General features: G+C 62.9%; 236 protein-coding genes, 12 tRNA genes and 1 pseudogene (1 of these 249 only partly in view). 127 read left to right on the top strand and 122 right to left on the bottom strand.

Annotated elements, in window-relative coordinates:
- The 35 genes and pseudogenes from tuf to rpsI all read left to right on the top strand — a co-directional run.
- The coding region (gene tuf / locus OO015_RS00005) for an elongation factor Tu (protein ID WP_265938555.1) at nt 1-1,192 on the top strand (1,192 nt) is incomplete at its 5' end.
- Nucleotides 1,193-1,210: 18 nt separating this feature from the next.
- Nucleotides 1,211-1,528, top strand: coding sequence for a 30S ribosomal protein S10 (gene rpsJ, locus OO015_RS00010; protein ID WP_265938558.1), 318 nt, complete (start codon nt 1,211-1,213; stop codon nt 1,526-1,528).
- Between the two features lie 89 nt (nt 1,529-1,617).
- On the top strand, nt 1,618-2,262 hold the full coding sequence (gene rplC / locus OO015_RS00015) for a 50S ribosomal protein L3 (protein WP_416236557.1): 645 nt from the start codon (nt 1,618-1,620) through the stop codon (nt 2,260-2,262).
- 17 nt (nt 2,263-2,279) lie between these two features.
- Nucleotides 2,280-2,918, top strand: a complete 639-nt coding sequence (gene rplD, locus OO015_RS00020) for a 50S ribosomal protein L4 (RefSeq protein ID WP_265938560.1) — start codon at nt 2,280-2,282, stop codon at nt 2,916-2,918.
- 3 nt (nt 2,919-2,921) lie between these two features.
- The gene (gene rplW / locus OO015_RS00025; RefSeq protein WP_265938562.1) at nt 2,922-3,227 is read left to right on the top strand and encodes a 50S ribosomal protein L23; all 306 of its coding nucleotides are present in this window, start codon (nt 2,922-2,924) and stop codon (nt 3,225-3,227) included.
- A gap of 23 nt (nt 3,228-3,250) precedes the next feature.
- A complete protein-coding gene (gene rplB, locus OO015_RS00030) occupies nt 3,251-4,078 on the top strand; it encodes a 50S ribosomal protein L2 (protein ID WP_265938565.1) in 828 nt (275 codons plus the stop codon).
- Nucleotides 4,079-4,097: 19 nt separating this feature from the next.
- Nucleotides 4,098-4,382, top strand: coding sequence for a 30S ribosomal protein S19 (rpsS, locus tag OO015_RS00035; protein ID WP_015921944.1), 285 nt, complete (start codon nt 4,098-4,100; stop codon nt 4,380-4,382).
- A gap of 29 nt (nt 4,383-4,411) precedes the next feature.
- Entirely contained in the window at nt 4,412-4,768 is a 357-nt protein-coding gene (rplV, locus tag OO015_RS00040; RefSeq protein ID WP_265938567.1) for a 50S ribosomal protein L22, read from the top strand.
- Nucleotides 4,761-5,435, top strand: coding sequence for a 30S ribosomal protein S3 (gene rpsC / locus OO015_RS00045; RefSeq protein ID WP_265938569.1), 675 nt, complete (start codon nt 4,761-4,763; stop codon nt 5,433-5,435). The genes rplV and rpsC overlap by 8 nt, the downstream gene beginning before the upstream one ends.
- A gap of 16 nt (nt 5,436-5,451) precedes the next feature.
- Nucleotides 5,452-5,892 (top strand): 50S ribosomal protein L16, encoded by a 441-nt coding sequence (gene rplP, locus OO015_RS00050; RefSeq protein WP_265938571.1) that lies wholly within the window; start codon nt 5,452-5,454, stop codon nt 5,890-5,892.
- A pseudogene (gene rpmC, locus OO015_RS14120) lies at nt 5,889-6,071 on the top strand (50S ribosomal protein L29); the annotation flags it as partial. The gene rplP and the pseudogene rpmC, both read left to right, overlap by 4 nt.
- A 174-nt stretch (nt 6,072-6,245) precedes the next feature.
- Nucleotides 6,246-6,539, top strand: a complete 294-nt coding sequence (gene rpsQ, locus OO015_RS00060; RefSeq protein ID WP_265938575.1) for a 30S ribosomal protein S17 — start codon at nt 6,246-6,248, stop codon at nt 6,537-6,539.
- Nucleotides 6,536-6,904 (top strand): 50S ribosomal protein L14, encoded by a 369-nt coding sequence (gene rplN / locus OO015_RS00065; protein ID WP_265938577.1) that lies wholly within the window; start codon nt 6,536-6,538, stop codon nt 6,902-6,904. Before rpsQ ends, rplN begins: the two co-directional genes overlap by 4 nt.
- 12 nt (nt 6,905-6,916) lie before the next feature.
- Nucleotides 6,917-7,261 (top strand): 50S ribosomal protein L24, encoded by a 345-nt coding sequence (rplX, locus tag OO015_RS00070; protein ID WP_265938579.1) that lies wholly within the window; start codon nt 6,917-6,919, stop codon nt 7,259-7,261.
- A 12-nt stretch (nt 7,262-7,273) separates the two neighbouring features.
- Nucleotides 7,274-7,840 carry a 50S ribosomal protein L5 gene (gene rplE / locus OO015_RS00075; RefSeq protein WP_265938582.1) on the top strand — a complete coding sequence of 189 codons (567 nt, stop codon included), beginning with the start codon at nt 7,274-7,276 and terminating at the stop codon, nt 7,838-7,840.
- A 23-nt stretch (nt 7,841-7,863) separates the two neighbouring features.
- Nucleotides 7,864-8,049, top strand: coding sequence for a type Z 30S ribosomal protein S14 (locus tag OO015_RS00080; protein WP_265938584.1), 186 nt, complete (start codon nt 7,864-7,866; stop codon nt 8,047-8,049).
- Nucleotides 8,050-8,085: 36 nt separating this feature from the next.
- Nucleotides 8,086-8,484, top strand: coding sequence for a 30S ribosomal protein S8 (rpsH, locus tag OO015_RS00085; RefSeq protein WP_265938586.1), 399 nt, complete (start codon nt 8,086-8,088; stop codon nt 8,482-8,484).
- A gap of 15 nt (nt 8,485-8,499) precedes the next feature.
- Entirely contained in the window at nt 8,500-9,054 is a 555-nt protein-coding gene (rplF, locus tag OO015_RS00090) for a 50S ribosomal protein L6 (protein WP_265938589.1), read from the top strand.
- Nucleotides 9,055-9,137: 83 nt separating this feature from the next.
- The gene (gene rplR / locus OO015_RS00095) at nt 9,138-9,512 is read left to right on the top strand and encodes a 50S ribosomal protein L18 (protein WP_265938591.1); all 375 of its coding nucleotides are present in this window, start codon (nt 9,138-9,140) and stop codon (nt 9,510-9,512) included.
- Nucleotides 9,513-9,530: 18 nt separating this feature from the next.
- Nucleotides 9,531-10,085, top strand: a complete 555-nt coding sequence (rpsE, locus tag OO015_RS00100) for a 30S ribosomal protein S5 (RefSeq protein ID WP_265938593.1) — start codon at nt 9,531-9,533, stop codon at nt 10,083-10,085.
- On the top strand, nt 10,075-10,278 hold the full coding sequence (rpmD, locus tag OO015_RS00105; RefSeq protein ID WP_265938597.1) for a 50S ribosomal protein L30: 204 nt from the start codon (nt 10,075-10,077) through the stop codon (nt 10,276-10,278). The genes rpsE and rpmD overlap by 11 nt, the downstream gene beginning before the upstream one ends.
- A 15-nt stretch (nt 10,279-10,293) precedes the next feature.
- The gene (gene rplO / locus OO015_RS00110) at nt 10,294-10,734 is read left to right on the top strand and encodes a 50S ribosomal protein L15 (RefSeq protein ID WP_265938598.1); all 441 of its coding nucleotides are present in this window, start codon (nt 10,294-10,296) and stop codon (nt 10,732-10,734) included.
- Entirely contained in the window at nt 10,734-12,032 is a 1,299-nt protein-coding gene (gene secY, locus OO015_RS00115) for a preprotein translocase subunit SecY (RefSeq protein WP_265938600.1), read from the top strand. The genes rplO and secY overlap by 1 nt, the downstream gene beginning before the upstream one ends.
- An 8-nt stretch (nt 12,033-12,040) precedes the next feature.
- On the top strand, nt 12,041-12,742 hold the full coding sequence (locus OO015_RS00120) for an adenylate kinase (protein WP_265938602.1): 702 nt from the start codon (nt 12,041-12,043) through the stop codon (nt 12,740-12,742).
- On the top strand, nt 12,727-13,476 hold the full coding sequence (gene map / locus OO015_RS00125; RefSeq protein WP_265938604.1) for a type I methionyl aminopeptidase: 750 nt from the start codon (nt 12,727-12,729) through the stop codon (nt 13,474-13,476). Before OO015_RS00120 ends, map begins: the two co-directional genes overlap by 16 nt.
- 62 nt (nt 13,477-13,538) lie before the next feature.
- A complete protein-coding gene (gene infA / locus OO015_RS00130) occupies nt 13,539-13,778 on the top strand; it encodes a translation initiation factor IF-1 (RefSeq protein ID WP_265938606.1) in 240 nt (79 codons plus the stop codon).
- Nucleotides 13,779-13,799: 21 nt separating this feature from the next.
- Nucleotides 13,800-13,913 (top strand): 50S ribosomal protein L36, encoded by a 114-nt coding sequence (gene rpmJ, locus OO015_RS00135; protein ID WP_252129199.1) that lies wholly within the window; start codon nt 13,800-13,802, stop codon nt 13,911-13,913.
- Nucleotides 13,914-13,922: 9 nt separating this feature from the next.
- The gene (gene rpsM / locus OO015_RS00140; RefSeq protein ID WP_265938608.1) at nt 13,923-14,306 is read left to right on the top strand and encodes a 30S ribosomal protein S13; all 384 of its coding nucleotides are present in this window, start codon (nt 13,923-13,925) and stop codon (nt 14,304-14,306) included.
- 37 nt (nt 14,307-14,343) lie between these two features.
- Entirely contained in the window at nt 14,344-14,751 is a 408-nt protein-coding gene (gene rpsK, locus OO015_RS00145; RefSeq protein WP_265938610.1) for a 30S ribosomal protein S11, read from the top strand.
- A gap of 24 nt (nt 14,752-14,775) precedes the next feature.
- Nucleotides 14,776-15,429 carry a 30S ribosomal protein S4 gene (gene rpsD, locus OO015_RS00150; protein ID WP_265938612.1) on the top strand — a complete coding sequence of 218 codons (654 nt, stop codon included), beginning with the start codon at nt 14,776-14,778 and terminating at the stop codon, nt 15,427-15,429.
- A 33-nt stretch (nt 15,430-15,462) separates the two neighbouring features.
- Nucleotides 15,463-16,443: a DNA-directed RNA polymerase subunit alpha gene (locus OO015_RS00155; RefSeq protein ID WP_265938614.1), complete on the top strand. Its 981-nt coding sequence runs from the start codon at nt 15,463-15,465 to the stop codon at nt 16,441-16,443.
- 2 nt (nt 16,444-16,445) lie between these two features.
- Nucleotides 16,446-16,799: a 50S ribosomal protein L17 gene (rplQ, locus tag OO015_RS00160; protein ID WP_265938617.1), complete on the top strand. Its 354-nt coding sequence runs from the start codon at nt 16,446-16,448 to the stop codon at nt 16,797-16,799.
- Nucleotides 16,800-16,821: 22 nt separating this feature from the next.
- Nucleotides 16,822-17,664 (top strand): tRNA pseudouridine(38-40) synthase TruA, encoded by an 843-nt coding sequence (gene truA / locus OO015_RS00165; protein WP_265938619.1) that lies wholly within the window; start codon nt 16,822-16,824, stop codon nt 17,662-17,664.
- A 30-nt stretch (nt 17,665-17,694) separates the two neighbouring features.
- A complete protein-coding gene (gene rplM, locus OO015_RS00170; RefSeq protein WP_416236558.1) occupies nt 17,695-18,162 on the top strand; it encodes a 50S ribosomal protein L13 in 468 nt (155 codons plus the stop codon).
- A 23-nt stretch (nt 18,163-18,185) separates the two neighbouring features.
- On the top strand, nt 18,186-18,617 hold the full coding sequence (rpsI, locus tag OO015_RS00175; RefSeq protein ID WP_416236576.1) for a 30S ribosomal protein S9: 432 nt from the start codon (nt 18,186-18,188) through the stop codon (nt 18,615-18,617).
- A 73-nt stretch (nt 18,618-18,690) separates the two neighbouring features.
- Here the strand turns inward: rpsI and OO015_RS00180 are convergent, their stop codons facing one another.
- The 3 genes from OO015_RS00180 to OO015_RS00190 all read right to left on the bottom strand — a co-directional run bounded on the left by OO015_RS00180 (nt 18,691) and on the right by OO015_RS00190 (nt 21,334).
- Nucleotides 18,691-19,542, bottom strand: a complete 852-nt coding sequence (locus tag OO015_RS00180; RefSeq protein ID WP_265938621.1) for a sugar phosphate isomerase/epimerase family protein — start codon at nt 19,540-19,542, stop codon at nt 18,691-18,693.
- Nucleotides 19,543-19,631: 89 nt separating this feature from the next.
- Nucleotides 19,632-20,546, bottom strand: coding sequence for a P1 family peptidase (locus tag OO015_RS00185; RefSeq protein ID WP_265938623.1), 915 nt, complete (start codon nt 20,544-20,546; stop codon nt 19,632-19,634).
- A complete protein-coding gene (locus tag OO015_RS00190) occupies nt 20,543-21,334 on the bottom strand; it encodes an MBL fold metallo-hydrolase (protein ID WP_265938625.1) in 792 nt (263 codons plus the stop codon). Before OO015_RS00190 ends, OO015_RS00185 begins: the two co-directional genes overlap by 4 nt.
- Before the next feature lie 172 nt (nt 21,335-21,506).
- On the opposite strand from OO015_RS00190, the gene OO015_RS00195 reads away from it, so the two are divergent.
- On the top strand, nt 21,507-23,276 hold the full coding sequence (locus OO015_RS00195) for an adenosylcobalamin-dependent ribonucleoside-diphosphate reductase (protein ID WP_265938627.1): 1,770 nt from the start codon (nt 21,507-21,509) through the stop codon (nt 23,274-23,276).
- Nucleotides 23,277-23,329: 53 nt separating this feature from the next.
- Here OO015_RS00195 and OO015_RS00200 read toward each other — a convergent pair whose 3' ends face one another.
- Nucleotides 23,330-23,761 (bottom strand): Hsp20/alpha crystallin family protein, encoded by a 432-nt coding sequence (locus tag OO015_RS00200; RefSeq protein ID WP_265938629.1) that lies wholly within the window; start codon nt 23,759-23,761, stop codon nt 23,330-23,332.
- Nucleotides 23,762-23,917: 156 nt separating this feature from the next.
- Here OO015_RS00200 and OO015_RS00205 point away from each other — a divergent pair, with 156 nt between their 5' ends.
- The 5 genes from OO015_RS00205 to OO015_RS00225 are packed head-to-tail and all read left to right on the top strand — an operon-like array spanning nt 23,918 to nt 28,091.
- Nucleotides 23,918-24,331 carry a hypothetical protein gene (locus OO015_RS00205; protein ID WP_265938631.1) on the top strand — a complete coding sequence of 138 codons (414 nt, stop codon included), beginning with the start codon at nt 23,918-23,920 and terminating at the stop codon, nt 24,329-24,331.
- Complete coding sequence (locus OO015_RS00210; RefSeq protein ID WP_265938633.1) at nt 24,328-25,023, top strand: RNA polymerase sigma factor; 696 nt, start codon at nt 24,328-24,330, stop codon at nt 25,021-25,023. Before OO015_RS00205 ends, OO015_RS00210 begins: the two co-directional genes overlap by 4 nt.
- Before the next feature lie 23 nt (nt 25,024-25,046).
- Entirely contained in the window at nt 25,047-26,411 is a 1,365-nt protein-coding gene (locus OO015_RS00215) for a nicotinate phosphoribosyltransferase (protein ID WP_265938635.1), read from the top strand.
- Nucleotides 26,412-26,413: 2 nt separating this feature from the next.
- Nucleotides 26,414-27,676 (top strand): glycosyltransferase, encoded by a 1,263-nt coding sequence (locus OO015_RS00220; RefSeq protein ID WP_265938637.1) that lies wholly within the window; start codon nt 26,414-26,416, stop codon nt 27,674-27,676.
- A 13-nt stretch (nt 27,677-27,689) separates the two neighbouring features.
- The gene (locus tag OO015_RS00225) at nt 27,690-28,091 is read left to right on the top strand and encodes a TraR/DksA C4-type zinc finger protein (protein ID WP_265938639.1); all 402 of its coding nucleotides are present in this window, start codon (nt 27,690-27,692) and stop codon (nt 28,089-28,091) included.
- Between the two features lies 1 nt (nt 28,092).
- Here OO015_RS00225 and OO015_RS00230 read toward each other — a convergent pair whose 3' ends face one another.
- The 3 genes from OO015_RS00230 to OO015_RS00240 all read right to left on the bottom strand — a co-directional run bounded on the left by OO015_RS00230 (nt 28,093) and on the right by OO015_RS00240 (nt 28,743).
- A complete protein-coding gene (locus tag OO015_RS00230) occupies nt 28,093-28,248 on the bottom strand; it encodes a hypothetical protein (protein WP_265938642.1) in 156 nt (51 codons plus the stop codon).
- A gap of 12 nt (nt 28,249-28,260) precedes the next feature.
- Entirely contained in the window at nt 28,261-28,632 is a 372-nt protein-coding gene (rsfS, locus tag OO015_RS00235) for a ribosome silencing factor (protein WP_265938644.1), read from the bottom strand.
- Nucleotides 28,633-28,671: 39 nt separating this feature from the next.
- Nucleotides 28,672-28,743: transfer RNA gene (locus OO015_RS00240), tRNA-Ile, on the bottom strand.
- A gap of 97 nt (nt 28,744-28,840) precedes the next feature.
- Between OO015_RS00240 and OO015_RS00245 the strand changes: the two genes are divergently transcribed.
- Together OO015_RS00245 and OO015_RS00250 are read left to right on the top strand one after the other, a co-directional pair.
- Nucleotides 28,841-30,313 (top strand): AAA family ATPase, encoded by a 1,473-nt coding sequence (locus OO015_RS00245; RefSeq protein WP_265938647.1) that lies wholly within the window; start codon nt 28,841-28,843, stop codon nt 30,311-30,313.
- A gap of 166 nt (nt 30,314-30,479) precedes the next feature.
- Nucleotides 30,480-30,552: transfer RNA gene (locus OO015_RS00250), tRNA-Gly, on the top strand.
- A gap of 913 nt (nt 30,553-31,465) precedes the next feature.
- Here the strand turns inward: OO015_RS00250 and OO015_RS00255 are convergent.
- The 8 genes from OO015_RS00255 to OO015_RS00290 form a co-directional block, all read right to left on the bottom strand.
- A tRNA-Leu gene (locus OO015_RS00255) sits at nt 31,466-31,549 on the bottom strand.
- A gap of 260 nt (nt 31,550-31,809) precedes the next feature.
- The gene (locus tag OO015_RS00260; protein WP_265938649.1) at nt 31,810-32,694 is read right to left on the bottom strand and encodes a TolB family protein; all 885 of its coding nucleotides are present in this window, start codon (nt 32,692-32,694) and stop codon (nt 31,810-31,812) included.
- Between the two features lie 77 nt (nt 32,695-32,771).
- Complete coding sequence (locus tag OO015_RS00265) at nt 32,772-34,280, bottom strand: UDP-N-acetylmuramoyl-L-alanyl-D-glutamate--2,6-diaminopimelate ligase (protein WP_265938651.1); 1,509 nt, start codon at nt 34,278-34,280, stop codon at nt 32,772-32,774.
- Between the two features lie 4 nt (nt 34,281-34,284).
- Entirely contained in the window at nt 34,285-35,304 is a 1,020-nt protein-coding gene (locus OO015_RS00270) for a lipid II:glycine glycyltransferase FemX (RefSeq protein ID WP_265938653.1), read from the bottom strand.
- Complete coding sequence (locus OO015_RS00275; RefSeq protein WP_265938656.1) at nt 35,298-36,218, bottom strand: HEAT repeat domain-containing protein; 921 nt, start codon at nt 36,216-36,218, stop codon at nt 35,298-35,300. The genes OO015_RS00270 and OO015_RS00275 overlap by 7 nt, the downstream gene beginning before the upstream one ends.
- Nucleotides 36,219-36,240: 22 nt before the next feature.
- Nucleotides 36,241-37,863, bottom strand: coding sequence for a hypothetical protein (locus OO015_RS00280; protein ID WP_265938658.1), 1,623 nt, complete (start codon nt 37,861-37,863; stop codon nt 36,241-36,243).
- A gap of 20 nt (nt 37,864-37,883) precedes the next feature.
- Complete coding sequence (locus OO015_RS00285; RefSeq protein ID WP_265938660.1) at nt 37,884-38,021, bottom strand: hypothetical protein; 138 nt, start codon at nt 38,019-38,021, stop codon at nt 37,884-37,886.
- Nucleotides 38,022-38,142: 121 nt separating this feature from the next.
- Nucleotides 38,143-39,135 (bottom strand): ROK family protein, encoded by a 993-nt coding sequence (locus OO015_RS00290; protein ID WP_265938661.1) that lies wholly within the window; start codon nt 39,133-39,135, stop codon nt 38,143-38,145.
- 91 nt (nt 39,136-39,226) lie between these two features.
- On the opposite strand from OO015_RS00290, the gene OO015_RS00295 reads away from it, so the two are divergent.
- On the top strand, nt 39,227-40,126 hold the full coding sequence (locus tag OO015_RS00295) for a DMT family transporter (protein ID WP_265938663.1): 900 nt from the start codon (nt 39,227-39,229) through the stop codon (nt 40,124-40,126).
- Nucleotide 40,127: 1 nt separating this feature from the next.
- On the opposite strand, the gene glp is transcribed toward OO015_RS00295, so the two are convergent.
- Nucleotides 40,128-41,438 (bottom strand): gephyrin-like molybdotransferase Glp, encoded by a 1,311-nt coding sequence (gene glp, locus OO015_RS00300; RefSeq protein ID WP_265938665.1) that lies wholly within the window; start codon nt 41,436-41,438, stop codon nt 40,128-40,130.
- Between the two features lie 24 nt (nt 41,439-41,462).
- Nucleotides 41,463-42,392 carry a malate dehydrogenase gene (gene mdh, locus OO015_RS00305; protein ID WP_265938668.1) on the bottom strand — a complete coding sequence of 310 codons (930 nt, stop codon included), beginning with the start codon at nt 42,390-42,392 and terminating at the stop codon, nt 41,463-41,465.
- A 145-nt stretch (nt 42,393-42,537) separates the two neighbouring features.
- On the opposite strand from mdh, the gene aroB reads away from it, so the two are divergent.
- The 5 genes from aroB to OO015_RS00330 all read left to right on the top strand — a co-directional run bounded on the left by aroB (nt 42,538) and on the right by OO015_RS00330 (nt 48,841).
- On the top strand, nt 42,538-44,220 hold the full coding sequence (aroB, locus tag OO015_RS00310; protein ID WP_265938670.1) for a 3-dehydroquinate synthase: 1,683 nt from the start codon (nt 42,538-42,540) through the stop codon (nt 44,218-44,220).
- Nucleotides 44,217-45,278 (top strand): S-methyl-5-thioribose-1-phosphate isomerase, encoded by a 1,062-nt coding sequence (gene mtnA / locus OO015_RS00315; RefSeq protein WP_265938672.1) that lies wholly within the window; start codon nt 44,217-44,219, stop codon nt 45,276-45,278. Before aroB ends, mtnA begins: the two co-directional genes overlap by 4 nt.
- A 23-nt stretch (nt 45,279-45,301) precedes the next feature.
- On the top strand, nt 45,302-46,573 hold the full coding sequence (locus tag OO015_RS00320; protein WP_416236577.1) for an adenosylhomocysteinase: 1,272 nt from the start codon (nt 45,302-45,304) through the stop codon (nt 46,571-46,573).
- Between the two features lie 72 nt (nt 46,574-46,645).
- Nucleotides 46,646-47,860 carry a methionine adenosyltransferase gene (gene metK, locus OO015_RS00325; RefSeq protein ID WP_265940999.1) on the top strand — a complete coding sequence of 405 codons (1,215 nt, stop codon included), beginning with the start codon at nt 46,646-46,648 and terminating at the stop codon, nt 47,858-47,860.
- 18 nt (nt 47,861-47,878) lie between these two features.
- Entirely contained in the window at nt 47,879-48,841 is a 963-nt protein-coding gene (locus OO015_RS00330; protein ID WP_265938676.1) for a GDP-mannose 4,6-dehydratase, read from the top strand.
- Here OO015_RS00330 and OO015_RS00335 read toward each other — a convergent pair.
- A complete protein-coding gene (locus OO015_RS00335) occupies nt 48,799-49,725 on the bottom strand; it encodes a formyltransferase family protein (protein WP_265938678.1) in 927 nt (308 codons plus the stop codon). The two genes, OO015_RS00330 and OO015_RS00335, sit on opposite strands and share 43 nt — an antisense overlap.
- Before the next feature lie 65 nt (nt 49,726-49,790).
- Between OO015_RS00335 and OO015_RS00340 the strand changes: the two genes are divergently transcribed.
- Nucleotides 49,791-50,099 (top strand): oxidative damage protection protein, encoded by a 309-nt coding sequence (locus OO015_RS00340; RefSeq protein WP_265938680.1) that lies wholly within the window; start codon nt 49,791-49,793, stop codon nt 50,097-50,099.
- A gap of 24 nt (nt 50,100-50,123) precedes the next feature.
- On the opposite strand, the gene OO015_RS00345 is transcribed toward OO015_RS00340, so the two are convergent.
- Both OO015_RS00345 and OO015_RS00350 read right to left on the bottom strand, forming a co-directional pair.
- Nucleotides 50,124-51,383, bottom strand: a complete 1,260-nt coding sequence (locus OO015_RS00345; RefSeq protein WP_265938682.1) for an ATP-grasp domain-containing protein — start codon at nt 51,381-51,383, stop codon at nt 50,124-50,126.
- 109 nt (nt 51,384-51,492) lie between these two features.
- Complete coding sequence (locus OO015_RS00350; protein ID WP_265938684.1) at nt 51,493-52,539, bottom strand: mannonate dehydratase; 1,047 nt, start codon at nt 52,537-52,539, stop codon at nt 51,493-51,495.
- A 275-nt stretch (nt 52,540-52,814) separates the two neighbouring features.
- Here OO015_RS00350 and OO015_RS00355 point away from each other — a divergent pair, with 275 nt between their 5' ends.
- Complete coding sequence (locus OO015_RS00355) at nt 52,815-53,600, top strand: SDR family NAD(P)-dependent oxidoreductase (protein WP_265938687.1); 786 nt, start codon at nt 52,815-52,817, stop codon at nt 53,598-53,600.
- Nucleotides 53,601-53,693: 93 nt separating this feature from the next.
- Here the strand turns inward: OO015_RS00355 and OO015_RS00360 are convergent.
- The 10 genes from OO015_RS00360 to OO015_RS00405 form a co-directional block, all read right to left on the bottom strand.
- Nucleotides 53,694-53,767 (bottom strand) — tRNA-Asp (locus tag OO015_RS00360).
- Nucleotides 53,768-53,830: 63 nt separating this feature from the next.
- Nucleotides 53,831-55,144 carry a CapA family protein gene (locus tag OO015_RS00365; RefSeq protein WP_265938689.1) on the bottom strand — a complete coding sequence of 438 codons (1,314 nt, stop codon included), beginning with the start codon at nt 55,142-55,144 and terminating at the stop codon, nt 53,831-53,833.
- A 546-nt stretch (nt 55,145-55,690) separates the two neighbouring features.
- Nucleotides 55,691-56,671 (bottom strand): VOC family protein, encoded by a 981-nt coding sequence (locus OO015_RS00370; RefSeq protein ID WP_265938691.1) that lies wholly within the window; start codon nt 56,669-56,671, stop codon nt 55,691-55,693.
- 49 nt (nt 56,672-56,720) lie between these two features.
- A complete protein-coding gene (locus tag OO015_RS00375) occupies nt 56,721-57,386 on the bottom strand; it encodes a 4-carboxy-4-hydroxy-2-oxoadipate aldolase/oxaloacetate decarboxylase (protein WP_265938693.1) in 666 nt (221 codons plus the stop codon).
- Between the two features lie 20 nt (nt 57,387-57,406).
- Nucleotides 57,407-58,138, bottom strand: coding sequence for a PIG-L deacetylase family protein (locus OO015_RS00380; protein ID WP_265938694.1), 732 nt, complete (start codon nt 58,136-58,138; stop codon nt 57,407-57,409).
- Complete coding sequence (locus tag OO015_RS00385) at nt 58,135-59,061, bottom strand: DUF6282 family protein (protein ID WP_265938695.1); 927 nt, start codon at nt 59,059-59,061, stop codon at nt 58,135-58,137. The genes OO015_RS00380 and OO015_RS00385 overlap by 4 nt, the downstream gene beginning before the upstream one ends.
- Before the next feature lie 184 nt (nt 59,062-59,245).
- Entirely contained in the window at nt 59,246-60,172 is a 927-nt protein-coding gene (locus OO015_RS00390) for an ABC transporter substrate-binding protein (protein WP_265938696.1), read from the bottom strand.
- A gap of 678 nt (nt 60,173-60,850) precedes the next feature.
- A complete protein-coding gene (gene ligM, locus OO015_RS00395; protein ID WP_265938697.1) occupies nt 60,851-62,251 on the bottom strand; it encodes a vanillate/3-O-methylgallate O-demethylase in 1,401 nt (466 codons plus the stop codon).
- A 57-nt stretch (nt 62,252-62,308) separates the two neighbouring features.
- On the bottom strand, nt 62,309-63,964 hold the full coding sequence (locus OO015_RS00400; protein WP_265938699.1) for a formate--tetrahydrofolate ligase: 1,656 nt from the start codon (nt 63,962-63,964) through the stop codon (nt 62,309-62,311).
- A gap of 21 nt (nt 63,965-63,985) precedes the next feature.
- On the bottom strand, nt 63,986-64,864 hold the full coding sequence (locus OO015_RS00405; protein ID WP_265938701.1) for a methylenetetrahydrofolate reductase: 879 nt from the start codon (nt 64,862-64,864) through the stop codon (nt 63,986-63,988).
- A gap of 425 nt (nt 64,865-65,289) precedes the next feature.
- Here OO015_RS00405 and OO015_RS00410 point away from each other — a divergent pair.
- The 16 genes from OO015_RS00410 to OO015_RS00485 all read left to right on the top strand — a co-directional run bounded on the left by OO015_RS00410 (nt 65,290) and on the right by OO015_RS00485 (nt 74,157).
- Nucleotides 65,290-65,386 (top strand) — tRNA-Sec (locus OO015_RS00410).
- A 70-nt stretch (nt 65,387-65,456) separates the two neighbouring features.
- A complete protein-coding gene (locus tag OO015_RS00415; RefSeq protein WP_265938703.1) occupies nt 65,457-66,632 on the top strand; it encodes a tyrosine-type recombinase/integrase in 1,176 nt (391 codons plus the stop codon).
- Nucleotides 66,633-67,298: 666 nt separating this feature from the next.
- Nucleotides 67,299-67,622: a hypothetical protein gene (locus OO015_RS00420; RefSeq protein ID WP_265938705.1), complete on the top strand. Its 324-nt coding sequence runs from the start codon at nt 67,299-67,301 to the stop codon at nt 67,620-67,622.
- A gap of 96 nt (nt 67,623-67,718) precedes the next feature.
- Nucleotides 67,719-68,123 (top strand): hypothetical protein, encoded by a 405-nt coding sequence (locus OO015_RS00425; RefSeq protein ID WP_265938707.1) that lies wholly within the window; start codon nt 67,719-67,721, stop codon nt 68,121-68,123.
- A gap of 201 nt (nt 68,124-68,324) precedes the next feature.
- Nucleotides 68,325-68,756, top strand: coding sequence for a hypothetical protein (locus tag OO015_RS00430; protein WP_265938709.1), 432 nt, complete (start codon nt 68,325-68,327; stop codon nt 68,754-68,756).
- Nucleotides 68,757-68,822: 66 nt separating this feature from the next.
- The gene (locus OO015_RS00435; protein ID WP_265938711.1) at nt 68,823-69,200 is read left to right on the top strand and encodes a hypothetical protein; all 378 of its coding nucleotides are present in this window, start codon (nt 68,823-68,825) and stop codon (nt 69,198-69,200) included.
- An 81-nt stretch (nt 69,201-69,281) separates the two neighbouring features.
- A complete protein-coding gene (locus OO015_RS00440) occupies nt 69,282-69,704 on the top strand; it encodes a hypothetical protein (protein WP_265938713.1) in 423 nt (140 codons plus the stop codon).
- Complete coding sequence (locus OO015_RS00445; protein ID WP_265938715.1) at nt 69,701-69,943, top strand: hypothetical protein; 243 nt, start codon at nt 69,701-69,703, stop codon at nt 69,941-69,943. Before OO015_RS00440 ends, OO015_RS00445 begins: the two co-directional genes overlap by 4 nt.
- Before the next feature lie 3 nt (nt 69,944-69,946).
- On the top strand, nt 69,947-70,366 hold the full coding sequence (locus OO015_RS00450; protein ID WP_265938717.1) for a hypothetical protein: 420 nt from the start codon (nt 69,947-69,949) through the stop codon (nt 70,364-70,366).
- Nucleotides 70,367-70,379: 13 nt separating this feature from the next.
- A complete protein-coding gene (locus OO015_RS00455; protein ID WP_265938718.1) occupies nt 70,380-70,694 on the top strand; it encodes a hypothetical protein in 315 nt (104 codons plus the stop codon).
- A 123-nt stretch (nt 70,695-70,817) separates the two neighbouring features.
- A complete protein-coding gene (locus tag OO015_RS00460; RefSeq protein WP_265938720.1) occupies nt 70,818-71,300 on the top strand; it encodes a hypothetical protein in 483 nt (160 codons plus the stop codon).
- A 23-nt stretch (nt 71,301-71,323) separates the two neighbouring features.
- The gene (locus OO015_RS00465) at nt 71,324-71,701 is read left to right on the top strand and encodes a hypothetical protein (RefSeq protein WP_265938722.1); all 378 of its coding nucleotides are present in this window, start codon (nt 71,324-71,326) and stop codon (nt 71,699-71,701) included.
- On the top strand, nt 71,694-72,164 hold the full coding sequence (locus OO015_RS00470; protein WP_265938724.1) for a hypothetical protein: 471 nt from the start codon (nt 71,694-71,696) through the stop codon (nt 72,162-72,164). Before OO015_RS00465 ends, OO015_RS00470 begins: the two co-directional genes overlap by 8 nt.
- Nucleotides 72,165-72,189: 25 nt before the next feature.
- Nucleotides 72,190-72,714 (top strand): hypothetical protein, encoded by a 525-nt coding sequence (locus OO015_RS00475; protein WP_265938726.1) that lies wholly within the window; start codon nt 72,190-72,192, stop codon nt 72,712-72,714.
- Between the two features lie 505 nt (nt 72,715-73,219).
- A complete protein-coding gene (locus OO015_RS00480) occupies nt 73,220-73,486 on the top strand; it encodes a helix-turn-helix domain-containing protein (RefSeq protein WP_265938728.1) in 267 nt (88 codons plus the stop codon).
- Between the two features lie 134 nt (nt 73,487-73,620).
- Nucleotides 73,621-74,157: a hypothetical protein gene (locus OO015_RS00485; RefSeq protein WP_265938730.1), complete on the top strand. Its 537-nt coding sequence runs from the start codon at nt 73,621-73,623 to the stop codon at nt 74,155-74,157.
- A 91-nt stretch (nt 74,158-74,248) separates the two neighbouring features.
- On the opposite strand, the gene OO015_RS00490 is transcribed toward OO015_RS00485, so the two are convergent.
- The 25 genes from OO015_RS00490 to OO015_RS00610 all read right to left on the bottom strand — a co-directional run bounded on the left by OO015_RS00490 (nt 74,249) and on the right by OO015_RS00610 (nt 101,480).
- The gene (locus tag OO015_RS00490; protein WP_265938732.1) at nt 74,249-74,596 is read right to left on the bottom strand and encodes a hypothetical protein; all 348 of its coding nucleotides are present in this window, start codon (nt 74,594-74,596) and stop codon (nt 74,249-74,251) included.
- Between the two features lies 1 nt (nt 74,597).
- The gene (locus OO015_RS00495; protein WP_265938734.1) at nt 74,598-76,067 is read right to left on the bottom strand and encodes an N-acetylmuramoyl-L-alanine amidase; all 1,470 of its coding nucleotides are present in this window, start codon (nt 76,065-76,067) and stop codon (nt 74,598-74,600) included.
- A complete protein-coding gene (locus tag OO015_RS00500) occupies nt 76,064-76,273 on the bottom strand; it encodes a hypothetical protein (protein ID WP_265938736.1) in 210 nt (69 codons plus the stop codon). Before OO015_RS00500 ends, OO015_RS00495 begins: the two co-directional genes overlap by 4 nt.
- Entirely contained in the window at nt 76,270-76,488 is a 219-nt protein-coding gene (locus tag OO015_RS00505; RefSeq protein ID WP_265938738.1) for a hypothetical protein, read from the bottom strand. The genes OO015_RS00500 and OO015_RS00505 overlap by 4 nt, the downstream gene beginning before the upstream one ends.
- 24 nt (nt 76,489-76,512) lie before the next feature.
- Nucleotides 76,513-76,716, bottom strand: a complete 204-nt coding sequence (locus OO015_RS00510) for a hypothetical protein (RefSeq protein WP_265938740.1) — start codon at nt 76,714-76,716, stop codon at nt 76,513-76,515.
- Nucleotides 76,717-76,741: 25 nt separating this feature from the next.
- Nucleotides 76,742-78,085, bottom strand: a complete 1,344-nt coding sequence (locus tag OO015_RS00515; protein WP_265938742.1) for a hypothetical protein — start codon at nt 78,083-78,085, stop codon at nt 76,742-76,744.
- 42 nt (nt 78,086-78,127) lie between these two features.
- The gene (locus tag OO015_RS00520) at nt 78,128-78,544 is read right to left on the bottom strand and encodes a hypothetical protein (RefSeq protein WP_265938744.1); all 417 of its coding nucleotides are present in this window, start codon (nt 78,542-78,544) and stop codon (nt 78,128-78,130) included.
- A 173-nt stretch (nt 78,545-78,717) separates the two neighbouring features.
- A complete protein-coding gene (locus tag OO015_RS00525) occupies nt 78,718-80,460 on the bottom strand; it encodes a hypothetical protein (protein WP_265938746.1) in 1,743 nt (580 codons plus the stop codon).
- Nucleotides 80,461-80,484: 24 nt separating this feature from the next.
- The gene (locus OO015_RS00530; protein WP_265938748.1) at nt 80,485-81,027 is read right to left on the bottom strand and encodes a hypothetical protein; all 543 of its coding nucleotides are present in this window, start codon (nt 81,025-81,027) and stop codon (nt 80,485-80,487) included.
- Between the two features lie 2 nt (nt 81,028-81,029).
- Complete coding sequence (locus tag OO015_RS00535; protein WP_265938750.1) at nt 81,030-82,856, bottom strand: hypothetical protein; 1,827 nt, start codon at nt 82,854-82,856, stop codon at nt 81,030-81,032.
- 18 nt (nt 82,857-82,874) lie between these two features.
- Nucleotides 82,875-83,906 (bottom strand): hypothetical protein, encoded by a 1,032-nt coding sequence (locus tag OO015_RS00540; protein ID WP_265938752.1) that lies wholly within the window; start codon nt 83,904-83,906, stop codon nt 82,875-82,877.
- Between the two features lie 13 nt (nt 83,907-83,919).
- A complete protein-coding gene (locus tag OO015_RS00545) occupies nt 83,920-84,414 on the bottom strand; it encodes a hypothetical protein (protein WP_265938754.1) in 495 nt (164 codons plus the stop codon).
- The gene (locus OO015_RS00550; protein ID WP_265938756.1) at nt 84,411-84,713 is read right to left on the bottom strand and encodes a hypothetical protein; all 303 of its coding nucleotides are present in this window, start codon (nt 84,711-84,713) and stop codon (nt 84,411-84,413) included. The genes OO015_RS00545 and OO015_RS00550 overlap by 4 nt, the downstream gene beginning before the upstream one ends.
- A gap of 57 nt (nt 84,714-84,770) precedes the next feature.
- Nucleotides 84,771-85,733, bottom strand: coding sequence for a phage major capsid protein (locus tag OO015_RS00555; RefSeq protein WP_265938758.1), 963 nt, complete (start codon nt 85,731-85,733; stop codon nt 84,771-84,773).
- 33 nt (nt 85,734-85,766) lie between these two features.
- Nucleotides 85,767-86,447 carry a hypothetical protein gene (locus OO015_RS00560; RefSeq protein WP_265938760.1) on the bottom strand — a complete coding sequence of 227 codons (681 nt, stop codon included), beginning with the start codon at nt 86,445-86,447 and terminating at the stop codon, nt 85,767-85,769.
- 76 nt (nt 86,448-86,523) lie between these two features.
- A complete protein-coding gene (locus OO015_RS00565; protein ID WP_265938762.1) occupies nt 86,524-93,174 on the bottom strand; it encodes a DUF3293 domain-containing protein in 6,651 nt (2,216 codons plus the stop codon).
- Nucleotides 93,175-93,205: 31 nt separating this feature from the next.
- Nucleotides 93,206-94,231, bottom strand: coding sequence for a M23 family metallopeptidase (locus tag OO015_RS00570; protein WP_265938764.1), 1,026 nt, complete (start codon nt 94,229-94,231; stop codon nt 93,206-93,208).
- A 156-nt stretch (nt 94,232-94,387) separates the two neighbouring features.
- Entirely contained in the window at nt 94,388-95,104 is a 717-nt protein-coding gene (locus OO015_RS00575; protein ID WP_265938766.1) for a hypothetical protein, read from the bottom strand.
- A gap of 13 nt (nt 95,105-95,117) precedes the next feature.
- Complete coding sequence (locus tag OO015_RS00580; protein ID WP_265938768.1) at nt 95,118-95,477, bottom strand: hypothetical protein; 360 nt, start codon at nt 95,475-95,477, stop codon at nt 95,118-95,120.
- 22 nt (nt 95,478-95,499) lie between these two features.
- On the bottom strand, nt 95,500-95,949 hold the full coding sequence (locus OO015_RS00585) for a hypothetical protein (protein WP_265938770.1): 450 nt from the start codon (nt 95,947-95,949) through the stop codon (nt 95,500-95,502).
- 22 nt (nt 95,950-95,971) lie between these two features.
- Nucleotides 95,972-97,123, bottom strand: a complete 1,152-nt coding sequence (locus tag OO015_RS00590; RefSeq protein ID WP_265938772.1) for a hypothetical protein — start codon at nt 97,121-97,123, stop codon at nt 95,972-95,974.
- An 11-nt stretch (nt 97,124-97,134) separates the two neighbouring features.
- Nucleotides 97,135-99,060, bottom strand: a complete 1,926-nt coding sequence (locus OO015_RS00595; protein WP_265938775.1) for a hypothetical protein — start codon at nt 99,058-99,060, stop codon at nt 97,135-97,137.
- 13 nt (nt 99,061-99,073) lie between these two features.
- On the bottom strand, nt 99,074-100,618 hold the full coding sequence (locus tag OO015_RS00600; RefSeq protein ID WP_265938777.1) for a terminase large subunit domain-containing protein: 1,545 nt from the start codon (nt 100,616-100,618) through the stop codon (nt 99,074-99,076).
- Entirely contained in the window at nt 100,585-101,169 is a 585-nt protein-coding gene (locus tag OO015_RS00605) for a hypothetical protein (protein WP_265938779.1), read from the bottom strand. Before OO015_RS00605 ends, OO015_RS00600 begins: the two co-directional genes overlap by 34 nt.
- The gene (locus tag OO015_RS00610) at nt 101,166-101,480 is read right to left on the bottom strand and encodes a hypothetical protein (protein WP_265938781.1); all 315 of its coding nucleotides are present in this window, start codon (nt 101,478-101,480) and stop codon (nt 101,166-101,168) included. The genes OO015_RS00605 and OO015_RS00610 overlap by 4 nt, the downstream gene beginning before the upstream one ends.
- Before the next feature lie 92 nt (nt 101,481-101,572).
- Between OO015_RS00610 and OO015_RS00615 the strand changes: the two genes are divergently transcribed.
- A complete protein-coding gene (locus tag OO015_RS00615; protein WP_265938782.1) occupies nt 101,573-102,028 on the top strand; it encodes a helix-turn-helix domain-containing protein in 456 nt (151 codons plus the stop codon).
- A gap of 13 nt (nt 102,029-102,041) precedes the next feature.
- On the opposite strand, the gene OO015_RS00620 is transcribed toward OO015_RS00615, so the two are convergent.
- The 6 genes from OO015_RS00620 to OO015_RS00645 all read right to left on the bottom strand — a co-directional run bounded on the left by OO015_RS00620 (nt 102,042) and on the right by OO015_RS00645 (nt 104,439).
- Nucleotides 102,042-102,497, bottom strand: coding sequence for a hypothetical protein (locus OO015_RS00620; RefSeq protein ID WP_265938784.1), 456 nt, complete (start codon nt 102,495-102,497; stop codon nt 102,042-102,044).
- A 37-nt stretch (nt 102,498-102,534) separates the two neighbouring features.
- Nucleotides 102,535-102,606 (bottom strand) — tRNA-Asn (locus OO015_RS00625).
- A gap of 16 nt (nt 102,607-102,622) precedes the next feature.
- Nucleotides 102,623-102,979, bottom strand: coding sequence for a hypothetical protein (locus OO015_RS00630; protein WP_265938786.1), 357 nt, complete (start codon nt 102,977-102,979; stop codon nt 102,623-102,625).
- Between the two features lie 22 nt (nt 102,980-103,001).
- Nucleotides 103,002-103,379, bottom strand: a complete 378-nt coding sequence (locus tag OO015_RS00635; protein WP_265938788.1) for a hypothetical protein — start codon at nt 103,377-103,379, stop codon at nt 103,002-103,004.
- 242 nt (nt 103,380-103,621) lie between these two features.
- Nucleotides 103,622-104,275, bottom strand: a complete 654-nt coding sequence (locus OO015_RS00640) for a hypothetical protein (RefSeq protein ID WP_265938790.1) — start codon at nt 104,273-104,275, stop codon at nt 103,622-103,624.
- Nucleotides 104,272-104,439, bottom strand: coding sequence for a hypothetical protein (locus tag OO015_RS00645; protein ID WP_265938792.1), 168 nt, complete (start codon nt 104,437-104,439; stop codon nt 104,272-104,274). Before OO015_RS00645 ends, OO015_RS00640 begins: the two co-directional genes overlap by 4 nt.
- A 357-nt stretch (nt 104,440-104,796) precedes the next feature.
- Here OO015_RS00645 and OO015_RS00650 point away from each other — a divergent pair, with 357 nt between their 5' ends.
- The gene (locus OO015_RS00650; RefSeq protein WP_265938794.1) at nt 104,797-106,035 is read left to right on the top strand and encodes a hypothetical protein; all 1,239 of its coding nucleotides are present in this window, start codon (nt 104,797-104,799) and stop codon (nt 106,033-106,035) included.
- Between the two features lie 81 nt (nt 106,036-106,116).
- Here the strand turns inward: OO015_RS00650 and OO015_RS00655 are convergent, their stop codons facing one another.
- The gene (locus OO015_RS00655) at nt 106,117-108,174 is read right to left on the bottom strand and encodes a hypothetical protein (protein ID WP_265938796.1); all 2,058 of its coding nucleotides are present in this window, start codon (nt 108,172-108,174) and stop codon (nt 106,117-106,119) included.
- Between the two features lie 1,794 nt (nt 108,175-109,968).
- Here OO015_RS00655 and OO015_RS00660 point away from each other — a divergent pair.
- The 12 genes from OO015_RS00660 (at nt 109,969) to OO015_RS00715 (ending at nt 119,336) form a co-directional block, all read left to right on the top strand.
- Entirely contained in the window at nt 109,969-110,574 is a 606-nt protein-coding gene (locus OO015_RS00660; RefSeq protein ID WP_265938798.1) for a hypothetical protein, read from the top strand.
- A gap of 1 nt (nt 110,575) precedes the next feature.
- Nucleotides 110,576-111,424 (top strand): hypothetical protein, encoded by an 849-nt coding sequence (locus OO015_RS00665; protein ID WP_265938800.1) that lies wholly within the window; start codon nt 110,576-110,578, stop codon nt 111,422-111,424.
- Nucleotides 111,402-111,959, top strand: a complete 558-nt coding sequence (locus OO015_RS00670) for a hypothetical protein (RefSeq protein WP_265938802.1) — start codon at nt 111,402-111,404, stop codon at nt 111,957-111,959. Before OO015_RS00665 ends, OO015_RS00670 begins: the two co-directional genes overlap by 23 nt.
- A 31-nt stretch (nt 111,960-111,990) precedes the next feature.
- On the top strand, nt 111,991-113,712 hold the full coding sequence (locus OO015_RS00675; RefSeq protein ID WP_265938804.1) for a DnaB-like helicase C-terminal domain-containing protein: 1,722 nt from the start codon (nt 111,991-111,993) through the stop codon (nt 113,710-113,712).
- Nucleotides 113,700-114,158 (top strand): hypothetical protein, encoded by a 459-nt coding sequence (locus tag OO015_RS00680; protein WP_265938806.1) that lies wholly within the window; start codon nt 113,700-113,702, stop codon nt 114,156-114,158. Before OO015_RS00675 ends, OO015_RS00680 begins: the two co-directional genes overlap by 13 nt.
- Nucleotides 114,159-114,227: 69 nt before the next feature.
- Nucleotides 114,228-114,731, top strand: a complete 504-nt coding sequence (locus OO015_RS00685) for a hypothetical protein (RefSeq protein ID WP_265938808.1) — start codon at nt 114,228-114,230, stop codon at nt 114,729-114,731.
- A gap of 8 nt (nt 114,732-114,739) precedes the next feature.
- Nucleotides 114,740-116,773 (top strand): DNA polymerase, encoded by a 2,034-nt coding sequence (locus OO015_RS00690; protein ID WP_265938810.1) that lies wholly within the window; start codon nt 114,740-114,742, stop codon nt 116,771-116,773.
- Nucleotides 116,770-117,162 carry a hypothetical protein gene (locus OO015_RS00695; RefSeq protein WP_265938812.1) on the top strand — a complete coding sequence of 131 codons (393 nt, stop codon included), beginning with the start codon at nt 116,770-116,772 and terminating at the stop codon, nt 117,160-117,162. Before OO015_RS00690 ends, OO015_RS00695 begins: the two co-directional genes overlap by 4 nt.
- Entirely contained in the window at nt 117,149-117,364 is a 216-nt protein-coding gene (locus OO015_RS00700) for a hypothetical protein (RefSeq protein ID WP_265938814.1), read from the top strand. The genes OO015_RS00695 and OO015_RS00700 overlap by 14 nt, the downstream gene beginning before the upstream one ends.
- Nucleotides 117,364-118,245, top strand: coding sequence for a toprim domain-containing protein (locus OO015_RS00705; protein ID WP_265938816.1), 882 nt, complete (start codon nt 117,364-117,366; stop codon nt 118,243-118,245). The genes OO015_RS00700 and OO015_RS00705 overlap by 1 nt, the downstream gene beginning before the upstream one ends.
- Nucleotides 118,217-118,960 carry a CRISPR-associated protein Cas4 gene (locus OO015_RS00710; protein ID WP_265938818.1) on the top strand — a complete coding sequence of 248 codons (744 nt, stop codon included), beginning with the start codon at nt 118,217-118,219 and terminating at the stop codon, nt 118,958-118,960. Before OO015_RS00705 ends, OO015_RS00710 begins: the two co-directional genes overlap by 29 nt.
- Nucleotides 118,961-118,997: 37 nt before the next feature.
- Entirely contained in the window at nt 118,998-119,336 is a 339-nt protein-coding gene (locus OO015_RS00715) for a hypothetical protein (RefSeq protein ID WP_265938820.1), read from the top strand.
- Between the two features lie 1,149 nt (nt 119,337-120,485).
- Here the strand turns inward: OO015_RS00715 and OO015_RS00720 are convergent.
- A complete protein-coding gene (locus tag OO015_RS00720) occupies nt 120,486-120,752 on the bottom strand; it encodes a hypothetical protein (RefSeq protein ID WP_265938821.1) in 267 nt (88 codons plus the stop codon).
- A gap of 10 nt (nt 120,753-120,762) precedes the next feature.
- Nucleotides 120,763-122,439, bottom strand: a complete 1,677-nt coding sequence (locus tag OO015_RS00725) for a thiamine pyrophosphate-binding protein (protein ID WP_265938823.1) — start codon at nt 122,437-122,439, stop codon at nt 120,763-120,765.
- A 134-nt stretch (nt 122,440-122,573) separates the two neighbouring features.
- On the opposite strand from OO015_RS00725, the gene OO015_RS00730 reads away from it, so the two are divergent.
- Complete coding sequence (locus OO015_RS00730) at nt 122,574-123,419, top strand: J domain-containing protein (RefSeq protein ID WP_265938825.1); 846 nt, start codon at nt 122,574-122,576, stop codon at nt 123,417-123,419.
- Nucleotides 123,420-123,557: 138 nt separating this feature from the next.
- The gene (locus OO015_RS00735) at nt 123,558-124,220 is read left to right on the top strand and encodes a hypothetical protein (RefSeq protein WP_265938827.1); all 663 of its coding nucleotides are present in this window, start codon (nt 123,558-123,560) and stop codon (nt 124,218-124,220) included.
- Here OO015_RS00735 and OO015_RS00740 read toward each other — a convergent pair.
- Both OO015_RS00740 and OO015_RS00745 read right to left on the bottom strand, forming a co-directional pair.
- Nucleotides 124,207-124,497 carry a DUF503 domain-containing protein gene (locus OO015_RS00740; protein ID WP_265938829.1) on the bottom strand — a complete coding sequence of 97 codons (291 nt, stop codon included), beginning with the start codon at nt 124,495-124,497 and terminating at the stop codon, nt 124,207-124,209. The two genes, OO015_RS00735 and OO015_RS00740, sit on opposite strands and share 14 nt — an antisense overlap.
- Nucleotides 124,498-124,524: 27 nt before the next feature.
- Nucleotides 124,525-125,670: an NAD(P)/FAD-dependent oxidoreductase gene (locus OO015_RS00745; protein ID WP_265938831.1), complete on the bottom strand. Its 1,146-nt coding sequence runs from the start codon at nt 125,668-125,670 to the stop codon at nt 124,525-124,527.
- Nucleotides 125,671-125,799: 129 nt separating this feature from the next.
- On the opposite strand from OO015_RS00745, the gene OO015_RS00750 reads away from it, so the two are divergent.
- Both OO015_RS00750 and lhgO read left to right on the top strand, forming a co-directional pair.
- Nucleotides 125,800-126,285, top strand: coding sequence for a CBS domain-containing protein (locus tag OO015_RS00750; RefSeq protein WP_265938833.1), 486 nt, complete (start codon nt 125,800-125,802; stop codon nt 126,283-126,285).
- Between the two features lie 12 nt (nt 126,286-126,297).
- Nucleotides 126,298-127,497, top strand: a complete 1,200-nt coding sequence (gene lhgO, locus OO015_RS00755) for an L-2-hydroxyglutarate oxidase (RefSeq protein WP_265938836.1) — start codon at nt 126,298-126,300, stop codon at nt 127,495-127,497.
- Nucleotides 127,498-127,515: 18 nt separating this feature from the next.
- Here the strand turns inward: lhgO and OO015_RS00760 are convergent, their stop codons facing one another.
- A complete protein-coding gene (locus OO015_RS00760; protein ID WP_323053835.1) occupies nt 127,516-128,793 on the bottom strand; it encodes an MFS transporter in 1,278 nt (425 codons plus the stop codon).
- Nucleotides 128,794-128,857: 64 nt separating this feature from the next.
- On the opposite strand from OO015_RS00760, the gene otsB reads away from it, so the two are divergent.
- Nucleotides 128,858-129,658, top strand: coding sequence for a trehalose-phosphatase (otsB, locus tag OO015_RS00765; RefSeq protein ID WP_265938840.1), 801 nt, complete (start codon nt 128,858-128,860; stop codon nt 129,656-129,658).
- A 7-nt stretch (nt 129,659-129,665) separates the two neighbouring features.
- Here otsB and OO015_RS00770 read toward each other — a convergent pair whose 3' ends face one another.
- Nucleotides 129,666-131,114: an MlrC C-terminal domain-containing protein gene (locus OO015_RS00770; RefSeq protein ID WP_265938843.1), complete on the bottom strand. Its 1,449-nt coding sequence runs from the start codon at nt 131,112-131,114 to the stop codon at nt 129,666-129,668.
- 119 nt (nt 131,115-131,233) lie between these two features.
- On the opposite strand from OO015_RS00770, the gene accA reads away from it, so the two are divergent.
- From accA to OO015_RS00810, 8 genes are all read left to right on the top strand, one after another.
- Complete coding sequence (accA, locus tag OO015_RS00775) at nt 131,234-133,027, top strand: acetyl-CoA carboxylase carboxyl transferase subunit alpha (RefSeq protein WP_265938845.1); 1,794 nt, start codon at nt 131,234-131,236, stop codon at nt 133,025-133,027.
- A 223-nt stretch (nt 133,028-133,250) separates the two neighbouring features.
- On the top strand, nt 133,251-134,372 hold the full coding sequence (locus tag OO015_RS00780; protein ID WP_265938847.1) for an ABC transporter ATP-binding protein: 1,122 nt from the start codon (nt 133,251-133,253) through the stop codon (nt 134,370-134,372).
- A 9-nt stretch (nt 134,373-134,381) separates the two neighbouring features.
- On the top strand, nt 134,382-135,614 hold the full coding sequence (locus tag OO015_RS00785; RefSeq protein ID WP_265938848.1) for an NAD(P)/FAD-dependent oxidoreductase: 1,233 nt from the start codon (nt 134,382-134,384) through the stop codon (nt 135,612-135,614).
- An 18-nt stretch (nt 135,615-135,632) separates the two neighbouring features.
- Nucleotides 135,633-137,243 (top strand): amidohydrolase, encoded by a 1,611-nt coding sequence (locus OO015_RS00790; protein WP_265938849.1) that lies wholly within the window; start codon nt 135,633-135,635, stop codon nt 137,241-137,243.
- 67 nt (nt 137,244-137,310) lie between these two features.
- On the top strand, nt 137,311-138,537 hold the full coding sequence (locus tag OO015_RS00795) for a polyamine ABC transporter substrate-binding protein (RefSeq protein WP_265938850.1): 1,227 nt from the start codon (nt 137,311-137,313) through the stop codon (nt 138,535-138,537).
- A gap of 106 nt (nt 138,538-138,643) precedes the next feature.
- Nucleotides 138,644-139,546 carry an ABC transporter permease gene (locus OO015_RS00800; RefSeq protein WP_265938851.1) on the top strand — a complete coding sequence of 301 codons (903 nt, stop codon included), beginning with the start codon at nt 138,644-138,646 and terminating at the stop codon, nt 139,544-139,546.
- Nucleotides 139,546-140,406: an ABC transporter permease gene (locus OO015_RS00805; RefSeq protein ID WP_265938853.1), complete on the top strand. Its 861-nt coding sequence runs from the start codon at nt 139,546-139,548 to the stop codon at nt 140,404-140,406. The genes OO015_RS00800 and OO015_RS00805 overlap by 1 nt, the downstream gene beginning before the upstream one ends.
- A gap of 6 nt (nt 140,407-140,412) precedes the next feature.
- Nucleotides 140,413-141,579: an AI-2E family transporter gene (locus OO015_RS00810; RefSeq protein WP_265938855.1), complete on the top strand. Its 1,167-nt coding sequence runs from the start codon at nt 140,413-140,415 to the stop codon at nt 141,577-141,579.
- On the opposite strand, the gene lysS is transcribed toward OO015_RS00810, so the two are convergent.
- The 4 genes from lysS to OO015_RS00830 all read right to left on the bottom strand — a co-directional run bounded on the left by lysS (nt 141,489) and on the right by OO015_RS00830 (nt 144,367).
- A complete protein-coding gene (gene lysS / locus OO015_RS00815; RefSeq protein ID WP_265938857.1) occupies nt 141,489-143,117 on the bottom strand; it encodes a lysine--tRNA ligase in 1,629 nt (542 codons plus the stop codon). The genes OO015_RS00810 and lysS overlap by 91 nt on opposite strands.
- A gap of 88 nt (nt 143,118-143,205) precedes the next feature.
- Nucleotides 143,206-143,673: a transcription elongation factor GreA gene (greA, locus tag OO015_RS00820; RefSeq protein WP_416236578.1), complete on the bottom strand. Its 468-nt coding sequence runs from the start codon at nt 143,671-143,673 to the stop codon at nt 143,206-143,208.
- A gap of 193 nt (nt 143,674-143,866) precedes the next feature.
- Nucleotides 143,867-143,940 (bottom strand) — tRNA-Val (locus OO015_RS00825).
- A 46-nt stretch (nt 143,941-143,986) separates the two neighbouring features.
- Nucleotides 143,987-144,367 carry a RidA family protein gene (locus OO015_RS00830; protein WP_265938861.1) on the bottom strand — a complete coding sequence of 127 codons (381 nt, stop codon included), beginning with the start codon at nt 144,365-144,367 and terminating at the stop codon, nt 143,987-143,989.
- A 309-nt stretch (nt 144,368-144,676) separates the two neighbouring features.
- Here OO015_RS00830 and OO015_RS00835 point away from each other — a divergent pair, with 309 nt between their 5' ends.
- From OO015_RS00835 to OO015_RS00850, 4 genes are read left to right on the top strand one after another with little or no spacing between them, the layout of a single operon-like run.
- Nucleotides 144,677-146,926: a VanW family protein gene (locus OO015_RS00835; protein WP_265938863.1), complete on the top strand. Its 2,250-nt coding sequence runs from the start codon at nt 144,677-144,679 to the stop codon at nt 146,924-146,926.
- A 26-nt stretch (nt 146,927-146,952) separates the two neighbouring features.
- A complete protein-coding gene (locus tag OO015_RS00840) occupies nt 146,953-148,125 on the top strand; it encodes a zinc-dependent metalloprotease (RefSeq protein ID WP_265938865.1) in 1,173 nt (390 codons plus the stop codon).
- On the top strand, nt 148,125-149,318 hold the full coding sequence (locus OO015_RS00845; protein ID WP_265938867.1) for a DNA double-strand break repair nuclease NurA: 1,194 nt from the start codon (nt 148,125-148,127) through the stop codon (nt 149,316-149,318). Before OO015_RS00840 ends, OO015_RS00845 begins: the two co-directional genes overlap by 1 nt.
- Entirely contained in the window at nt 149,302-149,934 is a 633-nt protein-coding gene (locus OO015_RS00850) for a hypothetical protein (protein WP_265938869.1), read from the top strand. Before OO015_RS00845 ends, OO015_RS00850 begins: the two co-directional genes overlap by 17 nt.
- Here OO015_RS00850 and purH read toward each other — a convergent pair.
- From purH to OO015_RS00885, 7 genes are all read right to left on the bottom strand, one after another.
- On the bottom strand, nt 149,928-151,442 hold the full coding sequence (gene purH, locus OO015_RS00855; RefSeq protein ID WP_265938871.1) for a bifunctional phosphoribosylaminoimidazolecarboxamide formyltransferase/IMP cyclohydrolase: 1,515 nt from the start codon (nt 151,440-151,442) through the stop codon (nt 149,928-149,930). The two genes, OO015_RS00850 and purH, sit on opposite strands and share 7 nt — an antisense overlap.
- Nucleotide 151,443: 1 nt before the next feature.
- Nucleotides 151,444-152,064: an HD domain-containing protein gene (locus tag OO015_RS00860; RefSeq protein ID WP_265938873.1), complete on the bottom strand. Its 621-nt coding sequence runs from the start codon at nt 152,062-152,064 to the stop codon at nt 151,444-151,446.
- Between the two features lie 48 nt (nt 152,065-152,112).
- Nucleotides 152,113-152,688, bottom strand: a complete 576-nt coding sequence (locus OO015_RS00865) for a GTP-binding protein (protein ID WP_265938875.1) — start codon at nt 152,686-152,688, stop codon at nt 152,113-152,115.
- Nucleotides 152,689-152,739: 51 nt separating this feature from the next.
- A complete protein-coding gene (gene purM / locus OO015_RS00870; RefSeq protein WP_265938877.1) occupies nt 152,740-153,807 on the bottom strand; it encodes a phosphoribosylformylglycinamidine cyclo-ligase in 1,068 nt (355 codons plus the stop codon).
- Between the two features lie 13 nt (nt 153,808-153,820).
- A complete protein-coding gene (locus OO015_RS00875; RefSeq protein WP_265941000.1) occupies nt 153,821-154,183 on the bottom strand; it encodes a roadblock/LC7 domain-containing protein in 363 nt (120 codons plus the stop codon).
- Between the two features lie 101 nt (nt 154,184-154,284).
- On the bottom strand, nt 154,285-155,604 hold the full coding sequence (hflX, locus tag OO015_RS00880; protein WP_265938879.1) for a GTPase HflX: 1,320 nt from the start codon (nt 155,602-155,604) through the stop codon (nt 154,285-154,287).
- Nucleotides 155,605-155,704: 100 nt separating this feature from the next.
- Nucleotides 155,705-155,775 (bottom strand) — tRNA-Gln (locus tag OO015_RS00885).
- Nucleotides 155,776-155,872: 97 nt separating this feature from the next.
- Between OO015_RS00885 and OO015_RS00890 the strand changes: the two genes are divergently transcribed.
- Entirely contained in the window at nt 155,873-156,808 is a 936-nt protein-coding gene (locus OO015_RS00890; protein WP_265938881.1) for a 2-deoxy-5-keto-D-gluconate 6-phosphate aldolase domain-containing protein, read from the top strand.
- A 108-nt stretch (nt 156,809-156,916) separates the two neighbouring features.
- Here OO015_RS00890 and OO015_RS00895 read toward each other — a convergent pair.
- From OO015_RS00895 to OO015_RS00905, 3 genes are all read right to left on the bottom strand, one after another.
- A tRNA-Phe gene (locus OO015_RS00895) sits at nt 156,917-156,992 on the bottom strand.
- A 22-nt stretch (nt 156,993-157,014) separates the two neighbouring features.
- Nucleotides 157,015-157,087, bottom strand: a tRNA-Val gene (locus OO015_RS00900).
- A 6-nt stretch (nt 157,088-157,093) separates the two neighbouring features.
- A tRNA-Leu gene (locus tag OO015_RS00905) sits at nt 157,094-157,180 on the bottom strand.
- A 198-nt stretch (nt 157,181-157,378) separates the two neighbouring features.
- Here OO015_RS00905 and OO015_RS00910 point away from each other — a divergent pair.
- Nucleotides 157,379-157,909 (top strand): Fur family transcriptional regulator, encoded by a 531-nt coding sequence (locus tag OO015_RS00910; RefSeq protein ID WP_265938883.1) that lies wholly within the window; start codon nt 157,379-157,381, stop codon nt 157,907-157,909.
- 73 nt (nt 157,910-157,982) lie between these two features.
- Nucleotides 157,983-158,870 carry a manganese catalase family protein gene (locus OO015_RS00915; RefSeq protein WP_265938885.1) on the top strand — a complete coding sequence of 296 codons (888 nt, stop codon included), beginning with the start codon at nt 157,983-157,985 and terminating at the stop codon, nt 158,868-158,870.
- 101 nt (nt 158,871-158,971) lie between these two features.
- Here OO015_RS00915 and aspS read toward each other — a convergent pair whose 3' ends face one another.
- The 4 genes from aspS to murJ are packed head-to-tail and all read right to left on the bottom strand — an operon-like array spanning nt 158,972 to nt 165,665.
- Nucleotides 158,972-160,789 carry an aspartate--tRNA ligase gene (gene aspS, locus OO015_RS00920; protein WP_416236579.1) on the bottom strand — a complete coding sequence of 606 codons (1,818 nt, stop codon included), beginning with the start codon at nt 160,787-160,789 and terminating at the stop codon, nt 158,972-158,974.
- A 38-nt stretch (nt 160,790-160,827) separates the two neighbouring features.
- A complete protein-coding gene (locus tag OO015_RS00925; RefSeq protein ID WP_265938889.1) occupies nt 160,828-162,189 on the bottom strand; it encodes a MazG family protein in 1,362 nt (453 codons plus the stop codon).
- Nucleotides 162,190-162,193: 4 nt separating this feature from the next.
- A complete protein-coding gene (lepA, locus tag OO015_RS00930; protein ID WP_265938891.1) occupies nt 162,194-164,020 on the bottom strand; it encodes a translation elongation factor 4 in 1,827 nt (608 codons plus the stop codon).
- A 31-nt stretch (nt 164,021-164,051) separates the two neighbouring features.
- Nucleotides 164,052-165,665 (bottom strand): murein biosynthesis integral membrane protein MurJ, encoded by a 1,614-nt coding sequence (murJ, locus tag OO015_RS00935; protein WP_265938893.1) that lies wholly within the window; start codon nt 165,663-165,665, stop codon nt 164,052-164,054.
- A gap of 160 nt (nt 165,666-165,825) precedes the next feature.
- On the opposite strand from murJ, the gene rpsT reads away from it, so the two are divergent.
- Nucleotides 165,826-166,128: a 30S ribosomal protein S20 gene (gene rpsT, locus OO015_RS00940; RefSeq protein ID WP_265938895.1), complete on the top strand. Its 303-nt coding sequence runs from the start codon at nt 165,826-165,828 to the stop codon at nt 166,126-166,128.
- A 23-nt stretch (nt 166,129-166,151) separates the two neighbouring features.
- On the opposite strand, the gene holA is transcribed toward rpsT, so the two are convergent.
- Nucleotides 166,152-167,171 carry a DNA polymerase III subunit delta gene (holA, locus tag OO015_RS00945; protein ID WP_265938897.1) on the bottom strand — a complete coding sequence of 340 codons (1,020 nt, stop codon included), beginning with the start codon at nt 167,169-167,171 and terminating at the stop codon, nt 166,152-166,154.
- Nucleotides 167,172-167,238: 67 nt separating this feature from the next.
- Between holA and OO015_RS00950 the strand changes: the two genes are divergently transcribed.
- Nucleotides 167,239-167,937: a M23 family metallopeptidase gene (locus OO015_RS00950; protein ID WP_265938899.1), complete on the top strand. Its 699-nt coding sequence runs from the start codon at nt 167,239-167,241 to the stop codon at nt 167,935-167,937.
- Nucleotides 167,938-168,000: 63 nt separating this feature from the next.
- Here the strand turns inward: OO015_RS00950 and OO015_RS00955 are convergent, their stop codons facing one another.
- A complete protein-coding gene (locus OO015_RS00955; RefSeq protein ID WP_265938901.1) occupies nt 168,001-168,198 on the bottom strand; it encodes a hypothetical protein in 198 nt (65 codons plus the stop codon).
- Nucleotides 168,199-168,250: 52 nt separating this feature from the next.
- Between OO015_RS00955 and OO015_RS00960 the strand changes: the two genes are divergently transcribed.
- Nucleotides 168,251-169,090: a hypothetical protein gene (locus tag OO015_RS00960; protein WP_265938903.1), complete on the top strand. Its 840-nt coding sequence runs from the start codon at nt 168,251-168,253 to the stop codon at nt 169,088-169,090.
- On the opposite strand, the gene OO015_RS00965 is transcribed toward OO015_RS00960, so the two are convergent.
- Genes OO015_RS00965 through OO015_RS00995 form a run of 7 tightly spaced genes read right to left on the bottom strand, consistent with a single transcriptional unit; the run spans nt 169,087 to nt 177,395 of the window.
- Nucleotides 169,087-170,724 carry a flippase gene (locus OO015_RS00965; protein WP_265938905.1) on the bottom strand — a complete coding sequence of 546 codons (1,638 nt, stop codon included), beginning with the start codon at nt 170,722-170,724 and terminating at the stop codon, nt 169,087-169,089. The genes OO015_RS00960 and OO015_RS00965 overlap by 4 nt on opposite strands.
- Nucleotides 170,721-171,839 (bottom strand): glycosyltransferase family 4 protein, encoded by a 1,119-nt coding sequence (locus tag OO015_RS00970; protein ID WP_265938907.1) that lies wholly within the window; start codon nt 171,837-171,839, stop codon nt 170,721-170,723. The genes OO015_RS00965 and OO015_RS00970 overlap by 4 nt, the downstream gene beginning before the upstream one ends.
- Nucleotides 171,840-171,843: 4 nt before the next feature.
- On the bottom strand, nt 171,844-172,824 hold the full coding sequence (locus OO015_RS00975; protein WP_265938909.1) for a lysylphosphatidylglycerol synthase transmembrane domain-containing protein: 981 nt from the start codon (nt 172,822-172,824) through the stop codon (nt 171,844-171,846).
- Nucleotides 172,825-172,842: 18 nt separating this feature from the next.
- Complete coding sequence (locus OO015_RS00980) at nt 172,843-174,369, bottom strand: O-antigen ligase family protein (protein WP_265938911.1); 1,527 nt, start codon at nt 174,367-174,369, stop codon at nt 172,843-172,845.
- A complete protein-coding gene (locus tag OO015_RS00985; RefSeq protein ID WP_265938913.1) occupies nt 174,362-175,315 on the bottom strand; it encodes a UDP-glucuronic acid decarboxylase family protein in 954 nt (317 codons plus the stop codon). Before OO015_RS00985 ends, OO015_RS00980 begins: the two co-directional genes overlap by 8 nt.
- Nucleotides 175,316-175,317: 2 nt before the next feature.
- On the bottom strand, nt 175,318-176,709 hold the full coding sequence (locus tag OO015_RS00990; protein ID WP_265938915.1) for an O-antigen ligase family protein: 1,392 nt from the start codon (nt 176,707-176,709) through the stop codon (nt 175,318-175,320).
- Entirely contained in the window at nt 176,706-177,395 is a 690-nt protein-coding gene (locus OO015_RS00995) for a hypothetical protein (protein ID WP_265938917.1), read from the bottom strand. The genes OO015_RS00990 and OO015_RS00995 overlap by 4 nt, the downstream gene beginning before the upstream one ends.
- Before the next feature lie 65 nt (nt 177,396-177,460).
- Here OO015_RS00995 and mtnP point away from each other — a divergent pair, with 65 nt between their 5' ends.
- Genes mtnP through gyrB form a run of 6 tightly spaced genes read left to right on the top strand, consistent with a single transcriptional unit; the run spans nt 177,461 to nt 184,631 of the window.
- The gene (mtnP, locus tag OO015_RS01000; protein ID WP_265938919.1) at nt 177,461-178,336 is read left to right on the top strand and encodes an S-methyl-5'-thioadenosine phosphorylase; all 876 of its coding nucleotides are present in this window, start codon (nt 177,461-177,463) and stop codon (nt 178,334-178,336) included.
- Complete coding sequence (locus OO015_RS01005; protein ID WP_265938921.1) at nt 178,333-179,634, top strand: FtsW/RodA/SpoVE family cell cycle protein; 1,302 nt, start codon at nt 178,333-178,335, stop codon at nt 179,632-179,634. The genes mtnP and OO015_RS01005 overlap by 4 nt, the downstream gene beginning before the upstream one ends.
- A 6-nt stretch (nt 179,635-179,640) precedes the next feature.
- Entirely contained in the window at nt 179,641-181,281 is a 1,641-nt protein-coding gene (locus OO015_RS01010) for a peptidoglycan D,D-transpeptidase FtsI family protein (protein ID WP_265938923.1), read from the top strand.
- Between the two features lie 58 nt (nt 181,282-181,339).
- Nucleotides 181,340-181,717, top strand: coding sequence for a metallopeptidase family protein (locus tag OO015_RS01015; RefSeq protein ID WP_265938924.1), 378 nt, complete (start codon nt 181,340-181,342; stop codon nt 181,715-181,717).
- Between the two features lie 14 nt (nt 181,718-181,731).
- Nucleotides 181,732-182,724, top strand: coding sequence for a hypothetical protein (locus OO015_RS01020; protein WP_265938926.1), 993 nt, complete (start codon nt 181,732-181,734; stop codon nt 182,722-182,724).
- Nucleotides 182,721-184,631, top strand: coding sequence for a DNA topoisomerase (ATP-hydrolyzing) subunit B (gyrB, locus tag OO015_RS01025; protein ID WP_265938928.1), 1,911 nt, complete (start codon nt 182,721-182,723; stop codon nt 184,629-184,631). The genes OO015_RS01020 and gyrB overlap by 4 nt, the downstream gene beginning before the upstream one ends.
- A gap of 75 nt (nt 184,632-184,706) precedes the next feature.
- Here gyrB and OO015_RS01030 read toward each other — a convergent pair whose 3' ends face one another.
- The 7 genes from OO015_RS01030 to OO015_RS01060 all read right to left on the bottom strand — a co-directional run bounded on the left by OO015_RS01030 (nt 184,707) and on the right by OO015_RS01060 (nt 193,899).
- Nucleotides 184,707-184,985: an HU family DNA-binding protein gene (locus OO015_RS01030; RefSeq protein WP_265938930.1), complete on the bottom strand. Its 279-nt coding sequence runs from the start codon at nt 184,983-184,985 to the stop codon at nt 184,707-184,709.
- A 95-nt stretch (nt 184,986-185,080) separates the two neighbouring features.
- The gene (locus OO015_RS01035; protein WP_416236559.1) at nt 185,081-185,899 is read right to left on the bottom strand and encodes a TrmH family RNA methyltransferase; all 819 of its coding nucleotides are present in this window, start codon (nt 185,897-185,899) and stop codon (nt 185,081-185,083) included.
- Complete coding sequence (rplT, locus tag OO015_RS01040) at nt 185,896-186,249, bottom strand: 50S ribosomal protein L20 (RefSeq protein WP_265938934.1); 354 nt, start codon at nt 186,247-186,249, stop codon at nt 185,896-185,898. Before rplT ends, OO015_RS01035 begins: the two co-directional genes overlap by 4 nt.
- 24 nt (nt 186,250-186,273) lie before the next feature.
- Nucleotides 186,274-186,474 carry a 50S ribosomal protein L35 gene (gene rpmI, locus OO015_RS01045; protein WP_265938936.1) on the bottom strand — a complete coding sequence of 67 codons (201 nt, stop codon included), beginning with the start codon at nt 186,472-186,474 and terminating at the stop codon, nt 186,274-186,276.
- Between the two features lies 1 nt (nt 186,475).
- Nucleotides 186,476-187,006, bottom strand: coding sequence for a translation initiation factor IF-3 (infC, locus tag OO015_RS01050; protein WP_323053836.1), 531 nt, complete (start codon nt 187,004-187,006; stop codon nt 186,476-186,478).
- A gap of 116 nt (nt 187,007-187,122) precedes the next feature.
- The gene (locus OO015_RS01055) at nt 187,123-189,405 is read right to left on the bottom strand and encodes a DUF2298 domain-containing protein (RefSeq protein WP_265938938.1); all 2,283 of its coding nucleotides are present in this window, start codon (nt 189,403-189,405) and stop codon (nt 187,123-187,125) included.
- A 9-nt stretch (nt 189,406-189,414) separates the two neighbouring features.
- A complete protein-coding gene (locus tag OO015_RS01060; protein WP_265938940.1) occupies nt 189,415-193,899 on the bottom strand; it encodes a DUF2298 domain-containing protein in 4,485 nt (1,494 codons plus the stop codon).
- 79 nt (nt 193,900-193,978) lie between these two features.
- On the opposite strand from OO015_RS01060, the gene fmt reads away from it, so the two are divergent.
- The 6 genes from fmt (at nt 193,979) to OO015_RS01090 (ending at nt 199,060) form a co-directional block, all read left to right on the top strand.
- Nucleotides 193,979-194,935 (top strand): methionyl-tRNA formyltransferase, encoded by a 957-nt coding sequence (fmt, locus tag OO015_RS01065; RefSeq protein WP_265938942.1) that lies wholly within the window; start codon nt 193,979-193,981, stop codon nt 194,933-194,935.
- A complete protein-coding gene (locus tag OO015_RS01070; RefSeq protein WP_265938944.1) occupies nt 194,928-195,662 on the top strand; it encodes an endonuclease V in 735 nt (244 codons plus the stop codon). Before fmt ends, OO015_RS01070 begins: the two co-directional genes overlap by 8 nt.
- Before the next feature lie 428 nt (nt 195,663-196,090).
- A complete protein-coding gene (gene pgeF, locus OO015_RS01075; protein WP_265938946.1) occupies nt 196,091-196,888 on the top strand; it encodes a peptidoglycan editing factor PgeF in 798 nt (265 codons plus the stop codon).
- The gene (locus OO015_RS01080) at nt 196,875-197,594 is read left to right on the top strand and encodes a YggS family pyridoxal phosphate-dependent enzyme (RefSeq protein ID WP_265938948.1); all 720 of its coding nucleotides are present in this window, start codon (nt 196,875-196,877) and stop codon (nt 197,592-197,594) included. The genes pgeF and OO015_RS01080 overlap by 14 nt, the downstream gene beginning before the upstream one ends.
- A complete protein-coding gene (locus OO015_RS01085; RefSeq protein ID WP_265938950.1) occupies nt 197,572-198,345 on the top strand; it encodes an MBL fold metallo-hydrolase in 774 nt (257 codons plus the stop codon). Before OO015_RS01080 ends, OO015_RS01085 begins: the two co-directional genes overlap by 23 nt.
- Nucleotides 198,346-198,520: 175 nt before the next feature.
- Entirely contained in the window at nt 198,521-199,060 is a 540-nt protein-coding gene (locus OO015_RS01090; protein WP_265938952.1) for a helix-turn-helix domain-containing protein, read from the top strand.
- Nucleotides 199,061-199,071: 11 nt separating this feature from the next.
- On the opposite strand, the gene OO015_RS01095 is transcribed toward OO015_RS01090, so the two are convergent.
- The 6 genes from OO015_RS01095 to tgt are packed head-to-tail and all read right to left on the bottom strand — an operon-like array spanning nt 199,072 to nt 204,484.
- Entirely contained in the window at nt 199,072-199,578 is a 507-nt protein-coding gene (locus OO015_RS01095; protein ID WP_265938954.1) for a CBS domain-containing protein, read from the bottom strand.
- Nucleotides 199,579-199,626: 48 nt separating this feature from the next.
- Nucleotides 199,627-201,279 (bottom strand): NAD(P)H-hydrate dehydratase, encoded by a 1,653-nt coding sequence (locus OO015_RS01100; RefSeq protein ID WP_265938956.1) that lies wholly within the window; start codon nt 201,277-201,279, stop codon nt 199,627-199,629.
- A 20-nt stretch (nt 201,280-201,299) separates the two neighbouring features.
- Nucleotides 201,300-201,716, bottom strand: a complete 417-nt coding sequence (locus tag OO015_RS01105; RefSeq protein WP_265938958.1) for a holo-ACP synthase — start codon at nt 201,714-201,716, stop codon at nt 201,300-201,302.
- A complete protein-coding gene (locus tag OO015_RS01110) occupies nt 201,706-203,004 on the bottom strand; it encodes a UDP-glucose dehydrogenase family protein (RefSeq protein WP_265938960.1) in 1,299 nt (432 codons plus the stop codon). The genes OO015_RS01105 and OO015_RS01110 overlap by 11 nt, the downstream gene beginning before the upstream one ends.
- Nucleotides 203,005-203,024: 20 nt before the next feature.
- Complete coding sequence (locus OO015_RS01115; protein ID WP_265938962.1) at nt 203,025-203,309, bottom strand: acylphosphatase; 285 nt, start codon at nt 203,307-203,309, stop codon at nt 203,025-203,027.
- The gene (gene tgt, locus OO015_RS01120) at nt 203,306-204,484 is read right to left on the bottom strand and encodes a tRNA guanosine(34) transglycosylase Tgt (RefSeq protein ID WP_265938964.1); all 1,179 of its coding nucleotides are present in this window, start codon (nt 204,482-204,484) and stop codon (nt 203,306-203,308) included. The genes OO015_RS01115 and tgt overlap by 4 nt, the downstream gene beginning before the upstream one ends.
- A 131-nt stretch (nt 204,485-204,615) precedes the next feature.
- On the opposite strand from tgt, the gene OO015_RS01125 reads away from it, so the two are divergent.
- Entirely contained in the window at nt 204,616-205,281 is a 666-nt protein-coding gene (locus OO015_RS01125; RefSeq protein ID WP_265938966.1) for a class I SAM-dependent methyltransferase, read from the top strand.
- Here OO015_RS01125 and tatA (OO015_RS01130) read toward each other — a convergent pair.
- Nucleotides 205,278-205,793 carry a Sec-independent protein translocase subunit TatA/TatB gene (gene tatA / locus OO015_RS01130; RefSeq protein WP_265938968.1) on the bottom strand — a complete coding sequence of 172 codons (516 nt, stop codon included), beginning with the start codon at nt 205,791-205,793 and terminating at the stop codon, nt 205,278-205,280. The two genes, OO015_RS01125 and tatA (OO015_RS01130), sit on opposite strands and share 4 nt — an antisense overlap.
- A gap of 108 nt (nt 205,794-205,901) precedes the next feature.
- Between tatA (OO015_RS01130) and OO015_RS01135 the strand changes: the two genes are divergently transcribed.
- The 5 genes from OO015_RS01135 (at nt 205,902) to OO015_RS01155 (ending at nt 209,693) form a co-directional block, all read left to right on the top strand.
- Nucleotides 205,902-207,035, top strand: a complete 1,134-nt coding sequence (locus OO015_RS01135) for a glycosyltransferase family 4 protein (RefSeq protein WP_265938970.1) — start codon at nt 205,902-205,904, stop codon at nt 207,033-207,035.
- Complete coding sequence (gene pth / locus OO015_RS01140) at nt 207,025-207,636, top strand: aminoacyl-tRNA hydrolase (RefSeq protein WP_265938972.1); 612 nt, start codon at nt 207,025-207,027, stop codon at nt 207,634-207,636. Before OO015_RS01135 ends, pth begins: the two co-directional genes overlap by 11 nt.
- Nucleotides 207,637-207,722: 86 nt before the next feature.
- Complete coding sequence (locus OO015_RS01145; protein WP_265938974.1) at nt 207,723-208,262, top strand: cob(I)yrinic acid a,c-diamide adenosyltransferase; 540 nt, start codon at nt 207,723-207,725, stop codon at nt 208,260-208,262.
- 17 nt (nt 208,263-208,279) lie between these two features.
- The gene (locus OO015_RS01150) at nt 208,280-208,699 is read left to right on the top strand and encodes a cobalamin B12-binding domain-containing protein (RefSeq protein ID WP_265938976.1); all 420 of its coding nucleotides are present in this window, start codon (nt 208,280-208,282) and stop codon (nt 208,697-208,699) included.
- 1 nt (nt 208,700) lies between these two features.
- Complete coding sequence (locus OO015_RS01155; RefSeq protein WP_265938978.1) at nt 208,701-209,693, top strand: ArgK/MeaB family GTPase; 993 nt, start codon at nt 208,701-208,703, stop codon at nt 209,691-209,693.
- On the opposite strand, the gene larB is transcribed toward OO015_RS01155, so the two are convergent.
- From larB to ruvC, 3 genes are read right to left on the bottom strand one after another with little or no spacing between them, the layout of a single operon-like run.
- On the bottom strand, nt 209,651-210,442 hold the full coding sequence (larB, locus tag OO015_RS01160; protein WP_265938980.1) for a nickel pincer cofactor biosynthesis protein LarB: 792 nt from the start codon (nt 210,440-210,442) through the stop codon (nt 209,651-209,653). The two genes, OO015_RS01155 and larB, sit on opposite strands and share 43 nt — an antisense overlap.
- The gene (locus OO015_RS01165; RefSeq protein ID WP_416236560.1) at nt 210,420-211,229 is read right to left on the bottom strand and encodes a TlyA family RNA methyltransferase; all 810 of its coding nucleotides are present in this window, start codon (nt 211,227-211,229) and stop codon (nt 210,420-210,422) included. Before OO015_RS01165 ends, larB begins: the two co-directional genes overlap by 23 nt.
- Nucleotides 211,226-211,729 carry a crossover junction endodeoxyribonuclease RuvC gene (gene ruvC / locus OO015_RS01170; protein ID WP_416236580.1) on the bottom strand — a complete coding sequence of 168 codons (504 nt, stop codon included), beginning with the start codon at nt 211,727-211,729 and terminating at the stop codon, nt 211,226-211,228. Before ruvC ends, OO015_RS01165 begins: the two co-directional genes overlap by 4 nt.
- A 269-nt stretch (nt 211,730-211,998) precedes the next feature.
- On the opposite strand from ruvC, the gene rpoD reads away from it, so the two are divergent.
- The gene (rpoD, locus tag OO015_RS01175) at nt 211,999-213,123 is read left to right on the top strand and encodes an RNA polymerase sigma factor RpoD (protein WP_323053837.1); all 1,125 of its coding nucleotides are present in this window, start codon (nt 211,999-212,001) and stop codon (nt 213,121-213,123) included.
- Between the two features lie 122 nt (nt 213,124-213,245).
- On the opposite strand, the gene fabF is transcribed toward rpoD, so the two are convergent.
- The 3 genes from fabF to OO015_RS01190 all read right to left on the bottom strand — a co-directional run bounded on the left by fabF (nt 213,246) and on the right by OO015_RS01190 (nt 215,680).
- On the bottom strand, nt 213,246-214,490 hold the full coding sequence (gene fabF, locus OO015_RS01180; protein WP_265938986.1) for a beta-ketoacyl-ACP synthase II: 1,245 nt from the start codon (nt 214,488-214,490) through the stop codon (nt 213,246-213,248).
- 1 nt (nt 214,491) lies between these two features.
- Entirely contained in the window at nt 214,492-215,478 is a 987-nt protein-coding gene (locus tag OO015_RS01185; protein ID WP_265938988.1) for a 2-hydroxyacid dehydrogenase, read from the bottom strand.
- 130 nt (nt 215,479-215,608) lie between these two features.
- Nucleotides 215,609-215,680: transfer RNA gene (locus tag OO015_RS01190), tRNA-Asn, on the bottom strand.
- 216 nt (nt 215,681-215,896) lie between these two features.
- Here OO015_RS01190 and OO015_RS01195 point away from each other — a divergent pair.
- Nucleotides 215,897-216,889 (top strand): ornithine cyclodeaminase family protein, encoded by a 993-nt coding sequence (locus tag OO015_RS01195; protein ID WP_265938990.1) that lies wholly within the window; start codon nt 215,897-215,899, stop codon nt 216,887-216,889.
- A 56-nt stretch (nt 216,890-216,945) separates the two neighbouring features.
- Here the strand turns inward: OO015_RS01195 and OO015_RS01200 are convergent, their stop codons facing one another.
- Both OO015_RS01200 and OO015_RS01205 read right to left on the bottom strand, forming a co-directional pair.
- On the bottom strand, nt 216,946-218,661 hold the full coding sequence (locus OO015_RS01200) for a complex I 51 kDa subunit family protein (RefSeq protein ID WP_265938992.1): 1,716 nt from the start codon (nt 218,659-218,661) through the stop codon (nt 216,946-216,948).
- On the bottom strand, nt 218,645-219,190 hold the full coding sequence (locus OO015_RS01205; RefSeq protein ID WP_265938994.1) for an NAD(P)H-dependent oxidoreductase subunit E: 546 nt from the start codon (nt 219,188-219,190) through the stop codon (nt 218,645-218,647). The genes OO015_RS01200 and OO015_RS01205 overlap by 17 nt, the downstream gene beginning before the upstream one ends.
- Before the next feature lie 92 nt (nt 219,191-219,282).
- On the opposite strand from OO015_RS01205, the gene OO015_RS01210 reads away from it, so the two are divergent.
- Complete coding sequence (locus tag OO015_RS01210; RefSeq protein ID WP_265938996.1) at nt 219,283-219,729, top strand: DUF1992 domain-containing protein; 447 nt, start codon at nt 219,283-219,285, stop codon at nt 219,727-219,729.
- A gap of 11 nt (nt 219,730-219,740) precedes the next feature.
- Here the strand turns inward: OO015_RS01210 and OO015_RS01215 are convergent, their stop codons facing one another.
- From OO015_RS01215 to lepB, 3 genes are all read right to left on the bottom strand, one after another.
- On the bottom strand, nt 219,741-220,079 hold the full coding sequence (locus OO015_RS01215; RefSeq protein ID WP_265938998.1) for a hypothetical protein: 339 nt from the start codon (nt 220,077-220,079) through the stop codon (nt 219,741-219,743).
- A 7-nt stretch (nt 220,080-220,086) separates the two neighbouring features.
- The gene (locus OO015_RS01220; protein WP_265939000.1) at nt 220,087-220,632 is read right to left on the bottom strand and encodes a bifunctional nuclease family protein; all 546 of its coding nucleotides are present in this window, start codon (nt 220,630-220,632) and stop codon (nt 220,087-220,089) included.
- 108 nt (nt 220,633-220,740) lie between these two features.
- The gene (gene lepB / locus OO015_RS01225; protein WP_265939002.1) at nt 220,741-221,409 is read right to left on the bottom strand and encodes a signal peptidase I; all 669 of its coding nucleotides are present in this window, start codon (nt 221,407-221,409) and stop codon (nt 220,741-220,743) included.
- Between the two features lie 88 nt (nt 221,410-221,497).
- Between lepB and OO015_RS01230 the strand changes: the two genes are divergently transcribed.
- Together OO015_RS01230 and OO015_RS01235 are read left to right on the top strand one after the other, a co-directional pair.
- Nucleotides 221,498-223,369, top strand: coding sequence for a PQQ-binding-like beta-propeller repeat protein (locus OO015_RS01230; RefSeq protein ID WP_265939004.1), 1,872 nt, complete (start codon nt 221,498-221,500; stop codon nt 223,367-223,369).
- Nucleotides 223,366-223,629, top strand: a complete 264-nt coding sequence (locus OO015_RS01235) for a hypothetical protein (RefSeq protein ID WP_265939006.1) — start codon at nt 223,366-223,368, stop codon at nt 223,627-223,629. Before OO015_RS01230 ends, OO015_RS01235 begins: the two co-directional genes overlap by 4 nt.
- On the opposite strand, the gene tatA (OO015_RS01240) is transcribed toward OO015_RS01235, so the two are convergent.
- Together tatA (OO015_RS01240) and OO015_RS01245 are read right to left on the bottom strand one after the other, a co-directional pair.
- Entirely contained in the window at nt 223,630-223,812 is a 183-nt protein-coding gene (gene tatA, locus OO015_RS01240; protein ID WP_265939008.1) for a twin-arginine translocase TatA/TatE family subunit, read from the bottom strand. It abuts the gene before it with no gap.
- A gap of 60 nt (nt 223,813-223,872) precedes the next feature.
- Nucleotides 223,873-224,343: the end of a peptide ABC transporter substrate-binding protein gene (locus OO015_RS01245; RefSeq protein ID WP_265939010.1), read on the bottom strand. The gene runs 1,194 nt beyond the window's last position; only the last 471 of its 1,665 coding nucleotides appear in the window; its start codon lies off the right edge, out of view; the stop codon is at nt 223,873-223,875.

Raw genomic sequence — 224,343 nt, forward strand, 5'->3', positions numbered from 1 at the left:
GCGGTTTGAGCGGACGAAGCCGCACGTGAACGTAGGGACGATTGGGCATGTGGATCATGGGAAGACGACGTTGACGGCGGCGATCACGAAGGTGTTGAGTTTCAAGGGGTGGGCGAACTATAAGCCGTACGAGCAGATCGACAAGGCGCCGGAGGAGCGGGCGCGGGGGATCACGATAGCGATCAGCCACGTGGAGTATGAGACGGAGAAGCGGCACTATGCGCATGTGGATTGTCCGGGGCATGCGGACTACATCAAGAACATGATCACGGGTGCGGCGCAGATGGACGGGGCGATTTTGGTGGTGAGTGCGCCGGATGGGCCGATGCCGCAGACGCGGGAGCACATTTTGCTGGCGCGGCAGGTGGAAGTGCCGGCGATCGTGGTGTTTTTGAACAAGGTGGACATGCTGGATGATCCGGAGTTGTTGGAGCTGGTGGAGCTGGAGGTCCGGGAGCTGTTGAGCCAGTATGGGTATCCGGGGGAGAGCGTGCCGGTGGTACGGGGGTCGGCGCTGCGGGCACTGGAGTCGAGTGCGACGGATCCGGAGGCGCCGGAGTATGCGCCGATCTGGGAGCTGTTGCGGGTGGTGGACGAGTACATCCCGACGCCGGTGCGGGCGGTGGACAAGCCGTTTTTGATGCCGATCGAGGACGTATTTGGGATCAAAGGGCGTGGGACGGTGGTGACGGGTCGGGTGGAGCGTGGGCGGCTGCGGCCTGGGGAGACGGTCGAGATCGTGGGGCTGGGGCCGACGCGGCAGACGGTGGTGACGTCGATCGAGATGTTCCAGAAGGTGTTGGACGAGGCGGTAGCGGGGGACAACATCGGGTGCTTGTTGCGGGGGATCGAGCGGGACGAGGTTGAGCGGGGGATGGTGCTGGCGGCGCCGGGGTCGATCACGCCGCACACGGAGTTCGAGGCGGAGGTGTACGTGTTGTCGAAGGAGGAGGGGGGGCGGCACACGCCGTTCTTTGCGGGGTATCGGCCGCAGTTTTACATTCGGACGACGGACGTGACGGGGGAGGTCGCGGGGCTGCCGGAGGGGGTGGAGATGGTGATGCCGGGGGACAACGTGCGGCTGCGGGTGGTGTTGGACAAGCCGGTGGCGCTGGAGGAAGGGTCGCGCTTTGCCATCCGCGAAGGGGGCCGCACGGTCGGCGCCGGCGTCGTCACCAAGATCATCAAGTAGGCTGAGGGGTGAGCGACGATGTCGCGCAGACCGGCACAACGGATTCGGATCCGGCTGAAATCGCACGATCACCGGATCCTCGATCAGTCGGCTCGACAGATCGTCGAGACGGCTGAAAGTACTGGTGCAAAAGTGGCGGGACCGATACCCCTGCCCACGCGGATCGAACGGTTCACCGTTATCCGCTCGCCGTTCATCGACAAGGACTCGCAGGAGCACTTCGAGATCCGCACCCACAAGCGGCTGATCGACGTGCTCGAGCCGAGTCCGTCGACGATCCGCGCGCTGATGCGGCTGACGTTGCCGGCAGGGGTAGACATCGAGATCAAGCTCTGAACGTGGGAGACCACGTTCCTGATCATGCTCGTCGTGTGGCGAGGGCACGTGAGAGTGCCTGGGGCCACCAGAGGTAGTGGGGAGAGCCAATGATCGAGGGACTGTTGGGTCGCAAACTCGGCATGACCCAAATCTTCGACGAGGCTGGACGGGCGATACCTGTTACTGTCCTCGAAGTCGGCCCATGCGTTGTCACGCAGGTGAAAACCAAGGAGCGCGATGGCTACGAAGCTGTCCAGCTCGGCTTCGGGCACCGCAAGCGACAGAACAAGCCGATGCAGGGGCACTTACGGGCCTCAGGGGCGTCGCCACGGTATCTCAAAGAAGTCCGTGTCGATGACCCGAGCCAGTTCCAGGTCGGGCAAGTCGTCGACTGCAGCATCTTCCAGCCGGGGCAGCTGGTCGACGTGATCGGCTGGCGCAAGGGACGCGGCTTTCAGGGGGGTGTGAAGCGGCACGGGTTCGCGGGGGGACCGAAGACACACGGACAATCGGATCGGCATCGCGCGCCGGGATCGATCGGGCCGACCACTGACCCCGGTCGTGTCCATAAGGGCAAGCGTATGGCGGGCCGTATGGGACCGGTGCGGGTCACGGTGCAGAACCTCAAGGTCATGCAGGTCGACCCGCAACGGAATCTCGTCCTGGTGCGGGGAGCAGTGCCTGGGCATCCGAACGGACTCGTCATCGTCCGTCATGCGATCAAGCAGCGGCGGGCGAAGGCATCGGCGTGATGGAGGGAGAGCGAGGCATGTTGGTTCCAGTCTACGACCTCGAGGGACGGGCAGTCGACAATATCGAGTTGGCTGACTCTGTCTTCAACATCACGCCGAATATTCCGGTCATGCACCAGGCGCTGGTGCGTCAGCGCGCGAACGCGCGTGCTGGTACGCACGATACCAAGACGCGTGGTGAAGTGCGTGGTGGTGGTCGAAAACCGTGGCGGCAGAAGGGGACGGGCCGGGCACGCCAGGGAAGCATCCGGGCACCGCACTGGAAGGGCGGTGGCGTGGTCTGGGGTCCGCACCCCCGGTCGTATCGGCAGAAGATGCCACGGAAGATGCGCCGGCTAGCGATTCGGTCGCTCCTGTCGGTCAAGCAGCGCGAGAATCAGATCGTCGTGGTGCAGGGACTCAACGAGATCGAGCCGAAGACCAAGGTGATGAAGAGTGTCCTCCAGCGCCTGCCGCTCGCCGATGCACGGTCGACACTGATCGTCGTCGATCAGCGTCGCGAGAACGTGCGGCGAGCAGCCGGGAACCTGGAGGATGTGAAGGTGCTCGTTGCGCACAATATGAATGTCCGGGATGGGCTCAAGTACGAGCGCATGATTCTCACACCTGAGGCGATCGACGTGATCCATCGCCTTTGGGCGCAGGAGGGGGTGTGAGCGATGGAACTCACCTATCAGGAAATCATCCGGCGCCCGCTGATCACGGAGAAGAATACGCGGCTCATGGAGATGAACCAGTACATGTTTGAGGTGCACCCGGCCGCGAACAAGATTCAGATCAAGGAAGCGATCGAGCGGACGTTCAACGTCAAGGTGAAGAAGGTGAACACCATGAACGTTCGCGGCAAGGTGCGCCGCCGATTCCGCAAGCGTGGTGCGCCGATCGTTGGTCGCGAACGATCGTGGAAGAAGGCGATCGTGACGCTCGAACCCGGGTACACGATCGACCTCTTCAGTCAGCTCTGACGCGTCTGAGATGAGGTGTCGCAATGCCGATCAAGGTCTACAAACCGACGACGCCTGGGCGCCGCAACATGTCGGTGCTCACGTATGAGGAGATCACGAAGGACGAGCCGGAAAAGTCGCTGATCGAGCCACTGAAGAAGTATGCCGGTCGGAATAACCGGGGCGTGATCACCACTCGTCACCGGGGCGGTGGGAACAAGCGCTTCTATCGCATCATCGACTTCCGGCGCGACAAGTGGGGCATCCCAGCGAAGGTGGCTGCGATCGAGTATGACCCGAATCGTACCGCTTTCATCGCGTTGTTGCACTACGCGGATGGCGAGAAGCGGTACATTCTCGCACCGCTCGGACTCAGGGTGGGTGACGTCGTGCAGTCTGGGCCGGGATCGCCGATTCGCGTCGGCAATGCATTGCCGCTCCGGGACATTCCCTTGGGGACCTTTGTCCACAATGTGGAGTTGTACCCCGGTCGCGGTGGCCAGCTGGCGCGTGCAGCGGGAGCTGTCGCCCAGGTGGTCGCGAAGGTGGATAATTATGTACATCTACGCCTGCCTTCCGGGGAGATCCGGATGGTGCATGCTGACTGCATGGCCACCATTGGGCAGGTGGGGAATCTCGATCACCAGAACGTGAGTATCGGGAAGGCCGGTCGAAAGCGGCACATGGGGTGGCGTCCGACCGTGCGTGGTTCGGCGATGACGCCGCGTGATCACCCGCACGGAGGTGGAGAAGGAAAGGCACCGCGTGGGATGCCACCGAAGACCCCGTGGGGGGAGCCGGCGCTCGGGAAGCGCACGCGCCGGAACAAGCGGTCAGACCGGTTCATCATCCGGCGGCGCTACGAGGCCTAGCCGGTGAGGAGGTGTCGCGATGGGGCGTTCATCGAAAAAGGGTCCGTACATCGATCCGAAACTGAAGAAGAAGATCGACGAGCTGAACCGAACCGGGGAGCGTCGGGTCATCCGTACCTGGGCGCGTGACTGCACGATTTTCCCCGAGATGGTCGGCCACACGATCGCAGTCCACGATGGACGGCGGCACGTGCCGATCTACATCACGGAGCAGATGGTCGGCCATAAACTCGGGGAATTCGCGCCCACCCGGACGTACCGCGGCCATGGGAAGGACGCTGAGCGGACGACCCGGCGTCGCTGAGTGGTCTGTGTGAGAGGGAGTGGTTCGACATGGAGGTCCGTGCCAAGGTACGCGAGGTCCGGGTGTCACCCAAAAAGGCGCGAATGGTGATCGACGTCATTCGCGGGAAGCCGCTTCAGGAAGCTCTGGCGATTCTGCAAGCGCTGCCGCAGAAGACAGCACCGATCGCCTGGAAGCTTTTGCGGTCTGCTGCGGCGAACGCTGAGCACAACTACGATCTCGATCCTGAGCGGCTCTACATCAAGCGGATCTACGTCGATGAGGGGCCACGCTACAAGCGTTGGCAGCCCCACGCGCGCGGACGGGTCGGGCGCAAGTGGCGCCGGACCTCGCACATCACGGTGATTCTCGATGAGCTACCGGAGAAGGGAGCGCCGCGTGGGTAGGAAAGTCAATCCGATCGGCTTTCGCCTCGGTATCGTCCACGACTGGGAATCAAAGTGGTTCGCTGAGAAGGACCGGCAATACCGGGAGCAACTGCACGAGGATCTCGACATTCGCGAGATCATCCAGCGGGAGCTTCCGCGTGCCGGTATCTCGCGTATCGAGATCCAGCGCGCGGTGAATCGCGTCGACGTGACGATCCACACTGCGAAGCCGGGTGTGGTTATCGGAAAGCAAGGCGCCAATGTCGAGCGACTGCGACAGTTGCTCGAGGCACGCATCGGGAAGAAGGTTCACCTGAACATCCACGAAGTGCGAAAACCCGAACTCGATGCGCGCCTGGTGGCGGAAAGCATTGCGGAGCAAATCACGCGGCGTGTTTCCTACCGTCGAGCGATGAAGCACGCCGCTGCTGCGGCGATGCGGGCAGGTGCGAAAGGAATCAAGATTCGCGTCAAAGGGCGCCTCGGTGGAGCCGAGATGAAGCGGATGGTCTGGGAGATGGTAGGCCGGGTGCCGCTGAGCACCATCCGTGCGAACATCGATTACGCGGTAGTCCACGCTCCCACGATTTACGGACAGATCGGCGTGAAGGTATGGATCTACCACGGTGATGTGCTGCCCGAGGCGAAGCCGACAGCGGCTGCCGCCGGGGTGACGGCTGAATAGGGAACGAGGTGCGACGATGTTGATGCCACGACGGGTGCAACACCGCAAACAGCATCGGTATCGCACGAAGGGGATCGCCTGGCGGGGTAGCACGCTGGCCTTCGGGGAGTACGGCATTCAGGCCCTGGAACCAGCGTGGGTCACTGCCCAGCAAATCGAGGCGGCACGCCGTGCGATCACCAATGCCGTCCGGCGTGGCGGGAAGGTGTGGATCCGCGTCTTCCCGGACAAGCCGGTCACGAAGAAGCCGGCTGAGACACGGATGGGGAGCGGTAAGGGTAACCCGGAATACTGGATGGATGTCGTCAAGCCTGGGCGGATCCTTTTCGAGCTCGCTGGGGTGCGCGAGGAACTCGCCATGGAAGCGCTCACGCGTGCGATCCACAAGCTGCCTTGTAAGTGCCGGATCGTCAAACGCGAGCGACTCGGCGAGACCGTCGGGGAGGAGCAGGCATGAAACCGGACGAACTGCGCGCGATGACAGACGAGCAATTGCGGCAGAAGCTCGAAGAGCTCCGGAACCAGGTACGAGACCTGCGTTTCGCTGCAGCGCTCGGTCAGCTGAAGGACACATCGGCGATTCGCAAGTCCCGGAAGGATATTGCGCGTATCTTGACGATCCTGACCGAGCGCGAGCGTGCACGACTCGCGCAGGAGGGCAAGCTGCCGCCACCCAAGCTGACTCGACGAGAGCGGAAGCGCCGGAAACAGCTGGAACTCCAGCAGCGAAAGGGGTGATCGAGGGTGGAGGAGCGCAGCACACCTCAGCAGGGTTCGACGTCAGCTCCGCAGCAGCGACCGAAACGGCGGGTGACCAAGGTCGGTCGCGTCGTTTCGGATAAAATGGATAAGACCGTCGTCGTGGCGGTCGACTATTGGCGTCGCCATCCGTTGTACAAGAAGACGATCCGTCGCACGAGCAAGTTCTATGCACACGACGAATACAACCTCTGCCGCATCGGTGATCTGGTTCTGATCGAAGAGACGCGGCCGATTAGCAAAACGAAGCGATGGATCGTCCGCAAGATTCTGGAACGTGCGACGCCCGAGGTGCAAGCGGAGATCATCGAGGAGACCGAGGGCGAGGGTGAGGGCGAGCTATGATCCAGCCGCTGTCGAAGCTGGTGGTTGCGGACAACACCGGTGCGAAGGAAATCATGTGTATCCGTGTCCTCGGAGGTTCCAAGCGTCGGTACGGGACGGTGGGGGACCTTATCGTCGCGTCGGTGAAGAAGGCCGAGCCGAATGCGTCGGTCAAGAAGGGCGACGTCGTCTATGCCGTGATCGTGCGCACGAAGAAGGAGTACCGACGCAAAGACGGCTCCTACATCAAGTTCGACGATAACGCAGCGGTGCTCGTGACGCCACAGGGGCAGCCGCGGGGTACCAGAATCTTTGGCCCGGTCGCGCGGGAGCTGAGAGACCGACAGTACATGCGTATCGTCTCCCTGGCACCGGAAGTACTGTGAGGGGTGCCAACCATGGCTGACAAGATCGTCACAGGAGACGAAGTGATCGTCATCCGCGGCAAGGATAAAGGAGCGCGTGGTCGGGTTCGCCGCAACTTTCCGCGGGAAGACCGGGTGATCGTCGAAGGAGTGAACATCGTCAAAAAGCACCAGCGGGCGATCCCCGGTGTGCGGCAGGCTGGCATTATCGAGATGGAGGCACCGATCCACGTTTCGAAAGTGATGCTGATTTGCCCGAACTGCGGCAAACCGACACGCGTTGGTTTCCGCTTCACGGAAGATGGTGAAAAGGTTCGCTATTGCAAGAAGTGTGGCCAGACGATCGAAAAGCCGACTGCACAACGTCGAGCGAAGTGAGGCGAGTGAGCGATGGCGACGGAAGTGCATGAGCGAGTCGAGCCGCGATTGAAGCGCCGGTATCGCGAAGAGGTGGTTCCGAAGTTGATGGAAGAGTTCGGGTACCCACACCGCTTCGCGGTACCGCGGCTCGAGAAGATCGTGCTCAATATCGGGTTGGGCGAGGCAGTCTCCAATCCGAAGGCGATCGACTACGCGATGAACGATCTGGCTGCGATCACTGGCCAACGGCCGGTGGTGCGACGTGCGCGAAAGTCGATCGCTGGTTTCAAGTTGCGGAAAGGCATGCCGATCGGCGTCATGGTGACCTTGCGCGGCAATCGCATGTGGGACTTCTTGGATCGACTGATCGCGATCGCGTTGCCGCGAATCCGTGACTTCCGGGGGGTCTCGTCCCGCTCCTTCGATGGCCGCGGAAATTACTCGCTCGGTCTGCGTGAGCAAATCGTCTTTCCCGAAGTGGATTACGATAAGATCGACAAGGTTCGGGGGCTGGAAGTCACGATCGTGACAACGGCGCGGACCGATATCCAAGCAAAACGGCTGCTGGAATTGCTCGGCATGCCGTTCCGTGACTGAGGACATGGAGGCGAGTAGAGGACATGGCTCGGAAAGCGAAAATCGTCGCTTCTCTGAAACCGCCGAAGTATGCGGTACGCCAGCGGAATCGCTGCAAGTTGTGTGGGCGACCGCGTGCATACATGCGAAAGTTCGGTTTGTGCCGAATCTGCTTCCGGCAGCTCGCTTCGATGGGGAAACTGCCGGGGGTCAAGAAGGCGAGTTGGTGAAGGATGCTGGAACGGTTGAGTGGGACGTGGAGAGCGATGACGGTCAATGATCCGATCGGCGATATGCTCACACGGATTCGGAACGCCGGAATGGGGCGGAAAGCGGAAACCACAGTTCCGGCGTCCAAGATCCTCGTGGAGATCGCTCGCATCCTGAAAGAGGAAGGATACATTGCGGATTACATTGTTGAACCGGCCGAGCCACGACCGATCTTGCGGATTCGCTTGAAGTACACGCCGGACAAGCGGCCTGCGATCCGCGAGATCAAGCGCGTCTCGAAACCCGGTCTGCGCATCTATGTCGGCAAAGACGAGATCCCGCGCGTGAAGGGCGGGCTCGGAATTGCGATTCTCACCACATCGCAGGGGGTGATGACGGATGCGGAGGCGCGCCGTCGTGGCATCGGCGGTGAAGTGATCTGCACAGTGTTTTAGGTCGGGAGGCCGCAGATGTCGCGCATCGGCAAGCGACCGATTCCGATCCCACCTGGTGTGGACGTGCACATTGCCGACGGGCTCGTTCGGGTGAGCGGACCGAAAGGACAGCTGGAACTCAAGGTTCATCCGCAAATGATCATTCAGCGGGTGGATGGAACCATTCAGGTCCAGCGTCCCTCGGATGAGCGCTTCTTCAAGCAGTTGCACGGCTTGTACCGCACCCTGATCGCCAATATGGTGCAAGGGGTGACGGAGGGATTCCGTAAAGATCTGGAGATTCACGGAGTCGGGTATCGTGCGGCGCTCGAGGGGAAGGCGCTCGTTCTCAACGTCGGCTATTCCCATCCGGTGCGGATCGAACCGCCGCCAGGTATCAGCTTTCTCGTCGAATCGCCGACCCGAATCGCCGTCTTGGGTATCGACAAGCAGCTGGTCGGGGAAGTGGCTGCTCAAATCCGTCGCGTCCGTCCGCCGGAGCCATACCAAGGCAAGGGCATTCGGTACGTCGGTGAGGTCGTCCGCCGGAAGGCGGGCAAGACCGGGAAGACAGGCAAGGCACGCAAGTAGCGTCTGTCTCCGGCCTCGGTTGCCGCTCGAAAGCGCCTGATCAGGCGGGGATCGAGCGGCTCATGCGGTGATGGAGGGATAGGATGCGGTTCCAGTACAAGCGGCGACTCTCGCCGCGGAAGCGCCGTCACTTACGCGTTCGGGCGCGAGTTTTCGGTACACCGGAGCGTCCGCGCCTGAACGTTTTCCGGAGCAACAAGCACATCTACGCACAGATCATCGACGATTCGCGCGGCCACACCTTAGTGGCTGCCTCGACCTTGGAGCGCGAGGTGCGGGAACGGTTCCCGGACCCGCATCCGAAGGTGGAGGAGGCACGCGTCGTGGGGCAGGTCATCGGTGAGCGAGCGCTCGCGCAGGGTATCACGAAAGTCGTTTTCGATCGCGGTGGTTACAAGTACCACGGACGGGTAAAGGCGCTCGCAGATGGTGCCCGCGCTGCCGGTCTGCAGTTCTAGTGTGAGGCGAGGGCAACAATGGCGATACTGAAGGAACATCGACGAGTCGATCCGAGCCGTGTTGGCGAATTGCGTGAACGAGTCATCCAAATCGCACGCGTCGCCAAGGTCGTCCAAGGTGGCCGCCGTTTCCACTTCCGGAGCGTCGTCGTGGTCGGTGACGGCCAGGGGCACGTCGGAGTCGGGATCGGCAAGGCCACCGAGGTTCCAGACTCGATCCGGAAGGCGGTCGAAAACGCCAAGAAGAACCTCATCGAGGTGCCGCTCGACCGGGCGACCATTCCACACGAGGTGGAAGTGACGTTCAAGGCGACGCGGGTGCTGATGAAGCCGGCTGCTCCGGGTACCGGTGTCATCGCTGGAGCGGGGGTACGGGCAGTCGCAGAAGCTGCTGGGATCCGCGATTTGATCGCGAAGACGCACGGCAGCAACAATCCCGTGAACGTCACGCAGGCTGCCCTGCTCGCGCTGAGTCAGCTGGAGTCGCCGGAGGAAGTCGCAGCCCGGCGCGGTTTGCCGGTCGAACGCGTCTTGCGTGGTCGACGAAAGCGGGTGGAGAGCGATGGCGAATAAGCGACTCCGTATCACCTACGTGAAGAGCGCGATCGGGTATCGCGAGGAACAGCGTGAGACCCTACGCTCGTTGGGATTGAAGCGGCTCCGTCAAGTCGTGGAGCACCCTGATACCCCAACGATCCGTGGGATGATCAAAAAGGTCCAGCATCTCGTGCGCGTCGAGGAAGTCGACCAGGACAGCGGTCACTGAGGCGGGAGGACCGTCATGAGGTTGCACGAACTGAAACCAGCTCCGGGGTCCAGGCGACCGAAAACTCGAGTCGGACGCGGGATCGCGGCTGGCAAAGGGAAGACAGCGGGTCGAGGAACGAAGGGACAATGGGCGCGCAACCGAGTTCGCCCCGGCTTCGAGGGAGGCCAGAACCCGCTGTATCTCCGCTTGGGGAGGAAGCGGGGTTTCAAGAATCCGTTCAAGATCGTGTTCGAGGTCGTGAATGTCGGACGGTTGAACGATCTGCCGGTGGAGGGCGTGATTACGCCGGGTGTCCTGCGAGCCTATCGGCTGGTTCGCGAGGAGGGGGCACCAGTCAAGATTCTGGGTGACGGTGAGGTGACTCGCCCGCTGCATGTCCGAGCACATGCCTTCTCCGAAAGTGCGCGCCAGAAGATCCTTGCAGCCGGCGGCACCGTGGAGGTCATTCGCTGATGCTCGAAGCAGTGGTCAGTGCGTTCAAGTTGCCCGACCTGCGGCGCAAACTGCTGTTCACGCTCGGTATCTTGATCGTCTTCCGATTCGTGGCGACGATACCGGTACCCGGTGTTGACCAGCAGGCGCTCCAGCGCCTGCTGGAAACCAACCAGTTTCTGGGCGTGCTCAATTTGTTTTCCGGCAGCACGTTGACGAACTTTTCGATCGTTGCACTCGGTGTCTATCCTTATATCACCGCCTCGATCGTCATGCAGCTGCTCACGCCGGTCATTCCGCGGCTCACTGAGTTATCGAAAGAGGGAAACATCGGCCGTGCGAAGATCAATCAATATACACACTGGCTGACTGTCCCATTGGCATTCCTGCAGGCGTACGGACACGCTGCGCTGATGAGCAGTGCGGGCGTATTGCGCGATTTTGGTCTCTTCCAGAGCGACACCTGGCTGCGGAGCCTGGCACTATTGCTTACCCTCACTGCCGGTACGGTGTTTCTCGTCTGGCTCGGCGAACTCATTACCGAAAACGGGATCGGCAACGGGGTCTCGATCATCATTCTCGGCGGTATCGTCGCGCGTCTACCGAGTGCCGTCGGCCGCCTGGTTACCGGTGGTACGCTCTCCCAGAACTTGATTGGAACTGTGGCTTTCTTGGCCATCGGCTTGCTCATTATCGTCGGCATCGTGCTCATCACTGAGGGCCAGCGCCGGATTCCGGTCCAGCATGCTCGGCGTGTGCGACGCGGACGGGTCTACGGAGGCGGGATGACGTACATCCCGCTCAAGGTAAACTCTGCTGGGATGATTCCGCTCATCTTTGCGATTTCGATCCTGCTGCTTCCTGGCATGGTTGCCAACTTCCTCGCAACTTCGGAAATCGGGTGGTTGCGCGATCTGGCCAACGGGCTAGCACGGGTATTCGATCCGAACAGTTTGCCCTATCAGATTGCGTACTTCGTGATGGTGGTCGCGTTCACGTACTTCTACACGTTGATTCTCTTTCAGCAGCAGAACATCGCTGAAACACTGCAGCGTCAAGGAGCCTTCATTCCTGGCATTCGCCCTGGTCGGGCGACCGATGAGTATCTCACCAAGGTGTTGATGCGTATCACTCTCATCGGTGCGCTCTTTCTCGGTGTGATTGCAGTAATGCCCTACCTCGTAGCGAAAATCACGGGTGTGACGGTGCTGTTTCTGAGTTCGACCTCGCTGTTGATCGTGGTCGGGGTGGCGATCGACACGATGCGACAGCTCGAGGCACAACTACTCATGCGGAATTACGAGGGTTTCATCCGCTAGGGGGGCGTGTGGCAGGGCGGTGTCACGTCATTCTGATCGGGCCACAAGGATCCGGCAAGGGCACGCAGGCGGCACGAATCGCTGCACCGCTCGGACTCGTGCATGTTGCGACTGGAGATCTCTTTCGCCAGTTGATGACGCGCGATGACGATCTCGCGCGCGAGGTACGGAGTTACTACGATCGAGGCGAGCTGGTCCCGGACGATGTGACGCTCCGGGTCCTGCTGTCGCGGCTCGATGAGCTCGAGCGAGCGATGCCGAACTATCGCGGGGCACTCTTGGACGGGTATCCGCGTAATCGATCCCAAGCGGAGGCGCTCGATCGCGTGCTCCAGGACCGAGGTGACACGATCGCCGCTGTCGTGCATTTGGCTGTACCGCGTGCAGTACTGATCGAGCGACTCAGCGGACGGCTGATTTGCCCACAGTGTGGTGCGACGTATCATCGCGTCTTCGCTCCCCCGCGCGTGGAGGGACTGTGCGATCAGTGCGGCGCAGCACTCGTGCAGCGCACGGACGATACGCCGGAAGCGATCGCCCGTCGACTCGATACCTACGAGCAGCAGACTGCACCGCTCCTGGAATATTATCGCCAGCGAGGTCTCGTCCTGGACATCGACGGCAATCAACCGATCGACGAAGTCACGCAGGCGATTCTCTCGGCACTGGAACCGGTACTGGGCGATCCTGCCCGATGTCGATCGTCCTGAAGTCACCGAGCGAGATCGAGCGGATGCGGCGGGCCGGGAGGATCGTGGCACGAGTCTTGGACGAATTGCGCTCGCTGGCTCGCCCTAGCGTGACGACCGCAGCGCTCGACGCGCGAGCACGAGAACTGATCGCACGCGAGGGCGGTACGCCCTCCTTTCTCGGTTACCGTGGCTTCCCAGCGGCTATCTGCACGTCGGTGAACGATGAGGTTTTGCACGGTATTCCGGGTCAGCGGCGACTCCGGGAAGGAGATCTCCTGAAAATCGATGTGGGCGTCGAGTGGGGCGGGCTGCATGCCGATGCTGCGGTCAGCGTCATCGTCGGTCGCGGCAGTGTGCTTGCGGAGCGCCTGGTACAGGCTGTTGAAGAGGCGTTTTGGGCGGCATGCTCGGTGGCCACCGTCGGTGCTCATCTCGGTGACATCGGGGCAGCGATCGCGGCGGTCGTACGACAGTACGGTTTTTCGGTGATCGAGGGGTACACAGGACACGGGATTGGGAGAACATTGCACGAGGAACCAGCTGTTCCCAACTGGGGTACACCTGGCCACGGTGTCCGATTGCGCGAGGGGATGACGCTCGCTGTCGAACCGATGGTGAGCGCGGGAAGTGGTGCGACTCGCGTCAAGCGGGACGGGTGGACGGTCGTGACAGCTGACGGGAGTCTGGCAGCGCACTACGAACACACCGTGTGGATCTCGCGTGAGGGACCGGTGGTGCTCACGTGCACGTGAGGACATGGTATACTGCACATTTGTGATGCGTGCGAGTCGATCGCGCGTGAGCGGGGTGGCGTGTGCCGAAGAAGGACGTCATCGAGGTAGAAGGAACGGTCACCGAGGCATTACCGAACGCGATGTTCCGGGTGCAACTGGACAATGGCTACGAAGTGCTTGCGCACGTTGCTGGACGACTGCGCATGCATTTCATCCGGATCCTGCCAGGTGACCGAGTTCGTGTAGAGCTTTCACCGTATGACCTGACGCGCGGTCGGATCACGTATCGATTGCGCGGCCCGACGCGCGGCGAAGAGTAGAGCATCGAGGGGGTGAGGACGATGAAAGTGTCAGCGTCGGTGAAGCGTCGCTGTGCGAAGTGCCGGATCATCCGACGCCACGGAGTGGTCCGGGTAATCTGCGAGAATCCGAAGCACAAGCAGCGTCAGGGATGAGGGGGAGCGATGGCCCGTATCGCAGGTGTCGACCTGCCGCGTGACAAGCGTCTCGAATACGCACTGACCCTCATTTATGGGATCGGGTGGTCCACGGCGCGGAAGATCCTGGAGCGAACCGGCATCGATCCGTGGACCAAAGTCCGGGATCTCACGGACGACGAGGTGCAAAGACTGCGTGACATCATCGAGAAAGAGATGGTCGTCGAGGGTGACCTGCGGCGCCAAGTCGCGATGAACATCAAGCGACTGATCGACATCGGTTGTTATCGCGGACTGCGTCACCGGATGGGTTTGCCGGTTCGCGGGCAGCGAACGCGAACCAACGCGCGCACCCGCAAGGGACCGCGCCCGCGCATCGGTGTGAAGAAGAAGGCGAAGCAGCAGGCGTAAGCCTCGATTGCGCCGTGTATGAAGGAGAGCGGTGAGGATGGCCGATCGAAGACGAGCAGCGCAGCGTGGGGCACGGCCGCGGCGGCGGGAGCGCAAGAATGTGCCGCGTGGGCGTGCCTACATCCACGCGACATTCAACAACACGATCGTCACGATGACGGACCCGAACGGGAATGTGATCGCCTGGGCGAGCGCTGGCTCGAGCGGCTTCAAGGGGACACGCAAGAGCACACCCTACGCTGCCCAGGTCGCCGCTGAGAACGCGGTACGCAAGGCTATGGAACACGGCATGCGGCAGGTTGACGTCTTCGTCAAGGGGGCCGGCGCTGGGCGGGAGATGGCCATCCGGGCGCTCGCGGCAGCGGGGTTGCAGGTCATGTCGATCACCGATATCACGCCGGTGCCACACAATGGGTGCCGGCCACCGAAGCGTCGGCGAACATAGTACGGAAGCGGACGAGGAGGTTCGATGGGAAGGTATATCGGCCCTGTCTGTCGGCTCTGCCGGCGGGAGGGTGTGAAGCTCTATCTGAAGGGTGAACGCTGCTTCGGGCCGAAGTGCCCGATCGTGAAGCGTCATCCGAACAAGAACTACCCGCCGGGGCAACACGGACCGATGCAGCGTGCAGCTCGGCGGCCATCCGAGTATGCACTGCAGCTGCGCGAGAAGCAGAAGTTGAAGAGGGTCTATGGCATTCTTGAGCGACAGTTCCGGCGCCACTACAACGAGGCAGCGCGGCGACCGGGGCTGACCGGCGACAACTTGCTGCAGATTCTCGAGTCCAGGCTCGATAACGTCGTCTATCGGCTCGGATTCGCCGACTCCCGTCGCCAGGCGCGCCAGTTGGTTCGCCATGGTCATTTCCTGGTGAACGGTCGGAAGACGGATATCCCGTCGTATCTGGTGCGCCCCGGTGACATCATCGCCGTACGGCCGGAGAGTCGCCGGCGCGAGTATTTCAAGGTGCTCGAGGAGACGGCGAAGAACAAGTCTGTGCCGGATTGGTTGAGCCGCGACCTGGAGACGATGAGCGGGCGCGTCTTGCGGTTGCCGACGCGCGACGAAATCGATATCCCGCCGGTCAATACGCAGCTCATCGTTGAGTACTACAGCCGGCGGTAATGCATACCGACGCTGAGCGGGGAGGCGAGATTCGTGCTCGACTTTGCACGACCGCGAGTAATCCAGACTCATGCGGCACCGACCTACGGGCGGTTCGTCGTCGAGCCACTCGACCCAGGGTACGGTACGACGCTCGGAAACGCCTTGCGGCGCATCCTTTTGCGCTCGTTGCCAGGTGCTGCGATCACGCGCATCCGCATCGCTGGCGTCTGGCACGAGTTCTCAACGATCGAGGGTGTGCGCGAGGACGTCACTGAAATTGTGCTCAACCTCAAGGGCGTTCGCTTGCGCGCTTTGACGGAGTTCCGCGAAGCGCGTGCGACGCTCTTCGCGCAAGGCGAAGGGGTGGTGCGAGCTGGCGATATCGATTGGCCGGCGGAAGTCGAGGTCGTGAATCCCGACCATGTCATTGCGACCTTGGATAACGATGACGCTCGATTGGAGATGGATCTCTGGATCGGGCGTGGCCGCGGTTATCTGCCAGCTGAGGCGCAAGAGATCCGTTCGATCGGAGAGATTCCGATCGATGCCATCTTTACACCGATCCTCAAGGTCAACTATGTCGTCGAACACACCCGGGTTGGTGGTGCGACGGACTATGACCGTTTGATCCTGGAAATCGTGACCGACGGAACGGTCGAGCCACAGAAAGCGCTGATCGAAGCTGCACGGATTCTCGTGCAGCATGCCAGATGGATCGCCGAGTTCGAGAGCGAGAGGACCGAGGAACCGACTGAAGAGTGGGGACCATCGCACGTGGATGATTCGCGACTTCTTTCGGAGATCGGGCTGTCGCAGCGTGTGCTGAACGCGCTGCGCGCTCGGGGTATCGAGCGAGTCAGCCAAGTGCTCCAGATGCGCCCGGATCAACTCCTGGGTATTCGCAATTTCGGCCCCCGAGCGTTACAGGAGCTCCGGGAGCGGTTACAGGAAAACGGCTACACTGAGGGACCGCTCTTCACCGGAGCGATTCCCGAGGTGAGTGTCAGTGCCGGTGAGAGCGAGGAGGAGTAACCGTGCGACATCGTAAGGGAGGGCGGAAATTCGGCCGCCGAACCAATGCGCGGAAGAACCTCTTCCGCAATCTCGCCGTGTCGCTGATTCTCCACGAGCGTATGACGACAACTCTGGCGAAAGCGAAGGCGGTGCAGCCGATCGTCGAGAAGCTCGTCACACTGGCTCGGGAGGACACGGATTATCACCGACGTCTCGCGCGGGCACGGCTCGGTGATGAACGAGCAGTCGCGAAGCTCTTCGAGGTTATCGCACCGCGGTTCGTGGGGCAACCCGGAGGCTATACCCGCATCTATCGGATCGGTCAGCGACGCGGAGACGGAGCGCCGCTCGCGCTGATCGAGTTCGTCGCCTGACGGTACCAGCGATGACGCGAGCATGGAAGTTCAGCGCTATCGCATCGACTTCGGCTACGAGGGGACGGCTTTCAGTGGTTCCCAACGGCAGCCAGGATTGCGAACTGTCCAAGGCGTGCTCGAAGAAGCCTTGGCGCAGCTTGCGGGCCAACCGGTTCGGACGGCATTGGCTGGGCGGACGGATGCCGGAGTCCATGCGGTCGGACAAGTGGCGAGCTGTGACTTGCCGTGGCGACATGGAGAAGCGACCCTGGCTCGGGCGCTACGGGCCTGGCTTCCGGAGGATGTCGTCGTCTTCCGCGCCACGGTCGCGGTTCCTGGCTTCCATGCTCGTCGCTGGGCCATCGACCGAGAGTACCGGTACCGCATCTGGTTGGGAAAGCGCCCGCCGCTGCTTCTGCGCCGCTTCGTGTGGACCTACCCCGGGGACCTGGATATGGGCCTTCTCCAGCGTGCGGCCAGGTTGTTTCTCGGGGCGCATGACTTTCGGTCATTTGCGGGTCACGGTATGGGGGGGCCGAAGGCGACCACTCCGCGCATACGCACGATCACGGTCTCGGAATGGCACGTTCTGGAACCGGCGGTCGAACGGCACGAGCGTGAGGCACTGTTGTTGGAATACCGTGTCAGGGCGAATGGCTTCCTTCCCCAAATGGTGCGCACCATGGTTGCCGCACTCGTGCGAGTGGGAAGCGGGATGGAGCCGCCGGATTGGATTTCGGAGCTGCTCGCTCGGCACGACCGACGGCTCGCACCGCCTCCGGCACCACCGAGCGGGCTCGTTCTCTGGCGAGTCCGCTATCCGGAGGATCTCGGTGAACAGCGATTCACTGAGCACGCGAGCGGAACGGGCAGAGAGCGATGATTCAGGCAACGAATCGGGGAGCGGACAGCGATGACGGTCAAGGCGCAAAAGCGCAAGTACCTGCAGCGAACCTACGTGGCGAAGCCAGGCGAGGTCGAGCGCAAGTGGTGGGTCGTCGATGCCGAGGGGAAGCGACTGGGCCGCCTGGCAAGCCAGATCGCAGCGATCCTCCGTGGGAAACACAAGCCACAGTACACACCGCATGTCGATGTCGGTGACTTCGTGATCGTGATCAATGCAGAAAAGGTACGCTTGGCTGGGACGAAGGAACGCGACAAGATCTACTGGCGGCACTCGCAGTACCCCGGTGGTCTGCGGTTGATGACCTTCCGGGAAATGATCCAGAAGCACCCGACCCGTCCCATCGAACTGGCTGTGCGACGGATGTTACCGAAGGGTCCGATGGGCCGGAAGCTCTTCAAGAAGCTGAAGGTCTATGCAGGCCCGAATCATCCCCATGCGGCACAAAAGCCTGAAGTCCTGAACATCGAGGCCTGAGGTCAGAGAGGAGCGTGAGCGACGTGGTCGAAGCGGCCCGAACGCAGCAGACAGCGCACACGAAACTCGTGTATTACTACGGGCTCGGGCGCCGCAAAACAGCGGTGGCACGTGTCCGCCTCTATCCGGGTACCGGTCAGATCATCGTCAACGGTCGGCCGGCCGACCAGTACTTTGGAAACCGCCTCCTCTATTACGTCATGATCACCGAGCCTCTGCGCCTGACCGGATTGCAGGACCATTTCGATATCCGGGCGCGCGTCGTCGGTGGTGGACTTTCTGGCCAAGCTGGTGCGATTCGCCACGGTGTGGCGCGAGCTCTTCTTCGATACAACCCTGACCTACGGCCGGTACTCAAGCGCGCCGGTTTGCTCACGCGCGATCCGCGCATGAAGGAGCGCAAGAAGCCAGGTCTCAAGCGTGCTCGAAAGGCGCCGCAGTACACGAAGCGCTAAACCGGCGCGGCTAGGCCCGGCACTGTGTCGTTGTGTGATATCAGTTCCCCTCGCTGAGGCGCAAGCACGCGCCTCAGTTCGTTTCCGGAGTGCTGCCCGGTATCGAGGAGGGCGAAGGATCGCGTGGATCGTTGAGCCACTGTCGGACAGCCGCGATCGCTCCCGCGAGTCGTTGAACGATCAGCCGCGGACGGACGGCAAAAAGTGGAACCGGACTCAATTCCAGGGTGAGCGATCTGGCATACCCCGACGATCGGAGCGTACGAAGAACGGAGCCGAGTGCCAACCGGCCGCTACCCGGGAGCCGATGGTCGCGCAGCAGGGCATTGGCAAGCGCGAACTTGAAATCGCGGTCGTGTGCATCGCTCAGGTGCACGTGTGCGAGACGCGGTAGGCAAGAGTGCAGCGATGGCACGAGATCCCAACCGAGGCTCGCAGCGTGTGCTGTATCGAACGTGATCGCGAGATCCCATTCCTCGACGAAACGAAGGAAAAGCTCGATCGAATCATACGGCGCGGGACGGTCCGTTGCGGTGTGTTGTCCGAGAATCTCGACGCCAACCTTCAGTCGGGCATCCCTCTCCATCCGAGCGGCTTGCAACGCGCGTAGCCAGTAATGCGCATGGGCAATTGGTCGAGGAGGATGAACGACGACCACTGTACAGTCGGGAAGCGTCTGCGCGAAGTGCACGGAATCGCGGAGTTCGCTCGTTGTGCAATCCCGCCATGGTGCGAGGACGGCGTGCACAGCGCGGATCGGCACACCGAAATCCCGTGCGCGTTGGGCTAATCCGAAGGGATCGCGATGGATCAAGTGGGGCGTCAGAAGCAGCTCAATGCCGTCCGCACCAGCAGCGGCGATAATCCGAAAGCGTTCGTTCAGCGGCAACCACGGAAGCGAGCCGGTGGAGAACAAAACCTGCATCGATGCCCCTTGCACTCGTCGAAAGACGACCGCGTGGTACGGCGACAGTGTAGCACGTGACGATCGGAGCTGATGCTGTCAGGTCATAGTCATAGGGGAGGGACGCTCGCGAGCAGAGCCTGCTCCACCGCAACTTCGGTTGCCGTAGCGACTTTGAGGATGCGTGTTGGTGGTGTCGGCGCTTCGTCGCGTGCGAGAACGAAGACCGTATCGCCGTCGAAGATGGTGTGGGCTGGACGGATGACGCGTGCCAGCGCGTCGTGGGCTGCGATCGCCATGCGTGTCAGGGCGTGGTAATCGAGCGCGAGGTCGGTCACGACCACGACGAGTGTCGTGTTCGTTGCGGCTTCAAAGTCGGGTAGAGGGATACGCAAGATCGCTTCCCGGCTATCGCGCCAACCACTGTCCTGAGTGCGGACACCGGCGACGATCCGGCCGGTTGCCGGATCGATGATATCTCCAAGGGCATTGACAACAGCGAGTGCCGCGAGATGACCGCCCTCGACTGCAAGGAAATGCGTTCCGATGCCGGTCGGGGTGGCGCCCTCTCGGCCGAAAACCTTCCCGACGGTGGTTCCTGCTCCAGCGCCGAAACGACCGTTCTGCCAACCATCGGGTCGTGCGGCCGAGCAGGCGGCGTAACCGGCATCGGCATCCGGATACACGAGGTCAGGCCCGCTCAAGTCATAGACGACGGCCGCAGTGACGATCGGAACGGGAAACACCGGTGTCGGAAAGCCCTGACCACGCTCGCGGAGCCAGCGTACCACTCCCTCTGCTGCCGCGAGACCGAAAGCGCTCCCGCCTGTCAACAGAACGGCATCGACTCGCCGGACGAGGCTACCAGCGGTCAAGAGGTCGGTCTCGCGTGTTCCCGGAGCACCGCCGCGCACATCGCGAACAGCGACAGCAGGTCGTTCAGCGAGGATCACGGTACAGCCGGTTCGTCCAGTCGGATGTGTCCAGTGCCCGACAGCGAAGCCGGGTACGGTGAACACAGTCATGGCGAGGTCCTCTCCGTGAGTTCCAAAACCAGTCCCGGTCGAGCGATCTCCACCGGTTTACCGAACTCCCGTACCGCAGCGGCAAGCTGCAGCGCAAAGTTGTTGTTCGACCAGTAGTGTGTCAGAACGACCTGTCGAGCCTCGATGAGTGTCGCCATCCGACCAGCTTCACTGATCGTGAGGTGCCCTTCACGTTCTGCAGGTGACGCATCGTCCGGTAGAGTGGCTTCGATGATCAGAAGGTCAGCGCCGCGGAGAAACGACACGAGCTGTTCATCCCAGCCCGTGTCAGCGGTGTATGCGATGGTCCCTCTTCCTGGAATCTCCAGTCGCATCGCCCAGCACGGGATCCAATGACGGGTTCGATGAAAGCGGATGTGCCACTGTTCCAGGGCGAGTGGCGCAGTCGGGTCGAACTCGAGAAACTCATAGGTTTCCTCGAAAAAAGACGTTTGTCCGTCGCTGTCGTGGGCCAGCGTGAGTCCGAGCGCGTCGAAGAAAGCCCGCCCGCCAGGCGGGATCCAAACGGGAAGGTGCCGTCGCCGTAAGCCTGGGGCGTATTTGAGCCCGTAACGCAGCGGAATGAGGTCGAGCATGTGATCCTGGTGGAGATGCGAGAGCAGGATCCCGTAGAGATCGTCGAGGCTCACGTGGGCGAGAAGTTCGGGGATGATCCCCGGTCCACAATCGAGCAGGAGGTTGATCGTACCGTCCGAGACGAGATACCCGCTGCAACCTTGTCGCGGGTTCGGACACGCGGCACTGCCTCCGAGCACGATCACGCGCATGCGCTACTCCCTGAGTTCTCTCGATGGTCGTTCGTTCCGGTTCGATAGTGCTCGCGTCGGTACGACGTCGGTTCGGTCCAGACACGACTCCTGAGCGGTGGCGAAAGACGCCTGCGAGACGTGCATGCTGCATCATACTGTACGGGTTTGGACGAATTCAGGAGGTGCGATCATGACGGTGCCGCTCACTGAGTCAGCCCGCGCGCTGCTTCGCATGCGCTACTTGCGTCGGGACGACCAAGGCCGAGTTATCGAGAGTGAAGAGGAACTCTTCTGGCGTGTCGCACGAGCGGTCGCTGCAGCGGAGGATGCCTTTGCGAACGGTCGGCGGAGCGAAGAGGTGGCGGAGGAGTTCTACCGATTGCTGACATCGCTTCGTTTTTTACCAAATACCCCTGCACTCATCAATGCTGGAACCGAACTCGGGCAACTGTTCGCCTGTTTCGTTCTCCCGGTTCCGGATTCGTTGGACGGCATATTCGGCGCGGTACGCGACGCTGCCAAAATTCAACAGACTGGTGGCGGCACTGGGTTTTCGTTTTCCCATCTGCGACCGCGGGGCGACCTGGTTCGGTCGACACGCCGACCGTCATCCGGTGCGGTGTCCTTTATCCGGGTTTTCGATACGGCGAGTGATGTGATCGCTACTGAGAGTGTGCGCGGTGGGGCGAACATGGCGGTCCTGCGGTGCGATCACCCGGATGTGCGCGAGTTCATCAATGCCAAGCGCAATCCAGCGTTGTTCTCGCGTTTCAACTTCTCTGTCCTCGTTACGGATACGTTTCTGGAGGCGGCGCGTGCGCGCAAGGAGATCGACCTCATCAATCCCCGCACGGGTGCGCCGTTCAGCCGGGTGAATGCCGGTGACCTGTTCGACGAAATGGTCGATGCTGCCTGGGAAGTGGGTGATCCTGGACTCTTGTTCTTCGATCGGATTCAACGTGACAACCCGCTCCCAGCATTGGGACCCCTCGAGGCGACCAATCCATGTGGTGAGGTTCCCCTGCTGCCGTGGGAAGCGTGCGTTCTCGGGTCGCTGAACTTGAAAGCGTTCGTCGTCGAACAGGAGGGGGGCGTGTATTTGGATGAAGACGAGCTGCGGCGGGCTGCGCGACTCGCCTTGCGTTTCCTCGACAACATGGTCGAAGTTTCCCGCTATCCGAAGCGCGAGATCGAAGCAATTTGTCGGGCGAACCGAAAAGTCGGACTCGGAATCATGGGGTTTGCCGACCTCTTGCTCTTTCTGCGTATACCGTATGGCTCGGACGAATCGATCGCCGTTGCCGATCGGGTCATGCGTATCGTCCAGGAAGCTGCGGTCGAGGCGAGTCGCGAAATCGCGCAGGAGCGCGGACCTTTCCCGAATTTTCCGCTCAGCCGCTATGCTGAGCGAGGCGAACCACCGCGACGCAATGCAACCGTGACGACAGTGGCACCGACCGGGAGTATCTCGATTATCGCCGGCTGCAGTAGTGGTATCGAACCGCTCTATGCCCTTGCCTATCAACATGTGGGCGAGTTCGTCGGGATCGTCGAGCCGCATCCACTCTTGCTACGCGAACTCTCGCGGCTGGGGATACACGATCCGAGTCTTCTCCGAGAAATCGAGCTGACCGGACGCATCGGGCATCGGACCGATCTTCCTGAAGAGCTTCGCAGACTTTTTCGGGTTGCGACCGAGATTTCTCCCGAAGAGCATATTCGCGTCCAAGCAGCGATCCAACGGCACGTCGAGAACGCGGTCAGTAAGACGATCAATATGCCGTACGAGGCGACACGCGACGACGTGCGGCGGGCCTTTTTGCTCGCGCACGAGCTCGCATGCAAGGGGGTGACGGTTTACCGAGAAGGTTCACCGAGAGGGCAGGTGCTTCAGGTGCTCGGGCACTGCTTGAGCTGCATGGGCGAGGATGTGGTGCCGGAGGCGCGCGCCAGGTATTGATCGAATGACCCGAGAGGGGGGTCCCTCTCGGGTCGCTGTTCCCTCTCGGATCGTTACGAACGGACCTGAACCGGTATTCGTCGCCGTTCTGCCGATTCTGCCTTGGGAATGCGAATTTCGAGCACGCCGTGCTGGTACATTGCCTGGGCCTCGTCTTCGCGAACGGGGACAGGTAGGGTAATGGCACGGTAGGCGCTCCCGACACGCCGTTCGCGCACGTGCCACTTCCCTCGCGTTTCCTCACGTTCCTCGCGGCTCTCGGCACGTATCGTGAGGACGCCCTGGCGGATCTCGACCGAAATATCCTCGGGCTTGACACCAGGCACTGAGGCGCGCACGATGATCGCATCATCGGTTTCTTGGAGGTCGATCGGGATTCCGATTTCCTCCTCGCCGCGCCAGCGTGCCAGCTCACCGAACAGCCGATCGATACGCTCCCGCATCGTTTCCAGCTCGCGCCACGGATTCCACGCTGTGATGCTCATCGCGTGCACTCCCTCCCAAATGCCATGAACCCGACATGGTCAAGGATACCTCTCGATCGTGCGTGAGGGAAGATCGGCAGTTGCACACGGACATTGTATCCTCAAGGCACGATACCGGCCGTAACCGGTGGGGGAAGAAGACGGAGGGAAAAGACAATGCGGATTCGATACCACGATCTCGGTGTCAGCCAGGATAAGGTTGCGCCTATCGTCGAGCGGGAAATTCGCATCCTCGAGAAGAAGCTTGCCGATTTGGAAGATGATCTGAAGATGCTCGACATCACGATGGAGCACCTGCAAAGGAGCGGCACGTACGTTGCCAAGTTGCATCTGCGCATTCCGGGGCCAGACATCGTTGCTCGCGGTGAGGGCCAGAACCCTGCCCAGGCCTTGCGCGATGCGTTCGCTGACCTCTACGACGAGGTCGAGCGCCAAGTAGCGAAGTGGCGCCAAGAACCGTTCATCCGTCGTGCTCGGCAGCACCCGAGTTTGGCCAAGCCACCAGTCGGTATGCCGGAGGAGGCTGGAGAAAGCGAGTCCGGTGGGTCGGAGCCCGGAGGCGAGCGATGAGCGTGTCAGGCCCGATGGAAAACGAACGAGAGCGGTTGTTGACGCGGATCGAGGAGCATCTCCGGAAACTGGGAGAAGAGGGAGGGGGAGCACCGACTCGCCGAGAGTGGTTGGTCCAGCAGATCGTGGATCACTATCGACCACTCCGTCGCTTCGTTCGTCGGGAAATCGGGCGCTACGTGGCGTTCGGCGTTCTTCCGTCCGGCATGTTGAACGACGAGGAAGTGACCGACACGGTCCTCGTGCGCGCCCTCCAACACTGGCGCGAGGCACCGGAACGTGGCCTGTTCCGATGGCTGCGGCGAACGGCTCGGAGAACGGTGCGCCAACTGGTCGATCAAGAGCGACGACGGATCGAGCACGAACGGTCTCTCGAAGAGCCAGTCGGGTACCAGGGCGATGAATGGCCGGATCAAGTCGTTCGCTTGATCGACATCCTGGCGGATCCCAAGGCCGAGATTCCGGAGCAGGTCGTCTTGGCGGAAGAAACGCAGCGCATCCTGGATGAAGCGTTGGATCGACTCCCCGAGACCTGGCGCGAAGTCTTCTTACTTAAGGTCGATGGTTGGACGGACGAACAGATCGCACTCACCGAAGGCCTTGCGGTGGATCAGGTTGGCCGAATCGTCGAGGCGAGTCGAGCGTTCCTAGCCGATCTCCTGCGCGAACGGCGGCAAGAGCTCGAGGCGTAATGCTGGGCATGGCTGGAGGCGCAATGAGTCCGACGCCATATGAGATCGCACTCTCGACCGACCTGTATGAACTGACAATGGCATCGAGCTACCACGTGCTCGGCAAAAGCGGCCGGGCGGTCTTCAGCCTGTTCATCCGGAAGTTTCCGCCGCATCGCCATTTCTTCGTCGTTGCCGGTGTGAACGAACTGCTCGAGCGAATACAGCGGTTAACGTTCGATGACGAAGCGCGAGCCTTCCTCCGCACGCTACCGATGCTTCGTCCGGAATTCGTCGAGTCGCTCCGTCATTTCCGCTTCGAGGGCGACATCTGGGCCGTTCGCGAAGGAACGGTGATCTTTCCAGAGGAACCGATTCTGGAGGTCGAGGCACCGATCGAGCAGGCCCAGCTCATCGAGACGCTCGTACTCAATGCGATCCACTACCCGACACTGGTCGCGACGAAGGCAGCACGGTGCGTTCTCGCTGCACCTGGGAAGGTACTCGTCGATTTCGGCTTGCGCCGCACGCCCAGCCTCGAGGCGGGTTTGGCCGCTGCACGGGCGGCATATCTGGCTGGCTTTGCCGCGACGAGCGACGTTCTGGCCGGGGCGCGGTACGGTATTCCGGTGAGTGGTACGGTCGCGCATTCGTACATCGAGTCATTCCCGAGCGAGCTGGAGGCGTTTCGCGCCTTCGCACGGACGTACCCTGGTGATCCTATTCTCCTGATCGATACCTACGATACGCTGCGTGGTGCTGAGCATGCGGTGATCGTCGCACGCGAGCTGGCGCAGGAAGGCAGGCGTGTTCGTGCTGTTCGACTCGACAGCGGTGATCTGGTCTCCTTGAGCCGAGCCGTTCGCGAAATCCTCGACCGAGCTGGATTTCCGGAGATCCAGATTTTCGCCAGTGGGGGGCTCGACGAATACGAACTCGCAGCGCTGGAAGCTGCCGGAGCGCCGATCGATGGGTTCGGCGTCGGATCGAAACTCGGCACGTCGGCCGATGCGCCATTGGCGGACATGGCCTATAAGCTCGTCGAGTACGATGGTCAGCCGACGCTCAAGCTCAGCACCGGAAAACGAACGCTTGTCGGGGCAAAACAGGTATGGCGTCGGGTCGGTCAAAATGGGGCATACGTCGAGGATCTGATCGCCCTCCGGGAAGAACCACCGCCCGGGGCGGACTGGATTCCGCTCTTGCATCCGGTCATGCGCCGAGGGGAGATCGTCGAACTCCCCACTCTCGAGGAACTTCGCCAGCATCACCGGCGCGAGATGGAGCGTTTCCCGTCGTGGTTCCGCAGACTCGATCCAGCTGGAACCTATCCGGTGCGCCTGAGCGCACGGCTGGCGAGCCGGCAAACTGAGGCTGAGCGGACTGTGCGCGCACGTGAGGGGCTGTGACGATGCTGCGCCGTGTCCACCTGGCCCCGGTTGCGCCGGAAGCGTATCAAGACACTGCGCCGACCGAGCAGATAGAAGAATGCCTTTCGCGTGCTCGGAATCTTCGAGGAATACGAATCGCCCATATCAATGCGACACCATATGGTGGTGGGGTATCGGAACTCTTACGCTCAGCCGTCGCTCTGGAACGAGGGCTCGGCTTGGCGGTGGACTGGTTCGTCATCGCGGGGAACAACCGCTTCTTCGAGGTGACGAAGAGTCTGCATAACGGGCTCCAGGGGGCTCCGTTCCTGCCGAGTGCCGAATTCGAGGAGATCTATGAACTCAACAGTCGTGCGAATGCCGCCACTCTTCCGCGCGAGTACGATGTCATCGTGGTGCACGACCCGCAACCGGCTGCCCTCCGACAGCTCGCCAGCCATGTGGAAGCGCGCTGGATTTGGCGTTGCCACATCGATACGTCTCAGCCGGATCCCGCTGCGGAAGCGTTTTTGCTTCGCTGGTTAGATGGCTACGATGCGTACGTGTTCACGATGCCGGAATTCGTCTTGCCCGCGTTACAGGCGCGGAAAGTTGTCACGTTTCCGCCCGGGATCGATCCCTTGAGCCCGAAAAACCTGCCACTCGCAGCCATGCTGTGCCGCCGTATCGTCACCTGGCATGGGGTGGAGGCGGGGCGCCCGCTGCTCGTGCAAGTTTCCCGTTATGATCCTTGGAAGGATCCATTCGGCGTGATTCGCGTCTTCCGGCGGGCGCGTGAACGAGTTCCTGGTTTGCAGCTCGCGCTCATCGGGTCGATGGCACTGGATGATCCAGAAGGCTGGCGACTGTATGAGCAGGTGCGCGCGGAAGCGGAACAGGATCCGGATATCCTGGTCGGGACGAACATAACTGGCATCAGTTTTGTCGAAGTGAACGCGTTCCAACATTGTGCGTGGGTGGTCATTCAGAAGTCGATTCGGGAAGGTTTCGGTCTGGTCGTGAGCGAGGCGTTGTGGAAGGAGACCCCGGTCGTAGCCGGGCGGAGCGGCGGAATTACGCTGCAAATGGAGGACGGTATCGGTGGCTTTCTCGTTCCTCCAGAGGATGACGATGCGTTCGTCGAACGCGTAGTCCAACTGCTGACCGATCGCGAGCTGGCACGCGCCCTCGGCCAGCGCGGACGTCAGCGGGTGCGCGAACGCTTTCTGATCACCCGTTACGTTCGGGACGAACTGCGGTTGATGACTGAGGTCCTGCATGGTTCTGCGGGGACGGAGGAGTGAAGGGAAGCACTCGATGGGTCAGGTGTTCGATCCAGCATGGCTCGAGTCGATCCGCCAGCGGCTGATATCCCGGCGTACTGAGCTAGAACGGCAACGGGAGGACTTGCGTCGCGCGCTGGCTGCAGAAGGGCGCAGTCAGGCTGAAGAGGGCACAGTAGCGACGCACCCGGCCGACGCGGCGACCGACGTCACGATGGCCGAGTACGATCAAACAGTGCTCCGAACTATCGAAGAAGAGCTGCACGAAATCGCCCTCGCGCTCCGACGGTTGGAACAAGGTACCTATGGTATCTGCGTCGACTGCGGGCGTCCGATCGAGCGCGAGCGACTAGAAGCCGTACCCTGGGCTGCGCGCTGTCTCGTCGACCAGGAGCGCTTCGAGCGAGAACTCGAACGCGCGCGGCGCGCGACTTAACTTATTGAAGGAAAACGGCCGGATCCGGTGGCCGGGATGTACCGCGCAACCGCCGGATAGGCCGCGTGAAGAGAAGACTGATCGTTACGCCGCTCGCTGTACCCAGAGCGAAACCGACGAAGAGAAATGCCCAGCTGCGTGTCGGAGGCAGTCGCATCGGTCGCCCCTCTCACTGAATGACGAGCACGCGCTGGGCGGCTGCCCAGTGGTCTTCAAGCCGGTAGTACGCTCGCTGCTCCGGCGTGAACAAGTGAATCATGACGGAGCCGTAATCCAAGATCACCCACCCGGATTCCGCCTCGCCCTCGACGGCGTGGACGTTGACCCCGACGTCGTCGAGTGCGTTAGTAATATGCGACACGAGTGCACGGAGCTGCCGGGTGTTGTCGGCAGTGCAGACGACGAAGAGATCGAAGAACGGGGTCAGCGCAGTGAGGTCGAGCACCTGAATGTCGCTTGCGAGAGCATCGGCCGCTGATTCGGCGGCGACTCGAGCGATCTCGTGTGGTGTCAAGCGAACTTCCTGTTCTACTCGCGTCATCCTCACCTCGCATCTACAGCGTCGGGAAACATCCCGCGGTGGGCCTGGTAGGATTCGAACCTACGACCCTGAGGTTATGAGCCTCGTGCTCTGCCGCTGAGCTACAGGCCCCCGTCACACTCAATTGTAGCGGTGCACCCACACGAACGCCAGGTGCTGCGTAGTACCATTTGCGGGCGGCTGGAGGTGGGCCCTCGTGGAGCGCCCTGTGGATTCGGAGCGAAGTGTAACGGACGACCGGAGCCGACGGATCGTTATTCCAGCTCTTTCGCTCGTTCTGCTGATCGGCCCTTCCGGTGCGGGAAAGTCGACGTTCGCTCACGCGCACTTCCGCCCCACCGAAATCCTCTCGTCCGATGCCTTCCGGGCGATGATCGCTGACGATGAAACGGACCAGTCAGCGACCCGGGAAGCGTTCCAGATCCTGCATCAAGTCGCGGAAGCTCGCTTGCGTCGCGGTCGGTTGACGGTCATCGATGCGACCAATACGCGCCGCGAGTCGCGTCTTCCATTGCTCGAGCTGGCCCGCCGGTATCACGTACCCTGTGTCGCGATCATCTTCGACTATCCGAAAGAGGTCTATATCGCTCACGACCGCCAACGGACCGGTCGGCATGTCGGTGAGGCCGTCATCGAACGACAAGTTCGACAACTGGACGAAAGTCGAGCGGCCTTACGAGAAGAGCCGTTCCAGCGCCGCTACTGGCTCAAAAATCCGCAGGAGGCGGCACGAGCAGTCGTTGTCCGCCGACCGCTGCAGTGTGACCGGCGATGGTGGCGTGGTCCGTTCGACATTGTCGGTGACGTTCATGGGTGCTTCGACGAACTGGTCGAGCTCTTGGAACGGCTCGGATATCGCGTCGCAGAGCAGCGGACACGTTCGGGGGAGGTCCACTATCAGTTGCTGCATCCGGAGGGGCGACGACTGCTCTTCGTCGGCGATCTGGTCGATCGCGGACCGAAGATCGTCCCGGTGTTGCGTCTGGTCATGGCTGCCTGCGGGCGTGGTCGGGCCGCTGTGGTTCTGGGTAATCATGACCGAAAGTTGCTGCGCTATCTCGAAGGGCACACGGTACGAATCGCACATGGTTTCGAGGTCACCGTGGAGCAAATCGAAACCGAGTCGCATGAGTTCAAGCAGCGCGTGCGCAACTTCCTCCTGCGTCTTCCGCATCACCTGGTTTTGGACGGGGGACGTCTCGTCGTTGCCCATGCGGGATTGCCGGAAGAGTACCATGGGCGGGATTCACCGGTTGTGCGTCGGATCGCGCTCTTCGGTGTTACCTCTGGTGAAGTCGACGAGCGCGGACTGCCGATCCGGGTAAACTGGGCGCGCGAGTATCGAGGGCGAGCGTACGTGGTCTACGGCCATACACCAGTAACCGATGCGGTGTGGATCAACCGAACCATCAATCTCGATACCGGGTGTGTGTACGGCAACCGCCTGACTGCCCTTCGGTATCCGGAAATGGAACTCGTCTCGGTGCCAGCGCACCATGTCTATGCGGTGCCACCGCGACGTTTGCTCGAGCCGATGGAACTCGCGGAACATCCGGTGCTCCTTCCTCGCGAAGAACTCCTGGCATTAGCTGAGCGCTCGCTGCTCCAGGAGCAGGGTGACCAACAGTTGGTCTCGACCGCACCGACGATCCCAGAGTCGCCCGGCTCGCAATCCGACTGAAGGGAGTGAGCTGACGACTTCCGGCGATCGAGGAAGCTCGCATGGAGTGTGGCAGTGATCGACCGTGGTTGGTGGGGCACTTCGGGTGCTGATCCTTGACAGCGGCGTGATGGGTGCCTATACTATGGGGTGCAAGGGTGGTGAGGAGCCGCCCAACAAGGAAAATGCGGAAGTGGCTCAGCTGGTAGAGCACCTCCTTGCCAAGGAGGAGGTCGCGGGTTCGAATCCCGTCTTCCGCTCCGATTCCCCGGTCGTACCGGGGAATTTCTTGTTGTGCCTCCATTGATGCCGCGGCATCCTCGCTACCCCGAAATCACCGCAGGCAGTCACGAGGCGGTCACCGGTCATCGCTGTTGGGTGATACAGTTCCGATCTCTCAGGAGAGACGACTTCTCGCGAACGATCGGCTGTTCCCCCTCTCTCGTGTCTGGCACTCTGACATCCTCAGCGCTTCCACTCGTCGACAATCGTCTGCACTGGCTCGAGCATGAGAGAGTAGACCACTGCTCATGCTTCACTCGTAGAGCTCGGACACACCGGTCAGCGTGGTGCTACTGGATACCTCCTCCGATGAGGTGCGCAGTGCCAACGATGCGGAATAAGCTGCGGTGTATCGCTGGCTAGCCGGTCGCGCAATGTCTTCGCTGCGTGTGCCTGAGAGCAGCCGAGGAGACGTACCACTGGTTTGACCGAACCCGTCCACTGGGCGGCTGCGAAACGAGTAGTTCTCACCACAACGTCAAGCCGATGAAAACCTGGCGGCAGCCGGAGCGGATGATAGCCCGACGGATGCCTGGCTCCGTGCCATCACGACCGGTGTCGATGAAGAGCGGTGGAGCTAGACCGTTTTTTCCCTTCTGAGCGCGCCCCGGGCTGGTGAGGGTGCCACCGTTCCGTTTCACGCGTCTCGATAGTTGACGATCGGTCCCTCTTCTCTTGGACGAGACGTGTTGATTGGATCAGAACCACGCTATCAGGGGAAAAACATCCCGGCCGCTGGTGGAGCAGTGCCGGGACATGGCCAGGTCAGGGCAGAGCTGACCCGGCACTGGTAAGCCTAGCCGATCGCCCCCGCTGGCCGTGTCGCCGGCGGGGGGTTCGTACAGGTGTTCGACCACAATTGGACCACGCTCATTCGACTCGGTGGTGCGGTGCGGGGAGCGGGATTCGAACCCGCACGGGAGGTCTTCCCTGCCGTTTTTAAGACGGCTGCGTCTGCCGTTCCGCCATCCCCGCTCGGCGATCGTCACTTTCAAGTATGCGTTCTCGGATCCCTCGGTGGCGAGAGACTGCTTGACCCTTATGCCGTACTCTCAGTGAGCGACGTGGAGACCGCTTGGACGAGGCCCGTTCGACCGAGCCCGCTCGAGCAGCGTGGTGCGAAGGGCGGATCGTGTCGGTTCTCGACCAGTGCACCCGCTCGGTGAGGCGCAGCGTGTCTTCCGTTCGTCTCCTCGGTCGAGTCCGATCTGGTGCTGTCCCGCCGCTCGCACCGATCACCGGGTCCAGGAAAGACCCGACACGGCATCGATACCGTTGACAGCGAAGAGCTTCTTGGGCTCGCTCGTGCGTGGGGTACCGTCCGCTCCGATGGAAAACTCGATCGCGTACACCGCGAAATCGGCTCCGTCGACCTGGAGGAAGGCGATGAAGCGGCCATCCGGTGACCATGTGGGAGTGGCAACCAGACCTGTTGAGGTGAGCTGTACCGGCTGTCCGCCGCTCGCTGGAACGACATACAAATCATTCGCCTCGCCGTGCCGGCCGACGTAGGCGATCCACTGTCCATCGGGTGACCACGCTGGCGCGTATTGGCCGTCACCGCCTTCGACGAGCGGCGTCAGTTCACCTGTACGCAGGTCGACGATCCACAGGTCGGTCCGCCGTTGTAGGCCATCCTCACGCGTGACACGGTGCACGAAAACGATCCGCGTGCCGTCTGGCGAGAAGGCAGGCTGATCGACATTGTCGCCGAGGCGTGTCGATGCTTCGATGCGTTGGGGTGTACCGCCATCAGCCGGAATCAACCAGAGGAAGTTCTTGAGCGAATTGAGGTCCGAAACGTACACGATGGTCGTGCCGTCCGGAGCCCAGGCTGGGCTCAGTGCCCAGACTGCGTTCTGGACATACTGGTAGGATCCGGGAGTGAACGATGGCTGGTTCCGTGTCAGCTGGGTGATACCCTGACCATCGCTCCGGGCAACGTACAGATCAGAATACGCATCACCGAAACGTACGAACGCGATGCGTGCACCGTCCGGCGACCAACGGGGCCACGCTGCATTACCGAGCCGCAGCAAACGGTGGATTTTGCCGTTCTCCCAAACAGCGATGTCACCGTCTTGAACGAACAGGATTCTGCCACCTGGCGAGGCTGCCAACGTCGTCTCGCTGTCGAAGCGCGTTGCGCCTGGAGCGCAGGCTACGACGAGACTGAGGACTACGAGAAGGCCTGCTCTCAGCACCGATAACCGAGTTCGGTGAGGGCGCGTCGCGCCTCTTCCAACTCGTTCCATGGTCGACGTTCGTCGCCATAGATGATGCACCGTTCGTGTCCCTTCCCGAGGAGGAGCACGACATCTCCCGGCTCTGCGCGCCGCAGCGCTTCTCGGATCGCGAGAGCACGATCCTCGATGCACAGAAACGAGCGTCCCGCTCTACCGCCTGCCGTGCGGATGCCTTCGGCGATTTCCTCCAGAATACGGTGAGGATCTTCGTGCCGTGGATCCTCCGAGGTCACGATGACGAAATCTGCCAGTCGAGCGGCGATCGCTCCCTGCAGCCTTCGCTTGATCCGGTCCCGTTCGCCAGCACTCCCGAATACGGCGATGACTCGTCCATGCGCGATACGACGAGCCAGCGGGAGCACACGCTGGAACGCTTCCGGAGTATGTGCATAGTCCACGATAACGGTAAAGGGCTGACCACAGTCGACCGGTGTAAAGCGACCGGGCACGCTCGCCAACTGCTCGAGTCCTCGCACGATACCGTCTAACGGCAGCCCGAGAGCGATGCCGACGCCGGCGGCGGCCAGCGCGTTGTCGACATTCCATTCGCCGATCAACTGCAAATGGACGGGTATCACCTGTTCTTGGTACTCGAGGACGAAGCGAGTTCCCGCTGTGCTGACCGCGACATCGGTGGCGCGCAATGCGGCTGGAGCATCCACGCCGTACCAGAGGATGGGGACATCGCCCGCGAATGCAGCTAGGGAACGTGCTCCCTCGTCTCGGGCATTGAGCACGATTCGCCGCGGATACGGACGATCTTCCCGGTCCCGAACGAATTCCACGAGCCTGGCCTTGGCGCGGCGGTAGGCTTCGATCGTGCCGTGAAAGTCGAGATGTTCCTGTGTGATGTTCGTCACCACCGCGATATCGAAGGGGCAGTGGTCGACTCGATGGAGCACGAGGCCGTGGCTCGTCGCTTCGACGACTGCCCAATCGACACCCGCGTCGCGCATCGCGGCCAGCAGCTGCTGAACTTCCAGCGCTTCCGGCGTGGTTTGGCGGAAGTCATGCTCGTGATAGTCCTCACCCACCCGGATCGCGACTGTACCGATGAGGCCGGTCCGAAACCCGTTCGCGCGCAAAAGCGAATCGATCAAGAAAGTCGTCGATGTCTTGCCGTCTGTTCCGGTTACGCCGATGAGTCCCAGGCTACGGCCGGGAAAGCCGTAGAAACGCGCGGAAACGGCTGACAGCGCCGCACGGGTATCGGGAACGCGAGCGACTGCCGGATACATCTCTGTATCGTCGGTCCATTCTTCGACCAATGCTGCGACGGCACCTCGCTCCCGTGCGTCGCGCAGATAGCGATGTCCGTCGGTGTGCTGACCGCGCAGTGCGACGAAGAGGCTCCCAGGTTGTGCGCGCCGAGAATCGTACGCAATTGCTGAGATCGAGACCTCGGCATCCCCGCGGATGTCGGCAGGCAAATCCTGGAGCACGTCTCGGAGACTGGGCATCGTCTCAACCTTCCAGAGGTCTGAGGCGGCGCCACGCGGCGACGAGGAGCGGATTCCGGACACACTCGCGCATGCCCGGGTAAGTATACGAGGTGCCACCGAACCCGAGCTTGAACCGATAGACTCCCCAGAGCCCAGCACGCACGTTTCGCTGGTCAGCGGAGGCCTCTGGCGGTGGCTCGTCGTCATCAGGAATGCCCCAGAGGTCATACCAACGGCATCCGTGCTCGCGCGCCCATTGCAGAGCACGCCACTGGACAGCGTACGCTGGCATGTGTCGCTGCAGCTCGGTTCGCGAAGCGCCATACAGGTAGACTGCTTCGTCGCCGAATCGGACGACCAAGGCGGCAGCAGCGAGTGCACCGTCGAACTCGGCGAAGATCAGGGCAGCATCTTGACCGAATGTCTCCAGGAGGTCAGCGAAGTACTCAGGACGATGGATGCCGAACCCGTCACGCCGAGCGGTCTCCTCCAAGAGTTCATAGAAAGCGCCAAGTTCATGTGGATCAGCGAGACGAGTCGTGACGCCGCGACGACAGGCGAGCCGCACGTTGTACCGGGCCTTGGGCTTCATCTGGCGAAGCAATGCATCATCGTCACCTACTGGCACCTTGAGGGTGCGTCGAGGTTGGACGACCGTTGGGCTCGGTCGCCAGCCCAGCGATTGTGGCAGGAGTGCGGCCCCTCGTTCGTCTTCCGGTTCGACGAGGACGATGATCGCCCGTGTCTCGCGCGCGAGAGTATCGAGCGTCGTCTTCACGGCTTCAGCGAGTGCTGGCTCGGGCCGATCGCAAACTGGTCCGCGCGGCACGTACACGAGCGAAAGACCCCAAATGCTCCGGACGAGGGCTTGCGCTGCCGCGACAGCCTGGTTCGTCTCGAAGAGAAAGCGATACGGTTTCCACCCGTGTCGCTCCTTGAAAAGCCCCCAACGCCAGCTCTGGAGAAGCCGACCGCCCAGACGCGCGACGGTCGCATCCCATGCGGTCGCGTCGGTGGCCAGGGAAACGCGAGTCGTCACCATGGGGTCGCTCGGAGTGGGTCGCTCGCGAACACTGCCTCAGCCAGCGCTTCTTCCGCAGCCTCGCGCACGACCGGATCAGCTGATCGGACAAGCTGTCGAAGGACGTTGGTGGCGAGGGTACCCCCGATGCGACCGAGTGCGAGGATCGCGGCTCCCTGCACATCGCGGTCAGTGTCGCTGGTCAAGCGAATCAGATCGTCGATCGCTTCCTCTGCGCCGATCTCGCCGCACGCAGTGGCCGCCTCGTACCGCAACTCCGGATCTTCGGACTGGAGTTCGTCGAGAAGAAGGGGAAGCCAGCGACGATCGAGCGAGCGACCCATCGCGTAGATCGCACTCACGCGCAGGCGATGATCTCCCGACCAGTACGCTTCTTCGATCGCAGAGAGGACTGTAGGGTCCGGATAGACAGCGATCGCTTCGAGCGCGCGCCGCCGCACCTCCACTGGCTCCGATGAGGCGAGCAGGCTCGTCAGTGCTTCGCGGATTCGTTGCCCTTCATGCTCGGGAAGGCGACCGTGAACATCCAGTTCCGCAAAGCGTCCGAGTGCTTGCGCGAGCGCAGCTCTCACGCTCGGTTCGGTTTCGATCGAGAGCCGAGCGAGCAGCCGATGCAAGACGCCAGTGTCCTCAGCTTCCCACAGCCCTTCGATGGCCGACCGGCGAACGTCAGCGTCCGGATCGTCGAGCGCAACGACGAGGACCTGGCGGAAGTTGAGATCGATATTCGCTTCGCTCATTTCGACCATCAGATCGACAATGCGTCGACGATGGGTAGGAGGCAGTTGGGGCCACAATTCGGCGATGAGCGGAACCATGGCCCGCGGGAGATCCGAAAGTTGCGCGATGTCAGTAGCTCGAATCTCTCGCTGCAGGCGCTCGAAAAGTTGTCGGAGTCTATCCGTCGTGAGCATCGTTTCACGTCTGTCTCTCGGCTTAACGATGTGGTGTGAAATAGAACAGGTCTTCGACCTCCGGATCAACTTCGAATTGTGTGAAGTCGGGTGACGTGAGAATTTCCCGGATCTTTTCCGCACTCAAGGGCCGTTCCACGTTCACGGCTGCAACGAGATCGTCGAGCGTTGCCATATAGCGTGGCGCTTCCGGCGTGCCGACATTTTCGCCGATACGCTCGAACGTCACTTCGAGGACCCGTTCGTAGGAACGACGCGTCCGCTCATCGAGCGGCTGCTGCCCAGCGAAGCGCGGGAAGCGTTGCTCGGTCAAGAGCATACTGTCCTGGACAGCGCAGAAGTAGACGGTCGGGCGAAAGATGTAGCGTCGCTGCTTCTCATCGAGGGCAAGCAGGCGGCGTTCCTGACGGGAAATCGGTAGATAATCGATGACGAACCGTCGTGGATCCTCCTTCCGCTCGATCGTGATCAATGCACCGGCAACGAGGTTGCTCGCGAAGAAGGACTCGAATCCGAACAGAAACCCTCCGCGATTGCTCGTCGGGTACCGGAGTTCGACGAAGAACGTCTCGTGCGTTTGCTGTGCTTCGAATTGCAGGATCGCGCGTGTCTGTCCAGGAAAGACCCGATCAGGTAGCACCGCGGCGAGCGCGGCGTTGTACGGGAGGACGCCATGGAAGTGCTCGTAGAATGTCAGCACATGGTCGACGACGGCTTCGCTACCCGGCCGTAGTGTCGTGGTTTCCTCGAGTAGGAACCGGTAATCCTGCCCGATGTCGGTCGGACGCCGTTTGGGCGCGGGTACCGGATTGACCTCGCGGATCGTCCACGCATGCGCGCCGGGGACTCCGACGAACTCGAACTCGTTTTCAGTGGCGAGGTGGGCGTCGAGAGCCAGTTGATGGAGCAAGGCTTCCAGAGAAGTTACTGAAATGCGGAAGACGTCTTCGAGAATTTCGGTGTCGGTGAGCGGCTCGCCACGCTCAGCGATGTACTCGCGAACCCGGCGCACATCACCGCGCGAGAGGCGCGGAACGATATCAGCGGGTGCCCAGAGGTCGCCGAAACCGACCACACCGGGTAACTGAGCCAGAGCAGCACGCACTGCTTCGATCAGTTGCTCGTCGCTCAGCTGACCGATGTCTTCGACGAGCGTCTCGACGGCCGCTGCCTTCTCGACCTGCTCGGTTGCCGTTGGTGCTGTCTCTTCCGCCGGGGGAAGCTCTGGCTCGGCGCGCCGCGGTCGGGCGACCGGGACGGCTACGGTAGGGGGCGGCTCCATGAATCGATGCGGAAGTTGATGCGCTGTATCGATCAAGGCTTCGGGTGCCGGGGGTGGAGTTCCCGCTCGTGTGGTGGCCACGATCACTTCATCGCCGCTCACTTCGAGCGCGAATACGTGGTCGTTCACCTCGAGCGCGTGCTTCAGGCGTGTCAGCCACTCGTCTGGACTCCCGGGAGACTCGATCGACGCGAAGTGCTCGGCGAGCACCCGAAGCGGAACCCGAATCGGGGCATGGAGCGGGTAGAAACGGGCGCTCGCGCGCAGAAGTGCATGCACGCGCTCGGCAAGCTCGCGCTCGCTTACCTCGCCCCGGAACGACAATTCCGCATCGGCAGTCAACGAGCGTGTCGTATCGCTCACTTCGGTCGCCCCCTATGGTCTCACTTGGCCGACTCGTTCTGTCGCACGCGCTCCCGGAGCAACCGTGCCAGCTCTTCCGTGGTGACGGGCCGACCGAGTTCGCGGAGTATCTCCAGGAGCACTTGTTGGATTCTCGGGCTCAATGTCGGTGCGGACATGCCCATCCCCCTCGCTCGTGCCGACTTCTAAGCATACTCCTTTCTTCCGGCCTCGCCAAGACGGCAGATGCCTGGGCTCGTTTGTGCGGAGCTGGAATGACCGAGAAACGTCGATACCACCCTAGACCCGTGCGAGCGCGAGCGCGATAGCACCGATGACCGGCGCATCCGGCCCGAGCTCGGCGAGCGCGATCCGTACCCGGCGAAGCGAAGCCGGATAGGTAAACTGACGCACCCGGCCTTGCAGCGGTTCGAGGAACGCCGCGCCGCTCTCCGCGATCGTGCCCCCGATGATGACCGCTTCCGGGTTCAAGCTGGCGATGAGCGACGCGATCGCGAGTGCCAACTTCTGAACGGTGTCGGCGATAACGTCCCTGATCGCTGGGCTGATCGCGACGTACTGGAAGAGTTCTGGGACGCGGAACGGTCGCCGGACGAGTTCGTGACCAGGATCTTCCGGGTCGAGAGCCAATGCTTCCCAGATGCGGGCGCGCAGCGCAGGCTCTGACGCATACGCTTCGAGATGCCCGGGTTTCCCGCAGGAGCAGAGAGGGCCACCGGCAGTCACGACGATATGACCGATTTCACCAGCAGTGTTCGATGCTCCGTAGACGAGACGGCCGTCGACGATGATTCCCCCACCGACACCCGTTCCGAGGTGAATGTAGATGACCGTCTGGCAGCCGCGGGCAGCACCGAATACTGCCTCGCCGAAAGCGGCAGCGCGAGCATCGTTCTCGAGCACAGTCGGAACGCCGAGTCGCTCCTCGATCAAGGCCGCGAGTGGGAAGTCCTCGAAACCAGGTGAACGTGGGGAAAAGATCGTCACGCCGCGAAGTGGATCGACCGGTCCGCCGAAGGCGATACCGACTGCCTTGACGTCCGCAGTGGTGAGCCCAGCTGTGCTCAATGCCGCGACGGCGAGGTGCTGCAGACGATGGAACACACCGTACGCATCCAGATTATCGAGAGATTCCGCAGCATGGCTCAAGATCTGCCCCTTGCCATTGGCCACGACCGCGCGCAACAGACCGCCGGCGATCGCGAGGCCGAGTACTCGTTCGCTCGCAGCCGGAGGGCGGGCACGGAAGCGCTTGACAGTGAACTCGGTCACTCGTCTCGATCCATCTCGCTCCAACGCTCGAGCACTTGTACTAGGCGATGTATCCTACCACCCGCGGGCAGGACGGGAAAGGATCGCCAAGATGGTGCATGTAGAGGCAGCTCGGGAACAGCGCCGGGAATTCTGGTTCGGCCTGCTGTTTGCCGGTTCCGGTGTTTTGGCAGTTTCGACGAGCGCGGTACTGGTTCGTCTCGCCGAAGGAGTGAGTTCATTCGAAATCGCGTTCTGGCGCCTCGCAATCGCGACGCTCGTCCTCCTGCCGTTCACCCTGCATCGTGGTCTCTGGCGGGAAGCAGCAACTGCCGGCTGGCGGCGGCTCGCTCTCTACGGTGGAGCATTGGCGATCCACTTCGTGGCGTATATCGCGGCGCTCCAGCTCGCGCCAGTCGCACACGTTCTCCCTCTTCTTTATACGTCGAGCATCATGCTCGCCGTCCTCTCGGCTGTCCTGCTGGCCGAACCGCTGAGGAGGGCACAGATCGCCGGAATCGTCATCGTCCTCGGCGGCGTGACCATCCTGGCCGGATTCGAGCCACGTCTCACGGCTCGGACCCTACTGGGAGATAGCCTGGCGCTGGTATCGGCGGCAGCGTATGCTGCTTACTCGTTAATCGGGCGAAGGGAACGGACTCGTCTGCCGCTGCTCGTCTACGCGACTGCTGTCTACGGTTTCGCCGCCTGCTGGGTCTTTCCGTTCGCTATCGGAACGACACTCCGGGCTGACGCAGTGCTCGATCGCTACGATCTTCGCGTCGTGTTGGCATTGCTGGGACTCGGACTGGTCCCGAACACGCTGGGACATACGCTCTATAACGCGGCGGTGCGGCGTCTCAATGCGGCGGTGGCGAACGTGATCTTTACCCAGGAGATGACGGGTGCGATCATCCTGGCCTGGCTGATCCTCGGAGAGGTGCCGAGCGTCAATGCGCTCGCCGGTGCCTCGATCATGCTGGTCGGTATCCTCCTCGTCTTGCTTCGTTGATCTAGAGAAGAATCTGTCGCAGTACGGCCGTATCGTAAAGTTCGATCTCGATCTCAGAGCCGGCCGGTGCTTCGGCCCACTCTTCTGGAACGACCGCGAGGCAGTTTCCCGCGGCGAGCCCGCTCAAGACACCGGCACCCTGGTTCGGGACAGGGGTCACCACGAGTTCGTTACCGCGCCGTTCGACTCGGGCTCGAACGAAGTGTCGTCGCTGGCCGCTGTTCTCGATCCGTTGCGTCAGGCGCGCGCGCAGCCGGATCGGTTCGAGGTCGGAGCGACCCAGTAGACGCAAGATCGCTGGACGCGCGAATTGGAGGAACGCGACGACACTCGCCACCGGGTTGCCCGGCAAGGCGATGACGGGAATGCCGTCGATGAACCCGAATGCCATCGGCTTGCCCGGCTTGATCCGAACTTGCCAGATGTCGAACTGGCCGCGGGCTCGCAAGAACTCCTTGACGCGGTCGTAGTCGCCTTGCGAAACCCCGCCCGAAGTGAGGATGAGGTCGGCTCCCGCTGCGGCGCGGAAACGGCGCTCGAGATCAGCGTCGTGGTCGGTTGCGATGCCCACGAGATGCGGGATACCACCGCACTGGGTGACGAGCGCGGCGAGGACGTACGAATTGCTGTTTCGGATCTGTCCTGGCTCCAGAGGGTAGTCTGGCGGCAGAACTTCATCACCGGTTGCCAGGATCGCGACGTTCGGGCGGGGATGCACGAGAACCCAGGTATAGCCGAGTGCTGCGAGAATGCCGAGGTGAGCCGGACCCAATACGGTACCGGGTGGAAGAACGAGCGTTCCGGCGGCGATATCTTCCCCGGCCGGGCGCACGTTTTCGCCGGCTCGAACGGGGCGGTAGATGCTGACCACTTCGCGCACCGCTGACTGGTCGCTTGCCTCATCAGTTTCCTCGAAACGGACGACAGCGTCCGCGCCGGGCGGGAGCACGGCACCCGTCATAACGCGCACAGCCGTACCCGGTTCGACAGACTGTTTCACGCCTTCGCGCCAGCGTGGTGCCGCTCCACCGGCGGGAGCTTCACCGACGATGCGCAACTGTACCGGGTGATCGCGCCGAGCACTGAGTGTATCGATGGCACGGACGGCATAGCCGTCCATCGCCGCGTTCGTGAACGGTGGCACCGATTCACGCGCGTAGATCGGTTCGGCGAGCACGAGACCCAATGTGTCGAGCAGTGGAAGCCGGCGAGGCAGCAGTGGCTGGAAATCACGCAGAATACGCTCACGCGCTTCGTCGACGCCGAGGAGTTGCTGGATCGGGCCGAGCGCTGAGCGAACAGTCCCGGACATGATGCCGCCCCATTCATCGATCCATCAGGAGAGTGCTTTCATCGCTTCGACGAGTTCGCGTACGGCAGCCGCCGAGCGGTGAAGCGCTGCGCGCTCCTCCTCGGTCAGTTCGATTTCGATCACCTGTTTCACGCCGCCAGCACCGAGCTTGATCGGGACACCGACATAGAGGTCGTGGATGCCATACTGCCCGGTCAGGTACGTGCTCGCAGCGAGGACGCGGTTCTCGTCGAGCAGGACTGCCTCGACCATCTCGGCGACTGAGGCGGCTGGTGCGTAAAATGCGCTGGTTCCGAGCAACCGGACGATTTCGCCACCGCCGTCGCGTGTCCGCTCGACGATCGCCTGGATCCGGTCTGGTGGGATGAGCTGGGTGATGGGAATGCCGGAAACAGTGGTGTAGCGTGGCAGCGGCACCATGGTGTCCCCGTGGCCGCCGAGAACCATTGCATGAACATCGCGCGGGGAGACACCGAGTTCCATGGCGACGAAGGTGCGGAAGCGTGCGGAATCGAGCACACCGGCTTGGCCGACAACGCGACTCGCCGGGAAGCCGGAGGCCTCGAGCGCGACGTGGCACATCGCGTCCAGTGGATTCGTCACGACGATGATGACAGCGCTCGGGGAAAGTGGTGCGGCCTGTTCCGTGACGCTCTTGACGATATTCATGTTGACCCGGAGCAGGTCGTCTCGACTCATACCAGGCTTGCGCGGCGAACCCGAGGTGATGACGATGACATCCGAGTTGGCCGTCGCTTCGTAGCCGTTACTCCCGACGATCGAGCAGTCGTAGCCGATCACTGGCCCAGCTTCCAGGAGATCGAGCGCTTTCCCTTGCGGCAGGTTTTCGACGATATCGACGAGCACGATATCCGCGATATTCCGGTCCGCCAGATACTGGGCCGTTGTCGCCCCGACCGCGCCGGCACCGATTATGGAAACCTTGCGTCGCATGCACTCCGCTCCTCGCTCGACTCTCTCGACCACTCACGTGGTGAGCGCTGGCAACCTCGTTCGATGGCTATCGTAGCACAGATTCTGCGGTCTCTCATGGGATACAATCGCACGAGACCGGCTCGAGAGTATGGAGGACCTGCCGGTGGTCGAACGGATCGCTTTGATCGGGCTCAGCGGGTCGGGGAAAAGTGCTGTCGCACCGTTGGTCGCCGCTCGGTTGGGATGGATGGCGCTCGATACCGACGACCTGGTGGTTCGTCGCTTCGGAATGCCGATCGCGGAAATTTTCGCCCGCTTCGGCGAGCCGGTATTCCGTGCGGCCGAGCGCGAGGCGTTGCTCGAGGCGCTCCGGAACGAGCGGGTCGTGGTTGCTACAGGCGGCGGGATCGTCCTAGACGAACGCAACTGGGTTGCGCTCCGTAGTGATACGGCGGTGGTGCACCTGACCGCTCGGCTGGAAACGCTGGCCAGCCGACTGCGGGCTCAGGTGAGCGGTGAAAACGGGGCAGTGCGGCCACTACTCGCTGGCGCGCTCGAGGAGCGCCTGCGATCGCTGTGGGAACAGCGCCGGAACCTCTACCGGCGGGCTGATGTCACGGTCGAAACGGACGATCGGACGCTGGACGCGGTGGCAGACGAGATCGTGCGTGCCGTGCGTTCGCTCAGCGAACGCGGATTCGTTCCGTTTCTCTCCCTGGCGGGAGGATCCGGGCGTTCGGATCTCTTCGTCCGTTCTGGTTTATTGGAGGCAGTCGGTGAGCTCGTCCGGCGACGCTGGCCGAACGTGCGCCGCGCCTTCGTGATTACCGATGATCATGTCGAGCGTCTTTGGGGCGAGCCGGTCCGCCGAGCGCTGGAGCGCGCTGCGTTTCAGGTCACGACGCTGACGATTCCTGCTGGCGAGCAATCGAAGAATCTCGGGGTGGTGGAGCGGTTGCTCGATCAGCTCCTGGAGAGCGGGATCGAGCGCAGCGATGTGGTCGTCGCACTCGGCGGTGGCGTGGTCGGTGACATCGCTGGCTTCGTCTCGTCGATCGTCTTGCGCGGAGTGGGTCTCGTCCAGGTTCCGACCAGCTTGTTGGCGATGGTCGATGCGAGCGTCGGCGGGAAGACCGGCGTCGATCATCGGCTCGGGAAAAATCTCATCGGAACGTTCTATCAGCCGCATCTCGTCATCGCCGATCCGGTCGTTTTGTCGACGTTGCCCGAAGCGGAGCGACGTTCTGGCTGGGCTGAGGTCGTCAAGCATGCGATGATCGAGTGCACCGCCACCGACAGCACGGAGCCGAGCTTGCTACCGCTCCTCATGAGCCGCGCATTCTCGGCTTGGTGGGAAGCGGGTGCACTGGACGAGGTGGTTCGCCGCAACATCGCGATCAAGGCGGCTGTCGTGGCAGCGGACGAGCGCGAGTCAGGCTTGCGGCGGATCTTGAATTATGGCCATACACTGGGGCACGCGGTCGAGGCAGCGAGCGACTATCGCCTGCGACATGGCGAGGCGGTCGCGATCGGTATGCGGGCGGTCGCGCGCCTCGCCCAGCGCCTGGGAGCCTGTTCGGCGGAGGTGGTACGCCTGCAAGACGAGTTGCTGGACGCTGCAGGACTGCCGCGTTCGATCGACCTGCCGATCGAGGCGGTTCTGGAGCGGCTGCGCTACGACAAGAAGGTCGAAGGCGGTGTACCGACATGGATCCTACCGACGCGTCCGGGTCGCGTGGTGATCCGACGCGACGTGCCGCTCGATGCGGTGCGCGACGTCGCTCGCTCTGTGCTCGCACCCCACTCGGAAGTCGGTGGGCCGTTGCCGCGGCGGAGGATGCCATGAGCGGGCAGCACGGAACCTATCGCCCGCTCCGCTGGACAGGGGACGCCTTCGTCATTCTCGACCAGACTGCATTACCGCATGACGAGCGCTATCTCGAATGCCGAACGGTCGACGACGTTGCAGCGGCGATCGAGCAGATGCGCGTACGCGGTGCCCCAGCGATCGGGATCAGTGCCGTCGCTGGGTTAGCGCTAGCGTTACGCGAGCGTGGTGCGGATTCGGACTGGCGGGCGATCCTAGATGAGGCAGCGCGCCGACTGGCTGCGACGCGCCCGACCGCCGTCGATCTGTTCAACGCCTTGGAAGTGGCGCGTTCGCGTGTCGCTACGGCGCGTACTGCGGAGGAGGCGGAGCAGATCCTCGATCGCCTGGTCGAAGAGCTTTTGGAAAGACAGTGGTCGATCGATCAGGCGATCGCGCAGCATGGTGCTGGCCTTCTCCCGCACGGAGCTCGGGTGTTGACGCACTGCAATACCGGGGCATTGGGTACTGGCGCGTACGGAACAGCCTTGGGGATTATCCGACGGGCGCACGAGCTCGGGCGACTCCGACACGTTTGGGTAACGGAGACTCGTCCGCGTCAGCAAGGAGCGCGCCTGACGACCTGGGAACTCCGTCGTGTCGGTATCGCCCACACCTTGATCGTCGACGGTGCCGCTGCCTGGATCATGGCTCGTGGTGAAGTGGATGTGGTCATCGTCGGAGCGGACCGTGTGGCGGCGAACGGTGACGTCGCGAACAAGATCGGAACGCTGGCACTGGCGGTCGCTGCGGAACGGTTCCGCATCCCCTTCTATGTCGCCGCGCCGTTGTCCACGTTCGATCCGCACACCCCGGATGGCCGAAGTATCCCGATCGAGGAACGAGACAAAGCGGAAGTGTTACGCTTGAACGGTGGCTGGGTGGCGCCGGCCGATACGACGGTGCTGAATCCGGCATTCGATGTCACTCCAGCCTCCTTGATCACCGGGATCGTGACGGAGGCAGGTGTCGTTTTGTCGCCGGACGAGCGGAAGATCGCGGCGTTGCTCGGGGCGGCGACGAGGGATCGAACCTAAAAGAGGAAACGAGACGCACGGTGGTGAACGGACAGAATCCGATACCGTACGATGTGGCGGATCTGGGACTCGCCGAACAGGGGCGTCAACGGATCGCCTGGGCACGGCGTGAAATGCCAGTGCTCCAGCTCCTGCAGGAGCGGTTCGCGCGAGAACGTCCCCTCGAGGGTATCCGCATCGTGGCTTGCGTCCATGTCACGACCGAAACGGCGAATCTGGCGTATGCCCTGCGGGCTGCTGGCGCAACGTGCGTGATTTGCGCGAGCAATCCGCTCTCGACGCAAGACGATGTCGCTGCTGCCCTGGTGGCGGACGGGTTTTCGGTGTACGCCCGGCGTGGCGAGGATGCGCAAACGTACTACCGGCACATCCACCTGGCGCTCGATCACCGCCCGCATCTCATCATCGACGACGGAGCGGACGTTGTGACAACGGTCCATCGTGAGCGGCGGGATGTGCTCCCGGAGGTGATCGGCTCCACGGAAGAGACGACGACCGGCGTGATACGTCTGCGGGCACTGGCCAAGGACGATCTCCTGGCATTTCCAGCGATCGCGGTCAACGACGCGCAGACGAAGCACCTGTTCGACAATCGGTACGGTACCGGGCAGAGCACGATCGACGCGATCTTGCGGGCGACGAATATTCTGCTCGCCGGGAAGACCGTGGTCGTCGCGGGATACGGCTGGTGTGGCCGCGGTATCGCGTTGCGAGCCCGCGGTATGGGGGCTCAGGTGATCGTCACTGAGGTCGATCCGGTGCGGGCGCTCGAAGCAGCGATGGACGGCTACCGGGTCATGCCGATGCGTGAGGCGGCTGCTGTCGGGGACCTGTTCGTCACGGCAACCGGGAACATCCATGTCATCGATCGCGAGCATTTCTTCCTGATGAAGCCAGGAGCGATTTTGTGCAACGCCGGTCACTTCAATGTCGAGATCAACCTCGAGGCATTGGCTGAGCTGGCTGTCGAGCGGCGTACTGTGCGCCCGTACGTCGAAGAATACGTTCTGCCCGATGGTCGCGGGATCGTCGTCCTGGCTGAAGGGCGGCTGGTGAACTTGGCCCTGGCCGAAGGCCATCCAGCGAGTGTCATGGACATGAGCTTCGCCAACCAGGCACTGGCCTGCGTGTATCTGGTGCGCCATCGGGGGCAGCTCGCAGCTGACGTCTATCCGGTGCCGGCGGAAATCGACCAGGAGGTCGCGACGCTCAAGCTCCAGGCGATGGGAATTACGATCGATCGTCTGACAGCGGAGCAGGAGGCCTATCTGGCTTCCTGGCAACATGGAACGTGAGGCAAGCACGGCTATCAGCGGTGCGCGTGCCGTGTTCGAATGAAGGGGTTGGGAACGGTGACGCTCAGCATCATGCGTGCCCCGCGCACGTTCTTCACGTCGGAATCGGTGACGGAAGGGCATCCGGACAAGCTGTGCGACCAGGTTTCCGACGCGGTCCTCGATGCCGTTCTCGCCCAGGATCCGCTCGGGCGCGTGGCCTGCGAGGCGGCGACGACGACCGGGTTGATGATCGTGATCGGTGAGATCACCACGACCGCGCGCGTCGACTTCGCCGAGGTCGCACGGCAGGTCGTGACCGAAGCGGGCTATACGTCGTCGGACTACGGTATCGACGGGCGGACGATGGGTGTGATTGTCTCGGTAAAAGAGCAGGCACCGGAGATCGCGTTCGGGGTCTCGGAATCGCTCGAAGTCCGAGAAGGCATCGCGACCGACGAATTCGATCGCATCGGTGCAGGAGATCAGGGTATGGTTGTCGGGTTCGCCTGCACCGAAACCCCAGAGCTGATGCCGCTCCCGATCGCGCTCGCGCACGGTCTCGTCCGGCGCTTAGCGCAACTGCGGAAGTCCAGGGAGCTTCCGTATCTCCGGCCGGACGGCAAGAGCCAGGTGACGGTCGAATACCGGTACGGGCAGCCAGCGCGGGTCGCGGCGGTTGTCCTCTCTGCCCAGCACGATCCTGATGTCTCACAGGAGCGGTTGCGGCGTGACCTCGTCGAGGCGGTCGTTCGCTCGGTGATCCCAGCGCAGCTACTCGATAGTGAGACGACCATTCTCGTGAATCCGAGCGGCTCCTTCGTCCTCGGTGGCCCGAGAGCTGATGCCGGTATGACAGGCCGCAAGATCATGGTCGATACCTATGGTGGCATGGCGCGGCACGGTGGCGGCGCGTTCTCCGGGAAGGATCCGACTAAAGTCGATCGCTCGGCCGCATACGCAGCGCGCTATGTAGCGAAGAACGTCGTTGCGGCTGGTTTGGCGGAGCGCTTCGAACTCCAGATTTCCTACGCGATCGGGCGCGCTCGTCCGGTAGCGATCCACGTGGAGACGTTCGGCACGGGGAAGGTGGACGAGGAGCGGATCATCGAACTGATCCAGCGACACTTCGATCTCCGGCCAGCGGCGATCATCCACCAGCTCGACCTGCAGAAGCCGATTTACCGGCAGGTAGCGGCTTACGGACATTTCGGCCGACCAGATCTCGACCTACCGTGGGAACGGACCGACAAGGCAGACCTGCTGCGTGCTGAGGCTGGGCTCGTCGGGAGCGTGCCGGACCGATGAGGTGAGAGCGATCAGGCGATGCCGCGTGCGCTGATCACGGGAGCGTCGGGTTTCGCCGGCAGCCACCTCGCGGAACGCTTAGCGCGATCGGGTGGCTGGGAGGTCATCGGCCTTTCGGCTCGGCCGAGTCCTCCGTCACCGTACGTCGCGCACCATCTGGTGTGCGATCTCCTGAACGGGGAACTGGTCAAACGGACGTTCAGCCACTGGCGTCCCGATGTCGTGTTCCATCTGGCGGCGGTGAGCTACGTCCCGCGTTCCTTCCAGGATCCGGTCGGAACCATCGCGAACAATATCATCGGGCAGGTGCACCTGCTCGAAGCAGCCCGCGCGCTCGATCCGCCACCAGTCGTGATCGTGGTCAGTTCATCCGATGCCTATGGCCTCGTGCATGAGAATGAGCTTCCGGTGCGGGAGTCCCAGCCGTTTCGCCCCTTGAGTCCATACGGGGTCAGCAAGGCAGGACAGGATCTCCTCGGCCTGCAGTATTTCCTGGCTTACGAACTGCCGGTCGTGCGTGTCCGGCCGTTCACGCATGTCGGACCGGGACAGAGCGAGCGCTTCGCGATCGCGGGATTTGCCCGACAAATCGCGGAGGCAGAGTTAGGGCTCGCCCCGCCAGTCTTGTTGGTCGGCGATCTCCAGGTCGAACGTGACCTGCTCGATGTCCGGGACGTCGTTTGCGCGTACGAAATGCTGGCTGATCGGCGGTTCGCTGGTGAGGTCTTCAACATCGCCAGCGGACGATCCTGGAGGCTGGCCGACGTCGTCGAGCAACTCCTCGCTCTCGCCCGCGTGCCGATGCGCGTGGAACAGGATCCGGGACGCCTCAGACCTGTCGACGTCCGGGTTCTCCGGGGCGATGCGAGCGCACTGCGTGCCGCGACTGGGTGGGAGCCGACGATTCCGCTGGAGCAGACGTTGGCCGACACACTGGATTACTGGCGAAGCGTGTTGCGGAGAACCCGATCCGGCGGATGAACGACCGTTGCCTCGACGGTGATCCAGCTCCGACCGAACAGGATCGAGAGACGACGACCATCGTATTCGGGTACGAGGGGTTCGGCTGTCCAGGCGAGAAAGCGCCAGATCCGCCAGAGCTGGTCGCTCCGGTCGGTGATGAACAGCTCATAACCGAGCGGCAAGACACCCCCGAGGAAGTGGACGACTTGCCAAGCTGGCCAACTGACGTCGATCGTCCGGTCGGCTGTGCCCGGCACGCGTGCCCAAGAACTCTGGGTGTTCGGTTGTTCCATCATCCGCTCGTGTGGCGTTGCCTGCCAGTGTGCGATGAGAAGTCCGCAGCCGTACCAGGCGAGCCAGGCTTCTAGACGATCACCGGGAAACGCGAGAGGAAGCGTGCAGACGACACGGCCGACGACTGGGCCTGCGTCGAGGTCTTCGGTCACCTGGTGGATTGTCACGCCGGTGCGGAGCCGCCCGTCACGATACTGCCAGAAGAGCGGTGCGGGGCCAGGATACTCCGGCAGCGGAGATGGGTGCAGGTTGAACATCCCGAGCGGGTACCGCTCGATGAGACGAGCGGGAAGTTTCCACGGGAAGCAGGAGACGACAGCACATTCAGCCGCCGGCAAGGCGTCAGCCGAGAGTACTTCGAGGTCATGCTTGCTCTCGAGAACGACGACAGGAATGTTCGATCGTTGAGCCACGGCTGCGGGATCGTCGCTCCAGGGGGCTGCGGGAACAGCGATTCCGGGTGAGCGTGCGCGATCGCTGCGTCGGGCGAGTACCAGACCGGTCACCGGTACACCAGCGCGCAGTAAAGCTGCCAGCGTCACGCTCGTCTGCCGGCACGGTAATCCACACACTGTGACCCTGGGAAACCGCGTCGTGCGCTTTGACATGCCGTGATCCGCTTCGCTACGCTTGCCTGCAGCATGCGAGCTGCACCGGCGAGAGGAATGTGACGATGACGCGTATGGTGTTCTGCGTGAAGCTCAAGCGGGAGCTGCCTGGACTGGAACGCCCACCTTTCCCCGGCGAGCTGGGGGAACGGATCTACCGGGAAGTCTCGCGCGATGCCTGGGAGATGTGGCGGGAATACCAGACGATCGTTATCAACCATTACGGCCTCAATCCCGCTGACCCCGACGATCGGGCGATCCTGCGCCAACACATGGAGGCGTTCCTGTTCGGCGAGACCGAGGACTTGCCGGAAGGCTGGGTGCCCCCTGGCACGGGCCAACCGGCGAAGGGTGCACCTGCACGCAAGAAGTGAGATGGCACCACTGGACTGCTCTCACTACTGCAGCACCGGCTGGAGCGGCACCTCCGGGACGATACGGATCGCCAGGCGGCTGTGAGCCAGCCGTAACGCTGCCTCGACCGCATCGGGAGTCTCCCCCCGCGCGAAGATGAAGCCGAGATAACTCGCTCCCTCCGGGAGTGGCACGATCCGGTGATTCCGCTTCGCGGTAATCTCCACGTCGACGATACCTGGTACCGCACGTGCTGCGTCGATGCCATCGACCGCTTTGAGGATGCCGCGCCCGGGTATGGGAATCATCATGACCCCGGCGGCTCCGTCACGTCGAACGAGGGTCGGCAGTGGATCGCCGACGGCATGGGCGAGAATCAGTTCTTCGAGCGTCATACCGGTTCCGAACTCGAGAATGCGTGAACAGAGACCGCCGATCGACCGTCCAGCGATTTCGATGACCCACGGTCCCCGCTCGTTCACCCGTAATTCCGCATGGATCGGCCCAGTCCGGAGGCCGAGGGCCTTGGCTGCCTTTTCGGTCGTGTGGGCGATCGCATGCTGGATGTTCTGTGGCAACCGCGAGGGGGTGACGTAAATCGTTTCCTCGAAGAACGGCCCGTCGAGCGGATCTGGTTTGTCGAAGATGGCGAGGACGGTCAAGGTGCCGTTGGTGAGCAAGCCCTCGACGGCGACCTCGAACCCGGGAACGAACTGCTCGACGAGAATGAGCGCATTCGCCAGATCGAGACCGTCACTCGCCAGAATTTGCCGCACGCGCTCGACGGCCTGGGCCAATTGCTCGGGATCATCGGCACGAATGACGCCGCGACTCCCGGACAGTCGTGTCGGTTTGACGACGCACGGGAACGTGACGTGTGAAACAATCTCTGGCAGATCGGCGAGAGCCGGAAACGCCCGGGCGATCGGCGCAGGAACGGCAGCGGCAGCGAAGCGCTGGCGCATGACCCACTTGTCGCGCGCGGCCAGGGCTGCGTCCGGATCGTTGCTCGGTAACCCGACTCGGGAAGCGACAAGTGCCGCGAGTACGGTCCCGGCGTCGTCGACGGGAACGATCGCCCGAACAGGAAACTCCCTCGTGAGCGCGATGAGGGCATCGACAGCTTCGTCGAGTTTCGAGAAATCGACCGCAAACGGTGAATGCCAGGTAGCGCGTAGAAACTCGGGTGTGTCCTCGACGACCAGGGTCTCGATGTGCAAACGTTCGGCTGCCTGCAGGAATGCTTGCGTGCGGTAGCTCGACGGTGTCGTCAACAACAGAACCCGGCGTGGGCTGTCTCGCATCGTCGACGTTCTCCCGTGCCACTCGCGACTGCCCGCTGCTAAGTGTATCCGGTCTCGGCAGTCATCGGTGGTTCCTCCCGCCAAGCGTGTACTAGGTAACGAGTGCAGCTCATTGCGCGCGAGCAGCTGTCTTCAGGACCGCTTCCCGGAGGCCTTTCATGTAGCCGATCGCGAACAGCCTTCCGAGCATCATGTAGCCGGGCTCGGTATTCGGCTCGCCTTCCATCGTCGGGACATGGTCGGGTCGCATGACGCCACGGAAACCGACCTCGTAGTAGGCGCGCATCGCTTCGAACATATCGGTCTGTCCGTCGTCGTGGAAGGTTTCGACGAAGCGGGTCGGGGTGCCACGAACGTCGCGGAAATGGACGAAGTGAATCTTGTTCTGCTGACCGAAATATCGAATCCATCGAGGGACATCGACGCCCATCGTCGAGAACGTTCCCTGGCAAAAGGTCAACCCGTGCTGCGGACTCTGGTAGAGATCCAAGGCTTTTTGGAGGTTTTCAGGCGTAATCAGGATACGGGCGATACCGCGCAGCGAGGGGACCGGTGGATCGTCCGGATGCAGCGCGAGTTTGACGCCGGTTTCCTCGGCGACCGGGACGACAGCTTCGAGAAAGTAGCGCAAGCTGTCCCAGAGCTGTCGTTCGGCCACCGAACCGACCTCGGTCGGTCCTGCCTGTTCCATCAGTTCATGGTCATAGCTCGTCGTGAGGGCACCGCCGCGGGTCGGCGTCGTGACCGACGTCCGGGCCCAGTTGATGACCGCCATCCAGTTCCAGCACCAAACGGGAATTTCGAGCTTGCCCATATTGCGCAGCAGGGTGATGACCCATTCGATCTCCTCGTCACGACCTGGAAGACCGAGGCGGGCGCGATGCATCGGTGGTGATGCCTCGATGACAGAAATGGTGAGGCCGGCCTCCCGGAAGCGCTGAACCATGAGCAGCAGGGGCATGAAGTCCCAGGGGCGGTGTTCCTTCGGCGGAAGATCGGGCGGAACGATCGTCTGGGGAACACCAGGTGGGCTATAGGCCTGATGTCCGCCGGCGACATGGCCGGGAAGCGTCGTGACGGCATGGGTCACACCCAGCTGGAGAGCCAGGCGCCAGCGCTCGTTCGGCCACGGTGGAAGGACAAGTGCGAGTTCCATCGTTGCACCACCTTTCCGTATGGGGCGATTGTCGCCCAACTCGTGACCGCTGGGAAGCGGCTTTGCACCGAGCCTCGTGGTCGAGCACCGTGCTGGCAGGATCGGGCTCGGGGGCGTTCGATCGTGTTCGACACGACAACGTCGCGTCCAGCAGCAGAGGAGCCAGGAAAGAGAAGCTGGTCCCGCTTGCCGCAAAGGGCGTTCCCGGTACGGGCGGCTTGCCTCATACTGACGGGTCGGTACCGGTGGGACGTCGGGATCGAAAGGGGGACAGTATGGGCAAGCTGGACGGAAGGCGTGCTCTGGTCACTGGCGCGGGGATGGGCATCGGACGTGGCATTGCGCTCGCTCTGGCGCAGGAAGGAGCAGCCGTCGCGCTGCACTACGCGCACAGCCGCAGCGGAGCGGAAGTCGCAGCCGAGGAGATCCGCAGGGCTGGGGGCGACGCGTTCGTGATCGGCGGCGACTTGCGCTCCGTCGCCGAGTGTCGTCGTGTCGTCGACGAAGCAGCCGCAGCGCTCGGCGGACTCGATATTCTCGTCAACAATGCCGGGGTAACGCGAGCACGACCCTTCCTCGATTTTCCCGAGGACGTGTACGATGAACTCTTCGACCTCAACATGCGAGGCACTTTCTTCTGTTCACAACAAGCGGCGCGGTACATGGTTGAACGAGGGGGCGGCGTCATCCTGAATATCACCTCGATCCATGGGGCGGCTGGATTCCCGCGGCACGCGGCCTACGCCGCGACGAAGGGGGCGATCATCGCCTTTACGCGTTCGCTCGCCATCGAGCTCGCGCCGTTACGCATCCGCGTCAACGCGATCGGTCCCGGTCTGATCGAGGTGCCCCGATATTTCGAGATTCCCGGCTACACGACGGAATTCGGAAATTCGCTGGTACCGTGGGGTAGAGTGGGGCGGCCCGAGGATGTGGGAAAGGCTGCCGTGTTCCTCGTCTCGGACGATGCCGAATTCATCACCGGACAAGTGCTCTTCGTGGACGGGGGCACGCAGGCGCGAATGGGACTCTGGTGGGAGCAAGCCGAGGCACCACAGTGAGCGGTGCGTACGTGGCAGGGGTCGGGACGTGCCTTGCGCTACCGATCTCACCGAAAAGCGAGAGCGCGGTCAGACGACCGCGCTCTCGATCAGCGGAAGCGACGGGATTCGAACCCGCGATCTCGGCCTTGACAGGGCCGCGTGTTAGGCCTCTACACCACGCCTCCGCATTGTCACGTCAGGAGTATGGCACAACGATGCCCAGGTTGTCAAGGGACGGTCTCTACCGTTCAGGAAAGCGCCTGCGAGGACTCGCGGACTCGTCTCAGGATCACCGAAGCCTCGTCGCTTCGTGCCAAGCGAGGGCGGTGGTAGTCCTGGATGATCACTGGCACGAGGTGGTAGCGACGGAGTTCGGCTCCGGAAAACCAGAGATGAAGGATCAAGCCTTGCTTCGTTTCGAACGACCACTCCTGGTCGAAAACGAAGTTTCCGAGCGAGTAGAAGATCGGTCTCCCACGGTACCACTCGATTCCCTGGACCCAGTGCGGATGCGAACCGACGACGAGCGTCGCTCCGCTATCGATCGCGAGATGCGCGATCCGCCGTTGGGTTTCGGTCGGGATGAGCGTGTATTCGACTCCCCAATGAAAGTACGGTATTACGATGTCCGCGCAATCGGCTGCTCGACGGATGGCAGTCGCAACGATCTCGGGTTCGAGTGGAGCCGTGCCAGCAGTCGTTTCCGTCGCTCCAGACCACTGTGCGGAAATACCGTCGAAACCGAGCAAAGCGATGGTGACGTTCCCGACGCGGAGTACCGCTGGCTCACTCGCCTGTCGCAGATCGTCCCCCGCTCCGAACCAGCTGATGCCGGCTCGGTCGAGGGCGGCCTGCGTGTCACGCAGTGCGTCCGCACCGAAGTCCATGCTGTGGTTGTTGGCGAGACTGACCGCATCGATACCAGCGAGCGTCAAGCCGTCGACTGCTCGCGGGAAGGTGAGAAAGCGCATCGTGTATGGATCGTCGGGTGGAGGGAAGCGGTCGCTCAGAGCGCACTCGAGGTTTCCGATCGTCAGGTCGCTCCGAGCGAGCTCGTCGGCAACGTCGCGAAAGGGAGCCTGCCAATCGTCGAGACGCTCCATGATGCGATGGACGGTGCGACCGAGAATCATGTCACCGACGACCGTCACAGTCAGGAAACGCGGCCGATCGATCGTAACGGGAAGCTGAGCTTCGTCGGGCAGCAGCTGCACTGGTCCCTCGACGACGAGCCACTCGGTCAGTACCTCCGGAATGGCTGCACCGTGCGCCTGACGGAGCGGGTCGCGACTATCGAGCGTGAGTACCGAGAGTCGAGGGTGGATCGCGGTCGGCTCGACGAAGGCCAGCACGCCTGGTTGTGCCAGAGTCAACAGTTCTGGAACTCGCGCAACGACGGCGAGCGGATTGGAGAACACGAATCCCTCGTCTCGAACCGAAACACGTGCGATCGGGAGCGATTCGACACTGCCAAGAGCTTGCCAGTCGTCAATCGTTCCATCCAGAATGGCTGGAAGCGCCGCGACCGGTAGATCCTGCACCAGATTGTCGTGCGAGGTCACCGGGACGAACCAACGACCACCGATCGGCAAGCCGGTCGGCGAACCCTGGATCGTACGAAGGCGGAAAGTTCCGTTGTCGTCGTTCAGCTGGAGACGCCAATGCGGCGGGATAGAGCTGGTGAGCTGGTGGAGCCATCGCTGTGCCTGGTGTCGTAAGGTTGGCGGGAGTGGTGGTACCGCAATGTCGATGACGGGACGGGCCGGCAGTGTTCGTGGCGAACTCGATGTAGAGCGAAGCATTCGGTGCCGAACCGCGTCGGCAGTGGTGGCTTGCGGTGCTGGCAACCCTTCGGTAGGACTCGACGTTTGCCCGCAGCTTGCCAGCAACACTGATAAACTAGCGAGGAACTGTCGTCGGGTCACCCCTGCGTCGCTCCCGAACGTGTTCGCTCTCAGCTGGTGATGCTCGAGAAACGATAGCGTCCCCGTATAGCAATGGCAAGGTGCCCACAAACGCGTTCCGGAATCTCAGAAACCATGATAGGGGAAACAACGGGGAGACAGCAACTGTCTCCCCGGCTCGTACGTGTCGAACGATCCCGCAAGCTAGCGGGCGACCGCGACCGGTGGCGTGCCGTGTGTGTGGAAGGTAGCCACAGTCGGAAGGCCCCAGGCCTGACCGCGCTTCCGCTCTTCCTCTGTCCAGACGATCGGCTTCCAGTCTGGGGCGACGACGAGGCGCGCGCCCGGGCAGCCGATCTCGACACGGTGACCGCCCGGCTCGATCACGTAGAGGAATACGGTCTGCTGCACCGCATGCTTGTGCGGGCCGTATTCGATCTTGTAACCGAACTCGATCGCGATATCGGCAGCGCGAAGCACCTCCTCGCGGGTGTCGACCGCGTAGCAGACATGGTGGAAACGGCCGCGGGCGCCCGTGCCGTCCTCGGTGACCGCGATCTCGTACCCCTTATTGTTCGACGTCACCCAGGCTCCCTTCTCGGATCCGTCATCGAAGATGATGCACTCCGTCAGTTTGAGCCCGAGGTACTTCTGGAGGAAGATCCGCGTCGAACGGACATCGGCAGCGAAGACGTTGATGTGATCGAGTCGCCGCACATTGCAGCCGCGAGCGGGGAAGCGGGAGGCTTGATTCTTGAGAGCTGGCTTCGTTTCCGGTGTCGGCTGGTACCATTCGATCTCCCAGATGAGCTCACCGATATGGCCGTCCGGAGTTCGGAACCGATACGCTGGACCGTGACCGGCATCGCCGTCGATCCAGCCCAAGCCGAGGCCCGACTGCTCGAGGAGTGCGACACGGCGCTGGAGTGCCTCGGGCGTGCTGACCCGGTAGGCGAAGTGTTCCATCGCGGGAACCGGACCGACTGTAAGCTTGAGGGTGTGGTGCGCGTAGTCGTCCCACCCGCGTAGATACACCGAGTTCCCTCGCTGCTCGGTCACGTACATCCCCATGTACTCGACGAAAAACCGAACGCTTTCATCGAGTACCGGAGTCGTGAGTTCGAGATGGGCAAGGTGGGCCATATCGAAGCTCGGTTCACCGATATAGAGGGTCACATCGTTCATCGCGAACCTCCCCTGCGTTGATGACCGATCACCGACTGATCCCCCAACCTCACCGTTGTCCCTCGACGACCTGGCGCAGGCCGTGGATATCGAAGCTCAGTTCCCCAAACTTCAGTCGCTCACGCATCCGCGCTTCGCGCTCGGCACGGGCGCGGGCTGCTTCGAGGACCGCTTCAGCTCGGTTCCGTGCAACCACGACAGCCCCGTCGTCGTCGAGGACGACGATGTCACCCGGGGCCACGCGTGCACCGCCCACTGTCACCGGAACCTCGAGTTGACCGATTTTGTCTTTCGTCGCTCCACGCACCCGAATGAATCGCGTCCACACCGGCAGATCCATCGCCCGCAGTTCGTCGACATCGCGGACCGCTGCGTCGACGAGGAGCGCCGCTGCACCACGAACCTTGGCCTGGATCGCGAGGAGTTCGCCAACCAGGGCGACGGGCTCCGGCTCCGGCATCGTGAGGACCAGAACAGCACCAGGATAGACGCGTTCCATCACTGCATGCACCATGAGGTTGTCACCCTGCCCGCAGAGGACTGTCAATGCTGGGCCTGCGACACGACGGTCCGGAAGCAAGGGGATGAGCGGAATATCGATCAAGCCCTCACGGCCCGATGCTTCGTAGACAGTCGCCACCCCCAGCTCTGCGAATGCGCGGGAAAGTTCGAGAGCGGTCGCATCGGGGACGGTAGCCTGGCGCACTTCGGTCATCGGTGTGTCCTCCTCTCCGATTAGCCGTGGCCGGGGAGTACGCGAGCCACGAGCGGTGTGACACGCTGGAACGCTTCAGCGTAGCGGATGTCCTTGATGCCGGATATACGGCGGGCGTGATTGGCGCGACGCTCGCCGAGTTCGGCGTAATACCGTTGCAAGTACTGCTGAGAAGCCATGACCTGCATGGCAGCGAGCTTCTTCTCCCATACCGGCGTGATGTCGACGAACATGTTGGGGACAAAGCCGCATAGTTCCGGCTGGTGCGGTTCGAAGTAGTACAGAGGTGGTGGCTCGACAGTCTCGAAGGCGCTGGCAACGCCGGCGCCGGAAGAGAGCAGGCGAGCCTGCTGCACCGCCTGATTGGCCACCGGATGATCTGGATTGAAGGGATCGACCGGTGTGTGCGTGATGATCGCTTCAGGACGGAATTCGCGGATCAACTGCGCGAGGCGCTCCGTCGCTTCCCTGTCGACCTGGAGAGGGTAATCGCCGAGGTCGTAACACAGGAAGCGTGCCCCGATCGCTGCAGCGGCGCGCTCAGCCTGTTCGCGCCGGATCGCCTTCACCCGTTCGACGGTTTGACCCGGTTCCTTCCATAGTTCTCCGGATTCTCCGCGTTCACCGTAGGAGAGTGCGAGGACGATCGCTTCCCCGCCGTTCGCGGTGACCGACGCGATCACACCGGCTGCGCGCCAGACGAAGTCCGCAGCGTGTGCGCCGACGACCAAGAGGCGCTGTACTCCTTTCATTCGTCCCTCCCCGTCGCGAGTCGCACCGTATTCCGCACTGCCATCGTCCGGATGTCGTCCTCGCTGAAGCCCGCCTGGAGGAGACGATCGGCGAAGAGTGCGAGACCATCTTCGACCGGTGGGTTATCCGGTTGGCCGAGATCGGTACTGAGTACGACACGGTCCGGTCCGACCGCACGGATGTGCGCGAATGCTGTCTCCCAGGCGACCTTGCCGCTGTACAGCGGCGTGAAACAGTGCTCCATGTAGGCGCCCAACTCGGCCAGCGCGAGCTGATCCTCGACTGAAAGCGCTTGCGAGGGGAAATCGGGGTGCGTCACGACGATGTGGCGGACACCTTCCTCCCGTGCCGCCTTCACGACCGCGACGATTTCGTCCCGGCCGAGATGACCCGTCGCGAGCACGAGGCCGTGCCGGGCGATGATGCGGAGAACGGCACGAAGTTCGGGCACCACCTGTCCGTCTGGTCCGAGAACCTCGACCGGTGGTACAGCAAAACCTGCCTCGCGCATTTCGCGTTGCAGACGTGCCCAATACGGGAGTTTCGTACCGGGTGCCGCGTGCTCCAAATGCCGCCGCTCGTTCGCAGCGTCGACAGTCGGTAACCAGACGATCCTCGCTCCTTCGCGCGCGGCGATTTCGACCGCGAGCGGGTTCAACCCGCCGACAGCCCGGTTGAGCGTGATCGACCCGAGGACCTGGACTCCGGGAACGGCTGCGCGAGCCACCGCAGCTCGCTCGGCGGTCGGTACGTAATGCGACTTGATGACATAGCCTGCCAAACCCACCTCGAGAAAGCGACGGGCGAGGTCGATATCGTCGATCCGCCGCGGCATGACATCGGGACCCGAGTGGACGTGGAGATCGTATGCTCCTCGGACGAGTTCGCGTGCCCGCTCCGATGGGGTCGGGTGCATGGTCATTCTTCACCCTTTCGCTTCAGACTGTTCGCTACGAGACACGACCCTCCGGCAGGGTAGTGGCACTGCTGGTCGACCGGAGTCTTTTCGTCCTGCATTGTAGCACACGGTATGCCAAGTTTTACTCCTGAAACAAGAAGCCTCGGGCCGGTACCGCGACCGGCCCGGGCTCGCTGTCGGACGCCGGTTACAGTTGTTTGGCCGCGTTCTCGACGAAGCTGAAGTCAACCAATTGTTCGACAGGTACGGTGCGCTGGATCTTCCCGCGCTGTTGCCACAGTTGCTGGGCCTCGGTGATCTTCGCGACGTCGAACATGCCGTTTTCGGAAACCCCCGGCCAGGTCATCTGCTCGTACAACGCATCGTCCTTGAGCGGTGTCCGGTTCTTGAGGATCTGTACAACCTCCGCACGGGTTTCGGGATCCTCCAGCGCCTTTAGGTAGTACCGAGCACCCTTGAGATACCCAACCAGGAACGCTTCGAGCAACGGGCGATCCTGTACCATCGGCGGTCCGGCCACGATAACGGAAATCGGAAAGTTGTCGCCGATGATGTCGATCAGCTCGTCGCCAGCGACGATTGGTACACCGGCGCCCAGCTGTTTCGTCGCAATTGTCGCATAGGGCTCTACCAACTCCGCAGCGTCGACAGCGCCGTTCTGAAGCGCCGCTGGCATATCGGGGAGTCGAATAAGCTGCATCTTGATGTCTTCCAGGGTCAGTCCGCCGGACTCGAGCACGAGCTTGAGTTCGAGCAGATCGATCCCCGCGTCACTCGGCATGGCGAGCGCGCGACCGCGCAAGTCCGCGACGGTTCGGACTCCCTGGTCGTACAGCTCCTTGCGGACCGCATAGGCGTGGTAGACGTTGCCGCGCTCGAGAGCTCCTTCGCCCGCGACGATCGTGACATCAACTCCTTGTAGCTTCGCGTTGACGAGCGCTGCGACGATGGCTCCGCTGAAGAGGTGCAAGTCACCCACAGCCAGGAGGGGGATCACTTCTCCTGGCGTGCCTTGCGTGGTGACCAATTCGACGTCGAGGCCGGCTTCGCGGAAGAATCCCTTCTCTACTGCGATGTAGTTGCCAGCCTCCTCCGTCGCGAGCGCGACGCGCATCTTGAGCTTCCGCGTCTGCACTACAGTGGGGGCCGCAGTCGGCGTTGCGGCAGCTCCAGTCGTTGGCGTAGGGGCGGCAGCTGTTGGACTTGCAGCCGGTGCTGCGGCGGTCGGCGTTGCCGGTGCCGGCGTTGGCGTCGGCTCGGCACCGCCGCAGGCGGTCAACAACGCACTGGCGGCCGCTCCAGTAGTGATGAGGAACAAACGACGACGAGTCATAGACGTGCGCACCGTATGCCCTCCTCACGTGATCTCGAACCATCTCCTCGCTTCTCGTGGTCCTGAACTCTCGGTGTTCTCGCTACAGAGACCGGTGATCCCGAGAGGAACATCTCCATTTGGTCACAACAACCGCGTGTGTTCTCTTGCTGGGTAATAAAGTGCTAAGTCACCATGCAAGAGCTATCGGAGTATACAATAGAAAACACGTACCTGTGTTAGGTGTTCGGATATTCTGAACACAAAAGCAGCCCATCTCTGCCTTCATACTAGTGATCCAATGAAGCTGTGTCAAGATGCTGTCATGCTACGGACCTGTAGCGAGGGCATGAAGCGGCCGTGCCACGACGCGCTCGCTGACGTCGGTACACCGTGACGTAGCTGCGCGGCCGGATGATGGAACGACCCCGCTGCCCCTCGGAGGACGGGGCAGCGGGGTCGTGGGACGATCAGGGAACATCAGCTCTTCTGTCGCGATCGGCGCACCTGCTCGCGGTAGCGGCGGGCAGGCTCGGCGTACGGCACGGGGCCGACGGTAACCCACACGTCGGTCTGCACGTGCCGCTCCACCGAGGGCTTGCGTGACCCACCGTTCGGCTCACCCCACACGATGCGGAGCCGCGTGCCTTCCTTGGCGTACTCCTGGTCGATCGTCGCGAGGGAAAGGATACGCTCCTCGTTGGAGCTGAAGCCGGTCCACATCGAAAACCCGACGACTTCGCCGGCATCGTTGAGGACCGCGTCGTACATCCAGGTGGCGTACTGGGCCAGCGGCAGGTCGAAGTACTTGTAGCGCTGCCCCTTGGGCTTGGTGACCAGGCTGGAGAGCACCCGCGCTGCCTCGTCCGGATCCCAGACCAGCGTCACCTTCTTGCGGTGCGGCTGGTCCTTCAGCCGCTCCAGCGCAGCCCGCCCAACGAAGTCGTGGTCGAACTTGATGAGGCGCCCATACCCCAGATCCCACGGCGTGAGGTAGTAGTCCTCGATGTTGGGGCTGACGAAGCTTCCACCCAGTGAGCCGACCGCCTCGTAGGCGTTGGCTGGCAGCCACTCGCGGTACCGCTGCAGCTCCGGGCTGGTGTAGATCGCCGGCAGCGGGTTCGGAATCCAGCCCGACTCGAGCCCGTTCGTCGCGTATGCCCGAGAACCGACCTGACGCAGGCCGAACTCCTTACCGGCCTCGAGGATGGCGGCCTTGACGGCGGGGCCGTCGGCGAAGTCACCGAAGAACTCGGCGCCGGAGACACCGCTCATGCCGTGGTGGAGGAGTCCGACGGTTTTACCCGCGATCTGGACGCGGGTGAAGTGGAAGAAGGGGATCTCCGGGGGTGGGCCGCCGAGCAGCTTCTCCAGGACCTTGGGGGCGTTGGGCCCCTGGATCTGGAAGCGGAAGGTCTTGCGTGGCTTGTGGGGATCGGCGACCGACCACTCGTCGCGCTCGTCGGTGACGTTGGCCCCGCTCGTCTCGGCATGGAACTGTACCCAGTTGTGCGCGCTCGGCCGTCCCACAAGCTGGAAGGTACCGTCTTCAAGATAGAAGAGAATCACGTCGCCGATGATGTACCCCTCTGGCGAGACCGGGATGTACTGCTTGGCCTGGCCGGGCTCGAATCCCTCGAAGGAGTTGATGCCGAGCTGGCGCAGGAGGGCGAAGGCGTCGGGGCCGCGGAGGAAGAGGTCGGTCATGTGGTAGGAGAGGTCGAAGAGGCAGACGGTCTCGCGCCAGGCGTGCTGCTCGTCGCGCCAGTTGGTGAACTCGGGGGGCACGACCGGATAGACCCGTGCACCCGTCTGGTTGTTGTACAGGTACTCCTGAATGTTTGGTGCCTGATCGAACACCTCTTGGAGATTCCTGGCCATCCCTCATTCCTCCATTCAGGCAAACCACTGACCGCGTCGCAGCCTGTCACGACCCACTCATGAGACACCGAGGATGTTGCCGTGCTCGTCGATATCGATCTGCGCTGCCCGCGGCTTGCGTCCCAGCCCCGGCATCGTCTGGATGTCGTTGAGGAGCACGACGACATACCCCGCTCCTGCGAAGAGCCGAAGCTCTCGCACCTCGACGGTGAAACCTTCCGGGCGTCCGAGCAGATTAGGATCGGCACTGAGCGATATCGGTGTCTTCGCCATGCAGACTGGCAACTTGTCGTAGCCATGGCGGGCCAGTTCCTCGAGTTGCCGGCGCGCAGCTGCGCTGAAGTGCACCCCAGCTGCACCGTAGATCGTTCGGGCGATCGCTTCGACCTTCTGCTCGAGGGGCCAGTCGAGCTCATAGACCGGCTTGAATGCTGGTTCACTGGCAGCTGCTCGCAGCACGGCCTGGGCTAGATCGATCCCGCCTTCACCGCCACGGCTGTAGACCTCGACGACAGCCGCGTCGCTCGCGCCCGCATCGATCGCAGCCTTACCGACCAGCTCGAGTTCACGAGAAGTGTCGCTGGGGAACCGATTGATCGCGACGACTGCCGGGACACCGAAGGTCTTCAGGTTCTCGATGTGCTTGATGAGGTTGGGTAAACCAGCTTCGAGCGCCGCAAGATCTTCGCCTCCCTGCTCGACCTCGCGGACACTCTTGCCACCCTGTACCTTGAGCGCACGTACCGAGGCGACGAGCACCGCGGCATGCGGGGCGAGGCCGCTCGAGCGACACTTGAGGTGGAAGAACTTCTCTGCACCGAGATCAGTACCGAAACCGGCCTCGGTAATCACGACGTCGCCGAGTCGGGTGGCCAGCATGTCGGCGACGACCGACGAGGTTCCCGTTGCGATATTCCCGAAGGGGCCCGCGTGGACGAGGGCAGCGGTTCCCTCGCTCGTTTGCACGAGGTTCGGCTTGAGTGCGTCGACCAAGAGTGCTGCCATAGCTCCAGCTGCTCCTAAGTCATCCGCGGTTACCGGTTTCCCGTCCCAGGTGAAGCCGACGACGATCCGCCCGAGACGCTGGCGGAGATCGCGGTAGTCGCGAGCCAGCGCCAGGATGGCCATGACCTCCGAGGCTGGTGTGATATCGAACCGTGTCAAGCGGACGGTACGGGCCGACTCCCCCAGACCCAGGACGAGCTGGCGCAGCGCCCGGTCATTCAGATCGATCACGCGGGGCCACGTGACCGTACGGGGATCGAGTGTGGTCGTTCCCTGGTAGAGTGCGTTGTCGAGGACGGCAGCGAGAAGGTTGTGTGCGACCGTGACGGCATGGTTGTCGCCGGTGAAGTGGAGCGCGAGATCGGGGAAGGGGTGCAGCTGCGCCGCACCGCCACCGGCGCCCGCACCTTTAGTCCCGAAGACGGGTCCCATCGACGACTGCCGTACCGTGATGATCGAGCGGAGGCCGAGACGTCCGAATGCCTGGCCGAGCCCAACCGAGACGGTCGTCTTGCCCTCGCCGAAGGGGGTCGGCGTGATACCCGTAACCAGAACGTACCGAGCGCGGGGAGGCCCGAGACGCTCGATGGCCTCGAGACGGACCTTTGCTTTGTAGGGGCCGTAGAGTTCGAGTTCCTCGGGGTGCAGGCCGAGTTCACTCGCGATGTCACTGACCGGTCGCAGCTTAGCGAGCTGCGTTCCGCCCATCAATCGGCTCCTTTCCCTCACTCAGCAACCGAGCCGCTGCTGGCGCTCCGAGACCCAGGTCACCACACTGCTGACGGCATTGAAGCTGTACCAGTGCACACCGATGATACCGGTGCGGGCTTCGGCTGGCTGGCGAGCGACTTCGTCGAGGAAATCGCCCGGGTCGTACCGCAGTCCGCCACCGGTCAGGAGCCGGCCGACCAGTCCGCGCTGCTTCTCGAGATAGCGGAGCGACGAACCGAGTCCGAGCCGCATGCCGATCCGGATGAGCCGATCGAGCCGCAACGTGCCCGGGAGACCGATGTAGATCGGAAGGGTGAATCCGCGCGCGCGCATCGTGCTGAGCCAGCGGACGAACACCTCTGGATCGAAGACCAGGTTGGTTACCGCATACTGTGCGCACGGCTGTTTGGCCAAGAGGTCGCGTTCCAGGACGTCGGCCGGGATATGCGGGTGTCCCTCAGGGTACGAGGTAATGCCGATCCGGTGCGGTCGTGGATCGAGTTCGACGACGGCCTTGACGAGGTCGAGCGAGGCGGCGAACTCACCAGCCGGCTGTTCCTGGTCGCCACCGACGATGAAGACCTCATCGACCCCTTCAGCCGAGTACTGCCGCCAGAGGTCAGCCAGTTGCGCGCGGTCGCGGATCGCGCGCGCGGCGAGATGCGGAACGACGCGATATCCGGCCCGCCGGAGTGCTATGGCCGTGTGCAGCGTTCCTTCGACGCCGCGCTGTGGGGAACTCGTCACCGCCAAGGTGGCATGCTTCGGAACCGCTTCGATGACCTTGTCGAGGTCGACATTGGGAAGAACCTCGATGCGCAAGTCGCTTAAGAGCGTACACAGGAACTGCGTATCGGCGGTAGCAGCGTTTGTCGCGGGCCTGTGCGAGTCGGTCATCGGCGCTTCCCTTCGCTCCTTCACACGCCTATTCGCTCTCGCTCTGCCTACAACTGCGACTCGGTTGTGTGGTTCGCCGTGCATCCGGGGCCCAGGGGAAGGTCGAGATGGATGCGACCACCGGGTGCGTTAGTTCAATCCTATAGTAAACGCTCGTCACCATTCCCGCAACCAGCGAGTAGCGTTCGCATGCCAGGAATCTCTGGCGAGTGCCCTACTCTGGTGAGAAAGCCGTGGGTAGTCAGGAGGTCATCCCCAGGCGCGACAACGATACGAGCACGCTGGGCGGCGACACGGACGTCTCTCGCTCCGCTGGCACGAAGGTGGTCGTGCATCGTTCGGTCGAGGAGTTCCGTGGGAAAAGAGCGTACCGGACATCTCTTTGAGATTGGCGAAGTGCGCGGGTCTCGGCGATACTTATCGGCGAGGGCGGATCGGGCCCGGTGGCCTGCACGGTCTTCAAAACCGGTGGGCGGGGTGACGAGCCTCGCCGGTGGGTTCGACTCCCATGCGCCCTCGCCAGGGTTTCCCCATCCCCATGCGGAAACCGTGAGCGGAATCCCTTCCCTGCTCCCCGATACGAGGGGGCTCCATGGGCACAAACCAGCAGGAGCAGGCGGCCTCAACGGTGTCCATCACTGGTGGGAGCAGGCAGCACCTCCCTCCTGGGGTGCGGCAGAAGGGGAACCGGTACGAGGGGCGCGTCAAGGTCAATGGTAAGCAGTACACAGTTTCCGGGGCGACACCTGAGGAGGCGTACCTTGCCCTCCAGCAGTTGAAGGCGAGGTTGAACCAACGATTCCGAAAAGAATCGGCAACTGATCACCGGTTCTGTGAGGAACCGGTGCATGGTCGAGGTTGGCAGCCGTGTGAGCCACTCACCCTGGAGCAGCTGCTGGAGCAGTGGATGCGCACTCATACCGAGTGGAAGCCACGCACCCGCCACGATTACCAGGAACTCGCGGAGCGCTGGGTGTTGCCCCTCCTGGGTAGCCGCTCCCTCTCGGATCTGCAGCCGAGACAGATCGAGGAGCTGCTTGCGTACATGCCCACGCGGCAGGCAGCCAAGGTTTATGCCATGCTGAAGGCAGCTCTCAATGCAGGTTACCGCTGGGGCTTGATCGAGGAGAACCTCATGGAGCGTGTATCTCCGCCGCGCTACAGGACCCCGAGGAAAGCCCTGCCGCCATTGGAGCAGGTGGCGCGGGCACTCGCAGAGAACCGCCACCACCCCTGGTGGCCCTGGTTCGCCCTCGCTGTCTCCACCGGTATGCGGCCTGGGGAGCAAGCTGCCCTCAGATGGGAGGACTGGTCGCCGGAGGAGAACGTGCTCTGGGTGCGGCGCAGTGGACAGTACATCGATGGTACCTGGGTCGAGACGCCACCCAAGACGTATGCCGGAGACCGGCGGATCACCCTGCCCACGCCAGCGCAGGTAGCCCTCCAGGCCCAGCGAGAACGGGTACCAGAGGGTATCTCCCTCGTGTTCCCCAGCCGCACCGGGAAGCCCTACTCGGCTTGGGGCATCAATGATGGCCTCAAACGGTTCTGCCGCGAGTCCGGGCTTCCTCCCCTCACCCCGCACCAGCTCCGCCACTACCATGCATCCATCCTCGTCCAGCAAGGACTCCCGCTCACCCTTATCTCCCGCCGCCTGGGGCACGCCTCGCCAGAGGTCACGGCACGCATCTACGCCCACTGGCTCGGAGCCGATGACCGCGCCGCCGCTCAGGCTATCGATGCCACCTTTCCCCCGCTCCCGACATAGGGATACCCCCTATCGCAGCGGCAGACCTGCTGCAGGGTAGCTCCATAAACACGAGGATTCTTGATGGTGGTTTGGGGATACCCCCGGGGGTACCGGCACAGTCCCTTACCTCCCTCACTCCCTCCTCACTCGCTCCTCCCCTGCCCCATGCCCTCACCAGCACTGCCCACGTAGGCAACACCCGCGTCGCCTCGCGGCCACCATCGAAAACCCTCGTCACCATGCGAAAACCACGGCTGCTTCCCTCGAGTAGGACCCGCGTACCCTTCTCCCCTCACCATTGCCTCCCTGTCACCCACCGAATTCGTACCACCTGCACACTAGCCACCCTCCGCGCCTCCAGAAAATCCGCATCGTGGTGCTGATTTTTGCACCACTGGAACCACTGGAAAAACTCTGGTGCGAAACCCCTTGACAACCGGTACCGACTGTGCTATAACGGTACCAGAAGGCAAGAGCGACCCGACGGGGCCGCCAGGAACCTTAACAAGCGAGACAGAAACCTCCGGGTGCTGCGACAGCATCCGGAGACCCTGGAACCGCCGCTGGCTCGCGTGGTACCACACGGTACCAGCAGCCAGCGACGTGGGAGCGGTAGGGCCGCCGGGGTGCGACTCCCCGGGCTCCCAGCAGTGCCGGTTTCAGGGTCCAGAAGGGAGGACCACCATGGTGAACCTCATGCAGCAGGCCGAGGCCATCCGCGAGCTGCGCAAGAACCGCGCCATCCAACTCTTCTACGAGCAGGTGGCCACCACCATCCTCGCCGACGTCATCACGACCACCTGGAAGCGCATCTCCGGTGAGCGCCTCGACGAGACCGACGCAGTCCACCTCGCCCAGGTCGCGATGGAGCAGCTTCCCGACCCGGCCTGGATCGCCATCGGCAGCTGGTTCCGCAGCCGCGACGGCGATCCCCGCGACGAGGAGATCCACGAGGCCGATGCAGAGATCCTCGTCTACCGCCTGGTCGATATGGGCTACCTCCAGTAACCCCTTCCCCAGCGGTGGCAGGTGCGAGTGGGCACCTGCCACGTCGAATGGCACCGAGCCGTTTCGGTGCCAGGGAGACTGGAAGGAGGATCCACGATGGCACGCCTTCGCTCTCTCGAGCTGGAGCTGGCCAAGCTCCTCGACCTCAAGCCCCGCCGCCCACGCCGCAAGCCCCCGACCCGCTCAGCAGTCGAGGCAGCTGCCGTCCAGGGCATCTTCGAGTACCTCTACGATCTGACGCACCGCCGCGAGGCTGCTGCCGCCCAGCGCCTCATTGAGGAACTCGAGGCTATCCCGGAACCCCGCCTCGCTGAAGCGGCTCTCGACTCGATGGAACGGATGCTCATCGAGAAGCACCCTCGCGGCGAGACCATCTTCCGCACCCTCCGCTCCAAGGCACCGGAGCGCCTGGGCCGCGGCTACGCGATGTATCGGATCTTTCAGGACCCAGCGATGGTCGTCGAGGAACTCTTCTACGACTACCTCGATTATCGCCGCTAACCCATACCCAAACCCTCCTCTTCCCCAGCGGCTGCGGGTGCGTAGTACGCACCCGCGGCGTCGAATGGCACCGGAGCGGCCAGGTGCCAGGGAGACTGGAAAGGGGGTGAGAGCAACCGCGACGAGCGGAAGGAAGCGCGAGGAGCCCAGGGATGGGCCGTATCCCCGGGCTCCTCGGTCCAGAAGGAAGGAGGACCAACCGTGATTGTACACGGAATCACTACGCTGCAGCCAACATACTGGGTGCCTCAGCTTAGGGTTTATACGACGACGCAGCTGCCCTTCGTCGAGGATCTCAACCCCACCTGGGTCGGTTGCACCGTCATCGACGGAAACCGCATTCGAGTCTTCCTCTCCGGTCCGCAACCGAACCCAGTGTGGGAACCGTCCTCACCACCGAAAAACCTGCCCACCCACTATCCATGGCCGACGGAACAGTGGTGGACACGGCTCATCCCCATGCCGGACATCCCGCTCCCCGAGACCCCGGACATCCGGGACCAGGTAGCCATCCGCGAGATGGCGCTGGATCGGCTGCTGGAGCTAGGGCGACACGGACAGGTCCTCATCTTCCGGCGCTGGGCGCATATCGGCCCGGCATGGGACGAGGGCAGCTGGATCCTGATCGGGTAGTCGCTGGACGGCAGAGACAGCGGGGAGGGACACCCACTCCCCGCAGCAAGAAGGAAGGAGCCGATCATGGCCATTCGCAACTGGTACCAGAACCTCCAGTCTCACCTCATCCGGGAGTTCCGCCGCCATCGGCGGGAACTCGCCCTCGGAGTGGAACCACGATCCCTCGTCGTCGATGCCCTCGCCGTCATCGAGGACCTCCTCTCCGAGGCTGCACGCGACCTGGGCATCGAGGCCGATGTCCACCAGACCCACTTCCTCACCCTACTTTACCCCGACCTGGCCGCCGAGGCCTGGGCAGCCCTGGCCATCCTCGATGACGAGGAGCTGGCGCGGGAGCGGGCCCGCGAGATCCTCCGGCACGCCAGCTCCATGGGCTACATCGGCAACGTCACCGCCGAGGACCTGGAAACCTATGACCCCGTCCCCAGCCACGCGATGTAACGCGGTATCGGAGGGGGGGGGATCACACCCCTCCCCATAGTCGGCAAGACACGAACAGCAACGGAAGGAAGGAGCAGGACAATGAACCTCCAGCACTGGTACGACAAGTTCGAGTACAACCTTCGAAAGACCTACGACTTCCATCGCCACGTCATGAAGCCACTCGAGGTGCCTGCACCCCCCAGTGTCCACGAAGCCCTTCCCCTCATCGAGGGCTATCTCCAAATAGCCGGAGCCTACTTCGACATCCCCATCACCAACGCGTTGGAGCTAGCTCTCGTATACCCCTCGACGGCGGCAGAGGTGTGGGCTGCTGCCGTCATGCACAAGAACCCCCATGTGGCGCGGGAGAAGGCCCGCGCCATCGTCGCCGACGCCGCCGCCATGGGTTACCTCAACTCCCTCTCCCTCGATGACATCATCAAGTACACCTACGAAGAGTTCCGCGAGAAGCAACTGGAAGAGTACGAAGCGATGCTGGCAGCACGGGGAGGGGCACGATGAACGCCCCTCTCCAAATCCTCGCCGAGTTCCTCGAAGATGCGATGAAGGGCATCCGCGAGGAGTCAGCTCGCCACTGGATCCGCTCCGCCATCCGGCACCTGGACGAGGGGGATCACCCTCGGCACCTGGCAGCTGCCTCGTGTTGCCTCCGCGAGGCGGCGCGGTACACCCGGAGACAAGACCTCCGGAACTGGTTGCAGTCTCTGGCAAGCCATCTGGAACGCGAAGCGTGGAGGTGAGTCATGGATCTGCGAGACCGCATCTACCACCTCCAGCGCAATGACACTGTCGTGGCGCAGGGGCTCGAGCCCCTGCGCCGACACCTCGACGCAATCGAAGCGTTGTTTCAGGAACTCGCGCCTGCTTTGCGCGAGGAGTACGGGCCATCAGCGCAGGTGTGGCTGGCCTCGCTCCGCATCTCCCTCCAAGCCGAGGCCACCGCAGCCCGTCTTCTTGCCGACGCCACCTCAGCTGTCGACACACCCGCCACCCGCATCGCCCTCGAGGCCATCCGGAGGTGCTCCGAGGCCATCCGAATTCTCTCCTACCGTCGTTTCGAGTGCTTGTGGGAGGTGCTGGCCCTGCGCGAGGGAACCCGGGACCGTGCCGACCTCGCTCAGCAGCTCCTGGATGAGTTGCACCGTTGTGCCGCCATTCATTGATGGGAGGAACACCGTGAATCCCTGGGATGTCCTCGAGACCGCGCTCCGTATCGTCCAGCGCTACCTCGATACCGATGATGCTCATTTTATCGCTGCTCAACTCGTTGCTGATTACGGAGCTGCAGTCCTAGATGGGAACCGTGATTGGCGAGAGGAGGTGCGAGAGGCACAGTGGGAGGTGGAGCGATACGCCAAACGCCATGCGTACTACGCACCGTGGAACCCCTGGGACGAAGAGGACTGGGCTTACCTCGAGAACCGCATCCTCGAGACACTGCAGGAAAGGGGCGAGCATGCGGATCCGGTGTCGCATCCGTCTGGGCCGTAACCGCTGGTTCGCACTCCTCTACCTGGATCCCGACAGGGCAAAGGTCCTGTCGGGACCTACGCTGGGAGAACTCATGCAGCGAGTACTGGACTACCTGCTGACGATCAACGAGGAGGTTCCCTCATGACCGGACTAGAGCTGCTGAACTGGATCCGCGAACTGCATCGGATATCACCAGAGGTGATATCCGGAGACAAGGACCTCCAGGACTTCTGGAGCCAGGTTGAATCCTGGTTCCAGACTGTCACCGAGGCAGTTTCCTCCCTCGACTCTCTGCTGCCTGGCCAGGACACCGTGTTCCGTGTCCTCGAGGCGCTGCGCGAGAGCCTCCGCTGGGAACTGAAGCTGAATCGGTTCCTGCTCCCAGCTATCCAAAACCGTCAACCTAGCGATACCACGGCGCACCACGTGGCATCCGTCTTCGGGATGATGTCCGGGGATCTTTTGGACCGCATTTTCACCCGCCTCGCCGTTCTCGCCGAAATCCTCGGTGTCCTCGATGGCACCGTCGAGTTTCCCGAGGAGGCCTACCTCACCTACCAGGAGCTGTGGGGCATGGCCCAGGTAACCGATGCTCTCCATGCGGCACAAGACCTGGACGCATAAGGAAGAGAGAAAGGAAGGAAGCCGTGCAGGATCCGAGATCCGTGTCGTTCCTCGAGAGCCTGGACATCGCGTTCCGTGCTGAACCCCTGGCCGTCACCACCTATGGTGACGGTGAGCACACCACGGCCCGCTACCGCTACCTGGTGGAGGCTTACCCGACGGAGCACCGAGAGGGAGGAATCCGCGGAGTCCTCGCCATGGTGGCCCGGCGAAGCCTGGGCGTCTCCTTCGCCTGGGAGGAGGTGCGTTGGGCCGACGGCGCACCGCTCTCGGAGGCTGAGGCCTGGGTCGCAATGGAGCTTTTGCTCCGCCACATCGCGGCACAACTGCTTTACCAGCACGCCTACGTCGCCGTGAAGGCAGGCGAGGTTCCCGTCAGGGAGGAGCAGCTCGATGCCTGACCCAGCACTCTTCCGGAAACACATCCCCGTCTGGCTCGATGCCACCGTCGCGGAGCAGCTGGAGCGTATCCTCCTCCCCGGCACCCACCCCGCAACCATGCTCCGTCTCATCCTCCGTGCTGCCCTCCGCGAGGTGACCGAGACCCAGCTCTCCGAGGGGGTGCGACAGGTCGCCACCCTCGCCTGGGCCGCTGTCGCTCCGCGCCGCCGGAGACCCGCCATCGTCGAGGTGCTGCCGCGCCTCGTCGACGAGCACCTCGAGGCCCTGGGTGCGAGCTACGCCACCCGGGCCAAGGTTTATGCACTGCTGCTCCCTCTCTCCCCGCTCCAGCGCCTCGCACTCCTCGTCGAGGGGGCGAGGCAGGCCCGCCAGGCACTCGGGGGTGGAGCGCCCACCGAGGATGCCGGTGCGGAAGCGGCAGACGAGGAGAGAGTAGAAGATTGGGAGGTGGACGATGCCTGACCGCAACCGACGAGAGGAGAAGAGGATGACGACACTCGGGAAGCTCGCGAGACTGCATGAGCATGGACTCCCGGATCGTGTCCGCTGGGGGGCGGTAGCCGACACCGTCCTCCAGTGCCTGGAACAGCCACCATACCCACCGGAGCGCTTCTGGGCCATCGACCCGCGAGGACCGCTCCGCGGTGCCTGGGTCGGGGATGAGCATTCCGTCACGGTACCCTTCCGCGAACTCGGCAAGCTCTACCAGGCGGTCTTCTTGCACTCCCACCCACCCGGTATGCCACCCACCGTCCATGATGCCTACCATGCCGTCATCGCCGCTTCCCCGCTGCTGGTCGTCGTCGAGGGAGAGACTGCCCACCTGGTCATGGTGTGGCATGACCGCTCCCCTGGCCTCGTCGGCACGCTCCTCTGGGAGGCACCGGACCTCCGGGCCGGGCTGCGCCGAGCCAGGGGTAGCTGGAGGCGCGTACCGCTCCACGAGGTGGGCGAAGCGATACGGGAACTCGAGGAACGCTGGCAGCAGTTCCTCCTCGCGCTGGAGGAATGACATGTACCTGTGTGGACGATGTCACGGTACGGGTACCCATCAGGGCAGCCGCTGCCCAGTCTGCGGTGGCTGGGGAGTTCTGCCGGGTATCCACTCCACCTGCAGCCGTTGCGGTGGCAAGGGTGCGGATAGCCGTGGCTACACTTGCCACCTCTGCTACGGGAAGGGCTGGGTAGCCTCCACGGTCCAGTACGAGGACCCACGCGTCACCCGTATCCCGGTTGCCACCCTCGCAGCGGTGTGGATCTCGGCGCGAGCCGGTGAACCCTCCCCAGTAGGGGAGCGGACCACTGGTCTCGCGGCGGGTATCCTTCTCGCGCTGCAACGACATCGTGAGGAAACCGGACTCGAACCCGGGGAGCAGATCCGCCACCTCCTGCGCGAGGGTGGCTGGATCCTCATCGCACCAGATGGGATCTGGCACCTGGTGGAGGGCAAAACGCCTACGAGGATCGTGATGTTCCCGGCTCTCGGTTCCCAGGGATCATGAGAAGGGAGAATGCAAATGGCAGCACAGGAAATCACGTTATCTCGGATCCTCCGCGAACTCCGTGAGAAGCACGACATGAGCCAGTACCGTCTCGCCAAGTTGATCAACGTCGACCACTCCTACATCTCGCGGTTGGAGTCTGGTCAACGACGACCTAGCTATGACATCCTCCTCGCCATCGCGAGTGCCCTCGGCCTCGAGACCGAGGAGCGGAAGATCCTCTTTGCCAGCGCCGGTTACCTGCTCCCGGAGGAGATCGAGGCTATTCTCCGCAAGCGCTAGGCGAGGGAAGCACGATGAGTCCTGGTGCGAGAGCCGACGCGAGAGTCGCCGACCTCTCTCCCGTGAGTCACCGCCTGCTCACGCAACCGGAGAGGAGGCATGAACGTTGAAAACGAGAGAAAGGGGTGACGGCGATGGTATCACACATGTCGATGCTGGAAGAGATCTTGCGCGAAGCCGTCTGCTACGACGAGGGAGAGGAGGGCTGGCTCTGCGAGATCCCCGGGGAGGAGGATCTCTGGGCACGCGGGAGGACAAAGGAGGAGGCCCTCGAGGAACTCGCCACCCTCCTCGAGGAGAAGGAAGCCGACGGAGACGAGGGTATCCAGCTCCTCCGACATCCCGGTCCACCGGGTCTCTTCGGGATTCCCTGGCGCTGGATACTGATCCCCTCGCTCCTCCTGGTCTCCCTCCTGGTCACCCTCGTGGTCCTCGCGGACCACCCGGACCAGGTGCAGCCCGTGTCACCCACGGCGAACCTCTGGTCAGCACCGATACCTTCGGCACCGAGTATCCAGAGGGAGCCAGCGGCGAGCCCCAGGGGAGACTGGTACTCGGAGTTCTTCCGCGAGTGGAAGCAGGAGCAGCGCCTCCGCGAACTCGAGACCCGCCTGGCCCTCTGCTCCGACCCGGATACCGGCCTCTACACCCGGGCCACCCTCTGCCGCTGACTCCGGCGACCAAAGAAAAAGGGGATCAGGCCACGTGGCCTGATCCCCTTTCGTTTTCCCGTCGCAATGGAACCAGCAGCACCCTGGGATGTCACCGAGCCGGTCCGCTCCCCTCATCCAGCGGCGGGAACTCGATGACGCCGAAACTCGCCGGTGGCCCTGCCACTGCAGTTGGCCCCTCGTCGCCACCACGCTTCACGTAACGCACCGTGAGGCTGGCAGCTGCCGCGAGGGCGAGTCCTGCACCCAACGCCTCCTGCAGGCTGGCGGGTGCGAACCGGGCTACCGCTGCCACCGCGACACCCACGACCAGTGCTACCAGCGGGGTGAAGCGCCCACGGAGAGAGGGTACTGCCTCGATGATCGTCTGCACCAGGAACACCACGAGCATGATGGCTTGGAAGCCACCGAGGAGGATCCCGCTGACGTCGACCTCCATCTCACGCTCCCTCCTTCCGCTGCTCGAGCTGCGCGACCAGGCGAGAGCCAGCCTCCACGACGGCGCGGAGATCCGCGGCTGCCTGCTCGAGGAGAGCGACGAAGCCGCTCAGCTCGTGAGCCAGCTGCTCCCGCTCTTGTTCACGCGCCTCCTCCCGCGCCGCCTGCAGCCGCTGCAGCTCCTCGCGCAGCTCCAGCAACTCCGCGCCGACGCGCCCTAGCACCACGTGGTAGTCCTCCGCTTTCCCGATATCGGGTCGGTGCTCGAATCGCGCCCTCTCGAAATATTGCACCGTCACCCCGTTCTCCCGGAACTCCTCCGTCAGGGGCCAGCCGAACAGCGCGACACCACCCCGTTCCTCCCAGAAGCGGCGGAAGCCTCCGCCGAGGTGAGCACCGAAGGGACCGACCTGGATGACCGCTCCCTTGTCTTCCACCGGGAGACCACCCGCACCCACCAGCGAGAGGAAACGATCCCAGGGGAAATACGGCCCCGGGTCCGTGTGGCGACCCGAGCCGCCGCCATACTGGGGCTGGTCCGGATCCGGCACGTCGACGTGACCAGCGATCCCAGGAATGCCAGCGAGGAGAGCGGATCTATCGACTCGCCGCACCGGAATCCCGTGCCGCTGGCAGATCTGTCCCACCAGGGCCGCTGCCACCCGCAGCGTCTCCTCCTCCACCGGAGGATTCTGCCTCGCGTATCCCACCATCTCCACGTTCACGGAGGCCTGGTTCACCGCGAAGTTCCCGGCAGTCCACGCCGTGTCGCCTTCGGACACCAGCTGGGCGATCCGGACCGGTTCCGATGGGTCATCTCGCCCCACGACATAATGTGCCGACGCTTGGGAGCGTGGGTTCCGGAGCCAGTTCACCGACGACGTGAAACCGCCCTCCGTCGTGTGGAGGATGACCCAGAGAACGCGCTTGCCGCCGCGCCCACGCGTGAAATTGGTCTCCGGTGCGGGCAGCCACTGCGCCGCGGGATCCAGCATAGCTGTCACCTCCTCGTGCCGAGACATGAAGTCCAGGACCGAAGCGATGTACCCTTCGGGGTCATTGCCGTCTCCGCGTGGAGCCCAGAGAGGGATGATGGCCTCCACGCTGACCGCGCCGCTTCGTGCATAGGGGTAGCGCGTATCGACGAGACGATGCGCGGCATCGCGGAAACCCTCGGTCCAGGAGGGGTAGCGGATGAATCGCCCCTTCTCCGTCTCTATCGGTTCCCCCACACCCGTCGAGCTGCTCCTGGTGCTCCCGGGGTTCTTCGTGTCGTACTTCGCCACGATGCCACGAGTACCGAAACGAGACTCGTGCCAGAAGACGGCCAGGAGGAACGAGGGATCAACTCCCTCGGAGGCGATGGCATCGTAGCTCTGCTCCGCCTCCCCTGCTGCCGGTGACCCGAAGGAGACGAGGATATCTCGGAAGCGCCCCCTGGATATCCTGGGAGAGACACCGACGACTCTCACGACTCCGCGTCCTCCCTGGCGAAGCGCGCTACCCTCGCACCGGGCAGCAACGGGGAGCGGAGGTAGTAGCGGCGTTGCTCGTTCAGTCGCATCCGGCGCTCCAGTTCCTGCACCTTCCGTTGCGCCATGGTGATCTCCTGCCACTGCCGGTCATGCGTCTCCTTCGGGCTACCGATGGAGAAGAGGCCGCGCAAGATCCCCATCATGGCGACCTCCTCTCCAACTTCTCGATAGCCCTCTCAGCCAGGTTGGTGGTGGAGAGCGCGATCTCTCGCCAGGCATCGCGCTCCTTGGCCACCTCCTGGTAGTGCCATCCGAAAACCCACCAACCCCGGGCACCCGCGATCAGGATCAGGAGCAGCAGCGCCACGCTTCCCAGATCCGACAGTGCCGCGAGGAGTTCAGGGTTCAGGATCTCCACACCCACCCCCTTCCACCAGTCTCGTTACCCGAGGAAGACGATTTGCAAGCGGTTGAAGGTTCCGGCAGTCGCCTCGCCGTAAGTGGAGCGCGAGGTGCTGCACCAGATCACGACGTCGATGGTGTCGTTGACGGCGCAGGGCAGGAGGATCTGCCCCGCAGCCTGGACATAGTCAGCCGTGTTGATGTTCTGGTCATAGATAAAGTGCTCGACGCCATTCTTCCGCACTCGGAGCGAGACTCTGCCGCCACCGCTAGCACCATTGAGGAAGACCGCTACGACCACGAGGTAGAGCCCCCCCGAGGCCGACGGTATACACGTTGGTCGTCGCGTTCCAGCTCCCAGCTCCCGTCAAGCTCACGGCATCCGGGAAGCTCACCACCGTCGTCGTGGAGGCTGCGATGCTCTGCGATGTCTTCTTCCCGCGGATCAAGAGGGGGCGGTTCCCGATGGTCACGTACCCCGAGACGGAGAGGTTTCCGTTGATGGAACCACCGCTGGTGAGCAGGAAGCTGGATGCGTGATAGCCGTCCACGAGGTCAGCATTGAGGTTGGTGCAGGGCGTACCGTTGGACACCGGGATCTGGCTCGCGGCGTTCCCCGCATGGTATCCATCCAGGAGATCCGCGTGGAGACTGGACCCCGATCCCTGTGGCGAGACCGCTACCGTGACCGTCTTGGTGGTGGTGTCCGCCGAGAGGCTGATATTGCTCCCGGAAGCCAGCGTCAGCGTATCCGTCGTCGCCGAGGCAGCGATGGTGGTGGTGCCGACCTTCACGTTGGAGAAGGCGTTCTGGTTCTGGAGAGCCGACGCGTGGAGGCCATCCACCATGTCCGCGTTGAGGTTGGTACAGACGGTCCCGTTGGATACCGGGATCTGACCCGAAGCATTGCCAGCGTGATAGCTGTCGAGAAGGTCTGCATGCAGGCCAGAGCCGGAACCCTGCGGGCTCACCGCCACTGTCACCTGCTTATTCGTCGCATCCGGTGTCAGGGTAACGTTACTCCCCGCCGCCAGCTTTACCGTATCCCCGGGAGCCGTCGCGGCCACGTTGGTGCTCCCTACCTGCACCACGCCGAAGCTATTCGCGCTGCTCCCACCCGATGCCGCAATCGTGACGCGCTTGTTGGTGGCATCGGGAGTCAACGTCACGTTGGACCCAGCGACCAGCTCGACGGTATCCGTCTTCGTCGTCGCGACGATGGTCGTAGTCCCGACCTTCACGTTGGAGAAGGCATTCTGGTTGACCTCGGCACCGGCTTGGATCCCGTCCAGCTTACTCTTGTCCGCTGCGCTCATGAAGCCAGCGGCAGTCGTGGTCGCATCGGGATGGCTATGGAATGCCGATGCGAAAGCACTGGCATGTTGCCCATCCAGGAGATCCGCGTCCAGCCCCGAACCGGCCCCTTGCGGGGAGATCTCCGCCGGTACGTGGGTATGTGCGGGAACGGTGAGCTGACGCGCTACCCAGCGCCCCTGTGCTGCATCCCAGAGCAACAGCGACCCATCCGATGGGTTACCGGGGATCTCGACGTCCAGGAGCTGGCGAAGGCGCGTGCCGCGAGGGATCACCCGCTGAAACGTCTCCTCGGCCATGGACCTCTCCCGTTCAGGATTCAGCAGCTCCTCGCGGAGCCGTCAATGGGTCACCCACCGGGTTCCATCCCAGCGCTTGACGGGGTGCCAAACCCAACGTGTCCCGTCCCAGCGCTTCACGGGGTGCTTGACCCAGTTGGTACCATCCCATCGCTTGACGCCGCTGCCGCGGTTGTAGACCAGGTAAGCTCCGATCTTCCCCGCATGGGCAGAGCCACCCGTCGCGGTACTGACACCCCCCGTGGCAGTCTTGTGGTAGTGGGTTCCACCGCTCCCGTAACTCCAGACCGCCTGACTGTTGGGATCACGCCACCAGCCGACGTAGTACTCCCAGCCCGCCTGCGTGACCAAGGGATCGAAGCTGATCTCCGTCCAGGCCTGCCCCCGGTACTGTCGCTGCCCGTCGGGAAGGCGACGGAGACGGAGCGCAACAGGTTCCCCGCGTAATCCCAGACGCAAATGTTCCCCGTGACGGGGCCGCCGCGGCCACCGACATACACACCCGCTCCGGTGATGACACCCGCCTCCGGCATGACGATCTTTTCTGACCAGATCTGGTTCTCGAAGTTGAGCCCAGTCCACTCCCAGGATGACCAGGGTCCGGTGTAGCCAGCTTGCGGCATGGCCCCCTCCTATCCGAGAACAGTGCCGGTGTCGATCCAGAGGTCACCTGCGCGTGCATCCGTGGGAGCAGTGCTCTGCACGTAGATCCGGCCACCGGTATAGTTATTCGCACTCCGGTAGAGGACGAGATCGTCTCCGCTACCGGTGGAACCGACCCGTCCCAGGAGGCGTCCCCCACCGGGTGGAACCCAGATACGACCCATCTCGTTCCCCGAGGAGTCCAGAAAGATGAGGTCCCCCGGGTCCGTCGCGGCACTGCTCCCGGCGCGGAGGTACAAGTTCTTCCCCTCGCCGATGGTGAGGTCACCGGTCAACGTCCCACCACCGGTATCGAGGTAGTTGGGATGCGTGTGCGCCGCGGAAGCGAAGCTGCTCGCATGGTAGCCGTCCAGGAGGTCGGCGTTCAGGCTGGTGCAGACGGTCCCGTTGGATACCGCGACCTGGTTGCTCGCGTTCCCCGCGTGGTATCCATCCACGAGGTCCGCATTGAGACCTGACGCATTCACGGCAATCGTGACCGTCTTGGTGCTGGTGTTGGCCGAGAGGTTGATATTGGTTCCAGCCGAGAGCTGCAGCGTATCCGTCTTGCTGCTAGCAGCGATGGTCGTAGCCCCCACGGCCACGTTAGAGAAGGCGTTCTGGTTGACCTCCGCCCCCGCCTGGATTCCGTCCAGCTTGCTCTTGTCGGAGGCACTCATGAAGCCAGCGGCAGTCGTCGTCGCGTTGGCGTGGGTATGAGTCGCCGAGGCGAAGGCGCTGGCATGCTGACCATCCAGGAGGTCCGCATCGAGACCGGAGCTGGACCCCTGTCTCAGTGCGAGGGTGACGCTCTTGGCAGTGGCGTCGGGAGTGAGCGTGAGCTGCGTCGTGGAACTCGAGAGCGTCAGCGTATCGTTCCCCGTCGTCGCTGCGACGTCAGTGGTCCCGATTCTGACCTTGCCGTAGTTGATGAGGCCAGACGACGACGAGAGCGAGTCCAGCTTGCTCTTGTCCTGGGCGCTCATGAAACCGGCACTCGAGGCCGTGGCCACGGGGTGCGTATGGTCAGCTGTCGCTGCCCCGATAGCCGCCGGCGTGAGGGGGTCAGGACCTCCCGACGCATGACGGCTGGCGTGGTTGGCCAGAGCGGACAGGGTGATGGGAACTGCATCGGACCAGTTGGTGGTACCCAGGATCTCCTTGAGGCGCTTGGCGATCCAGGAGAGGATCTGGGTCAGGCTCCCGCTGTTCGCGTAGGCAGCCGCGGTCCCTTGATCCAGAGTACGGTTCCCGATCTTGGCGTCGCTGACTGCACCATCAGCGATCTTCGCAGTTCCCACTGCTCCGTCAGCGATCTTGGCAGCGACGACGGTTCCGTCGGCAATCTTGGCAGCCGTGACTGCACCATCGGCGATCTTGGCAGTGGTCACCCCGCTGTCGGCAATCTTGGACGTCGTCACTGATCCGTCGGCGAGGGGCGAAGCTCCACCGGGGCCGAAGAGCGAGAGGACCTGGAAGCGTATCCCGCTCTTGATCCAGCGGACCTTACTGGTAGCGGGGTCCAGGAGTTCGATATCGTAGCGACCCGTCGGAGAGGGCAGCGTCGCGGTATCTACCGACAACTCCCAGTAACCCGTACCGGAGGCGCTGCTGGTCTCGACGAAACTCGCACCCAAGCTCCCATCCGCATTCACGGGATAGGCACGGACACGTACCCCTCCGAGAGGTGCACCCTCTCGGAAGGCATATCCGCTGAAGACCAGAACCGCCATCGTCCCTCCTCCCGACAGCAGGCATCACACCGCTGCACGTAACTTCGAATGGTCGTGCCCTTGCAGTGCTTCCTTGACGTAGTAGAGTGGGTCGCGGAGCGCATCATCCTCGTCGATGAAGATGACCCTTATCCCACGCTCCGCGAAGTAGAGGAGACGGAAGAGGTCCCGCTCTTGCCTCTCCGACCCCAGCGTGTAGTGCCAGTAAATGCCGCTGACCTCGATGGCGATGCCGAGGTCAGGCAAGAGGAAATCGACCTGGGAGTAGAAGCTACGCCCCACCCCCGGGAGCTGCGCGTGAACGAAGAAATCCACTTCCGGCTGGTACCCCAGCCGGAGCAGGGCCCAAAAGACTGCCCACTCGGGCTTGGTACCACCCGGGTACTGCTCGCGCCACCAGAGCGGCGGTTCTCCCGCTGGCTCCTGAATGCGGAACTCTTCCAGACCACGCATCCCTCGCGGGATGAGAGACGCCTCGCTCCTCCCGAAGCCACGCGGCTCCCGTGGTATCCCAGGGAGGCGCGGGATCTTGCCGCGACGAGGGAGTTTCGAGGAGATCTTCGCCATCTTCAGGACTCCAGCTCGATGAGGGAAACCGAATACCGACCCTCGCGCCGCGGTCCCTGGACCTCGCTGGCCACCAGTTCCGTGATGAAGACGCGCCTCTCGATGGTCCCGCCCTCGTCATGGTACCGGAAGGTTCCGGCTCCTCGCGACGTCGCCGCCTCCTCGAGACGCCGGATCAGTTCATGCGCTGGCACCCCCACCGTTTCCCGACAGAGGGGATCGGTCAGCTGGAGGGATACCTCCCACCCCCAGAGGAGACGCGGTACGCGGAGGTAGGTCAGGACACAACTCCGGAGCAGCGGTGCTACCGAGGGGTCAGTACCGCGACGCATCGCGATGAGGAGACGGGCAGCACGGAAGTGGTGACCCTGGATGCCACCGATCCGGAAACGCCGCTTCCCGGTAGCGGTGACGCTCCCCACGTAATCCCAATCCTCGCGATAATCCCAGCCCACGTAGACGGAGACCTCGCATCCCTCGGGCACCACGGCATCCACATCGATCCCGAGGGCCAGCTTGTCCAGCTCCGACCACCCCATATCCCACCAGGCGGTGATGAGCGCTCCCTCGGCTGCGTATCGTTGCGTCGGATTCTGGAGTGGGTTGTGGAGACCGACAGGGAGGTCAACGGACCAGACACCCAGCGAGTCGCTGCCCCAGAGGCGATAGGTGCCGTTCCCCGAGAGCGCTGCCACATCCCCCATCTCCGCGATCCCGATCCGCTGTGTCAAGAGGTGGAAGGCGATACCCGGGCTCATGAGGACCGCTCCCGTCACCGAGACTCCTGGGAAGAGCGCCGCCTCTATCGGGAGACCGGTCTCCGGGGCCGGTGCACCTCCCGCCTCCCGCGCTACTGCGATGACGGCGAACCAGAGACCATGCCCCGCCACGACCTGCTGCACTCTTCCCGAGAGATGCGCCGGGAGGCCGTCATCCCTGTCTGGCCCCACCACGGTCACGGCATTCGTGTTGTACTTGTAGATGGACAATCCAACCGGAACGTACAGCTCGCCGCGCCAGACTGCCGCCCTCCCCACTTGATCCGTCTCGGGATACTGGAGACCGGTGGGATAGAAGCGGCGGGAGGCGAAGTCGTAGGCATAGAGACCATCCCTCGCTACCGCGTGCAGCACGATATCGCCAGCGGCATCGAAGTAGGAGATGATCTGCCGCGTGTACCCCGGCGGAGCCGGGAACTTCCCCCCAGGCTGCCAGGAGGAGCCATCCGTCGGATCGATGGTCCACCACATCCGGTTCTGCATGTCGATCCGGAAGAGCTTGTCGTCCCAGACACCGAGAGCGAAGCCACCGGCACCCGGTACGTGGGTCCAGCTCGCGAGGTCCACATCGTAGACCGAGGTGCCAGTCGTCGTCAGGATGACGATCTTCCCATCGTAGATGGCGACGTCGCTGAAGGCACCCGAGACCGCTCCCAGGTTGCTCCAGGATTGCGTCCCCTCCTCCCAGCGGTACAGCGTCTCGGCTGCGATGGCATAGATCCGGTCCGCGAAGCTGAAGAACCGTTGCACCACGGGGAGCGTACCGCGGTTCTCCACCAGGGGCGGGAGCGTCAGGTACCGATAACGCCCATCGAGGCTCCCGAACCAGTAGCGGTCCAGGTGTCGCGTCGGGTCCGCGAAGAGTACCCCCAGACCACCGGTAAAATCGCTGGAGACCCACTCCGATTCCACCACGTGGTCGCTGCGACGGTAGTCTCCGGTCACCACTTTTTGGGGAAACGGTGTGATGCCCCGGCGAATCAAGGGGCGCTGCGCGAGTGGGTAGTTGACGCCGTAGAGGGAGATCACACCCTCGCGGGTCTGGCCCATCTCTCCCTCCTCCCCTGCTTACGGCAGAACCGCGACGGCACCGTGTGGGACCCGGCCCACCAGGCGGTGGAGCGATCCATCCGCTACCTGGAGCGCGACCATGAGGCGACGCAGGTGCTCCTCGACGTCGATGCCAGGGCCGCGGCTCCGGGCTGCATGCAAGAAGACCGAGGCGAGGCTCACCAGCGAGAGCGGCTCGACAGGGAGACGCGAGTGCGGCTGCACCGGTGGCGTCAGTGGGCCGAGGCCGCGCAGGAGAACCTCGCTGAGTTCAGAGGGAACCAACAGCTTCCGCCCCGGTGCCGGTGACCAGGCATCGTCGGGTAGGAGACCCTCCTCGGTATGCACCTCGTAGATATGCGTGAAGCCGGAAGGGATGCTTGCCACCCCTCTCTCTGACCCCGAGGAAACGCTCACCGGTATCCTCGGAGCATCCAGGCGAACCCGTGCCAGGTTGGCGTACTCGGCAACAGCGGACCGGATGGCACGCAGGACCTCGGAGGGAGCGATCTCCAGCAAGAGGTACCGCGTTCCCGGTACCACCGGAGCCGGGAAGGGAGAGACCAGGGTCAGCGCTCCCCCACTCGAAGAGGCGACGACGCGGCTCAGGAGACCATTCGCCATGTCGTCTTCCGGGTGGATGACGACACGGTGCTGCACCCAGGTATCGCTCCCGCCAGGGAGCGTCTCATCGACGAGAACGGTTCCATCCGGAGACACGTCGCGGATCTCCCCCTCGATCACCGGGGCATGTTGCGAGGCCACCTGGGCGAGGAGGTCATAGAGGGAGACCATCGGAACCGGACTCGGGTTGCCGACGAAGGCAGGGATGACCCGCTGGATGCTTCCTCGCGTGAACGTCACCTCCCAGAGCCCGGGAACCGTCACGCGACTCGCCGGGACCGTTACCGCGAAACGGTTCCCTCCGAGAGGGAGGGCCGACAGCCCCGATACCACCTCCCCGAGGGAGTCTCTCGCCGTCACCACGACGCTCCCGGTCCCCGGAAGGTCCGCGACTACCGTGAGGTCGCTCCCGATGAATCCCTCCATGACCCCTCCTCCGCTAGCTCGCCTTCTTGCTCTTCTCCTGCTGCACCTCTCCGGAGTCCTCCGCCTCCACGACATGGGTCAGGTAGTCGTCGAAGAAGACGATCTGCGACTCGTCGTAGAGTGCACGCACCTCCGGCTTGAGCGTGGTCCACTGCAGCCGCGTGAAACCGGTGGCCTGGTCCCGTCCACGATAGAGACCCTGCTCCCCGAAGTTCAGCAGCAGATCGATGGCCACGCGACGCGGTATCCGGCGTCCCTCGGGACCGAAGATCCACTCCCGTCCCTGCCAGCGGATGGTGAGCGGCTTGCCCGAGGCGGGTGCGACGCGCACCCTGCCGTCGCCCAGGTGATCTGCGTCCACCCAAGCGCGGAGGAGCTGGGTCCGCACCGGCTCCTCGGTGCGGAACAGGATGTCGTCGAGACGCAGGTTGCCGACCTTGGAGGGGTCCGGAACCGTGACCCCTTGCGAGACGAGAACCGGCGCTTGCTCCTGGATGCGGATGCTCATGTTTCCTCCTTCGCCGAGCTGCACAACTCCCGCAGCTCCGTTTCCGTGACGACCTCTTCGTCCCGCGTCGGTGCGATCTGGCAGGATAGGTACTGCGGGTCTTCATGAATCCCCTGCCAGTAGGCAGGATCCGTCGGTGAGGCCGAATAATTGGAAGGGCGCATCACGATGACTGGACTCGTGAAGACCCGCTGCGCTTCCTTCCCGCACACGCAGCGCTGCGGCTTGCCCGCCTCCGACATGGGACGCTTCACGAGGAAGCGATAGCCACCAGCACAACGAAACACGTAGACCGGCATGGTCACCCCCATGGAGGTGGAGAGGGGAGCGGGGAATCACCCCCGCTCCCCGCGAGATCACGTCGTCTGGAGATCGCGGATGGCACCCTGCCGACCCGGGTGACGGCAGATCAGGTTGGCGTAGGTCTTGATCACGTACTCCTCGCGGTCCGTGTTCACCGGAACCTGATCCGTCTCGAAGGGCAGGAGCACCTCGTAGCTCCAGTCACGCTTGTCGATCCAGAACATGGCACCGGGTGCCATGCGCGGGATCACCATGACCGGGATCGAGTCGTACTCCAGCGCCTCGAAGCCACCGTCAGCCTTGGTCACGTTCACCCAGCGCCGCCGGTCCTCCAGGAGGTTCCCGTACTGGTCGAAGTGGACCCGGCTGGTCAGGATGAACGAGATCTCCGCCTCGCGGGGCGGTGCCTCGAGCTGGGCCCGCATCTGCTGGAAGAGCCCCATGGTGAGAGCACGCGCCGTGCCACCGTTGGCCAGGACCACGCTCCGCCACCAGGTAGCAGTGGTCCGGTCAATGGTGGCGTAGACCCCGGTGTCGCGGATGATGTCGCCCAGCGAGTCCATCTCGACGCGGGCATACTCGTCGGCAACCGCGTTGGGGTTGATGTTCAAGAGATGCCCGTCGATCTTGTACAGGAGGTCCAGCGAGGCTCGTCGCGCCTCCTCGGCCAGGACGCGCACCAGCGCGGCCTCATCCGACTTGGTGGCAGCGATGGCGAGACCCGAAGCCCCGTAGGTGATCCGCGCCATCTTGTAGGGCTTGCGCGCCCTCTCGTAGGCCTGCTTCCCCGCATCCGCGATGGCGTCGTCTTCCTTGTAGAAGACGGCGCTGTTGTTGCGGTCATAGTGGACGATCCACTGCGCCTCGTGACCGGTGCCGCTCTTCGTCCCGAAGAGCTTGACCAGCGTCACCTTCTCCCCGAGAGCGCGGATGAACGGCTTCTCGAAGTGCTCCCGGAAGACCTTGGCGAGATCGGTGAGTGCACCCGTCGTGGTGTACACTCGCGGACTCGGCATCGTTCCCCTCCCGATGCATCATGGGCACAGCGATCAGCGTCCCTGGAGCGACCTCACGATAGCTTCCACCGCTTCATCGAAGGTTTCCGGCTGGCGTGGACCGGCCCCGCCAGCAGTCCCCTCGAACCTGTCGGCCTGGGTCATTTTCCGCTGGGATTTGGCAGCCTGCCGCCGGATCTGCGACAGCTCACGCGCTACCATCTCCATGGCGTAGGGATCGTTGATCTGGTAGAGGCGCTCAGCTGGCACGCCGTACCGCTGCGCTAGCGTCATGACGACCAGATGTTTGGCGAGTTCCTGCAGCTGTTGCTCCGCATACGAGAGCTGCGCAGCCTTCTGCTGCATCATGAGATCCGCGTACATCTGCTGCGCCACCTGAGGACGTTCCTCCTCAGGGACCTGCTCCAGCTGCTGCTGCAGGATGAATTGCTGGAGCTGCGCCTCCAGGCGCGCTCTCTCCAGTTCTAGGGCTCGGCGCGCCTCCACCTCGCGCTGGATCCGCGCCTGCAGCCCCTTGAAGCGTCGTTCCCACTCCTCGGCACGCTTCCGGTACGCCTCGGGGTCCGCTGCCTCCTGCTCTCCCAGGGCAGCCTCCTGCTCCTCCGGCGTATCGGGAGCACCCGTTCCAGCGAGACCCGCATCCTCGAGGGGAAGCTGCGCGCTTTCCTCGGGCTCCTGGCCCCCGGTGACGGTGGGGAACGTCATCTCGTCCATGTTTCCCTCCTCGGTTCATCGCGTTTCCGCTACGGTGAGCGGGAGGGAGGACATCGCCTCCCTCCCCTTCCGCTTCCTAACGCTGCGTCGCGTACCAGTAGGACTCCGGGCTCCGGCTCACTCCGAGAGGTCGCTGCCGCACCCACTCGAAGTAGCGCCGCAACTCGGGGTCACTCTCGATGACCTGCTCCTGCACTCCCGGCGGCAGGAGCAGCAACGCTTGTACCTTGGCCACCAGCTGCTCCGGCCCCGGCTTCCAGGAGAGCGGCGCATAGGCGGCACCGACCCACCCCTGCCGAGCCAGCTCGCTCAGGGTGCCCCGCGGTAGCTCTCCGGTCTCCGGGAGCTGTGCCCGCTCCTCCCGGATGCGTCGCTCCGTCTCGGGGAGGAACTTCACCGGTACCGGGAGCGTCATCCCCACCAGCTCCTGCCCCAGCAACTGCCGACGGACATCGTTCCAGGCGCGCTGGAAGATGGGGTTGGTCGGATCGTTCAGGGCCGCCAGGTAGGCTGGATCGGCAGCTCTGCCGGTATCCTCCACCGACAGTTCCAGGACCCGCTTCTTGACGAGATAGTCCGTGTAGGCAGAACCGGTGAGCGTCTCCGGCTGGCCGCGGAGCCTCCGGATCCCCTCGCGGATCGGTTGCTCCACGTCCAGACCCGTGGTCTGCGCCACCAGGCCCGAGTGTCGCAGCATCCGCATCGGCTCCCAGTCCTCGCCCAGCGCTCCCGAGACCCCTAGCGGAATCTCCGCCCAGGGCGCGAGACCCAAGCCGATCCGCGAGGCTTGCGCCTGCAAGCGCGCCAGGAGCGGCGCGTCGTCGGGAACGTACCGGTACTTGAGCTGGTCGGCGATGGAGAGCGCGACCATGGGATTGGCATACGCGGTTCCCGGCCCGAAGAGCCAGCCCAGCAGCGGTACCGGCATGGTATCGGTGAACCGTCCCGGCAATCCCAGGCGCTTCCGCTCATCCTCGGCGATCTGGTGGTAGCTCTCCCAGGCCCGCAGAAGCCAGGGGTGCTGCCCCAGGGTCTCGAGATAGAACGGAATGTTGCGGGTGGCCCAGAAGTGGAACGGTGCCCAGGCGCGAACTCCCAACCACCTCTCGATGTTCCTCTCGTCGCCGTAGTCGAAGAAGAGGCGTCGCGCTAGCTCCTCGCCGCGGCTGGAGGCCTGCGCCTGCACCCGGCTCCAGGCCGCTGCCAGCTCCGCGGCCTGCTCCGGGGTACCGCCGACCCGCCGCACCGCTTCCTCGAGCTGCCGCACCGAGAAGGTCACCCCGTGCTCGGTGGCATCGAGCATCCGGAGGAGACGGTTGCCGCGCTGGTTCCCCAGCGTCTGGCGCACCAGTCCATCGAAAGCTGGTCTCGCCTCCCGGAGGTTGCGCAGGGTTTCGGTGAGCCAGGCAGCGCTGCGGAAGCTCGACTCCACCGCCTGCGCCATACGCCGGTTGAACTGCACCAGCTTCTCGGCACCGGCACCGAGCCGCCGCGAGAACCGCCCCAGCATCGTCCCCAGCGCCGTCTCCGCTTCCGGAGAGGCGAACTCCTCCCAGACGGTGGTCTGCGGCCTCCAGAGCACCGAATCCGGGACCGGGATGCCCAGTCGCTCCGCGACGGTGAACGCGCTGCGCCCTACCGCCGGGTTGATCCCGTACAGCGCTGCCTTCACCGTCGAGTCGAGGATATTCTGCAGGTGGTACCGCGGGGTGAGCAGCGCCTGCTCGCGCCAGGCCCGCAGCGGGAGCATCTGCGCGATCCGGTTGAGAGCGCGCACTACCGCTGGGTCCTTGCCGACCCCGAGCTTGCGCGCCATCTCGTCGGCGTAGCTCTCGATGAGCGCCTCCCGGCGCGTCTCGCGGAGAGTGCGCTCCAGCGTGCCCTCGGCGACCTCGTCGGGATCCACGCCCACCATCTCGAGGAAGTTGTCGATAGCTCGGCGCTGGTTCTCGTCGGCGAACCGTCTCGCCTCGACGACGTCGCGGAGCGTCGCTGTCGGAGCGGTGAGATCCGGTGCCAGTGGCTCCCGTTCCCGCAGGCGTTGTGCGATGTCTTCCAGCGCCCTCCGGGCCTCCTGGAAGCTCTGCTCCAGCTTTTGGACGCGGGGCAGTGCACCGGCCTCGCGCAGCACCCGCACCAGCTCGTCGGGCAAGCTGCTCCCGTACCAGCTGCGCGCTAGCTCCCCCTGCACGTTGCCGCGGAAACGCCGGGTGCGTGGGAGCAAGCGGTCCAGGAGTCGCTGCGCTACCGGGAAGCGGACTCCGAAGGCTGCCCAGGTATCGCCGACCTCGCGGAGCAGGGCTGCTGCCTGGTTGCGTGCCTCCCCCGGTGTCCGGGCCCGGAGCGCCTGCACGACGCGAGGACGCAGGTGCGGCAGCCAGAGCGCTGCTGCCGCCAGCGGCTGGTTCTCGTTCCCGAAGGTCCTGCCCAGTACTTCCGCCAGCGTCTCGAGGTGCGTATCCGGCACTCGCTCCTCGGCAGCGATCTGCGAGAGGACCTCGCGGAGGTCCTCCACCTGGAGTGGACGGACCGTCGGACCGGGCTTCTTCGCTACTAGACGGGCCACCTCGCCGGTAGTCTCGTCGGTGACCTCCTGCGCCAGCTGGTTGCGGAAGCGGGCTTTGACGACGAGACCCGTGTCGGGGCCGAGGACGCCAGCCTTCTGGAGCAGCCACTCGAGGTGCCCGAGTTCGCGCTGGGAGAGGCTCCGCAACTTCCCGTCTGGCCCTACCCGCCCCAGGATCTGCTCGATACCCGGGCCCCACTCGTTGCCGGAGAGGACGTAACGCACCGCCTTGTCGAAGAGTGCACCCTTCATGCGTGGATTGAAGTCGAGGGGACCCTTCCCCTGCGCGTCGAAGAGGCGGCGTCCACCCACCACGGGATTCGGATCACCAGTCTCGTAGACGAGGCGGCGCGTCTTGCGGATCTCCCGCAGCGTATTCCGGATCTCCTCCTCGCTGCGAGGACGGACCTCCTCCCAGATCTCCTGTCGCTGCCGCTGCTGCTCCAGCTCCCGCTGAGCGCGCTGGATGGACTCGCGGGCCGCTGTCTCCGCTCCCTCGAGCTGCTCCGGCGTCGCCGGGACCGCCGTTCCCGGCTCTACCGTGAAATCCTTGGGCCAGGTCCCGTCGTCCAGCCGCACCGAGAATTTGACGACACCCTCGGGAGTGTCGACCTCGGTGAAGTACAACCGCTCCGGTCCCTGGATCGAGGTCTCCCCGGTAGCCTGCACCACGTGCCCTCGATAGGGTCCGCTGGTGTAGACCAGCCCCTTGCGCCCTACCAGCACCGACTCCTGGTCGTACTTGGCACCCAGTTCCAGCGCATCCCGTTCCCGCATCCCCGGGACCAGGAACGAGTGCTCGACGACGCCCTCCTCCGAGTAGCGCCCTCGCACCGGGATCGGCTCGTAACCCCGGCTCCGCAGGTCCTCGAGGAGCTGCTGGCGACGCTCTAGGAGTGCCTCCTCCGGCAGCCCCGTCTTGTCGGAGGTCAGGACCACGTAGTCTCCGCTCTGCAAGAGTTCGCGGAGCCGCTTCGGTACGGGAGCAGCGGGGAGCGAGAGGTCCTGCAACAGCTCCCGCGCCACCTCCGGCGTCAGCGACTCGCGGGGGAGACCGCGCCGGTAGGCGACCTCGGCGACGCGCCGGTAGCGCTCCAGTGTCCCGCGCAGCGGCTCCGGGACCTCGCCGGTAGCCAGGAGCTTCTCGAACCCTCGCGCAAACGCCTCCTCCTGCGGTGCGACGTTCTCGGCGAAGATACCCGCTCCTCGCGAGGCGTACCGGAGCAAGTGCGCCAGCTCATGCGGCAACGTCGTGATATCGGCTCGCGGAGCCAGGTAGACCACCGGTCCCTCCGGCGTCAGCTCCAGGTACCCACGCACCCGCTGGAGCGCCTGGTAGAGTCGCGGGTAGAGGGCATCGATGATGGCCGCTGCATCGTCGTTCCGGAGGACCCCGCGTTGCGCGACGCGAGCTAGCGTCTCGCGGATCTGCGAATCCCGCGTGGCGATGTCGCTGGGCATCCAGAGGTCCCATCTCGACAGGACCTTCTGGATCCCGCTGCGGTCACCCTGGAGCAGTGCCCGCACCACCTCGCCCAGACCCCGTTTCACCCCCTCTCCCTCGATGCGGATGATCTGCCACAACCCCGCTTGCAGCGCCGCCAGGTTCGGGTAGAGCTTGGACAGCACCGGGTCGCGCTTGACGTGCCGCCAGAGTTCGCGCAGGATGACCCGCTCCGAGACGGCCCGGATGGGAGAGGCTGCCTTCTCGGCCTCGGCGACTGCCTCCTCGTAGGGGACACCGGAGAGGAGCGCGATGTCGCGACGGACCCAGCGGTCCAGCGCTGCCGCCTCGATCTCCTGCTCGGCGCGCTTGATGTAGTCGAGGACCTCCTCCTCCGGCACCCCGGCTCGCCGCATCGCTACCGCGTTGTCGAAGATGTCCGCGTAGCGGTCCACGACCCAGGTGTAGTTCATGAGCTTGTCGAGGTAGGGCGACGGTTGCCCGGGCTTGGGGACCAGTCGCCCCAGGTCCGGTGCCCTCCTGCCCAGCGGATCGGCGAAATTCGTGACATCCGCGAAGGCGCTGTCCGGCAAGAGGCCCGGGAAACCCAGCAAGAGGAAACGCCGGAACTCGTCGAAACCGGTCTGCAGCATCCCTGCCGGGTGACGTCCCTCGGAGAGCTGGTCCAGCCAGCCCGCGACGGCACGGAGATTGAGGAGCGGGTTCGCGCCCTTGCCACCGGCTGCCCACGCCGCCAGCGCGAAGTCGCGGACATCGCGGCTCTCCAGGAGATGCCGCACTAGCTTCGAGGCCTCCTCGGGAACCAGGTAGCCGTCCTGGTCCACGCGGGTGAGGTCGATACCTAGCCGCTGCGCCAGCCCTGGATCCACCCGGTCTACCCGCGTGATCCCCAGCACCCGCGCCGCATCCAGGAGCGGGTTCACCGGTTGCTCCGGGATGACGAACTTGGTCACCCCGGTCAGACGGTTGACGGAACGCTTCTTCGGTGGGCGGTAGGGCACCTCCCCGATGCGCGCCATCGCCTCGCGGAAGACGGGTTCCGGTATCGCCTCGGTAGACCGGAACCGGTATCCCATCTCCTTGAGGACCTCGTTGAGGCGCTTGGCTTCAGCCTCGGAGAGGTAGACGGCCCGACGGTAAGCGGGATCCACGTTGCTCGGGTCCGCCAACCGCTGGATCGCTTCCTCGGGCAGGCCCTCTCCTCGCGGGAAGAGCCGCGAAAACCAGGCACCCGCATCCCGATACCAGGCACCGGCCTCCTTGGCGAGCTTCTCGCCCATCGCTGCAGAACCGGCCCGGAGACGCTCCAGCCAGCGCTCCACCGCATCGGGTGGGTGACTGAGGTGCTGCAGCGCTGTCGCCACCAGCTCCTCGTCGGGATGTTCCGGGACGTAGTTCGGATCCTCCAGCATCTTCCGCGTGACCTCTTCCACTGTCTGGAAGAGCTTAGAGGCACCGCGCTGCGTCTCCTCGAAGGTAGGGCGCACCTTCATCATCGCGTAGACCTCGTCGAGGTCTTTGAACTTCTCGGGATTCTGCGCGAAGATGCCCACCGCTACCGAGTCGAGGATGCGGTGCAGCGCCTCGCGAGCCGGAGCCGGGAACTCCCGCGTGAGCAAGGTGTCGTCCAGCTCCAGGTGCACGCGCATCCGCTCCGATGGACGCAGTGTGATGCGGTTCCCCTCGCGCACCTCTTGGAGCAACCCGCGTTCCAGGAGTTCCCGCTTCACCTCGATGAGCGGTTCCCTTGCCTCGGGGCGCAGCGGGGCCTCCCGCGAGAGCGCATCCCAAGCCCGCGTCAGGCTCACGCTGTCGACGTTGCGGATGAGATCGCGCACCCGTTCCCTCGGTTGGCCGATGAGGCGAGTCGCCCACTCCTCCCGCGCTAGACGCGCCACGTCTCCTTCCGGTGCCAGGAGGTCGGGTACGCCACGCTGCTCCGCCTCCTCCAGTGCGCGCCGGAACAGGTTCACGCTCTCGCGGAGCTTAGCTGCAGCCGACTTCTGGAACAGCGGCTTCCCGGTGATCCGTTCCAGGACCCGAGCCCCGCGGCGGAGACCAGCCAAGGGAACCGTCACCGGCAGCACCTGCACGCGTCCCAGCAACTCGTCGGTAGCCGTGGCGACGTCGAAAGCCTTGGCGAGGGCCGGTGAGGACTCCAAGAGACGCGCCACCTTCGGCACCTTGCCGAGCTTACCGACCAGTCCCACGCCCACCAGGTTCATCGGGTCGAGGAGGATCTCCGAGGCGAGTTTGAGCCAGGGGTGCCCCTCCATGGCGATGTTCCAGGCCTGGGTGTAGCTCTCGGCCTCGCGCACCCGCGGATCCGCCGAGATCTGCTTGACGTACCAACCGAGAGCGGGGCGCGTGACGAACTTGTTGCCGACGTCGAGGATCCAGCCCGCCGCCGAGAGCGCAGCCTCCAGGGGATTCTTTCCAGACTGCTCCGCTTGCACGCTGGCCGCGGAAGCTGCTGGTGGCGTTCCTAGCGGTAAAACCGGGTTTACCGGAGCGCTACCGGCACCCATCGGCGAGACCGGTGCAGCGGGTCTCGGCGCGACGAAGCTCGGCAGCCTCGGTGCCGACGGTTGCAGGCGCGTCACCGGCGGAGCTGGCTCTTCCCCACCTGGCTCGCTGGCCCCACCGCGCACCTGCGAGAGAGCCTCCTGGAAGAGGCGACGTTCCAGTTCCCCCATCGCCCCTCCTTCCGTTTTCGTTAGCGTCGGATCAGAACATGAGGTAGTTCCGCGGGTCGATGATCTTCCCGCTCTGGTCCCGCATCTCCACGTGGACATGCGGACCCGTCGAGTATCCGGTGCTGCCCGAGAGACCGAGGAAGGCTCCGGCATCCACGCGCTGCCCGGGGCGAACCGCTACCGAGGAGAGGTGCCCGAGGATCAGCACCTTGCCGTCATCCAGCTTGATGGTCACGGAGTTGCCGTAGCCACCGTTCCAGCCCGCTTGCACCACGGTCCCCCGGAAGGGGCTGTACAGGCGCGTGCCGCTGGGCGCTCCGATATCGATGCCGGTGTGGTACCCGGAGCTGTACATCGACGGGTTGTAGTTCGCGTATTCCTGCGTGATGGGGAACCGTGCACCACCGAAGATCGACCACCCGCTGCCCGGTACCACCTTGCCACCGGCTTGCTCGAGCTGCTGGAGTTTCGCCAGCGTGTTGCGGAACTTGTCGACGTAGTCGTAACCCGAGGTCCCGATGGCGTCGCGGGCACCCGTGACATTCCCGCTGGCGTCGATGGCCCCGAAGTAGGCCGCGGCGGCTTTATCCCAGGATCCGTAGCGCCGGTACAGCTCCGAGAGGAGATCCGCTGCCGTGAAGATGTTGACCTTCGGGTCCCACAGGTCACCGCCGTACTTGGCCGCTCTCCCGGCATGATAGTTCGGCATGATCTGCATGAGGCCCACGGCTCCCTGAGGCGACCTCGCCTTGGCGTTGCCGCCGCTCTCGATGGCCATGATGGCACCCAGGACCTGCCAGGGTACCCCGAACTGCCGCTCCGCCTCCTGGAGGAGCGGTTTCCACTGCAGGACACCGCCGATATCGGCACCGTACTCGGCAGCACCCGACGGAAGCTTGTTCAGGGCGGGATTCTTCTCGGCTGCAGCCGTCAGCAGCGCTTGCCGGAGCTGATCGTCTGGCCGCTTCCGGATCCCGTAGGCGAGGTCGTAGGTGATCGCGGACCGCGACACCGGTGCCAGGAAACTGCGGATCCCGTATGCCGCATCGTACCGCATGAGTGGGATCCGCGAGAGCGGTAGCAACGGCAACACGTGGATGCGATGAGGAACTCCCGAAGGACCCATCGGAAACAGGGAGTTCGCACCCTCTTCCCTGGTCAGGAGGACCGGACCAGCGAGGTCCTGGAACAACATGGTGACACCCCGTCAGGATCAGCCGAAGTAGCGGTCAACGAAGCCGGTACCGACGAGAAACTCCAGGAAGCTCATACCCTGTCCGTTGGTACTGGCCATGTAGCGGTGGTAGTCATCGAGCTTCTGTTGCAGGTCCTGGCGAGCAATCCGCTGCCAGGTCGGCGTCATCCACAGCGACCCGATGTACTGGAGGATGTCGTCGACGAGCTGGTACTGCTCCGTGAAATCCCCGAACTGCTCGCCGGGTGCGAAGTTTCGCAATGCCTGCCCGACTGCCCGGCGCGAGAATTGCGTACCTGCGAGATTACCAGCAGGTCCCAGCAGAAGCTGCGGAACCTGTTGTGCAAACGCCAGGAAACCAGCGAGCTGCGACTCCTGATCCCCCGTCGGCGGGTTCAGGATGTCGTACAACTTGCGTAGCCCGGGTGCGATGCCGACGGCGTACTGTGTGAAGGGATTCGTCACATGCGTCGAGAACCCCATCTCGGCCAGGCGCTGGGTCACCGCCGCCGTCGGGTAATCGTAGAAGAAACCCTGCTGGAACAAGTTTCCCGTGATCGGCCCGAAGAGCGGCGCACCACGCGGGTTGACCTGGAACTGGCTCCCGTACACCGGCCTCCCCGCGCCGGTGATCTCCTGGTACATCTGTTGCTTCTGTTGCTGCGCCTGGGCTCCGGCCTGGAGAGCACGCGGGTCGTATGGGTTGTACCACGACGAACCGAAGAATCCCGGCATCTGCTCCTCCTGTTTACGTGAACGCGAACCACCGCAGTGGTCGCTGGTAGCGCGTCAAGTCGACTCCCCGCATCTGCGGCGTGAGACTGGCCAGGAACCGGTTCGGATCCAGCGTGCTCAGGTACTCCACCCAGTCGGGTGCATACGGTCCCTCGAGAGCGCTGCGGGCCTGGTAACCGCGGTAGATCGTCTCGAAGAGACGTTCCAGACCGTAGCGCTCCGCGAGGCTCGGAGCCAGCTGCTGGAACCAGAGTTCGTAGGCCGCTTGCGGCTCTTGCTCGAGGTACCCTCGCGTGTAGATGGAGTAGAGCGGTACCTGGCCTGCCCACTCTACCGCGGAGAGGCGGGGGAGCCGTACCGCGTAGTTGGCCACGGCCCCTCACCTCCTCGCGAGATCAGTACGGTTTCCCCGGCACCATCGGGGACGGCGGGATCATCCGCGTCTCGGGTGGCCACACCCGATCCCGGATCTCGGGTGGTAACATGTACGGCTGTAGCCGTCGCGCATTGGCGAGCATCGTCTGCAGCTGCTTCGTCAGGTTCCGGAAGTAGTCGGCACTCGCCTGCTCCATCGAGATGCCGGGGGCTCCAGCCATCGTCGTCGTGGCCAGAGCCGGAGTACCGGTGGGAGAGGGAGTGGCGAGACCGGCTTGCGCGCCCTGCTCCAGCATCCCCTGCAGGATGGTGGCGAAGCGGTTGAACGTCCCCTCCGCGTTCAGCATCCGCTGGTTCTCGAGCAGCCAGCGGATGAAGGGAGAGGAGAGCAGTTGGTTCTGCAACCCCGGCGTCATGTTGATCAGGTAGGGATTCGCGCCGGAAGTGGGACCCACGGGTACCAGTGCCACAGTTACGCCTCCTCTCGGCTATCTAGGCTAACGGGTCGTAACCGACGTCCCACAGGAACTCGGCGAAGTCCTGGAGTTGCCCGTAACTCCGCCATTCTCGCTCCAGCTCCTGCAGCTCCTTCCGCTTGCGCTGCATCTCCTCCGCGCTCACCCCGTACCGGCGGAGCAAGGGCTCGATCCCCTGCTCCCAGTACAGCTCCGCCACCGATGCCCCCGGCGTCTCGGCAGCGCGCCGGGCTGCCAGTCGCAGCGCTTGCCCCCTCTCGGTGGTGACGCCCAGGACGTCGAGCACGTCCTGCTGCCGACGGTAGACGTCGAACCAGCTGGGCAGAGGACGGGTCGCTGCTGTCGAGGGAGTGGTAGCCGTACCCGCGCTACCGCGGTCCTGGTAGAGCTTCCAGAGCGCGTAGGTCGGTTGCGCGCCCACGGCCTGCATCGCCTCCAGGCTCGGGTAATACCCCAGCAGGACCTGGTCCGGTATCGGCTGCCCGGCTGCCAGGGCCTCGGTAGCCTTGCCCACATTCGGCGGCGAGCTGCCGATGAGTGGTCGGTCCGCGTTGGCTACCACCTCGGCAGGAGCGAAGAAGTAGGTCGGCTCCAGACCCATCTTGCGGAGGTCCGCGATGGTGGGTGCCATACCCGCCACGATCTGGTCCGGAACCGGCGTCACCGGAATCCGCTCCTGATAGAGCAGCGCTTGGCTACCCTGGACACCGGTGGGGACGCGCCGGGTCGGAGGAGGCTCGCTTTGCTTGGCGTAGGTGGGGCGGATGCCCCGTTGCTGGAGATCCGCGAGTGACGCAGCTTGACCGGTCAACACTTGATCCGGCACCGGCTGCGCCGCGAAGGGCTCCGTCGGCGAGGCCCGCGGCGGGGAGGGAGCGGTCTGGACCGCCGGGAGACGACCCATGGTCCGCTGAGCAGCGACGAAGGTGGGGTCGCTCCAGGGATCGTAAGGACGGAACTCCGGTACCTCGGCAGGCTCGCCGGTGAGGAACGAGGTCAGCCAGGCCCCGGGGTAGCTGAGACCGACGTTCAGTCCCTGCAGCGCAGCCGATGCTCCCTGGTGCACGCGCCCCGCCAACGACACCGCGCCAGCGCCCATCTGCTCGGCGAGCCAGCGCAACCAGTTCCCCGTCTCTCTCGCCGTGATCGGTGCCATCGTCGTCGGCATGCATTACCTCCTCACACCAGTCCCGGGATCTCCCCCGCTCCCGGCAGCGGCTCCACTCCTGCGACACCCGGCGGCGCTTCCTCACCTTGCCCGCCAGCTACCGAGGCCTGCGAGTGCCGCAAGAGGTTCATCAGCGTCGCCAGCTGCGGCGGCAGGACCTGCGGAGGCGGAACGTTCCCCGCCGCATTCGGTGCCGGTGCGGGTGCCTCGGAACCAGGAGGCGGACCCGTTTGCTGCTTCTGCTGTTCCCGCATCTCCTTCTGCAGCTTGGCCTGTCGCCACAGTTCGTAGAGGACCGGATCGGTGCGAGCCAGCGCCCAGGGAACCAGGACCTCACGCGTGACCTCGGGATCGAGGTAGGCCAGATCCGCCAGCACCCTCTCGTTCTCGCGCTGGGGATTCTCGATACCCAGGAACTCGTCGCGTGCCGTCTCGAGAGAGATCAACTTCTTGTCGGTGAGCAGCGCTGCCAGTTGCGCCATCTGCACCCGGTCACGCGGTGCCACCTTGCGGAACCGTGCCACGGTCCGGGTTCCCACCGCCGCGACCAGGTCCGGCGTGATCGCGTTCCCGGCGACCAGGCGACCCGTCAAGGGATCGCGCACCAGGTAGCCGACAGGGCCGTCGTGGAGGTCGCGGATCAGCTCCAGGGCGCGCTGGTTCACCTGCTCGATGACCTGCTCCAGCACCCGCGTGAGCGGGTGCAAGGTATCCATCGCTGCGTCGGTCTGGAGCGTCAGCGCGAAACCCGACCCCTGACCGACACCCCATAGAACACCCGGCAAGCCACCCTTCTCCACGTCGTCCAGGAGCGCCTGCATCACCGGGGCCGCATTCGCCGGGCTCGGCGTCACCTGCAGGACCTCGACCCGCTCCCTGTCGAAGTAGAGGAAATTCGTCGCTCCCGCCGAGAGTTTGATGGGCTGCGGGTTGTCGGGACGCGCCGGATCGTAGTAGTACACCGTCGGCGGGTTGGCGACTCGCGCCACCTCCGTCGCCAGCTGGGAGACCAAGCGGTTCAGCTGTCGGTAGGCTCGCTTGATCCCGTGGAAGATGCTGACGCCGACCTCTTGCGTCCAGTGCTGCTGGTCACGGGTGGTAGCCCGGATGGGGGCTCCGAGACCCGTGGCCACGATCCAGGGAACGAAGCCGTAGCCGTGCTCCGTCGGCGGCTTGATCTCGATCCCGTCCACCTCCAGCGTGTGCCACCAGTCGTCGTAGTAGGCCACGACCTCGACGATATCTTCCTCGTCTCGCCCCTTGAGCGCCTTCTCGGCCTCCGGCCACTCGTCCAGGATCTCCCCCACCGTCGCCCAGTAGCGGTGCACGACGTAGCGCAACCCGTTGGTGCCCAGCTGCGGGTAGACCTGACGGGGATCGCAGACGTGCAGATCCACCGGCAGTTCCCCCGCTGGAGCGTCAGCGTTGTAGGAGATCCGGATGGTCACCCAGCCGCGCAGGCAGAGGAAGTGGGCGATATCGCGGAGCAGAGGACCGTGCAACGCTTGCATCCAGCGCCGGTCCCAGATCTCCCAGGCATAGCGCAGGAAGTCCTCGATGGCCTGCGCGGCTTCCCGGAGTCGATTCTGTGGCGGAATCGCATCGATGGATGGCAACTGCTTGGACAGAATCGAGGAGGCCTTCTCCACCATTACCCAGGGGATGTTGCGGATGACGACCTCCCCCTCCCCCTGGGGAACCTCGCTCATGCGGTAGAGGGCGAGGTCCTCGTCCATACGCTGGTCCCGGAGCGCCCAGAACTCGGTGGTCCGCTGGACCAGCGTCTGGATCTGCTCCCGATTCGGCTTGCGGCGACGGGGACGTTTTTCCTCCTCCGCTGTCGAGGGCTCCAGCAGCTCCTGGACCTCGGCCATACCCTCGGCGATGCGCCAGAGACCCTCCGGATTCTCGTCCTGTCGGTGCGGGGGCAGAACCATGTGCCCTCCTTCCTCACCAGGAATCGTAGGCCATGCGCTGGATCACCGGTTCGGGACGCTCCAGACGCCGGAACGGTGGGAGATTGACGAAAAAGTATTCGACAGCGCTCCGGAGATGGGAGGTCCCGTCGTGGATGGGCCTTCCCCTGTCGTCTCTCCGTGCACGGCTCATCGCCTCGTCGACGAGGGAGGCATCCACCGCTCCACCGGGGTTGACGTTGACCACGACGCGGCGGATCCCGATCTCGGTCATCTGCTTGCGCGTCAGGTAATCCCGCGCCCTCTGATTGGTGAAGACGTAGATCCCGTGCTGCTTCAGGATGTCGAGGACCGAGAGCCCGGTTCCGGCATGGCGGTTGCCACCCGCGGGATCACCGAAGTGGATCGGCCTCGCCCAGCGCTGGTGGGCCCGGATCTTGGCCTTTTCGTCCTCCGTGTAGAGGTGCTCGCGCTCCGGATCCAGCTCCCCAGTGACGAAGGGAATGAACCAGTCCACCGGCGTGTCGCGCCGCTGGATCGCATCCAAACAGATCACCTCGTCGCGTTCTCGATCCACCTGCCACCAGATGATGCAGGTGGTGTCCAATCCGAAGTCCCAGCTGCAGTAGAGCAGCGCATTCGGGTCGTAGTCGCGGCGCTCCCGGCGAACCCCCTGCCACCCCGGGTAGACCAGATCGCCCTGGTCCACGTAGGGATCCATCTCGAGTTCCTGGAGGATCTCCTCGCGGGTCTTCCGCTCCAGCTGCCGCTGGTACCAGTTCTCGTCCTTGCGCGGGTGCAACCGCCAGTGCAACTGGACCCGCGGGATCTGCCCGGATTCCCAGAGACGCCAGAACAGGTTGTCCGCACCGTTGACCGTCGACACCGCGATCCGGCACCTCGTGGCCTCCGAAGCGGAGCGCCAGGCTCGCTCCTGGGTATTCTTCTCCCAGTGCGCCAGCTCGTCGATGAAGATGACGGAAAACCGCCCCTGGCGTCCAAAATTCCCCTGCGAGGACTCCCCCTTGATGGCCGACCCGTTCTCGGGGTTCAGGAGCTTCATGTGGAAACGGTGCTTCCGCGGCAGGAAACCCTGAGGCTTGAGCCAGGTCGGCAGGCGCTCCAGCATGTAGTCGATCCTGCCGAAGTGGGAGTCGACCAGCCGGTTGTCCACCAGATCCTCGGTGCGGGACCCGATGAGCGCCTGGAAGCCCTCGTCGAAGAGCCAGTGCCAGAGGAGCCAGGCCATCGCCACCCAGCTCGCGCCCATGTCGCGGCTCTTGAGGACGATCCCGTCCTCCTGGTTGCGATAGCGCTGCTCGTACCAGTGGATGAGATCGACCTGGTAGTCCCAGAGGATGAACGGGATGTGCGGGCTCGTCCCGCTCTCCAGCTCGCGGGGATCGAAGGTCCACAGCGCGAAGTTGCAGAACCACGCCGGGTCCTCGCGGCAACGCCGCCGTATCTCCTCGCGCAGCATCGGATCCCGTTGCGCCTGGACGGTCAAGAGGGCGCGCTCCTTGAGCGTCGGCGGGTGGTCCGGGATCAGGACCCGGCCTCGTGGAGACGAGCTAGCCACCGTGCCCACTCCTCCTCCGACGCGTCATCCGGCGGGATCGCTCCCAGGATCTCGGCTTCCTGCTGCTGGCGTTGCTCCGTCTGCTGCAAGATCTCTCGCGTCATCGTGGTGGTGGAGAGCCTCACGATGCCGACCCGGTCCAGCCAGGTCTCGATGGCCTTGAGCTTGATCTCCTGTCTCCCCTCACGGAGCAACGACGCGAACTCCTCCAGGACCAGCGGTGCCAGGACCGCCAGGTCCTCCAGTACCCTCCCGCGCAGGGTCGAGAGGTTGCGGAGTTCCCGCTCCTGCTGCTCGGCATCATACGCCTGGGCCTGCTCGTACCACCGGTCCTCCTTGGACCAGCGGTAGAGCAGCTCCTTGTTCGTCGTCGGGATGTCTCGCCGGAGACCGAGGCTCCCATCGGGGTCGCGGCGACGCCGAGAGACGTATTCCCGCCAGAGTCCCTCGACGCTGCGCCGCGGACCCATGGCGAGGAAATCGGTCAGCGCCTTCTGCCGCCGCAGGTACTCCTTGGTCCCCGGGTTGGCTCCGTAGATCTGTACCGTCATACCGTCTCCTCCCGGCTAGTCGCTATCTTGGCTCCCTGCACCAGCGCCTCCTCGACCAGTTGCTGGATCTGGCTCTTCGGCGTGAACTCCTGGTGGTAGTAACCGAGCAGGAGCGCACCCGGTACCGCGTCGCCCCAGATCAGGGCAGGACCTGGGGCATCCGCTCCCTCGGGAGCCACCGGTTCCCGCGGCACGATGCTCCGCAGGGTGTCACCATCGAGAGCCCAGAAGGTCAGAGGGAGGATCAGTCGGTACGGCTGGCGCGGTAACGCGTAGACCGCGAACCATCCCGCAGCCGGAAACAGCTTCACAGCACACCTCGCACAATCCTGTTACAATCGGTACCAGGGAAGGGAAGGACTCTCGTACCGATTGCGGGAAACTCAGGAAAAGGGGGAGCCCGATGGCGAAAGAGCAGCGGGGGAAGCGCGTACCACCGGAACTCGTCGAATTCGGAAAGGTGCTCCGCCAGCTCCGGGAGCACTATGGACTGTCCCAGCACGAGCTGGCTCGCCGCTCCGGTGTCCCCTACCACACGATCCACCGCCTGGAAGCAGGCCAGATCCCCAAACCCGCCTTCGACGACCTCGCCAGGCTGGCTCGCTTTTTCGGTATCGACCTCGTCGCCATGGGTGTCCTGCTCGGTCTCTGGGAACCGGAGGAGGTCCCAGCTGGTCTCGATCCGGAGCTGCACCAGCACCTGGAGCAACTGCGCAACCTGGCCCGCCAGTTGTCTCCGGAGGACCAGCATACCCTGGCGATCCAGTTGCGCCCCATCGTCTCGTACTGGTCACCGGAGAAGAGCGCGCTTCCCGACTGGTTCCTCGAGCTGATCTCCCCGCGCAAGGAGCGGCGATGAGGAGCGAGGCGCATCACACCGATCCCTCGGCGTCCTGCTCCGCTTCTCGCAGGAGGTCGAGGACCAGCGCCATCTGGCTCCGGAGCAGGCGCCAGATCTCGCGGAGCGCCTCGTCTCCGTCGAGGACGCCATCCAGGACCTCGCGCCGGATTCCCCAGCACTCGTCCTCGAGGTCCTCGCAGATCTGCAGGGCTACCCCGCTGAGTCGTCGGCTCGAGTCGTTTTCGCGGTCATCTGCCCTTCTGGTACCGGGATCGTCAGCAGCCAGTGCCCGCACAGCCTCCTCGTCCACCGGTTCATAAGTTGCGACGAAGATGTCGTGGCGGCAGGGATAGCGCTCCCCGGCGATACCGGTGATGATCCAGTCGCCAGCTCGCGCCTGCATCACCCCCTCCGGCGTCGCTATCGCCATCGGCTCGGTGATCCTGGTGGCCTCGACGACGATGGGTCGCTTGCGGAATCGTGGCACCAGCTCCCTCCGTTCCCGTATCGTCGCCTACGAGAGGCAGCCGGGGCAGGATTCGAACCTGCGTCGCAGGGGGCAACAGCCCCTCGCTCTACCCTCGAGCTACCCGGCTGCGATGACTCACTTCTTCACGCGACGTTTCGGCTTCGGCTTAGGCTTCGGCTTCGGCTCCTCGCGCTGGAGCGGCTGACCCGTCTTCTTGGCGTACTCCTGCTCCTCGCGGATCCACCTGCTCCGTGTAGGGGAACCGGCGCTTTCCGACCTTCGGCATCATCAGTCTCCCTTCCCCGCTTCGGGTACTTGACATTGACCAGCTTGGTACGACCACCCTCCGGACCCTTGCCCCGCAGCACCGCGAAGGTCAGGACGCTGCCGTCCTCCAGCTTCTTGCTCCGGTAGCGGAGCACCTGCTTCTTCGGCGGATCCTTGTAGTCCTCGACGATGAAGTTCTTCGTTTTCTCTATCTTGATCGGCTTCCTGGCCACGTTCACCCCCTGCTCTCCGCCACTAGCGGATCGCCCTCGTCACCAGCTGGAGTGTCCTGTTCGCGGTCTGGTTCACGGGAGTAGCAGCAGTTCCGCTCCGGATCCGGAGATACCGGATTCCGAGGATGCGCTGGGGATCGATCTGGATGTAGCGAGCTGGACCGACGGTCAGCGTGACTTCGTTTCCCGCTGCGTCGTAGAGGTCGTACCAGCCGGTCCCGTTGAGCGAAGCCTGGAAGGTGATGCTCGTTCCGTCCCAGGTGTCCGGCATCAGGATGCCGACCAGCGTGAGACCATCCAGATCCACCCCGGGGCTGATGCTGGATCCCGATGAGATCGTCACGGAGTCGATTTCTGGATAGAACGCGGTGTACTCGAGATCCACACGAGGTCGTCCCATCAGTCCCTCCTCTCGGATCCAGCACTGGACCGGTAGCCCCACCAGGTCGGAGCCAGACGCTCCCACTCGCGACGGCACTCCTCGGGATCCACGCCCATGACCCAGACACCTCGCTCCGGCTCGGGTGTGCCGATGATATAGGGCGTCCCAGGAACTGCCTCGAAAAGCCAGCCGTCGGGTTCCACCCAGGAGACAGCTATCTCTCTCGTCGACTCGATTCCATCCACGTTAGTTCACCGCCCTCAGTAACCGAGTTCACGCCTCTGGGTGAGCACCTCGGCAGCGGAGACCTGGAGAAAGTGCTCGAGCCAGCGCCACCCCTGCTCCGTCGTCATCTGACGACGCTTCAATCCAGACTGGAGAGCGAGCATCTCGTCCAGAATTCTCTGGGTCGCCTCGAGGAGACGCTGCTCCTTCTCGTCCTCACTCGCCTCGAAATGCGTCGTCGCGAGGACCCACACGGGGCTGGCGCTGAGGACCTGGTCGGCATCGTCAAGGGCCACCGCGAGGCGACGGACCAGCTCCGTGTCGTCGTAGGAGGGAAGGCGAGCCACCAGGACCGGGTGCTCATCTCCCGAGACCTCGGGATCCACATACCAGCGCAGCAGCAGCGTCACCACCGGCACGCGATGGGTCATCAGCGCCGCGACCCCGCGCAGGAGCGTGACCAGTTCCTGGTGTTCCGCGAGAACGCGCCGAAGCGCCGGGTTCTCCTCCACCGCGATGCCAGCCTCCCGGAGATCCTGCACCGGGTCCGGAGGGATGGTGCCTACGGCGTGAGTCCCGGCAGTGCCTGCTGCTGCCGTTTGCCCCACCGCGCCAGTAGCGTCGTGACGACATGGCGGTGGCGTGAACCCATGCCAGAGCTGACCAGTACAGCAACACTGGCGGGTCATTTCTTCCGCCCCTTTGTGGCCAGCTCCTGGAACCGCTGTTTGCCGTACTTCTGCCTCCCGATCCAGGCGGCCAGGGCCTCGGGATCCTTGACGCCCTTGCGCTTGAGTTTCTGCGTCAGCTGCTTGAAGCGCTCACCGGTTCCCAGGGGTGGCTTCTTGGCCATTGCTCACCTCCTCGCAATCTGCGATTGCGCTACTCGCGAGACGACGCAAGTCTTCCAGCGTTATCACCAAACAGCGCAGAACCAGAGCGCGCTCCTCTCGGGACACCTGCCGCGCCCTCGCGACGAGGATCTGGATCTCGCGAACTCGGTCCTGCATCGCCGAGAGCTGACCATCTGTCTCCATGCGCGCACCACCCTTGCTCACGCCGTCATCCGCGGCTACACTCCTGCTGGTCGGTAGACGTGGGAAGGGGTGTTTTCTTCAGGAGAAGGGACTGTGCCGTCATGCGATTCCAGTCTCTCCGCTGGTACCACCGTCCTGCGAGAGCCACGGTAGCCTCGCGACGGTGCCGCAGAATGATCGTGGTCGCCCTCGCCCTCGCACTGCTCCTGCCCTCCATCCCAGCACCAGCTGCGGCAGAGCCGTACATCCTGCCGTCCCCACCACAACCCGATGGAGTGCGCATCGACATCGGACTCGGGATCGAACCCTTCGTGGTCTGTGAGTCATGGTGGCGACCCTATGGGAGGCTCTCGGCCTTCTCCCTGAGTCCAGAACTTGCTGTCCCGCTGCTCTCCTACGATCTTCCTACTGCCCTCGGCTTGGAGCGCCAGCCAGTCTTCGGGGCAGGGCCCCTCATGCTGGAGCCTTATCGGGAAGGACTTGCATTCAATGACGCTCCGGTCTGTGACGCCTTCGTTAGCAGTCTCACCATCGTCGGAGCCCGCTGGGTCCGCTACTCTCCCAAGGGGCGTGTCGAGATCACCAACGCCCCACCGGCAGCCACACGCAAGCAGTCCGTGGTGGCCACCGAGATCTCGGGACCCTCTGGCCCCATTGTGTACCCTGGGTTTCTTGAAACACGCGTCACCTGGGATCCCCTCGATCCAGCCTGGTGGTTGACCGCGGGGAGGCTCCCCTGGGAACTCCTCTCCGGTCTCATCCAGGTCGGTGATTCCTCCTTCATCCAGCGTGATCCACCTGCGATCCCTATCGTCGGAGACCCCGACGGCGGCGGCGTCACCTATGCCGCACTCGCCAAGGCAGCCAAGACCCAGAGCGACTTATCCGGAATTCTCGTCATCGATGCGCAGGGCAATGTCTCCTACGACCCTGCGACTCCAGACATATACGTCGTCAGTGCCCCTGATTTCGCCGCCATCGAGGGAGGCAACCCGCCCCACAGCATCCCCACCGTCTTCTGGGACTTCCTGCAGCAGCCCGGCTGGGTGGCGACGGACCTCTCTTGGGTCTGCGTGCCTGAGGGGAAGTACTGCCAACGCCTCTTTCACTACACGCTGATCCAGGCACCCCAGCGCATACCCTGGCTCTGGCTGGTCGGACTGCCGATCACTGAGCCCTACTGGACTCGCGCTAAGGTCGGCGGAGTGGAGCGCTGGATCCTGGTCCAGTGCTTCGAGAGGCGCTGCCTGAGCTATACGCCGGATAACCCCGACCCCTGGAAGGTCGAGTTCACCAATACCGGACTGCACTACTACCAGTGGCGCTACGGAGAGCCATGGAATCCGGATCAGTACAGGTGGACAGAAGCCGATTTCGCTCCTCGTGACACCTACCGCCGTGTTCCGCAGTGAGACGATTCGGACCGCAGCGAAGACCAACGGCGCGAGACGAGGGCCGGAGGAACGGAATCCTCCGGCCCCTTTGCCCCTCCCTCAGCAGCGGTAGCGGAGACCGCACTGGACAGTGTTGACCGTCGGGTACGGTCTGTTGGTGGCTCCATCGTGATTGACGCCAGCAAGACGACTCGAAAGAGTCGAAACCGACATCGTCGTCGAGTCCACAGCATTGACGAGATTGATCAGGTTGACCGTCGTCTGATTGTTGACGGTTCGGATGATCATCATGCCCCTCTCGAAGTACTGGACGTAGTCGCAGACTCCGTCCTGGCACTCCTGGAAGTGCCCGGAGAGAGGTCGACCTATCAGCATCACGGTCTCCCAGAAGTCGATGCCAGAGACGCCGCGCTCCCTGCCGATCTTGGACCAGTACTGGCTGTACAGATCGCCGCAGATCTGGTGGTGCGTCGTGTCGTCGAAGTAGGTGCAACTCGCTGCATCGCGGATCACCGCGTTGGGGTCGAAGGGATTCGCCTGCCCGTTGCTCAGCACACAGTAGTCGACGCCGTTGTAGTACTTCACGACGGGGCAGTAGACGTAGATCGGCGTCCCACCAGAACCCAGCGTGTAGCGGAAGCGATACCCAGGATTGGCGGTGGTACTGATGAGACCTGTCGCTTGGGCCCGAAGAATGCCGATCTCGTAATTGAACTGCCGGTTCTTGTCGGAGGCCAAGCCCTTCTGGGTCACCAGGTACCAGCGACCATCACTCGGGTTCTTCCACCAGCCGCGAATGGATCCGTAGATGTAGCCGCTGCCCCCGAGAGACGAGGACTGCGCGCCATCCCGATAGTACGAGAAGATGTACTGGTTCTGCGAATCCACGTATTTCCCCGAGTTGCCCAGGGCGACGGCATCCACTTCACCAGCGAGTGCAGCGAGATGGTACTGGTCCAGGAAGTACGGGATCAAAGCATTGCCCGAGCTGTCTTTGTAGTTCGTAGCATTACCAGTGCAACCGTTCCCGGTCACGCCATCCTGATGCCAGATGCCAGTCGTGTAGATCAGGACCGCGAGAATATTGCTGGTCCCAAAGCGCTGCGCGTAGGCCTGGATAGCCCGGCGGTTGTGCGAACCCTTCACCAGTCCAGGACGCCTGATGGCGGGATCGCTGCCCTCTTCCAGATACCCGAAGCACTGATTGATGTTCTGCTCGCCGATGATGATGGGGACGCCTGGGATAGCAGACCTCAGGGCAGCAATCGTCTGTACACTGTAACTCTCCGTGGACGCGTTGATCGGCCAGGCGTTCACGTTGATGAGCACGCCGTCATAGACATGGGTATCGATAGCATTGATCTGGCCACGATCAGGATTGCTATTGAATGCCGACGTGAACGCATTCAACAACGAGCTATCGTAGTTCTGCGAGAACGAGGGGCCAGCCAGGACCATCTTGATCTGGCTCGACGGCATGCCCTGATTGATGAGCCAGCTACGGAGACCCTTGGCGATGGCGATGCCATCGTTCACGTAGGCCGTCATCTCCGCCGTCGAGAGTGTCCCATCGCAGTTCTGGTCAGCCTCGGGGGTCGAGCCACCGTTGACAATGTTGGGCTCATTGCCGATCTCGAACCAGATGGTAGCCCCGCTGTTCGCTACCGAGATCAGGCTCGGGAGCAGTGCACCGTAGCTGCCCCGGCTCATGGTCAAACGGTTCTGCGCGTTGGACAGCGTCATGGCAGCCTTGGCAGTTTCCGTAGAGCAGGTCACGTACTGGTTGCCGCTCTGGTGCACCTGATGGGACACCGTGAGAACCAAGAAGTTGCGGATCCCCGCGTTGTAGAGATCCACGATATCCTGCCCCACGAGGAGGTTCTGGTCGAAGGTCGCCCACACGCGTACCCAGCGCGACCCCGCATTCTGGTGCACCTGGATCTGGTACGAGAGCGTGCCCTCCGTCGGCGGTTTGGTGGATTGCAAGCCGCGAGCATACTCGCCCAGGTTCGGCGAGGTGAAGCCGTAGGGAATCGTCGTCTGCGCAGCCTGGGCCTCGTGCACGCGGGGTACCGGTGCCACCATCGCGAGCAGCGGAACCAGAAGAAGCACGAAACTCAGGGACGCGAGAAACCATGACGGGAACCGGCGCCGCATAGTGTCGACACCCCTTCTCCTCGACACGAAGCCGACAAACGGGAACACCTTGTGGCCGGAACCGCTTGCCCTCGGAGTCGACGGAAACAGGCACGGGCACCCTCAGGAGGCGCGAGCAGCGCCAGGGGGTCGACGACACCGGACCCGGAAACAGGTGAGGGTGCTGATCCGACCTGCCTCGAATCGGGAGCGAGGAATCCCGGCACCAGGAGGAAGCGCTGACGGCTCCTAGCGGAACCGGCAGCGACCAACGCTTGCAGGCGAAAGCAGTGGCATCAGCGCGGTGACAGTGCCACGGTAGTGGAGCGGCTCCGGAGCGGGGGAGAGTGGTGCCGGGATTTTCGGCTCCCATAAGATAAGCGCCAGACCCGGGTTCCCGGAGACCCTCGGGGCTCGGGTTTCGTGGTCAGAATTCCGCACCGGGACGCCAAAAATGGGACCTTGCCAGTCGCGTTCCCGATAAGATCCGCATCGGGACGCGGAAGTCACCTCAGCGCCGACGGTGCCGGGAGACCTCGAGGGGTGTAATTTTGATTACACCTGGCAACGGGGTCATCGCTACCGCTCCGAGGTGAGCAGAAGTTACCTCAGTTTCGACATCGTAAACGCTGTCGATGCCCAGGGCTCCTGCCGGAGCCCTGGTGGGGGAGAGGGGGAATACTGCCGGGAATCCTGGTGCTACCTCGGTAGCCTGGATACCAGTGGCTACCGTGGTGGGCTCCTCGGTAACCGGAGGATACCGGAGAAGCGCTTTAGCGCTTCGGGAAAAGAGAAACGGTTGCTTCCTGCTGCTGGCCCCTATAAGGAACAGGATCCCTAGGTACCAGGATTCCTGGTAGCAGCTACAGGATACCTGGGAGCTACCATGGATCCTGGATCCCAGAGATTCCATGGGATCCCTGGTAGCAGCTGCAGGATACCTGGGAGCTACCAGGAACCCAGGATTCCAGGTGGCAGCTTCAGGAAACCTGGTAACTGATGATTCTCCGGTTACCTGGTAGCTCCCAGGTATCCAGGATCCCTGGTAGCTCCTCTGGGATCCGGGATTCCTAGGAGCTACCTGGTAACCACCGTTTCCTCGAGGAGCTTAAAGCTCCCTTAGGCAGCTACCAGGAATCCTGGATCCCTGGTAGCCTCTCTGGGATCCAGGTACCTGGTAACCCTGGTTTCCTGGAGGAGCTTAAAGCTCCCCCAGGTAGCTACCAGGCAGCTCCAGGGTACCTGGTAGCTACCTGGTAACCCTGGTTCCCTTTAGGGGCTTAAAGCCCCGTTAGGCGGCTTCCAGGTTCCCGGTGCTACCTGGTAGCCTCAGTTTCCTACGGGAGCTGGAGACTCTCTGGTGCAGCTACCAGGTAGCGAGCAGCTACCTGGATACCTGAAGGCGCTTCTCGCGCCTCGAGATAACTTCCAGGATGCTTCCAGGGTGTGCCTCGGAGATACCCAGGAGCCATCAGGTAGACAACCAAAGTGTAGCCAGGTATTTCCGGTTCGGGTCCAGGATTCCTGCAGCTACCAGAGTACCCAGGTAGCGAGCAGCTACCTGGTAGCTGCTGGTTCCCTGAGAGATTCGACACCCCTCGAGGTGGTCCTGGGTAGCTTCCAGGAGGATCCCGAGAGCGAGCTCGGTTGCAGCTGGAAGCATCCGGAGGAACTCGAGGCACCGCTGCTTCCTCCCCGCGGCATCCGTTGGTTCCCATGGTTGACCATTTGGCACCTCTTGACGGTGGTTCCGTTTGGTGCTACACTGGTGCCAGCGGAACCGGAGCGATGCAAGCGGAACCGAGGAGGGTGCCGATGGAAGAGCGAACCAAGCGGGAGAACCGGCAGCTCCCGAGTATCCAGATCCGGACCCGCGGGCAGGTGCAGCAGGTCTACCGCTACCGCGACGTGCTCAACCTCGCCTACCAACACGGTCTGGTGGCATTCGAGCAGGCGGCTCCCATCCAGGTCGTGATGGTTCCCTCGCAGCGCGACCCGGAGCGGATGACCCCCCTCTTCATCAGCGAGGTCTACGCGGTCTTCCGCAACAGCGACGGATCGCTGGTGCGTTTCCACGGCGTCGGCGACTGCAGTTACGAGAACGCGCAACCCAACGTGGCGGCAGCAGGACCCCGGATGGCGCACACCCGCGCCAAAGCGCGTGCCCTGGCGGATGCGCTGAACCTGGATGCCAATCTCAGCGAGGAGTTCGACCTCAGCGACGACACCACGGGGTCGCAAACGGTTGCAGCTGCGGGAGCCTCGAGTGGACGGGAACCTCGCTCCCCACGCGATGGTGTCCAGGTTCCGTCGGACCCCCATTGCTCCCGGTGTGGCGGCTCGATGAGCCAGCGGAGCGCCGAGTATTCCCTGCGGATTCGGGGTGATTTGGTCTGCTACCGCTGCGCGAAGGGTTCCTGACGTGGGCGATCCCGTGCTCCGGGTACTGGAAATCGTCGAGGCGCTCCATGCCCATGAGGACGGCATCCGTGTTCTGGACAGTCGAAGCTATCGGCGTCTGGTGGTGGAGTTGGAGCGGGGATTGCGGGAGGCATTCCCGAGTTACGGTGAGCGGATTCCGGAGATCGTCGCCGCCCTGCGTGGAGAGCGGGCTCCGTTTCCTCCGCGCTGGTGGCAGGGAGGTTGGGAGATGGTCTCGCCGTCACCGGAGGAGATCCTGCTCTCGGTGATCTTGGGACAGCGGGATCCCCGGTATCTCCCCGAGGATTCGCGGGATCCGCTGGGCGATGCCTACCGGGAGCACCTCGCGGGGAGTGAGCTTCCTTCGCCGGAGTCACCGGCGCTCTTCGGTCTCGCCTTCCTGGTGGAGGCGCTGTTGTGGGGCTTCTACCGGTTCCGCCTGGTGCGCGATGGTGCGCTCCGAGGGCTGCGCGAGGTGCTGCGGGAGCGTTTCGGTGCCGATGAGGCGCTGCTGGATGGACTGGCGCTGCTCTCGCGGCGGCACGAGGGGATGAGCTGGGACCAGCGTCTGGGAGCGTTTCTGTCGCTTCCTGGCGCTCCACAGCTCCTGGATCGGATGCTGACGCTCTACGGCGATCTCTTGGTCGCGAAGGGGGTGGAGCAGCCGTTCATCTTTCCCGCTCCCGTGCCGGAGCGCGAGACTGGGTGGTTCCGCCGGAGGCTGCTCCACGTCTACCAGGCAGTGGGAAACGTGGGGCTGGCTGCGAAAGCGATGCGGATGAGGAAAGCAGAGGCCACGGCATTGATACGGGAAATGGAGGGCAAGGATGAGCAAGCGAAAGCCAGCTGAGGAGGCGGTGGTCGAGGAGGTAGCGGCGGAGAGTCCGAAGCGGGACCTCCTGGAAGCATTCCTCCCGGACATCTTCACGTCTGACCACGTGGACTGGCTCTGGGATTCCCTGAGCATCCTGGGTCAGTTCTCTCCGGAGGAGCTGCAGCGCCTGCAGGTGGCAACGCTCCTCCTGATCCTGGAGCGGCAATACCTCATCCTGGAGGAGTTCAAGCGCCTGCGCTGGGAGAGCAAGTCATCCCGCAGCGAGGGTGGTGTGGCGGGATACCGCGAGACGATGCGGCGCAACGGCAGCGTCGACGGCTTCGATGCGACCTATTTCCGCGAACTGATCGCACAGGAGCTGGGCGAGGAGCCAGACGAGGAGACGCTGGGCACGCTGGCAGCGCTGGCGGGAGAGCCGGGACGGCTGGAGCGAGCCATCGCCTCCACTCGGCGGTACCTGGACCAGCACGCGGTGGAGAAGCCGCTGGGGTTCCTGGTCGCCAAGCTGCGCAGCTGGCGGGAGGAGGACGGCAAGCGGTATCGCCGCTGAGCGGTAGTGGCTCCACAGCGAGGGGGTCAGCGTGGGCATCTGGCGCATCGCGACGGGGATCCTGCAACAGGAGGAGCGGTGGGTGCAAGCACCGCGGCAGCCACGCGGTGTCCCGACGGGCCTAGCTGCTCTCGATGCGCTGACGCATGGGTTGCGCCCTCGGGAGGTGACGCTCCTGGCGGCGAGGACCAGTCACGGCAAATCCGCACTGGCGCTCACCATCGCCGTGAACGTCGTCAAGTGGGAGGTCCTGCGCAGCTTGCGGGAGCGCCGGGTACCAGGGCGTGTCCTCTACCTGTCGCCGGAGATGCATCCGGAGCAGCTCCTCATGCGTCTCGCCTCCGCCGAGAGCCGGGTAGACCTGGAAGTGATTCAGGACGGGATCGCGCTTCCGGAGCAGCGACGTCGCTGGCGGGAAGCGCTGGAGTCCCTCGAGCCCCTGGATCCCTTCCTGGTCATCGAGGGTGGTCAGGGGATGGACATCAACGACGTGGAGTCGGCGATCCGCAGCCATCATGCCGAGCATCCCCTGGTTTTGGTCGTCATCGATTACCTCCAGCGTCTGAGCTACGGTGTCGTCGACGACGATTACCGCCGCCTCTCGCTGATCTCCCAGACCATCAAGGACCTCGCCAACGAGACCGGGGTACCGTTCTTGGTCGTCTCGCAGCTCAACCGGCAGATCGAGAGGGACCGGCACCAGGTGGACCGTCTCCCGGACCTGTCGGATCTGCGTGGGTCCGGCAGGCTGGAGGAGGATGCCGATAACGTCTGGATCCTCTGGCGTCCACCCAAGCTCTCGACGGAAAGCGCCTCGGCACCGCAGAGCGCCAAGCTCCTGGTCGCCAAGGCACGGAGCGGCAAGGTCGGCGAGGTGGATCTCTGGTTCTACCCGCGCATCGTCTCCTTCGTCGACTCGGGATCCGGGAGAGTACGCGCTGACGGTGGTCTCGCGCTCCACTCCGTTGCCGGTGAACCGCTGCCCAATCTCGTGGAGCTGGGGCGGATGCTGGGCGAGGGGCGGGAGCGGGGTAGTGGTTCTCCCGTCTCGTCGGATGGTCCGGAGCAGGCGGACTATCCCGAGGACCCCGACGATGGCCCCACCGGTTCCGCGTCGGAGCTTGCCGGTGCAGGAGAGAGCGGCGGTCTCCGGTTCGGTGGTGTCGAGGGCAGCGTACTGGACCGTCTGGAGGACCTGGCGGAGGCGTTTCGCTCCTGGCTGGAATCCGGTGCCCCGGCGGGGAGCAGGCTACCGGTTGCCAGGGCAACCGGTGGCGAGGCAGGGCAGGCTGGTGGAGACCAGCAGGTCAGCAGCGGCGGCCTGGTGTTCTGGTGCCGGGAACCGGGGACCCGGAGGGGATCCGGGAAGAGTCGAAAGGACTCGGGGGAGGGGGACTGCGAGGATGCTGGTGACCCAGCCTCGAAGCGGGCACCTCCCAAGGGGCGCAGGCGCGGTGCCGAGTTCGAGAAGCGGCTCGCCAGACGCCTCGGAGCCTACCGCTGGCCAGGGCTGGACGGCGATATCGAGACACCGCAGGGGTGGAGGCTCGAGTGCAAGTACCGGGAGGGCTTGGTGCTTGACCGCCGGGATGAATTGAGGTATTGGTTAGAACAGGTGTACGACTACGCGGCACGCTGGCAACCCGGGAAACGCTGGGCACTGGCTCTCACCGGTGGGCGGAGGTACCGCAAGGGGCAGGTTTACGTCCTCATGCCGCTGGAGTTCTGGTGGGAGCTGGTATGCGCTACGTGAGACTGGGGGACGATGAACTCGCGGAACTGCGCCGCCTCGCCGGGGCCATCGAGGAGTCGAAGGAACGGTTTCCGGCCTCGGACTGGGGAGTCGACAGCCTCGAGTCGCGGTTCCTGGCGCTCTGTGCGGAGCGGTGCGTCGCGCAGCTCCTCGGATGCGAGCACGAGGTGCAGGTGTTGCCGGGGGGTGACGGTGGGATCGACCTGGTTCTGCCGCGGGAGACGGCTTACGGGAGAACCGTCGAAGTCAAGTTCCGGCGCTCACGGAAGTCGGATCTGGCGACGGCATCTCTCCGGTTCTGGGAGGAGCTGGTGGCGGACATCTACGTCCTGGTGTGGCCAGCGGCGGAGCAGGGGGGTCCGCCGAGCAGGGATTCACCGTGGTCGGTTTCGCGACGCGGCGGCAGTTCCACGAGAGGATCCTCGCCAGGCCGCCGGTGCGCATGAAGGGCGAGAAGTGGGAGCTACCCTGGCAGGATCTCCAGCCGATTGAGGTTTTAGTTTCGGAGGTGCGGGGTGAAGCAGCTCATCGCGATAGCGGGGAAGTCGGGTGCGGGGAAGTCGACGCTGGCGGAGGCGCTGGCGGTCCTCTACGACCTGCCGCGTGACAGTTTCGCGACACCGATCCGCTGGGCGCTGCAGGAGCTGGGCGTCGCCGCTCCCTATCCGCGACGACTCATGCAGCGGTTAGGCCGGTGCCTGCGAGACGAGGACCCGGACCACTTCGTCAAGCTCCTCGCGTTGCGGAACCCAGCGTTTTCCCAGACGGGCCTGGTCATCGACGATGTGCGATACGAGAACGAATACCGCTGGTTGCGCGACCACGGTTTTGTCCTCATCTACCTCAAGGGGAGCTTCCGACCTCTCGAGGGTGAGGAGGCGGAGGACGAGAGCGAGACTGCGCTCTCGCCGGAGCGGGTGCGTTTCGACCTGGTACTCCCAGCGGGTAGCTCGGTGGTGCAGCGGGTAGCGGCGGTCTCCCGACTGCTGCGCGACCCGGCCCTCTCTCCTGTCGCGTGAGGTGCGCGATGTGGAGCTACGCGCTGGTGCGTGATGTTCCGGATCTGCCTCCTGGACCGGTAGCGCTGGACATCGAGACTACGGGTCTCCGTACCGGGGTGGACGAGGTCGTCGTGATCACCGTGGCGACACCGGACCAGGCTTGGGTCATCGACTGCCGGGCTTTGAACCGTGAGTCGGTGGCGGAGTGGTTGCGACGACTCTTCGCGAGGCACGCCATCCTGGTCCACAACGCGATCTTCGACGTGGTGTTCCTCCAGGTCGCCTACGGGATCCCCGCTCCGCGGGTGGGATCCCTGTGGGACACCAAGCTGGTGGAGGGAATCCTGCGGGGAGGAGCGGCTGACGCCTCGCTGCAGGAACTCGCTCAGGACTACCTGGGTCTGGCTCTCGACAAATCCTGGCAGACGAGCTTCGCTGACGGAGGTGACCTCAGCGAGGAGCAGGTGCGCTACGCCGCTTACGATGCGCTGGTCCTCCATGGTATCCAGGCAGCGCAGCACCGGCGGTTGCGGGACCGAGAGCACCTGTTCCGGGTGGTGGCTCTGGAGCATCGGGTAGCTCCGGCCTTCTGGGAGATGCAGCGCCGCGGGGTGGCAGTGGACCTCGCGGTGCTGGAGGAGGCAGCGGAGAGCTGGCGCTCCGAGTCCGAGGCCCTCCGGGTGCGGTTGGAGGGACGGCTCACCCGACGGGTCATCGCCATGCGGGAGTCGAGGGTAGCGCGTTCCGAGGAGGATCTCCGGCGCTGGAACGAGGAGCTGGAGGCGGTCCTCGCCGAGTGCGAGGCGGAGTGGCGCGAGCACCGCGAGGACCCGAGCTGGCAAGCGGTGCTGCGGGAGACCTGGCTCGGCTACCCGGTGACCGAGAGGACGACGGTGACGGAGGAGGAGATCCAGCGCTGGCTGGACCCCGAGAAGGGACTCCGCCGGTACCTGGATCGGGTGCGCCAACGTTTCCGGCGGGAGCATCCGAGACCATCGGTTCCGCGAGTAGACGTCTGGGCACCGATCAACCTGCTGTCGTCGCAGCAGCTCCTGGAGGCGCTGAACGGCGAGCTGCGGGAGGCAGGGTTGGCGGAGGTCTCGACGACGGAGTCGAAGGTTCTGCGGAGTCTCTTGGGCGCGAGTGAGGATCTGGACCGCGAGGTGCTGCGCCCACTCCTGCGCTACCGGGAGCTGGAGAAACTCCTCGACTTCGTGGAGCAGATACGGGAACACACGCGGGGTGGGGTGCTCTATCCGGACTGGCAGCAGATCGGTGCCGCGACGGGGAGAGCCTCCTGCCGCAACCCGAACCTCATGGCGCAACCCAAATTCGCAGGGTTCCGGCGCGCCTTCGTAGCTCGGGAGGGGCATGTCCTGGTTACCGCCGACTACTCCCAAATCGAACTCCGCATCATGGCGGCGCTGTCGGGTGATCCGGAGATGACGCGAGCCTTCGTGGAGGGGCAGGACCTGCACCGTTTGACGGCTTCCCGGATCTTCGGGGTACCGGAGGATACGGTCACGGAGCGACAGCGCAAGATCGGGAAGCAGGTGAACTTCGGCACCTTGTACGGCATGGGTGCGCGACGGCTGGTGGCTGAACTCGCTGCGCAGGGGATCCGCATCAGCGTCGAGGAGGCACAGGAGGCGCTGGATGGCTGGAGGCGGACCTACCGGCGGGCAGCGGGGTGGATCCGGGAGCGGGGCGAGGAAGCGGTTCGAGAGGGCTCCGTGGAGACGGCGCTGGGGAGGATCCGCAGCTTTCCGCCGCCCCGCGATGCTGCCGAGGCAGCCTCGATAGCGAGACGGGGTGGCAATCTCCCGATCCAGGGAACCGCTGCCGACATCATGAAGCTAGCCATGAGCGAGCTGGTCGGCATGGGGATAGTTCTGCAGGTGCATGACGAGCTGGTGCTCGAGGTTCCGGAGCAGCAGGCGGAGGTCGCGGCAGCGGTGATCGGGGAGACGATGCGGCGGTGCGCCGAAGAGGTTCTGGACGGCTTCCCGGTGGAGGTGGACGTCACGGTGGGACGGAGCTGGGCGGAGGCAGCGGAATGAGCGGGAAGCGGCAGGAGGGGATACCCGGGAGTGTGCGGATCGGTGGGGTGCGGTACCGGGTGGTGGTGGAGGATGAGCTGGTCAGCGAGGAGGGAGTGGAGCTTCTCGGTCAGCACGACTACGGGAGGTTGCTCTTGCGGTTGTCGCTGGCGGCGGATCCGGAGCTGCGCCCCTTCGTGCTCCTACACGAGATACTGCACGCCTGCGTCACGGTGAGCGGTGGGGATTCGCATCAGGAGGAGGCGCTGGTGGCGGGGCTCTCGCATGTGCTCTTGCAGGTGCTGCGGGAGAACCCGGACCTGGTCCGCTACCTCCTCGGTTCGGGAAGGAGAGCAGACGGTGCGGCGGTGTCGAGTCCCGCAGCGGAGGCGTCTGGTGGACCCGCTTGAGGTGTTGGAGCGGATCCGTTGGGAGATCCTGGAGGCCAACGGAGCTGGCGAGCACCTGTGGGAGCGTCTCTCGCACCTGGGGGAGGCGCTGGAGCTGGTAGCGGTTTTGGAGCAGGCTGTCGAGGATGCGATCCGCGCCACGGCGATGGATCTCCAAGCGTGGGGTGGGAGCGAGGGTGACGCGCTGCTGGAGGGCTCCTGATGGTGGTGCTGGTGCGGTGCCCGTATCACGAGGACTCCACGCCGTCTCTGGCGTTGTACCGGGACCATGCCTTCTGCTTCGGTGGTTGCGGGCTGGTGCCGCTGGAGTGGCTGCCGGAGAACCTACGGGAGCTGTCAGCGCGGCAGCGGGAGACGCGGGAGCGTGCTGGCGGTGGCTTTACCCGGGAGCAACTGAGGGTCCTGGTGGAGGCCTGGTGCTGGAACCTGCTGGAGGGGACGCGCCGACACCGGCTCTCCTGGTTGGAGGACCGCGGTATCGATGCGCAAGCGGCGCGTCGTTTCCGGCTGGGGCACTCGGGTGCCTGGTTCACGATCCCGGTGCTGCAGGGGAGGGAGGTGGTGGGGGTACGGTTCCGCCGGGATCCCTACTACCTCGACGAGGACGAGGGGCCGAAGTATCGGAACCCCAAGGGGCAGCCGGTACTGCTGTACCGTCCTAACCCTGGCGGCTGGCCGCTGGTGGTGACCGAGGGGGAATTCGATGCCATGCTGCTGTGCCTGGCGGGGTGCGATGCCGTGACGGCGACGGCGGGGGCTGGGAGCCTGGTGAGCCTGCTGGAGCGGGAGGGGATACTGGGGCGGTACCGGCGGGCTGGGAGTGTCCTGCACGTGGCGACGGACCAGGATGCAGCTGGAGAGCAGGTGGTGGAGCAGCTGGTGAGGCGGGGTTTCCGGGTGTGTCGCTGGCGCTGGGAGGGGGCGAAGGACGTCTCCGAGGCGCTGGCGCGAGTCCCGCGCAGCCAGTGGTCGTCTCGGGTGCGGCGTTGGATCCGCGAGGGCGAGGTGTGGTCTCCCCGGAGGGAAAGGAAAGGGTTAGCGGAAGGGGGCCTGGATGCCCGCTGTCGGATGGTGGCTGGGTGAAGGGGAGCTGGTCCCCTTCGAGGAGGCGAGGGAGGTGGCAGCGCGGGAGGGGATGTTCGAGGGGTGGATCCTCCCGGTGCTGGTAGCGATGGAGGAGCAGGCGAAACAGGAGCGTGGTCTGTGGGTCTCGCCATCGCAGGCGCTGGTGTGTCCGCGTCTCCGCGTGTTGCAGCTCGCGGAGCCCTATTACGTGAAGCCGGAGTGGGTGTGGGCAGCGATGAACGGGAGTGCCATCCACCGGCGGATCGCGGAGGTGGGTGTGGGTGCTCTCGAGGGGTATCTCCACGAGTTGCCGCTGGCTGCAACGGTGCGAGTTTCCGTCGGCATCGGCGAAGTGGATTTCCCGGTGCAGGGTACCGCGGATCTCTACATCCCGGGTGAGGCGAGATTGATCGACGTGAAGACCACCTCGAAGCGGGTGCAGGCTTCGTCGGCGGAGCACGAGTTGCAGGTGAACATCTACGCGTGGCTACTGCGGGAGAACGGGTATCCAGTGGAGCGAGCTGAACTCTGGTACGCGCAGCCGGGGCTGCGGAACGGGAGAGTGCAGCGGCAGCTGGTGCCGGTGGAGCTGCTCCCTCAGGAGGAGGTGACGGAACTCCTGGTGGCGATTGCGGAGCCACTGGCTCGCTACGTCGAGGAGGGGGTGCTGCCGGATTGCCGGTGCGTGCAGCGGCCCTTCGTGTATCCGGATCTGTGCAACCGGTTTCCGTGAGGAGACGAGTTCTCGGCGAGAGCGAGGAGGGAAGGAGATGACGCGGTCACGGAAGCTGGTCTATCTCGAGGCGGATACTCTTCCAGCGGAGGAGGTCAAGGAGCTGCTCGTCGAGTGGCGGAAACAGCAGAATCTGGTGGTCAGTGGCCTCCTGGAGTATTGGCGAAAGGCGAGTCCGGCACAGAAACAGAGTCTTCCCTGGTACTGGGAGGCGGAGGACGGGATCAACCCCACGGTGCTACGGACCCTGGATGGGCAGGTGCTGCTGCGGATCACCCGGATTCCTTCCGGCGATCCGGTACTGCTGTGGGCGTTATCTGCTGGGACCCTCGCGGAACTCGAGGAGAGTCTGAGGGGGTTTCGCGGGGTTGGATAGGGGAGCGGTGAGATGGTTCCGGTTGGGGAAGAGTGGGGTCGGGCTCAGGAGGCGGGTTCGCTACGGTGAGGCGGATCAGGATCAGGTTCGGCTGAAGTGATGCGTCGGCAGACGTGGAGGCGAATCGACGCTAGCGGAGGTATCGGCTGCGGGTGTTCCCCGATGAGGGGCCCGGGTCGTGAGTGGTCGCGGGGTAGTGTCAGGATGGCAAAGGTCGGGGGAGTTGATAAATCGGCGGAGTGAGGACTGCCCCCGGCCACGGAGCCGGCCCAGGAAAGGAGCGGGGGTAGGGGTGGGGGGTCGGAAGCTCAGACGGCGCTGGCCTCGCTTGTGGCGCAGGAAGCGGTGCCTCAAACGGCGGCGGCCTCGTCCACCTTCACCCATCAGAGGGCAGCGACGCGGTACGCGCTGTCAAAACTCAGGTAAGCAACGACGAGTCCCCGGTTGCGCCAGCAACCGTTGATGCAGGGGGAGAGGGAGCTGGGTGGCAAGTCACCGGCTCCTTACGGAGCCGTTGAGGCGAGCAGGCTGGCTGAGCTGGAGCTGGCAGCGAGGCGATAGCATGCGTGCTATGGATGGCGCTAGCGAGGGGTTGGAGGGAGAGGCAGCTCGCCAAGTCACCGAATCCTTACGGATTCGTTGAGATGCTGGCAGACCGGTGGCGGCGCTATACTGTGGGTGCCGGTTGGATGACTGAGCGCTGGGGAGCGAGGGGGAAGGAGACCCGAAGGTGGGAAACCGCGTGGCAGGCACCAAGTCACCGGCTCCATCAGGAGCCGTTGACGAGTCACCGTCTCCTCCCGGAGACGTTGAAGTGCACGGTCTTCAAAACCGGTGGGCGGGGTGACGAGCCTCGCCGGTGGGTTCGACTCCCATGCGCCCTCGCCAAGACCGCCTGGTGGGATGAGACTGGGTCAATCCCAGCGACGTGTTGTCGGCTGCCTGGTGGCTCGAGCTGCGACTACGGCTGCTCGCGGCAGCTCGTTGACCTGCCGAGACGTTCAGCACGGGTCACACTGCGTGTATCCTGCGCTGTGGCGAGATGACCTTCCGTGAGCTCTGCCAGCGAGGACGATACCCATGTCACGAGTACGGGATGGCCTGGACGTACCGAGCTGTGCTGGCTGACGACAAAGAGAAGCTTCTCCACTACGGCGCACTCCCTCCGGTGCCCCGCCGGCGATAGGCTTCTTCCAGGAGCTGCAGGAGATCGTCATCGGTGAAGAGCAGTGTTTCGGGACTGAGCGTAAAGCTCTCGTCGTCCCGGCCAGGCGTGGCTACATATCCCTTGACCAGAAACCCTTCGGGAGTTTCCACAACGAGGATACGCGTGAACCGCTGCTGGTCCAGGTAATGTCCCAGCGCTCGCAGTGTGTCTTCGTACCGAGTTCGATACCGTCCGCTCGGATCGCGCATAAGAATCCCCTCAACGGAGCCGGTGAAACTCGACGAAACTCGGATGATGCTCCTCGCTGTCGACGACGACGTCGATCACGGCCGGTTGACCAGCATCGTTGGCGCGACGAGCCCGTTCGAGCGCTGGCGCCAGTTCCTCTGGCTGCTCCACGCGCTCGGCGTAGCAACCAGTGCCGCGGGCGACTGCCACGAAGTCGAAGGTGGCAGCGAACTCGGTCGCGATGACCCGACCGCCCAACGCGGTCCGTTGTGTCCAACGTGGCCAGCCGAGAGCATGGTCGTCGAAGATGACCCAGGTGATCCGCAGCCGCTGCTCCACCGCAGTCGGGAGCTCGTGCATCGCCATCTGAAATGCACCGTCCCCGGTCGTACAGACGACGTACCAGTCAGGGCGCGCCAGAGCGGCGCCAATCGCCCCAGCGACCCCCAGTCCCATGGCCGTCTGTTCCGCCGGTGGGACGACCGCACCACGGTCACGCACGCGATAGTACGGCCAGTAATAGGCCCACAAATCCTGAGCACCGTTTTCGAGCACCAGAATCGTACGACGGTCGAATACCCGATTGAGCGTGGCCACGATCTGCTTGCCCCGGATGGGGAGAGCGGCGGTGGCAGCATCGGCTTCCGCTGCTGCAATGGCGCGTTGCTGGCGCTCGGTGAGCGATCGAACCCGGGACTCGTTTCGGGGAAGGCCGACCCGGTCGACAGCGGCGAGCAGCGCTTGGAGGGCGAGCGTCGCGTCGGCTTGAATCGCGACATCCGGTACCCAATTGCGACCGAGTTCCTCGGCTGCGATGTCGATCTGTATGAGGCGAGCTCCAGACGGGAAATATGTCCAAGCGCCGGACTGGAATTCTTCCATCCGGGAACCGACCGTGATGATCAGGTCGCTCTCTTCCCAAACCTCTCGCGAATATTCCGTTCGGTACAGTCCAACGAGGCCCGCGAACAGTGGATGCTCTTCTTCGATGATTCCGCGTCCCGCCGGGGTCACCTGGACTGGCATACCGAGACGCTCGATGAACGCCCGGACCGGTTCGAAGGCTCCGGAAGCGATCGACCCTCCACCGCAGACGAGCAGTGGCCGTCGTGCCTGCGCCAGGAGCTGGACCGCGGCTTCGATCCGCTGCGGATCAGGAGCCGGGCGAATGCCACGGAGGGCTGGCTGATACGGCGGCATCTCGACGGGCTGCAGACCCAAATCGGCCGGAACCTCCACATACACCGGTCCAGGCTGACCGCTCGTCGCGATCGTGATGGCTCGTCGCAGGTACCAGCCGATCCGCTCCGGACGCTCGACGGTGACAGCCCACTTCGTGATCGGGCGAAAGAGGCTGGTCTGCGGTGCCTCCTGGAACGCTCCCATCCCGTAGGTCCGGGTCGGTGCTCGCACGCCCAGTGCCAGCACAGGCGTGCATCCTGACCAAGCCTCGAGGATGCCAGGAATCAGGTTCGCGACGCCGGGGCCGGGGCAGCCGAAGCAACAGCCGATCGTCCCGCTCACACGCGCGTAAGCCATGGCCATGAAGGCGCCGGCCGTCTCGTGCCTCACGAGAATCGGTCGGACACCAGTGGAATCGTAGAGGGCATCGTAGAGGTGCTTCGGCGAACCGGGCATGCCGAAGACGTACTGGATACCTTCACGGTCGAATGCGTCGACGAGTTCCTGCCAGGCTGTGCGCATCATCCTGCTCTGCCCCCTGTATTGCAGAATACGGTAGACGACCGTGATCGGGAAGTTGGGGTTGGTCGTTCTCAGCCGCGAATTCTAGAATGGAACGGTTGTAGCGAGTCTAGGGGGAGTCGAAGACCGAGCGAACGATGAACCGTCACGATTATCCGGCACCGTTGTCCGTACTCGAGCGAGTTAGGCTCGAGCTCGATTATCTAACGCGAGGCGAGCGATTGCGAACGTTGCGCCAGAAGGTGACGCTCGTCGAATTGGCGCACCAGGAGCTGCGCGCGACGATCGAGCGCCGGCTCGGTTCCTTACACCGTGAAGTCGAGGGACTCCGTAACGAAGTCAAGGTCCTCGAGGGTAGGTTGACCCGGCTTCTGAGGGTGTCGCGGCCGCTTTCCGACGAGGAACTCGATGCCACGACTGAAACGGAGTATCGCGACAACGCGACCTGGAACGGATCGAACGGGCGGCATGAGGAGGAGAGTGGCAACGGACGGTTTCACGATCGCTGGCAGCCCAACGGCGGTGAGCAAGAACTTTTGCGCCGGCTGTATCGGACACTGGCTCGCCTTCTCCATCCGGATCTCGCGACGGATCAAGCGGAACGAGCCGAGCGCGAACAACTGATGCGACTGGTCAACCAAGCCTGGGAACGGCGGGATTTGGAACAGTTGCAACGCTTGGTCGCTGTTTGGGCCCCGAGCGAGGGCGGAACGATCTCCTGTGACTTGGACGGTTTCCGTCAGCGGATCGCGCAGCGCGAACTCGAGGAGATGCAACTGCACCGGCGTCTGCGCGAGCTGGAACGATCCGAAATCGGGCAGTTGCTGCAGCGGGGCGCAGAGGGTGTCGATCGCTACCTGCGACGCCAGGAAGCAGTACTCCGGCACGAAATCGCGGTGCTTCGCCTCCGTCGGCGTCGCCTGATGCGCCTCATCGAGGAACGACGGCGCGAGCTCGCCGTCCGGGCGAGTGTGCAGAGGTGAGTCGTGCTGGAGCGCGACCTCATGCATGCCGCTGTCCAGGGCTTGCGGCGATTCCTGAATTGCCTGACCGCGTCGGGTTGATGCCTAAAGGGCGTGAACGGTATTGTGTTGGCCCCCGATCACGAGTTGACTCGCGCGATGTTGCGCGTCTGGAACCGCTGGACGCCACTCGCCCCCGCTGAGCGGGTGCTGCTGATTCCGGCTTCGCGAACGGACGGCTACCGGGCGGATCCTCTGGCCTGGGTGATCGGCACACTCGCACACCCCCACCGGCTGCCGGCGAGACCGCCCCAGGCACTTGCCTGCTGCCGGCGGTGCTGGTCGGAGCACCACCAGCCGCTGCTCGGCACGGGCGGGGCAGGGGAACCTTCGGTCGCGGTACTTCCTCAGGCGATCGCTGAGCGGTCGGACGGGTATACGCGAGCGTTCCAGCTGGTCGAGGATTGGGCCCGCGCAGCCGAACCGATCGGGGCGACCCGGCGAGCGCTGAAGCCGTTCCTCGATCCGCCGCTCTCAGCGGACGGCGAGCGGGTGACGCACCTCCTCGACGGTGCTGGAAGCGGAGTGCGTCAGTCCGTGTGGCGCGTTCTTCGTGAGCGCTATCGTCGGAAGCTCCTGGGACGTATGGACGTGGTCATGCCGGAACGTGCGATCCTCGACATGGCAGGGCGGCTCGATCGCCTGGCGAGCAGGCTGCACTGGTCGAGTCGGTGCGAGAGGAGCTGGGGGCTACTCCATGACGGCCCAGCGGTCGCGTTGGACGATCCCACGCACTGGAAAACCCAGTCTACAGGTGAATGACTTCAGTTCGGTAATCCAAGAGATATCCCTCGACAAGATGTTCCTCGATGTACTGGAGGACGCGGCGCAACATCTCGTCAGCGTGTTGCGGTGATGTCGAGACACAGGCGACACCGAGCTCGGCGAACTGCCACTGCGCGTGCCCATCGACCTCCGCGATGGCGACGTTGAATCGATGCTTCACCTGGTCGATGACCGATTTGACGACCTTGCGCTTTTCCTTCAAAGAATGTGCACTGGGAATCTCGATCGCGATGCGTGTTACACCGATGACCATTGTATCCGTACCCCGCATGCAGTCGTGTCAGATGACGTTCTGTTCGCGAACCAATCGTCCGCGGTGGAAGCGTGAGGGGGCGAACGCGTTGATGTCGACCGAGCGAGCCTGTCCGTCGAGCAAGAGTTCGGCCATACAGCGACCGACTGCTGGTCCATGCATGAAGCCATGGCCGCTGAAACCGGCGGCGACTGCGAGACCAGCGATGTCCTCCACCCACCCGATCAAGGGATTGTGATCCGGAGTGACCTCGTAGAAGCCGGCCCAGCCACGACGAATCCGTGCCTGTTCGAAGACAGGTGCACGACGGCAGAGCGCTTCGATCGTCACCTCCATCCACTCCGGGTCAACCGTCTTGTTGAAGCCTGGCGGCTCGTCCGGATTCGCCATGCCGAAGAGAACACCGTCTCCCTCGGGATGGAAATACAGCGAGGTCTCGAACTCGATCGTCATCGGAACAGTTTTGGGGACCAGGTCGAAGCGATCGGTTACGAAGCTCATCCGCCGAACAGGTTGCACTGGCAACTCCACGCCCGCCAGCTTGCCGACGATACCAGTGTACGGGCCGGTGCAGAGCACGACTGTGCTACAAGCGATCGGACCGCCCGGTGTGTGCACAGCGCGTATTCGGCCATCGACGATATCGAACCCGATTGCAGGGCGCTGCTCGTGAAAGATGACCCCCCGCTCTCGCGCGGCCCTGGCGAAGCCCATTGTTGCCGAGTAAGGGTCACACCAGCCGTCTCGTGGGCAATAGGTACCGCCGAGGAGGTCATCGGTGCGAATGACCGGCTGAAGCCGAGCGATTTCGTCGGTATCGACCCAACGGGCAGGAACCCCGAGCGACTGCTGGAGAGCGAGCGAGCTACGGAAGCTCTCCACATCGTCGGGGCGCGACAGTAGGAACAAGTACCCGTACTGGTGCAAGCCGATGTCGACACCAAAGAGATCCGAGAAATGTTCCCAGTACTCGAAGCTGAGGAGCGAGAGGCGAATGTTGGTTTCGGTCGAAAATTGCAGGCGGATTCCGCCGGCTGCATCGGCCGTCGCGCCGCGACCGATTTCGTCCTTCTCCAGGACGACGATCGTTCCGGCACGGTGTTCGGCCAGGTGATAGGCGAGGCTGCAGCCGATAATGCCTGCACCGATGATGACGAAGTCGGCAGTTTCCACGGTCTTTCTCCCCGCGTCGACTGTGCTCTGCTCGGAGTATACGGCGAGTTCGACCGCTCTAGAGGGGGACGGATCGTGTTAGGATGCCTATGCTCGATACAGATCCTGGGTGGGAAGTGGGGGCATGCGATGACTGACTCGATCGACACCGTCCTGGCGCACGAAATCATGACGCGAGACGTCATCACTGTCCAGCCGAGTACACCGGTCGATGAGATCGCGCGTTTACTCGTGCAGCACCGGATTACCGGCGTTCCAGTCGTCGATGACGAAGGGCGGGTTCTGGGCATCGTTTCGGAGTTCGACCTGATCGCGAAGCGTGGACGCGTCGCAGCCGACGTGATGAGCACGGACGTGATCGCGGTCAGCGAAGATGCACCGGCTGAGACGATCGCTGACCTCATCGTGCAGCGACGCGTGCGACGCGTTCCGGTTCTCCGGAACGGTCGCCTCGTGGGTATCGTCACGCGGGCTGATCTCGTGCGGTTGTTCGCGATGACGCGTTGGACCTGTGTCCAGTGCGGCTATTTCGAGCGCGGTTTCCATCGGCCAGAGGTCTGCGAAGGGTGCGGGAGTCGCGAGTTCACGCTGCAGCGTGAACCGCCGGGAATGTGAGCGGTGACCGTGATGTACGACGTGATCGTGATCGGAGCGGGTATCGTCGGGTTGGCCACGGCGCGCGAAATACTTCAGCGTCGGCCTCGTCTTCGTCTGGCAGTTCTGGAGAAGGAATCGCGCGTTGCCGCGCATCAGTCCGGACACAACAGCGGAGTGATTCACTCGGGGCTGTACTACCGGCCGGGGTCACTGAAGGCACGTGCGTGCGTTGCCGGTGCTGCGAAGCTCATACGGTACTGCGAAGAACGCGGCATCCCGTATCGACTGATCGGTAAGCTGGTCGTGGCGACGACGCCGGATGAAGTGCCGCGGCTGCTGGAACTGTACGATCGCGGTCAGCGGAACGGTGTGCAAGGGTTGCAACTCCTCTCCGCGGAGGAAATCCGCGAACGGGAACCGGCCGTCACTGGTGTACGGGCTCTATGGTCGCCGCGGACTGGTATCGTGGATTTCGCCCGCGTCGCTGAGTCGTTTGCAGAGGATGTCCGGCTAGCCGGTGGCGAGATCCACTTCTGTCGGACTGTACTCGGTTTCCAGCGGCGGAACGGACGGATCCGTGTCGAGACGACCGGAGGCGATTACGAAGCCCGTTTCGTCGTCGTGTGCGCGGGCCTGTATAGCGACCGGTTGGCTCGCTCGAGTGGTGGGCGTGCCGATCCGGCGATCGTTCCCTTCCGGGGCGATTACTACGTCTTGCGACCGGAGCGACAGTGTCTCGTCAAAACGAACGTCTATCCGGTGCCCGATCCACGTTTTCCGTTTCTCGGTGTGCATTTCACACCGCGGATGGATGGGTCAGTGTGGCTGGGGCCCAACGCGGTTCTCGCTTTTGCCCGCGAGGGATACCGGAAGACGGATGTGAACTGGCGTGATCTACTGGAGACCTTCCGCTATCCAGGCTTCCGGCGCCTTGCTCGGCGATACTGGCGTGTCGGACTGCAGGAGCTATGGCGCGACTTCAGCAAGCGGGCATTCCTGCGCGATCTCCGGCGTTTCGTACCCGAGCTGGACGAGGACGATCTGGTTCCCGGGCCAGCTGGGGTACGGGCTCAAGCGCTGTCGCTCGATGGGCAGCTGATCGACGACTTCGTGCTCGATCGGCAGCCAGGAATCGTGCACGTTCGCAATGCACCCTCACCGGCGGCGACGTCGAGTCTCGAGATCGCGCGGCTGATCGTCGATGACGTCGAGCACGAACTGCCGAGTTGAGGCGTGAGGGGGACAGGTTCAGCCCTGGTGCGTCGCATGTTGTGCTGCCGGATGATCGCTGAGCGCGGATGCGGTGTAGATGACGGCAAGAGTACAGAAGAGGACGTAGCTCGCGAAGACGGGGCCGTAACCGTACTCGACGATCGTGTAGCCAGCGAGCAAGCTCGCGCAGGCAAAACCGACGTTCCAGGCTGCGCTCCGGAAGCCGAAAGCGTGACCGCGCTGGGTGTCCGGTAACAGCTCGGCGATGAGTGTCGAGTCGAGCGGCCAGGCCATCGAGATGGAGATTGACCGGACAAGGAAGGCCAGGACAGCGAGTGAGGAGGTTTGCCAGAGGACAAGGAGGGCAAAGAGCGGGATCGGTGCCAGGCGGATGATGGTGACTGCTCGGAGAGGGCCGATGCGGCGCGCCACTGCTGGACCCCACAGGCCACAGAACGCGCCGAGGAGACTCGCCCCGGCGTAGACGAGACCGATGACGCGCGTCGGCAAGCCGAGGTTGGCGAGGAAAACGTTGAAGAACGGGAGAACGGCCCCGTTGCCTAGACTCAGCAAAGCGCCGGCGAGCACGAACGCCATCAAGTATTTCCTGATCCTACGGAGATCGTTCGGATCCACGCGCTGGGTGTCCCGCTGGGTGGCGGTTCGTTGCTGGTGAGTCTTCGCCTCCCGCATGGCGAACATCGGCGGAAGGGAGAGCGCGCAAAGCACGATGCTGGCGAGGAGAGCGCTGCGATAGGCCAACGTGCTGGGTGAGGCCAGACCGAAGAGACGGTGCACGAGGTAGGGAATCCAGCCTCCGACAAAACTCCCGATGGTTGCTGAGACCGATGTGAGTGAAAGGGCGATCGCCGCAACCGTGTCGCGCCTGCGTGGCGGTGCGTAGGCGATGACGAACGGCATGAGCGGGACGAAAAGGAAGGTCGTGGCGAGGCCTTGGAGCATGACGGTCGCCAGGACCGTTGCTGGAGATTCAGCGAAGGCAACGGCGAGCGACGTGAGAAGATAGAGTGCCGTTCCGTAGGTGAGGCACCACCAGGACCCGTAGCGCTGGAGGAGTCGCCCGAGGCCGAGAGCCGAAAGGGCGAGAGAGCCAGTCGAGACGGCATTGACGATGCCGATCCAATCCTCTTGATAACCCAACTGAGTGAGATACAGGTTATACAGAAGAGAGAAGGCGCCAAGCGATATGTTTGAAAAGAGTGTATAAAGAAAGAATAGGTATATCTCTCTTGATGCTGAGCTCACGCTTTCCTTGGCTGGTGTCTCGTTCATTGACTTGCGGATCCTTCGCATCCCTTTCCGGGCGCGCCAGTATACGATGGCGGGAAAAACGTGGACAACTGGAGGAAACGCTTCTATGACGCAACGTTGGCGCCGGGACGAGTTGGCCGCACGTGCCCTCGACTTGCTCACCAGCGAACGAGCTGGATTCGTCAGCGACTTCGACGGGACATTGAGTCCGATCGTTCCGCGGCCCGATCAGGCACAGCCGCTGCCAGCAGTCGTCGAAGCGCTCGGGGTCTTCGTCCGGCGCCTCAGGCTCGTGGCGATCGTGACGGGACGGCAGGCACAGGACGTGGCGGAACGCCTACCGGTGCCCGGAATCGTCATCGTCGGGAACCACGGAGTGGAGTGGCTCGAAAACGGATCGCGTCACATCGCACCGCAGGCGGAGCTGTGGATTCCTCGGATATCCGCTGCTGCGCACGTCCTGCGGAACGCTCTGCCGGAACTGCTCGTCGAGGAGAAACTGATCACCCTCACCGTCCACACTCGGGAGGTCCAATCGGATGACGTGCGTCGTCAAGCCCGAGCCATCGTCGAGCAGGTGGCACGAGAGCATGGCCTGGTCGTGAAACCGGGAAAGGAGGTGTGGGAACTCCGTCCCCCGATCCCGCTCGACAAGGGGACAGCGGTCGCAACACTCGTCGAGGCATACCGGCTCGAGACGGTCGTCTTCGGAGGCGACGACGTGACCGATCTCGACGCGATGCGACGCCTGCGTACGATGCGGGAGGAGGGGCGTATCCGGTCCCTCCTCATCGGCGTGTGGAGCAACGAGGCACCGGCAGAACTCGCCAGGGAGTCTGACGTGCTCGTCGAGGACGTCCAGGCGTTCGGGGAATTGCTTGTCGAAATCGCACACCGACTCGGCTGAAATCGCCTCAGGAGTTGTCGAGCGGCCAGATCGGACGAGGAACCCTCCGGTAATCGAAGAACGCGAGGTCGGTACTCGTGATACCTGGCGTGAGGGCAGGAATGATCCTGCCGAAGCGCTGGACTTCTGCATTCAGATAGATGTCGAGCGCAGACTTGACGATGAGGTACGGAGCGTTCTGCAGCTCGCATCCGAGTGCGCGCGGTAAGCGCAGGTCGGCGAAGGGGACAGGGCGAGTCGTGACGATGACGTCCACGCGAGCCTCGTGTCTTCCCTCGAGTTCCAGCCACGCGCTCGGACCGACGCCGATCGGGAGGCCGGGGTAACGTGGTGACTCGATCGAGAGCGACTCTGGTACGAGCCCTCGGACTCTTCCATGAACTGGGATGGGATATCCGTGACGATGATCACGCTTCCCACCGAGTTCGAGCTCGATTGCCCTGCCGACTCCTGCTGAGAGAGCGCTGCCGACGGCTTCGGGATCGACGATACCGACGAGGAGCGCTCCGTGTGCGCCGAGATCGAGTGCTGCCCAAAGGGCGGCGGTGCCTTCGCCCGGCGCTCCCGCTTCGGGAGCGTCTCCGGTATCGAGAATCAGGATCGGTCGTCGAGAGTCGCCCATCGCCGCGTGGAGAGCCTCCTCGATGGTGAGACTCGGCTGAGGAATGTCTCGCAGAAGTTCGAGAAACGTGTCCGCCAGATCGGTGAGTGGCATTCCCGTGTCACCGAGAGCACGGTTCGATACGACGACGAGACGGGCGCCAGCGAACTCGACATCGGCATAGGGGAATCCAGCGAAAAGGGTGGCACACAGCACGGCCGGTTCTGCTTCCAGGAGCGCGAGCATGTCCGGCAACCGATCCAGGGGGGCACAGTCGGTTCGCTGTGTCACCAGCGGGAGCAAGCTGGGAACGCGAAGCTGCTGAGCGACCGGTTCGACCTCGCCTGCATGCCAGTCGTGGAGGAGAGCGAACAGCTGACGCACGCGTGTCGGTCGGTCGCGAGCTGGCCAGGTGTGCGGACCCGAGATGAGTGGGACGAACCCGAGCAGCTCTTCGGGAAACTGGGCCGTATGGTCGAAGTAGGCGCTCAGGATGAGGTGCGGATACCGGGTACGGCAGAAACGAGCCAGGGCGACTTCGCCTGACGAACCGTCGGTGAGTGCGGTTCCCGAAGACACGAGAAGCAAGGCGTCGAGAGGCCAGGCAGCCTCGATTGCACGGTCGAGCGTTTCTAGCACGGTATCGAATGTCGAACGAGGGAGCGGTCCGCCCGCTGCCGGCGAGAGAGTCAGCAGAGGGATCACTTCGAGGTTCGAGGCGCTGATCGCAGCGGAATCGATACCGAACAGCGTCCGGGGATCGAACGTGTCGGCTGGGAGCAGGGATACGGTGCCGGAAGTTGCAGCGAACGTATTCGTCCGGTAATCGAACACCACGATTCCGATGCGCATCATGCACCCCTCCGTGAGACAGCGCTGAAACGTGCGTCGTTCCGGTCGTCCCGATCGGCTATGATAGAGCACGTTGTCGAGGAACGGTGCAGAGGGACTGGGATCACCGAAAGGTGAGAGAGATGGCTGATCGTTTCCGGGGCCTGGAGGAATCGCGCAGCAGCGGAACCGTCTGCCCGAAGTGTGGCGTGGAACTCACGCTCGATGAGTCATATCAGCGATACCGGGTCTGCGGGCACTGCGGCTATCACTTCACGATCTCGGCAGATGAACGGATTCGCCTGCTGGTAGATCCAGGAAGTTTCGAGGAGTTCAATCGCCATTTGGTCTCGGTCGATCCGCTCTTGTTTTCCGATCGTCTACCGTACCGCAAACGGATCCTGCAGGCGCGTGAGGAGACAGGGTTGCGAGAAGCTGTCGTCACGGGGATCGGCCGGGTCCGTGGCCACGAAGTGGTGTTGGCTGTGCTCGATTTCCGGTTTCTCGGCGGCAGCATGGGATCCGTGGTAGGGGAGAAGATCACGCTCGCGTTCGAGCGTGCGGTCGAGCGTCGCTTGCCGATCGTGACGGTCTCGGCATCCGGGGGAGCTCGGATGCAGGAGGGCGTGTTGAGCCTCGTGCAGATGGCGAAGACGACGGCAGCAGCCAAGCGTGCGCACGATTCGAACGTGCCGTTCATCTCAGTGTTGACGCACCCGACGACCGGTGGCATCTATGCGTCGTTCGCCAACCAGGGTGACATCATTCTGGCAGAGCCAGGGGCGCTGATCGGTTTTGCCGGCCCGCGCGTGGTGAAGGAGACGGCTGGACGTGAGCCGTTACGATCGCACTCTGCCGAGTTCCTTTTCGAGCACGGGTTCGTCGATCAGGTTGTCGATCGGCGGCGACTCCGTGATACCATCGGGCTCATTCTTCGCCTGGTCAAGGCAGAGGGTGAGGTTGTGCCTCGCAGCGTGATCCGTCGGTCGGTGTCGGAGGATGCGGTACCGCTGCGAGCGTGGGACCTCGTGCAGCTCGCTCGTCATCCGGAGCGACCGACAACGCTGGACCTGATTCGGCGGATCAGTCCGCAGTTCGTCGAACTACACGGTGACCGTCTCTATGGAGATGACCCGGCCATCGTCGCTGGTCTCGGGGAAATCGCTGGACAGGGTGTCGTGATCATCGGACACGAACGGGGGCATGGTGATCCGAGCAGGCGGAATGGGCAGGCGTTGCCGGAGGGATACCGGAAGGCGATGCGGCTGATGGAATTGGCGGCGCGCCTGCGGCTGCCTGTCGTGACGCTGATCGATACGCCAGGAGTCTATCTGGGGGAGGGGGCAGAAGAGCGAGGGATCGCATCGGCGTTGAGCCAGTGTCTCGCGATGATGAGCGTGCTTCCGGTACCGACGGTGGCGCTGATCATCGGGGAGGGGGGAAGCGGTGGAGCGATCGCGCTGGCGGTAGCCGATCGCGTACTGATGTTGGAGAATGCGATCTACAGCGTGATTTCGCCGGAAGGGGCGGCAGCGATTCTGTACCGGGATGCGTCACGGGCGCCGGAGGTCGCCGAGTCGCTGAAAATCACGGCCCGGGATCTGCTGCGTCTGGAGGTGATCGACGGGATCGTACCGGAGCCGGAGGGTGGAGCGCATCGGGACCCGGACTATGCGGCGGTACTGGTGCTGGACGCGATCGTCGAAGCGCTCGCCGACTTGCGCGACATATCCCCCGAACGACTCGTGAAGGAGCGGTACCGCAAGTTCCGCCGCCTCGGCCAAACCAACACGTACATCCGCGAGCTCGTTGCCCAAGAAGTGACCGAGCTCAGCAGTCTAATCGGCCGGACACTCGGCAGCCTGCGGGAACGCTTACCGTTCGGCCGCGAGGAAGACGAAACGGAAGAACGGCCCGTCACCGTCACCGACCGGTGACGACCGACGTGCAGCACAGGAAGAGAGCAGCCCAGCACCCCAGTGGAGAGACATATCCGTCCATATTGACGTTGCATGCGCCCCGTGGTTACGATTCCATCGAGCGGCCAACCGGGGTCGCATCCCACACATCTCCAGGCCGGGTCATGCGCTACTTGCTGACACATACAGTGTTTTCGGCCGCTCGATTCGCATCGGCGAGACATCTCGGGACGGTGACCAGATGGTGACTGTGAAATCCTCGCTGACGATCCAGTCGGGACAGCAGGGCCTGGGTGCCCGACTCCAATTGATCGAACTCACGAAAGTGTACGGGGATGTGGTGGCTGCCGATCGAGTAACACTCGATATCGCACCAGGAGAGTTCGTCACCCTCCTCGGGCCCTCCGGGTCCGGCAAGACGACCACGCTCATGATGGTGGCCGGCTTCGTCATCCCGACCTCCGGCCAGATCCTCGTCAACGGCGAGGATATCGCTTTCAAGCCCCCGCACAAGCGAAACATCGGCATGGTGTTCCAGAACTACGCGCTGTTTCCGCACATGACCGTCGCCGAGAACATCGCTTTTCCACTGAAGATGCGAAAATGGTCGCGCCAGGATATCGAACGTGCCGTGAAGGAGGCGCTCCAGCTCGTGCGGCTACCTGGATTCGAGGAGCGGTACCCCCGACAACTTTCCGGTGGACAGCAACAGCGCGTCGCGCTCGCGCGGGCATTGGTCTTCCGACCGCCGGTCTTGCTGATGGACGAGCCACTCGGTGCTCTCGACAAAAAGCTGCGTGAAGAGATGCAGCTCGAGATCAAGCACATACAGGAATCGCTCAACATCACGACGATCTACGTGACACACGACCAGGAGGAAGCGCTGACGATGTCGGATCGTATCGCCGTGATGCGCGACGGGCGGATCGAGCAAGTCGGCACACCACGGGAACTGTACGAACAGCCGGTGAGTGATTTCGTGGCGAATTTCATCGGCGAATCGAACCTGCTCACTGGACGGCTAGAGCGACACGATCGTCGCTCGTACCTCGTGACGGAGGATGGCTGGCGGATCGCTGTACCGGCTCCGGACGATATCGGACCGGGGGAGCCGATCACCGTCGCTCTTCGCCCCGAGCGGATCGTGATCGCTGAGGAGCGAGGCGACAATCGCGTCGAGGGAGTAATCGAAGAGGTCATCTACGTGGGCGAGGCGACCAAGTTTCGCGTACGCATCGGGAACGATCGGTACCTGACAGTGAAGCAACCCAGCCGACTGGAGACGATGCGCTGGCAGCGGGGCGATCGCGTTATCCTGAGCTGGCGCCCAGAGGACGCGGTCATCGTGCGAGCCCAGCGATAGGAAGGCGGCATGAGCACTGCTCTCCCGAACCAGGCGAACGTCGTCATCATCGGTACCGGTGCCTTCGGCCTGTCGGTGGCTGCACAGCTCGCACGAGCCGGGGTGACGGACGTTCTGGTACTGGATCGTTTCGCTTGTAGTTCGCAGACGTCTTCTCGGGCAGCTGGCCTCTTCAAGCTCGTACAGGCAGACGAGCTGCGAACACACCTGGCCCGGTTGTCGACTGAGATCGTCCGCTCGTTCCACCGCGAGATGGGCGTACGCATACCGTACGTGCATTCAGGAAGCCTCCTCATCGCCCGGAGCGATCGTCATGCGGACGTGATCCAACGGGAGATCGCTGCCGCGCGCGCGTGGGGTGTAGAAGTCGAGCTGCTCTCGCCTACCGAGGCGAGCCGGTTGGCACCGTATCTCGCTGCGCAGCCAGTGCGTCTCGCTGCCTACGTTCCTGGTGACATCTATATCGAGGAGCCAGCGAGCCTTCTCGCGAGTTACCGCATCGCCGCCGAGCGTTTCGGGGCCCGGATTGTCGAGCAGGTACCGGTGACTGGTGTCGTCGTCGAGACTGGAGCCGTGCGTGCAGTCGAGACGCCACACGGCCGCATCCGAACGGAGATTGTTGTCGACGCCGCGGGTGCGTGGGTTCGTTCGGTAGCCAAACTCGCTGGGAGCGACCTCGCCGTGATGCCGGTGCGACACCAGCTGGCCATCACGGAAGCCATGCCGGGTACGAAGCCGGAACAACCGATCGTGCGGATCATCGACGCTGCAGTCTACGTGCGCCCCTGTCGTGGTGGCCTGATGTGGGGCGGTTTCGAGGCGAACCCACTCCCCCTCGACCCAGCAACCCACGGAGAAACGTTCTCGATCGATAGGCTACCGCTCGATTTCGGAGTCCTGCAACGCTTGGCCGAGGCGGTGCGGGACGTTGTCCCGGTATTGCACGATGCGCCGATCCAAGAGCATCGCGGTGGGCTCTTCACGATGACACCAGACGGGCGCTTCCTGGTGGGACCGGTACCTGGTGTGACAGGATTCTGGGTACTGAGCGGTTGCAACGGCAGCGGATTCTCCTTCTCCCCTGCACTCGGTTGGATTCTGGCGGAGTGGATCGTTGCAGGAACGCCACCACTCGACGTGAGCCTCCTCGAACCGGCTCGCTTCGCGAGTCCATACGACGATGCGACACTGCGTCAAACAGCGATCTACCAGTACACGCACTATTACGAGCCGGTCGAATGAGGGAGAGGCAGGCGAACCATGGCTGCACCCATGCATGAGGCCAAACGGACAGCATTTCGCTGGATCGAGGAGAATGCTCATTGGCTTTCTGAATTCGACCTCGAAATCTGGCGGTATGCCGAGCCAGCCTGGCGCGAATACAAATCGGCCCGCGCGTACGTGGAACTCCTGCGGAAGCACGGTTTCCATGTCGAAGAGGGGTCAGGCGGGATGCCCACCGCGTTCGTCGCAACATGGGGAGAAGGGCGTCCAGTGTTGGGCGCGTATGCCGAATACGATGCCGTGCCGGGGAACTCGCAAGAGCCGGTTCCCTATCGGAAGCCGCGGGAGGGACTGCATCCGTGGGCAGCCGGTCACACCGACCCGCACTCGATGCTGGGAGTGGCTGCATTGACCGGAATCCTGGCGGCCCGCTATGCCATGGAGCGCCATAGACTCCAGGGAACGTTACGGTTCTTCGGTGAGCCAGCCGAGAAGGTGTGTGGTTCCAAACCGGTCCATGCCGCCAAAGGCTATTATGACGGATTCGACGCGTTCATCGCTTACCATCCGGCGTACTACCCGAAGGGAACCAACACGGTCGCCTGGGAGACGCACTGCGGCTCGTACTGGAGCTGTGTCTTTACATTCGAGTGCGTCGAACCGGAAAAGTGGATTGATCGGAGCCTCTTTCCTGATGTCGGTGGTGCTCATGCTGCCGCGCGTTGCCCGGGAGCGATCGATGCGCTGTGCCTGATGTATACGATGACGAAGTACACGAAAGAAGCGATGTTTCCTCATACCGGTTCGTGGACCCTCAACGAGTTCGTGCTGGTAGCTGGCGACGCGACAGCCGATAATCTGCCGCCACGCTTCGCACAGATCCAGTATGCCTGGCGTTCTCCGACTCTCGGTATCCAGGAGCAAATCTATCGTGTCCTGGCCAATAACGCGAAGCGTGCAGCCGAGGCGACCGGCTGCCGGGTGTCGGTGCGGTGGGTGACCAAGACGCGGGTCGGGCTTCCGAACCTGACGCTGGCACGGGCAACCTTCGAGAATCTCGAACTGGTAGGTCCTCCGCGGTATAGCGAGGAAGCGCGCGATTTCGCCCGGGAAATTCAACGGAACCTCGAGATCCAGCCGATGGACGATCCGTTCATCGACGACGTCGAGCGGATCGTGCCACCGGAAGAATACGAGGCGAAAATCCGCTCCGCACTCCCAGAGTGGCAGCGAAACTTTACCTCGGACGACTACGTCGAATATACCTGGCATGCGCCGACAGTTCGCCTGTTCACTGCACGACCACGTCTTCGGCCACCGCGTCCCGATTACGCATACCCGGCCTGGGCCGACAACGCGTTGGGCGGTAGACCAGAGATCGTCGATCCGGGAATGTTCGTGGCTGGCAAGGTCATCGCGGCGACTTTGCTCGATCTCGTGCTGTACCCGGAGTTGTTGGAACAGGCCTGGAGCGAATTTCGGGAGCGAACTGGCGGTGGTATTGGCGGCGACCGATGGGTCGCGCCGCTCCTGCCAGCGGAGTTTGCGCCTCCGATCGATCTGCGCTGGCCGGAGTACGTCACGACAGTTCGCGGAGAAGAATGGTGGATTCCGACGCCGAATGAGCAGGCGTACACGGAGCTCTAACACCTTGTGGCAGAGTTCGGTTGTGAGCTTGCGTGAGGATGGAGTCACGAGCAAGGAGGGAGTAGCGATGGCAACCCAGTGGGATCGACTGTTGCGAGAACTCGAGCGGTCCGGGCGCGTGGACCGTCGTCGGTTCCTGCGACTCCTTACTGTTACCGGGCTTTCGATGGCCGGAGCCGGTGCATTTGCTGCATGTCGTGGCGGCGGAACGACACCGACGAGTGCTCCCGCCGGCACGACGCCAGCAGTGACGCCGACGGAGAGGCCCAGTGAAGGTCTGGCGTCGGTACCCGGGTATGACAACCCCAATAAGTGGAAAGGGAAGACGCTCGTCTTCGCTGGCTTCGGTGGGGCGATGCAGGACGCGCAGCGGAAGGCGGTTCTGGAGCCGTTCGCACGCCTCACCGGCGCGACGATCGTCGAGGATACGACCGACATCGGCAAGCTGAAGGCGATGGTCGATGCTGGATCGGTCGAGTGGACAGTCGCACAACAGGGAACCTTCGAGAGCCGTGTACTGGGCAAGCAGGGATACTTGGAGCCAATCGACTACTCGATCGTCGAGAAAGCGAACTTCTTCGAGGACGTTGCTGGAGAGTTCGATGTGGCGGTGATCTACTGGTCGCTCATCCTCGCGTACCGGACGGACAAGTTCGGAAACAATCCACCGCAGGGGTGGGCAGACTTCTGGAATGTCGAGAAGTTTCCTGGACCGCGCGCGATGGACAAGGTTGACGGTCCGGTCGGGAACTTGGAGTTCGCGTTGCTCGCAGACGGCGTCCCGAAGGATCAGGTCTACCAGGTGCTCCGCACGGCGGAGGGAGTCGAACGAGCCTTCCGCAAACTCGACGAAATCAAACCGCATGTGACGGTCTGGTGGGAAGCGGGTGCGCAACCGGCGCAGTTACTGACGGACGGCGAGGTCGACCTGGCACAGGCCTGGAACGGGCGGATCGACGCTGCCCAACGCCAGGGTGCACCGATCGCGATCCAGTGGAACGAAGGACTGCTGAGGACCGACTCCTTCATTGTCCCGAAAGGGGTGAAAGAAAAAGAATTGGCGATGGATTTCATCAACTTCGCAACGCGCCCGGAAGTCCAGGCTGAGCTCTCGAAGTACATTCCATACAGCCCGACTAACGCCAAAGCCTTCGATCTCCTACCAGAGGATCTCAAGGCCCGGTTGCCAAGTGCACCAGCTCAGAAGGAGAAGCAGCTCTTGGCCGACGCATCGTTCTGGCTCGAGAATCTCGATCGCCTGACGGAGCAGTTCAACAACTGGCTGACTCGGTGAGCACCGCGCTGGGGGCGGCACGAGCCGCCCCCAGTCGATACGATTGGGTCGAGTGCAGGGTAGAGTTCGCTGTTCCGACACATGGGACTGATGAAGGACCAGGGCAATGACAACCGGCGATCTGCTCGCTGATGCAACCCCACAGCGAAGCGTGGTGAGTCGGCAGCTCGAGATGCGCCGACAACTCGGATACCTCCTTCTTCTTTTGCCGGCATTCGCGCTTCTCGTTCTCCTGTTCGTCTACCCGATCGCTCGCCTTCTCGTGACGTCTCTGTATGCTGACGGGCAACTGACCCTCGAACACTACCGTCGTATCGTCGAGGTCGATCTGTATCTCCGTGTTTTGCGTACGACCTTCGTGATCGCCCTCCAGGTCACAATCATTTGTCTCGTGTTGGGATATCCACTGGCGTATTTTCTGGCGACTTTGCGACCGCGAACCGCGCGCTTGCTGATGATCCTCGTGCTTATTCCCTTCTGGACCAGTATCCTCGTGCGCACCTATGCCTGGATGGTTCTGTTGCAACGTCAGGGAGTCTTCAACCGGTGGCTCCTCGAATTGGGATTGATCGATGAGCCCCTGCGGATGATGTACAACCGAATTGGTGTACTGGTCGGCATGTCACATGTCTTGCTCCCGTTCATGGTGCTGCCGACCTATGCCGTCATGCACGGTATCGACCGCACGTTGTTGCGGGCCGCAGCGAATCTCGGTGCTTCGCCAACGCAAGCCTTCTTGCGCGTTTTTCTTCCGCTGAGCCTGCCCGGCGTGGCGGCGGGCAGTTTACTGGTTTTCATCCTCGCACTCGGCTTCTTCATCACGCCCGCCCTGATGGGCGGTCGAACAGACATGATGATCGCGCAGTTGATCGAGACGCAGATTCGCACCGAACTCAACTTTCCCTTCGCCGCTGCCTTGGCAGCTGTCTTGCTCGTGATCACGTTATTGATTTTCGCGATTTACAACCGCTTGCTTGGCATCGATAAGATGTTCGGGGGCGGCTACTGATGGGACGTGAGGCACAGGCACTCGAACTCACGATGGCGGCGATCGAGCGTCGACCGCGCCGGCGAGCTGTGTCGTGGTCCCGCATTCTGCTCGGCCTGTTCAGTGCAGCTGTCTTGATCTATCTCGTCGCACCAGTCCTGATCGTCATCCCCATGTCGTTCAGTGCAGCCAAGTACTTGTCTTTTCCACCGCCCGGCCTGTCGCTACAGTGGTACGAGAACTTCTTCGCACGGTCCGACTGGACATCGGCGACCATACAGAGCATTCGCGTGGCACTCACGGTTATGGTGCTGTCCACGGTCCTCGGTGTGGCCGCTTCGCTCGCACTGGTGCGTGGATCCTTCCCGGGAAAGGAGTTCGTGAACCTGATCATCGTGTCTCCACTCGTGGTACCGACGATTATCGTGGCGATCGCAATCTATGGTTTGTATGTGCGCTTGCACCTGGTGCAGACGTTCTGGGGACTCGTGCTGGCACACACGGTTCTGGCCATTCCGTATGTCATCGTGAATGTCACGGCGACGTTGCGCGGGTTCGATATCCGCCTCGAACATGCGGCACAGAGCTTGGGTGCCAACGGCTGGCAGACCTTCCGGTACGTGACCTTGCCGCTGATCAGCCCGGGCATTTTCGCGGGGGCGGTGTTCGCCTTCATTGCGTCGTTCGACGAGCTGATCCTGGCCCTGTTCATCGCCGGAGCGCGCGGGCGAACCCTTCCGATGCGGATGTTCGAAGGCCTTCGCATGGAAATCGATCCGACCATCGCCGCAGTGTCCTCGATGCTGATCACGTTCTCCGTCCTCGTACTCGCTTCGGCTGAACTCGTTCGGCGACGAGGCCGCAGTGAGCCTTCGGGGTGAACCGCGATGCCGCAGATCATCGTCAGTTGGGGAACCAGCGGCCCATCGCGGGAACGGATCTGGCTACGCCGCGGACTAACCCTCTTGACTGTGGCCGCAGTCTTCTGGGTTTTTTGGTCTGTGCGCGGTGCTCTGCTGCCCTTCATCGTGGGAGCGATCCTCGCCTATCTTCTCACCCCGCTCGTCAACCTGTTCGAGCACCTGTTACCCTCCCGACGACGATTCCCGGGACCGACGAGGACGCTCGCTATTCTCCTCACCTACGCTGTCGCGCTCGTCACCTTGGCCGGCATCTCGTTCTTGTTCGTTCCGCCGCTGGTACGGCAAACGAACGAGTTCATCCAGTCGGCACCCGAGTACTGGAGTGCGATCAACGAACAGGTCAATGACTGGTTGGCTCAGTACCAAGCCAATGTTCCACCGAGCGTCCGGGCACAAAGCGAAGGGGCACTCGGGTACCTCTGGTCGATGGCGCTGCAGGCGTTTCAGCGAGCGATGCGCCTGACGTTCGGGGCAGTTGGAGCAGCGATCGGCTTCTTCTCAGCTGTCGTTCTCGTTCCCTTCTGGATGTACTACGTGCTCAAGGACAGTCGGCGTGCTGTCCAGTGGTTTTACGGCTTGTGGCCTGAGGGGTGGCGACCTGACGTCCAAGCAGTCGTACAGATCGTCGACCGCACGTTGGCGGCGTACATTCGAGGGCAGCTGTTCTTAGGGCTCATCATCGGTGTCGCGGTCGGCGTGGCGATGTGGGTGATCGGAATCACCCAGCCGATTGTCCTCGGACTCATCGCCGGTGTCCTGGAACTCGTTCCGATCCTCGGTCCGATACTGACCTTCATCGTGATCGCACTGGTCGCACTGGCGACCGATCCCAACAAGCTGGTCTGGGTCGGCCTCGCCTTCATCGTGATTCAGCAACTCGAGAACAACCTTCTCGTGCCGCGAGTGCACGGGTACGTCGTCGAGATGAATCCCGCTGTGGTCATGGTGCTCGTTGTCACCGGCGGCGCACTGTGGGGTGTGCCCGGAATGATCGTCGCGGTGCCCCTCGCAGCGGTAGCGCGAGATGTCTTCCGGTACTTCTATCGGCGTTGGAGCAATTCGGTATCTGTTCCGTCGGTGCTTTCGACGGTCGAGGTCGCAGACGAATCGTCGACGTCCAGCGATCCTTGAACGCCCGGTACCAGATCCAAATACGGGCGCAAATCCTCGGTAAGTCCGAGCGGCTCAGGCTTCGAGCGCAGCTGAGGAAAGAGAATGACTTCGCGAATAGTCTGTCGATTCGTCAAAAGCATCACGAGGCGGTCGATACCGAGGCCGAACCCGCCGGTGGGTGGCATCCCGTACATCAAGGCATTGATGAAATCCTCGTCGATCGGCATCGCCTCCTCGTCACCTCGTGCCCGATCCCGTGCCTGCTCGAGGAAGCGGAAGAGTTGATCGAGGGGGTCGTTCAATTCCGAATAGGCATTGGCGAGTTCCAAACCACCGACGAAGAGCTGGAAACGCTCGACCAGTCGCGGATCGTCTGGCTTCCGCTTCGCGAGTGGCGAGAGTGCGACAGGATAGTCATACAGGAAGGTCGGTTGGATCAGGTTCGGGCGAACGAACGTCCTGAGGAGCTCGTCGAGGATGCGCGGCCAAACAGTATCCGGTCGGACATCGGCTCCAAGTTCCATCGCGCGAGCGTAGAGCGAGGGCTGGTCGGTAATCTGAAAGAAATCGATCCCCGTGTAGCGCAGAATCGCGTCACGGAGCGAAAGACGAGTCCACGGTGGGGTCAGATCGATGGTCTGCGTGCCCCATGGAATCTGTAGCGTTCCAAGGGCTTCCTGGGCTGCATAGACGATCAGCTCCTCGCACATCTGCATGATGTCGCGGTAATCAGCGTAGGCGACATAGAACTCCAGCATCGTGAATTCCGGATTGTGTCGCGCGTCGATTCCTTCGTTGCGGAAATCCTTGCAAATCTCGTAGACCCGATCGTAGCCACCTACGATCAAGCGCTTGAGGTAGAGCTCATCCGAGATGCGGAGATAGTAAGTCTGATCGAGCGCATGATAGTAGGTCGTAAAGGGACGTGCAGCCGCGCCACCATAGACGGGCTGCAGAGTCGGTGTCTCGACTTCGAGGAAGCCGCGCTCGTCCAGATATCGACGGATGGCGCGAATCACCTGAGCGCGAGTGACAAAGACCTGGCGGGTTTCCGGATTCGTCATGAGATCGACGTACCGTTGCCGGTATCGTGTCTCGACATCGGTGAGTCCGTGCCATTTATCAGGGGGCGGGTTGATCGCCTTGGCGAGCAGGCGGAGGGCTGTCACCTGCAACGAGACTTCGCCGGTTCGAGTGCGGAACAGGTGGCCGTCGGCCTCCACGAAATCGTTCAGATCGACATAGCGCTTGAACCAAGCCAACTGTTCATCGCCGACGATCTCGCGCCGGAGATAGAGTTGTATCGTTCCCGCACCGTCGCGGATATGGCTGAAGACCGTACGTCCCATGTCGCGAATGGAAACCACCCGGCCCGCTAGGGTAACGCATTCCGGATCCGGCTCCCCGGCCAACTCCGACTCGACCGAGAGGAAACGTTGCACCGCTTCGTGAGTCGTCATCGAACGGCCTGAATGCGGTGGATACGGGTCGATTCCACGTAGTCGAAGCTCACGGAGCTTCTCGAGTCTCGCACGCTGTTGATCGTTGAGCGTCATGCGTCCTCCCCGGACCGATCGAGAACGCGCATCACGAAGACGAGGGCGCCGCGCTAGCGCGGCGCCCTCCATTGTTACACGAAAGGGACTACTCGATCCGTTGAATGGTGAGGCGCATCTCTCCTCCGGGCGCCTGAACGGTCACCGTCGTACCCACACGCTTCCCGAGGAGAGCGGCCCCAACGGGCGATTCGATGGAAATTCGGCCTTGTGCTGCGTTCGCCTCTTCGGGACTGACGATGACCCAGGTTTCGGTGACACCGTCCTCATCGATGACGGTAACGCGAGAGCCGAGGCGCACTTCGTCACGCTTGCCAGTCTCGACGACCGTCTGAGCACGTCGCAAGATGTGTTCGATTTCTCGAATGCGTGCTTCAGTCAAGACGAGTTCTTCCTTTGCGTCCTCGTACTCGCTGTTATCGGAGATGTCTCCTTCGTTGCTCAGTTGCTGCAGTCGCTCCCGCAGAGCCGGCAGCTTCACGGTGCGCAGCTGTTCCAGCTCTTGCTCCAAGGCAGCCCTTCCTTCAGCAGTCAAAACGATCGGGCGCTCTCGCACCATGTCGGTCACCTCGTTCTTCGCTGCCGAACCGTCCGAAGATTCTCTCGCACAGAGACGCCGGCCAGGCGTCGATCCTTGGCCTTCTCGATCGCTCGAGTGATTCGCGGGTCAAACGGACACCTACACGTAACACAAGAGTGGCGGCGGAGTCATCCCGCGCCACCTCCGCGACTTTCCGCAATCGAGCCGGTGGGTGAGAAGGGACTCGAACCCCTGACCTCGCGGATGTGAACCGCGCGCTCTAACCGGCTGAGCTACTCACCCTCACCGGCCAGAGTATAGCAAAGGCCCTGAGTCATCGGCAAGCACGTCATTCGATGACGGCGATACAGTCGACCTCGACGAGCGCTCCGGCGGGCAAGCGTGCAGCTTGTACGGTCGTCCGTGCTGGTGGGTGTTCCCCGAAGTAGCGCGCATAGACTCGATTGAAGGCAGGAAAGTCGTCCAAATTGGCGAGGAAACACGTGGTGCGAACGACGCGTTCGAGCGAGGTGCCTGCTGCTTCGAGTACGGCTTTCAGGTTCTCGAGGACACGCTCCGTCTGTTGTTCGATACCACCGGAGACGAGTTGCCCCGTTTCCGGGTCGAGTGGGATCTGTCCGGAGGTAAAGACCAGATTGCCGATGCGGATCGCCTGCGCGTACGGGCCGATTGGCTGAGGAGCATTCTCTGTTCGAACTTCCTCCCGCATACGCCTCGCTCCCCATTCGAGAACCATCCAGTAACCGTCGGCACCGTACCACTTTGGCATGGCCTCTCGCAAGTGCTGGGCTCGTTTGTCGAACTGTAACGGAGCAAGGCGGGATCCCTGCGCATCGATCGCGGTGCGCGAGCATCCGGAGATCGACGCTGTCCGCCGTCGGTAGCCTGCTCTGGTACACTCATCAGCGGTTCGGTGTCCGGACACTGCGGGGTTGGGGGACCTGTGAGCATCGCCGAATCCGTTCGCCAAGTAGTTGGTAGCCGATTTTCGCCCCTTCCGATCCAGCGAGTCGCGACGTTGGTTGCTGTCGGCTTCGCAGCGTTGGTGCTCGTTCTCGCTGCCTCGCTCCTGGCGTATGGTGTCACACAAGGGAATCGGATTTATCCAGGTGTTCGAATTGGATCGGTCGACGTCGGAGGACTGGATACAGCCGAGGCCGAGTCGCGGGTCCGTGCGCGTCTGACCCAGTTCGCGGAACAGTCGCTGACGCTGCGGTTCGAAGGCCACGAAGCACGGCTCCGTGTCGGGGATCTCGACCCGGTCTGGGATATCGAGGCGGCAGTGACCGATGCCCAGCGGGTGGGGCGAAGCGGTAGCCTGTGGCGAGATTCGGGAACCTGGTTACGGGCGCGGCTTTTCGGCGAACGGGTAGCGATTCCAGTGACTTTCGATGCCAGCCCGGTTGAAAAGGCGCTCACAGAAATAGCGACACTCGCAGCTACGCCGCCGGTCGAACCCCGGTTCGATGTCGATGAGAATGGTGCGGTGCGGGTAGTGCCAGGGCGGTCTGGCCTCGGCATTGACCTCGGAGTGGCCCTGGCGGAAGTCGAACGGCGTCTCATGCTCGCCGAAAGCGGGACCATCGATCTCGCTCCGGTAACCCTGCAACCGAACATCCGGGATGACGAGCTGGAAGCCCTCGTCCCACAGGTCGAGGAACTCGTGGGCGAGCCGATCACATTGTCGCTCGATGGTGAGCCGCGCTGGATGATCGAGCCCCGGGATCTCCTCTCCTTGCTCATCGTGCAGCGAACAGCTGACGGCTACTCGGTCCGGCTCGACCGCGGCAAGCTCGAAGCGTACCTTGGGCGGATCGCTGACTTCGTCGTTACCCCCTCGCGCGACGCGACCGTACAGTGGGACGGATTGCACTTCGTCGTTATTCCGGCTCAACCAGGTGCGGTACTGGATGTCGAGGGAACTGTCGCGGAACTCTTGGAACGCGTCGCCCGTCACCAGCGCACCGTGCCCGTACGCGCTCGGCGGGCAGACCCGCTCGTCACCACGCCGATGGCTCAAGCGGCGAAGACAGCGGCAGAACAGCTGGTGAATCGTGGGATCCTCGTACGGTGGCCGGGTGGCGAGCGATGGCTCAAAGGAGATGATCTCGCCGCACTCCTGGCGTTCGAGCCGCAGCGAGTCGGCGAGCAGGTTACCGGCCTGCGCGTGACTCTCGATCCAGAGAGGGCAGGAGCCTTCTTGAGGGATCTCGAGTCGGAGGTGCGGCAGGAACCGCGTGATGCCGTGCTCCGCTACTCTGGTGGACAGGTCCGAGTCGTCGCAGCGGAACAGGTTGGGCAGGAACTCGACCTCGAGGCCTCGCTGGAGGCGCTCCAACGAGCGGTCGAAGCCGGAACGCGTGAAGTCCCGCTCGCCGTACGCGAGGTCAAGCCGAAAATCACGAGTGCAATGGCTGCGGAGATCGTGATCCGTGAACGTATCTCGTCGGGTGCGACCTACTACGGTGACTCTGCACCGAACCGTCGCCATAACGTCGAGTTGGCGGTCGAACGGGTCGATGGTGCACTGGTCCCACCAGGTGAGGTCTTTTCGTTCAACCAGACCGTGGGACCGATCAATCTGGAGAATGGCTATAAGGTCGGTTATGGCATCGTGACCACGAACGGCCGCGTACAGACGGTTCCGTCCGTCGGTGGAGGTGTCTGCCAGGTCTCGACGACACTGTTCCACGCGGCGTTTTGGGGTGGATTCCCGATCGTCGAACGGAACTGGCACCTCTATTGGATCCCTCTCTACGGGCAGCCGCCGAGTGGACTCATCGGACTCGACGCCACGGTGGATACGGATTTTGGACTGGACTTCAGGTTTCGGAATGCGACGAACGATTGGATCGCAATCGTGGCCTGGGCCGATGGTTCTTGGGTCCACTTTGAAATCTGGGGCACGAAGCCGAACTGGCGTGTCGAGGTGGATGACCCCGTGGTTACAGATGTGGTCAAGGCTGATCCGACGCCGGTCTTCCGGGAATCACCAGACCTGGCCCCGGGCGAGCAAGTCATCGTCGAGCGGGCACGAGACGGTTTTACGGTCACGATTCGACGACGAGTCTACGAGGGTGATCGGCTGATCGACGATTTGACGCTCCGCAGCACCTATCTGCCCTCCCAGAACGTCACGTTGGTCGGTCCGCAACCGTCTCCCAGACCGACAGCTTCACCGACTCCCGAGCCGATGGTGGGGACACCTGCAGCTGAAGAATCGAATGCTCCGGAAGCGGAACCGACGGCCACGCCGACACAAGAATGAGCGGCGCCGAAGAGGGAGGGAGCCGGATGCATGCTCGCTACGCACGATTCGCGGGACTGGTGGTTGGTCTCTCACTCGGCCAATGGGTCGGGCGTCGCGTACGCGACCACGTCGCGCGCTCGGAAGCGCCACCGCTCATCGACTGGGCGCGAGCACGTGAACTCGCGATCAATCTCTCTGGAGGTATCCGGCTCGGTGCGGAAGAGCGCGACCGAGCACGCGCAGAGTACCGGCAGCTAGCCGAGGAACTGGTCCCTTCCATTGCACGATTCATCGACGCTCCGGTTCCGACAGGAGTCTCCCGGCTCTTCGTGTTCGACCGCATCGATTGGATCGATGCGAATCTGGAGAACTTCGCCGAGATCCTGCGTCCGCTCGAAGGCATCGTGCACCTTCCCGAGCAACCACTTGCGCGTATCGGGGCTCTTGTCTGGGCACACCTCGGCCGATCGGCAGCAACGGCTGAAGTCGGGATGGCTCTCGGGTTTCTCTCTCGTCGCGTGCTGGGTCAGTACGACATTGCCGTACTGGGGCGCGAACCGGTCACGACCGGGAAGCTCTACTTCGTAGAACCGAATGTCCGTTGGGTTATTCGAGCCTGGAATCTTCCAGAGGACGATTTCCGACGATGGCTCGTGCTCCACGAGGTAACGCACGCCTTCGAGTTCGAAACCTTTCCCTGGCTCGGTGATCACATCAACAGCCTGATCCGACAGTGGGTCGAGTCGCTTCGACGGGACGCCAATCTTGGTCGCCGCATCTTGGAAGCTGTTCGAGCGGCTGCTCGCGCGGAACGCCAGGCTGACCTCGCGTGGATCGAGTTGTTCATGTCGGCGGAACAGCGGCACATCTTCCGCTCGCTCCAAGCGGTCATGGCGATCGTCGAGGGTTACAGTAACTACGTCATGCGGGAGGTCGGACGCGAGCTACTCCGGGCCTACGAGGTGATCGAGCGGCGTTTCGAGGAACGGGAGCGGATGCGTACCCCGGCGGAACAACTGATTCTTCGCTTGACAGGACTCGATATCAAGTTGGAGCAGTATCGCCGCGGTGAGGCGTTTTGCCGAGCCGTCGTGGAACGGTATGGTCCGGCAAGCCTGCGCCTACTCTGGGTATCCCCGGAGACGTTGCCACGCTACGAAGAACTCGATAACGTCGAGACGTGGTACCAGCGGGTTGCTGCCAGCGGAGCACGGTGATGACGCTCGATCTCCTCAAGGTGATCGATGCACTTCGGCAAGCCGTAGTGGAATCGTCGGTACAGACCCGCCATCGAGAACCCGAACTGCTCGACCTGCTCGCAACGTTCGATGACGACGAGGTGCTCCAGCGGATCGAACGCGCCAAGACTTCCTGGCTACTCGGCATCGCGCTCGACCGATATTTCGTCAAATACCCGGCTCCGGCAATCCCAGCTGATGGATATTCGTGCATCGCGACCGATGGGTCGATCGTTGCGAGTGATCGGCACGGTCCGCTCGCCTATGCGGTCGTCAACATCGGCTTTTGTATTTTGCAGTACGGGCAAACACCGGAAGCGCACCTCGGAGCCGAGCCGACAGTCCTCTGGCGCGAGGAAGATTTGTGGATCGCCGACGGAGCGCGACGGATTCCGGTTAGCGGTACTGTGCTCGGCCTCCGTCGTGCAGTGATGGAACTCCGGGCAGGACTGAGCTGGATCGACCGTGTCACCGCACCGTCGGTCGTGTTGCTCGATGGAACACTGATTCCGTGGGGACTCGAAGGCCAAGCGACGACAGTGGTGCAATGGGTTATGAGGGAGTTCGCGCCAGCACTGGCAGCGTACCGCATGCGGCGAGTACCAGTCGCGGGGATCATCAGCTACCCGGGTTCCCGCGATATCGTCAATGTCCTGCGGGTGGCCGCCTGCGACTATCCGGTTCACGGGCGTGTTGTCGATTGTGACGACTGTCTGCTGCGCGTTCAACGCGGAGAGCGCCAACAGGCCTGTCTCGTCGTGCCCAATGTGACGGATCGGTGGCTCTTCGGGGAGTTCCAAACGACGCGGCTGGCGCCGGGTGAACGGACCGGTTGTTTCCGTAGCCGATCGACCATTTTGCAGCAACTTCCGGAAGACGACCAGATCGTGTTTTTCTACGTGCAGACAGGCGCAGAGATTGCACGCGTCGAGTTGCCTTTCTGGATCGCTCGTGACAGCTCGCTTCTCGATCTCGTTCACGCAGTGGTCTGGGATCAATGCCAGCGGGCACGCGGTTACCCGTTAGCATTGCAGGAGGCGCATGAGCAGGCAGTCATTCACTGGCAGGAGCGTGCCCAGCTCGAGACGTTGATCCAGCAACTCTACGCAGCCTATGGGCTGATCATGGAACGGTCGGCGAAGGAGCGCAGCAAGCGTGTGCGCTTCGCATGAACGGGCACGGATCGGCGAGGTCGTCGAAACCTCGACGGTCCGTTTTGTCGTCGAATGCGACGAGCTGGATCGCGTACCAGAACTCGGTTCCTTCGTCCGTGTGGCGGGATCGGGAATCGAGACGGTCTATGGTATCGTCGCCTACGCCGAGACAGGAGCAGTCGATCCGGGACGTCGTGTCGTACGGCGCGGCTCCCCAGCGTTGCAAGATCGAGCGTTGTACGAAGCGAATCCGGAGCTTCGCTTCGTGCTCCGGTCGCTCTTCATTGCGGTCGCCGTCGCGTTCGAGCAGTCGCAAGAACTCGTGTTCCTCGTCCCACCGTATCCCCCACCACTCCACTACAGTGTCGAGGTGGTCGAGAACTCGACCGTGCTGCGCCTTACGGAGCGGCTCGCCTACTTGCCGCTGCTCGATCGCTTCCAGGGTCCGGTTCCAACTGAGCAACTGCTGGCCGCACACCTGCGGTACGTGTACCGAACCAGAGGGAACGATCACGGCTGGCTGGAATCGGCAGCGCGAGAACTCGCGCGTCTCCTCAAGCGGGACTACGACCGGCTTTACAGCGTGTTGACAGCATTGGAGGGAGCACTGCGCACCGAGGAATCACTTCAGTGACGGAAGTGTCGTTCCCCGGTGAACACCATCGCGATACCAGCACGCTCCGCTGCAGCGATGACTTCGCTGTCTCTTTTCGAACCACCGGGCTGCACGATAGCCGTGATGCCTGCCGCAGCTGCAACTTCCACCCCATCCGGAAACGGGAAAAACGCATCGCTCGCGAGGACCGCGCCCCTCGCTCGGTCTCCAGCACGCCAGAGTGCGAGGCGCACGGCATCGACGCGATTAGGCTGGCCGCCACCGATCCCGACAGTCTGCTGGTCACGGGCGATGACTACCCCATTGGAGAGAACGAAGGGAACGACGGTCCAGGCGAAGACCAAGTCCTCCCACTCGCGTTCACTGGGCTCGCGCGTGGTAACTCGACGCCAGCTTTGGGGTGCCCGACTCGGAATGTCCGGCGTCTGAACGAGAGCGACATCAGCTGTCGTTCGCCAGATGACGGGTGGTTCACACCAGGGTGGTGCGAGGACGATACGCAACGCTTTGCGTCGACGGAGCAGCGCTTCTGCTGTCGGCTCGATCGATGGCGCGATAATGATATCGAAGAGGTGCTGCGCGAGGGCTCGGGAGACCGGCTCGTCGAGATGACGGTTCAACGCGACGATGCCACCGAACGCCGAGACCGGATCCGCGTCGAACGCACGGGCAACTGCATCAGCGATCGTCTCGCCGATTGCGGCACCACACGGAGCAGCATGTTTCACGATAACAGCTGCTGGCTGCTCGAAACGCCACACGAGTTGCCAGGCTGCAGCAGCATCCTGAACGTTGTTGTACGATAACTCGACTTCCCCGATCGTCCGCCAGGAGCCGATTTGAGCGGGATAGCCGCGAATCCGATAGAGCGCAGCGACCTGGTGCGGATTCTCTCCATAGCGAAGCGTGCGCAGTTTCTCGAGCGGGAGGGGAAGCAGGTCGGGAAACTGGTCATGACGCAAGTAGGCAGCGATCTGCGCGTCGTAGACTGCGACGTGAGCGAATGCTTTCGCGGCCAATTCCCGACGGAACTCCAGAGGGACCACGGCTGGGCCACCGGCCGCGAGGACGGCCGCGACGCGGCCGTAGTCGTTCGGATCGACGATCGGGAGAACCCACCGGTAGTTCTTGGCTGCGGCACGCAGCAGAGTCGGCCCACCGATATCGATCAATTCGAGTGCTTCCGCTTCCGGGGTGTCAGCGTGAACGACACGATCGAACGGATACAGGTTCACGACGACGAGATCGATCGGCTGGTAGCCGAAACGTGCGAGTTGTTCCATATGGCTCGGTTCATCGCGCCGGGCAAGAATCGCAGCGTGAACCGCCGGATGCAATGTCTTGACTCGTCCTTCGAGCAGTTCGGGAAAACCGGTGAAGTCGGCAACTTCCAGTACTGGCAAACCGTGTTCTCGCAGGAGACGCGCTGTACCACCGGTCGAAACGAGTTCGCACCCGAATTCGAGTAGCTGGCGTGCGAACTCGACGACTCCCGACTTGTCCGAGACCGAGAGGAGTGCCCTCATCTTACCTCCTCACATGTTCTCTGGCGTGCTCATCGACTTCCGGGAGCACCAGAACATCCTTGCCGAAGACCGCCCGGAACAAGCCTGCACGTGCCTGCGCTTTTTCCACCTCGAGTGTGGGATAGGTCTTCGAACGCGCGTGAATGGTGATGTAACCGTTATTGAACTCGACACTGACGTCTTCCACGAACTGTTGATGACTAGCATCGAGCCCTTCGGCGATCCGGAGAATCGCTGCGAGTTGTTCGACAAGTCGACGCAAGGCATACGGCAGTCGTTGGAACTGGGGATGGCGCGGTGAGGGTTCCGCCGCTCGATGGTACCGAGCGATGTTCGCGATGGCGAGTTGCTCCGTGCGGTCGAATCCCTTCAGGGGAACAGCCATGATACGGTCAAAACTATACCGGTGGTGCTCGGCCAGCGATCGGAACTGGCCAGCATCGTGCCAGAGGGCTGCTGCGGCGAGGTAGTCGCGTCCCTCAGGCGGCAGACCGAAGCGATCACGCAGCTGATCGAAGAGCCGCAGCGCGAGGAAAGCGACGTGCTCGCTATGCTCCGGGTCCGGCGTTTCGATCGTACCGGCAGCTCGCGCTCGTTCGAGGGACGGATCGGATCGCAGCACTGCCCAACCTCCCGTGCTGGGGGAAGTATGCCCGAAGTCAGGGCGGGTTCAGAGACGATCGACGACCAGGCGGATGATCGTCCGGAGGGTCTCGATCACTCCGACGGAGCGGACAGCGACAGCAGGAAACCGGGGTGCCCGCATGGGATTGACATAGCGGTCCAAGACGGGAACCGGCAGCGCGGTTGGCAGGTCCATCTTGTTGTATTGAAGGACAAGCGGAAAATCCGTGAACCGCTTCCCTTGTTTCGCGAGATTCTGAATCAACTCGCGCAGACTTTGCAGGTTGTCAGCGAGTCGCTCTCTTTGTGCGTCGGCGACGAAGACGACTCCATCAGCGCCGCTGAGAACAGCAACGCGCGTCTGCCGGTAGAGCGTTTGCCCAGGCACGGTGTACAGCTGGAGCCGAAGGCGATACCCATGGATCGTTCCGATATCCACGGGGAGGAAATCAAAAAACAGCGTTCGTTCCGCTTCCGTATCGATGGAAACCAGTTCGCTTCGGACGTGCGGTGGAAGCGACCGATGGATCACCTGAAGGTTCGTCGTCTTTCCAGAAAGACCAGGTCCATAGTACACAATTTTCGCGTGAATCTCGCGTGCTGCGACATCGATCAGCGCCATGGTCTTCGATCACCGGGATCCTTCCGTTCGGTCAGGCCATCAGCGAACCAGTTACGCGACGAGGACAGTATCGTCCTGCTCCCCATAGCGCAGAACCACGCGCGGTCCATCTGCTGCGAGGACCCTTCCGAGAATCCAGCCCTCGCCGAGTCGGGATCGAAGGTCTGCGATAAAGGCCGCTTCGCCGATCACGACGAAGCCGACCCCCATATTGAAGACGCGGAACATTTCCGCCGTGTCGATCTGCCCACGGCGTTGAATTTCGCCGAAGATTTCCGGGATTTCCCACGTCCGCGAGTCGATCTCGACTCGGCAACCAGAGGGAACGATGCGTGCGATATTCTCGACGAGGCCTCCGCCCGTAATATGGGCCATGCCGTGGAGCCCCTCGTTCCCGAGCGACTCGCGCAGAAGTGGCACGTAGCATCGGTGCGGCTGAAGCAGCAGCTCACCGAGTGGTCGGTCAGCCCAGGGCGGTATTTCCTCGAGAATCGACCGATCTCGTTCCGGATTGCCGGTCATTCCCAGACTCGCGCGCGCCAGAGAGTACCCATTGGTGTGCAGCCCGTTGCTCGGAAGCCCGAGCACCACGTCCCCCGGGACGATACGGGAACCGTCGACGATCCGGTCGACGGGGACGACGCCGACCATACAGCCAGCCAGATCGTACGCACCAGGGGTGTAGATGCCCGGTAGCTGTGCGGTTTCTCCACCGATCAACGCGCAGCCCAGATCCCGACATGCCCGCGTCATGCCACGGACGAGTTCCTCGAGAACGCGGTCGTCGAGCCGGGCAGTCGCGAAGTAGTCGAGAAAGAACAGCGGAAAAGCACCGCATGCGAGCAGGTCGTTCGCACTGTGGTGGACGAGATCGATGCCGATACCTTCGTGAACCCCCCACACGTTCGCTACCAGGATCTTTGTCCCCACACTGTCGATCGTCGCAACGAGTGCGAGCTGTCCGTCGCTTCCCGGTGCAGCGAAGACGCCACCGAATAATCCCAGGGGGCGCAGCACGTCGCGGGTAAATGTCTCCTCGACCGCCCGTGCGATGCGCGCCTTGACCGCTTCTGCGCGGGTCAAATCCACGCCAGTCCGAGCGTACGACAGCGATTCCACGAATCGTTCCTCGTCACAGTGCTCCCGAGCGTGCCAGCTGTTCGAGCTGTGGGCCGATACGACGCAGGGCAAGCCGCAAGCGTCCCAGATTCCCGCTGCCCTGTGCGACCAGGACGAGTGCCGTGTCCTGATCCAGGGGCGCGATCAAGAGCAAGTGACGGTCGAACTCGACGATCGCTTGACGCGGGGAACTACCGAGTTCCTGCCCGAGTGCTTCCAGCATGAGCAAGCCGCTCACCGCGTTGGCGGCGATCGCCTCGCTGTCCAGTTCCGTGCCAGGTGCCGAAGCTGCTTCGACGAGGAGACCGTCGGTGGTCACCACCAGCGCGGCCTCGAGACCGTAGTCTTTCTGCAACCGCTGTACCAGTTCGCTCATCGTCACGGGAACTGCTCCTCGCGCTGCACCGTTCGTCTGGTCCTATTATCGACCCTTTTCTGACAAAGCGCGACAGGAATTTCGTCCTGAGCGAGTATTCTTCAGCGATCGGCGGACTCAGCAAGCAGATAGCGCTCCACCCGTGGCAGCAGGGAGGACGGAATACGCGCCTGGACGACGATGCCCTCTGACTGGTAACGCTGTTCTTCGATCGTGCCTCGCTCTTCGATGAGGGAGAGGATCGCTCGTTCTCGATACGGAACGAGAAGCTGCACGGCGACCGGTTTCGTAACCGCCCGCAGCGCCTCGGCAATGCGCTGGCGCAACTGCGGAAGGCCCTGACCTGTTCGTGCAGACACGAGGACCGCATTGGGCGGCAGACCGAGTTCGCCGGCGAGCCTGTCAGGAGCCAGGTCCGAGCCGAGCACGTCGATCTTGTTCAAGACGGTGATCGTCGGAAACTGCTCGGCACCCAACTCGCGCAGAACGCGGCGGACGGTTGCTGCTTGCTCGGCGGCTTTCGGGTGCGTGATATCCACGACATGCAACAGCAGGGTTGCATCGAGGATCTCCTCGAGCGTGGCGCGAAATGCTGCGACCAGTGACGTCGGCAACTTGTGGATGAAACCGACTGTGTCGGTGAGCAGAGCGACCTGTCCATCCGGTAGCTCTAGGCGCCGGGTTGTCGGATCGAGCGTCGCGAACAACTTGTCCTCGGCGAGGACGGAGGCGCCGGTCAAGGCGTTCAAGAGTGTCGACTTTCCGGCATTGGTGTACCCGACGAGCGAGACGACCGGCAGGCGCTGCTGACGGCGTCGCTGCCGGTATCGCTCGCGATGGCGGCGGACATCTTCCAGTTGCCGCCGGATCCAGGCGATCCGCTCACGCGCCCGGCGCCGATCGATTTCGAGCTGCGTTTCCCCTGGCCCGCGAAGGCCGACGCCACCGACTGCTTGTCGAGAGAGGTGGGTCCACATGCGGGTCAAGCGTGGTAGGCGGTACTCGAGTTGAGCCAGCTCGACCTGCAGCCGCCCTTCGCGCGTCTGCGCCCGACGCGCGAAGATGTCTAAGATCAACGCGGTTCGGTCCAGTACCTTGACCTGGAGAGCCTCCTCCAGGTGACGGAGTTGTGAAGGGCTGAGTTCGTCATCAGCCAGCAACACGGAAAATCCGAGACGTTCGCGAAGTGCGGATATTTCAGCAAGCTTCCCTGGTCCGACATAGTGTCGCGGATGCGGGTGTGGTAGATGCTGAACGATGGATCCGACAACCTGCAGACCGGCAGTCGCTGCGAGTTGGGCCAACTCAGTGAGAGACGATTGGGGATCCCACCCGTCATGCCGCCAGTGTACGCAGACGAGCAGGGCGCGTTCGGTTTCAGTTGGCTGGATGAAGAGATTCGTCGCCTTCCTCCGACTCACGGTACGCCACTGGCTCACACAGTGCGTGGGCTGACCGCCCCAGCACAAGTGTACGCACAAAAGACGAAAAGCCACCGCCGACTGCGGCGGCAGCTTCAGGCTGGGGAGTAGGGATTCGAACCCCAACTAGCTGATCCAGAGTCAGCCGTCCTACCGTTAGACGACTCCCCAACGACCGCGATAAAGTGTAGTCGTCGTAGTCGATCGTTGTCAAGGGTTGCATCGGTTCCCCCATCTCGGTTAGCGTTGGGGCAGTGGAGGCTCTAGGATGGGAGGTGTCGTGATGGGCGTTGGCTACGATCGACCGCTGTACATCCTCGCGTTCGACCATCGGAGCTCGTTCGAGGAGATGGCCAGCAAGGCCCGTGTGCCGGAAAGCGAGCGGGACGAGAAAATCCGGCAGGCGAAGCAGGTGATCTTCGCTGGCTTCGAGCTCGCGGTCGAGCGAGGTGCACCACGCGACGCAGCCGGTATTCTCGTGGACGAGCAATACGGGGCGGACGTCGCGCGGGTGGCTCGACAACGCGGGTATATCCTCGCGATGCCGGTCGAGAAGAGTGGCCAGAAGGTCTTCGACTTCGAGTACGGTGACCAGTTCGGCGACCACATCCTGGCGTTCGATCCCACCTTCTCCAAGGCACTCGTGCGCTACAACCCCGAAGATCCTGCCGATACCAAGCAGATCCAGCTCGAGCGTCTCAAGCGACTGCACGATTGGCTGCGTGAGCGGGATCGGAAGTTCCTCCTCGAGTTGCTCGTGCCAGCCACCAAGGCACAGCTCGAGCGGGTCGGAGGCGATAGTGAGCGCTACGACCGTGACGTGCGGCCGGACCTGACACTCCAAGCGATCGACGAATTCTATGCTGCCGGCGTGGTACCGGACGTTTGGAAGATCGAGGGCTTGGATCGTCGCGAGGACTGCGAGCGTATGGCCGCCAAGGTGCGCAGTGGTGGTCGTGACCACGTCAGCTGCGTTGTTTTGGGACGGGGAGCCGATCCTGCTCGCGTCGATCACTGGCTCCGCATGGGCGCGGGAGTCCCGGGCTATATTGGTTTCGCAATCGGTCGCACGCTCTGGTGGGAGGGTGTACAGGGCTTCTTGAACGGAACGCTCTCCCGAGACGAGGCTGCTGACAAGATCGCAGCCAACTATTTGCGAGCGATCGACCTGTTCGTGGAGGCCTCCCGCGCAGCTGTGGCCTGATGCAGCGTGGCCGCGACCCCCAGCGGGGTTTGTCCCGCTGGGGGTCACTGTCTCGACAGGACGAAAAACCGGCTCCGCGTGGAGCCGGCCATTGTCCGTTTCTCTTCGTGGTGCCGAGGGGCGGGATCGAACCGCCGACACCGTGATTTTCAGTCACGTGCTCTACCAACTGAGCTACCTCGGCTTACGCTGCCTCGCGGCATTCGTGGGCGATAGAGGACTCGAACCTCTGACTTCCACGGTGTAAACGTGGCGCTCTACCAGCTGAGCTAATCGCCCGCGAAGTGGTGCCGAGGAAGGGATTTGAACCCCCACGCCCTTTCGGGCACTACCCCCTCAAGGTAGCGCGTCTGCCTATTCCGCCACCTCGGCACGTCCCTGCCGCCTCGGCAGCACTACAGAGTATAGGCAGGAGCGGCAGGCGCTGTCAAGGGATGGCGCCTCCCAGCCGGGGCGTGTTCGTCGGTTGCAACGGAGGAGAGCGCGATCGACTGCGAATTCCCAACTCGACCGAGGAAGGGATCAGTCTCCAGCGCGCGTCTCTTGACACTGTCCAAAAAGGTGTGTACATTGGACCGTGTCAAGGGAAGGGCACGGCTCGCAGTGACCGAATTCCTCTCGCCCGAACGACGCGCCGAACTGGCGTCTCGCCTGCGCCGGGCAGGGTTGCGGGTGACCAATCCGCGTCTCCTCATCCTGGACACGCTGGAGCGAAGCGGTGGGCACCGATCCGTCGATGAGCTGCTGCACCACCTGGAAACTCGCGGCATTCACCTCCCTCGGGCGACGGTTTACAACGTGCTCCACTCGCTCGTGGCCGCTGGACTGGTCATGGTCGCCGACGTTGGGCCGGGACGGATGCTGCTGGAGACGCTCCGGCAGTGGCATCACCACTTCGTCTGTCGCGAGTGTGGTGCAGTGATCGATGTGCCCTGTGTCGTCGGAAGCAAGCCCTGCCTCGAGCCCGACCTTCCAGGGGCCGAGGTGGATGAAGCGCAAGTGATCTGGCGTGGCCGCTGTCCCCGGTGTGTCGCCGCATCGCGAGCCGAAGGAGACGCCGATGCACGGTCAGCTGTCGGCTCCTCGTGGTCCACCGACTGACCGTTTGGACGACAGGGACTGACGGGATCTACTGACAGTGCTGTCGTCGGATCGTTCCGAGGGAGGGAGCGCGATGTATCTTCGAATCGATCGTCTGCAAATCGAGTTGCCGCAGCCGAAGGAGCCTGACCCGAATGCTGCCGCCGCTGTTCAGGAGCTGCTCGGCGGACGCTTCGGTGAGATGTCGACCTTGATGAACTACACATACCAGTCGTTCAACTTCCGCGGTCGCGACAAGCTTCGTCCGTACTACGACCTCATCGCGAACATCGCGACCGAGGAGCTCGGCCATATCGAGTTGGTCGCCGCTACGGTCAACTTGATGCTGACCGGCACGACGAAGCCAGCAGCACCCGATGCCGCACCGCTCGCCCCTGCCGTCAACTTGCGCAATACGCATCACTTTATCGCAACCGCGCAGACGGCGTTCGTCGGAAACTCGATGGGTGCGTTCTGGCATGGCGACTACGTCTTCTCCAGCGGCAACCTGATCCTGGATCTTCTCCACAACTTCTTCTTGGAGTGTGGCGCGCGACTACATAAGATTCGTGTCTACGAGATGACGACGAACCCGGTCGCACGCGAGATGATCGGGTATCTCTTGGTCCGTGGCGGCGTCCATGCGACGGCCTACGCGAAGGCGCTCGAGACGCTCACCGGCGTGCAGGTAACCAAGTTGTTGCCGATTCCCAATATCGAGAACAGCAAGTTCCCCGAGGCGCGCAAGTACGAGGAAATGGGCGTCCATCGGCGGCTCTACCGGTTCAGTCCGGAGGACTACAAGGAAATCGCGAAGATCTGGCGCGGACCGTCTCCGGCTGGCGATGGAGACCTCGAGGTCGTCGACGGTCCACCAGCTGGTGGGCCAGTGCCGGATCTCCCGGAGGTGCCGGAGGAGTTCGCTCCAGGGCTGGCGCCCGAGGAAATCGCCGAGCTCGCCAAGAAGCTCGCTGCGAGCTGAACGCCGCATACTCCTCGCTGCTCACCACGGGTCGGGGGCCGGTTGCAACCGGCCCCCGACAATCGTTTTCCCGAGTCCTTCAAGAGCAGAGCGCCCGACAGTCATGCGCCGGTCGTTGACGATTCTTCGGTGTCGACGATGCAGAGATGGAGCTCGCGAAGCTGCCGCTCGTCGATCGGTGACGGCGCGCCGAGCATAAGGTCCTGAGCACGCTGGTTCTTCGGGAAGGCGATCACTTCACGCAGCGACGACTCACCAGCCAGGATCATCACCGTGCGGTCGAGACCAGGGGCCATTCCGCCGTGCGGCGGTGCGCCGTACTCGAACGCCCGCAGAAGATGGCCGAAGCGGCGCTCGATCTCCGCGTCGTCGTAGCCCATGATGGAGAAGATCTTGTTCTGGACCTCACGCTGGTGGATCCGGATACTCCCGGTACCGAGTTCGTAACCGTCGGCCACGAGATCGTATGCTTTGGCGCGTACCCGGCTCGGGTCGCTGTCCAGGAGCGGAATGTCCTCGTCCCGTGGACTTGTGAACGGATGATGCATCGCTTCCCAGCGCTGTTCGTCTTCGTTCCATTCGAAGAGGGGTGGATCGATCACCCAGCAGAAGGCATGGACCGACTCGTCGATGAGTTTCCGGTCACGGGCGACCTGATTTCGTAGCCGACCGAGAACGTTCGCGGCGACTGACTCGGCATCGGCGACGAGCAAGAGTAAGTCACCAGGATTGGCCCGGAACCGCTCCGCGAGCGTCGCGAGTTCGTGTTCGCTCAGGAATTTCGCGACTGGCGAGCGCGCGGTGAGGCGTCCTTCATCTTGCTGGAGTGCCAGCCACACCAGGCCTTTGGCACCGAACGAGCGTGCCAGTTCGGTCAGCTGATCGAGCTGTGAACGCGTTGCGTCGGCGAACCCCGGCACGGCGAAGCCACGGATCACACCGCCCGCAGCGAGAGCATTCTTGAACACACCGAATTCAGTCGCCGTGAAGACATCGGAAACGTCCTGGATCTCGAGGCCGAAACGCAGATCCGGCTTGTCGCTCCCGTAGCGGAGCATCGCTTCAGCGTAGGTCAGTCGTGGAAAAGGCTTTTCCTTCAACGGTTTCGAAGCGAACTGCTCGAACATCTCTGTGTACAAACCCTCGACCAGGTCGATCACATCCTCGACATCGACGAAGGACATCTCGAGGTCGATCTGCGTGAATTCCGGTTGGCGGTCGGCTCGCAAGTCCTCGTCGCGCATGCAACGAGCGATTTGGTAGTAGCGATCGAAGCCCGCGACCATGAGGAGCTGCTTGAGTTGCTGCGGCGATTGGGGCAGCGCATAGAAGTGGCCTGGGAAGATTCGGCTCGGTACGACGTAGTCACGTGCTCCTTCGGGAGTACTCTTGATAAGCATCGGCGTCTCGATCTCGACGAAGTCACGCTCCTCCAGATACTGCCGTACGAAGCGAACGACACGATGGCGGAGGAGCAAGTTCCGTTGCAGGCGTGCACGGCGAAGGTCGAGATAGCGGTACTCCAGACGGAGCGACTCATCCACGTCGGTCTCTTCGGCGATCGGGAAGGGTGGTGTTTTCGAAGGATTCAGAATCTCGATGCGGTCAGCGACGACTTCGATTTCGCCAGTCGGTAAGGCAGGGTTCACCGTACCTTCCGGTCGGGCGACGACCTGGCCGGTGACAGCCAGCACGTACTCTGCGCGCACCCGCTCGGCCGTTGCGTGCGCATCTGGTGAGTGCGCCGGATTGGCGACTACCTGGGTGATGCCGTACCGATCACGCAAATCGAGGAAGATCAGTCCACCATGATCCCGACGACGATGCACCCATCCCTTCAAGGTGACAGTACGACCGACGTGCTCGCGACGCAGTTCCCCGCAGGTGGTATGCCGACGGAGTCCTGCTCGTGCTGAGATCGTTGTGTCGCTCACGACGAGCTCCTTTCTCGGACTTTTCAGGAATCCTGCAACTGGTCGATGACCTCGCGTTCAAGGGCGAAGCTCCAGGATCGCACGGCTGCTTCGCTGTCAACACCGGATCGGACCGCCTCGATGACGAGCGAGACGATACGAGCGCCGAGCACACGAGCCGGATCGGAGTCCACCAGGGCGAGTGCCCGTTGCAGTTCCGCGAGTCGCTCTGGTTGGATACGATGTAATCGCTCGAGCAATTTTTGTGTTCGTGCCAGTGCAGGGAGTGAAGCCGGTACCAGACGCTCCCGCCGCCCCTGCTCGGCACGCTCCGCTGCCTTGATCGCTTCCCAGCGAGCCAGAACTGAACTTGCCGATTCAGCACGTTCCTGACCGAACACATGGGGATGACGACGCACGAGTTTCTCGATAACGGTACCCACGATTTCCTCGTAGACGAAGGCACCACGCTCTTCGGCGATTTGTGCGTGCATCAGAACCTGGAGGAGCACATCGCCCAATTCCTCGCGCAAGGCGTCGTCGTCCTCCGCCTCGATCGCCTCGATGGTTTCGTACGTTTCCTCCAGGAGATGCGAGACAAGTGTCCGATGCGTCTGCTCCCGATCCCACGGACAGCCATTCGGCGCTCGCAAGCGTGCGACCACTCGCTGCAACGCCTCGGTCACCGGTGCATCCAAGGGGTCGAGCGCCGGGATGAACACGGTCGTCGTTGCGTCGAAGTCGTAGTGATCCAGCTCGTAGAGCATCGCATGCAGCGCGTGTGCATGGGAACTTCCCGCAGCTCGGATCAACCGGATCGGCGTCTCCGCGGGATACAGCCGTTGCAAAACCAGCTTGACGTGCGATGCGATGTAGCGGTCATACACCTGACCGAGGAGGGCAGGCCGGAGAGGAGACAAGGGCCAGTAGCCGGCAGCGAACGGCGCAGCTTCAGCACAACTGACGAGTTCGAGCGCATCCACGATCTGCAGATTGCTCGCCAGCGCGTCGATGCCGAGCAGGGGGAGTGCCGCATCGATGAAGCTCAAACCCGGAATGACCGTGTAGCTGATTCCATGCGACGGCGCATCGACCAGAAGGCGCCGCACGGTCGCTTCACCGACCAGTGGATGGCCGGGAACAGCGTAGACGAGCGGCGTCTCTTTCGCGCGCTGCAGGACACGCGCCACGATCGCGTCATAGGCCTGCTCGAACGTGGCCGCTGACTCGTAGAGGTCGTCACACGATTCCCACTGTGTCGCTTCCGGGAACGAGTGAACGACCGGATGCTGGCGTGTCCGGAGCAAAACCGGTCGCTCACGGAGCAACGCGAGAGCAGCACGGGTCAGGTACTCCGGAGCTCCCGGGCCCAAGCCGATAATGGCTAGCTGCGCAGTCTCCGCCATCGGCTCACCGCTGCGCCTGGCTCGAGGCCTCGCCACCGAGACTGAGGACAGCGAGGAACGCCTCCTGAGGGATTTCCACGCTGCCGATCCGCTTCATGCGGGCCTTGCCTTCCTTTTGCTTTTCGAGCAGCTTCCGCTTGCGCGTCACGTCGCCACCGTAGCATTTGGCGAGAACGTTCTTGCGGATGGCCCGGATCGTCTCCCGGGCAATGACGCGACTGCCGATCGCTGCCTGGATCGGGACGTCGAAGAGCTGTCGCGGGATCAATGTCCGAAGCTTCTCGACGAGTTCCCGTCCACGCGCATAGGCTTGATCACGATGGCAGATCAACGAAAGTGCATCGACCCGGCGTCCATGCACGAGAATGTCGAGCCTCACCAGGTCGCCCGGGCGATAGCCGATCAGTTGATAGTCCAGTGACGCATAGCCTTGCGAGCGCGATTTCAGTTGGTCGTAAAAATCGACGATCAGTTCTGCCAGCGGAACCTCGACCGTGAGGCGCACACGATCCTCGCCGAAGTACTCCATTTCGATGAGTTGCCCACGCCGGCTCGTCACCAGATCCATGAGGTTCCCGATATACCGAGTCGGAGTAAGAATCGTCGCGCGGGCCCACGGTTCCCGGATCTCTTCGATCTCACCGGCGGGCGGCATCTCAGCCGGTGAATCGATCAAAACCGTGCTACCGTCGCGCTTGACTACCTCGTACTGAACGCTCGGCGCGGTTGCCAGTAATTCGAGCTGATATTCCCGCTCCAAGCGCTCTTGAATGATCTCCATGTGCAGGAGCCCCAGAAATCCGCAGCGGAAGCCAAAACCGAGCGCTTCCGACGATTCGGGCTCGAAGACGAGTGCTGCGTCGTTGAGTCGGAGCTTCTCGAGCGCATCGCGGAGTTCCTGGTAATCGTCGCTATTGACCGGATAGAAGCTGGCAAAGACCATCGGTTTGACCGGACGATAACCAGGCAGCGGAACAGCTGCCGGGCGTTGTGCATGCGTGAGCGTGTCGCCGACCTGGCAATCGCGAACGACCTTGAGTCCGGTCGCAACGTAGCCGACCTCGCCAGCTGTGAGCTCTTCGACGGGGGTCATCAACGGGCGAAACTGGCCGAGCTCGAGGACTTCTCCCACCGTTTGGCTCGCCATCATGCGGATCGGATCGCCGACCCGCAGCGTGCCGTCGACCACACGCACGTAGGCGACCACACCCTTGTACGGATCGTAGTGCGAGTCGAAAATGAGCGCCCGGAGCGGTGCCTCGGGCGAGCCGCTCGGTGGCGGAACTCGCTGGACGATCGCCTCGAGGATGTCTTCGATGCCGATCCCTTCTTTGGCTGAGGCGAAGATGACTTCCTCCGGAAGAAGCCCGAACTGCTCCATGAGGTCTTGTGCCACCTGTTCGGGCATCGCGTTGGGAAGATCGATCTTGTTGACGACACCGATGATCGTCAGGCCGAGGTCGATCGCGAGCATACCATGCGCGAGCGTCTGTGCTTCGATCCCTTGCGTCGCGTCGACGACGAGGAGCGCACCTTCGCAGGCGGCGAGGCTGCGAGAAACTTCAGCCGAGAAGTCGACGTGCCCAGGGGTATCGATCAGATTGAGGATATACAGCTCACCATCGCGGGCTCGATACTGCATGCGAACAGCCCGCGCTTTGATCGTGATGCCCTTTTCCCGCTCGAGATCCATCGAATCGAGAACTTGCTCGACCATCTCGCGATCGCTGATGGTCTGCGTGACCTCGAGCAGGCGGTCTGCCAGCGTCGACTTGCCGTGATCGACGTGCGCGATAATGCTGAAGTTCCGGATTCGCGTCTGGTCGACCATACCCCTGCACGTACCCCACGAAAGAGCGACATCACCGTCCAAGTATAGCCTCGATGAGGTTTTGCGCTGGCTGCGGTAAGCTGTGCAGGAAGCGCCTCGCGAGGGCAACGAGGTCAGGCTGGCGGCAGGCGAGCCCCAGAAGCAGATAACTCGCTCCGAGCGCGCCCAGCGTGTAGCTGAAGACGAGCAACTGCGCGAACGATCGTCCCAGTGCAGGGTCAGTGACGCGATCGAGGAGCGGTGCGAACCACCAGGCAGCGAGCGTGGTCACCGCCAGAGCCGGTAACGCTCGAGCGAGGCGGACGACAACGAGTCGGTACTGAATCGAAAGATGCTTCCGGAGAAGCAGAACCAGGATCAGCATTTCAAGCGTCGTCGCGAGCGCGAGACTGAAAGCGAGACCACGATGCCCCAGCGGCTGGGCGAGCAGGGTGCCGAGAATCAGGTTCGCCCCGACCGCACCCACAGCAGCGATGACGGGTGAACGGCCGTCCTTGAACGCGTAGGAGAGTCGCGTCAGGAGCTCGACCACGGTGTAGGCGATCAATCCTGGCGCGAACCAGCGGAGCCCGGCCGCGACGAGTGTCGTCGACGTCGCGGTGAAGGCACCGAACTCGAAGAGCGTCTGGACGATACTCCGAGCGAAAAAGAGAAAGACGGCGATCAAGGGCAGTGTCGCGAGCAAAGCGAGGGAAAGAGAGCGCGTGAACGTCTCCTGGAGGCGGTCGAGTGCACCGGCACTGCGATAGTGAGCCAGAGTCGGAAAGAGGACGGTGGCAAGACTCAGGGCAATGACGCCGTGCGGAAGGAGAAAAATCTGGTAGGCGTACTGCAGCGCAGCGATCGATTGGTGCCCGACCCGCGAGGCGAGGTTGGTCAGAATCAACAGATTGATTTGCATTGCTGCTTGGGCCAGGAGCCTGGGTCCGAGAAGCGCTCCGACATCCTGTAAGCCAGGAACTCTGCGGTGGAGCGAAAAGAAGAATCGCCAACCAGAGCGGTACAAGGAAACGAGCTGCACGGCTGCATAGGCAGCCGCACCGAGAACGACACCGTAGGCGAGGCCGAAGATACCAGCCTTCGGCGCGAGCAGAAGGGCGCCAGTGATGATCCCAGCGTTGTAGAGCAACGGCGCCACGGCCGGTTCCGTGAAGCGGGAGTCCGCCTCGAGCATCGCCTTCGCTGCGGCACCGATCCCGAGAAACAGCGGTGAGAGGATCAGCACCCGAGTCAGATTCGCGGCAAGGTCTTGCGCGGCCGGCGACAACCCCGGTGCGACGAGCTGGCGAATGAGCAGGTCAGCCGTGAGAAGCGTGACAAGACCTGTGAGGACAAAAGCCGATAACGTGAAACTGATCAAGACATTCGCGAGCTTCCAGGCAGCTTCACGTCCACGCTTCGCGAGAAGTTCAGTATAAACCGGGATAAACGCTGAGCCGAATGCGCCGCTCATCACGACGAGAAAGAGCAAGTCAGGGATACGGAAAGCCGCGACGTAGGCATCGTAGTCCGAAGACGTCCCAAAACGTGCAGCGATCACGATCTCTCGAAGCAAACCGAACAAGCGGCTGACGACGAAGAGCGCCGCGACGATAACGGTCGCTCTCGCAAGTCGTGGCGATGTCCGCTGTTCGCTCGTGACCACGTCGGTTCCTCGTCTCGCCGACTGGAAATGGTACTCGAGACGACTGTCCTGGCTGGCCGAGGACGCCTGCTCGCACCGCCACGCGCTGGCCGGCACTCGTGTTAGACTCAGATGACAGTGAAGCGTGTGGGTGTTGTCGTATTCGAGGGGGTAGGAAGCTTTGCCGAATACGAAGTCTGCTGCTAAAGCACTGCGTCGTTCCGAGCGGCGGCGAATCCGGAACCGCTACTGGCGCTCGACCGCTCGGACGCTCATCAAGAAGGCGCGGAAACTGATCGAGGCGGGTGACCTCGAGGCGGCTGCGAAAGCAGTCGGTGATGCGATTTCCGTCCTGGATCGGGCTGCAGCCAAGGGAGTCATCCACAAGAACAACGCGGCCCGGCGGAAGTCCCGCCTCATGAAGCGTTTCAATGCCCTGCTCAAGGCTCGCCTCGCGCAACAGGCCGAACAGCAGGGGGCCTGAGGCCCCTCGCTTCCGTGCTGCATTCAGCGTGGTCGAGGCTGCGTTCGGCGGTCTGGCGGTGCCAGTGCCGCCGCGAGCGCAGCCTCGATGTCGCTGAGTGTGCCCCGCTTGAGTCCGGCGTCGACGGCACGGAGCACGAGAAGGAGTTCGCGGACTCGCCCGAGTCCCCCTTGAGGAGCTTGACGCCGCGCCTGATGGATGCGTCCGGCGGGCACGCCGGTTGCCGCAGCGACGACATCCGGCGGAAGATGTGGTGTCAGCAAGGCTGCCAACTGCGCTTCCAGGTGACTCGCGAGTTGTCCCAAGAGGATTTCCGGCGCGCTTCCCGTTGCCTCCGCACGCGCCAGTTCCCGAAGAACCGCATCGTAACGGTCGCGTCGAACGGCATCGACCAATTCCCAGCCGAGCGGCGCTTCCGCTGGGTTTACCAGCTCGTGAATGACGGCGCGCGTGATGACCTTTTCGGGGAAGACCGCCGTCGCGAGCTTGGCGAGTTCCGCGTCGAGGCGAGCGAGATCGATAGGCTCCTCGGTGTCCGCGGTTCGGGACTTCGATCCGCTCGGAGCTCGTTCCGCCACGCCGAGCATGGCAAGGAGTTCACGAGCTGCATCGAGCTCGATTGCCACACCGTACCGCTCAGCGCGATCCTGCACCCATCGGAGGAGATCGTGGCCACGCGGCGTCGTGCACTCGACCACTGCGAGGTTCTCGCCGAAGCTCATCCGCAATTGCGCGAGTGCGGTCTCCGGGAGGAGTTCCTCGAGGCACACCAGGTGGGTGGAAGCTGGGAGTTCAGCGAGCCGAGAGAGGAGCGAACGATCGATTCGGCCACTCGTGCAGTTCGCCCCGAGTAGATGCTCGGCTACGATCACCCGGTTCGCTCCGAAGAATCCCGGTGTGCACGCTGCCGAGAGAATGGCTTCGACAGTCGTTCCGGCTGGGAAGCGACTGGTCGAGAGCCCGCTGGGATCCTCCTGGGCGATGAGTTGCTGCACGCGCTCTCGCTTCAACAGGTCACTCGTGCCGTGCAGGACCGTGAGCATGCAGGCATCCTTCCCTCGCTCGGTGTCGAGTGTATCGTTTTCCAGTGGGTACCGCAGGGGACAGACTATGCGACCCTTTCGTTTCTTGGTCACGGTGGCCGGTGTCCTGTTCGTTGGACAGTTTGTGGCGATGTCGGTGAGCGCCGGACCTCCATTCGGCCTGCCATTCGCAGAACCGCCAGGCGTGTCGACGTGGTTCGTGAGCCAATGGTACGGGAACACCGTCGCAGCCTACCGTAATCGATCGACACTTTACGCCGCTGGACAAGGCATGCACTTCGGTATCGATTTCGCAGCGCGGTGCGGTACCGTCGTACGAGCGATCGGCGATGGTGTAGTGGTTGCAGTCGACGGGCCATACGGTGCCGCGCCGCACAACGTCGTGATCGACCATGGCAATGGCTATCGCTCCCTGTACGGTCATCTCAGAGACCGCTCACCGCTCCGTGTCGGCCAGAAAGTCCGACGCGGTGACCCGGTCGGGCTGGTGGGCGATCCGGCGAGTCTCCACTGCGATCGGGCGCCGCATCTGCACCTGGAGATCCGTGATTCGAGGATGCGACGCGCCTACAACCCAGTGTCGCTGATCGACGCAGACTGGCCACGACTCACCCTCGGGCTCGGCCTCGCTGGCCAGCAGTTCGTGTTCGCCTACGAGGATCCAGTGCGCTGGCGCACACCGTGGGATCAACCCGACATTGTGTTCGGCGGGAAACCCCTGAATGACTGGCATTCGACCTGGCCACCATACGAGGGAAGCAAGTAGGGTGCGGAGATACCTCCTGCTCGGACTGACGATCCTGACCGTTCTCGCAGGCTGCGCGCCTTTTCAGTCGAGACGCCCACCAGTCGAACCTGGCCCTGCACCGACTGCCGGGTCCCCTCCACCGCCGACGTTGCGCGCGGTCGCGTCGCCGATGGAAACCCCATCGCGAGTATCTGGCCAGCTCGTGACAGCGACAGCGCCGGAATCGTCTTCGACCATCACTACCCCCACCGCCTCACCACGCCGATCGGACTCGTTCATCGCAGCCTCGTGTTGTGGCCTCCTCTCGTGGGCCGCTCCGGACTGGTTGTTCGTGTACGACCGCTCTCCTCAGGAGGGTACCTGGCTCGTCAATGTCGTGTCCGGCGAGCGGCGCAGGCTCGGCTCCTGGTACGGTGCTGCCGGCAGCGGTCGCGCCGCTCTGCTCGATCCCGATCGGGGAGTAACGACCTTGCTCGATTGGTCCGGCCGCGTCCTCGATGAATTCCCGACAGGGCGAACAGTGGTGACGCTGTCACCGGACGGACGGTATCTCGCCTGGCTGGAGAGCAGAAGTGAGCGTTTGCCCAGTTCCTTCGTCGCCCCCGTCAGCACGGTCATCGTCTTCGATACGATAGCTCGACACAGCTATCGGCTGGGAGAGCTACGGGTCGCCGGCTTGGTGTGGGCGGGGGCAGGTGACCGCTTACTCGTGCTCGGCGAGTCGCCGGATGGCAGTGTAGCTGGCGTGTGGCTCGCAGAGGCGCCGTGGAACGATGCCCACCCCGTTCTCACCGGTCGCTTCTTCGTCGATCTTCGTGTCGTACCGGATAGCAGCGCGTTCTTCATCACGCGCGTTCTTTCTGGGAGCGTGGAAGACGATGGGGTCTGGCTCGTCGATCCGGCTACGGGCGACCGTCGACGAGTCCCGATCGAGCCGGCGTATCGCCCTACTTCTGCAGCTGTATGGGTTCTCGACGCTGAGAGTGGAAGCCCAAGACTCCGCGCGTATCAGCTCGATACGTTTCAGCCATGCGCATCCGCACTCCTGACTGAACCGGTGCTCGCCGAGACCTGGGAAGTGGCACCGGACGGCCGCTGGATCGCGTATTGGGGTGCGCTGAGTCAGCACGTGCGAGTCGAGGCGCTGCCGGCGTGCCGGGTCGATTCCTAAACGCGGGAGCGCGAGAGGCGTAAACGCGGAAGGAGAGGCCGGAGTAGCGTGAGCTCCTGGGAACGAACAACGCCGAAGGCGAAGAGTGCGATGCCGTAGGTGACGAGGGCTAAGGGAAACAACAATACCCATGAGATGTTCCGGACCAGCACTCCGACCAGACAGCCAGTCGCCGCTGCCAGGAGAGGCCGCCACAGCAGCACGCTCCAATCGACCACACCGAGATGACGCGTAACGCTGCGACGCAGCAGTACCAGGAGCACGATCTCGGTGAGGATCGTCGTGACGGCTGCTGCGCGGTAGCCGAACAGAGGAATCGCAACGAGGTTCGCGCTGATATTGAAGACGGTCGCGGCGATATAGGCCGGAGCGATGTCACGTTGTCGATCCACTGCGATGATGGCGTATTGCGTTATGCCATTGAGGTAGTGCAGCGGCGCGAACCAGATCAAAAGACGCAGCGTGTCAGCAGCGTCTGGGAGAAAGGTGCTGCCACCGAGAATCCGAATGAGAAGCGGTGCAGTCAAGAGGGTAAAAATCACGATCGCCCAGCCGATGATGACCAGAAACTTCGCACCCAGCTCATAGGAGCGACGGAGATCGTCACCGGTTTGTCGCGCGAGCACTGGAAAGACCGCTAGAACGAAGTAGGAGGGGATCAACGGCAACAAGTTCGGCAACTTGTAGGCCGCGTCGTAAATGCCCAACGCCCGCGTTCCCCCGAACGCTTGGATAATGAACGTGTCGATACGGAAAAAGACAGTGATCAACAAGCCATTGAGGAGCAGTGGCCAGGCTGCTCGCGCGAGTTGCTTGGCCTGGAACGGGGTAAGGCTCCAGGCGATACGCACGCGCTGTCGGTGGAGCGCGAGGTGCATCGCCGCGGCGTTACAGGTCGCTGCGATGACGGCAGCAGTCGCGATGCCAGGCACGCCCCAGCCTGCATCGAGAGCCAGGAGACCGATCGCGAAGCGAATCAAGTTCGTGAAGACCGTCAGTACGGCCGGCAAGTGGAGTCGCTCGTATCCCGTGAACACGGAATTGATCGCTTCAGCGTAACTCGCGGGGAGCAAGGAAGCGGTCAGCAGTATGGTCGCGACGATGCTGGCTCGCGAGAGATCGAGCAACGTTGAGCCGATTGTCAGATAGACTACCAGTAGCGGAGACACCACCACGAGCACGGCATAGCGAAACAGCGTCGTCGCGCCGATCAGCTGTCCAGCTGACGAGGGGTCCCTCGCGACTTCACGGGCAGCCAGGATACTGAGGCCGAAATCGGTGACCGTCTTCAAGTACAGCCACGTGACGGTCGCGATCGCGTACTGACCGTTGCCCTCGACACCGAGCATGCGGAGCGCGAAGGCAGCGAAGACCAGATCGACAACACGATTGAGGAGCTGCGCGGCGATCGGTGTCGCGGAGTTCGCCAGGATGCGGCGAGCCTGGTTCACGGTAAAGCGGTCGATCAGCGTCGTCCCGCTCGCTGCCAGGCTAAAGAGACCGCCGAGACCGAGAAGGAGAAGGCTCACGAGCACGATGCGGATCGGTTCGTTCGCGCTTTCGCCAGTGAGACCGAGCATGAGCACTCCAGCCTCTTCCGGACGTCCCGGTAGTCTGATCAGAGCGATGCTCACGGTTCGTACGCAGCGAGTCGGTAGACCTCGAGATGCTGTTCGGCCGACTTCGTCCAGCTGAACTGAGCGGCACGCTCACGGGCAGCGTGGCGTAGCCGCTGGGCCAGCTCTTCATTGGAAAGGACGTTCCATAATGCGTCGGCCAGTGGGTCCGGCGCGTCGACTGGAACATAAAGAGCAGCGGTAGCGGCGACCTCACGATGGACAGTCAAATCTGTTGCGACGGCCGGAACGCCGCAGGCGAGCGCTTCGAGAAGCGGTAAATTGAAGCCCTCGTAATAGGAGGCAGTGACGAAGGCGCGTGCACCACTGTAGATTGCGGCTAACAGGTCGTCGTCGATTCTCCGGAGCCAGACGACCCAGTCGCGGCGTACTGCTTGGAGAATCGCTTCCTCGAGCCGCTCGGAAAGCCACCCCGAAGAACCGACGATCACGAGTTGAAGGTCGGGCCTTTCGCGCAGGAGTCGTTCGACAGCACGAAGCAGGATCGGATAGCCCTTACGGGGTTCCACGGTTCCCACCGCGACGATGTACGGATCGCGGATACCCAGACTCGCCAGGAGCGGAGTACCCTGCGCGCGTTCGACGGGACGAAAGGTCGCGCCCACACCGTGGTAAATCACATGGACACGTGCCGGATCGACGCGGTAGAGGCGGATGAGGTCGGTTCGTACCGCTTCACTCACGGTAACGATGCGGCGAGCCGATGCCAGCGTCCTGGGAACGGTTGCTGCTAGAAACTGGACTAAGCGAGGATGTCCGAGTTCCGGCACGATCAGATAGCTGAGATCATGGATCGTGACAACTCCCGGGGAGCGAGTCGGCGGTAGGAGGAAATCGATCCCGTGCACCACATCGACGTGTCCGACGAACATCTCGAGGAAAAGCGGAAGCCGCACACGATGCCACAGCCGAGTGAGCCAGACCGGAGAAAGGGGAAGACGACGAAGCGTCGCGCCAGCAGGCGGACAACCGACCGGGTGCGAGACGCGGCCGTAGAAGAGCACAAGATCCTTGCCGAGGAAGGATACGAGCGCCGAGACCAATTCCCGAGCATAGCGACCGATCCCGGCCGGTTGGGAAACTCCCGGAGAAAAATCGAGAGCAACACGCATCGTCTCAGCTCCCGCGTAAGCGCTCGACTATCCAGGGAAGACCAGCGACGATGAACACGCTCCAGTACGCGACGAGGCGATCGAGCAAGGCGAGCGCCACAGCCTGCTCGGCGCGAACGCCGAAGAGGATGAGCGTGCCGGCGATACCGATCTCGACAGCACCGATGCCTGCCGGCGTCAGCGGTACGGTCGTCAAGAGAGCGGCGAGGAGTGCGATGAGGAAACTCATCGCGACGGAGAGTGCGAGCCCGAGTGCTCTCGCCTCCGCATAGACCCGCATGCCTTCCAGAAACCAGAGCGGTACGGTGAGGGCGGTGACTCCAACGAACGCTCGCCCACGGAGTTGCAGTCCGGCAGCGAAACGGATGAGCGGAGCGCGGAGAACGGGAGGGAGCACTCTGACCAGCCGATCCGAGTGCCGGAACGAGGTGAGGATCGCGGCGAGTGCAATGCCCATACCAGCCGCGACGAGCTGGAGCGGCAGCAGTTGAGCGTTCGTTGCCACGCCGACGACCCAGGCTGCGAGCGGTAGGAGCAAAGCGAGCACGACGAGATCAGCGGACCGTTCGATGAGGACCGTACCGAACACCGTGGCGACGGGAAGTTCCGATCGGCGCTGAGCGAGGTAGCTGCGATAGAGCTCGCCGAGCTTGGCCGGCAGCGCACAGTTGACGAGCCAACCATACAGACAGAAGCGCGTGAGCGTGAGCGTAGACGGGATCGTGCTCGAGTCGCCGTGCTGTTCGAGAAGCACACGCCAACGGAGCCCGCGGAGAGGAAACGAACCGTAGTAGGCGACGAGTGCCAAAACGACAAATCCGGGTGAACTCCCGACCAGCAGCTCAGCAACGTCACCCCACGCCAGTTGACTCCGCCACCAGGCTACGGCCGCGAAGACCACGACAACGATGACGCCGATGGTCCCTCGCAGAAGAGACCGACGCCAGTCCACACTGATCGTCTTCGTGGTTTCCGATACAGTCACAGTCACTTCCTGTTTCGATTACCTGACCGCCTTCGTTCGGTTGGCATCGTGATCCCAGCCGCAGCGCGCTCGCCAGACAAATCCCCACAGTGCCAGCAGCTGAATACTCAAGTGGAGTTCGTGGAGATTCTCGACCAGATTGTGCACAGCGACGGCAGCCGTCGCGGCTAGAGCACCCAGTGCCACCGCACGGTCGAAACCGAACGCTCGTCGCCGTACGACTGTCAGCATTGTCCACACAGCAGAAGCGAGCAGCGCCGAATAGACGAGAAAGCCGGGAAGTCCGAGCTCAGCCAAAACGTGCAGATAATAGTTGTGCGCATGACCGCGAGCGACAGGAAAGACCGGGTGCAGTGAGTAATCGGGAAACAGAACGCTGAAGTTTCCTGCACCGACACCGGTAAGCGGATGATCCAGAAACATGTTCCAGGCAGCTTGCCAGTGCACCATCCGTTCGACAACGGCCCAATTGTTCGCTGTCAGCTGCACGTCACGGACGTCGAACGGTCGCGCCTGCGTCACCAGCTGGACTGCCCGCTCACGAACCGGCTCCGGCAGCTGTTGCCAGCCACCGGTGAGAAGAACGATCGCCCCGATGACGACAACAGCCACCCCGACGCGGCGGACGGTCGCGGGGGCAAAAAGAAGCAACGCCGCCAATCCCCCCAGTGTCCCGACCCACGCTCCTCGAGAAAAGCTCAACAAGATCCCCGCCAAACTCGCCAGAACTCCGGTCGCCAGCACGATCAGTAGTAGACCGTGCAGGATGAGCCGACGTCGGGTACCGGCCGCAGCGACGAACCCGCGCCAGCGGACGCGACGATACCTGCGAAGGAACGTCGCACACGCTCGTACGTTCCACAACGCGAGCGGCAGCAGCCAGAGCCCGACCATTTCCAGGTACCCACCGTACGGGTTCGGTTGCCCGAAGGTCCCGTACGCACGATAGATTCCAGCTGCCACGGCAAAACTCGGGGGAGCCAGGCCCAGCGCACTCTGTACCGTTCCGAAGGCCACTTCGCCGACTGCTGCGATCGCGAGCCCTGCCGCCAGCAGCAGGACACTCCTCCGCGAAACCATCAGATGAATCACTGCGAGAAAAGCGACGAGCGCACCACCCCAGCGATAGATCGTCGCGACGCCGAAAAGGACGTTGCTAGCGACCGACAACGAAAGCACTTGTACCAATAGGAAGATCGTCAGCATTCGTGCGGTGAGCGGAAAGTGCACACGTGCACGTCGGCTCAGCAGGACGAGCGGAAGGAGGAATCCGGTTCCTGCTAATGCAAGTTGCGTCGCTGTCAATCCGATCGTTCCGACTGGGATACGGACGACATCTTGCGCAGGAACGGACAAGACGAGCCCGAGTGGAGCCAGCACGGGAACCGCGAGCGTCGCGAGTCCGGCGAACGCAGCCACGACCAGTCCGACTCCGATCGGTGCCGGAACCCAGACCACGATCAGCGCGAGCACGACGCCAGCAGCAATGGCAGCTGCTGACACGTTCTGGGGTGCTACCCTCGTGAACGGCGAAACCTCATGCATCGCGCACCGTCGTGCTGGAGAGTATGCGCCGGAAGTATCGGATCGTCTCTGTCATGCCTTCTTCCAGTGACACGACCGGTTCCCAGCCGAGTAGTTCGCGCGCCCGGCGAATGTCTGGGCAACGCCGCGTCGGATCGTCCGGGCGAGGAGGGCGGTAAATGAGCGGAGCCTTCGAACCGGTCAACCGAAGGATCAACTGCGCGAGCTCGAGGATCGTCCGTTCGTCCGGATTCCCCAGGTTCACGATCGACCCGGCCAACCCATCTCGTTCCATCAACAAGCGCAAACCGCGCACCATGTCGGACACATAGCACAGCGCGCGGGTCTGCATTCCATCCCCGTAGATCTCCAGTGGTTCACCGGTCAAGGCTCGCACGATAAAGTTCGGTACGACACGCCCATCGTCCGGATCCATGCGTGGACCGTAGGTGTTGAAGATGCGCGCGATCCGCGCATCGACCCCGTACTCCCGAACGAACTCCATCGTCAGTGCTTCGCCGAACCGCTTCCCCTCGTCATAGCAACTGCGCGGTCCGACGGGATTGACATTCCCGTAATAGTCTTCCGATTGCGGATGGACGAGCGGATCACCGTACACTTCGGACGTCGAGGCGAAGACGAAGCGCGCACCGGATGCTCGTGCACACTCGAGCAAGCGCAGCGTCCCGATCGAGTTGACGAGCAATGTTTCGATAGGATGCCGGCGATAGCCGACCGGGCTCGCCGGGCTGGCTAGATGAAAGATGGCGTCAGCCGGGAGCAGTTCGATCGTCGCCACGTCCTGCTCGAGAAACCGGAAACGCGGGTGACCGAGAAGATGGACGATATTGTCCCTGCGACCGGTCAGCAGGTTATCGACGACGATGACCTCGAAACCGTCGGCGAGCAAATCCTCAGCGAGGTGCGAACCGATGAAGCCTGCACCACCTGACACCACAACGCGCACAGTCACCTCCTGCTTACGTCCGCCACGCTCGGAACCACGCGCGGCAGGTCAAGTATGACAGCGACAAGCCAGAACGAAAGCGCGAGATCGAGCGTGAAGTATCCGCGATCGACCAGCCCGTGCAGCACAGCGACGAGCAATCCGAAGCTCGCCGAAACCGTTATCGGGCCCGCCTCGACCCGAAGGCGTCGCACCAGGAGCCAGAGCGCGCACCCCACGAGTATCAGTCCAGCGACTCCCAACCGCACCCAGGCATCGAGGAAAAGATTGTGCGGGTGACTCGTGAATCGCTCCGGCCAGGCTACCGGCTCCACATAACGTGGTACATACTGGTACAGGTACTGATCGAGTCCCACGCCAGTCACTGGGTAGTCGGCCAGCATGACGGCAGTGCTCCGCCAAATGGCCAGTCGCAACGCCTCGCTCCCGGTACTGAGATCGGCCCGCAGGCGGTCAGGAAAGAGGAGGTAGCCGACCGCGAGCGCGACAGTCGCCAGCGCTGCCGACACGAATCCCACGCGCCGGTATCCAGCCACGACTGCCGCGACGACGCTCGCAATCGCCAGAGCAAGGAACGCGCCACGTGAGAACGTCAGCAGCGTGGTCAAACCGATCACGGCCGCGGCGACTGCCCACAATGCGCGTGGACGTCCGCGTACGAACAACGCGAGCGCGAGTGCCACGATCGCTGCCCGTTCGAGCGCGAGCGCTGCGGCATTCGGGTGCGGGTAGAACCCCTCGAGACGGCGCACACCGTCCACAGCGAGTCCACCACCAGCCAGCCACTCGACAAAACAGATAACACTCGCCACGGTCGTGGCTCCGATCCAGGCAGCGAGAAAACGGAGTCGGTCATCACCTCTCCGGCAGACCCAGAGGACCGCCGCATACCACATCACCGGTTCGAGGATGACCCAGCGCCACTCCCGGACGCTCTCGCGCCAGCGGTCGGGAGCCGCGATCACACCGAGCGACGCGGTACCGACGGCGAGAAGACCGATACCCAACGATGCGAAGGAGGCCGTTCGGGCGATCTCCCGAGCCTGGGCGACCTGCTGCAGCCAGTGCCGACGCCAGGCGAGGGACAGTCCCTCGCGGATCACTGTCCCGACTACAGCGATGCAGACGGCGAGTTCCGACACAGCAAATCGGGCAGAGCCGACGGTCACCTGCAGCGGTGTGAACGGTATCGCCATCGGGACGAGGAGCAGCACCGACGAGGGAAACAGGATCGCAAGCAGCACGAGTAGGCCGAGCACCAGCAAGGTCAATTCGATCGGGTGACGCGGCAAGAGCGCGACGAGCAACAGCACAGCGAGAATAGTCGCTGCGTTCGCAGCGCACTGGCTCTCGGTACGGCAGCCTCGCACCCGATCGAGCGCACCCCGGATCACGGGAGAGTACTCCCAAGGGTCCAGCCGAGAGCGTGAGCGAGGGCTCGCCACCAGCGAACCAACGCTGAGACGAGCGCGAGCAACCCCACGACGACCGGCCCAACCCATGCCCACCAGATACCTGGTTCACCTCCGACAACGATCGTACTCACCGCCAGTTCCGTCGCACCGATATTGCGTATTTCCACCGTGTGGACTCCCGGCTCGAGATCCTCAGCAACAGGAACTGTTACAACACGCGTCACCGAGCGCTCGAAATCCAACGTGACTTCCATGTCATGAGCCGACGAGATGTCCGCGGCATCGTGCCTGATGCGTACCCGAACTGGACCAGCGTCGGGGCCGACGCGCACCGTGAGTGCGAGCGACGTCCCGACAAAACGGAAGCGCAGCCGGTCATCGAGGCTGCGCGTCGCCAGGAAACGGTTGTCGCCAACCGTTTGTACTACCCAGTCACCGCTCGTTTCGACGCGCTCATCTGGTACGGACACCGTACCGGGTCGAATGACCGCTGCACTCGTATCCACATACACCGCGCTTTCGGTAGTCATGACTCGAGGCAGTACACTTAACCACCACACGAGTGCTGCCAGCAGTAGGACGACGCGGGCAGTCGCTTCCCACAGCGAGGGCCGTTCTCCACGCTGCCGCACCTCGTACTCAGCGGTGCTATCCTGCAACTGCATACGGTGGGCTACCTCCCGCCGTAGTGTAGCGTTTACGTCCGTGCTCGATCGAAGGGGAGTGACGGATGGAGGCTCAGCTCGGCGTCTTGGGTGGTAGCGGACTCTACCGAATGGCCGACCTTGAAGACGTCGAAGAGGTACGCATCACGACACCGTTCGGTGAACCGAGCGATACGATCACGATCGGTACCCTGCAAGGGCTACGCATCGCGTTCCTACCCCGGCATGGCCGAGCGCACCAGCATAGTCCCAGCCGCGTTCCTGCTCGCGCGAACTTTTGGGCGCTGAAGGCACTCGGCGTCCGCTGGGTGGTCTCGGTGAGCGCTGTCGGAAGTCTGCGTGAGGAAGTGCGCCCGCTCGACTTCGTCATACCGGATCAAGTGGTCGATCGCACGGTTCGACGGCCCCGTTCCTTCTTCGACGAGGAGGGCCCAGTCGTCCACGTCCCGCTCGACGAACCATTTTGCCCGGAACTCCGCGCTGCGCTGGTGCAGGCCGCGATCGCAGCCGGCCCACGGGTCCACGAGCGGGGCACTTATCTCTGCATCGAGGGTCCGCAATTCTCCACCAAGGCAGAGTCGCACCTCTACCGCTCCTGGGAAATGGATATCATCGGCATGACGGCCATGCCGGAGGTGCGGTTGGCGAGAGAAGCGGAACTCTGCTTCGCGATCCTCGCGCTCGTCACCGATTACGACGTGTGGCACACCGCCGAAGAACCGGTGAGCGTCTCTGTCGTACTCGAGCGACTCCACCAGAACGTCGAGGCCGCACAACGCACGTTGCGTGAGCTCATTCCCCGATTGGAGCAGCTCCCGGGAACCTGTGCGTGCTCGTCTGCCTTGCAAAACGCCATCGTGACCAGGCCAGAAGCGGTCCCGCGTGACGTTCGCGAGCGGTACGCCTTGCTTCTGGGCAAGTATCTACCAGTTGAATCATGAGTAGACTGCTGCGACCGCGGTGGCTCGAACTCCAGTTGCTCGTCGTTCCGGCAGCTGCATCGCTGGTCGGTTTGTTGACGATCTATCTCGCCCGGAACGGGCGTACGAGCTGGTCATGGGCAGATCTCACTGTCAGTTTGCTCTTCATCGGAGTAGTGTTTCTGACGCACTTCTGGCTGACCCTTCTGAGAGTACGCTCCGATGAACTCCTGCTGCCGATCGTCGTGATGCTCAGCTGCCTCGGACTGCTGTTGAGTCAGCGGCTCGGACCGGCGATTCCACACGGTGGAGTCTGGGCCTCGTTGAGTCAACGTCAGCTCGTGTACCTTCTGGTGGCCTTCCTCGCCCTCGGGACGACCGTCGGACTCGTGCGCCGATTCGAGGTCTTGAGACGGCTCCGCTACACGTGGGCCGTGACCGCTATCGCTTTGACGATCTTCACGATGCTCTTCGGTACCGATCTCGGATCCGGAGCCCGCTTGTGGATCGATCTGGGGCCGGTGACCGTTCAGCCCGGCGAAGTCGTCAAGGTCCTCCTCGTCCTGTTCTTGGCAGGGTATCTCGACGACCACCGGGAACTGATCGCGAGCAGCTACCGGGTCGGTCCGTTCCGCTTGCCGCCCTTACCGTACCTGATTCCGCTCGTGGTCATGTGGGGGCTTTCCGTTCTGGTCGTCGTACTGCAGAACGATTTGGGAAATGCGCTGCTTCTGTTCGGTATTTTCCTGGTCATGCTGTATGTCGTCTCCGGGCGATCGCTCTACGTCATCGCAGGTTCTCTCGCTTTTGCTGTGGCGGTCGCCATTGCCTTGCGCCTCTTTCCCCGGGTCGAGCAACGCGTGAGCATCTGGTTGAACCCCTGGTCAGATCCGACCGGCATCGGATTGCAGCCCGTACAGGCCGACCTCGCATTCGCGCATGGCCATCTGCTCGGCGCGGGTTGGGGTTTCGGGTATCCGCAAGCGATTCCGGTCGTAGCAACCGACTACGCCTTCGCAGCGATCGGGGAGGAGCTCGGTAGTCTCGGTAGCGTAGCAGTGATTGCCCTCTATCTTCTCCTCGTCATGCGAGGCTTGTTCATCGCTGTCCGGATCCGCAATAGCTACGTCCGCTTGCTGAGCGTTGGCCTCGTCACCGTCCTCGGCTTACAAGCACTCATCATCCTGGCCGGTAATGTTCGACTCTTGCCACTCACCGGCATCACGCTGCCGTTCATCAGTGCGGGCGGGAGCTCGCTCATCACCAACTTCGTCATCATCGGCCTCTTGCTTCGCGCAAGTGAATTCGCACGGGATTGAACTGTGATGTGGACGATTCTTCGGCCTGCCACCTTCATTGCAACGCTCCTGCTCATCGCCTACGGGGTAGCCATCACAGAGGACCGTGCCGATCCGCGCTGGCTCCTCGTTCTCAGCGTGATCGCTGTCCTGTGGTACGTCGCGCTCCGAACGCAGTTCAGTGCGCGGCTCGCGCGGAACGCTGCTCCGCTGATCCATGTCGCCCTGGTGCTATGCATCGGTTTTGGACTCGTGACAGTGCAGGTACTGCGAGCACAACTCCTCGACCGAGACCGCATTCTGGCTCGAGCAGGGAATCCAGCCAGTGGTGTCGTCGATATCCGCCGATACGTGAGCGACCGACGCACAGAACGGGGACGCATTCTTTTCCGTGACGGCACGGTCATCGCACGCGATATCGTCCGTTCCGATGGAACGCGTGCACGCATCTACGAGGGAGTCGGCGCCTATCTGGCCGGATACTACTCGCCAGCGCTGTTCGGTGCTTCCGGCATCGAAGCTCGTTACGATGACACCCTGTCTGGCCATGCCGCGCTGACCTGGCAAACCTGGTTGGACGGCGTACTCCACCGGAACCAGCGTGGCAACGACGTCATTTTGAGCGTCGATCCGCGGCTTCAGGAACTCGGGCAGTCTCTCCTCGGTGACCGTTCAGGCGGCGCCGTCCTGTTGGACGCGAATTCGGGTGCTGTCCTCGCACTCGTCACTTCTCCCGGGTACGATCCCAATCGCCTGAGCGTTCCGCTCGGTGCATCGAAGGAGGAGGTCGAAGGCGCGCGCAGCTACTTCGACGCCTTGCAAGCCGACGGACGCGGTCCGCTGGTGCTGCGTCCGATTCAAGGACTCTATGTCCCAGGGTCGACGTTCAAGACCGTGACCGCCGCGGCTGCGTTCGAGTTCGGGATGGCCCGGCCTGATACGGTTTACCGCGACGATGGTGCACTGGCGATCGACTCACGCATCATCATCGAACAGAACCGGCCAGATCCCAATCGGGTCAGCTACACCCTTCAGGAAGGCTATGGCTACTCCCTCAATGTGGTCTTCGCCCAAGTGGGCCTTCAGGTCGGCGCACAGCGCCTCGAGCAAATGGCCCGTGCGCTGGGATTCGGGGAAGCGATTCCGTTCGATTTGCCGGTCGTGCCGAGCCAGCTCGCTCGCTCCCCGGACTTTCTAACGAGCCAGGCCGGCATCGCGGAAACGGCCTTCGGGCAAGGCCAGTTGCTGGTCACGCCGATGCAGATGGCGCTCGTTGCCGCCGCAGTCGTCCGGGACGGTACGATTCCGCAGCCATATCTCGTGGAGGAAATCCGCCGTCCGGACGGTACGACTGTGCGGCGCCATCAGCCGGTGACATGGCGACGGGCGTTCAGCGACAGTACGGCGCAGGCCTTGCGGGACGTCATGGTCTGGTCAGTGGAGCACGGATACGCGAGTGGCGCACGCATCGAGGGTGCTGTCGTCGGCGGCAAAACCGGTACGGCCGAAGTTGGCAGCGGCGCTCCGCATGCGTGGTTCCTCGGGTTCGCCGAACGCGGTGACAAACGGATCGTAGTGGCAGTCGTCGTCGAGCACGGCGGCTCCGGCGCGCAGGTGGCCCTTCCGATCGGTCGCGCGTTGCTCGATGCGGCCCTCACGGGAGGATGAGCGGCCCAGCGGCTGCCATTTTTGGTATACTTGTTCGGGTTAATCGACAGGGGGTAGCGTGCCGGTTCTGGTGACGCGGCAGACATTCGAGCGTCTGGTCGCGGAAGTTCTCGAGACCCTACCGGAACCGTTTCGGCGAGCGCTCGACAATGTCACGATCGTGATCGAACGGGAACCAGGCATTCGCCATCGCCGACTGGTTGGGACGCGTGGTCGTACCCTTTTCGGGCTCTACGAAGGCGTACCTCTCCCGGCGCGGACGAGTGCCTACAACATGGTCACACCGGATGTCATCACGCTATTTCAAGGGCCGCTCTGTCGAGCAGCACGGAACAGGGCAGAGCTCGCTCGCCTGGTACGCGAGACTGTTCTGCACGAGATCGCGCACTATTTCGGCATCAGCGACGAGCGACTCCAGGAGATGGGGCGCTACTGAACGGCGGGAGAAGAGTGGGAACTGTATCGCCGCGATCGGTCCGCGAGCAAACACCGGCAGGCGTCATCGAGACGCTCGGTACGGCATTTACGATTCTGAATCGACGCCCGTACTTGATTGTCGGCGTCATGGCATTGGACATTCTCCTTTGGTTGGGTCCCCGGCTACCGGCCGGTACCGTGACACGATCGCTCAGCGATGTCTTGATTCGAGTTGGGGCACTGCCGCCGGACCAGCAATCGGCCTTGCAGAGCCTCGGCGAGCAATTCGACCTCCTGATGTTATTGGTTAGTTTCCTGCCCAGTCTCGTATCGGCACTGGGACCGGACACGTTCGCCCTACCGTACGATCCGATCGTCATCGGTCTCTCGCTCCCGACTGCAGTGCTCGGGGGATCGGTTCTCTTTGCACTCGGCATCGTGGTCAGTATGGCGTACTGGACGTTGCTGGCAGACGTCGTCCGCGGCGAACGATTTCGATCGCGCCGCTATGGGCGCGCCGTACTGCGGAATGCGGGAGCGATGCTGGCCTATCTCGGTCTGTTGTTTCTCGGAGCGGTGGGCCTCTCCGTCGTCACCAGCATGGTGCTGCTGGCTGCCGCGATGACCGGACTGGAACCGGTCGTGACTGAATCGTTGTTGTTCTTCGCGTTGCTGGGAGCACTTGCTTTTTATTTCGCCACGTTCTTCGTCGAGGACGCGATCGTGATGAGTGGGGCTGGACCCTTTCGCTCGGCGCTGTATAGTCTCGGAATTCTTCGCGTTACGTTCTGGCCTGCAGTACGCTTCATCGTTGCGGTATCCATGATTCAACTCGGATTACCGCTCGCTTTGCGCGTGTTCACGACGAATGCGCTGGCTGTCCCGTTCGCTCTCCTGAGCTATGCCTATGTCGCAACCGGCCTGATGCTGGCGAGTCTCTTGTTCTATCGGGATCGTATCGTGCACGTACTTCGCCGAGAAGGACCACGGGCAACACGCGAGAGGGTAGAGGAACGGCAACGATGACCAAGACGAACCCGCGGTATGACGCGAGTGCGATTCAAGTACTGGAAGGACTCGAGGCAGTCCGCCGGCGTCCTGGCATGTACATCGGCAGCACCGACGTCCGGGGACTGCACCATCTGGTCTATGAGATCGTGGATAACAGTGTCGACGAGGCTCTCGCCGGATTCTGTGACCGGATCGATGTGACCATCCACGCTGACGGTTCCGTACGCGTGCGCGACAACGGTCGCGGGATCCCCGTCGACATTCATCCCAAGGTCGGCAAGTCGGCACTCGAGGTCATCATGACGACGCTCCACGCCGGCGGGAAGTTCGGTGGCGGTGGATACAAGGTTTCGGGCGGTTTGCATGGCGTCGGTGCGTCAGTCGTCAATGCACTGTCGGAGTGGCTGGAGGTCACGGTCCGGCGCGACGGGAAGATCTATCGACAGCGGTACGAGCGAGGGGTCCCGACGACGCCAGTCGAGGTCATCGGGGAGACCGAAGTCGACGATCACGGAACGGAAACCGTTTTCCTTCCCGATCGGCAGATTTTCCGCTCGCTGGACTATCAAGCAGACGTGCTCTTGCAGCGGTTTCGCGAAATCGCGTACCTGACGAGCGGCCTTACCATTCACTTCGTCGATGAGCGGACCGATACGGAAATGACGTTCTCCTTCGAGGGCGGGATCGTCTCCTTCGTGCGACACCTCAACCGGATGAAGGAAGTCTTGCAACCGCAGCCGTTCTACGTGAAACGCGAAGTGAACGGTTGTCTCGTCGAGGTCGCGATCCAGTATACCGATGGTTTCGCTGAGTCCACGCATGCCTTCGCTAACAATATCAACACCATCGACGGTGGCACACACGTCACGGGCTTCAAAGCTGCACTCACGCGCGCGATCAACGAGTACGCCCGGCGGCATGGACTCCTCAAGGAGAACGATCCCAACTTGAGTGGTGAAGACGTTCGCGAGGGACTGACTGCAATCATCTCAGTCATGCTCCCCGAACCACAATTCGAGGGGCAAACCAAGGCGAAGCTGGGCAACGCCGAAGTCGCCGGTATCGTACAGTCGGTCGTCTACGAGTCGTTCACGGGCTATCTGGAAGAAAATCCGACGATCGCACGTCGCATCATCGAAAAGTGTCTGACGGCAGCACGGGCGCGCGAAGCTGCACGAAAGGCTCGCGAACTGGTCCAACGCAAGGGAGCCCTGGACACGTTCAGTCTACCCGGCAAGCTCGCCGACTGCACCGAGCGCGATCCGGCGAAAGCGGAACTGTACATCGTCGAGGGCGACTCGGCTGGTGGTTCAGCCAAGCAGGGACGAGACCGCCGTTTTCAAGCTGTCCTTCCGCTTCGAGGCAAAATCCTGAACGTCGAGAAGGCGCGTCTGGACCGCATGCTGCACAACGAAGAAATCCGCGCGCTCATCACCGCGCTCGGGACCGGCATCGGTGACCAGTACGATCGGTCGAAACTGCGCTACCATCGGATCATCCTTATGACCGACGCCGATGTCGACGGTGCTCATATCCGGACGCTGCTCTTGACCTTTTTCTTCCGCTATCTCGAGGGACTGATCGTCGATGGACATCTGTACATCGCCCAGCCCCCGCTCTATCGACTCCAGAGCGGGAAGGAGGTGTACTACGTGTACTCGGACGAGGAGCGCGATGCCATCCTCAACCGCGGCGACGGCAAGTCGTGGGACGTCCAGCGTTACAAGGGTCTGGGAGAGATGAACCCGGAGCAGCTTTGGGAGACCACGATGGACCCAGCTCGCCGAACGCTCCTCCAGGTCACGATCGAGGATGCGGTCAAGGCGGACGAGACGTTCAATATGCTCATGGGCTCAGCTGTTCCTCCACGGAAGCGGTTCATTCAGGCACACGCCCGCGAGGTGCGCAACCTGGATATCTAACAGGGGTGAACGCCCGAAAGCCGAGGCGGATTCCCGCCTCGGCTCCACCCGAGCATAGTCTGCCCTGGGAGGGTTCTAACGACCAGCGACAGCCCGCTTGAGCTGCGTGCCAGGCCGGAAGCTGGGGCTCTTGCGCGCTGGAATCTCGATCGGCTCATTGGTGCGGGGATTGCGTCCCCGACGGCGCGCACGCTCGCTGACGCGGAACGTTCCGAAGCCAGCGATGCTCACTTCCTCACCTTTGGCGAGCGCCTCTTGGATCGTCTGGAAGACGGCATTCACGATCGGCGCAACCTGGCTCTGCCGAGCATTCGTCCGGTCCGCTACCGCCTTGATGAGATCGCTTTTCCGCATGGCTCAACCCCCTTGTCGACCTTCCCAATCCCTGATCCCTACCAGAGATCACCGTCACTATAGCACGAGCTGCGAATTTTGCAAGAGGGGTGAGGCTACTCTCGGGTAGTGGCTTGTCGGGAAGCGTTGCGCCGTTGTCGCGCAGCCTCGAACAGAATGATCGATCCGGCAACCGCTGCGTTCAACGACTCCAGGCCGCCGCGCAAGGGAATGGCGACACGGTGGGTCGCGACGCGCTCAACTATTTCGCTCGTCCCATGTGCCTCGCTGCCGATGGCCAAGAGCGAGGGAGCAGTCCAGTCGACATCGTCGTAGGAGAGGCGAGCGCGTGGATCGGCGACGACCCATTGGACGACGGAACGGCCGACTTCGTGCAAACCGTCCGGTGTGAGCTCCTGAATCGGTAGACGGAAGTGCGCCCCAGCAGCAGCCCGTACGACTTTCGGGTTGTACGGATCGACCGTTCCGGGCATGAGCAGTACCGCGTGCGCACCTGCTCCGAGCGCTGAACGCAGTAGCGTCCCCAAGTTCCCAGGATCCTGCAGGCGATCGAGAAGCAACAGCAATGCGTGTTCTCGCTCGGGGAGACGAAACGGTAGTCGCGGCATCGGAAAGACGGCCAGCACCGCTTGTGGAGTCACCGTTTCCGCAATGTACTCGAGCACTTCCTCACTGATCGGCACGAGGCGAACACCCAGTTCCTGTACGCGTTCCACGATGCGCGCCTCGAGCGGCCCACAACGGGATGGAGCGTAATACAGCATCTGTGGTCGAGCCCCAGCGCTCAGTGCATCCGCGATGAGACGCGGTCCCTCTACGACAAACGCCCGCTCTCGCTCGCGCACTCGGCGCTCTCGCAGAGAACGGGCGAACTGAACGAGCGGATGCCTTCGACTCGTGATGACAGCACTCACAGGGCCTGGCGTGCCACCTCGACGAGGCGACCGAACGCGGCCGGATCATGAACGGCGATGTCAGCGAGCATCTTGCGGTCGATTTCGACGCCAGCTCGCTTCAAGCCATGAATGAAATCGCGATAGGGTAAGCCGTGTTGCCGAGCAGCGGCGTTGATCCGCATGATCCAGAGGCGTCGGAACTCGCGTTTCCTCGCTCGGCGATCTCGGTACTGGTAGCGCAAGGCCTTGAGAACCGCTTCGTTCGCATGCCGATAGAGCTTACTGCGCCCGAGCTGATACCCCTTGGCGAGCTCCAGAATCTTCTTGTGACGTCGATGTTTGGTGACCCCACGCTTGACACGAACCATCGTACTTCCTCATCCCCCCGCTGGTCACCAGGCATACGGCAACAGCGGCCGAATGCGGTGCACATCCGATGGATGGACCGGAACCATCTTGTCGAAAGAACGCCGGACCCGCGGTGCCTTCTTCAGGCGGTTATGGTTCCGGGCATTGCGCATGCGTAGCACTTTGCCGGAGCCAGTAATCTTGAAGCGCTTGGCCGCCGCCTTCTTCGTCTTCACCTTCGGCATGTCATCGCTCCTGTTCTGCTTCAGTAGGCCGTGTCAGATCACTCCGCCCGGGAGCCAGCACCATCACCAGTGTTCGCCCCTCGAGATGCGGTGCCTGTTCGACGATCGCTTTCGATCCGAGCGAATCGAGCACGCGCTGAAGCACTCGCTCGCCGAGTTCCTGGTACACGATCTCCCGGCCACGGAACAACACCGACACTTTCACTTTCGCCCCATCAGCGAGAAATTGCTGCATTTGCCGCACCTTCGTCTCGAGGTCGTGCGTGTCGATCCGTGGTCGCAGGCGGATCTCCTTGACTTCGATCGTCTTCTGGCGCTTGCGCGACTCCCGCTCGCGACGGCTCTCTTCATACCGGTACTTGCCATAATCCATAATTCGGCAGACCGGTGGGTGGGCGTTCGGCTGAACTTCGACAAGGTCGAGGCCCCGCTCGCGGGCGAGTCGTAACGCCTCTTCGGTCCGGAAAATTCCGAGATTCTTGCCGGTCTCGTCGATCACGCGGACTTCCGGTACCCGGATCCGCTCGTTCACGCGCAACGGTCGTGTGGTACTGATCGTGACCCTCCTCGTTTCGAGGTCAGAGCCATACTTCCCCGTCGCCACGGTCGCCGTGGCGCTCTCGATAGTAGCACGCACCGTCGAACAGGTCAACGAACCGAGAGTCTCTCCGGAGCTGCATAGACCGTCACGACTCCACGCTGGAAGACTGGAGCCCAACCGAACTGTTCCAGGACAGCGGCCAGGCGCTCGGGTGCAGTGTTCTCCAACAGCCGACACGCAGGCCCGAGACCATTCCGCTCCAACAAGCCGATATAGACATACCCCACTCGGTACTGAGTGAGCACCTCTGTGACTGTCGCCGGGGTGGGATTCTCGAAGACGGCTCGTACTACTCGTTGTCGTTGCTCCAGCTCCTGGAGGGCGCGGGTGTCGCCCCGCCGCCACTGGAACTCGTGACCATCCCAGCCGATGACGGTCGGACGGCCAGTGGCCATCGATACCCGATCGTGTGGAAGATCGTCGACCGATCCGTACGAACACCCTGGAGCTTCGAGAATCACGGTATCGGACGGCGTCCGTGCCCGCAACCATTCGATGGCTGCGTATTCGTCCGGGTGGCTCGTCGCCAGGTAGGACAAACCGTCGAGTCCCTTACGGTGGGTGAAACCGTCCGTCCACTTCCAGGCGGAGAGCGGCACGTAGAGCATGCCGAGAGCGAGTGCAACCAGTGTCCCGGTGATGAGGACTCGAGGCGGTCGACCTCCAGTCGGCACGCCGACGAACGCCACCGGCAGCGCCAGCGCCTGATAGCACCAGGCATCGAAAGACACTTTGAAGACCGTGTTCATGCGGTCACCGAAAACATCGCGGAGAAAGAAGAACTCGATTCCCAGGAGCGCGAGCCACGCCGCTCCGAGTAATCCGAACGCGAGACGCATTCCTGGCTGGAGACACCGATCGCTGTGCAGGACCAGCCCGACCGCACCGAGAAGCAGGCCGAACAGAAACAGGGCAGGGGTCCGACTCGCCAACGCGAGGACGAGGACAAATCCAGCGAAGCCGACGACGAGTCCGGTTCGCGGACGAACCGCCCCGGGCAGGCTCCGAACGGCTTGCCCGACGACGAGCAGAGCGGGGAGCAAGAATGTCCCGTAGGCGCGCAGAAGCTCGCCGAACGAACTTCGCTCCCAGACGACGAGCCCGACCGTTCGCACGATCCAGCTCACCACGGGTAGCCGAGCGACGACGGGCGGTAGCTCCTCGGCCACCAGCCCATACGACTGGACGTAGGTCATCTGGAACGGCAGTGCAACGACGACCGCGGGAACGAGAACAGCAGCAACGGCCTGGACTCGCTGACGCCCGCTCCAACGTTTCCCGACCAGCAGAACCACTGCACCCGCCAGGAGAGCGAGGGGAACGCTCCAGGTATTCGTGATCCACAGACAACCGAGTGCAACGCCAGTCAGTACACCAGCCCTGACGGGTCGCGGCGACAGGACCGTCGCTGCGAGACCAGCGAGGTAGCCGACCAGGATCGGGAGCGCGAGGAGATGCGGGTGCAGGTCAGCCAGAATGAACGAGAAAGCGGGAAACTCGTTGATCGTCGGTCGAGGCTGCCCACCCCACGGAAATCCGCTATCGACGATCACGCGCGAGGCATTCCACCCCGGACCAGCCCACCAGGAGGCAGACAGGGAAGCAGCGGGATCGCGCAGGAGCCTCCAGGCCGTTTCCCAGTTTCCTGCACCGACGAGAAAGAGCAGGGCCAACGTACCTGCGACCGCCTGGCGTCGCGGGCTCGCCCCAGTCGCGGCGGCTAGTGTCCAGGTTACCGCGAATACTCCCATTACGGTGCTCGCGAACAGGGAGGAGAGCGCCAAGTTAAAGGCGATCTCCGGACGCACGCCCAGCACCTTCGCTAGGCTTGCCATTTCGACGTAGCCGTAAACATAATAATTGATCGGAGCACCAGCGAACCACGGGTCCGGTGGTGGCAGTCGATCAGTCACGATCGATGCAGAGAGAAAGGCGAGTTCCATCGGCTTCTCGGTGTAGCGGATGTCTGGTGTAAAGGATCGGAAGAATGCGTAGCCCGCGAAGGCCGCCACATGGAAGAGGCTCAGGGCACCGAAGGTTCGGGTCGTCCCGAGGAGCAGCTGTCGCCGAGATCGCTGGAAGGGTACCAGTCCCCAGCTGATCGCTGTCCAAAGACCGAAGGAAGCGACAAGAGTCTCGACGGTAAACCGCAGAGGGAAGAGCGTACCGAACCACCAGACAGGCAGGGCGACGAGCGCCGCCCCCAACGTGAGCGCCACCGCACTGGCCAAACGGTCGTCTGCAGTGGCCACTCGGAGCAGGGGAAGCAAACTCGCCGCGCAAACGAACCACGCAGCCTCCCAGGCGACCGCGGCGAGTACATCGTGCATGGCTCGACGTCACTCCCCATCACCGTGCGAAACTTCGTAAATGACCGTGTTGCCGAACTGGGCGACACGCTGCAACGTCGTACCTTCGAGTGCCGCGAAGGCGGCCAGCCCTTCCGGCGACGCGTATAACTCGTTGGGTACGGAGGCGCCGGCGAACCCCGCTTGAATTCGCCAGGATCGCTCGACTGCACCCACGATGACGTAGCGGACGCGGTACCGTGCGAGCAACTCCCGCTTCTTCTCGAGGTCGGTCGTGTTGTACAGTTCTCGGACTTCGACGAGACGTCGGTCAACCGCATCACCGAGCGGCGACACGAACTGCGCTCCCGTCGCCTCCGGCGCGACCAGCGTACGTTGCTGGCGTTCATGGCGATCCCATCCCAGAACGGTCGGGAGGCCCGTCGCACTGGAAATCCGCGAACCATTGCCGCGGTACGGGCCGATCGATGCTTCGAGGATCACCGGATTTCCTCGCACATGGGTCCGTAACCACAGGATCACCGCGTAGTCCTCGCTCGTTTCGATCGTCTCGCCAACACTGTTGGCATACTGCCCCCCGAGCATCCAAGCGTAGCCGTCCAGTCCCCCTGGTGTCGGTGTCGAGGGCAGCCGCAACGCCAACCGCTGAGGAGTGCCGAGAAGGACATACAAGCTACTGCACACGAAGACGACGGCCACCAGCACGCTGGCGAAACGTGGGAAACCGCTCCATCGTGGCCGGTGCGTCCATGCCCAAACGATCGCTCCCCAACCGCTGATCGCCAGCAGGGGCCAGGCTTCGTGGAAGAACTTGAACACCGTATTCATGCGTTCCCAAGTAGATCCGAAGAGGTCGTCGACGACGAGAAACAGCTCAGCCGCGAGGATGGTAGCGAGACCGAGTACCGCGAGAGCGACGACTGGAGCTTCGGCGCGGCGCCAGGCACCGAGAAGCCAGGTTCCCGCGAGAACGGCTATGACGAGGACGAGGCTCGCGGTCGGTCGCCATGCACCCAGCGCACCGGTGGCGAGTCCGAGAAGTACCCCGTAGGCCATGGTTTCGGGAGAACGTGCATCCAGACCGACGAGTTGGAGACCGAAGGCGAAAGCCACGAAAGCGAAGAGCGGAAGGGCGATCGACCAGATACCGAACACCGAAAAGACAAACGAGTCCTGCGCGAGTACGCGTGCCATGCTCCCTAAACCGTAGCCGATCGCCGTAGCCAGTGCAGCGAGAGCTGCGACCCGTGCGGTACCCCGGCGGGCGGGCGGAGTTGTCAGAAGCAACGCGACGATCGGTAAGGCCAGCAAGAGGCCGAAGTGCACCGCTAGCTCGACGATCGCACTGCCGGCGTTCGTCGGTCGAATCGCTGTGACCGGACTGACGAAACGATCGTAGAAGGGCCAGTAAAGGGCTCGCATGCTGAGGATGCCGAGGCCGGCCAGCGCTACGAGGACGAGCAGGGCTCGGAACGACCGTGGTCGGAGCAGCACGAACGTACCGAGCACGACGAGCGCACTGGCGAGGGGAAGATCCCAGCTGTTGATCACTGCCGCAGTCCCGGCCCAAAAGACGAGCGCGACCCATCCGAGCACACGTTTCGGCCACGCGATCCTGTCAGCGTCGTGAATCGCGACCAGGAGCGCCACGGCTCCGAGCCAGACCGGCAAGGCCAGGACATGAGGGTGAAGGTCAGCGTAGAGGAAGGAAAAGTACGGGAATTCGGTTATCGCATGGGCGACGACACGAGAACTCTGCCAGAAGTCGATCGCGAGCGACCGCTTCGCGATGACCTGCAGTAACGGGTCCAGATTCCCTGCAAACAGTACCCACCAAACCGAGCCGGCCGCGCTGAGCACTATCCAGCGGTCTCTCTGCGACGTCGTTCCGAGGACGCGCCGTGCCAGTTCCATGCCGAGGGACGCAACGACACTCGCTACGAGTCCTGCAAACGTCGCCAGAGTCAACTGGAACGCTCGATCAGGCAGGATTCCGCCCAGTTTCCACAGCAAGGCGACGAGGAAAAAGCCGTAGTAGTAATAGTTCTGCACACCGTCCGCGAACCATGGATCATAGGGAGGCATCCAGCGGCTCCGCGCGATCGCATTCGTGAAGGCGAGTTCCATCGGTTTCTCACCCCCGAAGTAGGGGTGCCACAGGTCCGGATACAGCCAGCGCAAGAAGAGAAAGATGCCGAATGCGGACCAAAACGCGACTTCGCTCACAACCAGCGCCGATCGGTGCCGCTGCCAGCCAGGAGCACGGAACGAGCGCCAGCCGAACCACCACGACACGATGCCGACGACGGCCAAGGAAACGAGGATCGTCGGGAGCTCGAAAGGAAGGACATGCCAGCTCGCCAGTAACCACACCGGGTAACCAACGAGCAACAGAGCGAGGAGTCGTGCGAGCCCGATTCCACGATCCGGAAAGGATGGAGCAAAGTAGACCGTAATCGGCACCCCGACGGCCGCGAGAACGATCAGGATGAGTGCCCACCACGCGATGGCAACTCCGTCAGTAGTCAGCCACCGCTCCGCCCAACCGAGGTCACGCGCCGGGACGATGGTATCAGCCGGTGCCCCCAGGAGCTCTTTGTAGACCACCGGACGCTCCCGTTGCGGTGCGTACGGCTGCTGGAGCGCCCAGGCGAAGAGCGAGCGGAGTTCTTCGTCGGTGAGATTACGAACTTTCTGGTATATTCGGACGCGTGGATGATCGTAGACGGTGAAACTCTCGTCAGCCGCGTAATCGTCCAGACGCAGCGGACCGAGGTGAGCCTCGAGCTTACCTTCGTACACGAGTTGGAAACCGAGCGCTCCGCTGTCGAGTAAGCGGTAGTACTCGCTCGTTACGGGATAGCGCCACGGCAAGCGAGGGATCGACCCAGCCAGACGATCCGATGACAGGACGATATAGTCGACCGCCGCGAGCTGCTCGCGAAGGTAAGCCAGTGCTTCCTCCGGCGTGCGGTCATCGTACCAGTTGAGACTGACGAACCGATAGCGCTGATCGGGAACTATTCCCTGGAGTGGCAACGGTAGCCGATCGTCCCAATGCTCCACCCCCAGCGTCGCCCCAGCCGGAATATGCGCGTAGATCCACTCCGATGCACGAATCCGCGTATGCTCTTGCCGGTAGATCGAGCTGAAGGCGAACGCCCAGGCGAACACCTGGATGAGCAGAAGCGCGATCAGAACGATGCGAACACTCCGCGCTGTTCGACGCTTGGTTGCGGACCACGAACCGAGCAGCCAGTCGCTCACCAGGATTGCCCATGGTGCGAGGAGCGGTAGCGAATAGCGGAGGTACTTCGTCTCGCTCAGCCAGGTCGTGAGGATGTAGGCAATGATCCAGGAGACGAGTAACGAACGGACGATGAACGCGTTCCCTTCGGCTGTCAGTCGCAATCGACTAACCTTCGAGCGACTCGCTGTCATCCCGCGCAGGACAATGACCAGCGCGCTGACCGTTGCTCCCGCGGCCAGGAAGGCGAAGACCGGTCCCATCCCCCAGCGCGCGAGCTGGACGATCTGGTAGACGACCGGCACCGTTCCCACGTACTGCCGCGTGTAGGGAACATCGAGTGCACCACGCGAGATCTGCCATTCACGAATGAGGTCACGCACCATCGGTGCAGGATCGGCGAGGCTGTAGGGTTCGAAGGCGGCGAAAGCGACGACAGTCGTGCCGGCGACAACGGGCCAAGGGGTGGCGGAGAGAACTGCCCTCAGAAGCGAAGGATACCCGCCGCCCGCGTACACCTGATACCCGCGCCAACCGATCGCCAGGGCGATCGGCACCACGAGCGACCACAGACTGGCTTTACTGGCCAGCGCAGCAGCGAATGCCAAACCGGTGAGCACGGCCCAGCGCTGCGTTCCCTCGCACGCCAAGCGAAAACAGCCGTAGAGAGTGGCCATGCCGAATGTCGCCGCCCAGGGGTCGACCACGAAGAAATGTGCCTGCTGGATCGCGAGCACGCTTCCGGCCAGTACTGCTCCAGTCAGGAGGGCAGCAGCACGCCCGCGGAGGTGAGAGGACAGACGCATCGCGATCGCGATACCGATGACGTCGACCAGTGCCGTCAGTAGGCGTCCGCGGAATGCGAGCTGTCGATAGACGTCTTCCGGAGGAGTACGAAGACCGAACGCGACGCGTCCGTGGTCGTACAACCAGCCAACCGTCTCGAGAACGTAGAGCGGAAGCGCGCCATACGCGAACGCCTGCGGTCGACCATCCACACCGACACGTCGCGGGTTCCAGGGACTTGTCGAAACCGAAACGAGTTCGTCGAAGGAGCCAGGCTCTCGGATGCGATCCACCGCGACGATCAGCTGGAACCGTTCGTCTGGGTGCAGGAGAAACCCACTATCCCACCCGATGCCGTACAGGCGGAAGGCCAGCGCGACGGCGAGGACGACCAACGCACCGAGAACCCAAGCCGGGCTCCGGCCCCAGTTCTCTAGGTCTTGCACCTTTCGAGATACCTCGACTTCGAGCTGCTTCGTCATCGTCCGCCTGCCGCCGGGCCAATGATGCCCGAGATGCTGGGCAGATGGTAGCGTTGGATGCGAACGAGGGGAGTGCAGGATGAGTCAGCAGTACCCTGCACCACTGCGGATCGTCTTCTTCGGGACGCCAGCGTTCGCTGTCCCCTCGTTGGAGCGTCTCGCCAGTGAGCCCGACCTCGACGTCGCGTTGGTGGTGACACAGCCGGATCGGCCAGCGGGTCGGGGACGCGAACGTCGCCCTTCACCGGTCAAACAGCGCGCGATCGCGCTGGGACTTTCGGTCCTGCAACCGGAAACTGTCCGCGACCCGCTGCTCCTCAGTCGCCTCCGCGACATCGCACCGGCTGTCGGCGTGGTCGTCGCTTACGGTGAGCTGATACCGAAGTCGCTCCTCGACGTTCCGGCGCATGGATTCCTGAACGTCCACCCCTCGTTACTCCCGAAATACCGCGGCGCGAGCCCGATCCAAGCTGCCATACTCAATGGTGATTCCGAGACGGGCGTGACGGTCATCCAACTCACACCAGAGCTCGATGCAGGGCCGATCGTGCGCCAGGTGCGGGTAGCGATTTACCCGGATGACACGGCAGCGACGCTCGCTGAACGCCTGGCTGCCGTGGCAGCCGAACTCTTGCCCGAGACGATCCGACAGTGGGTGGCAGGGACGATCGTTCCGACACCGCAGGATGAGCGGCTCGCGTCATACACGCGGCCACTCACCAAGGAAGACGGGAGGATCGATTGGACGCGCACAGCCAGAGAAATCGAGCGGCACATCCGAGCGATGCAGCCCTGGCCGGGAGCATGGACGACGATCTCCGGACGCTTGCTTCGCATCGTCCGCGCACGGGTCGTCGACACGGACGTTGGTCTTCCTCCCGGCTGTCTTTGGCCGACCCGTGACGCGCTGCTCGTCGCGACTGGTCAGCGAGCGCTGGCGCTCGAACTCGTGCAACCGGAGGGTAAGCGGGTCATGCCAGGACTGGACTGGTGGCGCGGCGCGCGCCTGGAAGCGGGGTCCTGCTTCGATGCCTGATCACCCTCGGTGGCTGTCCGGTCGACCGATACCTGAACGGATTCCACTCGGTGAACTCGAGCGGCTCGCGGAGCTCCAGCGCGAACTCGCCTCGAAGGTTGTCGAGTGCCGCCTGGAACGGATGCCGCAGTTCGTCGCCGGAGCGGACGTGCACCTCCGAAACGAGACAGCCATCGCCGTCGCTGTTCTGCTCGAGCTGCTCGAACACCCCGCGGACGAGAACGATACGAGGCCCCTCGCTCTCCGGGAAGTCGAGTACGTGGCCGTTCGCACCCGCATCGGTTTCCCGTACATTCCCGGTTTTCTCAGCTTTCGCGAGGCTCCTGTGGTGATCGAGGCGGTCCGAGCTCTCGCGCGCGCACCGGACCTGCTGGTTCTCGATGGGCAAGGACGCGCTCATCCCCGCGGTTGCGGGCTCGCGAGTCACGTCGGCGTTCTCCTCGACATTCCCACGATCGGTGCGGCGAAGTCACGCTTGTACGGTCGTTACCGTGAGCCAGCGAACGAACGAGGAGCCTGGACTCCGATCACCGCTGACAGCACCGTGATCGGTGCGGCTGTCCGCACGCGCGTCAACACGAAACCGCTCATCGTGTCCGTGGGCCACCGGATCACGCTTCCGGAGGCGATCCGCTGGACGCTTCGGCTGAGTCGATACCGACTGCCGGAGCCGACACGTTTGGCGCATCGCTACGCGAAGGAAGCCGTTGCCCTGTTGCACGAATGATCCTCGCATGCTCCCATCGACCTTCCGGGACAATACCTGCTACCGTCGTCTACCGAGCGGGGGACAACCGCCGCGGTGCAGCACAGAACTCGCGGACTAGGAGACGGCGTTCACTGCCGATCGTATTCTGCGTATAAGGATCGTTATACGCAGAATACGCGACGAGCGCCATCGCGGTTACGCACCTTCGTTGTTGTGGCTGCTCCGCGTTCTTTCGGTAGATTCGAAGCCGGTGTCGGCGGCGACCGAGCGCGAACGGACGGCACCCGGCAGAACGTGCTGCTGAACGACCATCTCGCACTGCTGGAGTTGTGTTTCGCCCCTGGACGTGCCCCGCTTGTCGCGTGTCGCGCCGGTGCGTTACGCTGCAACGCGGCATCGAAGGCGCCACAGCACGTGCGTTCGGTGTGCGTAGCGAGGGAAACTGAATGTCGGCGATTCCGTATCGCAGTCGAGTGCTGAGCCAGCTCGGTATTCCTCACGGATTTACACGACGGGATCTCCAGCTTCCCGCCGCCGGCGCCACGAGCTGGAACATCGGTTACGAGCTCGCGCTCCAGAATCGCCGGATTTGGTGGGCGCGCCTTAGAATTCCGCTCTCAGCGACGGTCTTCCCGTATCAGGTTCATGGCGATCGCGTCGCACTTGTGACGAGAGCAGACGCTGGCTGTGGCGCCGAGGTGCCGGAGACCGCGATTCCGGACACCGATGCCTTGATCGCCTGCGAGCCAGGGTTGGCAGTAGCTGTTCAGTGCGCCGATTGCGTCCCCATGCTCGTCTATGCCCCGGATCTTCCTGCGGTCGCTGCGATTCACGCCGGATGGCGAGGGACCGTACGGTCGATCGCCGCCCGCGTCGTCACGCTTCTCGGCGAACTCGGCCAGCGTTCGCAGCGGTTATCGGTCGTGTTCGGTCCTTCTATCGGGCCCTGTTGCTACGAGGTCGGAGAAGAGGTCATCGACGCCTGGCTCAGCATCGCACCGGGAGACCCACCCGGGGCACTCGTCCGATACGGAAGCAGCGTCCATTTCGATCTGTGGACTGCGAACCGATATCTTCTTGAACGCCTCGGTGTTCCGAGCAATCGCATCGAAGTAGCCGGTGTCTGCACGCGTTGTCGTGCATCGGAGTGGTTTTCGTATCGCGCCCACGGGCCGCGGACCGGTGCCCAAGCGGCAGTCATCGCGCTCCCGAAGGAGGCGACCGAGGACGATGCTGACGAGTGAGGAACTGGCAACGAGGATCGCACGAGTGCAACAGGTGATCACGGAAGCAGCCGAACGAGCAGGTCGCGACCCGAGGGCCGTCCGTATCGTTGCGGTGACCAAAGGTGTCGAGCGAGCGCTGGTGGACCTCGCATATCAGCTGGGACTACGGATCTTCGGCGAGAATCGCGTCCAAGAGGCCGCACAGAAGTTCGGAGAGACACCGTTGCCCGAAGATGCGGAACTGCATTTGATCGGCCACCTCCAGACGAACAAGGCTCGGTCGGCAGTCCGTCTGTTCTCGATGATTCATTCCGTCGATCGCATCCCGCTCGTTCTTGAACTGGAGCGCCGAAGCGAGCGCCTGAACCAGCGGGTTCCGGTGCTGATTCAGATCAATGTCGCTCGAGAACCGCAAAAGCACGGCTGTGCTCCCGAGGAGGCGCCGTCCCTCGTGCAGGCTATCCTTGCTGCACCGCAGTTGGAACTCCGCGGCTTGATGACGATCGCTCCGCTCACCTCCCATGACGAAGACATTCGACAGGTCTTCCGCATGCTGCGTCTGTTACGAGACGACCTGGAGCAACGGTTCGGCATCCCCTTACCCGAACTCTCCATGGGTATGACGAACGACTTCCCGATCGCTGTGGAAGAGGGAGCAACGCTGGTGCGGATCGGTCGAGCATTGTTCGGAGAACGCCAAGATGGAGATCGTCTCGTTCGGTAGCAGCAGCCGTGGAAATGCGTTTCTCTTTCGAACCGCTCGAACCGCTGTTCTGGTGGATGCTGGTTTTTCTCCGCGATTTCTCCGCGACTGCCTGCTGCAGTGCGGTATCGCTGATCATGAGCTTTCCGCGATTCTCGTGACGCATGAGCATGTTGACCACATCCGGGGACTTTCCGGATTGCTCAGCTGGCATTCCTGTCCCGTGCTCGCGACAACCGGTACACTACGAGCGCTCCAGCTGGACAGTGTCAAACGCATCGTGCTACGACAAGAGGAATGGATCGAAATCGGCGATCTCGCGTTCCAGGCGATTCCGGTACCCCATGACGCGAACGAGCCGATTGGGCTTCGCATCGCTACGAGCGGCGCCGACGTGGCCTTTTTCACCGATCTCGGGACTCTGACGCTGGAAGTACGCGAAGCTCTTCAGCGAGCGACGTTCGCGATCGTCGAAGCGAACCATGACCGTCATCTGCTCGAGCACGGTCCCTACCCACCTTGGCTCAAGCGCCGGATTGCCTCCCGTCATGGACATCTGAGTAACGACGAGGCAGCCGCCGCTGCCTGCCTGTGCGGTTCCCAACTCCAGGGACTTTGGCTCGCCCATCTCTCCGAAGAGAACAACCGACCGGAACTCGCGCTCGCCTGCGTACGGAGCCGCTTATTCCCGCACCATGACTTGCCCGTCACGGTCCTGCCAGCACGCGGCTTCCGCCGGTGGTCGCTGGAAAACGCTGCAACTGTGGAATGAGTGCTCACCGACAGTCGAGCAGTTATCGTAAGGGTAGTGTGCCTGCTTGGCACACTCGGGAGCGAGAAAGGGTCGCGCAGTCGTCCAGTGCGCAGCATCTATTGACGATGACGAGCGGTCTCCGTACAATGGGTACGTACACCGGTAGTCCGTTCGTAGGGCGAGAGGAGGCCCCGTGGACTCCCAGACACTGGATTACCAGCGGGTCATCGACGAGGCGCTCCGACTCCTCTATTCTCACCATTATCGGCTCATGTCGCGCCTCCTACCCCGCGCGGTGGAACAGGTGCAGATGAGTGATGAAGAACTCATGGCCGAGCTGCGTGCGAGCCCGCTCGGACGGGTGCTGCAGCGTCTGGCTGCCGTCGCGCAAGGGAAATTGAGCGAGCGACGAGAGCGTATCCTCGAGAACATCGAGTTGGTCCTGCAGCTCTTGTTCTGGGCCCCCGGTGCTGAAGACTACTCGGTGCCACGAAGCTTTTGGGAAAGCGAACTCGGACGGCTCCTGTCTCAAGCGAAGTACCGCGCGTACGAGCCGAGCGAGCTCGTGAGCATCGGTAAAGCTGCGCAGGATCTCGGTGTCACACGCCCGACGATCTACCGGTGGATGGATGAGCGGAAACTCGAATACGTCCGAGACGAGCACTCTGGTCGGACGTTCATCATCCGGCGCGACGTGGAAGCACTTCGGCAACAACTGCAGCAATCAGCTTGATCGGTGCTCCGTCACTCATCCGAGCGACTGGCGAGGAGCTTGGGAAGTTCCCCACGCTCCTCGAGCGTCATGAGCCAGATGAGATCGGATCGCGACACGATACCGATCAACCGACCTTCCTCGTCCACCACCGGCACTGGGTTGACACGGCGACGGTACATGAGGGTCGCGAGCGCTTCGATCGTCTCGTCCGGACCGATCGTGATCGCTGGCGAGGACATGATCTCCGCCGCCGTCGTCGCGAGGATCTTCCTGAGCTGCGTCTCGTCCCCGGTACCCGGAAGTTTGAAGAACGCGTCCAGGAATGGAACGTACAGCGGCGCGTTGAAGCTGGCTTCCCGCGCGATCAAGTCGAATTCCGTCACGATACCGACCACCCGTCGATCGGTATCGATCACCGGCACACCAGAAATCGCATGCTCCCACATCAGTCGGGCAATTTCGCCCACAGAGGTCGTCGGACTGATCGCGACGACATCGCGTGTCATGAGCGCCCGGACCCGCAACTCCTCAGCCATCACTCGTATCCTTCGCCTTCGATTTTCCGTCAACTGATCGAACTCCTTCTACCAGTCGCGACTGACGAACCGTTCCGGCGACCACCGCGGGTCGTACAGGGCACGGAGCACCGCGGGCAGCGCCTCGATGATATCGGAAGCGGCCAATGATAGGGTGCCGCGCTGGCCAATCGCTGCCATCGCGGCACGATTGGCGATGTACAAACCTGCCGCACCTGCAGCGAACGGTGGCAGACCTTGTGCAGCCAGGCCAGCGATGATCCCTGCCAAGACGTCACCAGTTCCGGCAGTCGCCAGCCCGGCGTGCGCTTGGGGCGCGACGAGCACCGTCCCCTCGGGAGTCGCGAGTGCCGCATGCCCCGTCTTCACGACGACATGCTGCCGGAACCGTCGTGCAGCTTCGACTGCCGCGTGCCAGGGATCACGCAAGACGTCCTCTACCTCGACGTGTAAGAGGCGCGCGAGTTCACCAGGATGAGGGGTGAGGATCAGCCTCGCATCCTGAAGCTCCTCGTGCCACGGACTCAGCTTCGCGAGCCAATTCAAACCGTCAGCATCGATGACGGCATAGCCAGTGAACCGGGTCGACGAGCTATCCGAAACGCGCGATGTGGTCTCCGGCGTGAAACCGAGTGCACCGCGCCGTTGCCGTCCGATACCGAGGAGCGCCCGGACGAGTTCCTCGGCTGGCTTGTCCTGTCCCAGACCCGGCCCGACAAGAAGGACACGATACCGCGGCAAGACCTCGCGTACCAGTTCAGCCCACCGGTGTCCGGCACCGACGTCACCATCCGGTGCTGGAACGAACGTCACTTCGGTGAGCGCTGCCGCGATCGCTGGCACGAGCGATCGCGGCACCGCGAGCGTCACGAGGCCTGCTCCAGCTCGCAGCGCAGCCGCGGCAGAAAGCCGCGGGGCCCCATAGTACCCCGGTGCACCCCCCACGATCAGCACGGCCCCAACGGACCACTTGTGCGCGTCCGCTTCGCGACGGGGCAGCCACTCGCGGACATCTTCTTCCTGTATCAGGCCGATGCTTCCCTCGGGTACCTCGGGACGCGGCAACCCGATGTCCACAAGCTCGATCATTCCAGTGAAGCGCAGCGCTGGGGCCCGGTAGGCCCCGATTTTCGGCAAGCCGATCATGACCGTGAGGTCGGCGCGGAAAGCACGTTCGTCGCTGTCTCCCGTATCGCTGTCGATACCCGACGGTACATCGACAGCGACGAGCTCGGCCCCCCGACGTCGTCGCTCGCGACACGCGGCTTCGAAGACTGCTGCAATTTCGTCCGGCAGAGGTGGCCGCCCACCGATACCGAAAATCGCGTCGACGATGACATCCACCCTTCCGAGGATGGCGTCGAGATCGCTCGTGTCCACGAAACGACAACGGCGGAGCCCATCTTCGTCCACCGGCACCTCGCCGATCCCGGGTCGTCGCCACGTCCAGATCGAGCACTCCCAGCCATTCGCAGCGAGGTGGGCTGCAGCAACCAGGCCATCGCCCCCGTTCTTGCCTGGACCAACGAGGAAGAGCACACGTCGCCCCGTCGCTGTACCCCCTTGGGACGCGGCGAGCCGCTCGATCGCCAACGCGATCTGCTGACCCGCGCGAGCCATGAGCTCGCCATACGACGCACCACGCCTGACGGCTTCCTCTTCTGCCCGCCGTACTTCTTCAACGGTGCACAGCCTGAGCATCGCTGTCCCTTTCTCGAACACTACGACGCAACAGGATCGAAATGCGCGATGACCACGGCAATCGCGAGATATCGAGAATGCGTGAGAGACACGGCAATGTGACGCAGACCGAGTCGATGCGCTCGTTCAGCCGCTGTGTCGTAGAGGCGAATCAACGGCTTGCCTCGGCGGTTCGGCAGCACTTCGATATCGCGCCAGCGTACTCCCCGGATGCCGGTACCGAGCGCCTTCATCACTGCCTCTTTGGCAGCGAAGCGGGCGGCGAGTTCCGGTAGACGCTCGGCGTAGCGCGTGCGCTCCGCTTCGGTGTAAATGCGACGGAGGAACCGCTCGCCGAATCGTTCCAGGGCTCTTTCGATACGCCAGATCTCGATCACATCGACCCCGACCTCGATCGTACCGGCCTTGTCCGGATCCCAGATCGGTTCAATGACCACGTCCGACTCCCACGTAAACGAATCCGAGCGCACGCACCTCGGCTGGCTCGTAAATATTGCGGCCGTCGAGGATGATCGGTGTCCGCATCAGGGAACGGACTCGACGAAGGTCGGCTTGCTTGAATTCGTTCCAGGGTGTCGCGATCAGCAGCGCATCCGCGCCTACGACAGCCGCGTATGGATCAGAAACATAGCGCGCATCCGGTACCTCACGCGCGGCATTGGCGAGAGCAGCCGGGTCGTATGCGGTCACGTTCGCACCGCGCTGCAACAGCATGCGTAAGACATCCAGAGCAGGGGATTCCCGGACATCGTCCGTATCCTGCTTGAACGCGAGCCCCCACAAGGCGATAGGGCGACCGTGCAAGTCGCCGAGAAGGTCCTGAAGCTTGCGAACGAAGCGTCGCCGCTGATCCTGATTGATCTCCAGAACCGCATGGAGGAGCTGCGGGTGACAGCCGACCTCTTCGGCCATGTAGGCGAGCGCGCGGACGTCCTTCGGGAAGCAGCTTCCCCCGAAACCGAGACCCGCCTCCAGAAAGAGCGGACCGATCCGCGGGTCGTATCCCATTCCCTGTGCCACAACCTTCACGTCGGCCCCAACCTGCTCGCAAATTTGCGCGATCTCGTTGATGAAGCTGATCCGTGTCGCGAGGATCGCATTGGAAGCGTACTTGATCATCTCGGCACTGCGCCGATCAGTGATGAGGATTGGTGCATTCAGAACGCGGTACAACTCAGCGACGCGCTCCGCCGCTTCCCGATCCTCCGCGCCGAGTACGATGCGACTCGGATGGAACACATCGTAGACGGCCGAGCCCTCCCGGAGAAACTCCGGATTGCTCACCACTGCGAACGTCGCGTCCGGAGGCTTCACCTGCTCGATGAGAGCCGAGACGAGGTCGCCGGAGCCGATCGGCATTGTGCTCTTGTTGACGATGATCGTGTGTCCACGGAGATGTTGCCCGATCGTCAGCGCAGCAGCACGTACTGCTCGCATGTCGGCATCCCCATCGACCGTGGACGGCGTCCCCACACAGATGAAGACGAATTCGGCCTCGGGGATGGCCTCGGCATAGTCGGTCGTGAAGTGCAACCGTCCAGCTTCCACATTCCGTCGAATGAGTTCGTTCAACCCCGGCTCGTAAATGGGTACGATGCCATCCCGAAGCTTGGCGACTTTGTCGGCATCGATATCCACGCCCCAGACACGGTTGCCCAAATCCGCGAACGCGCCACCGTAAACGAGCCCGACGTATCCGAGACCGACGATCGCGATCTGCGCCACAGTTTCCCCTTCTCCTAACCTCAGCGTCGAATGACGAACTCGTCATACTGACCAGTTGGGTCGACCCACGTGCAGTCGGCGCGTTCGACCCACGCTCCAGGCGGTCCGACACGGACCCGCTCGACGAGCCGTTCGAGTGCGGCACGCGGCCCCTCGGCCCAGAGTTCCACCGAACGTCCATCTGGCCGGTTCCGTACCCAGCCGACCAGACCGAGGTGTTCGGCCTCGTCGACCACGAAGAAGCGAAAGCCGACGCCCTGGACGCGGCCGTAGACCACACAATGCACCGCAGCCCGCTCGCTCATCGCTCTCCCTCGTACAGTAGCGGCTCGCCAGCGTATCCTGCCTCCGCATTCCCATACCGAGTGAGAAACGCTTCCATCGCTTGCGCGAAGGTGCCTTCTGCGATTGCAGTCCGCATCCTCGCCATTTGATTCTGGATGAAGCGAAGATTGTGGATGGTCGCGAGTCGGTAGGCGAGCAGCTCCTTCGCCCGAAAGAGATGGTGCAGGTACGCAGCACTGTAGTGCTGGCAGGTGTAGCAGTCGCAACAGGGGTCGACCGGCTCCCGCTGGAACTTGAAGCGCACCGCCAGAATATCGATACGCCCGTTCTCGGTGAACAGCGCGCCGTGGCGGGCCAGTCGGGTCGGCAGAACGCAATCGAAAAGATCGACACCTAGGCTCACGGCACGCCAGAGATCCTCGGGCGCCCCGACTCCCATGAGATAGCGAGGACGATCTTCGGGGAGCGGATCGAGGCTCGCTTGCAGCAGGGCGTACAGCTCCTGCTTCGGTTCGCCGACACTCAATCCGCCGATCGCGATGCCGTCGAGCGGCAAGGAAGCGACGAACTCGGCACTCGTCCGGCGGCGTTCGGCACGGAAACCACCCTGTGCGATACCGAACAGGAGCGGGCGCGACGCTGGCTCGGAAGACATGGTACGCGCGACGAAATAATCGAGAGCTCGTGACAACCAACGATGCGTACGCTGCATTGCCTCCACTTGACGAGACTCGGGTTCTCCGTAGCCCACGACATCGTCGAGGGGCATGATGATATCCGACCCGAACACCAGTTGCAGGTCGATCACTGTTTCCGGCGTGAGCTCGTGCAACGATCCATCGATATGGGAACGGAACGTGACGCCCTGCTCGGAAACCGTTCGCAGCTTGGCTAGGCTGAAAACCTGGAACCCGCCCGAGTCCGTGAGGATGGGTCCGTCCCAGCGCATGAACGTATGGAGGTCACCGACCGCTTCGAACACCGCTGGTCCGGGACGGAGAAGCAGATGATACGTGTTCGCGAGGATGATTTCACTGCCAGTCGCTCGAACCTCCTCGGGGGTGAGCGACTTCACGGTAGCCTGGGTGCCCACCGGCATGAACGCCGGCGTGTGAACCGGACCACGGCGCGTGAGAAGGAGTCCGAGACGTGCCCGGGTCGTCGTATCGTGTTTCAGAACAGTGAATCGCGTCATCCGATTTTTCCGCCTCGATCCGCAGGCATCCCCGAGCGGACCATCGCTGAACGGGTATACCGTGAAGGAGACGATCGTGACAATAGTGGGCGAGCGTTGAAGGAAGTCAAGTCTTCGTACCGAGGTAGGCGATGCTCGAGACGTTGCTCCGCAAAAGCCTCCTGGCGGCGCTCGAACTGTTCTACGGGCCGCTCGCGCCGCTGTATCCCTGGCTAACCCGCATCGTGTTCGGCCGAAACTGGCATGACTGGCGACGCAGCGTCCTCCCGTGGGTATCCGCAACGCGGCGGGTCGCCGACGTTGGCTGCGGTCCTGGAGACCTCGCTGCAGAGCTCGCTCGTCCGGATCGCTGCGTCATCGCGATCGATCGGTCACGCTCGATGATCGCTCTCGCACATCGCCGCCTCGCTCGCAAGTCGGGACCATTCTCTGTGTACCTGGTCTGTGCTGACGCGCGTCATCTTCCTCTGACCGATGGTTCGCTCGATGCGATCACGATGACGTTCCCGACCGCGATCTTTCTCGATTCCCGAACACATGCAGAAGTTGCACGCGTGCTCCGGCCAGGTGGTGTGTTCGTTGCTGTCGTCTCCGTCTATCCGAAGCAGTGGCCGTGGTGGATACGTCCTTGGTCACCGCTTTTGTGGCGGATCATCGTGTCCCGGGAGAAGAGCAGCCGCTCAATGCTCGCCGTGCCCAGCCTTCCGCTCTTACGAGGTCAGTGGATCCGTGTCGAACAGCCTACCGGTATCCTGGAGCTCTGGGTAGCACGACGGGTAGAGCAGGACGCGGGCTAACGCTCCCAGTGGCCGGTTGCGTCGACTGCTTCCCGTCCGTCCAGGAGCGCGTCCAGCCCGTCGAGGTCAGCGAGTGGGTCATCCTTGGACGGTTCACGACGGCCGTTCGCGGCAAGCGCGGTCGCCGGCACAGGCGCGACGGATGCTCCTGTGGCAGGCTGCGATACGGCAGCACTGACCGCTGTCTGGGCGGGAGCGGTGACCGGTGCCGGAGCCTGGTCAGCCGTGACCAGCCGGGCAATATCCTGTGTCGTAGCTGCCGCTTCACCCAGCGCAGCTCGTGTCTCTTCCTGGACAGCCAGGACCGACGTCGTCACTTCCGCGGTGCTCTCCTGAACCTCGCGGAACGCTTGCTCGAACTCGCTGGTCAATTCACGCGTGGCAGCCCGGAACTCGCGCACCGCGCGACCGATTCCCTGTGCGATTTCCGGCAACTTTCCGGGACCGAACAGGATGAGCGCAAGCATCATGATCACGAGGATTTCGGAAAGACCCATTCCAAAGAAGTCCATGGTTCTCCCTCGTCGTTCGTCGACATTCGCACGACGATCCCCCGGTGTCCGGGAGCATCGTATCCGCATGAAGTATAACGACCGAGGATGGGTGGCAGAGGTGGACAGGTGGTGAGATCGAGAGCAGTTCTACTCGATGCTCGCCTGCTGGCGTACCGGCGCGGTGGAATCAGCCGGTATGTCGCGTCACTCGCAAGCGCGATCGCCGAGCTGAGCCAGGACGGTCTCGGCGACCGCTCGCTGACATTCCGCTTGTTGGCGAATCGCCCTCTTCCCCAGTCACCGTTACCGATGCTTCGATGCTGTACCCCCCCACATCACCGCTTCGAATACTGGACACTCGGGGCAGAACTCACCGTGTATCGACCTGCGCTCTACCATGCGACCGATTTCGTTCTTCCTGCTCTCCCGCCGTGGGTGCGGGGTGTGGTCACGATTCATGACCTGGCCTTTCTCGATGCACCGTGGGAACTCGAACCGGCTGCATGGCGCTACTACGCCCGCACGATCCAGTCGATGCAGAAAGCTGACCGCATCATCGCTGTCTCTCGCGCAACGGCCGCGCGGCTGTGCGAGCATTGCCCAGGAGTGGCTGATCGGACGCGGATCGTTCACCATGGTGTCGACACGCGGTGGTTCCAACCTTTCCCCGATGCAGAAGCGCACGTCACCAGCGCACTCGGGCCCATCGGTGACCGACCGGTGGTGCTGGCAGTAGGCACGATCGAACCGCGGAAAGACTACGACCTGCTCCTCGATGCATTTCGCATCGTCTGGGAGAAGCACGATCGCGAGCCACTCCTCATCGTCGTCGGACAAGTCGGTTGGCGAGTCGAGGACACCGTCCGACGGTTGCGTACCGAGCAGGCTCGAGGCCGGTTGCGCTGGGTCGAACGAGCCGACGACGATCTCCTGCACGCGCTGTACTCGGTCAGCTCGGTGCTCGCCGTTGCGAGCCGCGACGAGGGATTCTGCCTTCCGGTTCTAGAGGCGCTCGCCGCTGGCCTTCCCGTGGTAGCCTTCGCGGTCGGGGCCTTACCAGAAGTCGTAGAAGACTCTGGGATCCTCCTACGTGAGCGCACAGCGGAGGCGCTTGCGGAAGGGATCAGCGCAGTTCTGTCCGATCGCATGCTCCGATCTCGTTTGGTCCGCGCCGGCAAGGTACGGGCGGCGCAGTTTTCTTGGATGGAGACAGCTCGGAAAACGGTTCAGGTCTACCGGGAGGCACTCGGTGAAGGCTGACGGTCGCTGGTTGGTGGTTGGCCTGGGCAATCCGGGGCCACGCTATGCACGAACGCGTCACAACATCGGTTTTTGGGTCGTCGACCGGCTTGCCGTGCGTTGTCACGCCCCCCGCTTTGAGCAGCGCTTCGACGGCGAATTCGCCGTGGTGTCGGAAGGCGAGCGGTCCCTACTCCTCCTGAAGCCCTTGACGTACATGAATCTCAGCGGTCGCTCGGTTCGACAAGCTGTGCAATGGTACAAGATCCCGTTGGATCGCCTCCTCGTCGTGCACGACGACATGGATTTACCGCTGGGGACGTTACGTTTCCGCTTCGGTGGAAGCGCTGCTGGGCATCACGGTGTCGAATCGGTGATAGCTGAACTCGGAAGTGATCGGTTCGGACGACTCCGCGTCGGTATCGGTCGTCCTCCCAGTCCGGAAGCTGGGCGAGCCTACGTGTTGGAACCCTTTACACCAGCGGAACGCCCACTCGCTGAGCGTGTTGCCGACATCGCAGCGGAAGCGGTTGTCGTTTGGTACCGCGACGGGATGACAGCAGCGATGAACCGATTCAACGGGATGCGCGTCGTGCTCGATCAAGGTACGCTTGCTCCGTAACCGGCGCTCTGCGGAGAATGCCGCAGAGGAGAAACTGCGGCGATGTGATTCGGCTCGTGAAGCGAGACAAAGCGGAGGACAAGGGAATGGCGGTCGATCAGAACCAGCGAGGCTACTTGATGCTTTTAGTCGGGGACGAACGGCGCACCTCGGATGCTGCTCTCGGTATCGCGCTGCGTGGGGCTGGACATGGACTGCGTGTCCACATCATCGAATTCCTGAAAACGGGACGAGAACGTGGCGAGGTCGCCGCCGTTTCGTTTCTGACCGGTGTGACGCTGTCGCAGTACGGGATGATCGATATTCGAACTCGTCCGGAGGAGTTCCGAGGACCAGCGATATCTCCGGAACGGTTACAAGCAGCCCTCCGCGAGGCACGCCAGCATGTGCAGTTCCGTGTGACGAACATTCTCATCTTGGATGGACTGCTCACGCTGGTTGATGAGGGCATGGTCGACGACCGGACGATTCTCGAGCTGGTGGAGGGTGCAGCACCCTGGACCGACATCGTCCTGACTGGACGGTCAGCTACTCCAGCGCTGCAAGACGCAGCCGACAGCGTCACGCTCATGCAGACGATCAAGGTGCGCGAGCATGAGCCGTTGCGGCGAGGACTCCACTACTGAGATCCGTGGAGGGCAGGATGAGCCGACGACCGATTCGCGTTCTCATCGCTAAGCCGGGGCTCGATGGACACGATCGTGGTGCGAAGGTACTCGCGCGTGCGCTCCGCGACGCCGGCATGGAAGTGATCTACACGGGCCTTTTCCAGACACCGGAGTCGATCGCTCGTGCAGCGGCGGACGAGGACGTTGACGTTGTGGGCCTGAGTATCCTGTCCGGAGCGCACAATCAACTCGTCCCAGAGGTTCTTCGGGAACTCCGGGCAGCCGGAAAAGGCGATGTGCTGGTACTGGTCGGCGGCATCATTCCACAGGAAGATGTGCCCTTCTTGAAAGAACAGGGGGTTTCTGACGTCTTCGGTCCGGGTACTTCGCTCTCGACCATCGTGGCCTATATCGAGCGGAAAATGCAGGATCGGTTATCTCAGGTAGGTACATAGAATGCGGTCATTTTCCGAATGGGACACGCTCCTGGAACGGGTTCGGGCGAGAGATCGGTCTGCCCTGGCGCGGGCGTTCTCGCTGGTGGAGCGCGACCCCGATATCTGGCCGGCTGGCTGGGAAGCACGCGGCGGCCAGTCCTTCGTGGTCGCGGTGACAGGGGCACCTGGAGCTGGCAAGAGTACGTTGTTGGGGGCGCTCGCCGGTCTTCTAGCCAAGAGGGATATGTCGTGTTGCGTTGTCGCCTTCGATCCAGCGAGTCCCCGCACCGGTGGTGCACTCCTCGGCGATCGCGTTCGCATGCTCGAGGCCGCCTCGCTTCCCAATGTCTTCGTTCGCTCCGTGGCGGCTCGCGATCCAACCGGTGCCGGTACTGCCGCTTTGCCTCCCCTCCTGGCACTCCTGGAGCAGTTCGGGTTCGACTTCGTTTTCCTCGAATCCGTCGGTGGTGGCCAAGAAGCAACTCCGCTCCTCTCCCTGGCCGACACCGTCATGCTCGTCGTCGCACCGGGACTCGGTGACGGAATTCAACTTCTGAAGGCAGGCGTGCTCGAGCTCGCCGATCTCATCGTCGTCAACAAGACCGATCGACCAGGGGCTGAAGATCTCGTCCGCGAACTTTCAGCGTACTTCCGGTTAGTCGCACCAGGGCAGCCTGTCGCTCCGTCGATCGTTCGTACCGCGGCGACCGTACCACTCGGGATCGAGGATCTGGTCGACGCGCTTCGAACGCTCCGCGCTCGACTCGAAGAGACTGGTGTCCTCGAGCAACGGCGCCAGCAGCAACTCGCCCGCTTTCTGGAAGCTCGGATCCGCGCCCGTTGCCTCCACCTCCTCGACAACCTTTTCCGCGAAAGCCTTTCCGAGCAGCAGGCCACCCAACGACCGGTGACGAGTATCTACCAACAGGAACTCGCGGTCTACCGGCAACTCGCTCAGCGTTTGCTTTCCTATGTCGAAGAACGAGCATCCGAGTGTTTCGAGACCCGCTGAGCTGCGCATCGGTTCGCTACTTTCGCGGCTGCAGCCCCGGCTCCGATACCGTTGTCGATATTCACGACGACCAGCCCAGGCGCGCAGGTCTGCAACATGCTGTGCAGGGCCGCAACCCCCGCGCCCCCGAACCCGTACCCGACCGGCGTGGGAAGCCCGATCACCGGTACGTCGACCAGGCCAGCGACCACACTCGGCAAGACACCGTCCATCCCGGCCGCAACGATCAAGACATCGGCATCCCACTCTTCGGCGAGTTCACGCAAGGCAGGCACGAGTCGATGCAAGCCAGCCACACCGACATCACTGATCAGTCGGACCGAGCAACCGAGTTCCTCCGCGATCAGCTGCGCCTCCTCGGCCGCCGGAAGATCCGCTGCTCCTGCAGTCAGGATCCCGACCTTTCCCCCGGTCACCCTCGGTTCGGTTCCCGGCCTGTAGAACACTGCGGTTCGTCCATCGGTGGTCGTCCGCATCCCGGCTTCTGGAAAGGCAGCACGAAGTCGGGCACACCGATCTCCATCGAGCCGGCTCACGACGACTCTGCCGCGTTGTTCGAGCAATACTGCGACAGTCGTCTCCAACTGGTGATCAGTTTTTCCCTCGGCCAACACGACCTCCGGGATACCGGTCCGAAGTTCGCGCTGTGGATCGACCCACACACCGGGATTCGAGCGCCCCGGAATCGGCTCCCCACTGAGTGCCGCACGCAACGCGGAAAAAGGATCACGCGTCGGTCGTTCCTTCATCGCTCATGCCCTTCAACACCCGCTCGATCAGCTGCTCCGGCTTCACCGAAGTAACCCCATTGCGACGCAAGAGTAACAGGAACTCAACGTTGCCTTCGGCACCAGTAATCGGGGAACGCTCCAAACCGAGTACTGCGAATCCTAAATCGAGTGCAGCAGCGATCACCTGCTCGAGTACCTCGCGATGCACTTCCGGATCGCGTACGACACCACCTTTTCCCACCTTGTGGCGTCCTGCCTCGAACTGCGGCTTCACGAGCGCGATCACGTAGCCACCAGGACGCAGCACGCGCCACGCCGTAGGAAGAACGAGCCGAAGAGAGATGAACGAGACATCGATCGTCACGAGGTCGATCGGCTCGGGCAGCCGCTCCAGGTACCGAACGTTCGTCCGCTCCATGACGACAACACGCGGATCGATCCGCAGCTTGTAGCGAAGCTGCCCATAGCCGACATCGATCGCATAGACGCGCCGCGCCCCATGCTGGAGCAACGCATCGGTAAAGCCACCGGTCGACGCCCCGAAATCCGCACAGACCCAGCCGGACACATCCAGACCGAAGGCGTGCAACGCATGCTCGAGTTTCTCGCCTCCTCGGCTCACGTATCGAGGCTCTAGCGTCAAGCGGAGTTCCGCATCGACTGGCAACAGCTCCCCCGCCTTTTCCACACGCCGATCGCCTACCCAGACTTTTCCAGCCAGGATGAGCGCTCGTGCCTGACTCCGCGAACTCACGACTCCGCGTGCGACGAGCAACTCGTCGGCCCGCATCCGTTTTCTGCTCATCGCTGGACGTGTGCCTGAGCTTGCCACCGAGACAGCCGACTGTGCTGCACGTGACAGAGCGCGATCGCAAGCGCGTCTGCCGCGTCGTCAGGTTGGGGCACCTCCGGCAGGCCGAGGAGAAGCCGCACCATCTCCTGTATCTGCCGCTTGCCTGCGCGACCGTATCCGCCGATGGCCTGCTTCACCTGCGCCGGAGTGTATTCCACCACCGGTAGACCACGCTGGCCACACAGGAGCAAGACCACACCCCGCGCCTGCCCGACAGCCAAAGCGGTCGTCACATTGCGAGCGAAAAAGAGTTGCTCCAGTGCGACGACCTGTGGGTTCCATGTTGCCATGAGCTGGTCGAGCTGTTCGTACAGTGCGACTAATCGCAACTCTGGTGGCGTGCCGGCATCCGTCCGAACCGCACCGTAGGCCAGTGCTCGCGGGGGCTCGCTCGCTGCGACGACACCATAACCGAGTAACGCTGTACCGGGATCAATGCCCATGATGCGCACGAGAAGCCAGCCCTTCACGCTCCTGCCGTTTCCGACATTTCGAACAGGAGAGCGACCGCTCTTCGTCGACAATCGCTTGAAATGATAACAAAATCGCTGTATACTCTTGAGTGGAGTGCACGTTGGATCGCCGGTTCCAAGCCACGGAAAGGATCGCGGGTGCAAGGCGAACGTGACTCGCCGGGACCGCTCGCCCGGAACGGTATTCTTTTTCGGTTTGTCCGGAAGGCGTTGTGGTTTCGCACCGACCGGTGAGTGGGGGTCTGGCTATGGATTCGATGGATCTGCACGCGCTCGACGGTGCTACTGAAAGTTTCTTGTCGAGCGATCAGGCGTATCCCTCTTTGCCGGAACTCGAGGACACGGCTCACTTCGACGAACTCGAACCGTTCGACGACGAACTCGACCTCTCCGAACGACGCCCCTCGTTGCTCAGTCGCCGACTCCGCGAGTCACACCATCGAACGGAACTCGACGACGGCTTGAGTGTCAGCGACACGGTCCGTCTCTATCTCCACGAAATCGGCGAGACAGCGCTCTTGACTCCACAGGAAGAAGTCTGGCTCGCCCAGCGGATCGAGCGGGGAAAGGTTGCCCAATCGAGGCTCGAACGTGGCGATTATGCCTCTGAAGAAGAACGTCTGGCACTCCTCGCCGACAAGGAGGACGGAGAGCGTGCCCGCGCTCATCTCATTCAAGCGAATCTTCGGCTCGTCGTCAGTGTCGCCAAAAAATATGTTGGCCGCGGTCTTTCGTTTCTCGACCTCATTCAAGAAGGAAACATCGGCTTGATGAAGGCGACCGAGAAGTTCGACTACAAACGCGGATATAAATTCTCGACGTATGCGACGTGGTGGATCCGGCAAGCGATCACCCGCGCGATTGCCGACCAATCGCGCACGATCCGCCTGCCGGTTCACGTCGGCGAGACGATCAACCGCATCAAGAAGATGGCACACCGCCTCCAGCAGATCCTCGAACGAGAACCGACTCAGCTCGAGATCGCCCGCGCACTCGACATGCCGGAGGAAAAGATCCGACACATTCTCGAAGCAGCCCGACTACCGGTTTCGCTCGAGACACCGATCAGTCCTGACGGTGACGCATACCTCGGGGACTTCATCGAAGATGACACGCAGCCGGCACCACTCGACATCGCTGCACAGCAGTTACTGCGACAACAGATCGAGGAAGCATTGAGCCGCCTCACCGAGCGCGAGCGCAGAATCATCGTGCTCCGCTATGGCCTCGAGGACGGCCAGTTCCGCACGTTGGAGGAGGTTGGCCGCGAGTTCGGTATTACCCGCGAACGCATTCGTCAGATCGAGGCGAAAGCGTTGCGGAAGCTCCGCCATCCGAGTTGCAGTCGGCTGTTGCGTGGGTACCTCGACTGAGCTGCCAACTCGCAAGATGGACGTCCGACCGGTACCCGAGTCCACGACCGCCGATGGGCTGTGGCGCCGGTGAAACGGCTGACTCGGTACCCGGTGGAGTTGGATGCCGTGCGCAGCTGTGACTATGATGCTGAGTAGCGTCCGAGGATCAACACCGCATTGTGCCCACCGAATCCGAACGCATTCGTCATGACATACCGCAGGCGACCCACCCGAGGCTCGTTCGCCACATAGTCCAAGTCGCATTCCGGATCCGGCTCGCGCAGGTGCCAGGTCGGCGGAATGACTTGATGCTGCAACGCGAGAACACAGATCACCGCCTCCAACGCGCCCGCTGCACCGAGCAGGTGCCCCGTCAACGCCTTCGTCGAACTCACTGGTGGAACGTTGTTCCGACCGCCGAAGAGGCGCTTCAATGCAGCAGTCTCAGCGATATCGTTCAGCGGCGTACTGGTTCCATGCGCATTCACGTAGTCGATATCGTCGGTCTGGAGCTCCGCATCGGCGAGGGCCTGGCACATGGCAGCGAGTGCACCTGTTCCATCGCTGCACGGCTGGACGATGTGGTACGCGTCGGCCGTGGTCCCATAACCGACTAGTTCCGCCAGAATCGGCGCACCGCGTCTACGCGCGACGTCCTCCGCCTCCAGGACGAGTACCGCCGCCCCTTCGGCGATGACGAAACCATCCCGCGTCCGATCGAAGGGGCGACTCGCTGTCTCCGCTTCGTCGTTCCTCCTCGATAACGCTTGCAGGGCTGCGAATCCCGCGACGACACCGCGGGTCAGTGGTGCCTCCGATCCACCAGCCACGACGATATCGGCTCGCCCTTCACGGATCATGCGCATCCCTTCACCGATCGCATTCGCTCCGCTCGCACACGCAGAAAGCGTCGCGAAATTCGGCCCGCGTGCACCTGTTTCGATCGCCACGTACCCACCCGCCATGTCAGCCAGAAACATCGGAATCATAAAAGGACTGACCTTTCCAGGACCACGACTTCGGAGTGCCTCGATACCCTGCTCAAACGTCTCCACCCCACCGAGCGCTGACCCGATCAGCACGCCAGTCCGCTCAGCCAGCTCCGTCGTTACCTCGAGTCTCGCTGACTGGAGTGCATCTTTGGCCGCAGCGACCGCGAACTGCACGAACCGATCGGTGCGCCGGGCCTCTTTCAGCGGCAAGTACTCGGTCGCATCGAACTCGCGCACCTCACCGGCAACGCGGCTCGGGAGGTCGTGAGCAGCGAACCGCTGGATCGTCCCCGTTCCCGAGCGACCCTCCATCAGCGCTCGCCAGACGGTTTCCGGATCGTTACCGATCGGCGAAACGATCCCGATGCCGGTTACGACGACCCTTCGCCTCACGTTACACAGTCCTCCCCCGAACAGCGTCCCAGTTGAGCGAGCGAGGTGGGCACTCACCGTGCAATGCACTGATCAGGTTCTGCGCGGCAAGTTCCGCCATACGCTGGCGCGTCACTTCACTCGCACTCGCAATGTGCGGTGTCACCACCACGTTCGGAAACTGGAGTAGCGGATGATCAGCGGGAAGCGGCTCCGGATCAGTCACATCCAAGCCGACCCCCCAGAGCCGCCCAACTCTGAGCGCATCCACAAGTGCCTCCGTGTCTACCACGGGTCCCCTCGCCGTGTTGATCAGAATCGCTGAGGGTTTGAACAGCGCCAGTTCCCGTGCGCCGATCAGATGGCGTGTTTCAGGCGTCAATGGAACATGCAGAGTCACGATATCGCTGCGTTGCAGGAGCTCGTCGGGTGGAACGAAAGTGGCATTGAGCTCACGTTCGCGTTCGGGAGCAACCGGGTTGCGATCAGTATACAGGACGCGCTGAGCGAAACCAGTCGCGCGTCGCGCCACCGCTTGCCCGATCCGACCGAACCCGATAATTCCCAGCGTGGCGCTATGGACATCCTTACCGAGAAAGCCCAGTGGCTCCCACGTGCGCCACGCACCACGCCGCACATTGTCGACGGCCTCGCACACCCGCCGAGCCACCGCGAAGATCAATGCCCAGGTAAAGTCCGCCGTCGTCTCCGTCAAAACATCAGGGGTGATGCACACCACAACGCCGCGAGCGGTACAGGCATCGACATCGATGTTGTCGTATCCGACGGCCATATTGCTGACCACCTTGACGGTCGGTAGAGCATCGAGCAGAGACCCGTCTATCCGTTCGGTCAGTAAGGTCAACAATCCGTCCGCTCCTCGCGCGAAAGCGATGAGTTCTTCCCGTGTCGGCGGGAGCTCGCCCGGCCAAACAGCGACATCGAAACCAGCGTCCCGGAGCAGCTCGATACCCCGTGAAGGAATCCTTCTCGTTACGACGACCCGCACTCTCGCACCTCGTAGATCTCTTGTCACCTAGCCTCATCCCGAACCGGATTCTACCGGGAAACACACGCGACAGTCATCGCGAGATAGCGTCGAAAACAAACTCGCCACCGGTTGTCCGGTGGCGTTTCCGCTCCCCGAGCAGGATTCGAACCTGCAACCTTGCGGTTAACAGCCGCCTGCTCTACCGTTGAGCTATCGGGGACCGTTCTTCGCTTGTCGCACAGGGAGTGTGCCACACAGTGCCCGTCATCGTCAAGGGGTTCGCTCCACCCGACAGGGAACTCGTCGGTGACCCACCATGTTCTCTTCGTTCAGGTCCTGGCATCGTGAGTGGAGAACGATTTCCCTCCGCCACCGCAGCCGAACCGTGTTACACTGCGCCTGGCAAAGACCGGTTCACGCGGAAAGGACGACCACGATGCTCGTCTTGACGCGACGCGACGTGTACGAACTCGTGCCCATGCGCGATGCTATCGACCTCGTCAAACAAGCGTTTTGTGACCTTTCCCGCGGCACTGCGCGAGCACCCCTCCGTACACCGATCGAGATACCCGATGCACACGGTACGACGCTCTTCATGCCGGCCTACGTGCCATCACTCCACAGTCTGGGGCTGAAAGTGGTCTCGGTCTTTCCGGACAATCCCGCCCGCTTCAGCAAACCGACCATCCACGCTGCCGTTTTGACCGTCTCCCCCGAAACGGGTGAACCGAGTGCGCTACTCGACGGCACCTACCTCACCGCGCTCCGCACCGGTGCTGCCTCCGGTGCAGCGACTGATCTTCTCGCCCGCCCAGATGCCCGTACCTTGCTGGTGATCGGCGCCGGAGCCCAGGGACCGACACAAGCCTGGGCGGTTCTCTGCGTTCGCCCGATCGAGACGATCTACGTGTTCGATCGGAATCCGCAGGCAAGCCAGTCCTTCGCCGACCGTTTGCGCGAGCTGGTTCCGGACCTGCAGGCTCGAGTCGAAGTGGTCAATGAACTCGATACTGTCATCCCGCTCGCGGACATCATCTGCACTGCGACGACCGCTCGCTCCCCGCTCTTCTCCGACGCACTCCTGCGTCCCGGCGTGCACATCAATGCGATCGGTGCCTTTACACCAGAGATGCAGGAAATTCCGCCGGAAACCGTCGCCCGCGCCTACGTGGTCGTCGATTCGGTTCCCGCCGCCCTGGCTGAGGCCGGTGATCTCATCAAGCCACTCCAGGCCGGTATCATCCGCGAGGAACACCTCCGAACAGAACTCGGCGAGATCGTGGATGGGATCAAGCCGGCACGGACGTCCTCGGAGCAAATTACGCTCTTCAAGTCGGTTGGGAATGCGGTGCAAGATCTCGCGGTCGCTGCTGAAGCCGTCCGCCGGGCTCTCGCGCTCGGTCGCGGTCAACAGGTGTCACTCCTTTAACACACCATTGCTCGAGGGCCGGTGCTCTGCTTCCGCACCGGCCCTCCTCGCTTCGCTCAGCGCACTGCTACAGCTGATTCGAGCGGGCAGACACCTGCCCGGCATCGCCGCTCGGTGATGTGTTCAACGAACTCGTCACGGAAACGCTCCAGCATGCCAAGCAGCGGCATCGGCGCCACCTGACCGAGTCCACACAGGGAAAGCTCGATGATGTGCTTACTCGCATACTGGATGATTTCCAAGTCCTCCGGGCGGCCGAAACCATAGCGAATACGATCGAGAATTTCCACGAGAGCCGGCGTGCCGAGCCGACAGGGCGTGCACTTGCCGCAGGACTCGTAACGGCTGAAAGCGACGAGGTACCGAGCGAAGTCGACTGCGCACACGGAATCGTCGAAGACGACGAACCCGCCAGAGCCGAGCATTCCTCCCAACGAGGTCAACGAGTCGAAATCGACCGGTACGTCGAGCTCCTCCTCGCGCAAGGGACCTGCCGACACACCTCCGGTCTGTATGCCCTTGAAACGATAGCCTGGCCGCATCCCCCCGAAGACATCGAAAATCAGTTGCCGCATTGGCAAGCCCATCTCGATCTCGGCGACCCCGAGATACCGGACGGGCCCTTGCATCGTGATCAGCTTCGTACCGGTACTCTCCTTTGTTCCGAGGCTGGCGTACCAGGCGCCGCCATTGCGAATGATGGCGGGGACGGACGCGAACGTCTCGGTGTTGTTGAGCACGGTCGGTCGGCGCCACAGCCCTTCCTCGACCGATCGCGGGGGCTTCGTCCGCGGCTGCCCGCGCTGCCCCATGATCGCGTACATCAGAGCAGATCCTTCGCCGCAAATGTACGCCCCACCACCGGTTCGAACACGCACGTGGCAGGAAAATCCGCTTCCGAGGATATTGTCACCCAGTAAACCAAACTCGTACGCCTGCTCGACGGCCCGTTGGAAACGCCGCAAGGCGAGCGCATGCTCACCCCCGATAAAGTTGTAGCCATAGGGCGTCTCGAGTGCATAGCAGCCGATGAGCAGCCCTTCGAGCACGAGATGCGGATTCGTTTCCAAAAGTCGGCGGTCCTTGAAGACGTTCGGTTCTCCCTCGTGACTATTGACGACGACATACTTCGGTCGGGCTGGCGTTCGCCGGCCACTCTCCCACTTGATGCCGGCTGGGAACCCGGCACCACCGCGACCACGAAGGTTCGACGCCTTGACTTCCTCCACAACCTCTTCTGGCGTCATCTCGAAGAGGGCCTTGACGAACGCGCCGTAGCCACCGACCGCGATGTAGTCTTCGATCGATTCCGGATCGATCACGCCGGCGTGTTCCAATAAGATGCGATGTTGGTGGCGCAGAAACGGATGCTCGCCGAGCGGTGGAATTCCACGCCAGGGCTCAACGGAGCGCACGCCGAGCGCCCAATCCGCATGGAGATCGCCACGGCGCAAGCCATCGATCAATTCCGGGACACGCTCGGTGGTGACCCATCCGTAGACGATCGGTGGACTATCGGGCATCTTCACTTCGACGAATGGTTCAGCAAAGCACCACCCGGCGCAACCCACCCGCCTCAGCACAGCTCGGATATGTCCTGCGGCGAGCACCAGCTCAAGATGCCGGTAGGTCTCCAACGCCCCCTTCGCGATACTGCACTCGCTGATGCCAACCGAGATCACCCACTGGTCACCGCTCCAGAGCCTTTCCCACCTCGACCGCGCAGCTGTCACATAGCTCTCGAACGCTCGCCGGTCAGTGAGAACCCCCATGGCTCCCCTCCACTCCGTCATTCCTGCGCAAGCGCTCGATGAGCGCGCGCAGTTCCTCGGCAGTGAGATGACCCACGTATGTCTGGTGGTCGAGCTGGCCAACCGGTGCCAAATCGCAGACACCTAAACAACCGTTGAAGACGTTGACACTCAGGATCCCATCAGCAAGGTCGCCCTTCTCGTCCATGCCGTATTCGTCACGCAACACCTCGATCAAGCGTTGCGCACCCGCGACATAGCACGCCGCCCCATAACAGAGCCAAAGGTAATGTCGTCCAGGGGGCTGGGTCCGAAAATCGGCGTAAAAGGTCAGAAGGCCATAGACCCGGTTGATCGTCACACCGAGATGCTCGGCGATGAGATGCGCGGCTTGCGGTGGCACCCACCCATAGAGGTGTTGTGCTTCTTGGCACGCACCGACGATCAGCTCCTGGGCCTCTTGATGATCCTGTGGTCGGTACCGCTCCTCCAAAATCCGCTGCAGCGGATCGAGATCGATCGGTCGACGCGGCACAACCGGTAGCTCCATACGCTGTCCTCCCAGAGTCACGCCCCAACGGCCAGTATACCGTCCTCGGCCTACCAGCACGGACGCTATACTCTCCCCAGTGAGGTGCACGGATGTTTTGGCTCGACCGGCTCGTCGAAGAACGAATCCGCGACGCCCAGGAACGTGGAGCGTTCCGCAATCTCTCCGGAGAGGGTCGGCCACTTCCTCCCGATGACGAACTCTCCAATGAGGCTTGGGCTGCTCACCGCCTACTCAAGAAACACGGTTTGCTTCCTGACTGGCTTCAACTCCGCAAAGAGATCTACGAGGAGCGACAGATCGTTCGACGGGCTTGGGAAGAATACTGGCAGGCAGTCCAGTCAGGGGATCTGGACGATCCGAATCACCGGGCGATTCTCCGCCGCCTCGCCTGGCGGTATCGGGAATTAGCGCGAGCACTCAACAGGAAGATCGATCAGCACAATGTGCGTTGTCCATCCATGGCACACGAACTCGTCCGGTTTCCGGAGGATATGATCGAACGGGAGTGGAAACGGCGGGGGATGACTCCACCGTAAGCGACGGGATCTCACTCGTCCCAGCCGCGCGAGCCACCACTGCGATACCCGAACAGTCTTTGGAAATCCCCATCGAAGTGTTCGAGGAACTCGCGCATCTCCTCGACATCTCGCTGGGTGACTGGCTCGGGTGTCGCCGGTTCCGGAGAGCCCACGAGCTGATCCTCATCGATGACGGCAGCAATCAGGCTGGACGTTCCACAAAACTGGCAGGTCAACCGGAACGCCCACGTCGAGCGCGAGCGACCCAGAGCCTGCAAATCCTCGGCCGAAAAGCGCTGCCCGCAGACTGCGCAGCGCTCGACCATATTCAAGACGATCGCACGAACTTTTTCCCAGCGCGAATCCATCAGGATCCTACTTCTTGTCCAAGTCGTCAAGATCGAGCGATTCGATCACTTCCCGGAAGACCGAAAGATCGGCTTCGGAGATGCGCTCCTCCGATTCGACCCGCTCGATCTCCGGTGGCTCTACTTCGCCTTCTCCTTCGGACTCTTCCTCTGCCTCCAGGCGAACACCCGCACGCTCCATCACCGATTCGTCAACATAGATCGGCACCTTCGCGCGCACAGCCAGTGCGATAGCATCGCTCGGTCGGCTGTCGATCTCGATCGTACGCCCGTTCATCGTGAGAACGATGCGGGCATAGAAGATCTCCTGCGATAGATCGGTTACCGCGACCTCGCGAATCTCCGCACCCAGCTCATCGATGATGGTGCGCAGGAGATCGTACGGCAGCGGGCGCGCCGGCGTCATGCCCTGGAGTGCCATCGCGATCGCCTCGGCCTCGAACGGGCCGATCCAAATCGGCAGGTGCCGGTCCCCGTGCACTTCCTTGAGGAGAACCACCCGATGTTGCGTGACCAGGCTTACTCGGATGCTATCAACGACCGTCTCGATCATACCCTGCACCTTCCTCCGGCACGCTCAGATTTTCGTACAGGGCGTCCTCCGGCTTCACCGCCCGTTTGTCCTCTCTGCGTCAACTCCGATTCTACACCCCGGCCCAGCTCACTCCAAGGCGTACGCGGGAGTACTCAAAATCTTCGCCTCGTCGGGCGGCCAATACGTCAGCCATGCTTTCCCGATGATCGACGAAATCGGAATCGCCCCAAACACGCGCGAGTCGCTCGAATTATTGCGATTATCTCCCATCACGAACACATGACCCGGTTCGACGACATACTCGTGATCGAGCGTCATGCCGCGCCAGACCGTCGGCTCGGAGAGGTACGGCTCGATGAGACGCTTGCCATTGATATAGACGAACCCATTGCGAATCTCCACGTGTTCTCCAGGCAGGGCAATGATCCGTTTCACGTACGGCTCGCTCCCTCCGTTCGGGGGACGGAACACGATGATGTCCCCACGCTGGGGTTGCCCGAACGGATACCACCTCCAACTTGGGTCAAGCGTCAAACCGGGAATCCAGGAAAGCCACCGACCCAGCGGTACACTCGCGTAGGCACGTCGATTCACGATGAGCATCTCACCATTGTGGAGCGTGGGCTCCATGCTCGACCCATCGACGCGATAGTTGAGGATGACTCCGCGGATCGCGACAAACAGGATGAGTGCGATCAGGAACGTTTCAGCAATATCCCACGCCAGTGATCGCCGACGTACCGCTCGCTTTTCTGCGCCTGCCAACTGTTCCGATTCGCCAGCGAGATGTGGCATCTTCTGCCATCCTACCACTCCACAGCGGTCGTCCGGCCGCCGATTATATCCCGTAGAACGATGCGACCGTACTGCGACGGTTCGAGCGATGGAATTCACCCCAAACACGATAGTGGCCGGTCGTTATCGAATTCTCTGTCGCCTCGGTCACGGCGGCATGAGCACCGTCTATCTCGCGCGAGACGAGCACTTCCCGCATGTCGAGCGGCGGTGTGCAGTGAAGGTCATGCGCGCGAGCGACGATCCGACGCTCGCAGAACTCCAAAAGGCCGCCTTCGAACGCGAGGCGAGTCTTCTCGCTTCGTTGCGCCATCCGGCAATCCCGGAGGTCTATGACTTCTTCATCGAGGACGGTCGCTGTTGTCTCGTACTCGAATACATCGAAGGCGAAGATCTCGAACGCTATCTCGAGCGTGCGGGGAAACCGCTTCCGGAATCAGTACTCGTCGATTGGGCGCTCCAAGTGCTCGATGTTCTCCAGTTCCTGCATACGCAACGACCACATCCGATCGTGTTCCGCGACTTGAAACCTTCCAATATCATGCTCCGTCAAGACGGATCCATCGTGTTGATCGACTTCGGCATCGCTCGCCTCTTCCAGCCCCAAGCCCGCGGAACAACCATCGGCACCGAGGGGTACGCTCCACCGGAACAGTATCGTGGCATCGCGGATCCTCGCGGCGACTTGTATGCGCTGGGCGCTACCCTCTACCACCTGGCAACCGGTATCGACCCACGGCAGCAACCTCCGTTCTCGCTCACGCAACGCCCTCCCCGAAGCATGAACCCGCATCTCTCGGAGGGATTCGAGCGCATCGTGCTCCGCGCACTCGCCTACGATCCGGCGGATCGTTTTCCGACTGCTGCAGCGATGGCACAAGCACTCCGAGCCTTGCGGATCGATTCCCGTCCTTCTCCGGAAGCCGCCCCCACAGTCGTAATCGCCCCGAGGACGATACCAGCCGCCAACGAGCGAATCCGCATCCTCTGGACCGTGCGGACCGGCGACGAGATCAGGGGTTCCCCACTGTGCACGGACGATCTCGTCATCTTCGGTTCCTACGACGGGTGCTTCTACGCAGTCGATCGCGTGCAAGGCCTGGTCCGCTGGCGAAGCGCGACCGGACGAGGTATCGCGACGACGCCGATCCGCTATCACGATACCGTCATCGGCGGTTCGGACGATGGCGCTGTGTACAGCCTCGAGACAACCGACGGATCGGTCCGTTGGCGTTACCGCACAGCCGGTCCGATCCGTTCTTCTCCCGCCTCCGTCGGCAATGTCATCGTATTCGGGAGCGACGACGGTTTCCTCTACGCCCTCGACGCAGCGACCGGTGCCGCGCTCTGGCGTCGCCAGGCCCGCGGACCCGTGCGTGCAGCACCGCATCCTGCCGGTGAGGTCATCGTTTCAGCGGCTGACGATGCCCAGTTGACCGTGCGGACTATCAGGGATGGTCAACCCGTCTGGCGACAGCAACTGGACGCACCGATCTGGGCGCGCCCCGTCGTTTTCGCAGGCACGGTCATCGTCGCGACGATCGGGGGAACCGTCACCTGCTTCGCTCTGTCCGACGGTTCGACCCGATGGCGGCAGACGTTACCGGACGCTTTCGTGGCGTCACCTGTTGTCGTCGGGAACGTGGTTCTGTTCACCGGCAATGCCGGCACGGTGATCGCTTGTCACCCCGATTCCGGTGCGGTCCTGTGGCAGGTTAGCCTCCGTCAGCGGATCGCCAGTACCCCGGTCCCGCACGGGGCGACGGTGCTCGTGGCGACCGGTGGTGGAGAACTCGTGTGGTTGACGCTGACCGGTGAGATCGTCGAGCGAGAGAGCCTCGGCATCGGGATCGTCAGTACGCCAGTCATGATGGACGACATCCTGTACCTGGGAGCGCTCGACGGGCGCTTCTACGCCCTCGTCATCGAATGGCAACTCCCGAAAGGAGACGGCCAGTGATCCGCGTCATCGTCCACGTGCTGAACGACGACCCGTTCATTGCCGAGTTGGAGACGCTCCCCGATCCGCGCGACCACTACCTGAAGCTCAAGCATCCACGGCGACGGGACGGCAAGCGACTACCGACGCTGACCGACAGCGTGACGACGATCCTCTTCCCCTGGCAGCGCATCACGTTCATCGAGCTCTTGGACGAGCCGGAACCACAACCGGAAGGGCTCCTCACGATTTTCCGCGACGAACCCGAGAGAACGCCGTAATCAGGCTGGCTTGTCCCTGGTATCGGGAACCGGTTCCTTGGTCGCCGCACGGAACTCCCTGATCGTCCGTCCCAGCGCCCCACCGAGCTCAGGGAGCCGGCTCGCACCGAAGACGATCAAAACAATAAGCAGGACGATCAGGAGCTCTTGCCAGCCGAGCGAGGGTACGAGCAACGGAACCATCTCAACCTCCGAGAGGACGAACGTTTCGACGAGTATACCTGCCAACGGGAGACTTCGCACCTACTCCTGGATCCGATACCAGCGTGGCAACTGGTGAATGTGATCTTCCGGCTTGATGAGTGGACTCGCATCGACACCACCGATCCGATCGCTTACCACGAAGCTATACCGTGGATAGTAGAGCACCACCGCAGGAACGTACTCCGCGAACAAGCGCTGGAACTCCACGTACAAGGAACGACGCTCGGCCTGATCGGTTGACCGCCTCGCCTCCTCTAAGAGGACATCGACCGTCCGGTTCCGGAATCCCGTCACATTCGTCCCGATGTCCGCTTGCGAGGAGTGCCAGAGCTCGAAGCTATCAGGGTCACCGGTACTCGACATCCAGCCGAAGAGGGCCGCGGTATACTCCCGATTGAGCAGTTGTCGTTGCAATGTCTGCGCTGGAACCGGCTGCACGCTGACCGCGATCCCGACCTCGCCTAACTGTCGGGCAACGGCCTCCGCCACAGCCACGCGTAGCGGGTCATC

Source organism: Thermomicrobium sp. 4228-Ro (genome assembly GCF_026241205.1).
GTDB lineage: Bacteria > Chloroflexota > Chloroflexia > Thermomicrobiales > Thermomicrobiaceae > Thermomicrobium.

What these genes read in the sequence shown, in the direction of transcription:
- OO015_RS01125 (WP_265938966.1), top strand. Translation starts at nt 204,616, where the DNA reads ATGCTCGAGACGTTGCTCCGCAAAAGCCTCCTGGCGGCGCTCGAACTG.
- OO015_RS00270 (WP_265938653.1), bottom strand. Translation starts at nt 35,304, where the DNA reads ATGGTGACGACTCGCGTTTCCCTGGCCACCGACGCGACCGCATGGGAT.
- OO015_RS00840 (WP_265938865.1), top strand. Translation starts at nt 146,953, where the DNA reads ATGCATGCTCGCTACGCACGATTCGCGGGACTGGTGGTTGGTCTCTCA.
- OO015_RS00705 (WP_265938816.1), top strand. Translation starts at nt 117,364, where the DNA reads ATGGTGGTGCTGGTGCGGTGCCCGTATCACGAGGACTCCACGCCGTCT.
- OO015_RS00420 (WP_265938705.1), top strand. Translation starts at nt 67,299, where the DNA reads ATGGTGAACCTCATGCAGCAGGCCGAGGCCATCCGCGAGCTGCGCAAG.
- truA (WP_265938619.1), top strand. Translation starts at nt 16,822, where the DNA reads ATGGAAGTTCAGCGCTATCGCATCGACTTCGGCTACGAGGGGACGGCT.
- OO015_RS00950 (WP_265938899.1), top strand. Translation starts at nt 167,239, where the DNA reads ATGCGACCCTTTCGTTTCTTGGTCACGGTGGCCGGTGTCCTGTTCGTT.
- rpmJ (WP_252129199.1), top strand. Translation starts at nt 13,800, where the DNA reads ATGAAAGTGTCAGCGTCGGTGAAGCGTCGCTGTGCGAAGTGCCGGATC.
- rpsM (WP_265938608.1), top strand. Translation starts at nt 13,923, where the DNA reads ATGGCCCGTATCGCAGGTGTCGACCTGCCGCGTGACAAGCGTCTCGAA.
- glp (WP_265938665.1), bottom strand. Translation starts at nt 41,438, where the DNA reads ATGTCCGGGACTGTTCGCTCAGCGCTCGGCCCGATCCAGCAACTCCTC.
- OO015_RS00830 (WP_265938861.1), bottom strand. Translation starts at nt 144,367, where the DNA reads ATGCGGGAGGAAGTTCGAACAGAGAATGCTCCTCAGCCAATCGGCCCG.
- OO015_RS01095 (WP_265938954.1), bottom strand. Translation starts at nt 199,578, where the DNA reads ATGGCTGAGGAGTTGCGGGTCCGGGCGCTCATGACACGCGATGTCGTC.
- OO015_RS00955 (WP_265938901.1), bottom strand. Translation starts at nt 168,198, where the DNA reads ATGAACGAGTCCGATCGGCGTGGTGAGGCGGTGGGGGTAGTGATGGTC.
- OO015_RS00715 (WP_265938820.1), top strand. Translation starts at nt 118,998, where the DNA reads ATGACGCGGTCACGGAAGCTGGTCTATCTCGAGGCGGATACTCTTCCA.
- OO015_RS00970 (WP_265938907.1), bottom strand. Translation starts at nt 171,839, where the DNA reads ATGCGTGTTGCTCTCGATTTTTCTCCGGGAGTTTCCCAACCGGCCGGG.
- rplW (WP_265938562.1), top strand. Translation starts at nt 2,922, where the DNA reads ATGGAACTCACCTATCAGGAAATCATCCGGCGCCCGCTGATCACGGAG.
- OO015_RS00490 (WP_265938732.1), bottom strand. Translation starts at nt 74,596, where the DNA reads ATGGAGGTCGACGTCAGCGGGATCCTCCTCGGTGGCTTCCAAGCCATC.
- OO015_RS00440 (WP_265938713.1), top strand. Translation starts at nt 69,282, where the DNA reads ATGAACCTCCAGCACTGGTACGACAAGTTCGAGTACAACCTTCGAAAG.
- OO015_RS00785 (WP_265938848.1), top strand. Translation starts at nt 134,382, where the DNA reads ATGAGCACTGCTCTCCCGAACCAGGCGAACGTCGTCATCATCGGTACC.
- OO015_RS00915 (WP_265938885.1), top strand. Translation starts at nt 157,983, where the DNA reads ATGTATCTTCGAATCGATCGTCTGCAAATCGAGTTGCCGCAGCCGAAG.
- OO015_RS01030 (WP_265938930.1), bottom strand. Translation starts at nt 184,985, where the DNA reads ATGCGGAAAAGCGATCTCATCAAGGCGGTAGCGGACCGGACGAATGCT.
- OO015_RS00735 (WP_265938827.1), top strand. Translation starts at nt 123,558, where the DNA reads ATGTTGCGCGTCTGGAACCGCTGGACGCCACTCGCCCCCGCTGAGCGG.
- OO015_RS00205 (WP_265938631.1), top strand. Translation starts at nt 23,918, where the DNA reads ATGCGGATTCGATACCACGATCTCGGTGTCAGCCAGGATAAGGTTGCG.
- tgt (WP_265938964.1), bottom strand. Translation starts at nt 204,484, where the DNA reads ATGACGCGATTCACTGTTCTGAAACACGATACGACGACCCGGGCACGT.
- OO015_RS01150 (WP_265938976.1), top strand. Translation starts at nt 208,280, where the DNA reads ATGAGCCGACGACCGATTCGCGTTCTCATCGCTAAGCCGGGGCTCGAT.
- OO015_RS00555 (WP_265938758.1), bottom strand. Translation starts at nt 85,733, where the DNA reads ATGCCGAGTCCGCGAGTGTACACCACGACGGGTGCACTCACCGATCTC.
- OO015_RS00340 (WP_265938680.1), top strand. Translation starts at nt 49,791, where the DNA reads ATGACGCGTATGGTGTTCTGCGTGAAGCTCAAGCGGGAGCTGCCTGGA.
- OO015_RS00415 (WP_265938703.1), top strand. Translation starts at nt 65,457, where the DNA reads ATGGGCACAAACCAGCAGGAGCAGGCGGCCTCAACGGTGTCCATCACT.
- OO015_RS01220 (WP_265939000.1), bottom strand. Translation starts at nt 220,632, where the DNA reads ATGATCGAGACGGTCGTTGATAGCATCCGAGTAAGCCTGGTCACGCAA.
- rpmI (WP_265938936.1), bottom strand. Translation starts at nt 186,474, where the DNA reads ATGCCGAAGGTGAAGACGAAGAAGGCGGCGGCCAAGCGCTTCAAGATT.
- OO015_RS00425 (WP_265938707.1), top strand. Translation starts at nt 67,719, where the DNA reads ATGGCACGCCTTCGCTCTCTCGAGCTGGAGCTGGCCAAGCTCCTCGAC.
- OO015_RS00570 (WP_265938764.1), bottom strand. Translation starts at nt 94,231, where the DNA reads ATGCGGTACGATGCGGCATACGGGATCCGCAGTTTCCTGGCACCGGTG.
- OO015_RS01055 (WP_265938938.1), bottom strand. Translation starts at nt 189,405, where the DNA reads ATGCACGATGTACTCGCCGCGGTCGCCTGGGAGGCTGCGTGGTTCGTT.
- OO015_RS00865 (WP_265938875.1), bottom strand. Translation starts at nt 152,688, where the DNA reads ATGGCGCTGATCGATGTCGCAGCACGCGAGATTCACGCGAAAATTGTG.
- OO015_RS00615 (WP_265938782.1), top strand. Translation starts at nt 101,573, where the DNA reads ATGGCGAAAGAGCAGCGGGGGAAGCGCGTACCACCGGAACTCGTCGAA.
- otsB (WP_265938840.1), top strand. Translation starts at nt 128,858, where the DNA reads ATGACGCAACGTTGGCGCCGGGACGAGTTGGCCGCACGTGCCCTCGAC.
- rpsD (WP_265938612.1), top strand. Translation starts at nt 14,776, where the DNA reads ATGGGAAGGTATATCGGCCCTGTCTGTCGGCTCTGCCGGCGGGAGGGT.
- OO015_RS00695 (WP_265938812.1), top strand. Translation starts at nt 116,770, where the DNA reads ATGAGCGGGAAGCGGCAGGAGGGGATACCCGGGAGTGTGCGGATCGGT.
- rplM (WP_416236558.1), top strand. Translation starts at nt 17,695, where the DNA reads ATGACGGTCAAGGCGCAAAAGCGCAAGTACCTGCAGCGAACCTACGTG.
- OO015_RS00345 (WP_265938682.1), bottom strand. Translation starts at nt 51,383, where the DNA reads ATGCGAGACAGCCCACGCCGGGTTCTGTTGTTGACGACACCGTCGAGC.
- OO015_RS00640 (WP_265938790.1), bottom strand. Translation starts at nt 104,275, where the DNA reads ATGACCCGCCAGTGTTGCTGTACTGGTCAGCTCTGGCATGGGTTCACG.
- OO015_RS00335 (WP_265938678.1), bottom strand. Translation starts at nt 49,725, where the DNA reads ATGTCAAAGCGCACGACGCGGTTTCCCAGGGTCACAGTGTGTGGATTA.
- OO015_RS00710 (WP_265938818.1), top strand. Translation starts at nt 118,217, where the DNA reads ATGCCCGCTGTCGGATGGTGGCTGGGTGAAGGGGAGCTGGTCCCCTTC.
- OO015_RS00265 (WP_265938651.1), bottom strand. Translation starts at nt 34,280, where the DNA reads ATGCCCAGTCTCCGAGACGTGCTCCAGGATTTGCCTGCCGACATCCGC.
- mdh (WP_265938668.1), bottom strand. Translation starts at nt 42,392, where the DNA reads ATGCGACGCAAGGTTTCCATAATCGGTGCCGGCGCGGTCGGGGCGACA.
- OO015_RS00330 (WP_265938676.1), top strand. Translation starts at nt 47,879, where the DNA reads ATGCCGCGTGCGCTGATCACGGGAGCGTCGGGTTTCGCCGGCAGCCAC.
- OO015_RS00435 (WP_265938711.1), top strand. Translation starts at nt 68,823, where the DNA reads ATGGCCATTCGCAACTGGTACCAGAACCTCCAGTCTCACCTCATCCGG.
- OO015_RS00390 (WP_265938696.1), bottom strand. Translation starts at nt 60,172, where the DNA reads ATGCGCGTCGCGCTCGCGACGGAGGAGGCTGGCAACTACATCGCAGTA.
- OO015_RS00285 (WP_265938660.1), bottom strand. Translation starts at nt 38,021, where the DNA reads ATGTCCGCACCGACATTGAGCCCGAGAATCCAACAAGTGCTCCTGGAG.
- OO015_RS01155 (WP_265938978.1), top strand. Translation starts at nt 208,701, where the DNA reads ATGCGGTCATTTTCCGAATGGGACACGCTCCTGGAACGGGTTCGGGCG.
- OO015_RS00080 (WP_265938584.1), top strand. Translation starts at nt 7,864, where the DNA reads ATGGCTCGGAAAGCGAAAATCGTCGCTTCTCTGAAACCGCCGAAGTAT.
- larB (WP_265938980.1), bottom strand. Translation starts at nt 210,442, where the DNA reads ATGAAGGAACGACCGACGCGTGATCCTTTTTCCGCGTTGCGTGCGGCA.
- ligM (WP_265938697.1), bottom strand. Translation starts at nt 62,251, where the DNA reads ATGGCCAGGAATCTCCAAGAGGTGTTCGATCAGGCACCAAACATTCAG.
- secY (WP_265938600.1), top strand. Translation starts at nt 10,734, where the DNA reads ATGCTCGAAGCAGTGGTCAGTGCGTTCAAGTTGCCCGACCTGCGGCGC.
- OO015_RS00295 (WP_265938663.1), top strand. Translation starts at nt 39,227, where the DNA reads ATGGTGCATGTAGAGGCAGCTCGGGAACAGCGCCGGGAATTCTGGTTC.
- OO015_RS00770 (WP_265938843.1), bottom strand. Translation starts at nt 131,114, where the DNA reads ATGATGCGCATCGGAATCGTGGTGTTCGATTACCGGACGAATACGTTC.
- tatA (WP_265939008.1), bottom strand. Translation starts at nt 223,812, where the DNA reads ATGGTTCCGTTGCTCGTACCCTCGCTCGGCTGGCAAGAGCTCCTGATC.
- OO015_RS00790 (WP_265938849.1), top strand. Translation starts at nt 135,633, where the DNA reads ATGGCTGCACCCATGCATGAGGCCAAACGGACAGCATTTCGCTGGATC.
- OO015_RS01200 (WP_265938992.1), bottom strand. Translation starts at nt 218,661, where the DNA reads ATGGGGGTTCTCACTGACCGGCGAGCGTTCGAGAGCTATGTGACAGCT.
- OO015_RS00470 (WP_265938724.1), top strand. Translation starts at nt 71,694, where the DNA reads ATGCCTGACCCAGCACTCTTCCGGAAACACATCCCCGTCTGGCTCGAT.
- rplB (WP_265938565.1), top strand. Translation starts at nt 3,251, where the DNA reads ATGCCGATCAAGGTCTACAAACCGACGACGCCTGGGCGCCGCAACATG.
- rpsS (WP_015921944.1), top strand. Translation starts at nt 4,098, where the DNA reads ATGGGGCGTTCATCGAAAAAGGGTCCGTACATCGATCCGAAACTGAAG.
- OO015_RS00595 (WP_265938775.1), bottom strand. Translation starts at nt 99,060, where the DNA reads ATGGTTCTGCCCCCGCACCGACAGGACGAGAATCCGGAGGGTCTCTGG.
- OO015_RS00560 (WP_265938760.1), bottom strand. Translation starts at nt 86,447, where the DNA reads ATGGACGAGATGACGTTCCCCACCGTCACCGGGGGCCAGGAGCCCGAG.
- OO015_RS00740 (WP_265938829.1), bottom strand. Translation starts at nt 124,497, where the DNA reads ATGGTCATCGGTGTAACACGCATCGCGATCGAGATTCCCAGTGCACAT.
- OO015_RS00805 (WP_265938853.1), top strand. Translation starts at nt 139,546, where the DNA reads ATGGGACGTGAGGCACAGGCACTCGAACTCACGATGGCGGCGATCGAG.
- OO015_RS01060 (WP_265938940.1), bottom strand. Translation starts at nt 193,899, where the DNA reads ATGACGAAGCAGCTCGAAGTCGAGGTATCTCGAAAGGTGCAAGACCTA.
- OO015_RS00760 (WP_323053835.1), bottom strand. Translation starts at nt 128,793, where the DNA reads ATGCGAAGGATCCGCAAGTCAATGAACGAGACACCAGCCAAGGAAAGC.
- OO015_RS00800 (WP_265938851.1), top strand. Translation starts at nt 138,644, where the DNA reads ATGACAACCGGCGATCTGCTCGCTGATGCAACCCCACAGCGAAGCGTG.
- OO015_RS00200 (WP_265938629.1), bottom strand. Translation starts at nt 23,761, where the DNA reads ATGAGCATCACAGCGTGGAATCCGTGGCGCGAGCTGGAAACGATGCGG.
- metK (WP_265940999.1), top strand. Translation starts at nt 46,646, where the DNA reads ATGCGTGCCCCGCGCACGTTCTTCACGTCGGAATCGGTGACGGAAGGG.
- OO015_RS00995 (WP_265938917.1), bottom strand. Translation starts at nt 177,395, where the DNA reads ATGCAGTTGCAGGATAGCACCGCTGAGTACGAGGTGCGGCAGCGTGGA.
- lepA (WP_265938891.1), bottom strand. Translation starts at nt 164,020, where the DNA reads ATGGTCGACCAGACGCGAATCCGGAACTTCAGCATTATCGCGCACGTC.
- OO015_RS00225 (WP_265938639.1), top strand. Translation starts at nt 27,690, where the DNA reads ATGGGTCAGGTGTTCGATCCAGCATGGCTCGAGTCGATCCGCCAGCGG.
- OO015_RS00460 (WP_265938720.1), top strand. Translation starts at nt 70,818, where the DNA reads ATGACCGGACTAGAGCTGCTGAACTGGATCCGCGAACTGCATCGGATA.
- purH (WP_265938871.1), bottom strand. Translation starts at nt 151,442, where the DNA reads ATGAGGGCACTCCTCTCGGTCTCGGACAAGTCGGGAGTCGTCGAGTTC.
- OO015_RS00500 (WP_265938736.1), bottom strand. Translation starts at nt 76,273, where the DNA reads ATGATGGGGATCTTGCGCGGCCTCTTCTCCATCGGTAGCCCGAAGGAG.
- OO015_RS01115 (WP_265938962.1), bottom strand. Translation starts at nt 203,309, where the DNA reads ATGAGCGAGCGGGCTGCGGTGCATTGTGTGGTCTACGGCCGCGTCCAG.
- accA (WP_265938845.1), top strand. Translation starts at nt 131,234, where the DNA reads ATGGCTGATCGTTTCCGGGGCCTGGAGGAATCGCGCAGCAGCGGAACC.
- rsfS (WP_265938644.1), bottom strand. Translation starts at nt 28,632, where the DNA reads ATGACGCGAGTAGAACAGGAAGTTCGCTTGACACCACACGAGATCGCT.
- fmt (WP_265938942.1), top strand. Translation starts at nt 193,979, where the DNA reads ATGAGTCAGCAGTACCCTGCACCACTGCGGATCGTCTTCTTCGGGACG.
- OO015_RS00215 (WP_265938635.1), top strand. Translation starts at nt 25,047, where the DNA reads ATGAGTCCGACGCCATATGAGATCGCACTCTCGACCGACCTGTATGAA.
- OO015_RS00565 (WP_265938762.1), bottom strand. Translation starts at nt 93,174, where the DNA reads ATGGGGGAACTGGAACGTCGCCTCTTCCAGGAGGCTCTCTCGCAGGTG.
- rplX (WP_265938579.1), top strand. Translation starts at nt 6,917, where the DNA reads ATGGCTGACAAGATCGTCACAGGAGACGAAGTGATCGTCATCCGCGGC.
- OO015_RS00515 (WP_265938742.1), bottom strand. Translation starts at nt 78,085, where the DNA reads ATGGCCGAGGAGACGTTTCAGCGGGTGATCCCTCGCGGCACGCGCCTT.
- OO015_RS00275 (WP_265938656.1), bottom strand. Translation starts at nt 36,218, where the DNA reads ATGCTCACGACGGATAGACTCCGACAACTTTTCGAGCGCCTGCAGCGA.
- rplF (WP_265938589.1), top strand. Translation starts at nt 8,500, where the DNA reads ATGTCGCGCATCGGCAAGCGACCGATTCCGATCCCACCTGGTGTGGAC.
- map (WP_265938604.1), top strand. Translation starts at nt 12,727, where the DNA reads ATGTCGATCGTCCTGAAGTCACCGAGCGAGATCGAGCGGATGCGGCGG.
- OO015_RS00650 (WP_265938794.1), top strand. Translation starts at nt 104,797, where the DNA reads ATGATCGTGGTCGCCCTCGCCCTCGCACTGCTCCTGCCCTCCATCCCA.
- rplC (WP_416236557.1), top strand. Translation starts at nt 1,618, where the DNA reads ATGATCGAGGGACTGTTGGGTCGCAAACTCGGCATGACCCAAATCTTC.
- rplD (WP_265938560.1), top strand. Translation starts at nt 2,280, where the DNA reads ATGTTGGTTCCAGTCTACGACCTCGAGGGACGGGCAGTCGACAATATC.
- OO015_RS01195 (WP_265938990.1), top strand. Translation starts at nt 215,897, where the DNA reads ATGCTCGTCTTGACGCGACGCGACGTGTACGAACTCGTGCCCATGCGC.
- OO015_RS00355 (WP_265938687.1), top strand. Translation starts at nt 52,815, where the DNA reads ATGGGCAAGCTGGACGGAAGGCGTGCTCTGGTCACTGGCGCGGGGATG.
- OO015_RS00405 (WP_265938701.1), bottom strand. Translation starts at nt 64,864, where the DNA reads ATGACCGACTCGCACAGGCCCGCGACAAACGCTGCTACCGCCGATACG.
- OO015_RS00380 (WP_265938694.1), bottom strand. Translation starts at nt 58,138, where the DNA reads ATGAAAGGAGTACAGCGCCTCTTGGTCGTCGGCGCACACGCTGCGGAC.
- OO015_RS00720 (WP_265938821.1), bottom strand. Translation starts at nt 120,752, where the DNA reads ATGCGCGATCCGAGCGGACGGTATCGAACTCGGTACGAAGACACACTG.
- OO015_RS01005 (WP_265938921.1), top strand. Translation starts at nt 178,333, where the DNA reads ATGAGTAGACTGCTGCGACCGCGGTGGCTCGAACTCCAGTTGCTCGTC.
- OO015_RS00400 (WP_265938699.1), bottom strand. Translation starts at nt 63,964, where the DNA reads ATGGGCGGAACGCAGCTCGCTAAGCTGCGACCGGTCAGTGACATCGCG.
- rpsK (WP_265938610.1), top strand. Translation starts at nt 14,344, where the DNA reads ATGGCCGATCGAAGACGAGCAGCGCAGCGTGGGGCACGGCCGCGGCGG.
- OO015_RS00925 (WP_265938889.1), bottom strand. Translation starts at nt 162,189, where the DNA reads ATGGCGGAGACTGCGCAGCTAGCCATTATCGGCTTGGGCCCGGGAGCT.
- OO015_RS00690 (WP_265938810.1), top strand. Translation starts at nt 114,740, where the DNA reads ATGTGGAGCTACGCGCTGGTGCGTGATGTTCCGGATCTGCCTCCTGGA.
- OO015_RS00210 (WP_265938633.1), top strand. Translation starts at nt 24,328, where the DNA reads ATGAGCGTGTCAGGCCCGATGGAAAACGAACGAGAGCGGTTGTTGACG.
- OO015_RS01085 (WP_265938950.1), top strand. Translation starts at nt 197,572, where the DNA reads ATGGAGATCGTCTCGTTCGGTAGCAGCAGCCGTGGAAATGCGTTTCTC.
- OO015_RS00195 (WP_265938627.1), top strand. Translation starts at nt 21,507, where the DNA reads ATGACGGTGCCGCTCACTGAGTCAGCCCGCGCGCTGCTTCGCATGCGC.
- lepB (WP_265939002.1), bottom strand. Translation starts at nt 221,409, where the DNA reads ATGCCACATCTCGCTGGCGAATCGGAACAGTTGGCAGGCGCAGAAAAG.
- OO015_RS00375 (WP_265938693.1), bottom strand. Translation starts at nt 57,386, where the DNA reads ATGACCGAAGTGCGCCAGGCTACCGTCCCCGATGCGACCGCTCTCGAA.
- rpsJ (WP_265938558.1), top strand. Translation starts at nt 1,211, where the DNA reads ATGTCGCGCAGACCGGCACAACGGATTCGGATCCGGCTGAAATCGCAC.
- OO015_RS00730 (WP_265938825.1), top strand. Translation starts at nt 122,574, where the DNA reads ATGAACCGTCACGATTATCCGGCACCGTTGTCCGTACTCGAGCGAGTT.
- OO015_RS01080 (WP_265938948.1), top strand. Translation starts at nt 196,875, where the DNA reads ATGCTGACGAGTGAGGAACTGGCAACGAGGATCGCACGAGTGCAACAG.
- OO015_RS00590 (WP_265938772.1), bottom strand. Translation starts at nt 97,123, where the DNA reads ATGCCGACGACGATGGCACCGATCACGGCGAGAGAGACGGGGAACTGG.
- rpsE (WP_265938593.1), top strand. Translation starts at nt 9,531, where the DNA reads ATGGCGATACTGAAGGAACATCGACGAGTCGATCCGAGCCGTGTTGGC.
- OO015_RS01145 (WP_265938974.1), top strand. Translation starts at nt 207,723, where the DNA reads ATGGCGGTCGATCAGAACCAGCGAGGCTACTTGATGCTTTTAGTCGGG.
- OO015_RS00845 (WP_265938867.1), top strand. Translation starts at nt 148,125, where the DNA reads ATGACGCTCGATCTCCTCAAGGTGATCGATGCACTTCGGCAAGCCGTA.
- OO015_RS00680 (WP_265938806.1), top strand. Translation starts at nt 113,700, where the DNA reads ATGCGCTACGTGAGACTGGGGGACGATGAACTCGCGGAACTGCGCCGC.
- OO015_RS00350 (WP_265938684.1), bottom strand. Translation starts at nt 52,539, where the DNA reads ATGGAACTCGCACTTGTCCTTCCACCGTGGCCGAACGAGCGCTGGCGC.
- OO015_RS00635 (WP_265938788.1), bottom strand. Translation starts at nt 103,379, where the DNA reads ATGGGACGACCTCGTGTGGATCTCGAGTACACCGCGTTCTATCCAGAA.
- tatA (WP_265938968.1), bottom strand. Translation starts at nt 205,793, where the DNA reads ATGGACTTCTTTGGAATGGGTCTTTCCGAAATCCTCGTGATCATGATG.
- OO015_RS00725 (WP_265938823.1), bottom strand. Translation starts at nt 122,439, where the DNA reads ATGATGCGCACAGCCTGGCAGGAACTCGTCGACGCATTCGACCGTGAA.
- OO015_RS00185 (WP_265938623.1), bottom strand. Translation starts at nt 20,546, where the DNA reads ATGACTGTGTTCACCGTACCCGGCTTCGCTGTCGGGCACTGGACACAT.
- OO015_RS00540 (WP_265938752.1), bottom strand. Translation starts at nt 83,906, where the DNA reads ATGGAGGGATTCATCGGGAGCGACCTCACGGTAGTCGCGGACCTTCCG.
- rpoD (WP_323053837.1), top strand. Translation starts at nt 211,999, where the DNA reads ATGGATTCGATGGATCTGCACGCGCTCGACGGTGCTACTGAAAGTTTC.
- OO015_RS00795 (WP_265938850.1), top strand. Translation starts at nt 137,311, where the DNA reads ATGGCAACCCAGTGGGATCGACTGTTGCGAGAACTCGAGCGGTCCGGG.
- OO015_RS00220 (WP_265938637.1), top strand. Translation starts at nt 26,414, where the DNA reads ATGCTGCGCCGTGTCCACCTGGCCCCGGTTGCGCCGGAAGCGTATCAA.
- OO015_RS01230 (WP_265939004.1), top strand. Translation starts at nt 221,498, where the DNA reads ATGGAATTCACCCCAAACACGATAGTGGCCGGTCGTTATCGAATTCTC.
- OO015_RS00980 (WP_265938911.1), bottom strand. Translation starts at nt 174,369, where the DNA reads ATGCATGAGGTTTCGCCGTTCACGAGGGTAGCACCCCAGAACGTGTCA.
- gyrB (WP_265938928.1), top strand. Translation starts at nt 182,721, where the DNA reads ATGACCAAGACGAACCCGCGGTATGACGCGAGTGCGATTCAAGTACTG.
- OO015_RS00450 (WP_265938717.1), top strand. Translation starts at nt 69,947, where the DNA reads ATGGATCTGCGAGACCGCATCTACCACCTCCAGCGCAATGACACTGTC.
- OO015_RS00230 (WP_265938642.1), bottom strand. Translation starts at nt 28,248, where the DNA reads ATGCGACTGCCTCCGACACGCAGCTGGGCATTTCTCTTCGTCGGTTTC.
- mtnA (WP_265938672.1), top strand. Translation starts at nt 44,217, where the DNA reads ATGAGCGGGCAGCACGGAACCTATCGCCCGCTCCGCTGGACAGGGGAC.
- OO015_RS01215 (WP_265938998.1), bottom strand. Translation starts at nt 220,079, where the DNA reads ATGGATTCGCGCTGGGAAAAAGTTCGTGCGATCGTCTTGAATATGGTC.
- OO015_RS00475 (WP_265938726.1), top strand. Translation starts at nt 72,190, where the DNA reads ATGACGACACTCGGGAAGCTCGCGAGACTGCATGAGCATGGACTCCCG.
- OO015_RS00780 (WP_265938847.1), top strand. Translation starts at nt 133,251, where the DNA reads ATGGTGACTGTGAAATCCTCGCTGACGATCCAGTCGGGACAGCAGGGC.
- mtnP (WP_265938919.1), top strand. Translation starts at nt 177,461, where the DNA reads ATGGAGGCTCAGCTCGGCGTCTTGGGTGGTAGCGGACTCTACCGAATG.
- OO015_RS00750 (WP_265938833.1), top strand. Translation starts at nt 125,800, where the DNA reads ATGACTGACTCGATCGACACCGTCCTGGCGCACGAAATCATGACGCGA.
- rplT (WP_265938934.1), bottom strand. Translation starts at nt 186,249, where the DNA reads ATGGTTCGTGTCAAGCGTGGGGTCACCAAACATCGACGTCACAAGAAG.
- OO015_RS00655 (WP_265938796.1), bottom strand. Translation starts at nt 108,174, where the DNA reads ATGCGGCGCCGGTTCCCGTCATGGTTTCTCGCGTCCCTGAGTTTCGTG.
- rplV (WP_265938567.1), top strand. Translation starts at nt 4,412, where the DNA reads ATGGAGGTCCGTGCCAAGGTACGCGAGGTCCGGGTGTCACCCAAAAAG.
- pgeF (WP_265938946.1), top strand. Translation starts at nt 196,091, where the DNA reads ATGTCGGCGATTCCGTATCGCAGTCGAGTGCTGAGCCAGCTCGGTATT.
- OO015_RS00370 (WP_265938691.1), bottom strand. Translation starts at nt 56,671, where the DNA reads ATGAACGATGTGACCCTCTATATCGGTGAACCGAGCTTCGATATGGCC.
- OO015_RS00890 (WP_265938881.1), top strand. Translation starts at nt 155,873, where the DNA reads ATGGGAGGTGTCGTGATGGGCGTTGGCTACGATCGACCGCTGTACATC.
- OO015_RS01205 (WP_265938994.1), bottom strand. Translation starts at nt 219,190, where the DNA reads ATGGAGCTACCGGTTGTGCCGCGTCGACCGATCGATCTCGATCCGCTG.
- OO015_RS01070 (WP_265938944.1), top strand. Translation starts at nt 194,928, where the DNA reads ATGCCTGATCACCCTCGGTGGCTGTCCGGTCGACCGATACCTGAACGG.
- rplR (WP_265938591.1), top strand. Translation starts at nt 9,138, where the DNA reads ATGCGGTTCCAGTACAAGCGGCGACTCTCGCCGCGGAAGCGCCGTCAC.
- OO015_RS00445 (WP_265938715.1), top strand. Translation starts at nt 69,701, where the DNA reads ATGAACGCCCCTCTCCAAATCCTCGCCGAGTTCCTCGAAGATGCGATG.
- rplN (WP_265938577.1), top strand. Translation starts at nt 6,536, where the DNA reads ATGATCCAGCCGCTGTCGAAGCTGGTGGTTGCGGACAACACCGGTGCG.
- OO015_RS00535 (WP_265938750.1), bottom strand. Translation starts at nt 82,856, where the DNA reads ATGGGCCAGACCCGCGAGGGTGTGATCTCCCTCTACGGCGTCAACTAC.
- OO015_RS00810 (WP_265938855.1), top strand. Translation starts at nt 140,413, where the DNA reads ATGCCGCAGATCATCGTCAGTTGGGGAACCAGCGGCCCATCGCGGGAA.
- OO015_RS00385 (WP_265938695.1), bottom strand. Translation starts at nt 59,061, where the DNA reads ATGACCATGCACCCGACCCCATCGGAGCGGGCACGCGAACTCGTCCGA.
- rplE (WP_265938582.1), top strand. Translation starts at nt 7,274, where the DNA reads ATGGCGACGGAAGTGCATGAGCGAGTCGAGCCGCGATTGAAGCGCCGG.
- lysS (WP_265938857.1), bottom strand. Translation starts at nt 143,117, where the DNA reads ATGACGCTCAACGATCAACAGCGTGCGAGACTCGAGAAGCTCCGTGAG.
- OO015_RS00645 (WP_265938792.1), bottom strand. Translation starts at nt 104,439, where the DNA reads ATGGCCAAGAAGCCACCCCTGGGAACCGGTGAGCGCTTCAAGCAGCTG.
- OO015_RS00605 (WP_265938779.1), bottom strand. Translation starts at nt 101,169, where the DNA reads ATGACGGTACAGATCTACGGAGCCAACCCGGGGACCAAGGAGTACCTG.
- OO015_RS00875 (WP_265941000.1), bottom strand. Translation starts at nt 154,183, where the DNA reads ATGAGCGAACTGGTACAGCGGTTGCAGAAAGACTACGGTCTCGAGGCC.
- OO015_RS00550 (WP_265938756.1), bottom strand. Translation starts at nt 84,713, where the DNA reads ATGCCGGTCTACGTGTTTCGTTGTGCTGGTGGCTATCGCTTCCTCGTG.
- lhgO (WP_265938836.1), top strand. Translation starts at nt 126,298, where the DNA reads ATGTACGACGTGATCGTGATCGGAGCGGGTATCGTCGGGTTGGCCACG.
- OO015_RS01165 (WP_416236560.1), bottom strand. Translation starts at nt 211,229, where the DNA reads ATGAGCAGAAAACGGATGCGGGCCGACGAGTTGCTCGTCGCACGCGGA.
- OO015_RS00180 (WP_265938621.1), bottom strand. Translation starts at nt 19,542, where the DNA reads ATGCAGGTTTTGTTCTCCACCGGCTCGCTTCCGTGGTTGCCGCTGAAC.
- OO015_RS00660 (WP_265938798.1), top strand. Translation starts at nt 109,969, where the DNA reads ATGGAAGAGCGAACCAAGCGGGAGAACCGGCAGCTCCCGAGTATCCAG.
- OO015_RS00525 (WP_265938746.1), bottom strand. Translation starts at nt 80,460, where the DNA reads ATGGCGGTTCTGGTCTTCAGCGGATATGCCTTCCGAGAGGGTGCACCT.
- OO015_RS00530 (WP_265938748.1), bottom strand. Translation starts at nt 81,027, where the DNA reads ATGGCGAAGATCTCCTCGAAACTCCCTCGTCGCGGCAAGATCCCGCGC.
- OO015_RS00545 (WP_265938754.1), bottom strand. Translation starts at nt 84,414, where the DNA reads ATGAGCATCCGCATCCAGGAGCAAGCGCCGGTTCTCGTCTCGCAAGGG.
- OO015_RS00575 (WP_265938766.1), bottom strand. Translation starts at nt 95,104, where the DNA reads ATGCCGGGATTCTTCGGTTCGTCGTGGTACAACCCATACGACCCGCGT.
- holA (WP_265938897.1), bottom strand. Translation starts at nt 167,171, where the DNA reads ATGCTCACGGTCCTGCACGGCACGAGTGACCTGTTGAAGCGAGAGCGC.
- OO015_RS01210 (WP_265938996.1), top strand. Translation starts at nt 219,283, where the DNA reads ATGTTTTGGCTCGACCGGCTCGTCGAAGAACGAATCCGCGACGCCCAG.
- OO015_RS00670 (WP_265938802.1), top strand. Translation starts at nt 111,402, where the DNA reads ATGAGCAAGCGAAAGCCAGCTGAGGAGGCGGTGGTCGAGGAGGTAGCG.
- OO015_RS00190 (WP_265938625.1), bottom strand. Translation starts at nt 21,334, where the DNA reads ATGCGCGTGATCGTGCTCGGAGGCAGTGCCGCGTGTCCGAACCCGCGA.
- rpsH (WP_265938586.1), top strand. Translation starts at nt 8,086, where the DNA reads ATGACGGTCAATGATCCGATCGGCGATATGCTCACACGGATTCGGAAC.
- rplO (WP_265938598.1), top strand. Translation starts at nt 10,294, where the DNA reads ATGAGGTTGCACGAACTGAAACCAGCTCCGGGGTCCAGGCGACCGAAA.
- rpmD (WP_265938597.1), top strand. Translation starts at nt 10,075, where the DNA reads ATGGCGAATAAGCGACTCCGTATCACCTACGTGAAGAGCGCGATCGGG.
- OO015_RS01010 (WP_265938923.1), top strand. Translation starts at nt 179,641, where the DNA reads ATGTGGACGATTCTTCGGCCTGCCACCTTCATTGCAACGCTCCTGCTC.
- OO015_RS00480 (WP_265938728.1), top strand. Translation starts at nt 73,220, where the DNA reads ATGGCAGCACAGGAAATCACGTTATCTCGGATCCTCCGCGAACTCCGT.
- rplP (WP_265938571.1), top strand. Translation starts at nt 5,452, where the DNA reads ATGTTGATGCCACGACGGGTGCAACACCGCAAACAGCATCGGTATCGC.
- OO015_RS01100 (WP_265938956.1), bottom strand. Translation starts at nt 201,279, where the DNA reads ATGCTCAGGCTGTGCACCGTTGAAGAAGTACGGCGGGCAGAAGAGGAA.
- OO015_RS00485 (WP_265938730.1), top strand. Translation starts at nt 73,621, where the DNA reads ATGGTATCACACATGTCGATGCTGGAAGAGATCTTGCGCGAAGCCGTC.